Origin of the sequence: Wolbachia endosymbiont of Anopheles demeilloni, assembly GCF_018491735.2 — a bacterium.
Lineage (GTDB): Bacteria > Pseudomonadota > Alphaproteobacteria > Rickettsiales > Anaplasmataceae > Wolbachia.
This window is the reverse complement of the sequence record NZ_CP084694.1, coordinates 57,672-288,357: the sequence shown is the minus strand read 5'-3', so window position 1 is coordinate 288,357 and position 230,686 is coordinate 57,672. Positions and strand designations below refer to the sequence as shown.

At 33.3% G+C, this 230,686-nt stretch carries 202 protein-coding genes, 6 tRNA genes and 37 pseudogenes (2 of these 245 only partly in view); 122 read left to right on the top strand and 123 right to left on the bottom strand.

Annotated features, from left to right (window positions below; genetic code table 11):
- The 6 genes and pseudogenes from JSQ73_RS01525 to JSQ73_RS01500 form a co-directional block, all read left to right on the top strand.
- A pseudogene (locus JSQ73_RS01525) lies at positions 1-968 on the top strand (S49 family peptidase) (it extends 72 nt beyond the left edge of the window).
- 76 nt (positions 969-1,044) lie between these two features.
- A complete protein-coding gene (locus JSQ73_RS01520; RefSeq protein ID WP_214249408.1) occupies positions 1,045-1,416 on the top strand; it encodes a head decoration protein in 372 nt (123 codons plus the stop codon).
- A 37-nt stretch (positions 1,417-1,453) separates the two neighbouring features.
- Positions 1,454-2,458: pseudogene (locus JSQ73_RS01515) on the top strand (major capsid protein).
- Positions 2,459-2,544: 86 nt separating this feature from the next.
- Positions 2,545-2,865: a head-tail joining protein gene (locus JSQ73_RS01510; protein ID WP_214249407.1), complete on the top strand. Its 321-nt coding sequence runs from the start codon at positions 2,545-2,547 to the stop codon at positions 2,863-2,865.
- Positions 2,858-3,346: pseudogene (locus JSQ73_RS01505) on the top strand (phage tail protein). The gene JSQ73_RS01510 and the pseudogene JSQ73_RS01505 overlap by 8 nt, the downstream one beginning before the upstream one ends.
- Positions 3,327-3,854 (top strand): annotated as a pseudogene (locus tag JSQ73_RS01500) (hypothetical protein). The pseudogenes JSQ73_RS01505 and JSQ73_RS01500 overlap by 20 nt, the downstream one beginning before the upstream one ends.
- A gap of 41 nt (positions 3,855-3,895) precedes the next feature.
- Here the strand turns inward: JSQ73_RS01500 and JSQ73_RS01495 are convergent.
- Complete coding sequence (locus tag JSQ73_RS01495; protein WP_234301832.1) at positions 3,896-4,156, bottom strand: helix-turn-helix domain-containing protein; 261 nt, start codon at positions 4,154-4,156, stop codon at positions 3,896-3,898.
- A gap of 164 nt (positions 4,157-4,320) precedes the next feature.
- Here JSQ73_RS01495 and JSQ73_RS01490 point away from each other — a divergent pair, with 164 nt between their 5' ends.
- Positions 4,321-4,779 (top strand): hypothetical protein, encoded by a 459-nt coding sequence (locus JSQ73_RS01490; RefSeq protein WP_214249722.1) that lies wholly within the window; start codon positions 4,321-4,323, stop codon positions 4,777-4,779.
- Between the two features lie 593 nt (positions 4,780-5,372).
- Here JSQ73_RS01490 and JSQ73_RS01485 read toward each other — a convergent pair.
- The 5 genes and pseudogenes from JSQ73_RS01485 to JSQ73_RS06905 form a co-directional block, all read right to left on the bottom strand.
- On the bottom strand, positions 5,373-5,924 hold the full coding sequence (locus JSQ73_RS01485) for a 5-formyltetrahydrofolate cyclo-ligase (RefSeq protein WP_214249721.1): 552 nt from the start codon (positions 5,922-5,924) through the stop codon (positions 5,373-5,375).
- Positions 5,908-6,537, bottom strand: a complete 630-nt coding sequence (locus tag JSQ73_RS01480; RefSeq protein WP_214249720.1) for a ferredoxin reductase domain-containing protein — start codon at positions 6,535-6,537, stop codon at positions 5,908-5,910. The genes JSQ73_RS01485 and JSQ73_RS01480 overlap by 17 nt, the downstream gene beginning before the upstream one ends.
- Positions 6,538-6,570: 33 nt before the next feature.
- A complete protein-coding gene (locus JSQ73_RS01475; protein WP_214249719.1) occupies positions 6,571-7,698 on the bottom strand; it encodes a SurA N-terminal domain-containing protein in 1,128 nt (375 codons plus the stop codon).
- Between the two features lie 118 nt (positions 7,699-7,816).
- A tRNA-Ser gene (locus tag JSQ73_RS01470) sits at positions 7,817-7,907 on the bottom strand.
- 266 nt (positions 7,908-8,173) lie between these two features.
- Positions 8,174-9,116 (bottom strand): annotated as a pseudogene (locus JSQ73_RS06905) (IS5 family transposase).
- A gap of 205 nt (positions 9,117-9,321) precedes the next feature.
- On the opposite strand from JSQ73_RS06905, the gene JSQ73_RS01455 reads away from it, so the two are divergent.
- Positions 9,322-9,522 (top strand): hypothetical protein, encoded by a 201-nt coding sequence (locus tag JSQ73_RS01455; protein WP_234301829.1) that lies wholly within the window; start codon positions 9,322-9,324, stop codon positions 9,520-9,522.
- A 365-nt stretch (positions 9,523-9,887) separates the two neighbouring features.
- Here the strand turns inward: JSQ73_RS01455 and JSQ73_RS01450 are convergent, their stop codons facing one another.
- Complete coding sequence (locus JSQ73_RS01450; protein ID WP_214249716.1) at positions 9,888-10,478, bottom strand: COQ9 family protein; 591 nt, start codon at positions 10,476-10,478, stop codon at positions 9,888-9,890.
- 18 nt (positions 10,479-10,496) lie between these two features.
- Complete coding sequence (locus JSQ73_RS01445) at positions 10,497-12,029, bottom strand: Mur ligase family protein (RefSeq protein WP_214249715.1); 1,533 nt, start codon at positions 12,027-12,029, stop codon at positions 10,497-10,499.
- 156 nt (positions 12,030-12,185) lie between these two features.
- Between JSQ73_RS01445 and JSQ73_RS01440 the strand changes: the two genes are divergently transcribed.
- The 13 genes from JSQ73_RS01440 to JSQ73_RS01380 all read left to right on the top strand — a co-directional run bounded on the left by JSQ73_RS01440 (position 12,186) and on the right by JSQ73_RS01380 (position 28,086).
- The gene (locus JSQ73_RS01440) at positions 12,186-12,332 is read left to right on the top strand and encodes a hypothetical protein (RefSeq protein WP_234301828.1); all 147 of its coding nucleotides are present in this window, start codon (positions 12,186-12,188) and stop codon (positions 12,330-12,332) included.
- A 163-nt stretch (positions 12,333-12,495) separates the two neighbouring features.
- A complete protein-coding gene (locus JSQ73_RS01435; protein ID WP_234301827.1) occupies positions 12,496-14,529 on the top strand; it encodes a hypothetical protein in 2,034 nt (677 codons plus the stop codon).
- Between the two features lie 12 nt (positions 14,530-14,541).
- Positions 14,542-15,831, top strand: a complete 1,290-nt coding sequence (locus tag JSQ73_RS06705) for a hypothetical protein (protein ID WP_369409693.1) — start codon at positions 14,542-14,544, stop codon at positions 15,829-15,831.
- A 220-nt stretch (positions 15,832-16,051) separates the two neighbouring features.
- Positions 16,052-16,210 (top strand): hypothetical protein, encoded by a 159-nt coding sequence (locus JSQ73_RS01425; protein ID WP_234301826.1) that lies wholly within the window; start codon positions 16,052-16,054, stop codon positions 16,208-16,210.
- A 27-nt stretch (positions 16,211-16,237) separates the two neighbouring features.
- Entirely contained in the window at positions 16,238-16,906 is a 669-nt protein-coding gene (locus JSQ73_RS01420) for a helicase-related protein (RefSeq protein ID WP_234301825.1), read from the top strand.
- Positions 16,907-16,962: 56 nt separating this feature from the next.
- Positions 16,963-18,372: a hypothetical protein gene (locus JSQ73_RS01415; protein WP_234301824.1), complete on the top strand. Its 1,410-nt coding sequence runs from the start codon at positions 16,963-16,965 to the stop codon at positions 18,370-18,372.
- Between the two features lie 75 nt (positions 18,373-18,447).
- A complete protein-coding gene (locus JSQ73_RS01410) occupies positions 18,448-19,161 on the top strand; it encodes a hypothetical protein (protein WP_234301823.1) in 714 nt (237 codons plus the stop codon).
- A gap of 195 nt (positions 19,162-19,356) precedes the next feature.
- Complete coding sequence (locus JSQ73_RS01405) at positions 19,357-24,837, top strand: DEAD/DEAH box helicase (protein ID WP_234301822.1); 5,481 nt, start codon at positions 19,357-19,359, stop codon at positions 24,835-24,837.
- Positions 24,806-25,147, top strand: coding sequence for a hypothetical protein (locus JSQ73_RS01400; RefSeq protein ID WP_234301821.1), 342 nt, complete (start codon positions 24,806-24,808; stop codon positions 25,145-25,147). The genes JSQ73_RS01405 and JSQ73_RS01400 overlap by 32 nt, the downstream gene beginning before the upstream one ends.
- A 61-nt stretch (positions 25,148-25,208) precedes the next feature.
- Positions 25,209-25,679: a hypothetical protein gene (locus JSQ73_RS01395; RefSeq protein ID WP_234301820.1), complete on the top strand. Its 471-nt coding sequence runs from the start codon at positions 25,209-25,211 to the stop codon at positions 25,677-25,679.
- Positions 25,663-25,848, top strand: coding sequence for a hypothetical protein (locus JSQ73_RS01390; protein ID WP_234301819.1), 186 nt, complete (start codon positions 25,663-25,665; stop codon positions 25,846-25,848). Before JSQ73_RS01395 ends, JSQ73_RS01390 begins: the two co-directional genes overlap by 17 nt.
- 132 nt (positions 25,849-25,980) lie before the next feature.
- Positions 25,981-27,186, top strand: a complete 1,206-nt coding sequence (locus JSQ73_RS01385) for a hypothetical protein (RefSeq protein WP_234301818.1) — start codon at positions 25,981-25,983, stop codon at positions 27,184-27,186.
- Positions 27,187-27,234: 48 nt separating this feature from the next.
- On the top strand, positions 27,235-28,086 hold the full coding sequence (locus tag JSQ73_RS01380; RefSeq protein WP_234301817.1) for a hypothetical protein: 852 nt from the start codon (positions 27,235-27,237) through the stop codon (positions 28,084-28,086).
- A 702-nt stretch (positions 28,087-28,788) separates the two neighbouring features.
- On the opposite strand, the pseudogene JSQ73_RS01375 reads toward JSQ73_RS01380, so the two are convergent.
- A pseudogene (locus tag JSQ73_RS01375) lies at positions 28,789-29,617 on the bottom strand (IS630 family transposase).
- 67 nt (positions 29,618-29,684) lie between these two features.
- On the opposite strand from JSQ73_RS01375, the pseudogene JSQ73_RS01370 reads away from it, so the two are divergent.
- A pseudogene (locus tag JSQ73_RS01370) lies at positions 29,685-29,879 on the top strand (ankyrin repeat domain-containing protein); the annotation flags it as partial.
- Between the two features lie 4 nt (positions 29,880-29,883).
- The gene (locus JSQ73_RS01365) at positions 29,884-30,315 is read left to right on the top strand and encodes a DUF2924 domain-containing protein (RefSeq protein WP_214249712.1); all 432 of its coding nucleotides are present in this window, start codon (positions 29,884-29,886) and stop codon (positions 30,313-30,315) included.
- A 116-nt stretch (positions 30,316-30,431) separates the two neighbouring features.
- Here the strand turns inward: JSQ73_RS01365 and JSQ73_RS06600 are convergent, their stop codons facing one another.
- Entirely contained in the window at positions 30,432-30,557 is a 126-nt protein-coding gene (locus JSQ73_RS06600; protein WP_255701043.1) for a hypothetical protein, read from the bottom strand.
- A 266-nt stretch (positions 30,558-30,823) separates the two neighbouring features.
- Between JSQ73_RS06600 and JSQ73_RS01360 the strand changes: the two genes are divergently transcribed.
- The 15 genes from JSQ73_RS01360 (at position 30,824) to JSQ73_RS01290 (ending at position 42,432) form a co-directional block, all read left to right on the top strand.
- On the top strand, positions 30,824-31,189 hold the full coding sequence (locus JSQ73_RS01360; protein WP_214249400.1) for a hypothetical protein: 366 nt from the start codon (positions 30,824-30,826) through the stop codon (positions 31,187-31,189).
- A gap of 231 nt (positions 31,190-31,420) precedes the next feature.
- Positions 31,421-32,047, top strand: coding sequence for a hypothetical protein (locus JSQ73_RS01355; RefSeq protein WP_214249399.1), 627 nt, complete (start codon positions 31,421-31,423; stop codon positions 32,045-32,047).
- Positions 32,048-32,062: 15 nt separating this feature from the next.
- Positions 32,063-33,484: a hypothetical protein gene (locus JSQ73_RS01350; RefSeq protein WP_234301816.1), complete on the top strand. Its 1,422-nt coding sequence runs from the start codon at positions 32,063-32,065 to the stop codon at positions 33,482-33,484.
- Positions 33,460-33,768, top strand: coding sequence for a hypothetical protein (locus JSQ73_RS01345; protein WP_214249397.1), 309 nt, complete (start codon positions 33,460-33,462; stop codon positions 33,766-33,768). Before JSQ73_RS01350 ends, JSQ73_RS01345 begins: the two co-directional genes overlap by 25 nt.
- A 108-nt stretch (positions 33,769-33,876) precedes the next feature.
- A complete protein-coding gene (locus tag JSQ73_RS01340; protein ID WP_214249396.1) occupies positions 33,877-34,143 on the top strand; it encodes a hypothetical protein in 267 nt (88 codons plus the stop codon).
- A gap of 193 nt (positions 34,144-34,336) precedes the next feature.
- Positions 34,337-34,534, top strand: coding sequence for a hypothetical protein (locus JSQ73_RS01335; protein ID WP_234301815.1), 198 nt, complete (start codon positions 34,337-34,339; stop codon positions 34,532-34,534).
- Complete coding sequence (locus JSQ73_RS01330; RefSeq protein WP_214249394.1) at positions 34,507-34,914, top strand: ankyrin repeat domain-containing protein; 408 nt, start codon at positions 34,507-34,509, stop codon at positions 34,912-34,914. Before JSQ73_RS01335 ends, JSQ73_RS01330 begins: the two co-directional genes overlap by 28 nt.
- The gene (locus JSQ73_RS01325) at positions 34,859-35,419 is read left to right on the top strand and encodes an ankyrin repeat domain-containing protein (protein WP_214249393.1); all 561 of its coding nucleotides are present in this window, start codon (positions 34,859-34,861) and stop codon (positions 35,417-35,419) included. The genes JSQ73_RS01330 and JSQ73_RS01325 overlap by 56 nt, the downstream gene beginning before the upstream one ends.
- Before the next feature lie 264 nt (positions 35,420-35,683).
- A complete protein-coding gene (locus tag JSQ73_RS01320; protein ID WP_234301814.1) occupies positions 35,684-36,295 on the top strand; it encodes an ankyrin repeat domain-containing protein in 612 nt (203 codons plus the stop codon).
- A gap of 132 nt (positions 36,296-36,427) precedes the next feature.
- Positions 36,428-38,008, top strand: a complete 1,581-nt coding sequence (locus JSQ73_RS01315) for an NB-ARC domain-containing protein (protein ID WP_234301813.1) — start codon at positions 36,428-36,430, stop codon at positions 38,006-38,008.
- A gap of 63 nt (positions 38,009-38,071) precedes the next feature.
- A complete protein-coding gene (locus tag JSQ73_RS01310; RefSeq protein ID WP_234301812.1) occupies positions 38,072-39,061 on the top strand; it encodes a tetratricopeptide repeat protein in 990 nt (329 codons plus the stop codon).
- 37 nt (positions 39,062-39,098) lie between these two features.
- On the top strand, positions 39,099-39,797 hold the full coding sequence (locus JSQ73_RS01305) for a hypothetical protein (RefSeq protein WP_234301811.1): 699 nt from the start codon (positions 39,099-39,101) through the stop codon (positions 39,795-39,797).
- A gap of 10 nt (positions 39,798-39,807) precedes the next feature.
- Positions 39,808-40,749, top strand: a complete 942-nt coding sequence (locus JSQ73_RS01300) for a hypothetical protein (RefSeq protein ID WP_234301810.1) — start codon at positions 39,808-39,810, stop codon at positions 40,747-40,749.
- 22 nt (positions 40,750-40,771) lie between these two features.
- Positions 40,772-42,139, top strand: a complete 1,368-nt coding sequence (locus JSQ73_RS01295; protein WP_234301809.1) for a hypothetical protein — start codon at positions 40,772-40,774, stop codon at positions 42,137-42,139.
- Positions 42,136-42,432 carry a hypothetical protein gene (locus tag JSQ73_RS01290; protein ID WP_234301808.1) on the top strand — a complete coding sequence of 99 codons (297 nt, stop codon included), beginning with the start codon at positions 42,136-42,138 and terminating at the stop codon, positions 42,430-42,432. Before JSQ73_RS01295 ends, JSQ73_RS01290 begins: the two co-directional genes overlap by 4 nt.
- Here JSQ73_RS01290 and JSQ73_RS01285 read toward each other — a convergent pair.
- Positions 42,426-43,238: pseudogene (locus JSQ73_RS01285) on the bottom strand (IS982 family transposase). The gene JSQ73_RS01290 and the pseudogene JSQ73_RS01285 sit on opposite strands and share 7 nt — an antisense overlap.
- 97 nt (positions 43,239-43,335) lie before the next feature.
- Between JSQ73_RS01285 and JSQ73_RS01280 the strand changes: the two are divergent.
- A pseudogene (locus JSQ73_RS01280) lies at positions 43,336-43,509 on the top strand (transposase); the annotation flags it as partial.
- Between the two features lie 276 nt (positions 43,510-43,785).
- On the opposite strand, the gene JSQ73_RS01275 reads toward JSQ73_RS01280, so the two are convergent.
- The gene (locus JSQ73_RS01275) at positions 43,786-43,929 is read right to left on the bottom strand and encodes a hypothetical protein (RefSeq protein WP_214249392.1); all 144 of its coding nucleotides are present in this window, start codon (positions 43,927-43,929) and stop codon (positions 43,786-43,788) included.
- A 191-nt stretch (positions 43,930-44,120) separates the two neighbouring features.
- Positions 44,121-44,248, bottom strand: a pseudogene (locus JSQ73_RS01270) (IS200/IS605-like element ISW1 family transposase); the annotation flags it as partial.
- Between the two features lie 355 nt (positions 44,249-44,603).
- On the opposite strand from JSQ73_RS01270, the gene JSQ73_RS01265 reads away from it, so the two are divergent.
- The 3 genes from JSQ73_RS01265 to JSQ73_RS01255 all read left to right on the top strand — a co-directional run bounded on the left by JSQ73_RS01265 (position 44,604) and on the right by JSQ73_RS01255 (position 45,742).
- Positions 44,604-44,822 carry a hypothetical protein gene (locus tag JSQ73_RS01265; protein WP_234301807.1) on the top strand — a complete coding sequence of 73 codons (219 nt, stop codon included), beginning with the start codon at positions 44,604-44,606 and terminating at the stop codon, positions 44,820-44,822.
- A 452-nt stretch (positions 44,823-45,274) separates the two neighbouring features.
- Complete coding sequence (locus JSQ73_RS01260) at positions 45,275-45,418, top strand: hypothetical protein (RefSeq protein ID WP_234301806.1); 144 nt, start codon at positions 45,275-45,277, stop codon at positions 45,416-45,418.
- A gap of 90 nt (positions 45,419-45,508) precedes the next feature.
- A complete protein-coding gene (locus JSQ73_RS01255; RefSeq protein WP_234301805.1) occupies positions 45,509-45,742 on the top strand; it encodes a hypothetical protein in 234 nt (77 codons plus the stop codon).
- A 117-nt stretch (positions 45,743-45,859) separates the two neighbouring features.
- Here JSQ73_RS01255 and metG read toward each other — a convergent pair whose 3' ends face one another.
- The 3 genes from metG to JSQ73_RS01235 all read right to left on the bottom strand — a co-directional run bounded on the left by metG (position 45,860) and on the right by JSQ73_RS01235 (position 50,171).
- Entirely contained in the window at positions 45,860-47,389 is a 1,530-nt protein-coding gene (metG, locus tag JSQ73_RS01250; protein ID WP_214250144.1) for a methionine--tRNA ligase, read from the bottom strand.
- Between the two features lie 389 nt (positions 47,390-47,778).
- The gene (locus tag JSQ73_RS01240) at positions 47,779-48,693 is read right to left on the bottom strand and encodes a hypothetical protein (RefSeq protein ID WP_214250143.1); all 915 of its coding nucleotides are present in this window, start codon (positions 48,691-48,693) and stop codon (positions 47,779-47,781) included.
- 74 nt (positions 48,694-48,767) lie between these two features.
- Positions 48,768-50,171: an NAD(P)H-dependent flavin oxidoreductase gene (locus tag JSQ73_RS01235; RefSeq protein ID WP_214250142.1), complete on the bottom strand. Its 1,404-nt coding sequence runs from the start codon at positions 50,169-50,171 to the stop codon at positions 48,768-48,770.
- A gap of 136 nt (positions 50,172-50,307) precedes the next feature.
- Here JSQ73_RS01235 and coaE point away from each other — a divergent pair, with 136 nt between their 5' ends.
- Complete coding sequence (gene coaE / locus JSQ73_RS01230) at positions 50,308-50,886, top strand: dephospho-CoA kinase (RefSeq protein ID WP_214250141.1); 579 nt, start codon at positions 50,308-50,310, stop codon at positions 50,884-50,886.
- On the opposite strand, the gene JSQ73_RS01225 is transcribed toward coaE, so the two are convergent.
- The 8 genes from JSQ73_RS01225 to JSQ73_RS01195 all read right to left on the bottom strand — a co-directional run bounded on the left by JSQ73_RS01225 (position 50,876) and on the right by JSQ73_RS01195 (position 57,057).
- Positions 50,876-52,060 carry a ribonuclease D gene (locus tag JSQ73_RS01225; protein WP_214250140.1) on the bottom strand — a complete coding sequence of 395 codons (1,185 nt, stop codon included), beginning with the start codon at positions 52,058-52,060 and terminating at the stop codon, positions 50,876-50,878. The two genes, coaE and JSQ73_RS01225, sit on opposite strands and share 11 nt — an antisense overlap.
- Before the next feature lie 84 nt (positions 52,061-52,144).
- Entirely contained in the window at positions 52,145-53,470 is a 1,326-nt protein-coding gene (locus JSQ73_RS01220; protein ID WP_214250139.1) for a dihydroorotase, read from the bottom strand.
- 177 nt (positions 53,471-53,647) lie between these two features.
- Entirely contained in the window at positions 53,648-53,983 is a 336-nt protein-coding gene (locus tag JSQ73_RS06900; protein WP_458694699.1) for a TomO hydrophobic C-terminal domain-containing protein, read from the bottom strand.
- 105 nt (positions 53,984-54,088) lie between these two features.
- Entirely contained in the window at positions 54,089-54,574 is a 486-nt protein-coding gene (locus JSQ73_RS01215; protein WP_234301803.1) for a hypothetical protein, read from the bottom strand.
- A gap of 101 nt (positions 54,575-54,675) precedes the next feature.
- On the bottom strand, positions 54,676-55,332 hold the full coding sequence (locus JSQ73_RS01210; protein WP_234301802.1) for a coiled-coil domain-containing protein: 657 nt from the start codon (positions 55,330-55,332) through the stop codon (positions 54,676-54,678).
- A gap of 26 nt (positions 55,333-55,358) precedes the next feature.
- The gene (locus JSQ73_RS01205; protein WP_234301801.1) at positions 55,359-56,261 is read right to left on the bottom strand and encodes a lipase family protein; all 903 of its coding nucleotides are present in this window, start codon (positions 56,259-56,261) and stop codon (positions 55,359-55,361) included.
- Between the two features lie 87 nt (positions 56,262-56,348).
- Positions 56,349-56,951 carry an RDD family protein gene (locus JSQ73_RS01200; protein WP_214250138.1) on the bottom strand — a complete coding sequence of 201 codons (603 nt, stop codon included), beginning with the start codon at positions 56,949-56,951 and terminating at the stop codon, positions 56,349-56,351.
- A gap of 23 nt (positions 56,952-56,974) precedes the next feature.
- Positions 56,975-57,057, bottom strand: a tRNA-Leu gene (locus tag JSQ73_RS01195).
- Between the two features lie 102 nt (positions 57,058-57,159).
- On the opposite strand from JSQ73_RS01195, the gene JSQ73_RS01190 reads away from it, so the two are divergent.
- Together JSQ73_RS01190 and JSQ73_RS01185 are read left to right on the top strand one after the other, a co-directional pair.
- Positions 57,160-58,602, top strand: a complete 1,443-nt coding sequence (locus tag JSQ73_RS01190) for a replicative DNA helicase (RefSeq protein ID WP_214250137.1) — start codon at positions 57,160-57,162, stop codon at positions 58,600-58,602.
- A 343-nt stretch (positions 58,603-58,945) separates the two neighbouring features.
- Positions 58,946-60,433 (top strand): proton-conducting transporter transmembrane domain-containing protein, encoded by a 1,488-nt coding sequence (locus JSQ73_RS01185; protein WP_214250136.1) that lies wholly within the window; start codon positions 58,946-58,948, stop codon positions 60,431-60,433.
- A 14-nt stretch (positions 60,434-60,447) separates the two neighbouring features.
- Here JSQ73_RS01185 and JSQ73_RS01180 read toward each other — a convergent pair whose 3' ends face one another.
- The 5 genes and pseudogenes from JSQ73_RS01180 to JSQ73_RS01155 form a co-directional block, all read right to left on the bottom strand.
- Positions 60,448-61,098 (bottom strand): VirB8/TrbF family protein, encoded by a 651-nt coding sequence (locus JSQ73_RS01180; protein WP_214250135.1) that lies wholly within the window; start codon positions 61,096-61,098, stop codon positions 60,448-60,450.
- Positions 61,083-61,922: pseudogene (locus tag JSQ73_RS06700) on the bottom strand (hypothetical protein). The gene JSQ73_RS01180 and the pseudogene JSQ73_RS06700 overlap by 16 nt, the downstream one beginning before the upstream one ends.
- Positions 61,923-61,958: 36 nt before the next feature.
- On the bottom strand, positions 61,959-62,810 hold the full coding sequence (locus JSQ73_RS01165) for a DNA polymerase III subunit delta' (RefSeq protein WP_214250134.1): 852 nt from the start codon (positions 62,808-62,810) through the stop codon (positions 61,959-61,961).
- A gap of 17 nt (positions 62,811-62,827) precedes the next feature.
- The gene (locus tag JSQ73_RS01160; RefSeq protein ID WP_214250133.1) at positions 62,828-63,415 is read right to left on the bottom strand and encodes an L-threonylcarbamoyladenylate synthase; all 588 of its coding nucleotides are present in this window, start codon (positions 63,413-63,415) and stop codon (positions 62,828-62,830) included.
- A 147-nt stretch (positions 63,416-63,562) separates the two neighbouring features.
- Complete coding sequence (locus JSQ73_RS01155; protein WP_214250132.1) at positions 63,563-64,033, bottom strand: hypothetical protein; 471 nt, start codon at positions 64,031-64,033, stop codon at positions 63,563-63,565.
- Positions 64,034-64,108: 75 nt separating this feature from the next.
- On the opposite strand from JSQ73_RS01155, the gene miaA reads away from it, so the two are divergent.
- Positions 64,109-64,993, top strand: coding sequence for a tRNA (adenosine(37)-N6)-dimethylallyltransferase MiaA (gene miaA / locus JSQ73_RS01150; protein ID WP_214250131.1), 885 nt, complete (start codon positions 64,109-64,111; stop codon positions 64,991-64,993).
- Between the two features lie 367 nt (positions 64,994-65,360).
- Here miaA and murE read toward each other — a convergent pair whose 3' ends face one another.
- The 5 genes from murE to JSQ73_RS01125 form a co-directional block, all read right to left on the bottom strand.
- Positions 65,361-66,929: a UDP-N-acetylmuramoyl-L-alanyl-D-glutamate--2,6-diaminopimelate ligase gene (murE, locus tag JSQ73_RS01145; RefSeq protein WP_214250130.1), complete on the bottom strand. Its 1,569-nt coding sequence runs from the start codon at positions 66,927-66,929 to the stop codon at positions 65,361-65,363.
- Entirely contained in the window at positions 66,898-68,130 is a 1,233-nt protein-coding gene (gene metC / locus JSQ73_RS01140) for a cystathionine beta-lyase (protein WP_214250129.1), read from the bottom strand. Before metC ends, murE begins: the two co-directional genes overlap by 32 nt.
- A gap of 7 nt (positions 68,131-68,137) precedes the next feature.
- Positions 68,138-68,422, bottom strand: a complete 285-nt coding sequence (locus tag JSQ73_RS01135; protein WP_214250128.1) for a BolA family protein — start codon at positions 68,420-68,422, stop codon at positions 68,138-68,140.
- A 95-nt stretch (positions 68,423-68,517) separates the two neighbouring features.
- Positions 68,518-70,431, bottom strand: coding sequence for a molecular chaperone DnaK (gene dnaK, locus JSQ73_RS01130; RefSeq protein ID WP_214250127.1), 1,914 nt, complete (start codon positions 70,429-70,431; stop codon positions 68,518-68,520).
- A 73-nt stretch (positions 70,432-70,504) separates the two neighbouring features.
- On the bottom strand, positions 70,505-72,262 hold the full coding sequence (locus tag JSQ73_RS01125) for an Rne/Rng family ribonuclease (RefSeq protein ID WP_214250126.1): 1,758 nt from the start codon (positions 72,260-72,262) through the stop codon (positions 70,505-70,507).
- Between the two features lie 148 nt (positions 72,263-72,410).
- Here JSQ73_RS01125 and rpmG point away from each other — a divergent pair, with 148 nt between their 5' ends.
- Positions 72,411-72,611, top strand: coding sequence for a 50S ribosomal protein L33 (gene rpmG / locus JSQ73_RS01120; protein ID WP_214250125.1), 201 nt, complete (start codon positions 72,411-72,413; stop codon positions 72,609-72,611).
- A 1,338-nt stretch (positions 72,612-73,949) separates the two neighbouring features.
- On the opposite strand, the gene JSQ73_RS01115 is transcribed toward rpmG, so the two are convergent.
- Positions 73,950-74,825, bottom strand: a complete 876-nt coding sequence (locus tag JSQ73_RS01115; RefSeq protein WP_214250124.1) for a zinc ABC transporter substrate-binding protein — start codon at positions 74,823-74,825, stop codon at positions 73,950-73,952.
- Here JSQ73_RS01115 and JSQ73_RS01110 point away from each other — a divergent pair.
- Positions 74,817-75,548: a metal ABC transporter ATP-binding protein gene (locus tag JSQ73_RS01110; protein WP_214250123.1), complete on the top strand. Its 732-nt coding sequence runs from the start codon at positions 74,817-74,819 to the stop codon at positions 75,546-75,548. The two genes, JSQ73_RS01115 and JSQ73_RS01110, sit on opposite strands and share 9 nt — an antisense overlap.
- Positions 75,545-76,966 (top strand): 2-polyprenylphenol 6-hydroxylase, encoded by a 1,422-nt coding sequence (gene ubiB, locus JSQ73_RS01105; protein ID WP_214250122.1) that lies wholly within the window; start codon positions 75,545-75,547, stop codon positions 76,964-76,966. The genes JSQ73_RS01110 and ubiB overlap by 4 nt, the downstream gene beginning before the upstream one ends.
- 142 nt (positions 76,967-77,108) lie before the next feature.
- On the opposite strand, the gene JSQ73_RS01100 is transcribed toward ubiB, so the two are convergent.
- The 6 genes from JSQ73_RS01100 to gap all read right to left on the bottom strand — a co-directional run bounded on the left by JSQ73_RS01100 (position 77,109) and on the right by gap (position 83,884).
- Complete coding sequence (locus JSQ73_RS01100; RefSeq protein ID WP_214250121.1) at positions 77,109-78,743, bottom strand: TomO hydrophobic C-terminal domain-containing protein; 1,635 nt, start codon at positions 78,741-78,743, stop codon at positions 77,109-77,111.
- Positions 78,744-78,833: 90 nt separating this feature from the next.
- Entirely contained in the window at positions 78,834-79,781 is a 948-nt protein-coding gene (trxB, locus tag JSQ73_RS01095; RefSeq protein WP_214250120.1) for a thioredoxin-disulfide reductase, read from the bottom strand.
- Complete coding sequence (locus tag JSQ73_RS01090) at positions 79,768-80,367, bottom strand: peroxiredoxin (RefSeq protein WP_214250145.1); 600 nt, start codon at positions 80,365-80,367, stop codon at positions 79,768-79,770. Before JSQ73_RS01090 ends, trxB begins: the two co-directional genes overlap by 14 nt.
- Before the next feature lie 157 nt (positions 80,368-80,524).
- On the bottom strand, positions 80,525-81,532 hold the full coding sequence (locus JSQ73_RS01085; protein ID WP_234301798.1) for a hypothetical protein: 1,008 nt from the start codon (positions 81,530-81,532) through the stop codon (positions 80,525-80,527).
- A gap of 618 nt (positions 81,533-82,150) precedes the next feature.
- Entirely contained in the window at positions 82,151-82,909 is a 759-nt protein-coding gene (tatC, locus tag JSQ73_RS01080; protein ID WP_214250119.1) for a twin-arginine translocase subunit TatC, read from the bottom strand.
- 3 nt (positions 82,910-82,912) lie between these two features.
- Positions 82,913-83,884 carry a type I glyceraldehyde-3-phosphate dehydrogenase gene (gene gap, locus JSQ73_RS01075; RefSeq protein ID WP_214250118.1) on the bottom strand — a complete coding sequence of 324 codons (972 nt, stop codon included), beginning with the start codon at positions 83,882-83,884 and terminating at the stop codon, positions 82,913-82,915.
- 251 nt (positions 83,885-84,135) lie between these two features.
- Between gap and JSQ73_RS01070 the strand changes: the two genes are divergently transcribed.
- From JSQ73_RS01070 to JSQ73_RS01050, 6 genes are all read left to right on the top strand, one after another.
- Positions 84,136-84,402, top strand: a complete 267-nt coding sequence (locus JSQ73_RS01070) for a hypothetical protein (protein WP_234301797.1) — start codon at positions 84,136-84,138, stop codon at positions 84,400-84,402.
- Positions 84,403-84,643: 241 nt separating this feature from the next.
- Positions 84,644-85,492 (top strand): hypothetical protein, encoded by an 849-nt coding sequence (locus tag JSQ73_RS01065; protein ID WP_214250117.1) that lies wholly within the window; start codon positions 84,644-84,646, stop codon positions 85,490-85,492.
- A 264-nt stretch (positions 85,493-85,756) separates the two neighbouring features.
- The gene (locus tag JSQ73_RS06595; protein WP_255701042.1) at positions 85,757-85,885 is read left to right on the top strand and encodes a hypothetical protein; all 129 of its coding nucleotides are present in this window, start codon (positions 85,757-85,759) and stop codon (positions 85,883-85,885) included.
- A gap of 43 nt (positions 85,886-85,928) precedes the next feature.
- Positions 85,929-86,078 (top strand): hypothetical protein, encoded by a 150-nt coding sequence (locus JSQ73_RS01060; RefSeq protein WP_234301796.1) that lies wholly within the window; start codon positions 85,929-85,931, stop codon positions 86,076-86,078.
- A gap of 175 nt (positions 86,079-86,253) precedes the next feature.
- Positions 86,254-86,787, top strand: coding sequence for an HK97 family phage prohead protease (locus tag JSQ73_RS01055; protein WP_214250115.1), 534 nt, complete (start codon positions 86,254-86,256; stop codon positions 86,785-86,787).
- Between the two features lie 101 nt (positions 86,788-86,888).
- Positions 86,889-89,156: a hypothetical protein gene (locus JSQ73_RS01050; protein ID WP_214250114.1), complete on the top strand. Its 2,268-nt coding sequence runs from the start codon at positions 86,889-86,891 to the stop codon at positions 89,154-89,156.
- On the opposite strand, the gene JSQ73_RS01045 is transcribed toward JSQ73_RS01050, so the two are convergent.
- Both JSQ73_RS01045 and typA read right to left on the bottom strand, forming a co-directional pair.
- A complete protein-coding gene (locus JSQ73_RS01045) occupies positions 89,145-90,392 on the bottom strand; it encodes a CCA tRNA nucleotidyltransferase (RefSeq protein ID WP_214250113.1) in 1,248 nt (415 codons plus the stop codon). The two genes, JSQ73_RS01050 and JSQ73_RS01045, sit on opposite strands and share 12 nt — an antisense overlap.
- A gap of 340 nt (positions 90,393-90,732) precedes the next feature.
- A complete protein-coding gene (gene typA, locus JSQ73_RS01040) occupies positions 90,733-92,562 on the bottom strand; it encodes a translational GTPase TypA (RefSeq protein WP_214250112.1) in 1,830 nt (609 codons plus the stop codon).
- A gap of 226 nt (positions 92,563-92,788) precedes the next feature.
- On the opposite strand from typA, the gene gltX reads away from it, so the two are divergent.
- The gene (gltX, locus tag JSQ73_RS01035; RefSeq protein ID WP_214250111.1) at positions 92,789-94,138 is read left to right on the top strand and encodes a glutamate--tRNA ligase; all 1,350 of its coding nucleotides are present in this window, start codon (positions 92,789-92,791) and stop codon (positions 94,136-94,138) included.
- Between the two features lie 207 nt (positions 94,139-94,345).
- On the opposite strand, the gene holA is transcribed toward gltX, so the two are convergent.
- From holA to JSQ73_RS01010, 5 genes are all read right to left on the bottom strand, one after another.
- The gene (holA, locus tag JSQ73_RS01030; RefSeq protein ID WP_214250110.1) at positions 94,346-95,365 is read right to left on the bottom strand and encodes a DNA polymerase III subunit delta; all 1,020 of its coding nucleotides are present in this window, start codon (positions 95,363-95,365) and stop codon (positions 94,346-94,348) included.
- A gap of 5 nt (positions 95,366-95,370) precedes the next feature.
- Positions 95,371-95,556 (bottom strand): hypothetical protein, encoded by a 186-nt coding sequence (locus JSQ73_RS01025; protein ID WP_214250109.1) that lies wholly within the window; start codon positions 95,554-95,556, stop codon positions 95,371-95,373.
- A gap of 122 nt (positions 95,557-95,678) precedes the next feature.
- On the bottom strand, positions 95,679-96,488 hold the full coding sequence (locus tag JSQ73_RS01020) for a metal ABC transporter permease (protein ID WP_214250108.1): 810 nt from the start codon (positions 96,486-96,488) through the stop codon (positions 95,679-95,681).
- Positions 96,482-96,829 (bottom strand): Mth938-like domain-containing protein, encoded by a 348-nt coding sequence (locus JSQ73_RS01015; RefSeq protein WP_214250107.1) that lies wholly within the window; start codon positions 96,827-96,829, stop codon positions 96,482-96,484. The genes JSQ73_RS01020 and JSQ73_RS01015 overlap by 7 nt, the downstream gene beginning before the upstream one ends.
- A 3-nt stretch (positions 96,830-96,832) precedes the next feature.
- Positions 96,833-97,699: a 4-(cytidine 5'-diphospho)-2-C-methyl-D-erythritol kinase gene (locus JSQ73_RS01010; RefSeq protein ID WP_214250106.1), complete on the bottom strand. Its 867-nt coding sequence runs from the start codon at positions 97,697-97,699 to the stop codon at positions 96,833-96,835.
- Between the two features lie 74 nt (positions 97,700-97,773).
- On the opposite strand from JSQ73_RS01010, the gene JSQ73_RS01005 reads away from it, so the two are divergent.
- Complete coding sequence (locus JSQ73_RS01005) at positions 97,774-101,043, top strand: UvrD-helicase domain-containing protein (RefSeq protein ID WP_214250105.1); 3,270 nt, start codon at positions 97,774-97,776, stop codon at positions 101,041-101,043.
- Between the two features lie 59 nt (positions 101,044-101,102).
- Here JSQ73_RS01005 and JSQ73_RS01000 read toward each other — a convergent pair whose 3' ends face one another.
- The 5 genes and pseudogenes from JSQ73_RS01000 to dnaG form a co-directional block, all read right to left on the bottom strand.
- Positions 101,103-101,504, bottom strand: a complete 402-nt coding sequence (locus JSQ73_RS01000; protein ID WP_010401557.1) for a cytochrome c-type biogenesis protein — start codon at positions 101,502-101,504, stop codon at positions 101,103-101,105.
- Entirely contained in the window at positions 101,488-102,501 is a 1,014-nt protein-coding gene (locus JSQ73_RS00995; protein WP_214250104.1) for a hypothetical protein, read from the bottom strand. Before JSQ73_RS00995 ends, JSQ73_RS01000 begins: the two co-directional genes overlap by 17 nt.
- A gap of 7 nt (positions 102,502-102,508) precedes the next feature.
- Positions 102,509-102,856 carry a ferredoxin family 2Fe-2S iron-sulfur cluster binding protein gene (locus JSQ73_RS00990; protein WP_214250103.1) on the bottom strand — a complete coding sequence of 116 codons (348 nt, stop codon included), beginning with the start codon at positions 102,854-102,856 and terminating at the stop codon, positions 102,509-102,511.
- Between the two features lie 354 nt (positions 102,857-103,210).
- A pseudogene (locus JSQ73_RS00985) lies at positions 103,211-104,509 on the bottom strand (Na+/H+ antiporter NhaC family protein).
- Between the two features lie 98 nt (positions 104,510-104,607).
- Positions 104,608-106,341 carry a DNA primase gene (dnaG, locus tag JSQ73_RS00980; protein WP_214250102.1) on the bottom strand — a complete coding sequence of 578 codons (1,734 nt, stop codon included), beginning with the start codon at positions 106,339-106,341 and terminating at the stop codon, positions 104,608-104,610.
- A 145-nt stretch (positions 106,342-106,486) separates the two neighbouring features.
- On the opposite strand from dnaG, the gene ubiG reads away from it, so the two are divergent.
- The 3 genes from ubiG (at position 106,487) to tsaB (ending at position 109,496) form a co-directional block, all read left to right on the top strand.
- On the top strand, positions 106,487-107,653 hold the full coding sequence (gene ubiG, locus JSQ73_RS00975; protein WP_214250101.1) for a bifunctional 2-polyprenyl-6-hydroxyphenol methylase/3-demethylubiquinol 3-O-methyltransferase UbiG: 1,167 nt from the start codon (positions 106,487-106,489) through the stop codon (positions 107,651-107,653).
- A gap of 107 nt (positions 107,654-107,760) precedes the next feature.
- Positions 107,761-108,891 (top strand): cation:dicarboxylate symporter family transporter, encoded by a 1,131-nt coding sequence (locus JSQ73_RS00970; RefSeq protein ID WP_214250100.1) that lies wholly within the window; start codon positions 107,761-107,763, stop codon positions 108,889-108,891.
- On the top strand, positions 108,891-109,496 hold the full coding sequence (tsaB, locus tag JSQ73_RS00965) for a tRNA (adenosine(37)-N6)-threonylcarbamoyltransferase complex dimerization subunit type 1 TsaB (RefSeq protein WP_214250099.1): 606 nt from the start codon (positions 108,891-108,893) through the stop codon (positions 109,494-109,496). The genes JSQ73_RS00970 and tsaB overlap by 1 nt, the downstream gene beginning before the upstream one ends.
- On the opposite strand, the gene JSQ73_RS00960 is transcribed toward tsaB, so the two are convergent.
- Complete coding sequence (locus JSQ73_RS00960) at positions 109,466-110,050, bottom strand: AAA family ATPase (protein ID WP_214250098.1); 585 nt, start codon at positions 110,048-110,050, stop codon at positions 109,466-109,468. The two genes, tsaB and JSQ73_RS00960, sit on opposite strands and share 31 nt — an antisense overlap.
- Positions 110,051-110,285: 235 nt before the next feature.
- Here JSQ73_RS00960 and JSQ73_RS00955 point away from each other — a divergent pair.
- Positions 110,286-110,996, top strand: a pseudogene (locus tag JSQ73_RS00955) (class II aldolase/adducin family protein).
- 176 nt (positions 110,997-111,172) lie between these two features.
- Here JSQ73_RS00955 and JSQ73_RS00950 read toward each other — a convergent pair.
- Positions 111,173-111,820, bottom strand: a complete 648-nt coding sequence (locus JSQ73_RS00950) for a heme exporter protein CcmB (RefSeq protein ID WP_214250097.1) — start codon at positions 111,818-111,820, stop codon at positions 111,173-111,175.
- Positions 111,821-111,928: 108 nt separating this feature from the next.
- Here JSQ73_RS00950 and JSQ73_RS00945 point away from each other — a divergent pair, with 108 nt between their 5' ends.
- A complete protein-coding gene (locus JSQ73_RS00945; RefSeq protein WP_015588461.1) occupies positions 111,929-112,312 on the top strand; it encodes a TraR/DksA family transcriptional regulator in 384 nt (127 codons plus the stop codon).
- A gap of 33 nt (positions 112,313-112,345) precedes the next feature.
- On the opposite strand, the pseudogene JSQ73_RS00940 reads toward JSQ73_RS00945, so the two are convergent.
- Positions 112,346-113,021, bottom strand: a pseudogene (locus JSQ73_RS00940) (transposase); the annotation flags it as partial.
- Between the two features lie 20 nt (positions 113,022-113,041).
- Complete coding sequence (locus JSQ73_RS00935; RefSeq protein ID WP_234301794.1) at positions 113,042-113,539, bottom strand: hypothetical protein; 498 nt, start codon at positions 113,537-113,539, stop codon at positions 113,042-113,044.
- A gap of 118 nt (positions 113,540-113,657) precedes the next feature.
- On the opposite strand from JSQ73_RS00935, the pseudogene JSQ73_RS00930 reads away from it, so the two are divergent.
- Positions 113,658-113,795: pseudogene (locus JSQ73_RS00930) on the top strand (IS5/IS1182 family transposase); the annotation flags it as partial.
- A 298-nt stretch (positions 113,796-114,093) separates the two neighbouring features.
- Here the strand turns inward: JSQ73_RS00930 and JSQ73_RS06895 are convergent.
- Positions 114,094-115,010, bottom strand: a pseudogene (locus JSQ73_RS06895) (IS5 family transposase).
- A 192-nt stretch (positions 115,011-115,202) separates the two neighbouring features.
- On the opposite strand from JSQ73_RS06895, the pseudogene JSQ73_RS00915 reads away from it, so the two are divergent.
- The 5 genes and pseudogenes from JSQ73_RS00915 to JSQ73_RS00895 all read left to right on the top strand — a co-directional run bounded on the left by JSQ73_RS00915 (position 115,203) and on the right by JSQ73_RS00895 (position 124,666).
- Positions 115,203-115,717 (top strand): annotated as a pseudogene (locus tag JSQ73_RS00915) (ankyrin repeat domain-containing protein).
- A gap of 72 nt (positions 115,718-115,789) precedes the next feature.
- The gene (gene clpB, locus JSQ73_RS00910) at positions 115,790-118,324 is read left to right on the top strand and encodes an ATP-dependent chaperone ClpB (RefSeq protein WP_214249376.1); all 2,535 of its coding nucleotides are present in this window, start codon (positions 115,790-115,792) and stop codon (positions 118,322-118,324) included.
- Positions 118,325-118,351: 27 nt separating this feature from the next.
- Positions 118,352-123,022, top strand: a complete 4,671-nt coding sequence (locus JSQ73_RS00905) for an NAD-glutamate dehydrogenase (RefSeq protein ID WP_214249375.1) — start codon at positions 118,352-118,354, stop codon at positions 123,020-123,022.
- Positions 123,023-123,027: 5 nt separating this feature from the next.
- Positions 123,028-123,318: a Sec-independent protein translocase subunit TatB gene (gene tatB / locus JSQ73_RS00900; RefSeq protein ID WP_214249374.1), complete on the top strand. Its 291-nt coding sequence runs from the start codon at positions 123,028-123,030 to the stop codon at positions 123,316-123,318.
- Entirely contained in the window at positions 123,290-124,666 is a 1,377-nt protein-coding gene (locus JSQ73_RS00895) for a PleD family two-component system response regulator (protein ID WP_214249373.1), read from the top strand. Before tatB ends, JSQ73_RS00895 begins: the two co-directional genes overlap by 29 nt.
- A 22-nt stretch (positions 124,667-124,688) precedes the next feature.
- Here JSQ73_RS00895 and recO read toward each other — a convergent pair whose 3' ends face one another.
- Positions 124,689-125,417: a DNA repair protein RecO gene (gene recO, locus JSQ73_RS00890; RefSeq protein WP_214249378.1), complete on the bottom strand. Its 729-nt coding sequence runs from the start codon at positions 125,415-125,417 to the stop codon at positions 124,689-124,691.
- 196 nt (positions 125,418-125,613) lie between these two features.
- Between recO and JSQ73_RS00885 the strand changes: the two genes are divergently transcribed.
- The gene (locus JSQ73_RS00885) at positions 125,614-126,162 is read left to right on the top strand and encodes a hypothetical protein (RefSeq protein ID WP_214249372.1); all 549 of its coding nucleotides are present in this window, start codon (positions 125,614-125,616) and stop codon (positions 126,160-126,162) included.
- Positions 126,163-126,211: 49 nt separating this feature from the next.
- Positions 126,212-126,644, top strand: a pseudogene (gene tnpA, locus JSQ73_RS00880) (IS200/IS605 family transposase).
- A 56-nt stretch (positions 126,645-126,700) separates the two neighbouring features.
- Here tnpA and JSQ73_RS00875 read toward each other — a convergent pair.
- Positions 126,701-127,039 (bottom strand): outer membrane protein assembly factor BamE, encoded by a 339-nt coding sequence (locus tag JSQ73_RS00875; protein WP_214249370.1) that lies wholly within the window; start codon positions 127,037-127,039, stop codon positions 126,701-126,703.
- Between the two features lie 129 nt (positions 127,040-127,168).
- Here JSQ73_RS00875 and JSQ73_RS00870 point away from each other — a divergent pair, with 129 nt between their 5' ends.
- Positions 127,169-128,155: a ribonucleotide-diphosphate reductase subunit beta gene (locus JSQ73_RS00870; RefSeq protein ID WP_214249369.1), complete on the top strand. Its 987-nt coding sequence runs from the start codon at positions 127,169-127,171 to the stop codon at positions 128,153-128,155.
- Positions 128,156-128,489: 334 nt separating this feature from the next.
- Positions 128,490-128,795, top strand: coding sequence for a hypothetical protein (locus JSQ73_RS00865; protein ID WP_214249368.1), 306 nt, complete (start codon positions 128,490-128,492; stop codon positions 128,793-128,795).
- A 764-nt stretch (positions 128,796-129,559) separates the two neighbouring features.
- Here JSQ73_RS00865 and ygfZ read toward each other — a convergent pair.
- Complete coding sequence (gene ygfZ, locus JSQ73_RS00860; protein WP_214249367.1) at positions 129,560-130,357, bottom strand: CAF17-like 4Fe-4S cluster assembly/insertion protein YgfZ; 798 nt, start codon at positions 130,355-130,357, stop codon at positions 129,560-129,562.
- Between the two features lie 112 nt (positions 130,358-130,469).
- On the opposite strand from ygfZ, the gene JSQ73_RS00855 reads away from it, so the two are divergent.
- From JSQ73_RS00855 to JSQ73_RS06890, 5 genes and pseudogenes are all read left to right on the top strand, one after another.
- Positions 130,470-130,760 carry a co-chaperone GroES gene (locus JSQ73_RS00855; protein ID WP_007302813.1) on the top strand — a complete coding sequence of 97 codons (291 nt, stop codon included), beginning with the start codon at positions 130,470-130,472 and terminating at the stop codon, positions 130,758-130,760.
- A gap of 89 nt (positions 130,761-130,849) precedes the next feature.
- Positions 130,850-132,508, top strand: a complete 1,659-nt coding sequence (gene groL / locus JSQ73_RS00850; RefSeq protein WP_214249366.1) for a chaperonin GroEL — start codon at positions 130,850-130,852, stop codon at positions 132,506-132,508.
- 247 nt (positions 132,509-132,755) lie between these two features.
- Positions 132,756-133,259, top strand: a complete 504-nt coding sequence (locus tag JSQ73_RS00845) for a protein-disulfide reductase DsbD domain-containing protein (protein WP_214249365.1) — start codon at positions 132,756-132,758, stop codon at positions 133,257-133,259.
- Positions 133,260-133,367: 108 nt separating this feature from the next.
- On the top strand, positions 133,368-134,705 hold the full coding sequence (locus tag JSQ73_RS00840) for an alanine:cation symporter family protein (protein WP_214249364.1): 1,338 nt from the start codon (positions 133,368-133,370) through the stop codon (positions 134,703-134,705).
- A 380-nt stretch (positions 134,706-135,085) separates the two neighbouring features.
- Positions 135,086-137,352: pseudogene (locus tag JSQ73_RS06890) on the top strand (hypothetical protein).
- On the opposite strand, the gene JSQ73_RS00815 reads toward JSQ73_RS06890, so the two are convergent.
- From JSQ73_RS00815 to JSQ73_RS00785, 7 genes are all read right to left on the bottom strand, one after another.
- Positions 137,339-137,929, bottom strand: a complete 591-nt coding sequence (locus JSQ73_RS00815) for a Maf family nucleotide pyrophosphatase (protein ID WP_214249363.1) — start codon at positions 137,927-137,929, stop codon at positions 137,339-137,341. The pseudogene JSQ73_RS06890 and the gene JSQ73_RS00815 overlap by 14 nt on opposite strands.
- Positions 137,926-138,162: a translation initiation factor IF-1 gene (gene infA, locus JSQ73_RS00810; protein ID WP_214249362.1), complete on the bottom strand. Its 237-nt coding sequence runs from the start codon at positions 138,160-138,162 to the stop codon at positions 137,926-137,928. Before infA ends, JSQ73_RS00815 begins: the two co-directional genes overlap by 4 nt.
- Before the next feature lie 71 nt (positions 138,163-138,233).
- Positions 138,234-138,590 carry a hypothetical protein gene (locus JSQ73_RS00805; protein ID WP_234301788.1) on the bottom strand — a complete coding sequence of 119 codons (357 nt, stop codon included), beginning with the start codon at positions 138,588-138,590 and terminating at the stop codon, positions 138,234-138,236.
- 147 nt (positions 138,591-138,737) lie between these two features.
- Positions 138,738-139,076 carry a hypothetical protein gene (locus JSQ73_RS00800; protein WP_234301787.1) on the bottom strand — a complete coding sequence of 113 codons (339 nt, stop codon included), beginning with the start codon at positions 139,074-139,076 and terminating at the stop codon, positions 138,738-138,740.
- A 72-nt stretch (positions 139,077-139,148) separates the two neighbouring features.
- Positions 139,149-139,487 (bottom strand): hypothetical protein, encoded by a 339-nt coding sequence (locus tag JSQ73_RS00795; RefSeq protein ID WP_234301786.1) that lies wholly within the window; start codon positions 139,485-139,487, stop codon positions 139,149-139,151.
- Entirely contained in the window at positions 139,488-140,363 is an 876-nt protein-coding gene (locus JSQ73_RS00790) for a hypothetical protein (RefSeq protein ID WP_234301785.1), read from the bottom strand.
- A 158-nt stretch (positions 140,364-140,521) separates the two neighbouring features.
- Positions 140,522-141,799 (bottom strand): adenylosuccinate synthase, encoded by a 1,278-nt coding sequence (locus tag JSQ73_RS00785; protein WP_214249361.1) that lies wholly within the window; start codon positions 141,797-141,799, stop codon positions 140,522-140,524.
- A 179-nt stretch (positions 141,800-141,978) separates the two neighbouring features.
- Between JSQ73_RS00785 and JSQ73_RS00780 the strand changes: the two genes are divergently transcribed.
- A complete protein-coding gene (locus tag JSQ73_RS00780; protein ID WP_214249360.1) occupies positions 141,979-143,502 on the top strand; it encodes a hypothetical protein in 1,524 nt (507 codons plus the stop codon).
- A 347-nt stretch (positions 143,503-143,849) separates the two neighbouring features.
- Here the strand turns inward: JSQ73_RS00780 and argB are convergent, their stop codons facing one another.
- Complete coding sequence (argB, locus tag JSQ73_RS00775; protein ID WP_214249371.1) at positions 143,850-144,758, bottom strand: acetylglutamate kinase; 909 nt, start codon at positions 144,756-144,758, stop codon at positions 143,850-143,852.
- Between the two features lie 4 nt (positions 144,759-144,762).
- Positions 144,763-145,359, bottom strand: a complete 597-nt coding sequence (yihA, locus tag JSQ73_RS00770) for a ribosome biogenesis GTP-binding protein YihA/YsxC (protein WP_410543644.1) — start codon at positions 145,357-145,359, stop codon at positions 144,763-144,765.
- A 110-nt stretch (positions 145,360-145,469) separates the two neighbouring features.
- On the opposite strand from yihA, the gene prfA reads away from it, so the two are divergent.
- From prfA to JSQ73_RS00750, 4 genes are all read left to right on the top strand, one after another.
- Entirely contained in the window at positions 145,470-146,561 is a 1,092-nt protein-coding gene (gene prfA / locus JSQ73_RS00765; RefSeq protein WP_214249358.1) for a peptide chain release factor 1, read from the top strand.
- Positions 146,562-146,679: 118 nt separating this feature from the next.
- A complete protein-coding gene (locus JSQ73_RS00760; protein WP_234301784.1) occupies positions 146,680-146,955 on the top strand; it encodes a hypothetical protein in 276 nt (91 codons plus the stop codon).
- Positions 146,948-147,124, top strand: coding sequence for a hypothetical protein (locus JSQ73_RS00755; RefSeq protein ID WP_234301783.1), 177 nt, complete (start codon positions 146,948-146,950; stop codon positions 147,122-147,124). The genes JSQ73_RS00760 and JSQ73_RS00755 overlap by 8 nt, the downstream gene beginning before the upstream one ends.
- 136 nt (positions 147,125-147,260) lie before the next feature.
- On the top strand, positions 147,261-147,446 hold the full coding sequence (locus JSQ73_RS00750; protein ID WP_214249357.1) for a hypothetical protein: 186 nt from the start codon (positions 147,261-147,263) through the stop codon (positions 147,444-147,446).
- Between the two features lie 40 nt (positions 147,447-147,486).
- Here JSQ73_RS00750 and JSQ73_RS00745 read toward each other — a convergent pair whose 3' ends face one another.
- Both JSQ73_RS00745 and JSQ73_RS00740 read right to left on the bottom strand, forming a co-directional pair.
- Positions 147,487-148,416: an AEC family transporter gene (locus JSQ73_RS00745; protein WP_214249356.1), complete on the bottom strand. Its 930-nt coding sequence runs from the start codon at positions 148,414-148,416 to the stop codon at positions 147,487-147,489.
- Between the two features lie 291 nt (positions 148,417-148,707).
- Positions 148,708-149,226, bottom strand: a complete 519-nt coding sequence (locus tag JSQ73_RS00740) for a GNAT family N-acetyltransferase (protein WP_214249355.1) — start codon at positions 149,224-149,226, stop codon at positions 148,708-148,710.
- Positions 149,227-149,242: 16 nt separating this feature from the next.
- On the opposite strand from JSQ73_RS00740, the gene JSQ73_RS00735 reads away from it, so the two are divergent.
- Complete coding sequence (locus tag JSQ73_RS00735) at positions 149,243-150,001, top strand: MFS transporter (protein ID WP_234301782.1); 759 nt, start codon at positions 149,243-149,245, stop codon at positions 149,999-150,001.
- Positions 150,002-150,136: 135 nt separating this feature from the next.
- Positions 150,137-150,295 (top strand): annotated as a pseudogene (locus tag JSQ73_RS00730) (transposase); the annotation flags it as partial.
- 825 nt (positions 150,296-151,120) lie between these two features.
- Here the strand turns inward: JSQ73_RS00730 and JSQ73_RS00725 are convergent.
- A pseudogene (locus JSQ73_RS00725) lies at positions 151,121-151,949 on the bottom strand (Mur ligase domain-containing protein); the annotation flags it as partial.
- 26 nt (positions 151,950-151,975) lie between these two features.
- Here JSQ73_RS00725 and JSQ73_RS00720 point away from each other — a divergent pair.
- Positions 151,976-152,644, top strand: coding sequence for a septal ring lytic transglycosylase RlpA family protein (locus JSQ73_RS00720; protein WP_214249388.1), 669 nt, complete (start codon positions 151,976-151,978; stop codon positions 152,642-152,644).
- Between the two features lie 223 nt (positions 152,645-152,867).
- On the opposite strand, the gene JSQ73_RS00715 is transcribed toward JSQ73_RS00720, so the two are convergent.
- Positions 152,868-153,503 (bottom strand): hypothetical protein, encoded by a 636-nt coding sequence (locus JSQ73_RS00715; protein WP_214249387.1) that lies wholly within the window; start codon positions 153,501-153,503, stop codon positions 152,868-152,870.
- 161 nt (positions 153,504-153,664) lie between these two features.
- Between JSQ73_RS00715 and ubiH the strand changes: the two genes are divergently transcribed.
- Complete coding sequence (gene ubiH, locus JSQ73_RS00710; protein ID WP_214249386.1) at positions 153,665-154,822, top strand: 2-octaprenyl-6-methoxyphenyl hydroxylase; 1,158 nt, start codon at positions 153,665-153,667, stop codon at positions 154,820-154,822.
- A gap of 231 nt (positions 154,823-155,053) precedes the next feature.
- On the opposite strand, the gene JSQ73_RS00705 is transcribed toward ubiH, so the two are convergent.
- Positions 155,054-155,992 (bottom strand): type 1 glutamine amidotransferase family protein, encoded by a 939-nt coding sequence (locus JSQ73_RS00705; protein ID WP_214249385.1) that lies wholly within the window; start codon positions 155,990-155,992, stop codon positions 155,054-155,056.
- Positions 155,993-156,052: 60 nt separating this feature from the next.
- Positions 156,053-156,125 (bottom strand) — tRNA-Phe (locus JSQ73_RS00700).
- 74 nt (positions 156,126-156,199) lie between these two features.
- Here JSQ73_RS00700 and coaD point away from each other — a divergent pair.
- Together coaD and JSQ73_RS00690 are read left to right on the top strand one after the other, a co-directional pair.
- Positions 156,200-156,706, top strand: a complete 507-nt coding sequence (gene coaD / locus JSQ73_RS00695) for a pantetheine-phosphate adenylyltransferase (RefSeq protein ID WP_214249384.1) — start codon at positions 156,200-156,202, stop codon at positions 156,704-156,706.
- Positions 156,707-156,777: 71 nt separating this feature from the next.
- On the top strand, positions 156,778-156,987 hold the full coding sequence (locus tag JSQ73_RS00690) for a zinc-finger domain-containing protein (RefSeq protein ID WP_214249383.1): 210 nt from the start codon (positions 156,778-156,780) through the stop codon (positions 156,985-156,987).
- Positions 156,988-157,001: 14 nt separating this feature from the next.
- Here the strand turns inward: JSQ73_RS00690 and JSQ73_RS00685 are convergent, their stop codons facing one another.
- From JSQ73_RS00685 to JSQ73_RS00655, 7 genes and pseudogenes are all read right to left on the bottom strand, one after another.
- Positions 157,002-157,628: a phosphatidate cytidylyltransferase gene (locus JSQ73_RS00685; RefSeq protein ID WP_214249382.1), complete on the bottom strand. Its 627-nt coding sequence runs from the start codon at positions 157,626-157,628 to the stop codon at positions 157,002-157,004.
- Entirely contained in the window at positions 157,618-158,313 is a 696-nt protein-coding gene (uppS, locus tag JSQ73_RS00680) for a polyprenyl diphosphate synthase (RefSeq protein ID WP_214249381.1), read from the bottom strand. The genes JSQ73_RS00685 and uppS overlap by 11 nt, the downstream gene beginning before the upstream one ends.
- A gap of 235 nt (positions 158,314-158,548) precedes the next feature.
- Positions 158,549-160,474 carry a hypothetical protein gene (locus JSQ73_RS00675; protein WP_214249380.1) on the bottom strand — a complete coding sequence of 642 codons (1,926 nt, stop codon included), beginning with the start codon at positions 160,472-160,474 and terminating at the stop codon, positions 158,549-158,551.
- Positions 160,475-160,540: 66 nt separating this feature from the next.
- Positions 160,541-160,684, bottom strand: a pseudogene (locus tag JSQ73_RS00670) (IS5/IS1182 family transposase); the annotation flags it as partial.
- A gap of 109 nt (positions 160,685-160,793) precedes the next feature.
- Positions 160,794-161,726, bottom strand: a pseudogene (locus tag JSQ73_RS00665) (IS256 family transposase).
- A gap of 244 nt (positions 161,727-161,970) precedes the next feature.
- The gene (gene mlaD, locus JSQ73_RS00660) at positions 161,971-162,426 is read right to left on the bottom strand and encodes an outer membrane lipid asymmetry maintenance protein MlaD (protein WP_214249931.1); all 456 of its coding nucleotides are present in this window, start codon (positions 162,424-162,426) and stop codon (positions 161,971-161,973) included.
- 2 nt (positions 162,427-162,428) lie between these two features.
- Positions 162,429-162,734 (bottom strand): NADH-ubiquinone oxidoreductase subunit NDUFA12 family protein, encoded by a 306-nt coding sequence (locus JSQ73_RS00655; RefSeq protein ID WP_214249930.1) that lies wholly within the window; start codon positions 162,732-162,734, stop codon positions 162,429-162,431.
- 64 nt (positions 162,735-162,798) lie between these two features.
- On the opposite strand from JSQ73_RS00655, the gene JSQ73_RS00650 reads away from it, so the two are divergent.
- Together JSQ73_RS00650 and rodA are read left to right on the top strand one after the other, a co-directional pair.
- Positions 162,799-164,247, top strand: coding sequence for a proton-conducting transporter transmembrane domain-containing protein (locus JSQ73_RS00650; RefSeq protein ID WP_214249929.1), 1,449 nt, complete (start codon positions 162,799-162,801; stop codon positions 164,245-164,247).
- Between the two features lie 45 nt (positions 164,248-164,292).
- Positions 164,293-165,396: a rod shape-determining protein RodA gene (gene rodA / locus JSQ73_RS00645; RefSeq protein ID WP_214249932.1), complete on the top strand. Its 1,104-nt coding sequence runs from the start codon at positions 164,293-164,295 to the stop codon at positions 165,394-165,396.
- Positions 165,397-165,444: 48 nt separating this feature from the next.
- On the opposite strand, the gene JSQ73_RS00640 is transcribed toward rodA, so the two are convergent.
- The 6 genes and pseudogenes from JSQ73_RS00640 to mnmE form a co-directional block, all read right to left on the bottom strand.
- The gene (locus JSQ73_RS00640; protein ID WP_214249928.1) at positions 165,445-166,686 is read right to left on the bottom strand and encodes an IscS subfamily cysteine desulfurase; all 1,242 of its coding nucleotides are present in this window, start codon (positions 166,684-166,686) and stop codon (positions 165,445-165,447) included.
- A 170-nt stretch (positions 166,687-166,856) separates the two neighbouring features.
- Positions 166,857-167,435: pseudogene (locus tag JSQ73_RS00635) on the bottom strand (ankyrin repeat domain-containing protein); the annotation flags it as partial.
- A 319-nt stretch (positions 167,436-167,754) separates the two neighbouring features.
- Positions 167,755-169,188 (bottom strand): phage terminase large subunit, encoded by a 1,434-nt coding sequence (terL, locus tag JSQ73_RS00630; RefSeq protein WP_214249926.1) that lies wholly within the window; start codon positions 169,186-169,188, stop codon positions 167,755-167,757.
- A 657-nt stretch (positions 169,189-169,845) separates the two neighbouring features.
- Positions 169,846-170,850: an NAD(P)/FAD-dependent oxidoreductase gene (locus tag JSQ73_RS00625; RefSeq protein WP_214249925.1), complete on the bottom strand. Its 1,005-nt coding sequence runs from the start codon at positions 170,848-170,850 to the stop codon at positions 169,846-169,848.
- Between the two features lie 168 nt (positions 170,851-171,018).
- A tRNA-Ser gene (locus JSQ73_RS00620) sits at positions 171,019-171,106 on the bottom strand.
- A gap of 47 nt (positions 171,107-171,153) precedes the next feature.
- Positions 171,154-172,482, bottom strand: a complete 1,329-nt coding sequence (gene mnmE, locus JSQ73_RS00615) for a tRNA uridine-5-carboxymethylaminomethyl(34) synthesis GTPase MnmE (RefSeq protein ID WP_214249924.1) — start codon at positions 172,480-172,482, stop codon at positions 171,154-171,156.
- A 131-nt stretch (positions 172,483-172,613) separates the two neighbouring features.
- Between mnmE and nuoI the strand changes: the two genes are divergently transcribed.
- The 3 genes from nuoI (at position 172,614) to infC (ending at position 175,714) form a co-directional block, all read left to right on the top strand.
- On the top strand, positions 172,614-173,096 hold the full coding sequence (gene nuoI / locus JSQ73_RS00610) for an NADH-quinone oxidoreductase subunit NuoI (RefSeq protein WP_039950622.1): 483 nt from the start codon (positions 172,614-172,616) through the stop codon (positions 173,094-173,096).
- A gap of 185 nt (positions 173,097-173,281) precedes the next feature.
- Positions 173,282-175,183 (top strand): threonine--tRNA ligase, encoded by a 1,902-nt coding sequence (thrS, locus tag JSQ73_RS00605; protein ID WP_214249923.1) that lies wholly within the window; start codon positions 173,282-173,284, stop codon positions 175,181-175,183.
- A 12-nt stretch (positions 175,184-175,195) separates the two neighbouring features.
- Positions 175,196-175,714, top strand: a complete 519-nt coding sequence (gene infC, locus JSQ73_RS00600; RefSeq protein WP_214249922.1) for a translation initiation factor IF-3 — start codon at positions 175,196-175,198, stop codon at positions 175,712-175,714.
- Between the two features lie 22 nt (positions 175,715-175,736).
- On the opposite strand, the gene nuoF is transcribed toward infC, so the two are convergent.
- Positions 175,737-176,990 (bottom strand): NADH-quinone oxidoreductase subunit NuoF, encoded by a 1,254-nt coding sequence (gene nuoF / locus JSQ73_RS00595; protein WP_214249921.1) that lies wholly within the window; start codon positions 176,988-176,990, stop codon positions 175,737-175,739.
- 17 nt (positions 176,991-177,007) lie between these two features.
- A tRNA-Lys gene (locus JSQ73_RS00590) sits at positions 177,008-177,080 on the bottom strand.
- Between the two features lie 299 nt (positions 177,081-177,379).
- Here JSQ73_RS00590 and JSQ73_RS00585 point away from each other — a divergent pair.
- The 5 genes from JSQ73_RS00585 (at position 177,380) to JSQ73_RS00565 (ending at position 180,143) form a co-directional block, all read left to right on the top strand.
- A tRNA-Ala gene (locus JSQ73_RS00585) sits at positions 177,380-177,455 on the top strand.
- 227 nt (positions 177,456-177,682) lie between these two features.
- Positions 177,683-178,546 (top strand): hypothetical protein, encoded by an 864-nt coding sequence (locus JSQ73_RS00580; RefSeq protein ID WP_234301778.1) that lies wholly within the window; start codon positions 177,683-177,685, stop codon positions 178,544-178,546.
- Positions 178,547-178,639: 93 nt separating this feature from the next.
- Entirely contained in the window at positions 178,640-179,116 is a 477-nt protein-coding gene (locus JSQ73_RS00575) for a magnesium transporter (protein WP_214249919.1), read from the top strand.
- A 116-nt stretch (positions 179,117-179,232) separates the two neighbouring features.
- Positions 179,233-179,595, top strand: coding sequence for a hypothetical protein (locus JSQ73_RS00570; RefSeq protein WP_214249918.1), 363 nt, complete (start codon positions 179,233-179,235; stop codon positions 179,593-179,595).
- A gap of 137 nt (positions 179,596-179,732) precedes the next feature.
- Entirely contained in the window at positions 179,733-180,143 is a 411-nt protein-coding gene (locus JSQ73_RS00565) for a hypothetical protein (protein WP_214249917.1), read from the top strand.
- Positions 180,144-180,221: 78 nt separating this feature from the next.
- On the opposite strand, the gene ccmE is transcribed toward JSQ73_RS00565, so the two are convergent.
- The 8 genes from ccmE to JSQ73_RS00530 are packed head-to-tail and all read right to left on the bottom strand — an operon-like array spanning position 180,222 to position 187,289.
- The gene (ccmE, locus tag JSQ73_RS00560; RefSeq protein ID WP_214249916.1) at positions 180,222-180,614 is read right to left on the bottom strand and encodes a cytochrome c maturation protein CcmE; all 393 of its coding nucleotides are present in this window, start codon (positions 180,612-180,614) and stop codon (positions 180,222-180,224) included.
- Positions 180,598-180,735 (bottom strand): CcmD-like small membrane protein, encoded by a 138-nt coding sequence (locus JSQ73_RS06885; RefSeq protein WP_162848924.1) that lies wholly within the window; start codon positions 180,733-180,735, stop codon positions 180,598-180,600. Before JSQ73_RS06885 ends, ccmE begins: the two co-directional genes overlap by 17 nt.
- Positions 180,732-181,718 (bottom strand): biotin--[acetyl-CoA-carboxylase] ligase, encoded by a 987-nt coding sequence (locus tag JSQ73_RS00555; protein ID WP_214249915.1) that lies wholly within the window; start codon positions 181,716-181,718, stop codon positions 180,732-180,734. Before JSQ73_RS00555 ends, JSQ73_RS06885 begins: the two co-directional genes overlap by 4 nt.
- Before the next feature lie 4 nt (positions 181,719-181,722).
- Positions 181,723-183,108 carry an NADH-quinone oxidoreductase subunit N gene (locus JSQ73_RS00550; protein ID WP_214249914.1) on the bottom strand — a complete coding sequence of 462 codons (1,386 nt, stop codon included), beginning with the start codon at positions 183,106-183,108 and terminating at the stop codon, positions 181,723-181,725.
- Positions 183,105-184,547, bottom strand: a complete 1,443-nt coding sequence (locus JSQ73_RS00545; protein WP_214249913.1) for a complex I subunit 4 family protein — start codon at positions 184,545-184,547, stop codon at positions 183,105-183,107. The genes JSQ73_RS00550 and JSQ73_RS00545 overlap by 4 nt, the downstream gene beginning before the upstream one ends.
- A gap of 3 nt (positions 184,548-184,550) precedes the next feature.
- On the bottom strand, positions 184,551-186,398 hold the full coding sequence (gene nuoL / locus JSQ73_RS00540) for an NADH-quinone oxidoreductase subunit L (protein WP_214249912.1): 1,848 nt from the start codon (positions 186,396-186,398) through the stop codon (positions 184,551-184,553).
- Between the two features lie 4 nt (positions 186,399-186,402).
- Positions 186,403-186,711 carry an NADH-quinone oxidoreductase subunit NuoK gene (gene nuoK, locus JSQ73_RS00535; RefSeq protein WP_214249911.1) on the bottom strand — a complete coding sequence of 103 codons (309 nt, stop codon included), beginning with the start codon at positions 186,709-186,711 and terminating at the stop codon, positions 186,403-186,405.
- The gene (locus JSQ73_RS00530) at positions 186,702-187,289 is read right to left on the bottom strand and encodes an NADH-quinone oxidoreductase subunit J (RefSeq protein ID WP_214249910.1); all 588 of its coding nucleotides are present in this window, start codon (positions 187,287-187,289) and stop codon (positions 186,702-186,704) included. Before JSQ73_RS00530 ends, nuoK begins: the two co-directional genes overlap by 10 nt.
- A gap of 203 nt (positions 187,290-187,492) precedes the next feature.
- Here JSQ73_RS00530 and JSQ73_RS00525 point away from each other — a divergent pair, with 203 nt between their 5' ends.
- Positions 187,493-187,909 carry a WD_0964 family protein gene (locus JSQ73_RS00525; protein ID WP_214249909.1) on the top strand — a complete coding sequence of 139 codons (417 nt, stop codon included), beginning with the start codon at positions 187,493-187,495 and terminating at the stop codon, positions 187,907-187,909.
- Between the two features lie 113 nt (positions 187,910-188,022).
- A complete protein-coding gene (locus tag JSQ73_RS00520) occupies positions 188,023-189,936 on the top strand; it encodes an ATP-dependent helicase (protein ID WP_214249908.1) in 1,914 nt (637 codons plus the stop codon).
- A gap of 42 nt (positions 189,937-189,978) precedes the next feature.
- Here JSQ73_RS00520 and JSQ73_RS00515 read toward each other — a convergent pair whose 3' ends face one another.
- On the bottom strand, positions 189,979-190,734 hold the full coding sequence (locus JSQ73_RS00515; protein ID WP_214249907.1) for an alpha/beta hydrolase: 756 nt from the start codon (positions 190,732-190,734) through the stop codon (positions 189,979-189,981).
- Between the two features lies 1 nt (position 190,735).
- Entirely contained in the window at positions 190,736-191,260 is a 525-nt protein-coding gene (locus JSQ73_RS00510; RefSeq protein WP_214249906.1) for a c-type cytochrome, read from the bottom strand.
- 291 nt (positions 191,261-191,551) lie between these two features.
- Between JSQ73_RS00510 and ruvA the strand changes: the two genes are divergently transcribed.
- From ruvA to JSQ73_RS00485, 5 genes and pseudogenes are all read left to right on the top strand, one after another.
- Positions 191,552-192,124 carry a Holliday junction branch migration protein RuvA gene (gene ruvA, locus JSQ73_RS00505; protein ID WP_214249905.1) on the top strand — a complete coding sequence of 191 codons (573 nt, stop codon included), beginning with the start codon at positions 191,552-191,554 and terminating at the stop codon, positions 192,122-192,124.
- The gene (gene ruvB / locus JSQ73_RS00500) at positions 192,121-193,110 is read left to right on the top strand and encodes a Holliday junction branch migration DNA helicase RuvB (RefSeq protein WP_214249904.1); all 990 of its coding nucleotides are present in this window, start codon (positions 192,121-192,123) and stop codon (positions 193,108-193,110) included. The genes ruvA and ruvB overlap by 4 nt, the downstream gene beginning before the upstream one ends.
- 268 nt (positions 193,111-193,378) lie before the next feature.
- On the top strand, positions 193,379-194,614 hold the full coding sequence (locus JSQ73_RS00495) for a hypothetical protein (protein ID WP_214249903.1): 1,236 nt from the start codon (positions 193,379-193,381) through the stop codon (positions 194,612-194,614).
- A 340-nt stretch (positions 194,615-194,954) separates the two neighbouring features.
- Positions 194,955-195,113 (top strand): annotated as a pseudogene (locus JSQ73_RS00490) (transposase); the annotation flags it as partial.
- Positions 195,037-195,798 (top strand): hypothetical protein, encoded by a 762-nt coding sequence (locus tag JSQ73_RS00485; protein WP_234301912.1) that lies wholly within the window; start codon positions 195,037-195,039, stop codon positions 195,796-195,798. The pseudogene JSQ73_RS00490 and the gene JSQ73_RS00485, both read left to right, overlap by 77 nt.
- Before the next feature lie 372 nt (positions 195,799-196,170).
- Here JSQ73_RS00485 and JSQ73_RS00480 read toward each other — a convergent pair whose 3' ends face one another.
- Positions 196,171-196,419 carry a hypothetical protein gene (locus JSQ73_RS00480; RefSeq protein WP_214249432.1) on the bottom strand — a complete coding sequence of 83 codons (249 nt, stop codon included), beginning with the start codon at positions 196,417-196,419 and terminating at the stop codon, positions 196,171-196,173.
- 363 nt (positions 196,420-196,782) lie between these two features.
- Between JSQ73_RS00480 and JSQ73_RS00475 the strand changes: the two genes are divergently transcribed.
- The 4 genes and pseudogenes from JSQ73_RS00475 to JSQ73_RS00460 all read left to right on the top strand — a co-directional run.
- Entirely contained in the window at positions 196,783-197,337 is a 555-nt protein-coding gene (locus tag JSQ73_RS00475) for a hypothetical protein (RefSeq protein WP_214249431.1), read from the top strand.
- Between the two features lie 340 nt (positions 197,338-197,677).
- On the top strand, positions 197,678-198,904 hold the full coding sequence (gene mtaB, locus JSQ73_RS00470) for a tRNA (N(6)-L-threonylcarbamoyladenosine(37)-C(2))-methylthiotransferase MtaB (RefSeq protein WP_214249430.1): 1,227 nt from the start codon (positions 197,678-197,680) through the stop codon (positions 198,902-198,904).
- Positions 198,905-198,963: 59 nt separating this feature from the next.
- Positions 198,964-199,878: a P44/Msp2 family outer membrane protein gene (locus tag JSQ73_RS00465; RefSeq protein ID WP_214249429.1), complete on the top strand. Its 915-nt coding sequence runs from the start codon at positions 198,964-198,966 to the stop codon at positions 199,876-199,878.
- Positions 199,879-199,992: 114 nt separating this feature from the next.
- Positions 199,993-200,229: pseudogene (locus JSQ73_RS00460) on the top strand (transposase family protein); the annotation flags it as partial.
- Positions 200,230-200,418: 189 nt separating this feature from the next.
- Here the strand turns inward: JSQ73_RS00460 and JSQ73_RS00455 are convergent.
- The 4 genes and pseudogenes from JSQ73_RS00455 to JSQ73_RS00440 all read right to left on the bottom strand — a co-directional run bounded on the left by JSQ73_RS00455 (position 200,419) and on the right by JSQ73_RS00440 (position 203,025).
- Positions 200,419-201,649: pseudogene (locus tag JSQ73_RS00455) on the bottom strand (IS256 family transposase).
- A gap of 154 nt (positions 201,650-201,803) precedes the next feature.
- Entirely contained in the window at positions 201,804-201,980 is a 177-nt protein-coding gene (locus JSQ73_RS00450; RefSeq protein WP_214249427.1) for a hypothetical protein, read from the bottom strand.
- Positions 201,981-201,985: 5 nt separating this feature from the next.
- Complete coding sequence (locus JSQ73_RS00445) at positions 201,986-202,270, bottom strand: transposase (protein ID WP_214249426.1); 285 nt, start codon at positions 202,268-202,270, stop codon at positions 201,986-201,988.
- Positions 202,271-202,827: 557 nt separating this feature from the next.
- Positions 202,828-203,025, bottom strand: coding sequence for an IS4/Tn5 family transposase DNA-binding protein (locus tag JSQ73_RS00440; protein ID WP_214249425.1), 198 nt, complete (start codon positions 203,023-203,025; stop codon positions 202,828-202,830).
- Between the two features lie 66 nt (positions 203,026-203,091).
- Between JSQ73_RS00440 and JSQ73_RS00435 the strand changes: the two are divergent.
- Positions 203,092-203,261, top strand: a pseudogene (locus tag JSQ73_RS00435) (IS630-like element ISWpi10 family transposase); the annotation flags it as partial.
- Between the two features lie 13 nt (positions 203,262-203,274).
- Here JSQ73_RS00435 and JSQ73_RS00430 read toward each other — a convergent pair.
- The 4 genes and pseudogenes from JSQ73_RS00430 to JSQ73_RS00415 form a co-directional block, all read right to left on the bottom strand.
- Positions 203,275-203,743: pseudogene (locus JSQ73_RS00430) on the bottom strand (transposase); the annotation flags it as partial.
- Between the two features lie 392 nt (positions 203,744-204,135).
- A complete protein-coding gene (locus JSQ73_RS00425; RefSeq protein WP_234301777.1) occupies positions 204,136-204,396 on the bottom strand; it encodes a helix-turn-helix domain-containing protein in 261 nt (86 codons plus the stop codon).
- Between the two features lie 22 nt (positions 204,397-204,418).
- Positions 204,419-204,748, bottom strand: a complete 330-nt coding sequence (locus JSQ73_RS00420) for a helix-turn-helix domain-containing protein (RefSeq protein WP_234301776.1) — start codon at positions 204,746-204,748, stop codon at positions 204,419-204,421.
- A 43-nt stretch (positions 204,749-204,791) separates the two neighbouring features.
- Entirely contained in the window at positions 204,792-205,736 is a 945-nt protein-coding gene (locus JSQ73_RS00415; protein ID WP_234301775.1) for a hypothetical protein, read from the bottom strand.
- 363 nt (positions 205,737-206,099) lie between these two features.
- On the opposite strand from JSQ73_RS00415, the gene JSQ73_RS00410 reads away from it, so the two are divergent.
- Complete coding sequence (locus JSQ73_RS00410; protein ID WP_234301774.1) at positions 206,100-206,972, top strand: hypothetical protein; 873 nt, start codon at positions 206,100-206,102, stop codon at positions 206,970-206,972.
- A gap of 150 nt (positions 206,973-207,122) precedes the next feature.
- On the opposite strand, the gene JSQ73_RS00405 is transcribed toward JSQ73_RS00410, so the two are convergent.
- From JSQ73_RS00405 to JSQ73_RS00395, 3 genes are all read right to left on the bottom strand, one after another.
- Complete coding sequence (locus JSQ73_RS00405) at positions 207,123-207,314, bottom strand: hypothetical protein (RefSeq protein WP_234301773.1); 192 nt, start codon at positions 207,312-207,314, stop codon at positions 207,123-207,125.
- Positions 207,315-207,478: 164 nt separating this feature from the next.
- On the bottom strand, positions 207,479-207,814 hold the full coding sequence (locus JSQ73_RS00400; RefSeq protein WP_214249755.1) for a helix-turn-helix domain-containing protein: 336 nt from the start codon (positions 207,812-207,814) through the stop codon (positions 207,479-207,481).
- 96 nt (positions 207,815-207,910) lie between these two features.
- Positions 207,911-208,156: a JAB domain-containing protein gene (locus JSQ73_RS00395; protein ID WP_234301772.1), complete on the bottom strand. Its 246-nt coding sequence runs from the start codon at positions 208,154-208,156 to the stop codon at positions 207,911-207,913.
- 439 nt (positions 208,157-208,595) lie between these two features.
- Between JSQ73_RS00395 and ppdK the strand changes: the two genes are divergently transcribed.
- The 4 genes from ppdK (at position 208,596) to JSQ73_RS00375 (ending at position 212,817) form a co-directional block, all read left to right on the top strand.
- A complete protein-coding gene (gene ppdK, locus JSQ73_RS00390) occupies positions 208,596-211,265 on the top strand; it encodes a pyruvate, phosphate dikinase (protein WP_214250045.1) in 2,670 nt (889 codons plus the stop codon).
- Positions 211,266-211,421: 156 nt separating this feature from the next.
- Complete coding sequence (locus JSQ73_RS00385; RefSeq protein ID WP_234301771.1) at positions 211,422-211,598, top strand: hypothetical protein; 177 nt, start codon at positions 211,422-211,424, stop codon at positions 211,596-211,598.
- Between the two features lie 38 nt (positions 211,599-211,636).
- Complete coding sequence (locus JSQ73_RS00380; RefSeq protein ID WP_234301770.1) at positions 211,637-212,170, top strand: hypothetical protein; 534 nt, start codon at positions 211,637-211,639, stop codon at positions 212,168-212,170.
- Positions 212,171-212,205: 35 nt separating this feature from the next.
- Positions 212,206-212,817 carry a hypothetical protein gene (locus JSQ73_RS00375; protein ID WP_234301769.1) on the top strand — a complete coding sequence of 204 codons (612 nt, stop codon included), beginning with the start codon at positions 212,206-212,208 and terminating at the stop codon, positions 212,815-212,817.
- A gap of 253 nt (positions 212,818-213,070) precedes the next feature.
- On the opposite strand, the gene JSQ73_RS00370 is transcribed toward JSQ73_RS00375, so the two are convergent.
- Positions 213,071-213,421 carry a hypothetical protein gene (locus JSQ73_RS00370; RefSeq protein WP_214250046.1) on the bottom strand — a complete coding sequence of 117 codons (351 nt, stop codon included), beginning with the start codon at positions 213,419-213,421 and terminating at the stop codon, positions 213,071-213,073.
- Positions 213,422-213,701: 280 nt separating this feature from the next.
- On the opposite strand from JSQ73_RS00370, the pseudogene JSQ73_RS00365 reads away from it, so the two are divergent.
- Positions 213,702-213,842 (top strand): annotated as a pseudogene (locus tag JSQ73_RS00365) (IS5/IS1182 family transposase); the annotation flags it as partial.
- Here JSQ73_RS00365 and JSQ73_RS00360 read toward each other — a convergent pair.
- On the bottom strand, positions 213,787-214,926 hold the full coding sequence (locus tag JSQ73_RS00360; RefSeq protein WP_234301768.1) for an ankyrin repeat domain-containing protein: 1,140 nt from the start codon (positions 214,924-214,926) through the stop codon (positions 213,787-213,789). The pseudogene JSQ73_RS00365 and the gene JSQ73_RS00360 sit on opposite strands and share 56 nt — an antisense overlap.
- Before the next feature lie 2,100 nt (positions 214,927-217,026).
- Between JSQ73_RS00360 and JSQ73_RS00355 the strand changes: the two genes are divergently transcribed.
- Entirely contained in the window at positions 217,027-218,256 is a 1,230-nt protein-coding gene (locus JSQ73_RS00355) for a TomO hydrophobic C-terminal domain-containing protein (RefSeq protein ID WP_214250081.1), read from the top strand.
- A gap of 197 nt (positions 218,257-218,453) precedes the next feature.
- Here JSQ73_RS00355 and JSQ73_RS00350 read toward each other — a convergent pair.
- Together JSQ73_RS00350 and JSQ73_RS00345 are read right to left on the bottom strand one after the other, a co-directional pair.
- Positions 218,454-219,447 (bottom strand): annotated as a pseudogene (locus JSQ73_RS00350) (recombinase family protein); the annotation flags it as partial.
- Positions 219,448-219,523: 76 nt separating this feature from the next.
- Positions 219,524-219,709, bottom strand: a pseudogene (locus JSQ73_RS00345) (group II intron reverse transcriptase/maturase); the annotation flags it as partial.
- A gap of 227 nt (positions 219,710-219,936) precedes the next feature.
- Between JSQ73_RS00345 and JSQ73_RS06880 the strand changes: the two are divergent.
- A pseudogene (locus JSQ73_RS06880) lies at positions 219,937-220,840 on the top strand (IS110 family transposase).
- Positions 220,841-220,942: 102 nt separating this feature from the next.
- Here JSQ73_RS06880 and JSQ73_RS00330 read toward each other — a convergent pair.
- The 4 genes and pseudogenes from JSQ73_RS00330 to JSQ73_RS06875 form a co-directional block, all read right to left on the bottom strand.
- Positions 220,943-221,974: pseudogene (locus tag JSQ73_RS00330) on the bottom strand (integrase core domain-containing protein).
- A 365-nt stretch (positions 221,975-222,339) separates the two neighbouring features.
- The gene (locus JSQ73_RS00325) at positions 222,340-222,528 is read right to left on the bottom strand and encodes a hypothetical protein (protein ID WP_214249404.1); all 189 of its coding nucleotides are present in this window, start codon (positions 222,526-222,528) and stop codon (positions 222,340-222,342) included.
- Between the two features lie 153 nt (positions 222,529-222,681).
- Positions 222,682-223,581 carry a hypothetical protein gene (locus JSQ73_RS00320; RefSeq protein WP_214249403.1) on the bottom strand — a complete coding sequence of 300 codons (900 nt, stop codon included), beginning with the start codon at positions 223,579-223,581 and terminating at the stop codon, positions 222,682-222,684.
- Positions 223,582-223,829: 248 nt separating this feature from the next.
- Positions 223,830-224,019 (bottom strand): annotated as a pseudogene (locus JSQ73_RS06875) (IS5/IS1182 family transposase); the annotation flags it as partial.
- A gap of 173 nt (positions 224,020-224,192) precedes the next feature.
- On the opposite strand from JSQ73_RS06875, the gene JSQ73_RS00315 reads away from it, so the two are divergent.
- Complete coding sequence (locus tag JSQ73_RS00315; protein WP_214249402.1) at positions 224,193-224,699, top strand: DUF1543 domain-containing protein; 507 nt, start codon at positions 224,193-224,195, stop codon at positions 224,697-224,699.
- A gap of 443 nt (positions 224,700-225,142) precedes the next feature.
- Here JSQ73_RS00315 and JSQ73_RS00310 read toward each other — a convergent pair.
- A pseudogene (locus JSQ73_RS00310) lies at positions 225,143-225,286 on the bottom strand (transposase); the annotation flags it as partial.
- A gap of 163 nt (positions 225,287-225,449) precedes the next feature.
- On the opposite strand from JSQ73_RS00310, the gene odhB reads away from it, so the two are divergent.
- The 3 genes from odhB (at position 225,450) to JSQ73_RS00295 (ending at position 229,171) form a co-directional block, all read left to right on the top strand.
- Positions 225,450-226,622, top strand: coding sequence for a 2-oxoglutarate dehydrogenase complex dihydrolipoyllysine-residue succinyltransferase (gene odhB / locus JSQ73_RS00305; protein WP_214249351.1), 1,173 nt, complete (start codon positions 225,450-225,452; stop codon positions 226,620-226,622).
- A gap of 617 nt (positions 226,623-227,239) precedes the next feature.
- The gene (locus tag JSQ73_RS00300) at positions 227,240-227,977 is read left to right on the top strand and encodes a hypothetical protein (protein WP_234301766.1); all 738 of its coding nucleotides are present in this window, start codon (positions 227,240-227,242) and stop codon (positions 227,975-227,977) included.
- A gap of 417 nt (positions 227,978-228,394) precedes the next feature.
- Positions 228,395-229,171, top strand: coding sequence for an enoyl-ACP reductase FabI (locus JSQ73_RS00295; protein WP_214249350.1), 777 nt, complete (start codon positions 228,395-228,397; stop codon positions 229,169-229,171).
- 396 nt (positions 229,172-229,567) lie between these two features.
- On the opposite strand, the pseudogene JSQ73_RS00290 reads toward JSQ73_RS00295, so the two are convergent.
- Positions 229,568-230,686 (bottom strand): annotated as a pseudogene (locus JSQ73_RS00290) (hypothetical protein); it runs 78 nt beyond the window's last position.

Sequence of the window (230,686 nt, the reverse complement as noted above, 5' to 3'; positions counted from 1 at the left end):
CCTATCTTTAAGAACTTAAAGCATTTTCATATAAACCCAAAAGGAATAGCAATAATACGTATTTATGGAGTTTTGACAAAAAAACAGAAGCTTTTGATCATATTTTAGATATGACTTCGTATGAAAATATTCATGAAGAGATAGAGAGCGCTTTAGAAGATAAAAGCATAGAGACGATTCTACTTGACATAGACAGTCCAAGAGGGGAAGTAAACGGTGTTTTTGACCTAGCTGATTTTATTTATGAATCAAGAACAAAAAAGAGAATTATTGCAATAGCCAATGATGATGCATATTCTGCTGCGTACGCTATAGCCTCTAGCGCTGAAAAGGTATTTGTGAGCAGAACTTCAGGAGTAGGAAGTATTGGAGTAATAGCAAGTCACATAGATCAAAGTAGGTTTGATGAAAGGCAAGGTATTAAGTATACCACAATCTTTGCTGTTAGTCGAAAGAATGATTTAAACCCGCATGAGCCAATGACATCTGAAAGTTTAGAAAGCTTACAAAAAGAAGTAGGCTGACTATATAAAATGTTTTTGCAGCTAATAGCAAGGAACAGAGGTCTTTCAATTGAAAAGATTCGATCAACAGAAGCAGGTCTATATTTTGGAGAGAAAGCAGTAGAAATAGGTGTTGCAGATGGAGTTACAACATTTTTTGAATTTATCAATAATCATAAAAGTAGGAGTGTTAGTATGACAACTAATGAGTTAACTGAGGAAGGCTACGAGAACTGTCGTAGAGAAATTTTAGAGATAATAAGATTATGTAATATATCAAAAATGCCAGAAAAGATAGGAGAATTTATTGAGCAAAGCGTAAGTGTTGAGCAAGCACGGGAAGTTTTAATGAAACTGCTAGCAGAGCAAACAAAGAAGACAGAAATAATGAGTGCAATACCACAGAATTCAGGAGAAGAATTGATGATGCAGGTAGCTAAAGCTAGAGCACAATCAAGTATTTAAGTTTTTTTATAACCGCCGCGTACAATAACTACAAACATGGCGGTAAAACTAAAGGAAAAAAAGGAGAAAAGAAAATATGACATGTATAACAGAACAAAATAATCTAGGTGACTTATTAAAGTATGAGGCATCAAATTTATATTCAAGAGACCAAATAACAGTAGCCAAGCGACAAAATCTTAAACTTGGTACAGTAGTGGCTCTCGATAAAGATAGCATGGTTAAGATAATAAATCCAACTATCACAGATGGTGCACAAACAGCAATAGGTGTAATAACAAGCGATGTAAATAGCAAAGATGGAGATACTAAAGCAATAATAATTACTCGTATTTCTCTTCTTGCTGATCATGCAGTGGTGTGGCCAGAAAATATCACTGAAGAACAGAAAGCTGAAGCAATAAAGCAACTTGAAGTACGAGGAATCATTGTCCGCAAGGGAGCTTAAAAAAACTATTAAAAATACAAAAGGGGGAAAATAAAAAATGCAAAATCCATTTACAAACACAGCATTTAGCATGACGGCACTAACAAATACGATGAATATATTGCCGATAAATTATGGACGTGTTGAAAATTTAAACTTGTTTCCAAATAGGTCAGTAAGATTTAGACATATTACAATAGAAGAACATAATGTAGTTTTAAGCCTATTGCCAACACAAGTACCAGGAGCATCAGCAACAGTAGGAAAAAGAGGAAAAAGAAAGGTAAGAACATTTACGATTCCACATATTCCAGATGATGATGTAGTGTTACCAGAAGAAGTACAGGGAATAAGGGCATTTGGATTAGAAAGTGAACTTAAAGCGCTGGCAGATGTAATAACTGATCATTTGCAATCAATGAGAAACAAACATGCAATAACATTAGAGCATTTGCGGATGGGAGCGCTCAAAGGAATAATTTTAGATGCTGACGGGTCATAATTATTAAATCTGTACAACGAATTTGAAATAACACCAAAAGTAGTAAATTTTGCCCTTGGAACAGCAACAACAGATGTCAAGCGTAAGTGTATGGAAGTATTGCGGCATATAGAAGATAATCTAAGTGGTGAATATATGACAGGAATTCATGCGCTCGTTAGTCCTGAGTTTTTCGATGCATTAACTTCTCATACAAAAGTAAGAGAAGCATATGAGAGATGGAAAGAAGGAGCAGCGCTAAGAAATGATATGAGATCAGGATTTACGTTCTGTGGAATCACATTTGAGGAATATAGAGGGCAAGCAACTGACCCTGAAGGAACCGTGAGAAGATTTATAGAAAGAGATACAGGGCACTGTTTTCCACTAGGAACAGCAAGCACATTTACAACATATTTTGCACCAGCAGACTTTAATGAGAGAGTAAACACTCTTGGACAGCCACTTTATGCAAAACAAGAGCCAAGGAGGTTTGATAGAGGGACCGATTTACATACGCAGTCAAATCCTCTGCCAATGTGCCACAGACCAGGAACATTAGTAAAAGTCGCTATAGCATAACAATACTGGTAGAGCAACTACAAAGCGGTAAGAACTCTACCGGTATGACCCTTCTTAGCATATTTATAAGGACTTAATGCATAAAAATGCAAGAAAATATTAAGCGATTATTGAAAGATTGTCTTATCCATTTAGGGGAGTTAGCTTTATATGAATCAAAGGATAAGTCATATATGGTACAAGTATTAAAGCAAGAGCCAGATAAATTATACGAGATTGGTGAAGGACAATTTGTGGGGAAGATGTTGATTTTGGAGGTAAATGTTTTTGATGTACTGAGGCCGATGGTGGGAGATATTTTTGTTATTGATGGTCGTAAATATAAAGTATATTCTCCACCGCTGCGAGATAATTCAGGAATAGTATGGAATATAAAATGTACAGTACTTGGAGAGAAGGATGTTTAACATTGAGGTTAATGAAAATATTGAGAGGATTATTCACAACATTGATGCTAACAAAGCCAAAATAGAATTGGCAGCGGTAAGAGCACTAAACAAAACGGCATTATGGTTAAAATCTCAGGCTATCCGAGAAATCAGTGAAGAAAAGCAAATTAGCCTGAAAGTAATTAGAAAAAGACTAAGAATTATCAAGGCAAGAAAAGGCGCTTTGGAGGCTTTAATTAGGTCATATCTGTATGATGTTAGAGTTAAACAAACAAAAATAAGAACATCATTTAATGATGCATTTATGGCAACGATGCCAAGAGGCTATCGTGGTATTTTTAAACGTGAAGGAAAAACAGCACTGCCAATATAGGAAGTTAAACTACCACTTGAACCTGAGGCTTCAAGGATAATAGAAAATCTTGTTAATTATGAAGTTGAAAGGATATTTGAAAAATATTTCACACATGAGTTATTTTATGACGGCATTTTGGACTAATTTACATGAAGCGATTTGTAATACGCTAGAGGCAGAGATACCAGCAATTCAAACTTGTGAGGTTTATCCAGCAATAAGGAAAGAGTTAGCAGCTCCAGGGGTATTTATAGAATTGTCAAGTCTAGAGCAAGGAAAAGATTCAGGGACGGAGGAACTAGCGCTGAGAGCAAAATTTGAGGCACGAATAGTGATCGATAGCACAATAAAAAATGCACCCATTATTATCAGATCATTGGCGGCAGAAGTAGCAAGAGTGGTAAATAAAAACACTTAGAAAGAGGAAAAAATTTCACCAGCTGAATTTTTATCTGCAGAACCAGATGCACTTAAACCAGAACTGGATGCTTACCTTGTGTGGCTAATTGAATGGGTGCATGAGGTACAACTTGGTAATTCAGTGTGGGCAGAGAGTAGTATTTTGCCGAGTACTGTTTACATTGGGTTTGCGCCTGATATTGAAGTTGCTAATAAGCATAAATATATAAAGGTTGGCAAAAATGATGCATAATTTTGGAGATGCCGATTTACCAAGAAAATTGGATAACTTGATTAGACTTGGCACAGTGGAAGAAGTGAACTATGGCTGTGCATATTAGTAAAAAAGTTAGCAACATCTATCGATAGTGCTTTTGCTAAATCATATAATCTACTGGCCAAAACACAATTTGAACCATTTTCGTACTTTTGTATCTGTCTATACGAAACACCTATTCTCTTTCCCAATTTTGTCCTCTTCCTGCAAGACTTCAGATCTGCTACAATAATCTCAAACTTTCCTCGACTTATATCACTTGGATATAAACTTCCCATATCCTACTTTATCCTCTCATTCTATCCCTTTTTTGAGATCATGTACAGTCTCTAAGAAAAGGTAAGGTGAGCGATTGGGCACTTGCTAAGTATCTTCTGCTTCATTATGCTATATATCAGCATAGAGGTAAGATAAAAAAGGTGCGGGTGAAGCAGGAAGAGCAGTGAAACATTTTGTGAAAAATGTGATCGATAAATTACCTACGATTCAAGCAAGAAAGAAGAATTTTGATAGATTACGTATTGAATTGCTTGCAGGTATTGCAGACGATAGTAAGTTAAAAGAAGTGCAAAGCATGGAAGACGCTAAGAATCAGAACAAGATAGTAGAAATGCTTCAAAATCAAGAGCAACTAGCAGCCATAGGACAGTTAATAGAGGAAAATAAGGCTGGTCTTTTGAGCAATCTCATGAGCAAGGGTAATAGTACTCATGAGGAAGATATGGAGAAACTTGTAGGTTTTATGAGTGAATTTCAACCTGCAATTATGGCCATTGGTAATAATGACATAGAGAGGGTGAGAGAAAAAGTTAATGACAAAGTTGAAGAAATGAAGCCAAGTCCTGAAGTGAAGAATCCAAATTCTGAACAAGTGAGTGAAGAAGGGAAAGGAGTAAATTGATACATTTGAAGAGCGTTTTGATGCAAAAATGTATCTGTCTATCTTATTTTGCCACCCTGCTAAGCGGACACAAAAAATTACTTCCGCATATTTTAAATCTGATTATAATAACAATTATAGATATTTTTAGAGCTCAAAAATCTATCTTTGTCTGCAGACCTTTTTTATTAAACTCATAAAAAAATGTAGCGTATCCTCCTCAGTGTATACTTAATTTCTGTCATGTGTGCGCTGCATTTTTTTCTAATCTTTTTTACAGGGGGATTTTATGTCCAGAATTCTAGATATTTGACCTTTACTTTAGCTAATAAAAACCAACTGGTACCTGCGGTTTTTATAGCTACGTTTCTCAAACAAGTTTCAAATGAATAAATTTCTTGCATAACTGGAATTCAAAAGTTGATGTCATTCTAGCGCGTGACGCTAGAATCCAGTCCTTTTGTGCAAAAAACGTTGTAAAGTGTTTACCAACTTAGTTGGATCCCAGTGTCACCTACTCTGATGACAGGAAAGGGAGTACAGGTTTCAATATTTGTATATTAGCCATGCATCTGAACAGATAAGCAATTACTATCAGAAAGAGGGAGACTATGCTACTCCTTTCTATCCGCCTTCTTGAGCAATTCACTTTCAAATCTAACACATATCTCAGTGATTATAATATCCAATTTTTGATCATGTTTTTCTACAGGTAAATTTTTACAATATTGCTTCTCATAGGCTACACCTATAAATATTTTTCCAAGTGGCCGTAATTTTTTTATCATTTCATCATACCAACCACCGCCAAAACCTAACCTATTAAAATGATCATCAAAAGCAATAACAGGAGTAATGATTGTGTCGGGAATTATATCTTCGTCTGCTTTATTCCATTCCTCAAATTTTAATAACTTATTTTTATTAGGAATTGCTACTTTATATCCTAAATCGAGTAAATGATGCATCAAAGGCACAACATTAATTTCTCCGTCTGTTGGAATGTACGCTGCTATTGTTTTACCTTTAACGCAACTTAAGTTTTTGTTAAAGAGATTAATAAGAGAATTTGCTGCATAACTAGAATAACTTTCATCAACATCTTTTCTTATGGTTCTATATTGCTTCCTTAGTTCCTCTTTGTGCTGTTTAGTGTCTTTGAACATGTTCTATCCATTTTGCAGTGAGCTTTTCTTGTAAACTATTTTGCTTCAAGCGCTCACTTAAAAAATCAAAGTCAACAAGCTCCATATCCTGGTCTTGATTACTGCAACTATAAACAAAACTTATTTCTCCTGTTTCCTTATTTATGTGTTGCTGAATACATTGAGCGCAGATTTCTTTCATCATGCACTGCATAGGAGAGTTAACTGATGATATTGCTATGTGTTTTGGTTTTAGATATGGCTTTAAAATTGTTTTTCTAGCTTCATTTACAGCTTTCATCATTTTATCAGAACCAATAGTGATGATTTTATCTATAGTGTTTAAACTAATAGTAATTTTACCTAACTTTCCTTGCTGATATGAGATTATTGCATCAACTATATTACCATGAAAGGATTTATCCTGTTCTCTGCTTGTTTCTATCAATCCTTCTTCACATGCCCAAATTACTGCACTTGATGCACGTTCTATCAGTGTTCGTTTAAATACATCACTTAATTTTTTATAGCCAGCGAAATATAAAACCTTATGATTGTTTTCAAGACATGCCTTCCCTATCGAAAATAACACTGCATTTCCAACTCCACCGCCAATGAGCATTATATTCTTCATAAACTTTTTATGGAGTAGAAAACCTCTCTAACTTCAATTAAACTGATAACTAACAGCTGCATTTTTACGCATATTATCCAATAACAGGTTGCTTTGTATCATAATCTTTTGTTGATACATTTCCTGTTTGATTGCTTCTATATCCATTGCATTATTTTTGATATCACATAACATCATCAACTTTGCAGTGCTATTTTCTCTTAATTCTACTATTTCATTCATATTTGTTTTACTAAATAAAATCTGTAAATCAGGATTTAAATTTCGCATTTTTATTTTAAACTCTTTTACGCTTGGCAGCTTGAAATCATCTGCTAACTTGTCAAAATTTAAACAACTGACCTTTTGCTCCTTAAAATTAGAGAGTAAATTTTCTGAATCTTTAACCACAACTTGTTTTACTTTTAAAATACTTTCCAGCAGTGTATGATCGAGCTGTACCTTATCTATGACTTTTATAACAGAGTAACCTTCGCTTAAACTAATCGGACCTGCTACGTCATTGATTTCTAATCTTTCCAAAACGTCCTTGAGGTTACCTTTTAGCTGACTTAAATTAACGGTTGCTTTGCGCATCTTTATCGAAGATTCTGGATTATTACTGGTAAGTAATTGTTTTATTAAATCTTCAGCCATCTTCTGATCAGGAATTACAAACTCCTGAAATATAATAAGGTAGTCAGGTTTCTCTTTTTGTTTTCTTACATCGTCCACTTCTTTATCGCTGATATTGACAAGTGGCACAATTCCTACTTCAATAATCTTGTTCCACAGTAGCTGACACTTTACTTGTTTTTTTAGGGTATTGAGATCTATATTATACTTTTTTACGTATTGATCAACTTCATCAGCCTCAAGTTTTAAACTTTGAGTTAAGAATAACGTGACAGCATTATTTAATTCCTCGTTACTCAATTCTATATTCATCTTCTGTGCTTCGCTGACAATGATAATTTCGTCTATTAACTGTCTTAGAATTTGAGATTTTACCTCTTTTTGATTAATCTTCTGAGTGCCAAGCAATGAATTTATGAAGTTGATACGTCTTTCGATATCTAAATTTGAAATTGGCTCACCATTTACATCTGCAACAATTTCAATCTCAGTTGCAAGTAACCTAAGCGGGAACATTATTAATATCAAAATTAGTATTTTATGCATATAAAATTATTTAGCTAATAACTAATTCTATAATAAATACTGAATAAACGCTAGCTAACTTTTTAATAATTAAAAAAGAGGGTGAAATTACTGTAATGAATACCTAAACAATAATATACGGAAGGAGAGGGATTCGAACCCTCGATACGACTTTTCAATCGTATAACGGTTTAGCAAACCGCCGCCTTCAGCCGCTCGGCCACCCTTCCAAATTTAGAACTTAAGATTATATAATATCAAGACCTTTACTGCCTGTCTAATGCTTTTAATTGCAATATTTGTATCTGTTCAGATGCATGGCTAATGTACAAATACTGAAACAAAAATTCCAGTGCTCCCTTCCTTGTCATCAGAGTAGCTGACACTGGGATCCAACTAAGTTGGTAAACACTTTACAACGTTTTTTGTGCGAAAGGACTGGATCCCAGTGGGCTTTGTTGCATAGCACCTTAAGCAGTGATGGTTTACGACAAATTTATGTAATGATTTCAAATTTAGCCATACCAATACCAGTGAATTTGTTGAGCAAATAGCACTTAATTAGTAATTCTTTTTCACGGTTTACTTCAGATTTATTCCTAAAACTAAATCCAAATACTTGCTTCAACCTTGAGAAAAATCCTTCTATTTAAGATCTTTTTCCATAAATTACTTCCTTTTTCCACTCTTTTACACCATCTTGTCCATATAATTTTATTAACCTAATAGCAGCATTTCTGTCAGACATATAATCTATTTTTGAATGTTCTGCTGCATCCTTTTTTGGTAGAACTTTTGTCTTTATATCGTATTTCTTACACAATTTATAAAGTTTTTGCCTATCGTATGCCCCATTTGCATATAATGCTTTTATTTTGTGCTGAAAATTAACTTCTTCAAGCAAGCTCCATAGTGGTCAGAGTAGACGCCATTACTGTATCTTGCAGCTATAGCTTTTTTACTATTCACACTTAACATAACATGTAACTTTCTTACTTGCTCGTAGCTTCGGTACTTTCTATCTGCACTGTTTTCCTTACTGTGGCCAGGAGTGTTACTGTAAATGCTGATACTTGTACTATCTATGATAATTTCAATATTTTCCATGTTGCTTTTATCAATCCTGCAATCATTTATCTTAATATTAAGTTTTTTTTTGATGCTTGTGAATAGTTGATAACTGCCAAATTTTTTCCTATTTGTTGCAGATATCCTTTTACAAACCCTACCGTTTGTCTTAAGCCAATTCTAAAAAGATTAACGATTATATGCACCAAAATCACAACTTTATCACTATAAATATAGTTGCCGCCCTGCATTTTTGGACTATTTTCATACCAATTTTCGATAGCTTCATCGAAGTAACGAAAAATATTCCCCCTTTTTTCAAGGAATTTGTTATATTCGTTTTGGTTACTGACTTTCATTTTCTGTGGCATATTTTTTCTTCAACAGTTAAATGGCTATTTTATAATGAATTTTGTCAGTATCCACCAGATTTTTTCAGTTGCTATGCAACAAAGCCATTCCAGTGTCAAGCACTGATCTTCAATCTCCGTACATCTCTGCGTCACGCACTGAAATGACACCCTGAAGCTTTAGCTATAAATATTAAGCAAGCAAAAAAAAGGCAAAAGAAGCATCATGGAGATAGTTGCTCCACTCTTTTTACTTGATGCTGCTCAAGCAGTTTACTTGGATGTAGTAAAATACTTAGTAGAAATAGCAAACGCAGGTGTTAATTATGTAGTTAGTACTCTTAGTCTACCTCATTTTGACTATGAAAAAACTGCTCTTGGAAAAAATGCTCTAATGTTTGCTGCTAAAAGTAGTCATTTTGTATAATTTTATCCAACTCAGACGTAGTTTAACCCTAGAATCCATTATTAACTAATTTATCCTTTGCAATTAGGATAAGGTCTATAAACTACTGCAAATCCAAATTTCTATTTGATCTTACATTCTTATTGTAATAACCTCTATGGATCACACAGCATTAGTCGTGTATCTGAACAGATACTTTTGTACATGGATCAGCTTTATGTGTATCAATTCTGTCTACTTCAAGTTTCAAGCAAAACTACTTTCTAATGTATTGCTTTCAATCAAGTTCTTTGTTAAGCTCACTGTTAGTGGATGTTCAATTATCTTAACATAAAAATCAAGGCAGCTTTAGGTATAAATACGAGTAACTCGTATAAGTAAAGAGGCTATAAGAAGTTTCTTACCATTCTATTCAAACGGGTTTTAAACTTTTGAAATGTCATGACATTGTTGATACGTTTGTCAAGAAACGACAGAGTATCTGCAAAATCTTCTGAATCATCATTGATAAAAAAAAGTATCGTACTTAAGTACACTCCAGCTAATATTGCTCTTTTTGTATAGTAGTTAAAATCTGTTGATTGATCATGAATGCCATACCAAATCGCGCTAACAGTTCTGTACAAGAGTTTACTAGAAAAATATGTATTTTGGGATAATATAGAGAATGATAAAACATTTTTTAAAAACTCTCTGTAATTTTGTAACTTAGCATAGTTTGAAAGGCGTATTTGGACAGCTAACTTTATCCGCTCTCTTACCTTCATATCTTCTAAATTGGAATTCCAAAGTTCAGTTTCCATTGAGCTATTTAAGTCCTCTGCTATGTACTCCAAAGCACTATATATTCCATTTTGAAATTTACAAAAACTATTGGCTAGGTTAAGGTTCGTGCACACTTTCAATAAGGTTGCATCACTTATTCTTTCAAATGGAATAACCTTAATCAGCTCATCTATTATTAACTTTTGTTCCATACAATATTATACTAAACATCACATATAATTGTACCTGAGATTTTCAAACATTCTGCAAAATGTTTCACCGCGCTCTTCAAAATTTTTCCACTGATCAAAAGAAGAACATGCAGGAGAAAGTAATATCGCTACTTCTTCTTTGCTATTTATGGCCTCTTCAAAAGCCAGTCTAAATGCGTTTTCTAGATTATAGCACTTCATATAATCTATTTTGTTCTCCATAATGTTTGCAAAAACTTCAGTTGATTCTCCAATAAGAAAAGCTTTTCTAATCTTGGTGAAATGCTTGCTTAATGATTCTATTCCGCCTTTTTTGCTTTTTCCGCCAACAATCCAATATATGTTTTTATAAGATAAAATTGCCTTTTCGGTCGATTCTGCATTGGTTGCTTTGCTATCGTTGATAAAAAGTACATTATGTATTTTGCCAAGAAATTCATTTCTGTGTCTTAGCCCTGGAAAGGATTTGATTTCATTGACAATAGTGCTGCTATCTATTCCAAGTAACTTGCACACAGCGTGTGCAGCTACTATATTTTCTACATTGGATACTAGGTTTACTTTCATATCACTCATTGATAAGTTGTGATTCTCTAGTTTTAGCGAGATCTCCTGAATCTCAGCACTCCTTTTGTCATCCAAGTAGCTGACACTGGGATCCAGATAATTTCGATCTATACCAGTAATCTGTTCACCATAATCAAGCAAATTGTTATCTGCCAATGATATTAGATCTCTTGCACTACCCTCTGTCATCTGAGTAGTTGGTAATGGTTTTTCTTTTCTGGTCATGCGCTGGAATGACACCAGGGAATATGTTACTGAAATTGGAATTTTGTTCCCAGTGAATTTATTGAATACATCAGCGGTAATTTTGTTATCACATCCTATCACGGCAATCTTGCTACTGTTTATCAGTTTTAATTTAGTTGCTATGTAGTTATTCATACTTCCATGTCTATCTATGTGGTCTGGTGTGATGTTGAGCAATACAGAAATGTCTACATTAATTTTATTTATTAGCTCCAATTGAAAAGAGGAGAATTCAATTACATAAATTTCTGCATCTCTTTCTAAATCCAAAATAGGCACACCTAAATTCCCGCCAATAGCTACTTTTTTCCCTGTTGATTTTAATATGTGCCCTATTAGTGACGTAGTGGTTGATTTGCCATTTGTTCCAGTGATACCTACAACCTTCTGGCTTGTAGTTTTAATTTCAAGAAATAGCTCAATGTCTGATTTTATTTTGCAGTCAAAGCTTCTTGCAAGTTTTACTACCCAATGCGCTGGTATTGGCACTCCAGGGCTCAAAATTAGTGTGCTTATCTCATGCCAATTATACTCATTGGGATGAGTAAAGTTACACTCTTTATATATCTTTTTTGCATTTGCTATTTGCTCTTTATTATCATCCCATGCATATATTTTTGCACTGCTTTTTGTTAGAGCATTAATAACGGACAAACCAGTTTTACCAAGGCCGAAAACCGCAACACTTTGATTTTTGTATTTGTTTAGTTGCACTTCTAGATAACTTATGCGAACCATTTTATAAAGATATAATACAAATTATAATGACTTCTTCCATAGTTTTTGGCAGTGCTTAACTTTATTGTCACAACCTTAGCCAATAGAAAACTCCTTGACACATTTTGCCAACTCCCTTACCATGATATGTATAACAATGTTACAAAAAGTAATATCATGGAATTCAAGAAGACAATTCCTAGAGGGTTACTCATCTATAAAAGGTCAAATCTTGTTAGCTATTTAGATGTAAAAGGTAAGCTAAATTTTTATAAGGAAAAAACAGCAATTGACCAAAAGAGAGCGCTGGACGAGGCAACTTAATTGATTTTCTATTTCAACCACCATAACTCAATCAACAAATTTTGAAAAAAAACACCGTGTTTTGAGAACCTTATTTATCGACATATAAAAATTTTTCTTGCCTCTTTTCAAAGAAAAAAACATCTTAAATTAAGAATATTGATAATTCTTTATAGGGTGTATTATGCACGTAGGAAATTCTAATAGTCAGCAGGTAAGTCAGAATTTGCTGTCTTTTTTAGCTGATTCCTATGATGAGGAGTACTGTGATGCTAGTGATAAGGTTGAGAGATCTTCTATATCTTGTAAAAGTGATTCTGACCTGGAGTCTATTCCTACTGTATCACATTTTAAGCAGCGTACTTGGAAAGACGGCAAGCCTGGAAAAGCTGGTCAAGGTAGCTCTAATGAAAATAAGGGAACAAGGAAGTCATTTGGTGAAAATGGATATATAGAGGGACAATTGGAGAATAATCATTTAATAAAACTAGATTCGTGTCAATTTACTCATCCATATAATAATAAAACAGTTTATATCAGGAAGCAAAGTCCAGGTTATTTATTTACTTTTGATCAGGAAAACTTTATTGCAAGAGTAAGCTTCAACAAGATTGAAGAGTTAGATTTTGCTGAGCATCCTATAGATATAAAACGAAATTTTCTTAAAAAGCTTAAAATTACTAAAATTATAGAAGATGAATTATTAAATGACAGGGATAAAGCTTATGAACAGTTTAAACAACTTTTGCAGGATAGAAGTGGTAAAACTGCAGATAATCTTGAGTATGCAGAGGATCTTTTTCAGTTTTCTAAAAGATTAGAAGATTGGAGAAAGTTCTTTAGTAATATATTGATATTGGATGATATAGTTAAGAATAAGAACATTTCGTGCGAGACGAATAGTAGTAATCAACAATTGCTTGATAGAGAAAGAGCTCTGGATATAAGAAAGAAAGAATTTTCTGAAATTGCTCAATTTTATACAATGGATTTACTGACAGGATTACAGCAGATCTGTAAAGGTGGAATAGATAATCATAGAAATACCTTATATGACAAGTATTTTTATTCTATTTCTATTATGCCAGATCATTTATCTCGCTTGAATGATAAGTCAATATTTTATATCAGCAATAAAGATATAGAATTGTTTGAAGACCTTATTGATATGATAAATAAGCAACCTTTTCTAGATTTTATAGGCAATTCGTGGGACATTTTGTTTAAAAATGTAGAGGAAATAAGGCAGTATGAGTCAGTAGGAAATTTTGCGCCTTTAACCAATCCTATTTATTTTTATCTTTGTAAGAGCTTTCAAGAGTTAATTTTAGAGATTAGTAGTAAAACAGACATTCCTGTTAATGATTTGCTTAAAAAAAATGAACAAGGAAAATGGGGCTTGATAAAAACTACAAATTGGCCATCAACTTCCTCTTTAAACCACTCTCTTGAGCAGCAATATCGCTTTATCTTTACACTAATGAAACATTTTGCACCAGGTTATTATTCTAACAAAAGGAAATTTGAGAATGATAAAACATTATGGCAATTTATCAAGAGCTTGTTTGTTAGCAGTGACGAGTTGTCAGCTATACCTGAAGAGCGCTTAGTATGGATTTATATTCTTAACAATGCTATTGTCAACCTACTTTCTAAAGAAGAATTAAAGTCATTTGAACCTCTCATGCAAGGCTATACGGATTTTATTAAAAACACCGAAGGTGATCATTATGAGTCATTTCGAATAGCAACACACAATGTTATAAGATTTATAGCACAAACAACTCCTTATCTCTCAAAAGAAACTTCAGAAGCCATTTTAACAAAACAAATAGAATCTATCAGGAAGGCATTTTTAGATAAACAATCTGATGATTTTAGAGACTTGGTGGATGTATATAATGAATATTGGAAGAATAGAAAATCTATTTTAGAAAAAATTCCTGATAAATTTCCTTATGGAAAGTTCAGGGAAAACATGGAAAAAATATGTCAAACACTACTTGATAGTGCAAGTACTGCACTTGATAAAAAAGCAAAATCACAAGGGTTCATTAAATACTTTAGATCGTTTAATGAATTTTTAGAAGATTTAAATGGTATAGAGTTTAGTTGGTTTATTAAAAAAGATGACATTAATAATCGTTTTACTGAAGTAGAGTTAGTCAATGCAGATAAAAATTCATATAAAGTTTTAAATCCTGAAAATTTCATTTAAAATTGCCAAAAAATCCCTAATCATTACCTTATTGAAATCACTCAAGATCTATTAAATAGAGTAAGTAATTTACTGAAGCAAAAGAAATGGTCTGATGACGATAATTTAAGTGCGGCAAGTGAGTTACTATCAGCAATTAAGAAATCTTTTCTTTATCTCAAGGAACAACCTAATTATATATCTTTCGACACATTCAAAGAAGAAAGTACCAAGCCGTTTATTTCTGTAGTAGATAATAGCAGCTCTTATAAGGATTTTAAAAAACGAATTGGTATCATAGGGGAATCTTTTTGGTATTTAAGAAAACAAGATGAGATTGATATAGATAAAGCTTTAGAGCTATATAGAAAAGAAAACAGTAACAGTGCAGTAGAAGCACTAAGGGATTGCTATAATATATACTTAGAAAAATTTAATTCTTACATACAAGAGACTTTCGGAAAAAGCTATCAAGATAAGATCGATTTTATTACTAAAGAAGTAAAGAAGCAATCTAAAGAAATTAAACTCCATGAGTGGAATTTAACATTCAAGAAAGAAATTTTGCCTGATCTTCTTGCTAGATTAGCTGCTGTGTGGTCTATACAGAAATCAAAAGATATTACAAGTACAGGAAAGAGCTTAAAGCCGCATTGCATTCAAATATTATGCATTTTGCGATTGTTAAGTGTTGATAAAGACTCTAAAGGTATTGATAAGCATCTTGCGCAAGTCTTAACAGGACAAGGCAAATCGCTTGTACTAGGTTTACTCTCTTCACTATTAGTATTGACAGGTCATAAGGTAAGAACTGTTTGTTATAGTGAATACTTAGCAGCTCGAGATCAACAAGATTTTGACAGCTTTTTTAAGAATTTTGGTATTCGTGATAAGGTAACTTATGGTACATTTGATGAGATGGCCGATGAAGTGATAAAGCTTGAGGTAAATGGCAAGAAGCAAGGGTTGCGAGAATTAGTTGAAGGCCGTATTTTAAATCATAGCGTGGAGCAATCTGGACAGATAAAGCAAGAGGATATCAGTAATACTACTCTTTTAATAGATGAAGTGGATGTTTTCTTTTCTGATCAATTCTATGGGAATACTTATGGTGCATGTAACACTATAGTTATTCCAGGACTAGCTAGTATTCAAGAAAAAATATGGGAAATGGCCAACAAAAATTATGAAAAAAGTACTATTTTGAAAGAGTTGGAAGAATTTACTAATAAAAAAATAGGAGAAAGAAATCACAATTTTAAAGAATTTAATAAATTTTTATTTAAACCTGAAAAATACTATCTTTTGAAAAAAAGAAGATAATGTGGTTATTAAAAAAGAATATACTAATCGTTCTCTCTATCAAGAACATCTAGAGGAAATGATTGATACTGCAATAAAGGTTGCAAAAGGAAGTGATCAAGACTGATACATTAACAACTATAAAATTAACGGTAAAGGAATCATAAGTTATAGAAAATCCGATGGGATTTATTCTACTCACACTTACTGTGGTTACTATAACATATTTAGTTATTTTAGATTGAAGGAAAAAGACTTTAATCGTGAAAATTATGGGTATTTGAATAGAGGTTGTGGTGCAGTATCTTATGCAAAATTGCCTGAAAAATATCCTCTTATCTTAGGAGTTAGTGGTACCTTAACTACGCTCAATGATCATGAGAAAAAAGCGGTAAGATAATCTTATAACATCAGAGAAAATTCCATCATGCCATCTTTTTTTGGTGATTCTCATTTGAAATTTAATTCAAGTGAAAATTTTACATCTCAGAATTCAGAAGAAGAATGGCTCAGTAAAATTTTTAATCGTGCAAACTCTAAGGTTGGTTCAGGACAATCAGTGTTAATATTTTTTGATACAGATGTAGAAATAAGAAAGTTTAAAGAAAAATTCTTCGGTAAATTTGATCGCTTACACATATTAACAGAAAATACGGAAGAGCATGCCAAAGAAAAGTACATCGATGAGGCAGGTATTGCAAAAACAATAACGCTAGCAACAAGAGGTATGGGTCGTGGTATTGATTTTAAGTCTAGTGTTGCTGTAGAAAATAGCGGCGGGGTGAATGTTATACAGACATTTTTTTCACTTGATATAAAAGAAGAAACACAGATTAAGGGCAGAACTGCACGTAAAGATAATAAGGGTAGTTATGAGTTGGTACTCTGTAAAGAACATTTGGTAAATGCTGGGTTTCTAAAAGAAGAAGAAAAAGAAATTACTATAAATTATGAAAGCTTGAATAAATCCAGAGAACAAAAAGTAAAAGAAAAAGGCTCAAAAAATGAAAAAAGAATTAGAGAGTCAGAAAGTAATCATAAGACAACGATGGATTTTCTTGAATCTTTTTTAAAAAAGAATGTAGCACTAATATAGATCAGCCATCTGTGGAATCAGCAGTAAGTAGACAACAAAATAGGTAGGAGTTATATATGTTTAATGTTCAAAATCAACAGATTAGTAACAGTGGAAAAAATGTAAGCTCTTTACTGAATATTGAGCAAGCTATTGAATGTTTAAATTCTTTGGGGAGTTGGGTAGGAAATGAGCCTTGGCTAGCAAACGTGTCAGAAGAATTAAATAAACGGTATAGAGAGTTAAGGAAGGACATAAGAGAAAATACTAATTCTTGGTCTTATTCGCAGTATTGTAAACGCTTAGCTTACCATTATTTTAACCTTACGTGCTATTATAATGATGAATTATTCAATAAGTATAAGATTGATTTAGACAGTATTCAAAGATATCTAGAAAAATGTTTAGAGAAGCTTGCTGAAGTTTCTAGCGAAGATTATTCAGGCGAGACAAAAGGATTAAAGAATAATGCTGAAAAATTTTTGGCAGAAGTAAATGAAATATACAAGCAGCAGAACAATCTGCTAACAAAATATGGCACTTCTAGTAAAATCGAAAAGTACACAAAATTATGTGTTGTTTTAGGTCATATCAACCATATTCCTTTGCACCAATGCTCTAATGAGAATAAGCAGCAGATTCAAAATATTCATCTGTTAAGAGTAATTAACATGCTAGAAGATGCAATTACTGTACCTGAGTACAAAAATACTTTCATTACTGCAGAGCAGTCTGACTATTTAGGTCAAGTGTATCAATTGGCTGGCCAACCTGCACTGAGTATACGATATAAGAGAATTAGTGACAATCTCAAAAAAACTGTAAATGCAACGAAGGAACATAGTGATAAGAAACAGGAGATAAAAGATATTATTAGCAAAGAAGTTAAAGAGTATAGAAGTAATTTAGTACAAGTTAAAGATTATATAGAAGAAAGGCTTCATAGATCGCTTAGCACTATTGACAATGCTTATATTGAGAGAAAATATATAAAATATTGCGCAAGGCTTTGGCTACAAAAAACAACAAATTTACTAAAAGAACTGACTGAAAGTAAAAGCCGTGCTGTTATTCAAGAAATTTTTAATTCACTAGATGATATAAAGGGTTTAAGCCGGATTCCTAATCCTTTAAACCAACTTGAGTGTTACATCCTTTTAATGAAGCACTATGAATTGGTTAGGAAAGAGGATGAAAAAATTTTCATAAGTCGGTTTAAAAAAGAGTGCTTGGAACAAATAGTTGCCTATAGTGATTCTGCTAAAAAGGAGTTAGTGCTTCTAGAAATTTTTGTTAATTTTTTAAGTTCCTCTAAAAATCTTCAATCAATTATTGCTGAACTGGAATTAGGAGACTTTTGTCATGGTGATTTATCGTTTGATGAATTGATCAATAATATTATGAAGCTTGAAGTAGATACTTATGGTGAAAATCTTACAGTTTTGCAAGAAGCAACAGAGGGCTTGGAGGAAGAAGATCTTTTTTAAATAGACAAGTTTAAGGAAATTATAGGTGCTTATATAAAACCAGTAGAAATACAAAAGAGAAGAATAGATAATCGATTGGTTGTTGAAGTAAAAGGGAAGAACATTTTTGTCAGTGAAATTTTACGGCAATTAGAAAATGCATTTTTAGAAAATCCAAATATAGAGGAAGTACGTTTTGTCGGCGCTGATATTATACATATTGATACAAACCTTAAGAGTAAAGTTTGGCAGGGAAGGAATGTAGTTATTTTAACCAAAGCAATAAAAGTTTATGATCAAGTAACCTGGGATGTGTCTGAAAAAGATAACGATCATACCTATTCCGATAATGCAGGTACTGGAAAAGATGGTAATGGTAAACAAGGAGCAGATGGTTATCCTGGGGAAAGTGGTGGCAATGTCCTGATTCTAGTAGAGAAAATAGAAAATCTGGAAAATTTTACCATTATTTCAAATGGTGGTAAGGGTAGTAAAGGACAAGATGGTGGAAATGGAAGAGATGGTAAGGATGGAGTAGGTATTACAAAAGCAGACTTTGATAATGAATTTCCTTCAGTTGTTAAGCTTGCTGCTCTACCAGGAGTTAGAAAGGAATTAGTCTCAAAAACTATTAAGAACATAAAGAAAAATTCCTTGATGATAAAAAACGAATTGTATAAAAACAGTGAAGACTGTTCAGCAGGTAATATTTTTATAGAAGTAACAAAAAATCAAGGAAGTGAGGTAATTTTTTCTTATTGTCATGGTAGCCTTTCATCGCGCTATCAAGCTTTTCTTCTCTATAAATGATCATTAGGGCAACCTGGAGGACATGGTGGAGAATATGGTTTAGGTGGTCAAGGAGGATATGCCGGAGAGATAATAGTAAGAAATCTAGAAAATAGCAGCCAGGAATTTGGCATTGTAAAAAATGCTACGCAAGTAGAAGAAGAAGAAAAAGGACAGGGAGTTCTACATGGTATCCATGGGAAAAATGGTTGGGATATGGTTTACTTGGACTATCAATCGTGGAAAGAATTTAAGTTTCGTAGTGGAGATCAAAACAGTAAATGTACACTAGAATATTATGATAAAGATAATGATCCAAGTGATCGAGTGTGGTGTACATATAAGGACAAATATGCTGGAATCAAGGCTACCAGTATTGAAAATAAAAAGCAAAAAAGGTGTGAAGAAAGAAAAAATACCAGACAAAACAATGACCGACAACATCACGCACAAGCTGTAAGGAAAAAAAACATTTCACAAAGTAGCATTTTAGCTAACTATTCTCATCATTTGAGCTCTATAGAAAGAAGTACGTTGCAGAATTTACAATCCGATTTAGAGAGTACTAAACAACGTGCTTTGCAAGCAATTGTTGAAAATCAAGAGCAGCAGGAAAAGCAAACTACAGAATTAGGAATTAGGCGTCATTCTTCTTACCAGAGTAAAAGTAAGCATTATAGCGATATCTTTACTACAACATCTAGTACCGCTTGCAGAGAGACCATTGATGTTAAAAGTTTGGTTGGTAAGCTAGCAAAAGAACCATCGCGGCTAGACAATTGGTTTCAGTTAAAAAAGGCAGAACTGAATTTATCTCAGCTTAGTCAGTTATTTTTAGTTTTTGAAACCTTAAAAGGTAGCTCTCCTGAAACGGGTAGCTTACAAAAGCATACAGAGCTACAAGACATAGAGAAGTTTTTAATTGATAAGTATAGATTTGCTACATTGCAAGAAATTGCAAAGCAATTACCACATTATCAAAAAGTGACAGATAATGTAGAATTAACACCTGAAAGTGCAGCAAGGTACCTTGTTGAAGCAAAAGAAAATGATAGCAATATCTCTCATGATGTTTTAGGAACGCTAAATCAGTATTTTTATGAACATAGTAAAGAGCAGAGTGAAAAAATTTCTAAATTTGGTAAAGAAGAATTAAAGAATACAGAGAATAAAGCTTTAAAATACTCAATTAGAGCGTTTGTTTTAGAAGTAGGAAAATTAGAAGAGGAACATACAGATGTTAAAAAATATTATAACGAATATAAAGAATTTCTAGAAAAACAAGAACGCAGTTTGAATATATTCTTTGAAGCGTTTAAAAGTGAGTTATCTCAGCCAAGACGTGCAGAAGTATTTGATTTATGGATTAAAAGTGTTAAAGACAAATCTTTAATAAGTAAGCTAGAGGAAAAAATACAAGAAGATAATTTTCTAAAAGTTCTTTATGATCGTTTTAATAATCAGCTTGAGCTAGAGTATGATTGGGATAAGTGTTGTAAAGATCAAGCTATTCTAAAAGATTATAATGATTATATTCAAGAAAAAGGACCATTATCAGGAAGTTACAGAGAATTATTAGCCTACGTTTTTGGTATTAACATCAGATTATATGTTGAAGATCAAGATAATAGATTGTTCCTGCGAGGTGATCACAACCCTTCATCTAAGAAAATTATTCACATATTATGTAGAGACAATAAATTTATACAATTAAATATTGATAAAAGCTACTTAAAGCTAGAAGAAGAGCGCAAAAAGAAAGATAGTCTTTATGCACAGATTTTTGCAGAAATTAGGCCATTTAAACAAAAACAGGAGTTCGATGATTACTTAAATAATCAAGCTTTTGTATCCAATAACAGTCCTTCAGAAGATGAACAATATTTTAATGAAGAGGAAGATATAGAAAAAATTATAGAATACTTTCCTGAAGGGGAAAAACAACAGTTAAAAGAGCGATTGAACAAAATTACATCTCAATATATTGGGCAGCAAGGAATTTTGCATAACATGTTGAAAAGCTTTTCTAGCGAAGGAAGATATGTATCCTCTCAAGAATTATGTTGTTTAGTGAACTCAATTCTAACCTTTATTATCGAAGATAGAAAAGAGATGAATATCTTTTGCTGGATAGTTGCAGCTTATCCTCAAAAGAATTGGATAGATGAATTGATATTATTGCAACTCGAAGATTATTTCAAAAAAACATTAATAGAGAAACCTGAATGGAGAAAGTACTTATCGAAAATAGAAAATAAGGACGTTTTACTGTTATTTAAAGTAAAGTTAGATCAACATAAATCAAGCAATCCTATTTCTACTCAATGTATTGAAGATACTCTACGTTTATTAAGTAACGTTCCGAATGAAATAGTTAGTCTGGAAGGAATAGAATTAACAGAGTGGCCTTATGCTCTAAAAGAAAAATACTGGACATGCAGGCTGTCAAAATTAGTAGATTGGCAAGAGAGTGACTTACCGGCAGCTTCTTACTATCTTTTATCTATAGAGAATATTTTTGGCACTTTTTTAGCAGAGAAATTTATAGAGACTCTAGAAAAGAAAGAATTGTCATCTGATAAGCTTACTAACATTTTATCTAATTTTCATAATGAAAAATGGAACTTAAGTGAAAAAGAGTTAAATACCCTTAACAGTTGTAGCATTGATAAGTGGGAACGGGCAATGCAGGAGAAGTTTACTGCTAATAAAGAAGAACGGAAGATAACGCAGTTAGTTGAACTAATTAAAGGTGATGCTAATACTTCGAAAGAAATTTTAAACAAATTGCCAAAAATTAAGAATTATATTGAAAGTGTTGATAAGTATACAATTGCTGAAAAACCTATAGGTAGTTTTACGGAAGATGATATTAAAAATTGGGTAAAAGAATTTCAGAGCAATATTGGTAAAGGAAAGCAAGATATTAAAGAGGAAATGCTTGCTGTAATATGTAGAGCAATAGAGTTAAAAAAAGAATTAGAACTAAAAAGAGTATTTAAGCTTCGTGATACTCAAAAATTAACTGTATTAGCATTGTTGACAAATGATCGTAGTACCCTAGCACAAGTATCTACTGGAGAAGGCAAATCATTAATTGTAGTAGCAGCATCAATTATGAAAGCACTTTGTGGAGAGAAAGTAGATGTTATAACTAGTTCTTCTGTATTGGCAAAACGTGATGCTGAGGATAATAGAGATATCTATAATTTGTTTGGTATTAATGTATCACATAACTGTAGTGAAGATATTGAAAAAAGAAAGGAAGCATATTCAGGTAATCAAGTAGTATATGGTGATTTATCTAATTTCCAGCGCGATTATTTATTAGATAAATTTTACGGGAAAAATATTTTAGGAGATCGTAATTTTAACAATGTAATTGTTGATGAAGTAGATAGTATGTTGCTCGATAAAGGTAACAATATGTTGTACTTATCTCATGATCTGGCAGGCCTAGATAAGCTGGAATCTGTTTACATTTACATTTGGCAGTGGATTAATAGACCAGCTAGAGATAATAAAGAATTTTGCTATGCTTTTGATGCTAAAGCAATTAAAGAAGCAGTGATAAGTGACTTATATGGATTGGTGAAAAAAGAAGATATTCGAAAGCTTGGGTCTGAATTAAGCGAGCAGCAAAAAAATATTATGTGGGAACGTTTAATCAAAACTGAGATATTAGATGATCAGGGCAAATTGTTAAAAAGAAACATTAATGACAATGAACTTAATAAAGTACTTTCACCTGAATTTAATTGTTACAAAGATCGTCTTCTTTACCTTTTAAAAGAGTGCATTGAAAGAGAGAAATTTATACACGTTCCTAATAATCTCAGACCGTTTATTGAACAGCACTTAGAATCTTGGATTAATAATGCTATAACCGCGTTCTTCATGAAAGCAGGAGAGGATTATGTAGTGGATGTAGATAAAACCGGAAGTAGTCCAGATCGCAATCCTAATATTACAATTCTTGATAGGGATACAGGAACAGATCAAGCAAATTCTCAGTGGGATGAAGCACTACACAAACTTTTGCAACTCAAACATGGGTGTAAATTATCTTTACAAAGCTTAAAAGCTGTTTTTATCTCTAACGCTTCTTTTTTTAAATTATATAGCAACTTATATGGGCTAACAGGCACCTTAGGTTCACAGAGAGAAAGAGATTTATTGAAGGATATACATGAGGTAGACTTTGTAACTATCCCTACAGCCAAGTCTAAGCAATTTCATGAGGAAAAACCTATTCTTTGTACTGGCAAAGATGAATGGATAAAGTGCATATATAACAAAGCAAAAAAGCTCACTGATGGAGAAAAACGATCTGTTTTAATCATCTGTGAAACAGTAAATGATGTAGAGACTTTATACAAAGCTTTTGGAGAAAAGGATGCAAAACATGTTCATACATATACACGAGATTACGAAGAGTTTGATAAAGGGTTTGAAATTGTTCAAGGTAACAAAGAGTTGGGGCAAGGACAGATTATTATTGCAACAAACCTTGCTGGTCGTGGAACTTACATAAAAATTACAGAAAAATTGAGGAAAGCAGAAGGATTACATGTTTGTTTAACTTACCTACCTAGCAATATTCGAGTTGAACAGCAATCATTTGGGCGAGCAGCAAAAAGTGGAGACCAAGGTTCTGGTCAGTTAATCATCATGGGTACAAAAGGACAAGAATATAGTAACTTTAAAATACTTGATTTAAAGAAAGAGCGTGATGCTGAAGAGTTGCGTCGTATATCTGATATAAAAGCCTACTATGAAACTCAGATTATCATAGAAGAAAACTACTTTAAAAAGTTCAAAGAGCAGTATGAGCAATTGAAGAAAGACCTTGATGATAAAAAAGTACCTACTGAAGTTAAAGGAATTTTATTGCAGAGTTGCTTGGACAAATGGGCTTTCTGGTTAGATGAACACAGTAAATATGTAAGAAATTTAACAGGTGAACAGGATAAAAGAAATCTTTCCAATCTACTGGACGGATTTATTTCACAATTAAAGAATTTAGACACTGGTTATAGCGAAAAGAGGTTACCTTCGTATGACGGGCCTCCAACTCTAATTATTGAACATGATAGCACAAGCTGGTTAGCTTGGGTTGAAGGGAATCCAATTCAAATGATTAAACTTGGAAAGTATCTCTCTCAAAATGAGGAACATAAAAATGCCATTGAGCTGTTTGATGAAGTGATTAAAAAAGAGCCATATTTTTCTGAACCAGCACGTTATTACAAGGCATTTGCGTTAGTAAAGAAGGTTGATTGGGAACAGAAGCCTTTAAAAGAAGATGATGAGAAAGTTTTGAAAGAATTTAAGCAAGAATTGCGAGAAGCTGCAAGGCTTTTAGATGAGCATAGTAAATTTGCTATCAATGCAACAGGTATTATTGGTAAGATTAAGAAGAATAATAACGAAAGTATCATTCAAATCGATGCCTATGAAGAACAGCAGAAAAGCATAGCCAATCTTTACTCTATGTTTTCACGATCTATAGATGATATTTTTGGCCACACCATTACTTCACAATCTTTTGTTAATTATGATATTAAGGAAGAGCTAGCTGAAAGTATATATAAGGATCTTCTTGAAAAAGATATTCTAGAAAAGCCTAGAGTAGATAAAGAACATTGCCGAAGAAGAGCTAAAAGTGATCAGTGCTGGATATGGAGTATCATTTGAAATATTAAAAAATTTTCTTTCCAAATATGAAGGGAAGGAAATGAATGAGAAAGAATTTCAAAAAGAATTAAAAAAAGAAGTACAATTGCCTAGCAGAGAAGCATTTTGGAAGTCATTGATTAAACAAAAAATCTTAAATGAAGAAGTTAAGTGTGTTGTAGTTAATAATGAAAAATTGAAAGAAACAGATCCTTCATTATTGGATCATCTGACTGGAAAAATAAACCAAAAAGAGTTAGAAAAGCAAACTCTAGAGCTCAATAATGAACAGATTCTTTTAAACGCAGAATGGGTTACGCAAAAAAAATGAAGGTAATATTTTTAAAAAAGATGACTTTATAAAGATTGTAGGCAAAGACAAATATAAAGTATTGAAAGAGAGAGGAGTACTTTCATTTAACAGAAAAGCGGGTATAGACCCAAATAAAATTGAGTCTATGACTTTTCCTTGTTACGATTCTATTACTCTAGAAGACTTTACTAAAGTAAATATCACTAAAAGTGAAGCTGAAAAAATTTTAGTAGAATTGGTTAAACAAAAGGTCATTAAAAAAAAGGTTGGCTCAGAGAATAATGCTTATGGATTTAAAATTAAATTTGATGAAATCAAACAAGTTCAGCTTTCTTTCTGTCCAGTTTATGAGGGTGTCCTAAAAGGACTATTATCTACATGTTTTACCTATAGAATAGCCCTTCAAAAAATTGCAGTACAGCTAAAAAAAAACTTTCCTGTTCGTCTGCAATTCATAACAAAACCACATCAGAGTTTAGTCTTGGAATTATTAGAACAGAAGATTATCAGACCTACTATGATAGCAATTAAAGATGAAGAGTATATATAGTCAAAAAATGACTAAAGATCATTTTAAATGTATACTTTCTCAAAGTAAACTCATTCCAGAAGAGTGTATAGAAGAGCTTTTTGGCTTCTTGGTTAAGAAAGGATGGATTACCAAGTACGGTCCAAAGCAGTCTATACAAGATAGAGCTATTAGCAAGGAAAACATTTAAAATGCTGGTGTATCTTTATTACAAGATCTTTATTATATTAATAGTCCTGACAAAAGACAAAAACCTTTAAACTTTTTTCCCGAAGGAAGACATGAAAACATACCGACCAAGTCGCAAAGTATTGATAAAACAGTGGAAAAAGTTTTAGACAATCAATTACAACTAGCGAAAAAAGATACAATTAAAAATATTGTTAGCACCTTGAAAAGATCAAGAAGTTCATTGAAAGCTTTTAAGGTTCCTGATAGTAAACTAAAATCTCTAACTGAGTTTTGTGGTCAAGGTGAATTTGCAAATATAGAGGAAGTGCATGTCTTTTTTCTCAATGGATTAGATCAACTTTTACAATTAGAAGAGAAGAAATGGACACAAAAAATGCTTATCAACACTGTAGCAGTAACTGCTATGGGAGTAAGCCAAATAGCTATAGGTACTACTATAGAGTTATACTCAGTGGGTGTGATGACTCATGTTGGTGCTGCATTTGTTAATGAAGGTGTAAATGACCTCTTTTTTGCTGCTGGTGCTTTAAAGTCAGGTTATTTTAGCTGGGAAGATTATAGACAGCATAAGCTTGAGAGCTTAATGGTTAAAGCTGCCACTGTTGGTATAGGAGCTTACCTTTCGAGAGGTACTAAGGTATCACGTTTTGGCCATAAACTAGCCGGACCTAACTTTGAATTTAGTAAGAAAGTAGCAGAAATATCTGGAACTCAGCTTATTAAAACTACAAGTTGGAAAATAATAGGAAAAGAAGTTGCAAAGCGTATTACATTAAAAACTATAGAAGGGTTAGCGCTTGGCTTAGCTAATGCAGGAGTTGATACACTCGTTGAAAATTACCTTCAAGCACTATGTGAAGGCATAGCTTCTGAAATTTTATCAAATATTGAACAAGAGGTTGAAAACCATAACATTTCTGCAAGCTTGGAAAAGGCCTATGAGGTATTAGGAAGAGAAGAAGCAAAAAAAGTTATAGATGGTTTAACCAATAGTGTTTTCACTGAGCAAAATTGTGTGGAAAAATTCTTGCCTGTAGCTAACAAGATAGTTAGTAGTGTGACTCAGGGAATTGCAGAAGCTGTTAAAAAGAGAAGTACAACAAGTAATAAGTTGGAGTTACCCATTCATACTATCAGTAAGGTAGTGGTGTGGTCAGAACGTGCCGCTCACATTGGCAAAATACCTGGTATTACTGGCAGTTTTTTGGATAATTTAGATCGAAAAATAAAAGATAGGTTGAGTAAAGATGAAAATACTAAACGAGACTTGCCAACTCAAAGGCAAGAAGCAGAGGTAGGCTATAAAGTATTTAAAAAAGAAACGACTGATCAGTAGAAATCATTGCTTCGCGAAAAGGCTGGGCAAATTATAGCACAGTATATTGTGGGACCCATTCTTAAGGAAGGCGCTAATCATCTGGTTATATATGTTGGAAGAAAGATAGGAGAAGCATATCAATGCTATAAAAAAAGTGAGTATCTTGAGCACTTTGAAAAATTGAAACAGGAGTACAAGGAAAAGCTACAGAGTGAACAACAATGTGACAATAATTCTAAAGCAGAAGACCACATTACAGAAAAATATCATGAAGATTTGCGAAAGATGATGATAAAAACTAGAAATCCTGACTTACTTGCAGATATAGTCCGAGAAAACATTCCAATGGATATGACATGTATTAACGCGTGTACTCAAGTAGTATATAAGATACTAAAAGAGCAAGGAGTTGTAATTCCAGGGCTAATCGTTATTGTTCAAGGAAATGGTGGTATAAGACAAGAATTTTCATCTATATCAGAAGGAACAGGAAGGATAATTATTCCTCTTGAGATCAAAGATAATCATTTTGAATTTTGCGGAAGCAGCACATCGGAAAACAGTAGTGAATCAAAAAATAATTGCTTATATGAAGCTTTATCAGAAGCTATACCTGGATTAAGAAATATAATATCACCAGAAGGATTCAGAGATAAGGTAGCTGATTGTATTAAACATGATAAAGGAATACGGTATCACATTCAGCAAGGCTGGCACAGGCTTCCTGTATCTCTTGGTGCGTTTGGTGGTGCATCTGCAAGAAAGCGTTCGAAGGTAATACATGATTTTGAATCGTCATCCTTTGATAATGAAGAGTTTCTTGATTACGAAGAATATCAATATAGGGAACGTAACGTATCTGATCACCTAGAAGACCGTTTTACACGCTTTTTTCGTATTGGTGGAATAAGCTTCTGAACAAACAAATATACTAAGGAATCAAGTAGTCAAAAATGGATCAAGTAAATCTCAAGATCAGAGTAGCAACAAAGGAAGAGAAATTCATGCAGCGCATGTAGTCAGACTTGGTGAGATTAATCACGAGATGGTAAAACAATCTGAACAGCTTTATAATGAATTCGTAAATTTTCTAGGTCATACACAAAATGTTCCAAAGTATGCAAACGAGTGACATGGAATAGGTGGAGATATAGATAAGTTTCAATCAAGGAATCTAAAAGAATTAGGTAAGATAAATTTTAGAGAAAGCCTTACCGCAGAAGATGCAAGTATAATAAAAAGCGTAAAGGAGGATTTTATAGCCGTACTAGATACCCGAATTAATGGAGGAAAGCTTGATAGTGGAAAGAAGTCGGAGCTCATAAAGGTAAAGACAGCTTTAACTAATACTAAAATTGAAGCAGTGTTTGAAAAAGGAAAAAAAGGTTATTTAGGTGAAGGCATGAATGCGTATCAATAGGCAACTACTTGCTATTGAATTTTAACGAATATTGCAAGATTAATCGGGGATTATTCTCTCTATCGTTCTCTACATTTTTATTACGGAAAGTTCAAATTCTAAATTAGGAGGAAATAGAGAAGCAAGTAAGAGAAGTTCCACAATTTTTAATCCACAGCTAAATGAGGAGTTATAGCTTTTTACCCAATAGTGAGAACATCTCATAAAAAAGCAGAATCGACAGCTTGATGAAAAGATTTGAACAGAGGTACATTATTTCTGGCTCTGTTTTTTATAGCAAACCAATGATGCTCAATTTTATTGAAATCTGGAGAATATGGAGGCAGATACAGAATGTCTGCACCAACCCTTTTGGCAAATTCGACAATCTTTTTAGATTTATGAAAAGTTGCATTATCTAAAATCACTGTTTGTCTAGGCTGTAAAGTTGGTGCCAGAAATTGCTCGAACCAGCCATTAAAAACCTCTGTATCACAATAGCCTTCAAACGTCATAGGTGTAACGATTTTTCCCTTATTTAAAGTTGCAATCATGCTGAGTTTTCTTACCTGATTTTAGCGCATGAAACCTCTCTCCCTTTCTGCAATATCCGTATATTCTGTATTCTCTATACCAGATTCATCAATATATACCAAATTTTTAGGGGACTCTGCTGATATGACTTTCAGAAATTCAGCTCGTTTTTCTTCGTTTCTTTCTTCATATCCATAAATCTTTTTTTGCGTGTAAATCCAAATTTTTTTAGAGCTCTATGAATCGTTTGACGACTTATATTGCCTCAGCACCTCTGATTGTGTTTTACCGCCGTGCTTTTTTATAAATTCTGCAAACGCATTCCAATCGGTGATTTTATGATTATAGCCTCTATTTCCCAGTTTCTTCGATTCCTGTTTCTTTCCGCCTTTTCTCCCATTTGTACAATGTCACTCTACCGATTTTGAACCTCTTTGCTACTGCTGTTTTACTCTCTCCTTCATCTAACGCCTGCATGGCTTTTTTCCTTAAGTCATAACTGTATGCTGCTGGCACTTTTACCTTCTTATTACCCTAAGTCTCTATTTTATCCTGTTTCCACTATTATTAGAAGAGCTATATATGCACACCGCTACACCTTGCATGTATGGTAGGTGAAAAAGAAATAGTGGAGGAGCTAGTGAAAGCTGGAGGAGAAATAGAGCAAGCGGATAAATTTGGAATGACAGCGATGGATTATGCGAAAACCAGTAAAGAAGTAACTGAAGTATTGAAGAAAGAAATAGATAGAATTGAAAAGTTATTTATGAAAGGCTAAAAATATGGAGGAAGAAATAGAAAAGAAAGTAATGAATTTAGAGAGAAAACCTTTGGGTGAGCTGAGAAAAACGTTGAAGAAGGTATTTGGGGAAGAGGCGCCTAGATACTCAAAGAAATATCTGATACCAAGATTAGCTTATAGAATGCAGGAAAAAGCGTATGGAGAAATATCAAGAAAAGGATTAAAAAGACTAAAGTATCTGGCAGATCGGCTAGAGAAGGAAAAAAGAATAAGTAGTGACAAACTGCCAGTAGCAGGAACAGAGCTAATATTAGAGAGAGGGGAAGAAACGCATGCGGTAATGGTAACAGACAAGGGTTTAATCTACAAAGAAGAGTTTTATACATTATTGTCAGCAGTGGCAGGAAAAATAATGGGAATGAGCTACAACGGACCTTTATTATTTGGGATGCGTGATAAAAATGGAAGTTGAAAATGCCAAAAGAAGTAAGAGACTGTACATGATCTCAAAAAAGGGATAGAATGAGAGGATAAAGTAGGATATGGGAAGTTTATATCCAAGTGATATAAGTCGAGGAAAGTTTGAGATTATTGTAGCAGATCTGAAGTCTTGCAGGAAGAGGACAAAGCTGTCCTCTTCCTGCAAGACTTCAGATCTGCTACAATAATCTCAAACTTTCCTCGACTTATATCACTTGGATATAAACTTCCCATATCCTACTTTATCCTCTCATTCTATCCCTTTTTTGAGATCACGTACAGTCTCTTAGATACTGCAACCACTTGTTTCGTATAAAAGAATTGATGTCCCAGGAGATGGTAATTGCCTCTTTTGGTCTGTTGCTTTAGCTTATTTAACTCTTGTAAAATTTGACAATAATAAATTCTGCAAGAGATTTTACCAATTATTTGGAGACGGCCATGATGTATAAACAATCCAAAGGCTAATCCAAGGTGATGTACATATTTGCCAAAATGATATGCTAAGGTGGTTAGTAGAGAAAATATTTCGTGAAAGAGTTGTTGAAAAAATGCGTTCGTTTCAAGAGGAATTGAAAGACGAGATTAGTATGATAGACTTTTTTGAGAGTAAAAATGAAGGTTATATAACAAATGGTAGCTTTAAAGAAAAATTTCTTTCTGATTTTGGCTCTGAAATTAAAGTTAAGCAGCAGTATGGAATCGAGTCTAGTAAACTCCAGCTTAGCCACTTCAATAGTAATGCAGTAGATGAGATTTGTATTGAGCTTGAGAAGATAAATAACCCTAAAAAGGTTCGTACATTTCAATTTGAAGCATATTTAGAATGTATGAGGAGTCCTAAAGCTTGGGGTGGTACATATTAGATAAAAGCAATGTCCCAGCTATTAGAAACTGCAATAACAGTATGTAAGGAAAATTCATCCGAAACTTATGGTAAAAAAAGAGAATGTCATAATAATGAAATACGCTTGTTTTATAAAAATAGGAATCACTGTCAATTTTACCAAACAGAATATTCAGATTTAGTAAAGTTTGTTCAGAGCTTTGTACAATCATTTGAAATGAAGCTTATTATATATTCTACATTTTGAGAGATGATAAAAAGGAAAAAAGAAGTGCTTCCACAAGAAGTAATTAACAAAGATTTCGTACGAAGCATCTTTGGATTTTCAGTATGTAGAGGTGTAAGGACAATAGGTGATGAGAGAGCATATAGGAGCAGAAGTTTTTCTTGTCTATCAGATTTAATAGGAATGTTTGACAGTTGTAAGCTCATTTTTAGGAAAGTGTTAATAGATGCTGGGTGTGATATTTTTCAAAGCTTTGAAGCACAACTTGAGAAAATTGGTTTTGATCAAGTTTCAAGTGTAGTAGAGGATATTGTGGATAAGATAATTCAATATTATATTCAAAAAGAATATGATAGGAGTGTAGATGGTGCAAGCATAGTTGAAGCTCTTGTTCTAGATAAATATTCACAGAAAATACATGGTAAAGTGGCACAGTATGGAAAGAGGAATTATAATATCATAGATCTGTATGAAAATATTGGAATTGTAACGGGGAAAGAAGACTCTCTTATCTATTATGAAAAAAGAGATAAATCTAGTCAGTATGGTTATCGTCGTCTTTTTATATTTGAGAAGTTGAGAAAAGTGTATGATGAAGTAAAAACTACAAGTACGGAATTTGAGGATTACGTATATACTTTAGATCAATAAAGCTTTGCAAACACTGTGGAAGAGGTGTTCTCTATTGTTAATGAAGAAATTCAAATACCAAGTAGAGGAAAATGGAATAATCTTGTCGAACAGGTTAGATCACACATTGAGAAAGAAGCAGAGTCTTTATTTAAGGAAATTAAGTTTCTTCATAGAAAAAGAAAAACAAGCCTACTCTGTCGTCAAGAATCTTTAATCACAGCAGAAAAAAGAAAGCCCATTAGTGCTCGAGATACGGCAGCAAGCATAAAGCGGCTAAAAAAATCTAAAAAAAATCTTAAATATATGTCTTTAGTAAAAGACAGTCTAGTAAAGTTACAAGATTTAGCTTATTATTCTAAGCTAGAAAAAATATTTAAAAGCCATACTGAGGAAATTTTTCAAGAGTATAAGAAATCCTTTGAATTACAGTATAATGACACAAAAAAAACTGATGGATTTCAGCTTAGTATAAAGGGAATTAATCAATCTTTCTTTTCTATAAAAAGATTTAAATCTAAATTGAAGAAACAGAAGCTTAAAGATGTGTGTCCCGCAGTAGATGACTTTACAGGAAGGCAAGAGCAAGTAAAAAGGATATGTCAAGAACTGCAAAAGGAAAAAGGGGCAGTGGTAGTAATAACTGGTAAATATGGCATGGGCAAAACTCAACTAGCTAGAAAATGTGCTGAGGAAAGTAGAGAAAGTTATAGCCATATCTATGAGATAGAAGACAGTAACATGTTACCTATAGAGAGGTGTTTTTCTTCTTTAACCAAAAGGAAGTTAGGTATATATATGGAAGAAACAAAATCACTAATAGGAAGTAAAAAATGTCTAATTATTTGTCATAATGCTAAAAGAGAAGACATAGAAGAGGTTCTAGAGGTAGAGGATAGAGTAGGTTTTGATTTTTTATTCACTTTTCCTGATCAGCCTTGTAAAGGCGTAGTAGAAGTCGCTTTGGATGCTTTTAAAGAAGATCAAGCTGTACAACTTACCAAAAGAATTTTAGGAATAGTAGATAAATCACAAGACGAACAAATAAAAGTATTTGTAAACAAGCTTGAAGATTTTCCATTAGCTATAAAGCTAGCAGCAGCTTATATTAGAAATAGTAAGTTAAGTAATTCAAAAGAAGCATTTGGAATTCATGAATATTTAATAAAATATGAAGATCTTGATCAGGTAATTCCAAAAAACAATAAGCAGGACAAATATGATAGGGTTTTATTAGTAACAACAGGCATTTCCATGGAGGTAATGGAAAAGAAAAATGGTGGAGTACCTTTTAGGTGTTTGAAAGTTATGGCTAATTTGGGTAATAGCTACATTGACCCTGATATGTTTTTAGTTTTGGTTGAACTAGAGTCTACTTTCAAATTGATGGAAAATTATTCTCTGCTTGATATAGAAATGATAGGCAGAAAAAAATGTATGTTATACATGAATCGATAAAAAAAGCCATACGTTCGCAAATCGCTGAAGATCAAAAGGAGGATATACTGCTAACTGCTGTGGAAATATTTGAAGATGAATTTAGCAATTTGTTGGAAAAAACTGATACTTTGCATCTTATAGCCTTAGTTGATTACCTTGGAAACTATAACACTTTTAAAGAAGAAGAGCCTTTTGTGATTAGATCTATCACACGTTTACATTTAGAGGGCGAGTATAAGGAAGTTGTCAGGCTTTCAACAAGAATATTGCCGATTATTGAATCTTCAACGGAAAATTCTTAAAAAATTAGATATTTACGTGCCCTTGCGTTAGTTGCATTAGAAGATTGTTCAGGGTTAAAAGAGCTTTTTGAACTCAGAAAAAGCAGCTACAGGGGTTATTTTGAGCAAATGCTTCTAGATCATTTTATAGTTATTACTTACACCATAGACGAGAAGTATGATTGTGCATTAGATTATTTACGAAGTTGTGCTTCTCTACTTTCTGTCAGTGATAACTTATCAAGTAGATTGGCAACTCTATCAATTGATTTGGCTAGAGTATTTGTAATGAAGGAAGAGTATCTATGTGCATTTACAATACTGTACTACGTTGAACATTTTAAAGTAGAATTTAGTTCTACGGGAAAAGATGATTTCTATCAAGATTTTTTTTAAAACCATGACTTATTGTATTTTTCATACCTCAAATACACCCGGACCTTAGGAAAACTTTATAGCATTCAAGTATCTTACAACAACATCGCCACATATCAACTTACATAAATTGAATTCATCGATTTTACAAGAATGTTTATTTGATATTCTAAAATACCAAAAGCAAAGTCCTTTTATTGAAAAAATGATAAGTATGGAAGATAAAAGAAATCTATTAGATGAAGTGTTAACGGAGTTCAACAACTTGATTAGCTCAGGTGAGTTGTATGAAAGCAATCATATAGGTTTTTATAAAAATCTTATACAATTATTTGTTGGGTATGCCTATCTTGGAAAAAAAGGGCATCACAAGAACTTAAAAACATGCAAGAGTTACAGGAGAGAAGAATAGGGTTAGATCATCTTGGTACTACACAAGAAATGTCTACTGAAAGTGAAAGAAAAAAATGTTTAGAAAAGGAAATAGAGAAAAAATCATTTCTTCCACAATCCAAAGTAGTTGATTTTGCTGTTGGTAATACTTTATATGAAGATAGTGTAAATCTGTATTGTAGAAACAGTATAAGCTTTTTACACTATGATGTTACTGCTAGCTCAGATATTATTGAATACCTTACAGATAAATGGGCTAATATAAATCTAAAATTCAGTAATCTCTTAAATATTATTCCTAGCCTTTTAGAGCGAGGAGCTTGCATAAATCTACAAGATAAGCGTGGTAGGGGGGGGTCTGCACTATGCTGTTATTGCTGGTCACCTAAATATTGTTAAATTCTTTGTAGAAAAAGGAGCTAATGTAAATCTACAGGATAGAAATGGTGTTAGTCCTCTAAAATATGCTGTTATCGCTGGTCGCTTAGATATTATTGAATACCTTTTAGAGCAAGGGGCTACTATGAATCTAGAATACAAAGCTCTTTTGCGTTATTGTATTGCTATTCATGACCAAAATATTAAAGCGCAATCAATTATGTCCTCAGGCCCTTGTTCTTCAGACTTAAAAGTGCAATCACATAGAAAACAACAGAAGAGAACTATACATTTAGGTAAGTCTAAGAAAAGAAGATTAGAAAATACAAGTGCAATATCTAAGGAAAATACGCCGAATATACAACTGCTTCAAGATAACGTATCAGACACATCAATGCAATTTGAAGATCTTGATCATAGAATGCAAGGTGACATTTGTAATAAGTTAGAGGAAAAAGTTAATAGTCAATTGGAAAATAGTGACTCACAGCAGTTAGTTGACAATAGGTACTGGTGCATGCAATAAAATGAAGGAGCATAAGTGATAAGGTATCCTTACCTTCATTTAACATGAATGGCGCTAGACCAATACATTCCAAGAAAAACACTTCTCACGTCTCTTGATTTTGAGCGCTGGAAATGGTTATTTTATTGTCCCAAATTTGGGACAATAAAATAGCCTAAAGATACAATATCTATAAAAGTTACTTGTATTATCGATTTCATTTACTAATATATAATAAAATCTAATATGATCTTAAATTTACATATAAAATAAGTAATTAATTTTATGGTGAAGATAATAGATTATCTCAGGACAGATTCACAAGCAACTAGTTCAGATAGGGAAGAAAAATCTTTTCAATTTAAAAATAGAATAAGACGTCAATATAACCTTAATGATATTAATATTGCCAAGTTGTTTCTTGCGATACGTGAGCATAGAACGGATAATCCTCAGCTAAATAAGATTAGTGAAATTGAAGGGTTACTTACTCAAGTACAAAATATTAATGATATTGATCTCAATGATGGTGGTAATACACCACTACATGTTGCTGTAAGCAAAAATCATCAAGACATTGTTGAACTTCTTTTGAATGTGTCTGGTATAGACCCAAATATTAAAAATAATCAAGGTAAAACTCCACTAGATATTGCTAAGCAATCGAATAAGGAAAAGATTATTAAGACTTTAGAAGAATATTTAAAAAAATTTTCTGATCAAGTAAAAAGACTTTCTGCACAGGAGGAGGAAGTACATGAAAAGCTAAGAAAGTTTGTTGAAGATTTTGTTTTTATTTATGAACGCTCTTTATCAGAGTACTATGAGAGACTAGAAAATCAAAGAGGAAAGCAAGGTAAATGTGCTGATTTTATTAATATGATAATATATATATGAAAAGGTGGAACAGAACAAGGAGAAGCGGAATCAAAAGTAATTCCTCTTATTGGAATTAACATTCTTCGAGCAACAATATCCAGCATTGGTAGTAGTTATAATAGAGCAGAGCTTAAAAAGCTGATAGATCAATTGTATATATTTAAAAAGGATCCAATTAAAGTCAGGGAAGAGTTAGTAAAATCTGGTATTGAAATCTTTCAAAGTTTTGAGAGCCAATTTATACAAGTAACAGCAGAAGGAAGTTGGCAGAGAGCAATGACAAAATTAGCAGAAGATGCTGTGAGTAGAGTGGTTGGTTACTATAGAAAAAATACTGAAAAAGAGCTTTGTGCTTCCTCAATTACTGAGGGTATTATTTTTGAAGAATCAAAAAGATATAAACAAACCTACACTGGTGTTCCTCATATTAAGCTAGGACATACTTTAGAAAGTAAAAACTTGAATTCATGGAATACTGCAGAACTATTTGCTCAAGCGGGATTAGTAACAATAAAGAGTGATGGTAGTGCTAATAAATACTATAGGAGAATAGATGGAAAGAGTGATACTAGCAAATATGGCTATCGTCTTCTTTTTAAATGGGAATTGGAAAGTAAAATAAAAAAATTCGCTAGAGAATACATTGAAGAAAATCCTTCTAGGGAGGAGTATAGGTATATTTTAAAGTTAGATGAGGGAAAATGGAAAGATGAATTATTGGATGAGATTAATAAGCAAGATCCGAAGTTAGTCGAAGAGAGGTTACTAAGCAAATTCAAAGGAGAAATGGAACAGGAAGCTGAAAAAAACTTCAATGAATTAGAGGATTATATAGGTAAGAATTTTAATGAGTTATCAGGTTACATAGAAAGTAATCAAAATGAGATTAAGGGAGTCTTTGATGAATTAATGAGTCAATATCAGGAAGCCAGTAGGCAACGTCACAAGATAGCAGATTCTATTGTAGAAGGAAGGAAAGAAAGTGAAAAAAGTTTCGAGAAAATAGATAAAAAGCTTGATAAGATATATGATGCAGTTGTAGCAGGACAACAAGTAAGAGAGCCTATTTGGTTTAATGTGAAAAAGCCAGTAATTTTGTTTGCTGGAAGAAGGGAAGAGTTAATTGACCTACATAATAAGATACAACGTAGTTCAGAAAAAGTAACAGTAATATCACAAATAACCTCAATTAGCGGTTTAGGAGGAATAGGAAAAACTGAATTAGCTAGACAATATGTTCAAGAATATAGTAAAGATTGTTATGACAACGTTATATGGATCAATGCTGAAAGTGAGATAGCTCTTGTTGAATCATTTACTCGATTAGCGAAGAATAAACTAAGAATTGATATAAAAGATGAGAATGGAAAAGAAAAGGATATAAAAGCTCTCATAGAAGAGGTTTATGAATTTTTCAGTAATAGTAAAAGCTTGTTTATTTTTGATGATGCCGAGAAAAGTAATTATTTGAATAAGTTTTTACCAATTCATGATTCATTACCGGGTGGTAATGGACCTTATATTTTAATTACTTCTCGTAATCGAGAGTGGGAAAGGGGGATAGAAGTTATTAATCTAAACGAATTAAAGTCAGAAGAAGCGATAGAATTTGTAAAAAAGGGCTTTAGTATAGAAGATGAATCTCAAAATGAAAAGATAAAAGCTTTGGTAGAAAAATTACAACACTTTCCTTTAGCTATACAGCAAGCAATATCATATATTGAAGATTAAAGAGTTACTAGAAAATTTGATATAGATGATTACCTAAAGGAATATGAGAAAAAAGCGAAAGATTTGCTTCATTATGAAGGATTTAGAGGAATTGATAATAACTATGCAAAAACAACTTTCACAACTTGGAAAATTACAACCGATAAGATAGCAAGCAATGAAAAGTATGGAAATTTAGCTTTAAGGATTCTTGATGTTATCTCTTATCTTGCACCTGACAATATTAGTAGAGAATTCTTTTTAGATTTGACAGGAAATAATGAAGAGGAATTAAGGTCTGCTGTTCGTTTACTTATAAAATATTCTATGGTTAATGGTGAACAAGAGCAAGGTGTGTTGAGTATTCATAAATTAGTTCAAGAAGTGACAAAAATAGCGTTAGAAGAAGAGGGTAAAAGCGAAGAAGTTATGAAAGAGACTTTCGAGCTACTCAGAGCAAGTTTTCTTTATGGTAGTGATAAATTAGAAGACTATTTAAAAAAACGAGAATTATTACCGCACTTAGAGTCATTTTTATCACGTATAGATAGTTGGTTAAAAAAGAACCCTCAAGATAAAGAAAAAATAGAAAAGGATTACCTTGAGAATTTGTTGATATTGATGAGTAACGGATATCTTAACTTGAGTAATCCTAAGAGACAAAAGGGGTTGCTAGAAAGAGCTTTGCCTATTTTAGAGAAATATTACGGAGCAGATCATTTTGAAGTAGCTATAGCCTTAGAAAATTTAGCTATTGCTGGTGAAGCCTTAGGTAATTCTAGGAGAGCAAAAGAGTTGTTAGAAAGGGTGTCTGTAATATATCAAAGAGGTAAAGTTGAAGAATGTTTGCCGAGTACGAGTTCATTAAGGAACAGAAGAGAAGCAAAAATTGGGAAATTTGAACTGTCTTGGGAAGACATAGATGAATTCAATACAGAAAAAGATGAGAAAAGAGATTTTAGTAAAATTAAAATAGATAGTAAAAAGTTTATTGACTATATAAAAGATATACCAGAAGAAAAACGTTCTCAGCTAATTGAAATAGCAGATAAAGTGCAAGTTAAGGGTAGGTAGCAATTTGGTCAATAAGCTTATCAGTAATCAGAAGGTCATGAATCATTTAAATAGAGTAAAGAAAATCTCTAGCATAACTATGCATGGAATGATAGCTAAAAATATTTTAGCTGACTTTTTAACCGGAGATTATAAGGTTGTAGCAATTAATGTTGGCTTTATTGCCGGTGGTCAAGGATTTGCTAAAGTTGCTGAAGCTGCATCTCGTAAAGGATTAAATTTGCTCTCAGAAGAAAAGGTATTACTTGGTAGGTCTTTAAGAGTTGCATCACCTTTTCTTGCTCGAGGTACTTCTGCCTTTATTATTTATGATTTAGTAAATCAGGTAAAAGCATTTAAAAATGGTACAGAAGGAGCATTGGTTGGCGTAGTAGGAGATAGCATTTACCTGGGAGTTGACGCTGCAGAGATTGGGATTGAAGTTGCTGAAGGTTTTGAAGTATTAGAAGGAGTTTCATCTATTACTGGACCTATTGGAGCAGGAGTTGGCACTGCAGTATTTATTTACACTGATATTTATATGGCAGTAAAGAGAGTTGATAAAATTGATGAAATTATTTACTTAACTAGAGGAGAAAAATTTATTGAAGGATTGAGTGCATTTATAGGTATGCGACCTGAACAATATGTAGAAAAGTTAATGAAAGAAAAACAACTTTATAACCAATTAGTTAAGCAAGGATTTGAGTATTTAAGGAAGAATCGGTGCTATTCAAAGCTATGTATTCCCTACTGATCGATCAGTTGTGGGTTCTTGTCGTAAAGTGCTGCACACAACATCACTTGGGATTAGAAATTATTATACTGAAGAATGCACAACTAAATTTGAGATAGGTTTAGACAGTACAGTACTGCTTGACAGAAAAAGAAATGATATAAAATGGAGTAAAGAAAGACCGGATGATCCAAGTGGTGGAAAATTATTTTGTTTACCAAAAGGAGATTATCATCTTGCTCCAAGTTATGGGTCATATTTATGTAAAAATGCAATTGGTTTATCTGATAACAAAACAGAAGGATATACTCTAATTAATTTAGGAGAAGGTGAAGATTATGCAAAAGGATTTAAGGATAGCCCAAACATATTTATAGTGAATGATGGATCTAAGAGATACTATGGAGGAAATAAGAATGATATCTTTGTTTTGCAGGGAGATCTGATAGAAGGGTCTTTGTACAGAGAGGATGGAATTGATACCTTAGATCTGACTGAATTTGCTCAAGAAGCTGTAAGTGTGAATGTGTATTTAAATACAAATATTGGCACTATTATGTACAACAGATATGATTATTATGGATTTCAAATTAATTCAGTAGAAAGAGTGCTTGGTAGAAAAGCTAAGGCAGATCATATATTTAGTGCATGTGAAACTCAATTCTTGGATGGTAATGGTGGTAAGGAAGATCAACTTGATTATTTGGAAATAAGAGATAATAATTGTGTCTATAATATACAAGTAATAGTTAGAAATTACACTGAAGTAAATAATCTAGCACTCAAAAGTAACTTTAACTATATTGTACCATTTCAAAAAGGTAGTGCATCTGTTAAATTACTTACTAATTTGGAAAGTAATCATAGATTTATATTTGACTACTTGCTTGCTGATATTCAGATTATTGATATTAAAGATCACAATAGTATAAAGTTCAATTTTTTTTCCAAAAGTTGTAGATGGCAGCTTTAGTATAGCTATCTCATATAACGTAATGGACAATATAACTTACGAATTAAATGACGGTAGTGAAGTACAAGTAAATAAGGAAAGAAATTTATATGCTGTACAGAGTGCTAATACAATTGTTGATGAAGTTATAAAAAGTTATCCAGCTATAGCAAATAAACTTAATATGACTATCGCTGTTCAAGTTGGTGATGAATATATACTTGTTGGGCATGGAAAATGTGAAGTGCTGTACAATAACCCGATCCATAACAGTCACTTAATTGGAAATGGTGGTGAAAACATATACGTAATTACTATAGCCTCAGGTGAGCAAAGATATGAACATAATATTTTTTCTATGCCACAAATAAACATCTACAATCCTGATCAAGCAAGTTCTATAGATACGTTAGATTTACGTAACGTGATAAAAATAATACAAGATGATTTGAAAATACATACTAATCTGCCAAGAATTTTTCAAGATGGAAATGATTTGCTAGTTAAGTTAGAAACAGAAGTAGAGCAAAGCTTTTCATTAGAAGTGCCAACAGTAGAAGTGCTGACAATAAGATTAAGAAACGGTTTGGACTGGTATGGAAAGCTTTTTATTATCTCAGATAGTGCACCTATGAAAATAAGTTCTAAATTAGAATTAAATCCATTACCTTTGATCTTTGAAAAGGATAAAGAAATTATTGTGGTAACGGGTCAAGATGTGGAGAAAGATACTGAGCTTATCATTTCTAGAAAAGAAGGAAATTATACATTTGTTCGCAGTAATAGTAATGATCTAATGATAACGAATGCTTTTGATTCGACTATTAGTAAAGATGATTTTTGCAGTATTATACTTAGTAAATTCTATAAAACACCTAAGATGAAAACGTTATCAATAAAATTTACTGATAAAGAGATAGTGTTAAAAGATTATGAGAAAGAAATAAGTACAGCAAGAGACATTAATGTTGTGAAAAAAGAATATAAGGATCAAGTTTATAATGATGTTTTCACAGAAGTTATGTTATCTAAGCAACCTCATAGACATAGGCAGCACATTAGAAATCGTAGAATGGTGAGTAGCAGTGCAAAACCATCTTCGTGGATAAATAATTTATTTGGTTGGGTAAAAAGCTCTGTGAGTGGGTTATTAGGTTCGAGATCTGCTCTGCCTGAAACTTCAGCAAATTATTCTAATACATCTGGTACTAGCCAATTTAGTAATGAAGTTTGTATCAGTAACAATTTTGGTTTAGGATTCTTCTTATTACAAAGTTTCCTAGATAAAAAATATCCTCTTCCTAAGTTTTGTTCTTCTACTCATGAAGAAGTGCTGGCTGATACACTTAATATAATGGAAGAATTTAAAAAGACACTTAAAAAACAGCTAAACAATCTGGTTTATCAGTGAAAGGTTTTGACTTTTTTAAAGTGTATTCAGATATAGCAGGTCATGTAAGGAACGAAAGATATTCTAAAATACCAAGTACATTATATTCAGCCGCAGAAGAAGCCTATCCGGAAAATGAGAAGTTTTTGAGTATTTTAAAAGGCAATATTGAAAAGATGTTTGATAAGCAGCAGATAGTTAATGGTGGATATCAACCTAATGACATTGCTGATAATAAACCTAGAAGCTATTTTAATAACACAACAGTGGACAAACAGCTACAAACCCCAGTTATGGATTATCCGAGTCAATAAAGCTTAGAAATAGAGGGCTTTTTCGACTGCATGGAATACGAAACTAATGTTGAAAAATATGTACCATAAAATTTATGGGGGATCTGTGCCGAAGCTCAAATTTATTTTTCAAACAACCAAAAACTGTCTCAATAATCAACCTTTTTCTCAATATAATCTTCTCTTTTAAAGAAATTAGTGCGTTTTTCATGCCTTTTTTCACTTTAGTGACGAGTTTTAGACCTCTATCGAAGAGTTTCTCAAAAAGGTCCTTCTTCTTTATCTCCAAACAAAAGTCCTGTCAATTTTTTAGTCAAATTTGGTGCAGGTTTTCTGTCGTCAACGCTGCCTTTAGTTAGCGTAATAACTTGAACTTCGCCTATTTCATTGATTACCAGATGCAATTTAAAACCGAACATAGGTAATCTTTCCTATATTTGCCAACTCTTTGAAAACTTTATTTTTTGCGATCCTTTTTGCGTGGCAAACAGCGATTGCAGTTGTATCAATATAGAGTGATTTTTGCTTGCTCGCAGAACCACTGCAAAAGCATTGCCAAATAACATAAAACCCTGAGTTTTAGAGCAACAAATCTATGATACGAAGGGAGTTTTGAAAACTCAGAACTGTACAATAATTTAAGATAACTCAAGTAAAAAAACTTGAAATTTTTGCACGGCGATTGGTGGTAAAGTAAGATTATAGTAAGTATTTCTGGCACGGTAATTTCAGGTATTCTTGTTGTTTTTTTTGCCACTTGATAGAAGCTTTTCTGAAAGTTTTTCATCAGCAATGTAACAAAAATCTTCTATGAAACAGTAAAATATCTTTCTTCATGAGTAACCTCTTAATTTTTGCTAAAATACCTGAGTTTACCCTATTCCTCTCTTTATTAATTCTACTTTCTAATCCATAACTGGAGTTAATAAGATTACTGAACTTGCTAAAGGAGTTGGTGCAGAAATTTTATATCTATCTCCTTATTCTTCAGATTTTAACAAAATTGAGCATAATTGGTTTGCTATAAAAAATAGAATTAGGAAAAACATTCCTCTATTCACATCTTTTCGTCATGCTGTCGATTCTTCCTTCTTATGATTTTTTGGACTATTATGGGAAGGGCTATACTTTAACAGTTTTAAAGCTGAAATAAAGAATATAGGTTTAACCACCGAAAAAGACTTTTTTCTTATCACACGAAGGCACCTCCCCTTCCTTTTTAATAAAAAATATCTATATACCTATCATAAGATACGTAAATGTATATTATGAAAAATATAAGCAAAGTTATGCGCTGCTTAAACTTCTCTAATTAGTGACACTCAACTATAAGAGTAGCTTGCATAGCAAAGAAGATACTTAGTATCTTCTTTTTTATAGTTTCATTAGATTTAGATCTGATGACAACTCAGATAAATCGTGCAGCCCTTCCTGGAGCTGAGACATAATAGAATTTAATTGATCACTAAATTTTACATCCTGTTCAAAGCTCCAATCACTTTCCTTACATTTACTCATGCATGCACTACGTAGTTCGTTATTATCCTGATGACTTTTAGGACATGCGCGTATGCAATTGAAATATTGTTTATGCGCTTCTTCTTTAGTCTAAGAACCTGTACATGATCTCAAAAAAGGGATAGAATGAGAGGATAAAGTAGGATATGGGAAGTTTATATCCAAGTGATATAAGTCGAGGAAAGTTTGAGATTATTGTAGCAGATCTGAAGTCTTGCAGGAAGAGGACCAATATCTCCAACTAATACTGGATATCGATATTTTGTTATCCACACTATGTGATATATATAGAGTTACTGCTTTTTCTATAATATTCCACATTCTTTGAGATTTTTCACCTTAAAATTATATTCTTAAAAGGATGGACTTTGTTCATATAAAACAAGAAAAAGCAGATTCTCTACAAAAGAGAAAACTTATATTAAAATATTAATTTATTTTAAAACTAAATTAATGTTAAGATATAAAGTATATAGCTTAATTTTTTTTACAAAAAGCAATAAATATCAATTTTAACATAAAGAACTTAATAACAATTTCTATAGTACAAGAAATAAAGAATGGCATTAGGCTTGTTCCAGACATAATCAAACCTGGAATACAGGGTATATTTTACGCTGCAGGAGGAGCATTATTTACATACGCTTATGTTTTTTTTGCACAACAAAAAAGTTATGAAGATGGTTATATGGAGGGCTACAAAAAAAGGCTACAGTGAAGGATTTAACCAAGGTTATAACAAAGACTTTAATCAAATTGCCTTAATTGCTGAAGCTGCTTGTGTTGGAGCTGCATCTATTATGTATTATACTAAATGTAAACAACAAGACACTCATATTGCTAACGCTCAAATAAACCAGGTAATTTCTAATAACTTAGCTTTAGTTGAGTAAAACCAAGCTAAAAAGCAATCTCATAATCATTATGCTGAGAAAAAATTCAGTGTGTAACCAGAAAAAATAGAGATAATGTTTTCTGATATGTTATAGTGGATTAGGTTCAGGTCCCAGTAGGAGCGAGTTTAAATACTACATAGATTTGTAGCTTTTTTTGCTACCTTTACTGTAAAAAAAGGGGTAGTAACTTTAGCTATAGTAACTTTGTTAGCATCAGGAGTGTTTGCTGTAGCTCCTTATGTTAGTTTCTTAGCTCCAGTTGCAGCGTTAAGTGTTGGCCTTCCATTTATTATTAGTGTTGCTATATTTTCTGCTCTAGTTTTTGCGCTTTCAGCTGCACTGCAAAGAGCTAACAATTACTTCTTCTTATTTAGATGCTCAAAATGTCAAAGAAAAAGCTAAAATGCAAAAACAACTAGATAAAAAGGTAGAATACATTATTAATTCTGATGAAGATGCTAAGAAAATGCATCAAGAGCGTAAAAAAAAGAAATCAAGAAGAAGTTTTAGATTTTGAAGCTCTTAGCAATTTATTTAAAGAAGAAGGTAATCAACCAAAATTGCATGCAGTAGCAAAAGAAACAGGTGATTAACCGAAACTAAAAGATAGAACAACTCAGATTGTAAAATTTAGTAGTATTGCAACGTACGCATCAGTTATAGTAGCAGCTTTAGCATCAAAGTTGTTTCCAACTCTCGTATGTACTTTAGATCCTGCTTCTGGATTATCTGAGCAGGAGGCACATCTAGGCCAAGCTGATGGTAATTCTAATGTAAATTTACCATCAGCTCACCATGTACCTACTCCACAGACTATGTTGAAAAGTAAAGTTGATGAGTCTCACGAAATGTTAAATTCTTCTTTTAAGAGTGCTAAAAATAATTTCGGTGCATCTCAATCATTTCTTCCAAAGTAGATAACGGTATAGATACATCAAAACGCCAAGGGACTTTTTTTGACTCTGTTGAATTAAAAAGGCTAACTACAGAACGGCCAACTCAGTCTAGTCTTGTAATGGATTATTAAGGATTCTTTAAATATCAAACCTAAAAAAAATCGGCGTAGGCTTAGGTAATGTAACACCTAAGCTTACGCACGCATTGCACAGAGATTGTAGATTACGTTGTTCTTTTGGGATCTGTAATTGGTCAAGTATCATTTCTGCTGACTTGGGAACAATTGGCTGCAGCAAAATGCCAATTATCCTTATATATTCCAGTAATTTGTAGATTACTAAATCCATGAGCTTTCTATCGGTTTTTCTTAATGTCCAGGGTGCACTTTTATCTATGTAAGCATTGGCCTTGGAAGAGATATTGATAATCAGGAGTATAATCTGGTTAAATTCATACTTTGATAGATGATCCATTACTTGATCAATTATGGCTTTGCAATTTGGTAAACTCTCATCATCTTTAAGCAAATTGCGATCGACAATTGGTACAACTCCAAAGCATTGATTGTGCAGAAATGAAATTGTTCTTTGCACTAAATTGCCTATATTGTTTGCCAGCTCTGAGTTTATGCGGCTGATCATGTTCTTCTTACTGAAATTACCATCTTGACCGAAACTTGCTTCCCGAAGGAGAAAATAGCGCAGTTGATCAACACCAAACTCTTCTGCCAGACCAATTGGATCTATAACGTTACCAAGGGATTTGGATATTTTTTCTCCCTCGTTTAGCCACCAACCATGAACTGCAATTTGCTTTGGCAGTGATAAATCTGCTGCAAGAAGAATAGCTGGCCAATATACAGCGTGAAAACGCAATATGTCTTTACCGATTACATGGACGTTAAAAGGGTTTGTCCAAAATTTCTTATATTCCTCATCTTCTATATTAGGAAAGCCTATTGACGTGAGATAGTTAGTGAGCGCATCTATCCAAACATAAATTACGTGCTTGTCATTCCCTGGTACTTTTATTCCCCAATTAAAACTAGTACGAGAAATCGAAAGGTCAGTAAGTCCTGATTTTACAAACGATACCACCTCGTTTTTTCTGCTCTCAGGAAAGATGAAATTCGGCTGATTTTCGTATAACTCTAGTAATTTATTTTGCCAATTTGACAAGCGAAAAAAGTAGCTCTCTTCTTTTATCCACTGAACTTCATCACCTGTTGGCGCTCTGCCATCTATCAACTCCGATTCTTGGTAAAACGCTTCGTCACGAACTGAATACCAACCTGAGTAAGAATCCAGATATATTTGTCCTCTCTCTTCAAGCCTATTCCATAGAGCTATAACTGCTTTTTCATGACGTTCTTCTGTGGTGCGAATAAAATCATCATAATCAAAGTTCATTAGCTCAGCCAATTTTCTGAACGTAACACTTATTTCATCTGTAAATTCTTTTGGCTCTATTCCCTTTACCTTAGCCGCTTTTTCAATTTTCTGTCCATGTTCATCTGTACCAGTAGTAAATTTGACGTTCTTTCCAGCTAATTTCATAAATCTAGCTGTAATATCACAGATAAGGGAAGTATATGCGTGGCCGATATGTGGCTTGTCGTTTACGTAATATATTGGTGTAGTGATATAAAAGCTCTCAAATTGCTCCATTCTGTAGTACTTAAAGCTTTATCGTATCTGCACTAGTAATAAAAATCAATATATATCCTATCGTACAAGCAATTTGAAAAGCCATTATACCGCTGCGTTTTGCAGCGGTATAATGTGAGTAACTTACGTTTGAGTTGCTATGATATTGTTGTCCATAACTTCATAACTGTACAAACATTCGTCTGTGAAAGCAGTGTGTTAAATATTATAGCAGATTTTGCCTCAAACACAAAGATGTCATCCCAGTGTCTGGGCACTTGGATCCAGAAAAATTAATTGTAAACAAACGACTATACAACATGTTCAATAAAATTACAAAAAGCTGGATTCCAGTGTCAAGCACTGGAATGACACTATTTGCTGTACAATTTACCTTCTAAAATCAATGTTCATACAGTACATCCATGATTTCCAGAATGTTTTTCCGCATTAGAATGAGAAGAAAACAGCGTACCAGGCATGATATCATCACAAGAAGGAGCACTTGGAACAGTATTAGGATCTTGAAAAGAGTAAGGAGGTGGTGAATCACTATAAGGAGAATCTCCATAATCATGACCTTGTTCAAGATATCTAACTACTGCTTCTTCAGCCTTCTTAATATTTTCTGACTCTTTCTCATGTTTCATATGAAAAGCCACACCAGCAGCAAGACACACAAGAGAATTAATGCCAAGAATGACTAAACCCCAAACTGGTAAGACTGAGTTAATAGCGCAACCTATCAAAGCTGCTAAAGAAATTGCACCAACTGCAAATTCTATATTTCTGAACATTTTAAGTTGATTATCTAGATAATCTATTTTTTTTGACTTTCTAGCCGTTTTTTCACTGCTGTTGTACCACAAACACATTAGAGCATGAAAAGCAACACACACAACTGCAACTGCTATACCTAAAGCCAATAAACTCCTGCTGTCTTCTAAATCTTTTTTCTTATCTTCTCTGCTTTGGTGGCCAACAGTATCAAAACCAGGGTTATTTATAACTGTAGTACGATCACCAAACAGGTTGCTAAGTAGTAAATAATCCCAAAAATCTAAACCTCTATTATTGTGTACATGTACGTACGTGACTTGAGGGCCTGTAGATTGCTGCCTACTACTCCTATCATTACTTCCTTTACTGTGCCTACGAGTTGGAATGCTATGTGTAAACTCTCCATACATTCTGTCGAACTCTTGCTCATTCCAAGTCAAACTCCGTGTATCATTACAATGCTGTAAAAACTCTTTAACATTATCGTTACTGCCAGACTTTTTGATATAGGCAAGTGCATACCTTTTTAAAATATTACCATCCATAAAAGCTCCCCCTAAATTAAGATTAAATTAGTAAATATTTATTATAACAAAGTAAAGTTTTCTTGTCAAATCAATCATAATCCAACCAATATCCTTTCCACCAGTTCTTTTACTGTTGGTACGTAGCCATTCTCATAAAATGAGTCTTGCTTAAATATGTACACATTGTATCCAGAAAACATAAGTTCATTTTCAATATCACCGTCATGTATAATGTTTTGCAGTGTCTTTTGTATACAGAAACTTCTTGGGTCTGGCTTTCGCCCTGTTGAATGGTCACCATGATCTTTCCAATTGCTAAATAAGCAGTGACTCAAACATCCCATGCAATTAATTTGATCTCGTCTTATCTCCGCAAATTTGCCTGGTGTTACAAAAATAACAGTTGAATCTGGAGTTTTCATTACCTCTGTATACCCTTCTTTAATCCATGCATTTGCTAGCTCTTCGTCTTTTACAGTGAGGTAAATCTTTCTACCTCTGCTACCCATTGCAAATTCATTATTAAACTCTCCACTCACACTTTCTGAAAATTTCATTTGACGTGAATTTCGTTCCTGTAGCTCATGTATGAAGCTATTTCTTACTGCAGATGAGTAAAATCCTGTCGGACTAAATTTGTTTAAAAATACGTCACCTTCTTCTAAAGTAAGTAATTTCTTTTTCCACTCCGTAGAAATCGGACTTTCTTTTGTTAAAAGTGGACGAGTACCAAACTGAAAAGCTATTGGTCCAATTTGTAAATTGTCAAACCAATGTTCCCAATCCTTCAAATTCCACACTCCCCCCGCCATAACAATTGGCGTTTCAGAAAGACCGACTTCATTCATGAAAGATCTAAGCTCTGCAACTCTTTCAAATGGAGCCTGTGATAATTCTGGATCTTCACTATTACTGAGTCCATTGTGACCACCAGCAAGCCACGGATCCTCATATACTACTCCACCAAGTAAAAAAGAAGATATTTTTTGGTAAGCACGTTTCCACAACGCTTTAAAAGCGCGCGCCGATGAGATAATAGGGTAGTAATAAACTTGATATTTAGCTGCAATTTCTCCAAGCCTGTAAGGCATACCAGCACCGCAAGTGATGCCATGAACTAAGCCTTTTGCTTTTTCTAATATGCCATGAAGGACTTGTTCTGCTGCTCCCATTTCCCAAAGCACGTTCATATGTATTCTTCCACGGCCCTTTGATATTTCATTCGCTATTTTTGCTTGACTAACTCCAGCTTCAATACTATACTTGATTAACTCTTCGTGCTTTTCATTTCTTGTTTTACCTTTATAAATTAGTGGTACCAACTCGCCATTGTCATCGATAAGTTTAGCATTTGCACCAGAAAACGTACCAACAGCATCTGCTGCAGCGAATGCTCCACTTAACCTTCCATTACTAATTGCAATGCCTTTGCCGCCCTCGATGATTGGCCAGACTTCTTTCCCTGAAATCACTATCTTTTTTATCTTATTTTTCAAAATTTCCTCTTAATCTTTCACTCTATTTTACTTAATTACTAAAAAAAATAATAGCTTTTCTTTTTTATACCTATGCATTCAGTTTTAAATAGGCATAGGAGATGCTATAAATATAGTTTTATAAGAAATTTGCTATATGATCATAGGTTTAACAGGTGGGATTGCAGTTGGAAAGAGCTTTGTAGCCAATTACTTTAAAGAATTTGGTGCCGCTTTGTTTGATGCCGACTCTGTCGTGCACCAGCTTTATAAAGTAAACAAAAACATAATAAGTTACGCAGAAGAAAAATTTCCTGGGGTGATAGTAAATGAAAAAATAGATAAAACAGTATTATCTAAATATTTTTTAGCTTATGATGAAAATTGGAAGCAATTTCAGTCTTTAGTGCATTCCGCTGTGCGAAATGAATTAGAAATTTTTATTGCTCAGGAGAAAGAAAACGACGGAAAGTTTCTAGTTCTAGACATTCCACTCCTGCTGGAAACTAGATTCCGTTTATATTGCGATTTTATTATCTTTATCCATGCAGATAGCGCTGTACAAGCTCAAAGGATCAGTGAGCGTAATATGGATAAAAAAAAGCTGGATCTAATGTCTAGTATTCAGCTACCTATTGAAGAAAAAAAGCAAATGAGTGACTTTATCATCGATACCAGTGCAAATGTTCTTTCTCAAGTGAAAGATATAATAAACTCGTTAGACCTCAACACGTGATACGGTTATTCTCCACAAGATTACTCCGAATTTTAGCTATACTATCAGCAGATTTTACCATTAAAATTTCAAACCTTGAGCCTGCATTCAAAAACGATTCTACTGATCTGCCGAAAAAATCATATCTCCATCCCTTGAATAGTTTATCTATCTGCCCAGATATTGAGCCAGCTAACTCATCTTTTGATGAAATTAACTTTCTTGATATGTTATTTTCCTTACATTTGCTCTCCAAAATAATCGAGAGTATATCAAATACAGATTTATCATAATTATCTGACAGAGTATAATTTTGCTGCACAAATTCCTTCTCATTCTCATTGAAAATATCTATAAATTCTAATAAATCTTCCTCTTTTATATTTTTTGTGTTTCTCTTAAGGTCATCTAAAATGTCATCAATATGTTCCACGTTTTTTTCAATTAAACCAGTTATTACAGCATTATTGACTACTTTATTACGATTTATATTGTAACGCTGTGCTAAGGTCTCTTGCCACTCATTAACTGTTTTAACAGTTAACATCAACCTTGGATTTGCTTCATAATTAAATTTAATCCTCTTCCATGCATCTTTTGGATTATGCAAATACTTATTGACATCAACTATTGATTCCATCTCTTCTTGAAACCAGCCCATCCTATTATTTTCTTCAAGTTTATTGCACAATATTTGGTGTAGGTCATATAGGTGTATAACGTCATTTACTGCATAATCTAATTGATCCTCAGATAATGGACGTTTTAACCAGTCTGAATTTTTAGCTTTAATTTTATCCAGCGCTACCCCATGATATTGCTCTACTACTTTTGAATAACCAATAAAGTCGTGATAATAATGACAAAACATGGCAGCAACTTGGGTATCAAAAATGGGAGTAGGAACACATTTAAGCACGGTGAGTAAGGATTCTATGTCTTGCCGACAACTATGAAAAACTTTGGTTATTTCTCGATTCAGCATTATTTTCTTAATGAGCGATAAGTCAATTCCCGGTACTAACACATCTACAATAAAACTCTTCTCTCCGTAAGAAATTTGAATTAGTGATAATCTAGGATAGTAGGTTAAATTGTTTCTAATGAACTCTGTGTCCACTGCTATAAATTTTGGATCTTTTGCCATCAATTCTTCACATGCATTCTCCAGCTCCGATGTCGTACTAATTAGCATATATTTTTTATTCAGTGGCTATATTTTACCACTTATATTGAATATTTACAATTGATTGAAATTGAGAACGCAACTGTATGATAACTAATTTTTCTGTAAATATACAGTTTTGCCAGACACAACGGTACGTATTACGCGCCCTTTCACTTTGCGTCCATCGAAAGGGGAATTTTTTGATTTACTAGCAAAGTTGTCAACTTTAATTTTCCATTCATGATCCAAATCAACTAAAATTAAGTCCGCTGCAAGGTTTTTCTGTATGCGGCCACGTGGTACATGTATGATATCTGCAGGCTTATATGTCAATTTTGCAAGCACATCAAGTAGACCCATTTGTCCACTGTGATATAGTTCAAGTGAAATGGGCAGCATTGTTTCAAGGCCAATAATACCAAATGCAGCATTTTCAAGTGGCAAATCTTTAGAACTAAGATCATGCGGAGCATGATCGGTTGCAATACAATCAATCACACCTGTCTTTAAACCTTCAATCATAGCTAAACGATCTTCCTCTGTACGCAGTGGCGGATTCATTTTTGCGATTCCTCCGTGTTGTTTTACTATATCTTCAGTTAAAGTAAAGTGATGAGGAGTTACTTCACATGTAACATTTAATCCCAAATCTTTTGCACGTTTAATAGCATCAAGTGAATCTTTTGAAGAAACATGTAAAATATGATAATGTACATTTTCTATGTCCTTCATTAGCAGTATATCACGAGTTACCATAATCGACTCTGACGCACTCAAGATTCCCTTTACTCCCAATTCTTCAGAAATATTACCCTCATTAATTGCGCCACCAGCAGATAGATTTAAATCTTCTGCATGTTGAGCAATAGGAACACCAAGCATACTTGAATAAAGCAGTGCCTGTCTCATAATCATTGGATTCATAACTGGCATACCATCATCGGTGAACCCAACTGCACCTGCTTCCTTTAAAAGCGCCATTTCAGTTAATTTTTCTTCCGAAGTGGTAATTTTTGCGTAAAATTTAACATTCACATGTGAAGTTTCAAGTGCTCTATATTTCAAATATTTAGCCAAGATAACACTATCAATTGCTGGAACAGTGTTTGGCTGACAAACTACAGTTGTAACGCCTCCTGCAGCTGCAGATTTGCTACCCGTGTGTATAGTTTCTTTATGCTCTTGACCTGGTTCACGAAAATGCACGTGAATGTCAATCAGGCCTGGCATTAGAGCAAGCCCTTTACAGTCTATTGTTTCATCAACTCCACTTGTTGAAAGTAATGATTCGCTAAAATCAACAATTTTATCCCCTTCAGTCAATAATGAACCTTTTATATCAAGTTTAGTTTCCGGGTCAATAATACGAGCATTGATATACGCAATTTTATAGCCTTCCTTTTGGCCTTTCTGCAATAAATTCCAAGATTGTGTCATTATATTTAAGTATCAATTACAAAATAAATCTAAAGTTTTTTTAGTAAAACACAACCAAATTAAAGTGATGGTATAATAACTAGCAATAATGAACTTTGGTTATGATGATTTTATTCGCACTAAAGAAGAACGTCATGAAAAAGCAGTTATAGCTCTGAAGAATATTTAAATTAATACTCAAGCAGCCATCCTATAACTATCATTTTCGATTTTAACATTATTAAGTGCGGTATTTGCCTTATAAGAACAGTAACATCCTACTGCAAGAAAAGCTAATGCAGCTACAGCAAGCGAAATACACATTGCTAAATGAAAAATTGTTAGACTTGTACCAACAGCAAGTACTCCAGATAATACAAAAGAAACAGAAGCATAATTACCTTGCCTTTTACTGTAAGTTCTTGCTTTTAAGAATTTTTCACTTAGCTCTTCATTCTTGCTTTTAAATTGCTTCTGTAGACTCTTCTCTAGTACTTCACTTTTGTTTTCATATTCCTGTAGCCTTGTCTTCAGGTCGTTATTTTCATTTTTAAGTTGAGTTACCTGAACTTTGAGCTTTCCAATCTCTTCTTTCTTCCCTTCAAGCTGAGCTTTTGCTTCATTAGATTCCTTGCTAAATTAAATGACTTTACTAGTTTCTTCAGCTAGTTTTTGCTTTGATGCTACAAGTTGAACTTCTGTTTGCTCACATTTCTTTTTAAGCTCCCTTGCTTGACTAGCTAAATTACTATTTTCCTCTTCAAATTGAGCTGCTTCTCTAGTTTTTTCATTCAAGCCTTTCTGCAACTTATTAACTGCGTTTTCAAATTCCTTTGTTTTTGCAGCTAAGCTTTGCTGTGCTTGTTTTAGTTCTTCTTTTAATTGAGAAGCATTGTTCTTTGCAATATCTAGCTCTTCCTCCCTCTCTTTGAGTTGAGCTTGAGTATCCTCCAGCTCTTTTCCTGTAAATTCTGCCTTTCCTTCTAGCTTAGTTTTTGCTTCCTTGAGCTCTGTGATCTCTGCTGTGAGAACAGCTATTTTACTAACCTGACCTTGCTTTATACTGTTCAGCTCTTCTATTTTTTTCTTGAATTCTTTCTCATTTTGTTCTGATTGAACTTTCAAATCTTCCAGTTCCTTCTTTTCTTCTGCAAACTGATTGTTCAGATTACCAACATTCTTTTCTAGCTTAGCGTTTATTGCTGCAAATTTCTCCAGTTGACTAGTCAGATTACTATTCTTTCTAATTCAGCATTTGTTTCCTTAAACCCATCTATAGTACTGTTAAGCTTGGTTACTTTTCTAGTTTGTTCATCCAGCTCTGCTTTCTTTCCTACAAGCTGATCTTTTATCCCTTTAAGTTCTTTAGTAAGTTGATCTACTTGACCATCGAGTTTACTAGTCTTCTGTTGTTCTTGTGTTAATTTTCCTTTTTCATCATCTAGCTCTTTAGTTTTTTCAGCCAAGCTTTGTTGTATACTCTTTAACCTTTTCTCTAATTGAGTTTTGTCGTTAGTAAGCTGAGCTACTTCTTGTTCTAGTCGTTTAATTTTCTCTTCTAATTTTGGAGCATATTCAATTGGTATCTCAGAAAGCTTAATGCCTTTATTTTCTTCTCTGACTTCTTCAAAGAATTCCTTATCATCCACATCGACATATGACAAAACTGCATGGTAAAATAGGCCACAAATATAAGCAATATGGCGATACTTAGATGGATTATTATCTGATTTAAAATTTTCCCGCTGTACTTCCTGAATAAGGTTATAATAGGTGTCAATTTTATGATAGTGTGGCTCTAAATACTCTAGAGTTTTACCCGTTTCTAATTTTAATGGTTTACCGACATGTTTATAGTGCATACCGGCATTACCATGTGGCAAACATGGTACCGGATCTGATTGACAAGCTACCCTAATATAGTCTTATTTCCAAGACACTTATCGTAAACGTCAGCTGCACCATTGTAGAATACTCTTAGGGAGCCAAAAGTTGCAACATGAACATCTTCGGCATCTTCTGTTTTATTAAGACATAAAGCAGCTATACTAGCAAGAGCACCCCCCATGCTATGACCTGTAACATTAATTTTCAAATCTTTGATTGCTAATCCTTTATCATTAGCATGCCCTTTTAATATCTTATGCACACTGGGCCAATAGCGTTTGAATAAAGAGTAAAAACCAGAATGGACACGATGATCTTCAGGTAAAAATGACAATTTAGCTAAAGATGCACGAAGATCTTCCTTTACATCATTTAAATCACGAGTGCCGTGATAAGCTATAGTTACTTCCTTATCTTTAATAAAAATATAACCAGCATCTCGATTATATGAATTGCTACCAGTTAAAGCATATCCAATATCATGTTGTTCTAATTTATAATCAGTATCCAAAGAATACTTGTCTTCGATGAGATCATTGTCGTAAAATCTTATAATCTGATAACCTTCTTCTTCTTCAAACTGTCTTTTAGTTTTATATTTACCTTTTTCTAATTTTCTATCCACATTACCATAGGAAATTTTGCTGAAGGTACACATTTCTAGTAATTTTTCTTCATCAAATCCTGCAATTTGCCCTTTTATCAGATCAGCAAGGTCAGAAGCATTCTTTAACTCAGCATCTTTAAAATCTTCTATCTTCTTCGATGCTTTAACTAGGTCAGAAGTTCCTAGCCCATTAAGATTAAAACTTTGAGCTCCTAATTCGTTCTTAAATGGTTCTAGCGTCTCAATTACGCATTCTTTTACTTCATTACTACCAATTATGTACAATACTCTCGCTAAGAGAATCCGTATTTTGATCATAAACGATACTTAGCATACTCCTTACCTACTACAAGCTTAATTAACTTAGTATACCACTAGGTTAATATTTAGTCAAGAATGTGTTACTTAGTTCACTTTATCATACTTAAGGCTTTTGTTTGTGACAACTACTGTATTTGCAATCTTATCGTGCCAAGTTTGGCAGCGTTTGTCGAAACTTGCCCATATGAAACCCAAGAATAATGGTGCTGTTGACAATATAAAGGAAAAAAACCTCTTTGTTGCTTGTTTTAGAGTCAATTTTTCAAAAGTTTGTGCACTCACAACTCTAAGCCCAAGTAATAACTTTCCAGGTGTAGCACCAAACCTTATCCACATATATGCAACATAACTAAAAAGCATAATGAATTGAACTATTTGATTTAGAATTAGTAACTTGATTAATTTACTCTGCATTGCTGTTTCCTCTACAGAGAGTGGCACCTGCATTTGATATTTTGCAGCAATTTGGCCTAATATTTTACTGCTCTCCGAGCTCATGAAGAGTTGATTTAAGGCCTGACCGCAAAACTGCAAAAATAAAACGATGATGATTAAATCAAGCAGCACTGACAAATAGCGTCTAAGTCCCGTTACATAGCATATTCCATTATCATCCTTTTTCACTTTTTTAATAGCATTTATAGAAGAAAGAATGGAAAATAAACGATTAAAAATTTTATGTAACATATATGCATTTTTCAATGTTTGAGTGCCCCTGGCCGGACTTGAACCAGCATGCTTTTGCAAGCAACAGATTTTGAGTCTGCCGTGTCTACCATTCCACCACAGGGGCCTACTTTAATGCTATAAGCAACACAAGATTAGTCAAATTTTTTCTCTTTTAAGTGAAGACTGAATATTCTACAATAATCAATCATTACTCTGAAAACTTAAAATGAATGAATTAGCTAATCTTATTGATTCAAGAGAAGAAATATGTAAATTGCCACACAATTTAGAAGCAGAGCAAATGCTCATTGGTGCAATGATTCGAGATAATAGAATTTGTGATGCAGTTGAAGACATAATCACAGCAGATAATTTCTATGATCCACTACATCAAAGCATTTTTACCCAGATATCTAAAACCAGAAAACACGGCATAGTCGCCAATGAACTAAGCCTAAAGATGTTTTTTGAAAATGATAAAGCATTTGCCGAATGTGGTGGAGTTGAGTACCTAGCAAAACTTGCAGCAAAGGCAAGCATTGCGCTTGACATCTATAGCTTGACCAGAATAATCCGTGATACTTATTTAAGGAGATGCTTAATCAAGCTCGGGCAGGAGATAGTTGACGATAGTTACAACTACGACATTGAAAATCCTGCACAGGTACAAATTGAGCAGGCAATGACAAAGTTGTTCAACTTAGCAGTAAAAAAGCAAGGTGATAAGACATATATAAAGCTTGTAAGTTCAATTAAAGATGTGGTTGAGAAGATCAGCAAGCTGAAGAATAACCCAGAGGCTCTAGGTATTACAACCGGACTTCAAGACCTAAACCAGCTTCTTGGTGGTTTGCAAAAATCTGATCTGTTAATTATAGCTGCAAGGCCCTCAATGGGAAAGACAGCATTGGCGCTGAACATCGCACTTAATGCTTGTAAGATTTTGCAAAAAAGAACAGATAAACAACACTACGTAGCGTTTTTCTCACTTGAAATGTCAGCAGAGCAATTGACTGCAAGATTGATTACTATAGATTCAGGCATTGGTTATTATAAGGCACTGACTGGGAGAATTAGTGATTTTGAATTACACGAATTCATTAATGCTAGTACAGATCTATCCGAATTACCTTTCATCATAGATGACACTCCTGCATTATCAATTAGTGCTCTTCGTACCAGAATACGTCTTCTCTATCAACTATATAATGTAGAGGTGGTCTTTATCGATTATCTGCAGTTAATTCGAGGAACAACAAAAAGGAGTAGTGAAAATAGAGTGCAAGAAATCTCAGAAGTGACGCAGGGTTTAAAAGCAATTGCAAAGGAACTAAATATTCCCATTGTTGCACTATCACAGCTCTCTCGTTCTGTTGAGCAAAGGGATGATAAAAAACCACAACTTTCTGATTTACGTGATTCAGGAAGCATAGAGCAGGATGCGGATATAGTAATGTTCCTCTATAGAGAAGAATATTATGAATTAAGAAAGCAACCAAATGAAGGAAGTAATAAACATCGAGAGTGGCAAGAGAAAATGGAGAAAATTAGAAATATTGCAGAGCTGATCATTGCAAAACAAAGAAACGGGCCTATTGGCAGTGTGAAGCTACATTTTGACTCCAATAGAGGAGCATTTAAAGATTATACAGAAAGATATAGTCTGTAGCGTGAGTAATTCTGGAAGTGTTTAACAAACCATACGTGCCAAATTAAGAAGCTATCGTGAAACATAGCAATATTTAAGATTGGCATTTTATTTGTTACATTTATTTTTTTAGGAAATTCTTATCTAGGATAAGATAATTTTTTAGAAAGATCTATAAATTACTAACTTTATTACTTAATATATAAAATAGTTTTTTCCTATTTCCTTTCTTCCTTACGCCACTTTTTCTTAACTTGATGCGTATGGTTTATTTAACACTTCCGATATACAACTAAAAAATAGCAAATTCTCTATAACTTGAATATAATTTTAGCTTTACCTAAACAGAAAGATGAATTACTTAATGGATTTTTTTTTAATATCTCTTTCCTTGCCACTTTTTATTACTGAGAATTATTTGTTAATTACTGCGTTGATCCCACTTTTAAGTGCATTAGCTATTTCTTTTACTAGTAAATGGCCCAGAGTGAACAATAGCATTACTGTTGTTTCTTCTATGCTTCTATTTGCGCATACATGTCTATGCACTTTATATTTGGTGTATGGTGATCATTCTCAATTTATTCTCATGGACTTTGGTAATAATTTGCATATTAGTTTAAAGTTAGAGTCTAGTGGAGCAATATTCAGTTTATTAATATCATTTTTGTGGATACTAACCAGTATGTATGCAATATGTTATATGCGAAATAACTATGCTGATAGTAACTACTCGAGTTTTCTATGCTTTTTTTCAATAGCGATTAGCTGTGCAATGTTTATTGCTTTTTCTGGAGATTTGCTCACTACATTTGTCTTTTACGAGCTTCTAACTATTAGTACATACCCTCTGATTACTTACAACTCAACAAATGAATCAGTAATTGCAGGACGCTATTACTTTGGTTTACTATTTTTCTCTTCTTTAGTGTTATTTTTTCCTGCAATAGGCCTCTTATATAATGAATTCCATACTTTAGACTTTGTAAGAGGTGGAATATTCAAGTTTGATACTTCGTTCATAACTTTTATTGCAGTGTGTTTTGCTATGCTGATTTATGGAATAGGAAAAGCTGCATTAATGCCAATGCATTTTTGGTTGCCAAAAGCAATGGTTGCACCAACTCCTGTAAGCGCACTACTACATACTGTTGCTGTTGTGAAATCAGGAGTGTTCATCATCATCAAAGTTATATTATACACTTTTGGCATCGATAATATGCAACGTTTTGCACAGCAAAGTTGGTTTGCTGGAGGATGGCTTCCGTACGCTGCTGGATTTACTATTATTACTGCATCGTTAATTGCATTAAAGCAAAAGGAATTAAAGAAGTTGCTTGCTTATTCTACTATCTCTCAGTTGTCATATATTATATTGTTTGCTTCAATTTTTAGTGAATTCAGCATGAGGGTTGCAATTTTTCAATTAGTTTGCCACGCATTTGCAAAAATCACTTTGTTTTTCACTGCTGGAGCAATAATAACGAAAACAGGTGAGAAATACATAGATAGAATTCACGGTATAGGACGTAGTATGCCAATTAGTATGATAGCATTTACTATAGGTGCATTGTCCATGATAGGGGTACCACCTGCTCCGACTTTTTGGAGCAAATTTTTCATTTTTCAAGCTGTTTTTAACTCTAGTAATGTAACACTTTCTGTATTTATAGCTCTGGTGTTAATTGTCAGTACTATACTCAACGCTCTATACTTCTTACCGATAATTTACAATGCCTTTTTCTTAAAACCTTCTAGAAATTATTTTATTAAAAAGACACCAATGCTTCTAATTTTACCTCCAGTTGTTACTGCTGTATGCACTTTAGTTATTTTTTTAGCTACCAAGTAATTTTTTAAATGTAATCACCTGTATTTATAGCCGTTAACAATAAATTTAAATGGTATTATACCAGTTAGAGTTGCTTTCATGTTTGATAAAGTAAAGCTAACCTCCACAGCATAGTCTTTCATTTTCTTATTTTGCTCAGCTGCAAAAACTACAGTGGCATTTCCAGCAAATGTAACTAAGTCCTTGATCGATCGGTCAATAGATAGTGTTGTTACGTTTGTGTTGGTAATTTTTCTTGTGGATGAAACAGCTTCATTGTTTACTTTTTCCTGAAAGTCTTGATAGATTTTATATATAGAATTGTTTTTTATAAAATTTTCTTGATACTTTGATTCAACAATCTGAGAGGATTCGTATGCTTCAACGTATTGACTTACCAAGTACCTTGCTATGGAAGTGTATTCATCTTCTTTTTCACTAAAACTAAGTTTATGTATTGTAGAAAACTCATCTTCTGTGTGGTTCGTGTACTTCACAAAATTTAAATCTTTTTTAACAGGAAGTAATAGGTATATGTTTAGTAATGATAAATATAAACATACTAAGAGAAGTAACGCTATTAACGCCATCCAAGATCTTTCTACAACGCAGAACAAGTATCTGTGGCAATACCATTCTACTGCTTTCCTGAAATAACTTTTGTTTTTTACTAATTCAACTTCCATAACCTAATTATAATAACTCTAAAAAAACTTTTAAATATGTCTAAATTTTCCAAAATAGGATGAATGATTATATCACCTTGTTCTGCAATAAGATGAAATTTATCAATTTTCTTCACATCTAAATTTATCATTTTTACACTGAAGCTTTCAGGATCATAAGTATTACTTTCTGCACTTTTGTGATAATTATAGTAGTGTAATTTATTTTGATCATCAAAATAACCAAATTCATCAGCAAGTGTTCCCACTTTTTTGCCTTTACCGTCTCTGACTAGCTCAAATAGATCAATTACATGGTTTTCAGATCCAGGCTCAATAGAGCCTTCTACAGCAAAAAACTTAGGTGCATGACCAACATACTCCTTAAATTTTAAATTATTAGTCTTTTTTACACTACCAAAATCCACGAATTTATATTCATCTGAGATACCAGAATATTGTGGATCATACTTTTTATATTAAAAAAACTCATTACCTAAAAAATTACAAAACGTTAATTTACAATCATCGTAATTGGATTTAACATCTTTAAGATAATGAAAATCTGTAGGGATCTTTACTTCCTCTTTCGTAATATGATTACGTACAACAAGCTCACTACTGAGCATATAATAGCCACTTTTTGTTAAAGTAGCTATATTGATTGACTTGTTTAGCTTTAAATTTGCCTCATAGATGCTACTTGATAGCTCCTTCCCTTTTTCTAAAGTGACGTCTTGATCTAAAGATGTATTCTTGATTAAACTCAATTCTTTCTGCATGTTCAGTATAGTGTTTGTTAAAACTTCCATTGATTGCCATACAGTTAATTTATTATCATTCAAGTTATATACTTTCAGTATTAAATTAGCAGAATTTTATCATAAATTTATGTTAAAAGTATTACATTTTTGTGTCATGATGTTAACTACATTAGCTAAAACATGCTTTTTATCTAAGCGAAATTGCTTTGCAGCAACGAAAAGTTCATCTATTTCTTTCCATTGACTTAGTAGAATTTCAACATTATTTACTTCTTTCTTTATACTTTCTAAAATGGAGGTTTGAATTATATGTGATGCTAGTTCTAGCTCAATCTCACTATTAATTATTTTATTAACTATATCAGAATTATTTAGATTACGGAAAAATGTATAAAAATGCTTATGTGACTCATAAGCACCATTGTTTATTGCATTTATTATTACTTCCGGAGTTCCAGGAAACAAAGTAATGATCTCACTAAATACTTTATCGTCGAATTTACACTGAGATGAAACAACCTGCTTTGTTTCATCGCAAGTTAATGGAAGTAAATTCAGCTGAAAACACCTACACCGGATGGTGGTTTGTATATCATATGGTTTATGGCTAATTATAAGTATTTTAGAATTTTGTGGCGGCTCCTCTAATATTTTTAATATTGCATTTTTAGCATTATTAGTCATTGACTCTAAGCTATCTATTATAGCTATTTTATATTCTGATTGAATGGGGCTTAAGTGCAAAAAATTTTTCATTTCTCTCACCTTTTCCACTCCTATTTTATCACCTTCAACAATGTGTAAGTCTAATGCTACTTCATCGTAATTTTTTATAAGAAACCAATGAGAAAAGGATTTTGCGAATGTTGCTTTTCCTATACCTTTTTTACCACAGATCAGCCAAGATTGAACAGACAAGTTGTTCATTATCTTTTTTTTTGCTTGGTTGTGGCCTATCACCTTTTTCATTCTTTCTCCTATAGATCTTAGTCTGAAAATTCGTTATTTATTGTTTGTAATGAAATTTTACCTTTTCTTAAAACCTTAATCTTGTCTCCAGTTAAGTCAATAATAGTAGATTCTATACCAGAAACTAATTCATCATCTTCAATTACTGCAGATAAGTGTTGCTTAATAGACTGAGGTATATCTCTTGCTTTGCATATACTTTTTTCTCCTGAAATGTTAATACTAGTTGCAACTACTGGAGTTTTCAGTTCATTTAATATTGAAATCGCAATAGGATGATCAGGAATTCTTATGCCTATACTATCTTTAAAGAACTCATTTGGTAATATATTGTTATCTTGAAGTGGTAAAATATAGGTCATTGGTCCAGGAGAAAAATAGTTTATTAAATCAATATACTCTTCCTTTACCTTTGCTATATTTATCAAACTATCAATATTACTAACAAATACAGAGAGCGGCTTGTTTTGAGAACGCTTTTTTATTCGATATATTTTTTCTATAGATTCGTTACCTAGCGCATTACAAGAAAGAGCATATACTGTCTCTGTTGGAAAGCATGCTAACAAATTATTTTTTATTGCATTTATTACTTCAAATACCATATAGCTAAAACTTATGTCTACAATAGCTCTGGGTTTACCTTTATCTCGCTATATGGTAGCAATTAAGATACCGAAATGGCTAGCACGCATCTGTTGTATACTTACAGTAAATTTTATTAGCAACTGCTCGTTTTTACAACAGATTTACTACAATCCGAACTCCTCATTGATTTTATCGACTATCGTCTGTGGTGGATCATCTCCCCATCCTGAATATAAAATCTCTCCATAATCTGCAACATCTATAGAGCCAGTTCTACTTTTTGCTAGAAACATTTCTCTTTTATCTTTATCAACTAATACATAGTGCCAAGCTGATCTTCCTCGATCTTTACCACGAACTAGATATATGAGATCTGATCTACTTCTTCTTGTTGCATCAGCAAAGGATCTTTCGTTGATAGTTCTGCTTTTACTCTTTATGCCGCCACTTTCAGAAAAAGCTTCCTTGGCTTCAGCTTTTTTGTTTGCCAATTCAGAAATTTTTCCTTTTGCTCCTAATGCATGTTCTTTGGTATTTTGAGATGAATACTTACTGGAAAAACCTCCTCTTGTCTCATTAGAAGTCCTATTTGTAAAACGCTTAGTAAACGAGTTATCGTTATCATTTTCTACCATAAAAGTCTCCAAATTTTAGATTGTAGAATCCAAATTTTTACTACACCCTATCATAGGTTAGTTAAATTAATATAAATGAAAGATAATATAGTAATTATTACAGGAATTACATCCTCAGGTAAATCAGAATTATGCGATAACTTGATAAAAAAGTATAAAAACATTAGCATAATAAACTGTGACTCAAAGCAGGTATACAAAGAGATTCCCATAATTACTGCTCAACCACCAAAGCAGAAAGAATTTTATAGGCTATACGGTTATGTTTCAGCAAGAGAAAATTATTCCGTAGGTTTATGGCTAGAGGATTTAAAGAGGGAAGTTAACAACGCGCTGAAAAATTCACGAATACCCATCATCACTGGAGGAAGTGGGCTTTACATTAGCAGCTTAATCAAGGGATTATCATCGATTCCACAAATAAGCCAGGAAGTGAGAGAAAACGTAAATGAACTTAGGAAAAATTTAAGTAAAGAGGAATTCTACAAATTAGTGCTAAGCAAAGATCCAAGGATTCGAGGAAAAATATTTATTAATGACTCACATCGCCTCTCAAGAGCACTTGAAGTTATCACTGAAACTGGCAAGACAATCTTTGTATGGCAAGAAAATAGACAGCCTCCTTTGTTCAATAATTTTAAGGTATATACAATTCTACCTAAACATGAGGATATATACCGAAAAATAAATTCTCGTTTTATTGAAATGGTTGAAAATGGAGCAATTGATGAAGTAAAAAACCTACTTAGCATGAACCCATCTCCACATTTGCCAGCTATGAAAGCACATGGAGTACCAGAAATTATAAGATACTTAAAAGGGGAGATTACTTTAGACGAAGCAATACAGATTGCTCAAACAAACACAAGGCATTATGCAAAACGCCAGTACACTTGGTTTAAAAATCAATTTCCGAATTCTCAAGTGATTGACTGTGCAAATAAATTGACAGAATTTTAGATATTTTGATTATTATGTATTATATTGCTATGCCTATGCAAACTTTTCTTGATAGTATTAAACTTTTTTCTTAAAGAACTTTCATCATTGCCTAAATTGTGATTATTAAATTCTTTGTAAAAATATTCTTACTTATGAAGCGCTACTATACCTGTAAGAGCCTTTATCACTAAATGAACTATATCACGCAATATTTCATCCTCAATTTTTCTATATTCTCTCACTAATCTTGTAACCACAATCTCCACTTTCATATCCTTGTATAGCTCTTTTCATAATAGTAGGAACAAGATAAGATAGTGATTTAGTGTAACAAGAAGGTAAAAATGCCAGCAGCGTATAGTGATGACTTAAGGAAAAAAGCCATTCAGGCATTGGATGAAGGAGAGAGCAAAACAGCAGTAGCAAATTTTTGGCCCTCTCTAATAACTTCAACATCACTAAATTCAAGGGCTTGGCCTTCTATTATTTGGAATCTTTCATGTCCTTTTCCTGCAACTAGCAGAATCATATTTTCATCATGTGCTATATTTATACCTTTCTCTATAGCTTTTTTTCTATCTCCTATCTCCAGTGCATCAGGGCAATGTAACAAAATATCGTGACGAATTTTCCCCGGATCTTCATCACGCGGATTGTCATCTGTGACTATAACTTTACCTGCAAGCATTTGTGCTATTTTACCCATCTCTGCACGTTTTGTTTGATCACGATTTCCGCCACAACCGAACACTAGAACTATCTTTTTATTGAAGTGCCATTTTAAAGACAACAGAGCTTGTTTGAGTGCACTTGGAGTATGAGCGTAATCGACAAATGCAAAAGTGTTCACTTTTTCCATTCTTCCAGGTGGAGAAGCGAGTTTATCTATACACATTCTTTGATAGTCCATACCAGATGAAATAACTATACCGATTGCACACAATAAATTATATGCTTGAAATTGCCCAAAAATCGGAAAAAATGCGTTATAAATTTCATCACCGATTTGAATTGTCAGGTATTGACCATTGGCAGTAGGTATCTGCTTTAATAAAGTAATGTCAGAGTTTTTTTTTCCATAGGTTATAACTTTGTTGCCACGCTTTTCAGATATGTTGAGCAACTCTCCATATTCGCCTATATCTGCATTTAAAATCGCTGTTTTTTCTTTTGGCAATACCTCATCAAACAACCTTTTCTTGGCCTCAAAATACTCGTCGATACTTTTGTGATAGTCCAAATGATCTTGAGAGAAATTAGTAAAAGCTGCAGCATTGAGACTGAGTCCATGGATTCTGTATTGATCGATTCCATGGCTTGAAGCTTCTAATGCTAAGTGTTCTACGTTCTTATTATTTATGTCACGCAATGTGGAATAAAGATCATCTGCACATGGAGTTGTAAGATTATCGCTATTACCTTTTCTGTCATCATTGACGCACGTTCCAAGTGTTCCTATAGATGCTGCATTATCTTGCCAAATCTGGCGACAAAATTCCACCACTGAAGTTTTACCATTCGTACCAGTTACAGCAGCAACATATTTAGGTTGTTTGAATTGATAAAACCTGCTGACTATTTCACTGTATATTCCTTGAGGGTCCGAGTGGTAAAGCACTGCAAAACTTGGAGTACTTATCATTCCAGTGCTTGACACTAGAATCCAGTTTTCATTATACAATTGTCTAGTATGCTTGTTTATAATTAAATTTTCTGGATCCCAGTGTCTGAGCACTGGGATGACATCTTTCTTGTCCTCTTGTATTACAACGTCTACACAGTTGTGTACACATCCAATAGGAAGACATGTTGCATGTTCTTTACTCCTTTCTGACACACAAACAAAAAGGTAACCTTCGTTAACTCTCTTAGGATTACATGTGACGCCTTTGATTTCAATATCAAAGTCAGCATTTACAATGTTATGCAGTAGCTCTTTCAGTCTCACAATCATCTTTAACACTTGAACATGGTAGTCTTATTAATGCAGTATTCAAGTCAAAAATCAAATCTTCAGGATCTTCTAGTCCGCAAAATATTCGCACAAAACTTCCACCATAATCTGAATTCATTACAGATCTTGACATAGATCTATGGTCTATTGGTAATATCAAACTGTCACATCCTCCCCAAGAAGCACCAATGCCGAAAACTTTCATGTGATCAACCATGCAGCTTAGTTCCTCACATGAATATTCCCTATCGAGTACTATACTAAATACGCTACTTGCCCCTTTGAAATAACTTTTCCATAAATCATGCTGAGAATAGGAAAAAAGTGCGGGGTATAAGACTTTTTTGATTTTTGAATGTTTTTCCAGCCACTTTGCCACTTGCATTGCTGTACTTTGATGTTTCCTCATGCGTGTTTGCAGTGTTCTTAGTCCCCTATGTGCAAGGTAGCAGTCGTTCGATTGAATGGTTACTCCATAATTTTTATAGCTCTCATAAAGCAATTTAAAAGTTTTACTTTCAGCAACCATAGCTCCCATCACTAGATCTGAGTGACCGGCTAGATACTTTGTCACCGCGTATAGTGCAACATCAATTCCATAATCAAGCGGCTTAAACAACAAAGGAGTGGCCCATGAATTATCACAAACGGTTACGATTCCACGTTCTTTAGCAACTTTTACTATATGCTCTATATTTGAAATCTCAAACGTTATAGAACCAGGAGTCTCAATCATGATGAGTGAAGTATTACTCTGAACTAAATCAGTTATATACTGTGTCGGATCATAAAAAATTACTTCTACTCCTCTTTTTGGTAGTTCATTTTCAGCAAATCTCTTTAGCCTATAATAACTATTATCTTGTATCAGGACATGTGAACCTGCTTTAGTGAAAGTCAAAATAGCAAAAGTAAGTGCAAATAATCCAGAAGGGTAGATGAGTGCTTGTCCCCTACCCTCAATTTCAGCCAGTGCATTTGAAAAATAATGAACAGTAGGCGTACCAACATTACTATAGCTGTAATCCCTTGCAACACCATCATTGATCACATCATATATACTCTCCCCATTCGCTGCACTTAAGTAATCCTTGTAAGTAGGAAATAATATGGTAGAAGAATGATAAACTGGTGGGTTCATCGATCCTTTATAATCATTAAATTTTCTTCCTGCTTTAATTAATAAAGACTCTTCTCTCACGTTTCTACTATTTATTTTTTAAATTATATTCACTTTGCGTATATAAGTTAAGAGAAATCGCATGTACTCGTTCTATTTCACTCTTTAATAATTCATAGATCAATTTATGCCTCTTTAAAGAGCTCATTCCAGAAAAGTCGTTAGATATTAATACTAATTTGATATGTGAAGGTAGTGTCGAAGAAGAAGCAAAATAATGATCTACATGCTTTGCTGATTCATCGATAATATTAATATCAATTGCACCTATTGAATCGCGTAATTTTTCTTCTATTGTCTTAATAATATCCACAATAGTTCCTTTAAGCAACAATACAGTATAGTCTTCCTCTTGTCATTCTAGCTTCAAATACTAAGATGACAAGAAGAGTGATACAGCAATCACAATTACTTATTTTCCTCTTTATTATCCATGTCTTGATAATCAGAATCTACTACTTTTTCTTCCTCATTATTTGTTGTGGATGAGCTTTCTCCACCTTGTTGTTGTTGAGATTCCTTATACATAGCTTCTCCAAGTTTCATAGATAACTGAGAGAGGTTAGTAACTTTCTGTTGTATTGAATCAGCATCATCAATGTTGTCAGATTTACTCACTTCCTTTAACTCATTAACTGCATTTTCAATAGCAGATTTATCTTCTGGAGAAATTTTATTACCATATTCTGTCAGAGATTTTTCTGTAGAATGAACTAAACTATCCGCTTGATTCTTCACTTCAATAAATTTCTTACGCTTTTCATCTTCTTGTGCTTTTTCCTCAGCTTCTCTCACCATCCGATTTATTTCATCCTCCGATAAACCACCTGAAGACTGAATACGTATTTTTTGCTCTTTTCCAGTAGCTTTATCCTTTGCAGAAACATGCGCTATTCCATTTGCATCTATATCAAATGTCACCTCAATTTGAGGAACCCCGCGAGGAGCAGGTGGTATTCCTTCTAAACTAAACTGACCAAGCAGTTTATTATCAACCGCCAATTTTCTTTCACCTTGATGCACCTTAATTGTAACAGCTGTTTGGTTATCATCTGCAGTTGAAAATACCTGAGATTTTTTAGTAGGAATAGTAGTATTACGTTCAATAAGTGGAGTGAACACTCCCCCTAGAGTTTCAATACCAAGAGAAAGTGGAGTTACGTCAAGTAGTAACACATCTCTTACATCACCTTGAATGATTCCCGCCTGTATTGCAGCTCCAATTGCTACAACTTCATCAGGGTTAACCCCTCTATGTGGATCTTTGCCAAAGAATTCTTTAACTTTCTCTATGACTTTTGGCATACGAGTCATGCCACCAACAAGAACTACTTCACCAATTTGACTAGCAGACAAACCAGCATCTTCAAGAGCTTTTTTGCAAGGAATTATAGTCCTTTCAATTAAATCATTCACTAAACTTTCAAGCTTTGCTCTTGTTAGCTTCATATTTAAGTGTTTTGGGCCACTTGCATCAGCTGTAACAAACGGTAGATTTACTTCTGTTTCCATTGCACTTGACAATTCTACCTTTGCTTTTTCTGCAGCTTCTTTGATTCTTTGCATAGCCATTGGATCGTTTTTCAAATCAATGCCATTACTTTTCTTGAATTCAGCCAGTAAATAATTTACTACTGCATTATCGAAGTCTTCCCCTCCAAGGTGAGTATCACCATTTGTAGCCTTTACTTCAAAAACTCCGTAACCTATTTCAAGAACTGAAACATCAAATGTACCACCACCAAGATCATACACTACTATTGTGTGTCCGTGCTTTTTATCAAGGCCATAAGCAAGTGCTGCAGCAGTTGGTTCGTTAATTATTCTGAGGACATTTAATCCAGCAATTTTTCCTGCATCTTTTGTTGCTTGACGTTGAGAATCATTGAAGTACGCCGGCACTGTTATCACAGCATCCTTTACTTCTTCCCCAAGATAAGCCTCAGCTGCTTCTTTCAGGTTTTGTAGTATAAATGCACCAATTTGACTAGGAGAGTATTCTTTACTATCAGTTGTTTTAACCCATGCATCACCATTTTTTGCTGCAAATACCTTATACGGTACACCTAGATTCTTCATTTCAGGATCGCTATATTGGCGACCTATCAATCTCTTAGTTGCAAAAAAAGTATTATTTGCATTGGTAGTTGCTTGCCTTTTTGCTGGAGCACCAATCAACCTTTCTCCAGATGAAGTAAATGCAACTATAGACGGAGTAGTTCTTGCTCCTTCTTTATTCTCGATTACTTTTGCATCCTTGCCTTGCATTATTGCAACACAGGAATTTGTTGTTCCAAGATCTATACCTATTGCTCTTCCCATAATGAATACTCCCTTTTAAATATTATCTGATATAAAATATATAAGTATAAAACTCGTTAATTACAAGTCCCGTTTAGTTGTTAAAGCCCAAAAGGCGCGAAAGCCATTTAGTTAACCAAAAGTTGCCCGGTAGTGTATCTGAACTACCAGCTTCTTTATCCCTGCTATTCACAATTTGACATCCAGAATTCTGGAATGGCTTATAATCATTAAAATTAATATGGTCTCCTTGCTTTAAAATAAATGTATCTGCATCTAAGCTATTATCAATACTAACATTTAATGTAATATTGAACTCTTTTTCGATTGTAGAAACCATATCACGCTTATTATTAAAAATGTGCGCTATAACTGCACTGCGTGCTATTAAATCAAAGGACTTATTTTGATTTTTATTAGCAATATGTTGCAAATCCCTTAGTATCGATGCAACAACCACTTCGTTTGATTTCACTCTTCCAATACCTTTACAGCGTAAGCACTCTGTAGTATTAATTTCCTGTATATTTGGTTTAATTCTTTGTCTTGAAAAGACCATTAAACCAAAGTCATTGATAAAGCTAAATTGAACTTTAGCTCTATCATCTTTAAACGCCTGCTTGATAGCAAATTCAACATTTTTGCAATACTCAAGTTTCAACATGTCAATAAAATCAACAACTATTAACCCTGATAAGCCCCTGAGATTCGCTTGCCTTGATATTTCAGATAATGCCTCCATATTAGTTCTATAAGCTGTTTCTTCTATGTTATCTTCTCCTGTCATTTTCCCTGAATTTACGTCTATTGAAACAAATGCCTCAGTTAAGGTTATCACCAAAGACCCACCAGATGGTAATTCTACTCTATTGCTATATAATTCAGAAATTTGATCTTCGACTCGATAGTAAGTAAAGATTGGAACAGAGCCTCTATATAACCTAGGACGTAATTTTCCTTGTAACACATTTTTAGTGTATTTTCTTACCGCTTCACAAACTTCTCTATCAGATACTATAATTTCTGTATCATTACTACAAAAGTCACGTACAGATCTCATAACTACATCTACTTCGTTGTAAATTAATGATGGAACATTTAAAGAAGAGAAGTTTTGCTGGATATTTTGCCATAATAAGGTCAAATTATCGTAATCTTGCTCAATTTCTTTCTTACTTTTTCCTGCACCAACAGTTCTTACTATTAAACCTGAGCCTTTTGGTAAATTTATTAAATTTAATATATCCTTTAACTGTTTTCTAACGTTGGTATCTTCAATTCTGCGAGATACTCCACCCCTACTTATGGAATTGGGCATGAAAACACAGTATCTACCGACCAAAGTTACGTATGTTGTAAATGAAGCTCCTTTATTTCCTCGTTCTTCTTTAGTTAATTGAACTAATAACTTTTGATTTACTGAAATCACATCTTGTAACTTATATTTTCTATGTAAAGGTACCTCCCTCACAAAACCACTGCTGGATTCATTACTAGCTGTAGAATCTAGGCCTTCTTCTGTGCAATTATCATTTGAACAGTCCACACCGCTCGAATAGCCTTCATCAGGGAAAATTTCCTTCTCTTTTTCTGGAATATTAAAGTAATTTAGAGATATCTCAGAAAAAGACAAAAAACCTTGCTTATTTTTTCCATACTCAATGAACACGGCCTGCAAAGCAGGCTCTATACGCTTTACATAAGCAACGTATATATTACCTCTTAATTGTCTTTTTTCCTTGAATTCTTGTTCAAACTCTACAACCCTACCATTAACTAGTAGGGCAACCCTTACCTCGTTAGAACAGGTAGTACTTTCTATCAATAATAACCTTTTGCCATCACTCGCCACTTATTTACCGTCTGCTTTTCATTCTGAAATCTTCTTATACTACTTAATATATTATTGATTGTCAAGAATTTTGCGACCTGCATTATTGGGTTGACTTTCAGTGTTTTGCGTTCTAAACTTGCATAGAATTTTATATATCACTACAATTATGGCGAAAAAAAATGCTTTTTTGCTTGTCAAGCTAGTTAGCACCGCAACCAAAACAACAAAAATTGGAGAAGAGAAACTAACAGGCTATTTTTGTGTAAAAAAACGTAATCCTAAGAACCTTCCCAAGAAGCTCGAGTTTAGAAAGTATGACCCAGTGGTCAGAAGACACGTATTATTTAAAGAAGAAAAATTAAAGTAAGTATATTATCATGCAAAGCTTACAGCTAAAAGGAGTGTAGCTTGTTGCTCACTAGTTATACTGTTTTGCATTAGAGAAAGTCTATTTGAGGTTTTGAAAGATTACGGTAACTTGTATAAGTTACTGGGAATTGAGCCACCTAAATAAGGGCTGAAAATGGTAGCGTTTTTGTCCTGATCTGGCCTTTTTATTGCTTAAATGGAAAAAAGTCATTAGAAAGCTTGGCAAGTGTAGAAGTTTTAGTATAAATTTACTGTTTTTAATGTACACTAAAGGTACTAGATAGGCTACTTCTTTTTATTTTAAAAAATTACCCACAGTATTATGTATAAATGCACATAATTATAGTTCTTATAGTATGTTCTTACTAAAGAAGTCGAAAGTGCCCCTATAAAAATTAAAGGTCAGTTATCAACAACTTAGTTCTTCAATTTATTAAATAAGACTTGACCTGACACTTTAAATGATCCAGACAGTCTGTATACCATCACACTCTGGGACCATACACTTAGAGGTTGTTCACAAACTTTTGAATTCTTTTGTTAAACTTTTACAGAAAAAAATTGCTTGCGCATATTTTAAATCTGACTATAATCATACTCAAAGATATTTTAAGAGCTCAAAATCTATCTTTATCTGCAGATTTTTTTCATTAAACAATCAAACTTATTTAAAAATGTGGCGTATCTTCTTCAGCGTACGTGGGTGCACCGCACTTTTTTTTCTAATCTTTTTTACACAGGAGGATTTTATGTCCAGAATGCCAGATACTTAATCTTTACTTTAGCTAAAAACCAATAGGCGCCTATGGTTTTTATAAAGAAAGTTTAGAAAATAAACAAAAACCACTTGCCATAAAAAGTAACACTTGTGAACAGTTAACAGATATTGCAAGTAATCTCCGTTTTGAGAGCATAAAATTATCGCTTATATCAGATGAAATAGACAATTACAATTCAATGTCTTTTTAATTAGAGTAAAAGAAGATATTGGTTATCTTCTTTTTTTTATACGATTATTTCTATAATTAACTACTTGAAATTAAGTTCGTTCAGGCAAGATAATTATGAGTAAAAATAGCAGATGCAAGTAGCTGGCACACAGCTGTACGAGCATTCATTTTTGAGGGCATAGCAAATGGTGTCATTCAAGTAGCTGACATTGGCTTGCCCTAATCTCATCAAGAATGTTGTGCTTTAACATAATATTTTTATGCTTACCAACTTAACTAAATCCCAGACTGGGATGATATACTTCTGGTAGATAATGTCGGTATAGTTGTGATTGGAATAGAAAGCACTAAGTTTGCAATGCTATCTGAATAGATAAAAGAACTCATTACTCAGTGAAACAAGATTTGAAATTTTGTGCAATGCTGCTGATTATATCTAGATATGAATCCTTTCCAGGCTCTACATCTGATCCAATAGGATCAAGAATCACCATTTTTACGTCACTAGAAAAGACATTAGGCTTTATGCTATCCTCTCGTGAATGAGAAACAATACATTTAACGTTTTCCTCTTTCATTACCTTTTTTAATTTCATTAAACTCTTCATACCTATGTAAGAATCCTCTTCTATAGAAAGAATGGCGCTTGGGTAACTTAAATCAAAATATTTTTCGAAATATTGATAAGCATCGTGAGTAACTATGTATTTTTGATTTTTTAACTCATCCAATTCTTTCGTAATTTTTTCTACTTCTTGGTCTATCTTTCTTATAGCCTCCTCTGCGTTAGTATTGTATCGATAGGCATTTTCTTTATCTATATTAGATAATGTTGCACTGATAGAAAGTATCATACTTTTTGCATTTTCAGGACTCAGCCAAATATGCAAATCTTTTTCATCTTGAATGTGACTAGAAAATGAATGTGGTCGAGCAGGAAGTAGATCGATTGCACTTGATAGCGGTATTAACTTCTTATTTTCTTTAGTGAAAGTTTTAATGAATGTTTCCAAAGAATCATCGATATAAAATATAATATTACTAGATTCTAATTTACTTGCGTCTGAAGGCCTGAGCATGTAGTTATGTTCAGACAATACTTCGTACATTAGTAGTTCTGGCTTTGAAATTCCATCTGTAACAGAAGCTACAAGTGAGTGTATAGGTTTGATTGTAGCTACAATTTTTAAATTGGATGAAAAGGCACTATTGTAGTATAATGTAAATAAAAGTAATAGAAAAAAAAACAGTAAATGTCTCATATAAATGTTGAGAAGAAGTCAATTTTTGACAAAAAATTAAGTAGTGTCAATAACTGCATTCTAAAAATAGAAAACCTTACTCTTTCATACGGTAATAAAAAAGTTCTTGATAATATCAACATATCAGTACAAAGAGGAGATATAGTTACAATACTTGGTCCAAATGGCGGAGGTAAAACCTCTTTAGTGAAAGCAGTTGCTGGTATAAATAAAGGTTTTATTGGCAGTATTGTATTCGCTGACAATATAAAAATTAGCTATATGCCACAAAATTTTAGTATTGGTAATTTGATGCCAATAACAGTTGAGTCTTTCCTTTTCAATAGCTCCTCGAAGAAATTGAAGAAAAATCAACCCATTGTTACAGAAGCGATAGAATTGGTTGGTATCGGTAACATCCTAAAAAATCAAGTATTAGAAATCTCTGCAGGACAAACACAATTACTGCTGCTTGCACGCTGTTTAATTTCAGAATCTGATTTGATCATTTTAGATGAGCCAGTCAGTGCAATGGATATTAACGCACGAGCTAAATTTTATGATATTATAAATAAAATCGCAAAAGAACGATCAGTATCGATTCTCATGACTTCTCATGACCTTAACTCTGCTCTACCATCCTCAGATTACATAATTTGCATAAATAATACTATCTATTATCAAGGTAAACCTGATGAAATTATGGAGATAAATGAAATATTTGGCAGTTACGCAGCGAAATGATTCAAAATATTCTACGTCTTCTGCAAATAACTACAGTGCTAACACGCTACAATGTGTTACCTTATTTACTTCCACCATCAAAAAAATCAATAAATAAAATACAAGGTCATAAACTAAAGCGTGCTCTTGAAAGATTAGGTCCGGTGTTCATTAAATTTGGGCAATCCATTTCATCACGCACTGATATTTTAAATGAGGACATAACAAATAACTTGCTATTGATATGTGATAGATTGCCATCATTTTCGTATAAAATAGCAGTTAAAACTATAGAAAGTGAGTTTAATTGTAAATTAAGCGACATTTTTTCAAGTTTTTCTGAAAAGCCAATTGCAGCAGCATCAATTTCTCAAGTGCATAGAGCAGTTACAATTAAGGGTAAGGAAGTTGCTGTAAAGGTTTTAAGGCCAAATATTGAGAAAACATTCTCAAGGGATATAAAAATGCTTTCTTGGCTTGCAGAAATTGCAGAAAAATTTAGTGAACAATCAAAAAGGCTGAAGCCAGTTGAATTAGTCAAAACTTTTGCTGAAATTTGCCGATTAGAGTTAGATCTATGTTTTGAGGCTGCCCACTCTTCGGAACTGAAGGAAAATACTAAACATGACAGAGGTTTCTACGTACCTGAAATAGATTGGAGTAGAACTTCAAAAAAGGTTTTAACATTAGAATGGATGGAAGCTATACCAATATATGAAGTTGAAAAGCTGAATAACCGAAAGCAAATAGCTATCAATCTTATAGTATCTTTTTGTAATCAGGTATATAGGGATTGTTTTTTTCATGCTGATATGCATCCTGGAAATTTAATGATCGATAGTAATAACAATATTATTGCCCTGGATTGTGGAATCATGGGTAGAATAGATCGTGAGACATGCTATTACGTTATAGAGATACTCAAAGGCTTTTTAAATAGGGATTATGATCACGTTGCAAAAATGCACTTTAGAGCCGGTTATGTTCCATCACAGCATAGAAATTTTGTTACAGCTTGCAGAGCAATAGGTGAGCCCATTGTTGGACAGCCTATACAGAAGATTTCATTTGCTCGATTATTTACTCAGCTACTAAAAATAACTGATGATTTTGATATGAAAGTTCAAACACAATTGTTATTGCTGCAGAAAACTATGATTTTATTAGAAGGAACATGTAGGAAAGTCTATCCAGAAATCAATATGTGGAAAGTAGTTGAAACATGGATAAACAGTCAACATGAAAGTAAAATAGGGTATAGGGAAAAAATTAAAAGCTCTTATCCCATCAAAACAATCCAAGGAATATTTAGCCTTATAGAAAAATTAAACCTAATAGCTGACAAAAAATTACAAGTGAAAAATAGATCAAATGGAAAAGCCTACTTTTTACTTTGGTCTGTAATTATAATTCTCATCGTTAAATTTTTCATTTCTTAAACTAAAAGATAATAAAAGCAAGTTTACAACAACTGTTTAAGTCTTGAAACCACTCAGGTTCACATTCACTCGAATTATCAAGGTATTTTCAGAATGTATAAAACTTTCAGTAGAGTTTAGAGAATAAGTAAAAACCTTAACTCTATCTTAAACTGATAACATTACCAAGCTCAGTGCTTATCACATCACTCAGTACTGTACTTGCTTTATATGAACAGTAGCACCCAATTGCAATAAAAACAGATGCAGCTACAGCAAGTGAAATACATATTTCTAAATTCGATATTGTTAAACATGTACCAACAGCAAACTCTCCAGATAACACAAAAGAAGCAGAGGCATAGTTACTTTGCCTTCTATTATAAATGTTTGCTTCTGAAAGTTTTCTGTTTTTGTTCTTTAAGTCTTGATTTTGAGCTTGAAGTTCTAATCTCTCTTGCCTAAAATCCCTTTCTAACTGTGAAATTTTGTTAGTGTCTCTTTCACTTACAACCCTACCCAACTCTTGCTCTTTTTTTCTAAGTTGAGTTTTTGTTCTTTCAAGCTCATCTCTAAGGTTTTCAAGTTGACTTTTTTCTCTAGTAAGTCGAGCTACTTGATCAGTGAAAGTGTTAATCCTTGTTTGCTGAGCTGATCTTTCCTGCCTTAAATTCCTTTCTAACTGTGAAATTTTGTTAGTGTCTCTTGTTTTTTCACTTATGACCCTATTCAGATCTTGCTCTTTTTCTGTAAGTCGAGCCTTTGTTCTTTCAAGTTCACCTTCAAGATTTTCAAGTCGCTGCAATTCTTGAGCAATTAATTCATCGTTTATTTCTGGTTGAACATTATGTGTATTTGCTACAGGTTGCTCTGCACTTATAGGGAATTTTTCATTTAGATATTCTCTGAAAGGATTAAAACTTTTAAGCACCTCAATAACAATTTGATCATTCATAAAGCAATTATCTTCTACTAATTTTTTTACATCATCCAAATCTTTTCTATTAATAGCATCAGTTAATCGCTCTTTCATAGCTTGTTCAATGATTTGCTTCAATCTTGAATTTTGCTCTATATCTGGTATTGGTTTTATTTGACTAAAATCTAGCTCCTTATGTTTTAAAAGTTTAGTCAATACTTCTTCATTTTCTTGTATTAGCCCTTGTAAACATATTAAGCTAAGTGGTGTTTCTATTTCTCCATTTAAATTTCTTTTCCAGCAATTAGGGTTGAATTCTTGATTTAATAGTACTTTTGCTTCATGGAAATTTCCACGAGAAAGAACATTTAATAATTGTCTTCCTGTTTGTGCTTTTTGTATTTCTATTATCAAATGCTCAGCACGATTTCTTCTAGCACATTGCTCAGGATTTTGAAAACTTTTATTTAGTAGATCAATACTTATTCTCGGATGACTTAGTAAGAGTTGTAACACTTTCTTTTGAAGAAAGCACATTGCTAGATGCAAAGCTGTATTGCCATCACGTTTTTCATGAATATTAACATCTATGCTTTGGTGAAGTAGAAGTAACCTAATCATACTCTGATATTCTTTCTCTGCTCCAGAGCCTGAAGATAAATTACTAATTATAGATATTAAAGGTGTCATGCCTTCTTCATTAAACGTATTAACATTCGCACCTTCTTCCAGAGCTCGCTCAAAATCTCCTAGATTTTCATCATAAATAGCTTCAAATAATTTTGTTGTTGATTGTCCTGAAGTTGTTTGATTTTGAGCTCGTAATCCTACATCACTAACAACCCTTCTTCCAAAATCTACATTACTTCTCGAAAGCATACTAAATTCTCCCCAACCTATAATTTATTGACATAATTATAAAAAAACAAAGAAAATTGCAAGTAATTTAGTTGAAAATTTTAGAATTAATTATGATTCCAAAAACTTTTCCGCATCAAGTGCAGCCATGCACCCTGTTCCTGCGGCAACTACTGCCTGGCGATATACCTTATCTTGAACATCACCAGCAGCAAACACCCCTGCCCTACTGGTTAGAGTTGTTCCAGGTTTCGTAATTATATAACCTTGCTGATCCATTTCAACAAAGCCCTTAAAAATACCTGTATTTGGTGCATGCCCAATTGCAATGAACACTCCATCTACTTTCAATTCCTGAGTTTTATTGATGTCTGTTGATTTAATTGTAATGCCAGTAACTTTTTTAGGATTTTCTTCTCCAAGAATCTGCTCTACGGTATGATTCCATATTACCTTTATCTTATCATTTTTAAAGAGCCTGTCTTGCATTACTTTCTCTGCTTTTAACTTATCACGCCTGTGTATCAGTATAACTTCCTTAGCAAATCGAATTAAAAATATTGCTTCTTCAACAGCAGTATTTCCACCACCAACCACAGCTACAACTTTATTTCTAAAAAATGCACCATCACAAGTTGCGCATGCCGAAACTCCGTAACCTTGAAATTTCTTTTCACTCTCCAGGCCAAGCCACTTCGCTTGCGCACCAGCTGCGATTATAATTGCATTCGAATAGTAGTCACTAGCATTACCACAAGATCTAAATCTATACTCATTAGAATCCTCAAGTTGTTCAACGCTTTTTATTTCGTCATCTATTATCCTTGCCCCCACCTTCTCTGCATGCAACCTCTTTTGTTCCATGAGTTCTGGACCTTGTATAGAAATAAAACCTGGATAGTTTTCAACATCCGTAGTAATTGTAAGCTGACCACCAGGTTGCATTCCTGTTACTACAATTGGCTCTAAATTTGCACGTGCTGCATATATAGCAGCAGCATAACCCGATGCTCCAGATCCAATAATAAGAACTTTTGTACTCAATTTATAATTCTGCACTGTGTGAGTTTAGATAATCAGCCACTCCTTCATCGCTTGCCTGCATTGCTGGCTTACCTTTTTTCCACCCTGCTGGACATACTTCACCATGCTCTTCATTATGTTTTATTGCATCAATAATTCTAATAAACTCATCGATATTACGCCCTAAAGGAAAATCATTTATCGATTGATGACGTACAACAAATTTATCATCAATAACAAAAGTTGCTCTTAGTGCAATTGAGTCATCATATAAGACCCCATAGTCTCTTGATATAGACTTTTTGATATCAGACACTAAATTGTAGCTAACCTCTCCAATACCACCATCATTAACTGGAGTGTTTCGCCATTTATAGTGTGAAAATTTTGAATCTATACTTATTCCTATCACTTCAACATTACGTTTTGAAAAATCTTCTATTTTGTTGCTAAATGATATCAACTCAGTTGGACAGACAAAAGTAAAATCAAGTGGATAGAAAAAAAGGACAGCATACTTATCCTTTATATGTTTACTTAAACAGAAATCATCAACTATTTTTCCACTAGCAAGAACAGACGAAGCAGTAAAATCGATAGCGGATTTTGTTACAAGATTCATAACTAACCTATTCATTCTTAATATTTATAATTTTATACCTTGATACATTTACATGCAAGTTTTCTTTAGCCCCAATCCTATAAAAACTTCCTCTTATGGCTGTAAAAATGTTATGATAAGAGCTAATTTTCATGAGTAGGGAAATACCCAAATATTACTATCTTTCACCTTTTCTCCCTTCAAATTTTTTAACCATTTCTTTTACACTTACATTCGTGGAAGGTAAATTTTTGCTGGCAAGATGGTTGATCGAAGATTTTTTATTCCCTACTGAAAATGAACGAGATTGTTTTCTCTTCACACTGATATCCGTTTGTGTTACTGAAGCAGTTTTGTTTTCAGCAGGCAACATGTTCTTTACTTGATTTCGCTCAAATCTTTCTTTTAATGCCTTTACTTTACTACTCTCGCGAGTCACTTCTTTTTTCATAGCAACTACTAGTACTTTTGGTCCATCAGCTTTTTTTGCTGATTCTTTACCATCTTGATTTTCAGATTTTAGTGGTAGTGTAGGGTTACTCTCAGCTGATTTTTCCACTACTATTTTTTGCTCTGTGCTTACTTTTTCGCCTAAATCTTTAGGCTTTGGTGGTACTGCAGGTTTATCTGTTTTCGGTTCTTGTCTAATTTTTTGATTGATAGTAAACATTTTCTCTAGTACTGGTGGTACTCTTGATGATTTTGGTGGTGCAAGAGATTGAAGTTGTTGTTTCTTCCTATGTTCTCTTTTTGCTTCTATATGTTCTTTAGAGATTGTTGCATAAATCGGCTCCTCTTTAATTGATTGTAGATTACGCAAATCTTTTGTTAAAGATTTACTTTTTTCCTCTTGATAATTTAACATTTCTTCATACTCAGGATCTTCGTTTAATGAACCTCCATAACCTAAATCTTCTCGCTCATATAAGAGATTTTTCTTTTGCTGTCTATTTTTTAAATTTATTCCATATGACCTATATCTATCTTGACTTCTTTCTATTCGCTCTAAATCTGAAATTTTTTGAATCACATCTGTATATTCGATTGCTGTTCTAGCAGTTGAAGGAGGCAATTTATCTTTTATAAAATTACTTATATTCCTAATCGAAACATCTCTTCCTAATATTCTATTGAATATCCTAAGAATTAATAGCTTTTTATTTGCCTTCTTTACACAATTATTCAAGTCATCACGTATAACAAGCTTAGCTACATCTTCTGCCTTATCTGTAAAACCCTCTAAAGCATGAGACAGATCTGTTACTGTTTTATAACATTGTTCCTCTGGATTTCCTAGATTTATAGCTTTGATCAGAGAATCAAGATTTTTTTATAATCCTCACTTTTAAATGGATCATGCATACTCATTGCAGCTTTTCATTAAAATATAAGGTATAAGTATTAAGATCTAGTAAATATTAGCTTTTTAGTTCATATACAGCGATAACACTTAGCAGAATAACGATTTCGTCATTCTAGTGTCTGCTGTTACCCCTTATCTAGGTACGTAAAAGTGAAATCTAGTTTCGCTATATAACACAGTCTCATACAAGTAGCTTCTCGATAATATTCTCACCTTCTTTTATCGAAGTCTGTAACTTATCATATGATCCTTGTTGTGTTCCGTTTAACTCTTCATATTTTGGCATATAAAATTCTCCTATTCAAAATAATAATATACTTTAATTATTAAATATTTAAGTAAATAAGTCAATAAATCAATAAAATGCTGTGGTGCCAAAAACACTCAAACAAGAAAAGGCGCTCCGGTGCTCATTCTTTGTTTATAAATAATATTCTTGATTCAATCCTTTGCCTTCTTTTCAATGTATCTACATATCAGAATAGACAGCTCATATAATACCAACATTGGAATTGCAAGTCCTACTTGGCTTAGTACATCAGGTGGAGTTAAGATTGCAGCAATAATGAAAATTACCACTATCGCAATTCTGCGTTTATTTGACAAACTTTGTGCAGTGATTAGCCCTACTCTCACCATTAAGGTTAGTATGACTGGAATTTGAAATGCAGTACCAAACGCAAACATGAATTGAAGAACAAGGTCTAAATATTCACTAACTGATGGCATAAACTCTATTGGCATACCGAAAGATTTACCGCTATGTTCAAAAGCAATAAAAAAAATCCAGACTAGGGAAAATATGTAGTAGTAAACTACAGCGGCTCCCGTTACAAACAAAACCGGTGTTGCAATTAAGTATGGCAATAACACTGCCCTTTCTCTTTTATATAAGCCAGGTGCTAGAAATATGTAGAATTGCCATGCAAACACAGGAAAAGAAAACAACAGTGCACTCATTATTGCAACCCTGAGATATACAAAAAACGCTTCTGTTAAGTCTGTATAGATTAAAGAAAAATCATTGCTATCTTTTGTAACTTCTATTAAAGGTGCAAGTAAAAAGCGGTATATATTTTCTTTAAAGTAGTAACAAAACCCGAAGGTAACACAAAAAAATAGAAAGCAAAAAATAACCCTTTTTCTAAGTTCCGCAAAGTGCTCATAAAATAAAGCATATTTTTGTGAGTTTTCGTTCATACTTTACAATAAAGCTATATCTAACATTCTCAGTGAAAAAGCCCATTCATTATCGTACCACGCTGCAACTCTATAGATATCACCTGTGACATATGTACCAGCTAAATCCACAATTGCACTATAAGGGTTATGGACAAAGTCTATTGAAACTAAAGGCTCGTTACATACGGAAAGCACATGATTTGCTGAATTCTTAAATATTTCGTTTATTTCCTTAGTTGTTGCTCTCTTATCAGCTAAAAATTTAAAATCAACCATAGAAACGTTGCTAACCGGAACTCTAATAGCAGTACCATCTAGCTTACCCTTTAACTGAGGAATGACAGAACCAATTGTTTTTGCTGCTCCAGTTGTAGTTGGCACCATAGAAAGGCCACAAGCTCTTGCCCTACGTAAGTCTCTATGGTTGCCATCAAGAATATTTTGATCATTCGTATAGGCATGTATAGTGGTCATAAAACCGCTTTTTATGCCTAAATTGGAGTGTAAAACGTGTACAATCGGAGCCAGACAGTTTGTAGTACAAGAACCTGCTGAGATCACTTTATGCTCCTTTTTTAGCATATCGTTATTTACGCCATAAACCACAGTTACATCAGCATCTGAAACTGGAGCAGAGACAATTACTCTCTCTGCATTATGCTTTGCTGCTTCCGCACGCTTGTTGAATGCACCAGTGCATTCAAGCACTACATCAACATTCCAAGGAATATTTTCAGGGCTACGTTCTCTATATAAAGAAAATTTCCTGCCATTTATAGATAGCCAATTTTCAGACTCGTTAAAATCAATATCGCCGTTAAATTTGCCATGAACAGAGTCATATTTAATCAAATGTGCATGCTGCTCAGCACTGAGCGACCCATTTACCGCCACAACTTCTATTTGCTCGCTATAGTTTTTTACTTCAAAAATAGCACGCAATACACTTCTGCCTATTCTACCAAGACCATTAATTCCTACACGAATTGTCATTTTTCCATCTTAAAAGTTTAATTATAGAGGATATTGCCTGATATTTCATTCTATTCTTTTGGTTGTTAATCCTAATGTTATAATATATTGATGCTTATCTTGACTAAAGAAACTGTATCACTTAATTAATAATATCTAAATTTTAACTTGGAGTAGGTTATGCATGGATTACCAATAACAAATTCAGATAATCAGTATCAGCAAAGAAAAATAGAAGCATTGCAAAAAAAAATAAAGGACTGTCAGAAAAAGTGAAAACACTACAGAAAATGTCAGTGCTGCACAATGAAATGCTAGTAATGCTACAGTGGAAATCAATAACAGAGAAACTGCGCACAGAAATATTAAAAAAACTGCTAGAAACACCTCAAGAAGCAGCAGCATTTCAATTAGAAGAAAAAGATGAAGATCAGCAAGTAATAGAAGACATACTGGATATTCAAGAAGAATTTGAATCTTTACAAAATTTGGAAAGTACTACTATTGAACAAATAAATATTCAAGGACAGAGCATATAGCTCTTTCCTACTCTTCAGAGTTAGCTAAATAGCTGACTCTGAAAAGTAGATAACATTCTTTTACCTTTTTTATTTAGTAAATTCCTTAATATTTCTAATTATAAAGAACCCGTCAGTTATTTTTGTATTTTACGGCTAAGGATATTACTCTTTGGTATCTTATACTTTAATATCTTAATAATTAACTTGATTAAGTAACTATAGTACTATATTATTTAACTCAATATTAATGATAATTATTATGGATTTAAAAAACTTACAACAAGAGTTGCTTGGAATAATTTTTCTCATACTTGCACCAATTAATGCAGAAGAGGAAAAAGATATGAAAGAGCGAGCATTAAAGATTATCGATGAATTAAAAGATCATATTAATGATGATATAGAAATGAGTGATCTGAGAATGACAATTTCAGACTACATTATCCTTTGTGATAGTCAAGATAACGTAAGGTTAAATAACAGATCATTGTTAGACTTAGAAGATGCCGTCAAAAGTATTGGAGGGAAAACTTCACAAGAGTTAGGGCGAGTAAATCAGATTCCACAGCAACCAAATAGTATTGGGTTAGCGTTAGCAGAAGCTACAATACAATATGAGGCGCATGTGAGAGAAATGGAAGAGAGAAATCTAAGGATTATCACCTCAATTGGAGTATTAGGTATAACAGCCTTAGGAGTTAATCTTGGAAGATCAAAAGTGAGTGAAATTATTGGTACAACACTTGGAGGACTATTATCCATTCCAATAATGGTCATATTACCAGCATCAATAGCAGTAGCGTTAAAAAACAGGAATTCAGGGCTTAGAGAAGTAGTACAATATTCTCTTGATGCAACAAGTAAACCGTCAAGGATTGGGTTAGTAGCAGCCTTAGGAGCAGGCGCGATGATGTTAACTAACAATATAACTAGCAGCAGCACTGAAACAAATATGGAATTATTAGGCCCTGGTTTTATAGCTGCAATTGGAGCTGGAATTGGTGCTACATTGTCAACGACTTTAGCGAGAAGGATGTTTGCTCCTATCTCTACAAATTTGGAAAATGCCACCACTGAACAACAAAATATTCAAGGACAGAGGATATAAACTTGTAATAGTTTTAAACTATTACATATAACTTTCTCTACTTCCTTCTTTATCGTTACCCCGGGTGTTGTAAAACTGGGGTAACACCTTCCGCTACACAAAATACCTACAAAACACAATCTTTTTATTTCCCCAAACAATTAGTTGTTAATTTAATCAATCATACTAGTATATTAAATATTTACTTAATATACTAGTATTTACCTTGACTAAACAATTATAGTGCTGTATGATTTGTACTTAAGCTTTAATAGTGAGGTATTGATGGACACACAAGAACTAGAAAACTTACAGAAAAGTTCATCAACAAAATCCCAAGATGCTGAGGAGAAAACATCAGAAGAGTTGAAAAGAAATTTAAACCCGAATGAAGCCAATAATGATATATTCTAAAATCTATCAAGAATACGAGGGAGAAACATGGACAGAGTCATTAATGAATGGTTTTATAGCCGCTGTTTCTTTTGGATTTGGCTTCCTTTTAGGAAAAATAATTAATCCTACAAATGAAGCTATTTCTACAAATCTAGAAAACGCTTCTGTTGAACAACCCAATGTGCAACAAACCCTACCCTTATGTATATAAAATGACAAATTTTATAACTAAAAAAGTACTTCCCCATTTTCAAAGTACTGCATACAATAGAATTATATTGTAGTGCCTTATACTCATCCTGATATATAGGAAAACAATCTATACAACATTTTAAGATGGCTCAGAGCGCTGGCAAACCCAATACCATAATTTACAAGGAGGACTTATGAATAAGAAATTTATCTATTCACCATTATCAATAAAAAGCATAGAAGAAAACGGAGTATTTTCTGGCTATGCGAGCATTTTTAATATAGTTGATAAGCAAAATGATCTGATATTACCCGGAGCATTTAAGAACAACTTAAATAAAAGTCAGATAAAACTTCTTTGGCAGCACAACCCAAGTGAGCCTATAGGTAATATTACAGATATTTGCCAAAATGATATTGGCCTATATATAACTGCACATTTGCTTTTTGGTATTCAAAAAGCAGAGGAAGCATATTTAATGCTAAAAACTGGAACTATTAACGGTCTTTCGATTGGCTATATACCAATAGAGTATGATGTTGATCATGAAAGCGGAGCTCGAGTGTTAAAACAAGTGGAGCTATGGGAAGTTAATTTAGTCACTTTTCCTGCAAATTTGTCAGCTCAGGTAATCAATGTGAAGAATCATTACAATGAACAAGAAATGTTAGCAAGAACAATAGAAAAAGCAAATTCTGTGCTTACGAATATGTGTATTTCTACTTAAAATCTATAAAAATTTTCACACAATTTAACATTTATGTTATTATTTATTTAATAATTGTATTAATATATATAACTTTAATACTTTGAAAATTAGGTAATTTTATGCCGAATGCTAACAATAAGGTTAATTACGAACCTAGTATTAAACAAAAGGAAAAAAAATACAGCTTATCCACTGTGCTTGCTTGGCTATATCTAAAAACAATCGGACGAATATTGCCAGGGAGATGGAATAAATGGGCAGAGAATATCCTACACCACAATCAAGTTATTTTGGTTAATGGAGTGCAGACTGATAATCTTTTCAATTCTGACAGAGAAAAGGAATTGAAGGATGAAAATGAGAAATTACAAGAAAAATTGAAAGAAATGAATGAACTTACAGAACAAGTAAAATCATTAGGAGAGGAAAAAGAAATATTTGCTAAATTTTTTGCAGCACAAGCACAGCAGATTGAAGACTTAGAATTAGAAAATGAAGAGTTAAAGTCTAAATTTGCAGGACTTAAAAAGAACTATAGTGAATTGGTAGAAATTGCACAAAAAAGAGGAGAAGAATTTTTAGCACAGTTGAAGAAAAAGTCTGAGGAGATATTACATTTGCAGAAAGAATTAATTGAGTGCAGCAAAGAATTTGCAAATAAAACAGAAATGCTCTCAGTAAGGGTAGAAGAAAAAGATGGGAAAATAGGTAATTTAACGAAATTAAATAAAGTATTAGAACAAAAGAAAAAGGAAATGGAGACTAAAAATAGCGAACAACAGCACATCATACTTGATCAAGAGGAAAAAATAGAAAAACAAGGCGCTTTAATTACTTCACTTACTGATAAAAATAAAGACATAAATGAAACTGTGAAGGAAGATAATGAAAGCCTAAGAGCGCAAAACACAGATTTAGAAAGTAAAGTTAGTCAGTTAAAAAACGAATCTGATACTCAAATAAAGCAATTAGAAAATCAACTTAAGGAGAAACAAGCAGAATTCACACAAGCTGAGGAAAAAATACTAAATTTAGAAAAAAAATTGGAAAGTGCTCAGCAACAATTAGTGCAAAAAAATACTGATCTAACAAATCAATTACAAGATTTAAGTAGTAAACTACATGATGCTGAAATAAAGAAAAAAGAATTAGAAGATGAAGTTAACGAATTGAAAGAAAAAGCTAAGGGAAAAGATGCTGAAGTAGAGAATCTTAAACAACAATTAGAGAAAGAAAAAGATGAATTAAAAGATTCAAGTAGTAAACTAAATGCTACTGAAATAGAGAAAAAAGAATTAGAAGGTGAAGTTAAAGAATTGAAAGAAAAATTACAGATATTAGAAAAAAATAGTGCTGAAATAGAAAAACAAAAGGCCGATTTAGAGAAAAAATTAGAGTTTTCACAAGGGGAGAATAAAAAGTTGCAAGAACAAGTTGAACATCTGAGTACAGAACAAGAAAAAGCGAAAAGTGTTGCAGTATTATCTATTACGGATAGTACAAAAACACTTAATGAAAATTTGACATTAAAAAATCAACAGATTGAAAGTTCAATAGCTGAAGGTAGACAACAAAAGTTAAAAAATGAGCAAAAAGATGCTGGTAAAAAGTCAGAAGGTATTAATAAAAAAACTAAAGCACAAGCAAAAACTAAAGAGGTAGATAAAGTTAGTACAGTATCTATTGCAAAATCAACTACTTATTCTATAATTTCAAAGAGTTTATCTAAGCTTCGCGGGAATGAGGATCTCAAGAACTTTTTATCTAAGAAAAATGAGGAGTTAAAAAAAAGTTTTCCTGAATTTAAAGAAAAACACTTTTGCCATAACGTGCTTAAGGAAACTATACAATCTCTAGTATATCAAAATGATTATAAATTTAAAAGTGATAAGTTACTTGCACTGTTGGAAGAGAATTTGGTTAAATCTGGAAAAGCGATCATAGAAACTAAGGTTAACAAAGTTGTTGAAGAACTTGCTAAAGATTTTGTTAAAAAACATGATCTCAAACAGGTAATTTTTGTTGAGAGGTGCGCAAAAAACTTGTACTTAAATGAAGAAGATATTCAAGAAATAATAGGTTCTTTCACATGCTTTTTGGCTAACAGAAATGATAGCAATAATGACTCAGTCAAAAAATTTGTTGTGCAAAAGTTAACGGAAGCTGAAATGAAATGTTTTTCAGGTAAGGTTCAAGAACTAGCATCAAGTATAAGAGATACATTTTTATCCACAGATGAGAAAATGTTCATTAAAATTCCAGGAAAAAACAATGAATATCGACTCACAAAAAAAGCTAAAGAAGAATACAAATTAACACTCCTATTAACACCTAATTCTTCCATGAGTCACACTACTACATCAAACATTCAGGGATTAGCTAGATAAATAGAGTAGGCTCTTAGCATAAAGTATCAGCTCCTCCTTTGTTAAAGTGTAGGAGCTGTCTTCCCAGTGTTGTCGTAGCAATTCTAAGTTTCTACCTAAACTTTTTCCTGATTGGTGACCTATGATTATTAAATCATCCCCAGATAAAGGAAATTTTGGAATACTGAATATATGAGCAAATGAAATATACTCATCAACATTTGTTCCAGACTCAATACCACAAATCCTTATCAAGTCACAATATAATTCCTTACCAAATAAAGATATGTATTTCTTTTGCTCTTTTTCTGAAAGCTCTGTTTTGATATTGTTTGATAATAAAAATAATATTTTTTTCTTTTGCTTATTTGAAAGACGTAAAAACTTGCTCACTTCTTCCCCAAGACTCGCTCTATCTTCAGCAGTCCTAATAAGCAACGCTAATTTTGTTAGTGCATCGATTGGATTCAAGCTGGGATCTAGGAAAGGCGTATGGACATACGCTGAGGGTTTTGTAGGAGGTTTAGTGTTGATAAGAAGTGGTGAAGATAAAATTTCGCATTTTACTTCTTTTGGAATAATTTTTTGTAAAACATCAGATTTTTGCATGCTCTTAAGTGTTGGAGCAGGATCATTGAATTCCAAGAGTTTAAATATTTCTTCTCTTATTCTCTCTCCAGAGAGGTTTTGAATCATGTGTGAATGCTTTTTGCACACATCCAATATTTCATCACTTAAATCTCCTATGCATATTTTAGCGTGAAAACGAAATGCTCTTAAAATACGTAGATAGTCTTCCTTAATCCTATCTTCAGCGTTACCTATAAAATTTAACTTTCGTGCTTTTAAGTCCTGAATGCCACCAAAGTAGTCGTATATATAGCCATGCTTGTCTGCATAAAGAGCATTAAACGTAAAGTCGCGCCTTGAAGCATCAGCTTGCCAATCATTAGTAAACTCTACCTTCGCATGTCTACCGTCACACTTCATATCATGCCTTAGCGTTGTAATCTCAAAGGACCTCTTGTGTAAAATTGCAGTGATAGTTCCATGTTTCAGACCAGTTGGAATACTCTTTATATTGCAAAGCTTGAGCACTTTAATTGTTTGATTAGGCAGCAGATTAGTAGCAAGATCAATGTCGTGAATTTCACGCTGCAAAATTGAATCTCTAACACATCCACCAACAAGCCTTGCCTCACCACCAAATTTCTCTATTGCCTCAATAATTATACTAACTTCGTGATTAATTTTCATATATATCATATTATACAAAATGCAAAATTTTCGCAAAAAGCCTCATATAAAAATATATAGGCAGGAGAGTGGTAAAATAAGAGGGTAAAGTGATAGAGTAAATAGTAAGTCTACAACAAATCCAGTGCCTAGAAACTTATAAGCATAAAAGTAATGTTAAAATACAATGTTTTCGATGATTATAAAAAATCTGGATGCCAGTGTCAGCTACTTGCATGACACCTTTGTAGCCTTCTCTTGTCATCTCAGTACCTGCTCAAGTAACTGACACTGATTCCCTTTATGATGGTGTTATCCGAGTAGCTGACACTGGCATCCAGATTTTTATCAGGAACGTTGATTACTCTTTATTCTTCGCCCTTCCTGCACGTTTACGTTCATTTGGATCGAGGAACTTCTTACGCAAACGTATAGATTTTGGAGTTACTTCTACCAATTCATCATCGTCTATATATGCTATCATATCCTCCAGTGTCATTATTTTTGGTGGAGTAAGCTTTATAGCTTCATCGCTACCTGAAGCTCTTACATTTGTTAATTGCTTACCTTTAAGTACATTTATTTCTAAATCATTGTCACGACTATGCTGACCGACAATCATACCACAATATACCTTATCTTGTGGCTTAACAAACATAATTCCCCTATCTTGCAGATTGAAAATTGCATACGCTACTGCTTCGCCTTTGTCTGTTGAAATTAAAACCCCATTACGCCTTCCGGAATTTGAACCTTTATGTGGAGCATAACTGTGAAATAAACGGTTGATTATACCAGTGCCGCGAGAATCAGTTAAAAATTCTCCTTGATAGCCAATTAATCCCCTTGATGGCACTAAAAATGTCAACCTAGTTCTGCCACTACCAGAAGGTCTCATGTCAGTTACTTCACCTTTTCGAAAGCTAAGTTTTTCCATGATGATTCCACTATACTCATCATCTACATCAATTACTACCTCCTCTATAGGTTCAAGTTTTTTGCCATCTTTTTCTTTAAACAGCACTCGAGGCCGTGAAACTGAAAGTTCAAAACCTTCCCTTCTCATATTTTCAATCAGTACCCCAAGCTGCAACTCACCACGTCCACCTACTTCAAATGCTTCACCACTTGGAGCCAAAGTTACAGTAATTGCAACGTTTGTTTCTGCTTCTGCATATAAACGATCTTTTATAACAGTTGAGGTAAGTTTTGTTCCCTCTTGCCCAGCAAAAGGTGAGTCATTAACGCTTATAGTAACCGCCATTGTTGGCGGGTCAACTGGAGTTGAGCTGATCGCAGTTGTAACTTCTGGTGCTGCTATAGTGTCTGAAGCTGAAGCTTTCTCAAGTCCTGCAATGGCAATGATATCACCAGCTACAGCTTGCTCTACTGGAACGCGTTTTAAGCCAGAAAATGAGAGTAACTTAGTTAATCTCCCTCGCTCAACCACTTGATCATCAAGATCAATTACCTTAAGATCTGAGTTAACTTGCGCAGTTCCTTGGTAGATCTTTCCTGTCAATATTCTGCCAAGAAATTTATCAGATTCAAGTAAAGTAACTAGCATAGCAAAAGGTGCATTTTGATCATAAACAGAAGGTTTTATGTAATCTATCACCGTTAAAAATAATGGGCTTAAATCTTTTCTTTCATCAGATAGCTCCTTAGCACACCAACCATTTCTACCTGAAGCATAGAGTACTGGAAAATCTAATTGCTCGTTGGTTGCATCAAGGTTAAAAAATAACTCATATATTTCATTTAGTACTTCATCAATTCTGCTGTCTGGTCGATCAACCTTATTGATTATCACAATCGGTTTTAAATTTGCCTTTAGTGCTTTTGACAACACAAACTTAGTCTGTGGCATTGGACCTTCTGCAGCATCAACCAGTAGTAATACACCATCTGCCATGCAGAGCACCCTTTCCACTTCTCCACCAAAATCCGCATGTCCTGGTGTATCAATGATATTGATTTTCTCACCACCCCACATTATTGACGTACATTTTGCAAGTATTGTAATCCCACGTTCACGTTCTTGATCACCATTATCCATCACTCGTTCTTGAACTTCTTGATTCTCACGAAACGTGCCACTTTGTTTTAACATGTTATCAAGTAAAGTAGTTTTTCCGTGGTCAACGTGTGCAATTATTGCAATATTGCGGATTGATTTAAATTCACTCATTTCTTATCATTTCAAATTTAATTTAATAACAAGTATACGTATAATATATTTAGAGTAAATAACTAAAGCCGTGCTTTCAGAGTATTTTAGGCAGATCATGGAACTCTAACAGAAAAGGTTTCATGTTCGCTGTACTTTGTAGCAACTAACACCAAGACAAAAAAGAAGAATCTTGCTTTAGCAGTACATTTATATACAATTAAAATAAACTAAAGTAATCATTTAAATGCTAACAAGATTCGCTCCAAGCCCAACTGGCTACCTACATGTAGGAAACATACGCACTGCACTCATTTGTTGGATGTACACACGTAATCAAAATGGAAAATTTTTACTACGTTTTGATGATACTGATCTTGAGCGTTCAGATATCAAATATGTAGATAATATCATAGAAGACCTAAAATGGATTGGCATAAATTGGAATTCAAGTTTTAAGCAATCAGAGCGTTTTGAGCGCTATAACGAGGTGTTCTTACAGTTAATGAAAGAAGGTCATATTTATGCATGTTATGAAACAAGAGAAGAATTAGACACTAAACGAAAATTGCAATTAAAACAAGGTCTTCCCCCTATTTACAATAAAGGTGCGTTGCTTTTAACTGAGCAAGAGAAAATTCGTTATGAGCAAGAAGGACGAAAACCACATTTCAGATTTAAATTGGATAGAAATAAAACTGTAAAATGGAATGATGAAGTTAAGGGCGAAATAAATATTGCAACAATTCATATCAGCGATCCTGTAGTAAAAAGAGAAGATGGAATTTATACGTACATGCTACCTTCTGTTATTGATGACATTGACTTTAATGTAACCCATGTTGTACGTGGGGAAGATCATTTAACTAATACCGCAGTTCAGATTCAAATGATTCAAGCATTAAAAGCGAAAATTCCTATCTTTGCTCACCTTCCTCTACTACATTTTGATGATAGCAAAATATCGAAACAGAAAGGCGGGCTGGATATTAAGTCCATAAGAGAAGATGAGATTGAACCAATGGCACTAATTAGCTATTTAGTAAAACTTGGAACATCTGATCCAATAGAAGCTTATATTGATATGAAGCCTTTAATTGACTCATTTGATATCAAAAAATTTAGCTCAGCATCTTTACAATTTAGCTTGAGTGAAATGTATAAGCTAAATAGCAAAGTGCTGCAACAAATGCCATTTGAAATGGTGAAAGATCGTTTAAGTCAAATTGGTTCAGAGTTTTGGTATTTTATAAGAAACAACATAAACAGGTTTTCTGAGGCGGCCAAATGGTGGCAAGTATGTAAATACAATATAGAGCCTGTGGTTATTAATAAAGAATTTATAAAAATAGCGCTAAGCACATTACCTCAAGGTGATTGTAATGAAAATACGTTATCAGAATGGGTTAAAAATATTCGACAGACAGTTGATATAAAGGCAAAAGATCTATTTATGCAGTTGCGCCTCGCTTTAACAGGAACAGAAACAGGTCCAGAACTCGCTAAATTATTAATTTTTATCGATAGAGAGAGGATTGTTGCAAGGTTAGAAGAAGATCATACAAAAGGTTTAAATGCACCGAATGTATTTGAATGACACCAATAAGCATTGTTCAGGAAATGTGAAAATATTAGATTTCTTGTCATTCCAGTTTCTGCTCCTGTCATTCCAGTGCTTGACACTGGAATCTATAATCTTGCCAAAACGTTGTATTTTAAAATAACTTCTATACATATCCCATATTTCTGGATCCCAGTGTCAGCTACTTTCATGAAAACATTTAGTTGTTTTTTCTCGTCTACCTTATTTTACTACTCTGCTGAACGAATAACACCAATAGTTAATCTCATGCTGAAAGATCATTTTATGGTCCAAGTCAGTTCTTTTACAGGTCACTTCCAAGCTCATCAAATTTTCTAAGATCTTCTTAAGTTCTGAAAGTTGCAAACTTTTCAAATGAGATTTAAAACTCTGCAATTGTTTGAAGAACAATGGAGGACTCAGCTGGTCAATTGCAGCTTGTTCATTCATTCCATTTTGTATTAACAGCAAAACGCTTTCTAGCCGTAGAAAATAATTTGATATAATACGGATTAATGCTATCGGTGAAAAATTCTCTTGTAATATCAATACATCGGAAATTTTGATGAATTGTCCCATGTCTTTACTCACTATTGCAGAGCACAGATTATCAAGTGTAACATAATCATTGCCGGAGGTTGAAAAGCATAGATCTATATCAGCAAGTTTAAGATCTTTTCTTTTTCCTAGATATAAAATTAATTTTTCAAGCTCTGAATATATAGGCAGTTTGCTATGATTAAAATAAGACTGCAAGTGGTAGATTATCTCACTTGTGTACTCTATATCATTTTGTTTCAAGTAACTTGATACAATATCACAAAGATTACTACCGCTGTCCTTATAGAAGGTAATGACACCGAAAATTTTTGAGCTTTCCATATAACTTTTAATTGCAGAATTATATGTAAGATCATTTGCGATCATTACTATATAATGATCGCCTACACTATTATCCAATATGTCCTTTAGCTCTTTAGATATGCTCCCACTTACATTTATTAGCTTAACTAACCTTTTTTTAGTAAACATCGAAATGTTTGCCAACTCGGAAAATAACAAGCCAGGCGACTTATTCACTACTGCAAAATCCATCACCTGAACTGAATACTCATTCAAGTTGGCAATTATTTCCTGTACAAAAATATCGACCTTACTATTGTCACTCCCATGAATTAACACACCGCTTAAAGTATCAGGTTTCTCGAGGAATTTTTTAACTTTAGATGGCGTGATTCTCATGCCATCTATATTATATTATCACTACTTGGTGGTACATCATTTGATTGCACATCAGTTTCCAACAATTCTGAGCTTTCTTGATTTGCTGTATTCTGCATATCATCTGACACTTCTTTCTTTCCTGTAACATAATTACAAATTTTTTTTATAGGCTTCCCTACATATCTAGAAAAAAATCCTTCTTCGTCCATATCTCTTATTCCATAAAATTAACAATTTGCTATTAGCACATAAAAACAACGTAGCAAAAACTACTTTACGCTCAGATAGTTACACTCATTTATTAATGAATTATGAACGTCCAAGACCAAGGTTAAATCGATTTACTTAACACTAACCTTATAAAATAAGAAATGATTAAATATACAGCTGCAATCAGTATAATTGCAGGTCCAGTTAATAAGTCAAAACTTGCAGATAATATCAAACCTGATACTCCAGAAATCACAGAAAAAACTGTTGCAACAATAATCATTTGCATTGGAGTTTTTGAAATGAGTCTTGCTGATGCAGCAGGTATTAACAAAAATGCAGCAATGAGTAATATTCCTATTAATTGAGCAGAAATTGCAATAAAAATAGCGAGTATAATCAAAAATTCTAGCCTAACAAAATTAATATTTACTTTCTCAACTGTTGCCAAATCTTGATTAATCGAAATCATCAGCCAATAGCGCCATCTAAATATTAATATCAAAGTAACTATTACGGAGGTTAGAAAAATTGATATTATATTACTTTGGTCAATCATTAATATGTCACCAAAAAGTGAGCTAATAATACTATTATTACCTGATGGAAGAAAAGACATAAGTATTAAACTCGATGATAAAACTACATTGGTAACTATGTTCAATATCGTATCAGCAGAGTATAATTTATTAAAATTAAGAGAAAGTAGTATAGCAAACATAATTGCAATGAGCATTATACTTACCGATGGGCTGATATTAAAGATCAAAGCAAGTGCAATACCAAGCAATGAAGAATGGGACAAACTATCACCCAAATACGATAACCTTTGCCATATCATAAATGACCCTAGAGCTCCTGTGACTAGGCTAATCATAATTACCGAAATTAGACTGTTTATAAAAAAACTCTGTGTAAATATCTCTAACATGCTATCAGATAACTGACAACAAATCTATCTTCAGATATTAAAACGTTATGGGTTCTGCATGCAGAACTCGTCGTCATAAATTCAAAATTTAAATTCTTTTGCTCCATAAGATAAGACTTCATTGAACAATCGCGTATCTTACCAGTACCTATTATCAAAATCTCTATTTCCTCTGTTAAAAAAGATTTAAAATACTCCTTGTTATTTATATCACTTTCTTTCAATTTAATCACCTTTTCAGGAAAAATTATAATTGAGCCATGATATTCTTGATTATTTACCCAAAATCTTTCTTCCCTGTAACCATCTATAAGATTTTTCTTCTTGGAAATTAAGGGCATAAATCAAACCATTAATTCCGTGTTGCACACCCACCATTCTGGATATTCCTTTTTGATATTTGCCGCTGCAGCTTTTGCACTTTCTTCACTATCAAACATTCCAAAACACCCTAAACCACTACCTGACATACGAGAAAGTATAGAGCCTTCTTGTGACTCTAGTGTTGATATTACATTCTGAATTTCAGGTACAAGACTTATTGCTGCTTCTTGCAGGTCATTTTTTGTCTCTTTAAGAAGCTCTAACAAATTCTCCTCAGTGTTATCACTCCACTTAATTGGCTGAGAGAAATCCTCTTTATACTTGGAAAATACTTCTGATGTATTCAAAAACTTTTTTTTCGGTTTCACAAGTACCAGACTTGTGGGTAAAGAGCATTGTTTAATGGGGCATAATTCCTCACCAACACCTCTGACAAAAACTGACTTACTATCTATACTTGCAGGCACATCAGCACCAACGCTTAAAGCTATATCATTTAAAATTTGCCTATCAATGTTCCAAATCTCTCCCAGCATGCGTATCACAGCTCCAGCATCTGAGGAACCACTACCAAATCCCGCAGCAATTGGTACATTTTTTACAACCTTCACAGTGACTTTAGTGCGTACAGGAGCATGCTTAAGCAGTAGACTCACTGCTTTCGTTATAGTATTATATCGATAATTTATTCTAAACTCAGAATTTACAAATTCAACTGTAGAGTTATCATATCTAAAGTTTTTTTCTCCTACTTTTATCTCTAAAAAATTAGAAAATTTAGCAAAGATAACCAAACTTTCAATTAAATGATACCCTCTTTCTTCTCTATTTATAATATGTAAAAAAAGATTGATCTTTGCAGGAGCCTTTACACAAAAACTTTCCATCTGTATATCTTCACTAACACTATCTTATTTACTATACTTGAAATGCCACTTCAGTCAAATTTTATACACTCCTAATGAGATCAAACGCCATAAATCCTAACTTCTCTGTATGGGTAAGTGCATCAGCTGGTACAGGTAAAACAAAGATCTTAATAGATAGAGTATTAAGACTTCTATTAGAGAATAAGAGAAATATTCTCTGCTTAACATTTACCAATGCTGCAGCAAATGAAATGGAGGATCGCATTTACAGTACACTTAGTAAGTGGGCAATATGTCCAGAGGATATATTGGTTGCAGATTTAGAACAATTAGCCCAGTGTGTGACCAGAGAAAATAAAGATTATTTAACAAGAGCAAGAAGGCTTTTTTCTGAATTGGAAAATCTTGGTCTTAATATTCAAACTATACACGCCTTTTGTTACAAATTAATCTCCAGCTTTCCTACAGAAGCTGGTATCGCTCCAAATTGTGCGTTGAGCGAATGTAAAGAATTGCATTCCATCGTATTTGAAAAAACGCTTCATAATGAAACTGTGCAGGACGATATAAATATCATTGCAGCTGAAATTGATGAAAACAAGCTGAGTGATTTGCTCTATACCTTATGTATAAAGAGATCAGCTCTAGAAAATAATTTAGAGTATATCAAAGATAAACTAAGTGCCCCAGATAAGATTCACGATTTACAGAGTGAAACGATTGAGCAGATAAAAAGATTAGCTAAAATATTAAGTGATGGCAGCAAAAGAGATCAGAGTTACAGTGCGATACTTTATGATTGGTGTAATAGCACAAAATCGTCCGTACCAAATGTTGTCATCCCAGTGCTTGACACTGAGATCCAGAAAAAAAGAAATATGGATCTCAGTGTCAAGCACTGGGATGACAACAAGATAGAGAACTTAGCTAAAGTATTTCTCAAATCAGAATCGTACAAAAAAAAGAGCATATCATCCATTATAACAAAGGGTGCTTTGGAAAAATTTGAAGACGTAGAGCAAATGATAGAAAGCATTCAAAATGCATTGTTTACCCATTTAAAGGATATAAATTCTTATCAAATATTCAGAAGAACCAGTAGTTTACTTAGTATATTTAAAGTATATGTTGATCTATATAATAATGAAAAATCAAAGAATGCACTGCTTGATTATGATGATATCATCAATTTAGCAACAAATCTCCTTAGCAATCCAGGCTATAAAGATTGGATATTGTTTAATCTAGATCAAAAAATAGACCACATTCTTGTTGACGAGGCACAAGACAATAGTATCAGTCAGTGGAAAATTATAACAAATCTCTGCAATGAATTTTTTACCGGTGGTGACGAAAAGAGAACTTTATTCTTTGTTGGCGATGTAAAACAATCAATTTACAGATTTCAAGGAGCAAATCCCTATCTATTTAATTACATGCAGCAATATTTTCACACGAAAACCGGTGGCAGAGATTGGGTATCATGTCAACTTGAAAAGTCATTTCGCTCAACTCCAGAAGTTTTGATGCTTGTAGACAGAATATTTAACAATTTTCGTGAAGAAATATCTTTCAATGATAACAAGATAAAACATATTCCATATAGAGAAAACGATCAAGGATACATTGAAATTTGGCCGTTACTGCCAAGGTATAAAGAGGAAGAGCAGAAAGCCTTACAAATTCATTTAATACAGAGGAAAGATTATGTAGTAACAGATCGATTACTTGCTCAGGCAATAGCCAAAAGAATTCACAATTGGTTAAACGAAGGGCGTATTTTAGTCGCCAAAGATCGTCACATAGAACCAAGGGATATTATGATTTTGGTACGGCAACGAAATGCGCTAGTTGACTACATAATAAGTGAACTAAAAAAAGTAAATGTACCAGTTATAGGCCGAGATTATTTTAGAATTATGGATTACATAGCTGTGCAGGACTTAATAGCTTTAGCTGAATTTTTGCTCCTCCAGGCAAATGATCTTGCTCTTGCAAATGTTTTAAAATCACCGCTATTTAACTTCACTGAGGATGATTTATTCAATATTGCATACGATCGTAAAGAACAGTCGTTGTGGGAAAAATTTCAAGATTATCAGGAGATTATCTCTAATGAATTAAACTATCTAATTAATTTATCTCAGACAGAATCCCCCCTTACACTATTCACGCATATATTGCGCACAGGCAAGAAGAAATTTGCTGCAAGGCTAGGTCTTGAGTGCTGCGAGATTCTAGACGAATTTATGAACCTCGTATTGCAATTTGAGTACCCATCTCTTCAAGCATTTGTTCAGTGGATCAAAGAAAATAATCCTGAGATTAAAAACGATATGCAATCAGACCTCAATGCTGTACGAATAATGACAATTCATAAATCAAAAGGTCTACAAGCTCCAATAGTGTTTTTAGTTGACACAAATACAGTACCAAGAAACAGCGAGAATATTTTGTTTGATGCAACGGAAGCACCGTTTTGGTGTGGCAAAAATAGTAATGCTTATTGTAATCAAGTAAAAAGAGAGAAAAAACTAGAGGATTATAACGAATATTTGCGTTTGCTGTACGTGGCACTTACGCGTGCTGAAGATGAGTTATACCTTTTAGGCAAAGAGCCAGTGCAAAAGGGCTCTTGGTATGATCTAGTTATTCAATATGGAGCATTATATGAGAGGAAAAAACTATACTTACAGCCGATATTTAAAGAAAAAGTTGAAGTGCTATGCATGAATGCAAACTACCCTTCTATTTATAAAAAACGTGATTATTTTGATGTTCCAGTGATTTCACCTCCATCAAACCTATCAATGTCATTGCAGCACGTGACGCTGGAACCTGGAGAAAAAAAGCCAGTGTCAAGCACTGGGATGACAGATGAGAATGCTGGAATGACAAAAAGGAGCATTGGGACGACAGACAGCTATGCAAGAGGCTTAATAATTCACAGTATATTGCAATATATGCCCAAGATAGAGAAAGACAGGAGAAAAAATTGGATTAGGAAATATCTTGATAGCATAAACACTAGTGAAGATAAGGATGAAATTTACAGCAAAATATTAACCTTTAATGAAAAATATGATTACCTGTTCGACTTGGAGGGCAAATCAGAAATTCCACTTAGTGGAACAATTGACGGAAAACCAGTATTAGTGCGGCTAGACAGACTGTGCATAACAGAAGACAAAGCAATCATAATTGACTATAAATCACACCATAACGTTTCTATTTCCTCATCAAATGAAATAAAAAAGCAAATGTTGATCTATAAAACCTTAGTGCAAGAAGTCTACCCAGATAAGCAGGTAGAGTGCTTGGTTATTTGGATGGAAGATTTAACCTTACAATCTTTGATCTAAACTCAAATGTTCGTATAGTAGCTACTTGCATTTGTTGTAAACTCACTTTTACTCTATAGTTATCTTTTTACTACTTTATCTATTTTCTGAACTGATTTTCGTATTAGAAAACATCCAATAAGAAGAATTATAAAAGGAATAAACCATAAAATGTAGGTACTAGATTTTACAGGTGGTACAATGATAATTGAATCTCCATAAGAATTTTTTAACTCTGAAACTATTTGCTCGTTAGTATATCCATCACTGATCTTCTTGCGAATTGTCTTACGCATACCATATGCAACTTGAGACTCAGATTCGGATAATAATTCACCAGAGCATACTGGACACTTTATTACTGCAAATAAGCTACTTGCTCGCTCTTCCATGCTTTCGTCTCTTAGTTTATCATCCAAAGTAAAAGCATTTATGCTTAAATGGAATATCAATGTAAAAAGTAAGCTAATTACTATTCTCATTCTTGGTAAATTGAGTGATAAAATCAGTAGTGGATAATTTTCCAATAAAGCCTAAACCTACATTATTGTCGTACTTTATTGAAAATTGAATGTCGTTATTAGTGATTTTTTCTGATAAGGAAGATATTGATTTTTCTAATTTATCTGCAGTTTTTGAATCATTAGTCACAAACGAAATTAATTCTTTATAATTTGATATGGCTACATTGATTTTATCTTCAAATGAAGATGTAACTAAATTGTAATTACTTACCCCACCATTCGCAGCAATAGAAAAGTTATTACTCTCAATCAAAAATTTTTCTATGTTGAAATTAATCTTAGAAGCTGAAATATGGTTTACAAATTCATAATCTAATTTAGCGTCGACACTAAGGTAATTTTCAGGACTTGCAGTATGTTTATAACGGTAAGTATAAAAATCAAATTCTAGTTTAGTATTTTCATTCAGTTCTTTATTAAAGTGAAATTGAATGTAATTACTTTTATCATTCACTTCAGTTATAACACTTTGCTGATTTTCTAAAACATCACATTTTAATCCATAATCTTCGTAACGAAATGTATCTATATAGTCTATTACAGTGCTATTTTTGTTGAATTTTAATGAAGATAGTAAATCATTTAGTTTAACAACAAAGTGGCTACTCACGTGTGTGTGACACTTTATATTCTTTTTCTCATCACTACGGACAGCAATATTTACTTTATTATTCGGTATATAGATATATACTGACTTATCAAATAATCTGTTTTTTATCACTAAAGCTTCAGATGAAACAGTTAATTGCTCATTAGAAAATTTTGGATTCGTTACACGAAAAACTAGGTTAAAAGGAAATCCCTTAAAATCATGTGAAATATCAACTTTTTCGTCATTAATGTAATCAGTTAAAAGACTTTTTACCTTAAATGCAGAAAAATACCAAAAACCACTATACGCTAGAGGAATAAACAAAGGTAAGGAGATGAGAATATAGATAAAAATTTTACGCATTATCCTCTTATTTATCTAATGATATATTTCTTGTACCTCTGGGCACGGTTACGCACAAACCGTCAATATCTTTTGTGATTTTTATTTGGCATCCAAGCCTCGATGTCTCTGTTAAACCAAAAGCTAGATCCAGCATGTCATTCTCCTCATCAGATATAGGATTATGTGTTTCTACAACATCATAAAATTTTGGATCAACAATCACATGGCATGTAGAGCAAGCAAGAGAACCTTCACATGCACCTTCAAGCAGATCTGGATCACTTCTGTGAGCTAAATTAAGCAGAGTTTCTCCTTCTGCAGCTTCATAGCTTTTCTTACTTCCATTAGGTAAAATAAAAGTAACGGATGGCATACTATAAAAATCTCTACTAACTTCTCTATATTCTACAAATAATAACTATTATTTGCAAACTCTTTGAAATTCCATCGCCTATCTCTTGTAATCTGTATTCCTATTAGGACCTATATTTACTATCATATCTCATATAGTATTTCCTATTGCATTTATAATAAATAACAAGTTCGTAAAGATCATTTGGTAGAGCAAAAAAACTCAAAACCCTTTATGAATTTATATGTTCCCAGTATTCCTGAATTATTAATACCAAATCCCTATAATGATACTCTAAAATCATATGTTTGTTAGTACTATGCAAGAAAGCCATCCATGGTTAGCATAATTTCCACAAAGCTATAGAAGAGTTGTTTATGGTAATTGAGGAGCTACAACCACATGACGCCTGCCATTAATGACTATTTCACTTATTGCAACTGCTGCAAAAACAAAACAATAATATACTTTTGTTAGTACAGCAATAGGTGAAAGAGAGGCAATGCTGCTTGCTAGCAATATTTGAGAACCATAAGGTAAGATACTTTTTGTGATCACAGTAAATATTTCTAATAAATACGCACTACGGTGTGGTGCAATGTTATATCTTTGTGCAAGTCTTTTCGCAATATTACTAGTTAATAAAATAGCGACAATATTGCTGGAAACCAAAATGGTAAACATAGATGATATTCCTGCAATCATAAGTTCAGCTTGACTTCTTGTGAGATTCACCTCATCGGTGAATTTATCTATCTTTTTCTGACTGTATTCGTACATTAAGTGGCTTAATCCACTACTAAAAAGAATAAATATCATTACCTCATTCATCTTATTAAAACCCCTACATATATCATGAGAATAATCAATAATAGAATAATCAAAAAAAAGCTATTCCTAATATTCCAGCAACAACCATATTAACAGCTAATGTTACCAGTGTGTTTATTTCAAATAAACCCATAATTATTAAAGATATATAAGGGATAATTTTGACTATGGATAAATAATTCAGACTTGAGAGAGAAACAACTTCTGTGCTATTTGAAATCATTACTAGATAAGTAAGTATTATAAAACCTGTAACAGATCCTGTCTTTAAGGTTAGTTTTAGTTTATCCTTTACTGAAGCTCCTTGTGAAGAAGTAGCAGCAATAGTAGTGTCAGATATCATTGAAAGGTTGCTGCCAAACATAGACCCACCTATCACAGCTCCAACGCCCACCGCACAATCAAAAGCTCCATTTTGTGCTAGATTCACAGCTATTGGTGTTATAAGTGCAATAACTCCGATTGATGTGCCTATTGCACTTGCAATAAACGCAGAAATTAAAAACATTCCAGGAAGTAATAATTGTGCTGGAAGAAAGCAAATAGTTAAGCTAGCAATAACATTTATACTACCAAGCAATTGAGTAACAGTAGAAAATGCCCCAGCAAGGAGAAAATCAAACACACGGTAAGAGTAGTTTTATTCCCCATACCTTTCATAAGAGTATCAACGCTATGCTGAATTTTGTTTTTATTGAATAGAATAGCAAAAAATAATGCTGGTAATAAGCAAACTAACGGTGAAATTTGATGAAGAGGATTGTCAAGTCCTATAAAGGAAAAATAAGTACCACTACCAAGATATAAGGTTAAAAAAATAATAAGAGAGAGAAATGCAAACACTTGTCGTAATTAAATAAATTGAAAATATACTAGAATAAGCTATTTTAAGCAACTACTAATACAGTATTTTTCTAATAATTTTGAACATCTTAAGCCATCTACTTTTGAATAAATTCCATTTGCATTTCTTGTATACTATCCTCTATTTGCTTTATTTGTTCTATTAGCCTTTCCTCTAAGTCAAAATTACCGCCCAGCCTTGCTTTAATTTTTTCTTCTTGTAATACATTTAATTCTTTCCGTAATATTATGTTATTCCAGACAGTTTCTGCAGATCTCTTCTCATTTAATTGACTATTTAGTACGCTAGTTTTTTCAAATATAAACTTTATAACACTAGACTCCTGTAGCAGAATTTCTTTATTAAAGTTGCTCTCACTAGTTACCATATTAATTACGCACTGTTGTAATTTTTTCATCTCATTAGTAAATTCGAAATGAGAAAATTGCTCAAAAAATATAGGACGGTTCAAGATTTCAGGAAATTCTACGGCTATACGCAAAATTATGGCCTGATTTTGCTCTGCTTCAATTAGCTCTGGAGATTTATTGTAAAGATACTCACCTTTTGTTGCTTTGCTATTAAAAATCAGCTTTTTAAAGTTTCTTCTTAATTCACTGACCTTATTGTAAAAATAATCTCTATAATACCTTCTAATACTGCTGTTACCGATAGCATTGACATATTTCATGAACTTGTGCTCAAGAATTGAATATTTTTCCGGAGTAAGGTTTTTGTAGCTTTGCAGGCTACTATTGACTATGTGGTGCCATAGATATTCAGAATGCAGTTCTGTTGAGCGGTCAAGCGCAGAAAGTACGTCTTCTTTCTTATATTCTAGCTCATTGCATATATCGTATGGGTCCTTGTTGCTTGGCAAAGTCACAAACTTCAATGTGTATCCAGGCTCCAGTATCGGCAGAACAAATTCTGCAATTCGAATAGCAGCATGACATCCAGCACTATCGCCATCCATACAGATAGAAATTTCTTTAGCAAATCTCCATAGATTTTTTATCTGCTCTGCAGAAATTGCAGTACCAAGCGGGGCAACTGTATTGCTAATTCCCGCTTGATGTAGTGCTATTACATCCATATACCCTTCAACAACAAATATGTGTTGTTTTTTGCGTATTTCGCTTAAGGCAAGGTTTAGCCCATATAAATTCTCCCTCTTTTTGAAGAGCTGACTTTCTGGGCTGTTTAAATACTTCGGCTGTTGCTCAGAGTTCAGCGCACGTCCGCCAAAACCAATAACTTTGCCCGTGATGTTGTGTATAGGAAATATCAGCCGATCATAAAAATAATCACGAGAATTCTTATTTATTAACCCAACATCGATCAAAATCTCGTCTTTAATACCAGAGGAGTTCAAATATTCCTTCAAGCCAGACCTTGGTGCATAACCTATTCTAAATTTATCTATGATTTTGAGTGAAATCTTGCGTTGCTTTAAATAATCTACAACTCCCTGATTTTTTTGTGTAAACCAATTTACAGCTAAATTCAGTGCTGAAAACAGTTTGTCATTTTCTTTAGCAAAGCTGAGGTTTTTGGGTAACTCAACATCTGCAACAGATGCCAATTTTTTCAACGCTTCCTTAAAACTTAAGCCCTCAGTTTGTGAAATAAATTCAAACGCATCACCATGCGCTGAGCAACCGAAACAGTAATATAAGCCCTTAACATTGCTGACCGAAAAAGATGGAGTTTTTTCGTTATGAAATGGGCAGAGTCCAACAAAACTATCTCCTCTTTTTATTAACCTAACTTTTTTTCCTACTATGTCGGACAACAATAATTTTGATTTTATAATATCTATATGATCCATTTTACCGAATGAGTAGTGGTAGGATAAAAATTATATAGAATTTATGCATATCTGACTCGAAATTTATTCAGAAAGATCAGGAGAGCTTGACAAAAAGCTCAAAATAAATTACCCATATAAATACCCTTAAGTTGCTATTTCTTATATGTCAGATGTGATATCAGTTGCTTCAGACCACGCAGGTTATGAACTAAAATCAGAAATAAAGGCTTACTTGGAAACTTTAGATTATACAGTGATAGACCGTGGATGCACTGCTGAACAAAAGAGTGTAGACTACCCTGACTATGCTGCTGAAGTTGTAGAAGATATAACAAACAAAAAAGCAAATTATGGAATATTAATTTGCGGTACAGGTTTGGGCATGAGTACTGTGGCAAATCGTTTTGAAGGAATCTACGCTGCTTTATGTAATAGTGTTGAGATCGCAAAATTAGCTCGCGAGCATGGCAACGCGAATATACTTTGTCTTGGTGCAGGGTTTACTGCGAGTGGATTAGCAAAAGACATAGTCAAACAATTCCTCGAAACAGAATTTTCAAAAGAAAGTAGACATAAAGAACGCCTTGATAAACTTAGCAATATTAGCAAGAAAAAAACCACAAAAACTTATAACGAAGATGAAATATCAAAATTCGCTAAAATAGCAGGTGAATGGTGGAATGAAAATGGCAAATTCAAGCCATTGCACATGATGAATCCTGTGAGAGTATCATACATCGTTGAGAAAATAAAAGAATTAAAAAAATGCGATTTAAAAGAACTATCATTGCTCGATATTGGTTGTGGTGGTGGCATTTTATCAGAGTCAATGGCGCGTATTGGTATTAGCGTTGCGGGAATAGATATATGTGAGGAAAACATAAAAGTGGCACAGTCGCATGCGAAGAAAGTAGGGTTAAATATAGAATACACACACACTAGCATTGAAGAGCTAAGCAATGACAAGAAGTATGACGTGGTTTTGTTGATGGAAGTGGTTGAACATGTCGATAATTTAGAGTTTTTCATGAAAAAAGCAATAGAGCTGTTGAAGCCAGAAGGGCTAATTTTTATATCGACGATAAATAGAACTATTAAATCTTTCTGTCTTGCAATAGTCGGCGCAGAGTACATATTAAACTGGCTGCCAAAAGGCACACATAATTGGAATAAATTTCTCAAGCCATCAGAAATTGCAAATCATCTAAGGGAAAATAATGTAACACTACAAGATATGACTGGTATGGAATATAATGTAATAAAGCGTGAATGGAACTTGACCAAAGGTGTGGATGTTAATTATATACTTTGTGGAAACGTTGTAATTTGAAATCTCATTCAAGTACTAGAAGGTAATGCAAATATTTTAGGCAGTTTTACTTTACTTAGTAGCTAATTTATCATATGTATTTCCATAGGATATCGCTATATTAGAATATGTTACAATTACTAACCTTACTTGCTGTTATCACTTCGGTTGTATTTTTTGGTCATCTAGTTCCAATGGAAGTGAAAACCTTCTTGTATTCAATAAGCCTTAGTATAAAAGAGATCTTACTATTTATAATGCCTTTTATTGTTTTTGCATTAATCTTTAGTAGTGTTAACAATCTTAAGCAGTCGGCTATAAAGTTTATATTGTTACTTATTATAACGATTTTCTTGTCGAATCTAGCTTCAAGTTTAATAGCTTATTCTGTTGGGCATTTCATCACACAAAACACTTATTCAATACAAGATATAACATATGAAGAAACAATTGTTCCTTTATGGTCATTTAGGCTACCTGAATTGCTTTCTAATTTTTATGCCCTTGCTTGTGGATTTGTGTTAAGCATATTAGTGTCCACAATATTACCAAAAAAAAGCAAAGAGCTCTCGAACAAAATGTTAGATTTAACTCTCTTTATTTTGAAGACATTTTTGACGCCAATTATTCCAATGTTTGTACTTGGTCTTGCTTTAAAAATGGAACATGATCAGGTTTTACCCATAATATTCAAGGATTACTCAATAATTTTTATTATTATATCATCTGCAACCTACCTTTATGTTTTTCTCTTATATGGAGTAGCAAATTCGTTCAAGATCACAAGCTGGATAGCTAGTATAGGTAATATGATACCAGCATTTATTACTTCAATGAGCACAATGTCTAGTAATATAGCTATGCCGCTTACTCTTGAAGGAAGCAAAAAAAATGTAAAGCAGCATGATATAGCATCATCTGTTGTGCCAATAACTGCTAGCTTTCATTTAGTAGGTGATTGCTTTTTTATTATAATACTATCAATGATAATGACTTTTGGTGGTGCATTGTCTGCAATAGACTATGTGACTTTCCTTCTCTACTTTCTGTTATTTAAGTTTGCTATTGTTGCAGTTCCAGCGGGAGGGATTATGGTAATGTTGACTGTTCTTGAGAAGTATCTTAAATTCTCCCCAGAGATGCTTTCATTAATTACAGCATTGTATATAGTGTTTGACCCAATAATAACTTCAGCAAATGTTATGGGTAACGGTGCGTTCACTATGATGTTTACAAAGCTCTATGATAAGCTTAAGTGATGTCCATTCTAGCAATTAATACTGTAGGTGCTGGTAGTTCAATAGCAGTAATTGATTACGATGGTAATTGTTTTGTAGAACGCAATTCTGCAAACAATAGTCATGCAGAATTATTTTTTCAAATACTGAATACTTTGTTTGATAAGCATAATTACAGCTACGATAAAATAGACCATTTAGCAGTGATAGTTGGACCAGGAAGTTTTACTGGAATCAGAGTTGGTATATCAACTGCACAAGGTATAAATCTTGCTACAAATAAGCCGTTATATGGGGTTAGTGCGCTGGAAGCTCAAGCATATGCAATATCGCTACTTTGTACAAATAGCAAAAAAAATATTAAAGCTATAATCGAAGATGATCAAAAGTTTTATACGCAGTTATTTGATTTCAATTTGTTACCGCTATCAAATCCTGCTGTAGTAAGTGAACTCCAGCCTGAAACGCACTTCATTACATATATGGATTGCAGTTTACCAAAGTTGGATGCTAGCCATGCAGGGCTATTAGTCCGTTATAGACTAAAAAATAAACAAAAATTAAATGGAGTTGAGGCTCTATATTTAAATGAGCCTCAGTATATGAAATCGTTGCCTATTGCGTAAACACTATTAATTTGGCCAAGTTTGTACATCTGACTTACTATTTCTTCTCCTACTTCTTTTATACTCATATTTGAATTTTCTACCTCTATAGCATTTTGTGGTACAAATAAATCTTCCTCCCTAAATTTAATACTATTTATATTAGTAACCTTCCTATTTTTTCTTTGCTTTTGTGATATAGTACGCTCTTGTAATATCAATGGATTGCACCTAAGTACTATAGGGAGGATTTTTGTGCTCATTTTTTTACTAAGTTCTACTACTGAGTTATATATTCTTATGTTGTAATCATTATTTTTCATTAATTCATCAACAAATATATAATTTTTTGAGTCAATAGGATAGGCTTCTATTGCCTGAAACATAACATGTGTAGTGTTATATATTCTATCTCGAGCTTCTTTGGAAGTTTGATTATATTCAAGTCCACTTACAATTACTGAATTTATCATACTAGATAATACTATTGCTGTAGAAAGTTTACCACTTCCTGGAAGACCAGTGATATATATGAAAAATTTTGTTAGCTGTTTTTTTATGTCAATGTTTACCATATTATTTTTAATATTAAAACCTACACTTATAATAACATAAAAACAATTCTTTAAAACATATGAAATATTACATAAAAAGTCGTTTTTATAGTTAAAATATTATGTAATCTAGAAATGTAAACTCTAATTACCTAAGGTAAGCAAAAGTGCTTAGTATTTTAACGTAGGTTCACCTTTTAGTTTGTAATAAACTTTTTTTCACGTATAAATCTTTAGAAAATTTTAGTCAAGAGCTATGTTATTAACAAATAGTGAGTTGAAAAGAGACCTAGTTAACGCTTATCAGATTTTATCTTATCTTAAATTAGATGATCATACGTATAATCATCTCTCTGTACGTTCTGAAGATAAAAAGTCATTTTATGTTTATCCGTTTGGTATACGTTTTGATGAAGTAGATGAAAGTTCATTGATGAAAGTATCGTTTGATGGAAATATAATTGAAGGCAAAGAATATCAATATAATAAAACTGGCTATGTAATCCATGGCTTCATTTATCAAGCAAGGAAAGATATTCAAGCAATTTTTCATCTACATACACCTTTTATTGTAGCAGTTTCTTCTCTCAAGGATGGATTACTCCCAATAAGTCAGTGGGCGCTGCACTTTTATAATAAGGTATCTTACCATGATTATAATTCCCTGGCACTTGATGATACAGAAGGAAAAAGATTAATAGCTGATTTGAAAGAAAATTTTGTGATGTTAATGCGCAATCATGGATCTATAACATGTGGTCAGACTATACAAGAAGCAATGTTTTATACGTATCACTTAGAACAAGCTTGTAAAACACAATGACTGAAGCTAGCAATGAATAGGGAGTTGTCAATTCCAAGTGAAGAAATTTGCTCAAAAGCCGTAAAGGATCTTCTGTCTTTCGAAAGCAATCTTGGTGAGAGAGATTGGCACGCATGGGTTAGGTTGATTAAAGGTAAGTTATAAAAGTTTCTGACTCTTCGATAGATATTAGATTTCTTGCATAACCAGCCAGTCTGAAATCCAATAATGGTTTCACACGCTGTAACTCTTCAATTCATGCAAGAAGTCTAATGTCTCCATCTCTACTTAAGTTAACACCCTTAACTAAGCAGATACAAGTAAATAACTAGTAAGTTTTTTCAATCCTGCTCCACAGCAAATTTTAATGCTATGTGAGTAGTTATAGTGCTGTTAACAATTAAAATGACAAAAATTAAGATGGTGATTAGTAGTGTATAAATATTCAAGGATAAATTTTCAAATTGAGTTAGCAATTTAAAATATACAAAAGTTGGCATTATCATTGGCAAAACAAGAATTTGCGACACTCCTGATGCTAAGTTATTTCGACCAATCATCAATGCATTTCCAGTAGCTGAAATATTAATGATTATCAGCGTATTAAATAATAAAGACACTCCAACTGCTATTGAATATTCAATATTATTGCCTAGAATTGCAAAGCTGAACATGAAAGAAATTACTGAAATCGGTAACCCAAATAACAACCAGTGAGCGAAGATTTTATAAGCAACTATCAGCCTAGAAGAGAGTGGCTGTACAAAGATTTGCTCTAATATTCCATCATGATAATCAGATGTAAATAAATTATTTGTAGAGATCTGCAAAACAAATGTAGCACATATCCATGTTAATGTTAATATGACTTCTTGTTTACTGTTGTTTTCAAGTGTATATGAAGATAAACTTAACATTATAATAAAAATACTTACTATATAAGTAAGATTATTATTATTTATTACTATTTTTTTTACCAAACTAATCATATCAGGATTTTAAATGTTTATTATAAATTATAGTGTTTACTTTGAGGGTAGTATAATTTTTTGTGTTTACAAGTTATATAAGTTTTAATATATTTTATTGATAATGCTATGGAAAAATTAATAAAAATAAAGTTACCGGAAGATTACGTTCCTTCAGAAAATGAAGAATATATGAACGTAAAACAACTGGAATACTTTAGCTTAAAGTTACAATCAATACTCTCTGAAATGGAGAAACAAGATCTAGAAGATAGTAGTATTTATTCTGATAGAGATAGTGAAAATGGAGAATTAATTAAGCGCCGAAAAGATAGAAAAGAAAAAATTAAGGAGGCGTTGGAAAAAATAAAATTAGGCATTTATGGTTACTGCGATGGAACGGGAGAAGAAATAGGAGTTGAAAGACTTAAAGCTAATCCGCTTGCTATGTATTGTATTGAAGAACAAGAGAGAATAGAAAAAGAAAAGAACGTGTATAACATTAATGATTAGAACTTGTTCGGGAATTGATAAACTCAAGCATATTTCTCTCCTTAACATAACTCTACTCATAGCCAGATATATGAAATTTTCAGTGAGTAAATCTTATTCTTTCGATAGTCTTCTATTCCTAAAGCAAAAGTCCTTTCTACAACCCACCTTCTTGGCTGTACTTTAAACCCCTCATTGGTAGTAGCTAAGGCGGTGTGTCTTTATTGACTTAGAACTTACATGAAGGCCTTTTGACAATCTCAATATCCATACCATATTCTTCCTTTATATGATTTTTTAAATTTTCTCCTTGGTATCCCATCACATTTTTTAACTATAGTATATTTTTTTCTTATATTATTTAATGCCACCTTTATCATTTTCATTAGCAGCGCTTACGTAACAATCTAGTATAAAACCATGAGTATCTGTAATTATATGCCTTTTTCTACCCTTTACTTTCTTAAATAGCCTTTGATTCCCCTTTTTCTGTAGTCTGTACAGATTACTATACAAACACTTGACTGATCATACACAGTTTTCCATAGCGGAAAATCATTTAGTAAATACCGCCATTTACACCTGTAAACAATACATAGAAAATTGCTTCTAATATTTCTCTTTTGCTATACTTTGACGACCTTCCTCCTTTCCTGTATGATACTCTGGAGTAGCTTTCTATTCTTGCCCATTCCCTTCGATTTAGCTCTGCTGGATGCTTTTTTCTCATCTTTACCCAGTACTAAAACTTTAGATATTATAGCTTCTTTTACTAATTTCTGGATAAGCTCTAGCTTCGGTAAACTCAGTAGAAGGTTCTTTTGCAAAAAATGCAGCATGTACAGCATTTTTAATAAAAAAACATGCAGCAAGTGCAAATATTGCTGTCGGTACATAGCGCAAAGGAGAAACTATACTAAAAAAAGTAGCAGAAGCGACGATTAAGCAACAACAAGTCAGTATCGTTTGATCACGTAGATAACGTCTATCAACTCCACCGTATTCAGCCATCAACCCTTTAACTTTATCATTGCTACCGTATGGCAGAGTAAGCGTTTTAATCAAATTCATTACACAATTATTAGTGAAATATGAAGCACACTCTATAACTCTGGAGCCATTAACCTTCTGATTAGGATCTGCACCATACTTTAGAAGCAACTCCACATATTTTTCGCGTTTATCGTTGTCACAATTGATTGCTTGATATAATGGACCTCGACCATTTTCATCTAAGAACCTGTACATGATCTCAAAAAAGGGATAGAATGAGAGGATAAAGTAGGATATGGGAAGTTTATATCCAAGTGATATAAGTCGAGGAAAGTTTGAGATTATTGTAGCAGATCTGAAGTCTTGCAGGAAGAGGACATGGGTTGTTGAGAGATCTTTTGCTTGGTTGCAAAAATGTAGGCGACTTTGGAAAAATTGCGAGCGGAAACTCAACACTAGCCTGCAAATGGTCGTTCTTGCTTTCGCTGCTTTGCTTCTGAAAAGATTATGAACAGGTTCTTATATGCAGCAGCACTTTTTGTATTACTTTTCATAATATTCTCCTTAATGAAAAAACTAGTATAATATTAATATATAAATATAAATTTTATATTAAATATAGTATATCTTCTTTTTAGAATAACATAAAAAATCAAACTACCCATACCCTCTCCTAGCATTTGATTAATCGGCAATCATTTATCGCTCTGCCGTAAGAAATATAGCCCCTCCCAGGCTTTGTTGCATAGCGAGTAGAGATGGGAGGCTTTGTTGAATGACAAGGAATGAGTAAGAGTAATGAAAGGAATTTACGAGGTAAATTTGAAAATAGGCATACCTATATCAGTAAAGTTATTAATCAAATAGCATTTTAAAAGCACCTCTTGAGAGCGATTCACCTCAGATTTATTCTTAAAACTAAATCCAAATGTTTTTTTGAGCCTCAGGAAAAAACTCTCGATACGTGAACGTATTTCATACCTTGTCTTCTTTTTCCAGTGGGTAAGTTTTCCTTATACTAATGTTGTTGTTTCTTTCTGATAGATAATCTATATTGCTGCAGATTTTTGCATTTTTTCTTGGCTTTATGATGGGTTTCAAATTGTATTGATTGCACAACTTATATAAATTATCTGTATCATAAGCTCCATCTGCACGCAGAGACTTAATCTTATAGATATCACCCATTTCCTTTAGTATTTTAGATGCTATCATGTGAAAGAAAATTAGTATATCGAATTGCTATTGCCTTTTTGCTATTTGCATCTAAAGCAACATGTAACTTTCTTACTTGATCTGTAACATTATACTTCCTTATTTTGGTGTTGTCTTTGTTATGCTGACTGCTGTTGCTATAAATATGAATTACGGTGCTATCCATAGCAACTTCAATATTCTCTACGTCATTTTTATCTGTCCTGTGGTCATACAGTTTTAAATTAAGTTTGTTTAGTCGACGAGAAGCTTGTTATCACTTGGAGATTCTTCACTATACTTTGTAAATATCCTTTTATAAATCCAACTGCTTGCCTTAAGCCTATTCTAAATAGATTAACGACTATATGTACTGCAATAACAACCTTATCGCTATAAATCTCCAGGAATTTTTTCTGAACTTTCGTACCAGTTTTCTATAGCTTCATCGATAAAATGAAAGACATTTCCTCTTTTTTCTAAAAATTGATTATACTCTTTAATGATTACTGACTTTCATCTTCTGTGGCATATACTCTAAAAAATGTTTATTTCTTAATAAAGTAACCACTTTCTTTAGATTTTCTCCCTTTTTTCTTCCATCTCTACTCGCTATGCAACAAAGCCAGATCGGGTTACCTTACTATGTTGTCAGCATCTTTGAGTAAGTAATGTTAATAAAAAATGAGTAAATGATCTATTTTATATTAAAAAGATGTTGAATATGGATAAATTGAGTCAAGATACAAAAAACAAGCTGCATTTTTGGTGGCTTATAACAGTAATAGTATGTATTATTGCTACCTATTCCTACATGAAGGCAAAAGCTGCAGATAATTATAAAACGATATTACGCATTGCTTCTCAAAATTGTAACTTAGAAACTGTAAAATTCTCAGTAAAAAATTTATTAGATACTGATACACACATGCCTAAGTTAACTGCGTTACATTACGCTGCAGAAGAGGATGTTTAGAGATAGTGAGGTTTTTAATAGATGAGGGAGTTAACGTAAACATTATTAACAAGTATAGAAGCACAGCACTACATAATGCTGCATATTATGGTGATTTAAGGATTATCAAATTTTTTCTGGAAAAAGGCGCTAATCCTAACATTATAAACGATAATGGAAAAAAAACTAGAAATGTAGCTATGTTAAGGTCAAGGCACAACAAAGATAAGCCCTACGATCAAATATTCAATCACTATGGATTGAAATCCATAGTGATTGAATGATGAATGACTTTAAGTTTAAAATTGAGAAAGTAGTTGTTATATATACTAGCAAGTATGAGTTAAATTTGTATTATGGACTTAAATAAATTTACCGAAAAAGCAAAAAGCCTAATCCAGAGCGCTCAAATCAAAGCATTGGGAGCTGGGCATCAGATTTTTATGCCTGAACATTTACTTAAAGTAATGCTTGAAGATGAGTCAGGTTTAGTTCAGGATTTGATATGCACTTGTGGTGGAAATGTTCAGAATATTTCTGATGCTGTGAGTAGTACAATTAAAAAGTTTCCAGTGGTTAGAGGACCAGGTAGTGGTGGACTTCAGCTTTCAAGAGAGGTAGCAAAAGTTTTTGATGATTCAATTGGTATTGCGAGGAGAAATAAAGACATATTTGTTACTGTTGAGCGGTTGTTGCAGGGCCTTGCTGCACAAAAAGATGAAATTGTAGGTAAAATTTTAGCAGAAGGTGGTGTAACACCGCAAAAATTAAATTCAGTTATTGCAGAAATGAGAAAAGGTGGCAGTGCAGACTCTCCAAATAGCGAGGAAAAATTAAATGCGGCAAAGAGGTATACAAAAGATATTACAGAGCTTGCTATGCAAGGTAAGCTTGATCCTGTAATTGGTCGTGATGAGGAAATCAGAAGAATTATGCAGGTATCGTTGAGGCGAACAAAAAATAATCCAGTACTGATAGGTGAACCTGGTGTTGGAAAAACTGCAATAGTTGAAGGTTTAGCAAACAGAATTGTTGCAAATGATGTACCACTTGGTTTGCGTGATGCAAAAGTTTTAGCTTTGGATCTTGGTGCATTAATTGCTGGAACAAAATTTAGAGGGGAGTTTGAAGAGAGACTAAAAGCAGTGATTAATGAGATTTCAAAAGCAGAGGGAAAAGTTATTTTGTTTATAGATGAGCTTCATACTTTAGTGGGAGCAGGAGCGACAAGTGGTGCGATGGATGCTTCAAATTTGCTCAAGCCTGCTCTTGCGCGTGGAGAAATTCGCTGTATAGGGGCTACAACTTTGGATGAGTATCGTCAACATATAGAGAAAGACCCTGCGCTTGCAAGGCGTTTTCAGCCTGTGTTTATTTCTCAACCGACTGAGACTGATACTATTTCAATACTGAGGGGTTTGAAGGAGAGGTATGAGGTACACCATGGTATTAGAATCACAGATGGTGCAATAATCGCTGCTGCAACGCTTTCTAATAGATATATAACAGATAGGTTTTTACCTGATAAAGCGATCGATTTAATTGATGAAGCAGCAAGTAGGGTTAGAATTGAAATGGACAGCAAGCCTGAGGTTGTTGATGAGCTTGAAAGAAAGATTATACAGCTGAAAATTGAGTCAGAGGCTTTGAAAAAAGAAAGTGATGAAAACTCTAAGCAACGTTTAAAAAAGATAAATGAGGAAATTGAGAGTCTAAACAGTAAATTTGCTGACTTAAGCAGTAAATGGCAGATGGAAAAGAATAAAATAGCTAAAATACAAGAAACTGCTGAAAAATTGGATAACGCGAGGAAAGAGCTAGAATTGGCTCAGCGGAATGGAAATTTAGGAAGGGCAGGGGAATTGATGTATGGTGTGATTCCTCAACTTGAAAATGAGTTAAAAAATCAGGAAAAAGTTACTGAGAGTGATATTGCAAATATTGTTTCAAAATGGACAGGCATTCCAGTTGATAACATGATGCATAGTGAAAAGGAAAAGCTCCTTAACATGGAAAATGAAATAGGAAAAAGAGTAATAGGGCAGAGAGATGCAATTGAAGCGATAAGTAATGCAGTAAGGCGCTCCCGTTCTGGTGTTCAGGATACTAATCGACCTTTTGGTTCATTTTTATTCTTAGGTCCAACCGGAGTTGGAAAAACAGAGTTAGCAAAATCTCTTGCCAAATTTTTGTTTGATGGTCAATCAGCACTTCTACGCTTTGATATGTCAGAGTATATGGAAAAACACTCCGTTTCAAAGTTAATTGGTGCTCCTCCAGGATATGTTGGTTATGAACAAGGTGGCAGATTAACCGAAGCAGTAAGGAGAAGACCATATCAGGTAATTTTATTTGATGAGATAGAAAAGGCAAATCCAGATATATTTAATATATTACTGCAGATTTTGGATGAAGGTAGACTCACCGATAGCCATGGCAAATTAATTGATTTTCGCAATACCATACTGATTTTAACTTCTAACCTTGGCGCTGAGATAATGCTAAGAGGAACTACCGAATCTGTGAAAGATGAGGTGATGAAAATAGTTAAGTCAGCGTTTCGTCCAGAATTTTTAAATAGACTGGATGAAATTATTATATTCCACAGCTTAACCAAAGATGACATTGATAAAATTATAGATGTTCAATTCTCTTATTTACAAAAGATGCTTGCTAAGCGTAAACTTAGTATTAATTTATCGCAAGAAGCTAAAGAACTAATAGCACAAACTGGATATGACCCTGAATATGGAGCGCGACCTCTGAAAAGGGTAATACAAGAATGCATTCAAAATAATCTAGCTAAGTTAGTTTTATCGGGGGAAATAGTAGAAGGAGATGAGCTAATAGTGTATACTTCTGGTAACGAAATCTTAGTTAAAAAGATCTAGATTCGCTGTGTATTTTTGTTTTGAAAAATGTGTATAAATCATAATGTTAATGTTGAGTCTTTATTTAAGCTAGTTGATCAAGGGAATAAAAAAGAGAAAGAAAAAATTAAAGAGTTTATACCGTACTTTTATAATTTTGTTTATAATAGTGACCTAAAAGTCAACGATAAATTTCTTTTATACATTGCAGAAGATGCATACAACTTCATTCTTAAAAAAGAAAAAGAAGAAAGTAAATTGGCAGTAAGTAATGTAAATGATATTTCAGGAATAGAAAGCAATTTCACTATAATTAAAGTCACAAATTATGACATGCCCTTTTTAGTGGATTCTGTCATTTCCACTATTAAGTCACACGGTTTAACCATATGCTATTATAGTAACAGCATAATTAATGTTCAAAGAAAAAATAGCCTAATAGATAAAATTCATCTTTTGGAAGAAAGTAATGGAATCAAAGAGTCAGTAATATATGTAATTATTAAAGGCATAAGTGGTAGCTTTGTTGATACACTAGAAGAATCTCTACGAAAGACGCTAAAAGCAGTTAACTGCGTTGTAAAGGACTGGCAATTGATGCTCAAGAAGCTTTTTGAGCATCCGTCATTGGATAATGGAGGTAGAGATTTTCTAGCTTGGTTGAAAAATAACAATTTTGTATTTTTAGGTTATCAAGAATACATTACTAATAAAGAAGGAAAGCTTGCTCTAAGTGGTAAGGAGAGCCTCGGGTTAATGAGAGCAAGTGAAGAGTACCAAAATTCATCAATTTCTTCTGAAAGCTTGAATTCTTTATACATACTAAGATCAGACCTAATCTCAATAGTTCATCGGCGTACCTATATGAATTGTATAGGAGTGAAAGAATTTAATGATCAGGGTGATGTAATAAGGGAACAGCATTTTTTTGGGCTATTTACTTCTATAGCAGAAGTGCAAGATATTCGAACTATTCCGTTAATAAAGGATAAGGTTACAACAATAGAAAAAAAGGCAGGATTTGTTCCTGGTGGCCATAACAATAAAGCTTTAATTTCCATTTTACAGGCATTTTCTTGTGACGAATTATTCCAATCAAATGAAGACGAGTTATTTGAAACTTGCACCTCGATCATGTCTCTTGCGATTAGACCAAGAGTCAAGTTATTTTTGAGAAAGCTAGGGAACTTTATTAGTTGCATAGTACTGATACCGATGCGTTATGCTAGCGCTAGGCTAATGTTCAAGATACGTGATATATTGAAGGATGAAACAAGTTCAGGAAGTTCAGATATTTATAACAATCACATTATCAATGAATATGATCTGATGAAATTACATGTAGTACTAAAGGCCAAAAATGCTAGCGTTCTTGATTATGAAGTTTTGCGTATCGAAAACAAATTAAGAAACATTACGGAAAAGTGGGAAGATCGTTTTATAGACAATTTATATAATACTTTTAGTACTGTTGAGGATGTATTCATCCGCTATTCCAATGCATTTCCGGTAAGCTATCAAGAGAATTTTGAACCTCATGATGCATATTATGACATGAAAAAATTGGAGATAGTAAGGAAGAAAGGAGTAAGTGAGGTTGATTTGAGACTTACTTGTGACAATCTTAACTATCAGTTAAAAGTTTATACTCCAAGCAATGGTGGTCTTGAATTATCAAAGATATTAAAAATTACTAAGAATTTGGGAGCAAAAATTCTATCTCATAATGGTTATTATATAGAAATCAATGTTGGAATATGGATACACCACTTTGTGTTGTCAAGAGTCGATGAGTTAATAAGTGACATTACTCTGAAAGAGCAATTTGAAATAACGCTTGCAAAAGTGTTCAACAAGGAAATTAAAAATGACTATTTCAACAGTTTGATCATTATTGCTGGGCTCAAATGGAAGGAAGTGCTTCTTATTAGGGTGCTAAGTGCCTATCTAAAGCAGACGTTATTTAACTATAACCCAGAATATATCCAAAAAGTGGTCTCAGAGTACCCAAAAATAGTGAAATATCTGATACAGCTATTTCGTGCAAGATTCAATCCTAATATAGATATTGATAGAGCAGAAACTACTAACATTTTCCAGGAAAAAATTGAAGAACTACTAAAAGAGATCAGCAACGTTTCACATGATTACGTTTTGCGTTCGATATTTAACTTGATAATGGCAATTTTGAGAACCAGTTATTATCAAGATGATAAGCCATACTTATCTATCAAATTTGATTCAAGTAAAATAAATGGTTTACCTGACCCGCGCCCATACCGTGAATTGTATGTTTATTCAAACCTTTTTGAGGGAATACATCTAAGAGGAGGGAAGTTGGCTCGTGGTGGTTTGAGATGGTCGGATAGAACGGAAGATTTTCGCACTGAAGTTTTGGGACTCATGAAAGCCCAGATGACAAAAAATGCGATCATTGTACCTGTTGGCGCAAAGGGTGGGTTTGTAATCAAGCAAGTTTATAAAGACAAAAACATTTTAAGGGAGAAAGGTGTTGAATGCTATAAGAATTTCATCAGAGGAATGCTTGATATTACTGATAATGTAGTTGATGGCAAAATAACTCCACCAGAAAATGTGATTAGGTATGACGAAGATGATCCATATTTGGTAGTTGCAGCAGATAAAGGCACTGCTTCATTTTCTGATTATGCAAACGAAATATCCTCTGAATGTAACTTTTGGCTCGAAGATGCATTTGCATCTGGTGGATCAGCAGGTTATGACCACAAAAAGATGGGTATTACAGCAAGAGGTGCATGGATTGCAGCACAACGCCATTTTTGGAGAATGAATAAGGATATTTACCAGGATACAACTGTTATTGGAATTGGAGATATGGCTGGTGATCTATTTGGGAACGGCATGCTGCTTTCAAGAAATATGAGTTTAATTGGAGCATTTAATCATATGCATATTTTTGTTGATCCAACTCCTGATGCGGAAAAGAGTTTCGTGGAGCGTAAACGGCTCTTTGAATTACCGTTTTCCACTTGGATGGATTACAATAAAGATTTGATTTCTCATGGTGGCGGGATATTTGAACGTAGTAGCAAACAAGTAGAAATTTCTCAAGAAATGAAAAAGTGCTTTGATATAACGGAAGATACATTATCTCCAAATGATTTGATTCGATATTTGCTCAAGGCAAAAGTGGATTTCATATGGAATGGAGGAATTGGCACCTTTGTTAAGGCAAAAAGTGAAAACCATGGCATAGTTGGCGATAAAGCAAATGATGAATTAAGAGTAAACGGTCATGATATTAGAGCTTCTATGTTTATAGAGGGTGGCAACCTTGGTTGCACGCAGCTTGGAAGGGTAGAATACGCTAAAATAGGTGGGTATATCAATGCAGATTTTATTGATAATTCAGCAGGAGTAATATGTTCTGATCTTGAAGTTAACATCAAGATTGCTTTTGTTGCAATTATGAAAGAAGGGGGAATTTCCTTGGAAAAAAGGAATGAAATACTGGCTAGCATGATAGATGAAGTTGCATCTAAGGTACTTGAAAATCATAACAGGATTGAAACAAAAGCATTACTTCTTGAGTGCTTGCAAGCTAAAGAAAAGTTGGAGCAGCACAATAAATTATTACTCAGTTTAGAAAAATCTGGTCTGTTAAACCGAAGCGTAGAATTTCTTCCAACTGAAGAAGAGATAGCAAGGATGTTAACTGGTGCAGAAGGTTTCAGTTCTCCTCAGCTCTCTGTTCTAATGTCTTATGCTAGAACAGGAATAAAAAATGAAATTATACATTCCGATCTGTCTGAAAAAGATCTTATATCTCATAACTACTTGCTAGGTTATTTTCCTAAAAAGATGGTAACAAAATTTAAGGATTCCATATTGAAACACCAACTTCGCAGGGAAATTATTTCTACTTGCATTGCAAATGATGTAATAAATAAGATAGGCTGTATATTTATTAATAACTTGGTTGAGAGTACTGGAATTAGAGTACATGAAGCAGTTAACATATATATTGTTGTGAATCACCTATATAATTTAAATAGCCTTTGGCATGAAATTGATGAATTGGATGGCAAAATTGATGCCGATTTGTATTTACAAATAGTGAGAAATGTACAAAAATTTATTGGTAGAGTGTCATTTTGGTTAGTAAAAAATCTTGGTGAACTTAATCTTACAGAACTAGATGATGTTACAAAATTTAGGGGTACAATTGAAACTTTAGGCCATGATGTTTTAGATGATCGCCTGTTAAAGATCTATAATCATGGATTAACCTCTTTGGTAGAGCTTAACATAAATAAAGATCTAGCAAAAAAGGTTGCTGATTTACGTATTCTTATTTATGCACTGGACGTTATATCTATTGCTGAACAGACATCTTTATCAATCTTTGAAGCTGGTAGAATATACTTTAAATTAAAGTCGCTGCTAAGGTTTGATATGATTAGAACAATTGCTGTCAAGATTAAAAGCCATTCTTCTTATTGGGATCGCAGCTTAATTAATGATTTATTAGATGATTTAAGCAATTATCATCATAAGCTAGCTGTTAAAGTTATAAAAGCTACTGATAATCATGTAGATAAGGTTCAAACTTGGGCTCTTAATGATAAGGATTATATAGAGCGTTACAATAGCTTTTTAGATGAGATGGTTGCTTCTAAACTTGATTTAAGTAAATTAATACTCATAATCAGGAGAGTTAAAGTACTTGCTTCATAGGAAAAATGTTTAATATAGGTCTTTCAGAAATTTTAGTTGTAGCTTTAGTGAGTATAATTATTTTTGATAAAAGTAAAGTACCTGTATTTCTTAATCTTATTAAAAATATATATAGGTATTTCTGGGTTGTAAAATCAAGAGTCAGGAAATTGTTGAAGGATACCGGAATTAAAGAATTATATGAAGGGCATAACGTTGAAAAAGTCAATTACATAATTGGTGAAGATGGCAAGCTTTATCCTACTTACAATGTAGATCGTACAAAAAATGACAGCAAAAATCCTAGTAGTAGATGATATACCATCTAATGTTAAGCTTTTGGAGGATCAGCTAAAAGCAGAGTTCTATACAGTTATTGTAGCTTATGATGGAGAGGAGGCGATAGATTTAGTAGCGGAACAGCAGCCAGATATTATCTTACTTGATGTCATGATGCCAAAAATGAGTGGTTTTGAGGTTTGTAAGAAGCTAAAGAATGATCCCTTAACGACTTATATTCCAATAATTATGGTAACTGCGCTGCATGACACTCATGATAGAGTGGAAGGAATTAATGCTGGTGCGGATGACTTTCTAACTAAGCCGATAGATGAAATTGCTTTATCTGCAAGAATTAAGTCTCTTGTGCGCTTAAAGATGATAATAGATGAGTTGTGCTTGAGAGGAGAAACTAATGCTGAGATTGGTGGAGTAGCAGAAAGCAGTATTATGGATTATTCTAATCAGATTTTTGATGCTAACATACTTGTTGTAGATGAGGACACCTTTCAAGCAGAGCAGATATACAATGTTCTAAAGCAACGCTTCAGATCAATTAAAATACTGCACGATCCAAAAGAAGTATTAAAGGTTGGTATTAAGGATAATTACGACCTGATTATTTCTGACATGCAGTTTTCAAAAACTGACGGCCTACGGTTGTGTTCTAAGTTTCGTAGTAAAGTAGAAACACGTTATACACCAATTCTGATCTTTTCTGAAGATTATGATAAAAGCAATTTAGTAAAGGCACTTGATGTAGGTGCTAATGATTATTTAACAGTACCTTTAGATGAGAGTGAATTAATAGCTAGGGTTAATTTGCAAGTGAAACGCAAAAGGTATCAAGATGCCTTGAGAATGAATTTATTTAATAATGTAGAAATGTCTATAAAGGATCCATTAACTAACTGTTATAATAGAAGATATTTTGATGCACGCTTAAGAAATATTGTTAAGGATTTTGTGGAAAAAGATAGAAGTTTATCTCTTATGATACTTGATATAGATTATTTTAAGATGGTGAATGATAACTTTGGGCATAATGCTGGAGATGAACTTTTAAAGGAAATACAGAAAAGAATTTCTGAAAATATCAGAGTGACAGATTTATTAGCTAGGTTTGGTGGTGAGGAATTTGTTGTTGTAATGCCAGATACCAATGTATCAGATGCGTATACTATTGCAGAGAGAATAAGGAAAATTATTGCCAAAGAACCTTTTATACTTGTGGGTAAAAATACAACCCATAATGTAACTGTGAGCATTGGAATTTCAGCAATGCAAAGATCTGACCTTGATGATGTTAAAAAATTTATAGTACGTGCTGACAAATATTTATATAAAGCAAAAAACAGTGGTAGAAATAGAGTGGTTACTGGTTGAAGTTCTTTCAAATAAGTAGTAACTAAGATTCAAATGATAGCATAAAATTTCTCAACTCCGGAAATTTCGCATTTAACTGCAGAAATAGATATTTATTTAAAAAATACCCTGTAATTTTTAACCCTAGTCTGAATTCTTGATATGAGTAGCTATTTTGTAGGTTGTTATTGTATACATCATGCAACATCTGTGGAAAAGGTAGTAATTTATCTGCATAACAGTCACCTACTTTTTTTGACACTGCTCTACCAGTTTTTGGAGAAATAAATTGTAGATTTTCTTTCACACCTGTTACAGCACATTTTGATAGGTCTAACTTAAATCCAAGTTGCGTAAGAAGCAGAAGCTCTAAGTTAAGGTAATGACTTTGCCAAAACTGGCTATTATGTTTTATTACATCGATGAAGTGTCTAAAATTATCATACAACTTGATGCAGGATTCACTTTCTGGAAGCACTTTTTCTAATATAGACGAGAAAGAAACAATAGCAATGCTTTTTAACCTATCTTGAAAGAAATGATGAAATGGAGATTCAATCAATTCGCACTTTAAAAAACCTAGATTTTCAGGTAGCTTAGCACTCCATTCTGCATGTAATAGATTACTTATTTGAAACTTATAATTGCTATTGTTTGTTAACTTAGTTAATCCTCTGCACTTTCCATGATTTTTTGTAAATAGAGAAAGAATTAAATTTTTATCACCGTATTTTTTAACAGCTATAATAACACCTTCATCTTTCCATCTCATTTGGAGTATATTGACCATATGATATTATAGAGATAATAAAATTAGTGTAGCAAATTTGAGTTTAAGTCAATTGAAATATATTGACTTTATGTGCAATATTAGCTTTAAACCAGTAAAACAAGCTGCTTAACATATGCGCCCTCTCTATTTTAATTATATTCTTCTTTTGTTTCTATGTTGTTTTTTGCTTTTTTCAATGAAAGCCCAAACGGATGATTCGTCAGTTATTCCTATACCACAAAGAAAAAAAGAATTAGTTGAGTTAGTACAACCGAGGCAAATTATTGAAATACAGGAAATTGATGAGGGTATTCCAATTCCCAAAAGAAAAAAGGGTGTAGAAAGAAAACTAAGAGAAGACATCAAAGAGGTGAAAAATGAAATAAGAGATAAGAAAAATATTGAGAACAAAGATGATGAATTGGCTGTAACAGAAATTATTAATTCTATAAGGGATAAACTGACAGAGTGTTGGAGCATTCCTGAGGGCATAGTTTATAAAGAAAATTTTAGTATAAAAATTAACTTATTATTATCCAGTAAAGGCGAGATCGTTGTAGCCAACGTAGCAGATAGTAGTTCTTATCAAAATAATCCTCTTTTTAGATCAGCAGCAGATAATGCAATGCGTGCAGTATATAAATGTAGCCCGTTAATTGGCTTACCTGCTGAGCAGCATCACATTTGGCGCGAAGTCACGTTAGATTTTATTGTCCCAAATTTGGGAGAAAAACACTGGACTTAAAGTCCATCCTTTTAAGAATATAATTTTAAGGTGAAAAATCTCAAAGAATGTGGAATATTATAGAAAAAGCAGTAACTCTATATATATCACATAGTGTGGATAACAAAATATCGATATCCAGTATTAGTTGGAGATATTGGACAGAAAGCTAAAGAAGTTGTACAAGAAGTATGTGCAAGTAATCAAGTAGAGAGGTAGAGTTGCGTCAACATGTATACGTTTCTGTACCCTCATACTTAAGTATTAGTAAGTTAGTGCAGTTAATAAAAGGAAAAAGTTCCAGCAAAACTTTCCAGAGCTGAAAAAAAGATACTGGGTTATGGACATTTGTCAGGACTAGCAGAAATGTAACTGACGAAATGATAAAAAATTATATTGAAAATCACTCTAAAAAAGAAGATAAATTTGGTAAGTCAAAAGTTAGCATTATATACTCTCTCTCAATCTTTGGATTTCAATCCATAGTGGTTGAATCTAAATAGGTGAATTTACGTTACCTAAATTAGTTACTTGTGATGAAAAATAGATCAGCAAATTTTCAATCAACAACAGCTAAAGACCTTTCTGCAATGTTGATTTCTCTTATATCTTTAACTTCGTCATTCTGATTAAACGAAATTTGCAGAGACTTACTACTGTACTTCCTTTTTCCCAAGAAGTTAGCTTGTTTAATTTTATATGAGACATAGTACCAAACATTTTCGTCGAACTTTGATACTAATGTTGGCGATCCTAAAGTATGAACCACTTTTTCTCTATCATCACCTATTTTTATTTTGCTCCACAGTTCAACATTAATGCCAGGAACTCCGTGATTGTGAATAGTGTGAGTGCAGCTCACTGTAAATAATAAAATAAAAGATATTAATACTCGCATTTCGTCAATTAATTATTTGAAATCATAATACACTGATAAACTATCTGTCGTCAAATTTCAAAAAAGTTAAATTGACTGATTCTCAATATCATTTAATATAATATTTACTTCAAAATAATTAGGTACCTTATGTCATTGCTAGAAGCAGATCCAATATACAAGCCTTTTAATTATCCTTGGGCATATGATGCATGGTTGCAGCAACAAAGGATACACTGGATACCTGAAGAAGTTCCGCTTGCTGATGATGTGAAAGATTGGAAAACTAAACTTTCGAATGTAGAGAAAAATTTATTGACCCAGATTTTTAGGTTTTTTACTCAAGCAGATATTGAAGTAAATAACTGCTATATGAGGCATTATTCAAATATATTTAAGCCAACAGAAATATGTATGATGCTTGCAAGCTTTTCCAATATGGAGACTATACACATTGCAGCCTATTCATACCTTCTAGATACGATTGGCATGCCAGAAAGTGAATATCAAGCATTCTTAAAATATGATGCTATGAGAAAGAAGTATGAATACATGTTAGAATTTGAGGAAAGTAAAAAGCACGATAAAAAACATGTTGCTAAAACTTTAGCAGTATTTGGTGCCTTCACTGAAGGATTGCAGTTATTTGCATCATTTGCAATTTTGCTCAATTTTCAACGGTTTGGAAAAATGAAAGGTATGGGGCAAATAATTGCTTGGTCAGCACGTGACGAAACCTTGCACACCAATTCAATTATCAATTTGTTCAATACGTTTATTAAAGAGAATAATGAAATTTGGAATGACGAGTTCAAAGAAGAATTATATTCTGCATGTCGCACTATTGTTGAACTTGAAGATGAATTTATAAGTCTTGCTTTTGGTTTAGGAGATGTTGAAGGGCTATCTGCAGAGGAAGTGCGCAATTATATACGTTACATAGCAAACAGAAGGTTAACGCAATTAGGTCTTAAATCTATATATAATGTTAAAGATAACCCTATTCCGTGGCTTGATGAAATACTAAATGGCGTGGAACATACAAATTTCTTTGAAAATAGAGTAACAGAGTATAGCCGTGCAGCAACTCAAGGCACTTGGGAGGAAGCTTTTGCTAAAAACGATACAATAAAGTGAATAGCAGTAACTTCACCCTTTTTTATCGTTTCAACGGAAGCTTGCGATACATATCAAAGGTGGAAGGAGGAAGAATTTGATATAAATCATCTATTTAGCTTAGAGAAAAGAGAGTATAGATATAAAGTTACATTATTGCATGTAATAGTTGGAGATTTCGATTGCTTAGAGGAGGAGGAGAAGAAGTTAATACGATATCTATTAGACAAAGGTGCTAATGTTAATGTACGAGATTCTTTTGGAAAAACTCCTTTTGCACAATAGTCATGACAAAGAGGTAACATAAATTTTACTAGATGCAGGTGCTAATCTTTTTATAAAGGATTATTATGGAATGATTGCAAGAAAACATGCCCATGATGAATCAAAGCAGCTTTTAAAAAAGGCAGAAGATAAATACAAGCATAAAGCAATGAAATTTGGTGCTATTGTTGGTATTACGGCTGGAATGGGAGTTGGTAGTGGATTTTTTGCTGCTGCTGGTCTTTCATTACTAATATCGGCTTTTATTGGCACAGCTGTTTCTATAGCAATAGGGTTTGTTGTTTTTGATATTACATATAAAATGTCAAAGCCTATTGAGAATGTAGATAATGTTGATCTACTATCAGAAGAAATTTATGCAAGTCTAGGCGTGTAACAGTGTAGTTAAGTAAAAAAAAGGAAGAAGAGACTTCTTCCTTTTTTCTCCAAATTTTATATATATAATTGAGAATAAAAAAACTGTGGATAACTCTGAAAAAGATCAAAGAAGACATCAAAAAGAGTATGACTAGATTGAAATATTTACAGAAAAACTTACTCAATTGATAAATATCTTGATACTTTTTAAAAAAGACAAATAAAGGACTATGCTAGAACTAAAAATTGAAGTTTTAAGTGTTTTTAAAGTAGCAATTTAATCTTAAAGAGGTACTTGAATAGTTCCTTTTACGTACTAATCCGGAGGTTCAACAGGTTGTTGTTTAAAAGATTGGGAAATAGTTTTATTAGTATTGAAAATTACATAATATGTATTATGGAAAGTATAAGAAACACAAGCTTTCAGCAAGAGAAAATGCAATTTTTGCTCTTCTCAAACAGCATAAAAAAGTGCTTGTTGAACTCCCAGATTAGCATCCAAAAACACTCAAGTATTACTTTAAGAGTATTTAAAATCTTCACTTAAAGACCATTCCTTACTCCCTTATTGGCTCTTATTAGAAAAATATCAAAATCACAACTAAAAAAGATTAATATTGATATAATTTTTTAGAATTGTCCACTTTATTATGAATCTCCGAAGTACTCATAATGCGTAAAATATGTATTTCTTTGGGTTATCAACTGAGTTATTTACAATACTGTGGATAACTATCACAAACACTTAAACAAGAAAAAGGGGCTTTTACTCGAATAGATATTTTATAACGTCTTAATACTAACTCCACCGACATATAAATTTGCGTGGCTTTTTCCAGTATTAAGCAATGCAAGTCCAATATTGTCGACACTATAGCGTAGTTCTCCTACTTCTTCATTATGTTCACTGATTACTTTAGTGCTAATATTTGGAAGTGCATTTTTTCCCTCAACAAGGTAAAGTTTCCTTCTGAATTTTTCTTGTCTGCTCATTCGATTTACAACTTCCTGACCTATATAGCACCCTTTATTAAAGCTTATACCATTTATCTTATCGATTAAATATTGCAGCGGAAATGATGAATTTTGTACCATATCTTTTGCTCCATCTGGGACAAGGTTTTTAATTCTAACTTTTTCATACTGAATAAAATCTCCAACCGGTTCTTTTATTTCATCTTCATGTATGATCCTCATTCCTAGCAGCTTGTGCCTTGGATCTTGAAAAATAACTTGTGACTTACTACTACACTCCGCCAACTTAGCATCAAACAAAACTCCAACCTTATATAGTGAACTAATGTCTTTAATCTTCACTCTAAGGTAAGTTTTGAGCAAGTCTAATTTTTCAATTATTTGCTGTAGATGGGCATTTTCACACTCCATATAAATATATTTATCATGCTCAATGAGGAAAAAATCGTACAGATATTTTCCCTGAGGGTTGAGTAATAAAGAGTAAATTGCCTGCTGGCTACTTAGTTTATTAATATCATTTGTTATAACACCCTGAAGAAAATCTCTCGTATCTGGTCCGTATAAAGATATTAGACTACGGTTTGCTAGCGGTATGTAACCCATAAAACTTCTGTTAAAACCTTAATTATACACTTTTACTAACTCCAACCCTTGAAATGTAACCTTTAGATGACTACATAGAATTGTAGGTTAATCTATTAATGAGGAAACATAAATGTCAAGTGTAAATTTGAATGTATTAGATGATAACGTGCTAATAAAGCCTATTACTGAAGAAAAACAAGGTGGAATTGTACTACCATCAAGTGCTGAAAAGAAGCCTACTAAAGGTGAAGTTATAGCAATTGGTAGTGGTTCACGCAACTCAAGCGGAGAGCGTATAGCTTTAACTGTAAAAACTGGTGATAAGGTTTTCTACAGGCAGTGGGCTGGAACAGAAGTAGAGCATGATAATGAAAAGTATGTCGTGATGAAGGAGTCAGACCTACTTGCTGTTATCAAGTAGGTATCCCTATTTTACTAAACTAATGCGCTATATAGTGCATTATGTATTTTAATATTCTAAATTTTTTATTAATTTAAGGAGTGATAAAAATGGCTAACATAGTAGTATCAGGCGAACAGTTGCAAGAAGCCTTTCGTGAAGTTGCAGCAATGGTTGACTCAACAGTGGGAGCAACTGCAGGGCCTAGGGGAAATACAATAGGAATTAGCAAGCCATATGGTGGACCAGAGGTCACAAAGGATGGCTATAAGGTAATGAAAGGTATAAAGCCTGAAAGACCATTACACTCTGCGATAGTAAGCACCATTGCTCAAAGTGCTTCTCAGTGTAATGACAAAGTTGGTGATGGTACCACAACATGCTCAATACTGACTAGCAATATGATAATGGAAGCTTCAAAGTCAATTGCAGCTGGAAATGATCGTATTTGTATCAAAAATGGAATACAGAAGGCAAAAGATGTGATATTAAAGGAAATTACATCAATGTCTCGCACAATTTCTTTAGAGAAAATGGATGAAGTTGCACAAGTTGCAATAATTTCTGCAAATGGTGATAAAGATATTGGTAATAGCATTGCTGATGCTGTTAAAAAGGTTGGAAAAGAAGGCGTCATCACTGTTGAAGAGAGTAAGGGTTCAAAAGAATTAGAAGTTGAACTTACAACTGGTATGCAGTTTGACCGTGGTTATCTCTCTCCATACTTTGTTACAAATAATGAAAAGATGAGCGTGGAGCTTGATGATCCATATTTGCTGATTACAGAAAAAAAACTTAATATTATTCAACTTTTACTTCCTATTCTTGAGGCTATTTTTAAGTCTGGTAAACCTTTGTTTATCATTGCAGAAGATGTTGAAGGTGAAGCATTAAGCACTTTAGTGATCAACAAATTACGTGGTCTAAAAGTTGCTGCAGTAAAAGCTCCAGGTTTTGGTGATAGGAGAAAGGAGATGCTCGAAGATATAGCAGCTTTAACAGGTGCTAAGTATGTCATAAAAGATGAGCTTGGAATCAAGATGGAAGATTTGACTCTTGAAGATCTTGGTACTGCTAAAAATGTTAAAATCACTAAAGACAATACCACAATTGTTAGTGAAGACAGCGACTGTGATAAACAAAACAGAGTAAATGCCAGAATTAACCAGATTAAATCTCAGATTGAAACTTCAACCTCTGATTATGATAAAGAAAAGCTGAGAGAGCGTTTAGCGAAATTATCAGGCGGCGTTGCTGTGCTCAAAGTTGGTGGAGCAACTGAAGTAGAAGTAAAAGAACGCAGAGATAGAGTTGAAGATGCACTTCATGCAACAAGAGCTGCAATTGAAGAAGGGATAGTTCCAGGTGGAGGAGTTGCACTTCTTTACGCTGCATCTGCTCTTGATAAGCTAAAAGCTTCAAGCGATGAAGAGCAAATAGGTATCAACATTGTCAAAAAAGTTCTCAGCTCTCCAATCAAAAGATTGGTTAAAAATGCTGGTCTTGAATCTGCTGTTATAATTGACTATTTGATTAAGCAGAATGATAAAGAGCTTATATACAACGTTGAGGCTATGAACTACGCTAATGCATCAACAGCTGGTGTAATTGATCCGGCAAAAGTAGTTCGTATTGCTTTTGAAACGGCAGTGTCTGTAGCAAGCGCACTTATTACTACTGAATCTATGATAGTTGATCTACCAAACAAAGAAGAAAATGCTTCATCACCTATGGGTGCAGGAGCAATGGGCGGAATGGGTGGATTCTAAGTAAAAAAGAGCCTTGGAGCAACTTGCTCCAAGGTATCTTTCTAGTTCTAAAAATTCTTACATTTATAAAGGAAATAAATTTGTGATTTTCTATGCAAAGCCACTACTATTTATATTTGTTACGTCTCTTTAATATTATAACTGCTTAAAAATAAAAAAATAATATATGAAAGTTATAAATGATTTATATAATATTTTTATTCTAATAGATAGAACTTAAATTATTTTCTTCATAAATAGAGTATTTATGAAAATACTTATATACTCAATCCTACTTTTACTTTTTTCTTGCACTCAATTGTGTGCTGAAGAAGAAGTTGCAAAATTTGATCTACTCATTGGTAAGGTAAATAAAGCAAACCTCACCATTGAAGGCGCAATAAAGGTTACAATAAAACCAGGTTGGCATATATATTACAAAGACCCTGGGGATTTCGGCCTTCCTACTTCCTTTGACTGTCAGGGTAACATATCAAATATAGATATTCATTGGCCTACTCCCAAGGAACATGAAGATAAAGTTGAGGAAGTTACATTTGTTAGTAATATATATGAAGATATGGTGTTATTTCCCTTTAAAATTAATATCATTTCAAATCAGGAATACGCTGATATTAACTTTCATATAAAGTACGCAATATGTAAAGATAAGTGTATCCCTAAAAATGCCGAGATAAAAACCAGTCAACCACTAAAGGATTTTATGGATTCCGATATCAATAAACTCATAAATGAGTGGTATGAAAAATAGGATTTTAGCAGGCTTACTATAGCTTTTATAGTGTTACTTCTCATAAACGATAAGTTAGGTATTTTTCAATTTTTGCTATATACTTGAGTAAAAATCTCTCTTTTACAGATGGATACAGTAAAGTTTGTTTTATTACTGCCAACAATACTACTCATACTAGTTGCTGGTGTTTACCTATCGGTTAAACTAAAATGGTTACAGGTGTTTAGACTACCGTATGCCGTTTCACTTATTGGAGCTAAAAGAGGAGAAAATAAATTTTCTTCTATAGCCGCCCTGTTTACAATCTTAGGAGGAAATTTAGGAGTAGGAAACGTTTCAGGCACTGCTGTTGCTCTAAAAACCGGAGGACCAGGATCCATTTTATGGATGGCAATAATTATTGTTGTTACTTCTGTGATAAAATATGTTACTTGTTACCTAAGTATAAAAACCAGAAAAGAAAAAAATGGACGGTTTATAGGTGGACCTGTAGCCTACATGACTGATGCATTTAATTCTAGAAAAGCTACAGTTGTGTTTCTAGTTATTATGATGATGGTTTCAATAACAGTTGGTAACCTTGTTCAGGTAAATTCTCTATCAATACCACTCAGCATGGTAGATATACCTGTAGTCATTGGCGGCATTGTAATGGCCATAATATTTTTTGTTGTTGCAGCTCTCAGCTTAAAAAAAATTAAAATTTTTATATCGGCTATGATACCGATAATGACGGTAAGTTACCTCACACTTTGCGGTATCATATTATTTAAGTTTAGTGAAAATATTCTTCCTTTTCTAAAACTAATAACGAGCAATTTTTTTACAACTAGTAGCTTTAACTCTGGCTTATCTTTAGGTTTAATTTTAGAAATGTTGACTATTATTCAAGTAGGAACTCTGCGAGGTATTTTTGCAACAGATATAGGACTTGGCCTCGAAGGAATTGTACACTCCTCGATTACTCCTAAAAAAAATAACAATAAATTTATCATTGAACAGAGTCTAATCACAATAATATCTCCTTTTATAGTTGCACTCATAGTGTTCATTACAGCAATGGTACTGCTTGTCACAGATTCTTGGATTACTGATTTAGAGAGCACTAACATGTGCATTTTTGCTTTTAGAAAAGCTATGAATTGGCCATATACTGACTATTTAATTATAGCTATAATGTTTTGTTTTGCCTTTACTACTATCTTTACTTGGTTTTTTTGTTCAAAACAAACAATACGCTATGTATCTATGGATAATAAATACACTAAAATCTGGACTGTAGTTTTTACCTTAATCATTCCATTTGGTGCAATCGGTGGAGTTAAGTTACTCTGGGATATCGCTGATATTTCAATTGCTGCTTTGCTGCTCATAAACATACTTGCTATACTCAAGCTCACTTCTCAAGATCCAGAAGTATTTACTATGAGTAGCAAATACTTGAAGTTGCAAAAACAGAGCTAAAGCAATATTTTAAGTTGTCATCCCAGTCTGGAATCCAGCCTTTCATGAACTTCATCAAAAATGTTATGTTTTAACATAATACTTTTATGCTTACTAACTGAGTGCAACTAGATCCCAGTGTCAGCTACTAGAATGACATACTTTTTGGTGAAAATTACTCTTATATTATAACGTTTGTAGTTATGAATTTGACTATAGGATCAAGTCTAGAAAAATCTAGATTCCAGACTGGAATGACAACTTAAATTGCTTGATGTGAACATAAAATAGCTCATGTCATCACGTTAGCAATACAACTTCTTTAATAAAAATTAAATCAATTACCGTAATAATTGTACTAGCTAAGGCTAAAAGGCAGAGGGTTATTAGTGAGGGAAAATATGAATACTCAAAGCACACAACAATATCATGAATTCATTCGAAGATTTTTTACTTTATTCGATGAAATAAAAAAGGAAGACGACCCAATTTATAATTCCAGAGTTGGTTTTAATGCAGTAAAGTTTCTAATAAAGCACCCCATCTGGAATTTGGAGACAGATGAAGACAAAAATAAAGCTTATGAAGTTATTCTTCCAGAGCAGAACAAGATAAAGAAAGCCGAACAAAAGCTTGAAAATGAAGTTAAAGCAAGGTTAAAAGAGTATGTTGATGATATTGCAGGAGTTTCAATATATGGCATCACGCAAGTATTACACTGGGAGATGACAAAAAAGAGTTTAAAATCAGCGAGTTTTTAAATAGTGACTTTTGTCAGAAGAAAGGAATTTCGGGATTTTCAACGCTGCATAGTGATGGAAAGAGCGGAATGCACGGTTTTGTTGCCGAAGAAGGAGAGAAAAGAATAAGGCATTATGTTGTAACCGATGGTTCATATGAAATGACTTTGAATTGGCATGACAAAAATGGAAAAAAATGTACTATCAAAATCAAGATTGATAAAGATGGTGTAGATCTCACTGAACGTAATGGTGTTACTGAGGAATAATTAAAAGCAAACACAGATGTAAAAATAGGTGGCTTATTCCTATATCAAATACAATTCAAGGAGAAAGGACAAGAACAAGAGAATCAACAATCATCTGAAACTTTCATAGAAAGTGATATTAGTAAAGGTGTTGGCGTTCAAGCTACTCAAGATCAAGAAGTTGAGTTTAAGCATGCAACGACTAGCACTACAAATTCTAATAACGCATCTGCTAAAAAGATTCCACCGTCACTGCCACCTAGAGCTAGTTCATTACCTAATAATCAGAAAAAAGATGAGTATCAGCCAATACGGATTAATAGTAGAAATAACTACAATTCTCCATATTCTGATGCTTCTTCAAGCAGTACTATTTTCACCAAGTCTGTAATCTATAATCAAGATAATACACAAGAGGATGAGCGGTATGACAATCCTACATTTGCTACATTTGGACATGCTGTACCTGGAAGACGAAAATCAGATGAAAGTGAGCAAATATCTAATAATCGGCAAAAAGGTGCAATTTTTGATCCTACAACTACTGAAAGCGCTGCAACAGTACAAGACGTTGCATTCAAAAAAGTTAAAGATGCATTTAAGTATGAAAACGCTAAAGAATCACGCAATACTGGAAATAAGCAACCACTAAATGATGTAGCTTCGATTCTTGCATGGAAAGCAAAAAATGAGTTATTACGTAGTGAAAGTGAGTATGATGAAGAATTTTCTGACTTCGAGGATGGTTGGAGCGATAACGAAGATGAGTATATAACGCTTTCAAATCCTCAATCAGATTATAAACCAGAAAAAGATTATCTTAGCACTAAGGAAAACGAAGAAAGAGGAAACGATAAACAAAAAGAAATCGAAGATAAATTACAAGAAAATGAATCTCTAGAATACAGCTCAACAGACATAAAAACAAACGATTCGGGCTATTCATCTCCAACTCACTCTAATCATGAAAAATCTCGAGTAAATTCTGGACAGTTAAAAGCGAGCCTAATGAATGTTGAACAAAGAGATGATACCCTACTTACGGAATTTACCAGTAAGTTGGATAAAGAAACTCAGAAATTCCTGCTAAAATCAGTAAATCAAAAGAAAATGAGTGGGCAAACAAAAGAACATTTATTAGCAGCTGGATTGCTAAAAGACAATGCAGCGGAGAAAGAAATAAACGACTCAGGTTACTCATCTCCAACTTACACTAGCCACTATAATTTTCAGGTCAATTCTGAGCAATTAGAGAAGAGATTAGAAACCATTGAACCAAAAGATACATTGGAAAAATTGAATAAAGGATTGAGAGAACCTTCACACCAGGCTACTAAAGATTTATTCTCAGAAAGTATGTTGAAAGAAATAAAAGAAGGTAAAAAATATGACCCTGTACGTAAGTTATTAGAAAGAAAAGTGGCAGAACAAGAAGCAGAACAAGAAAATGATAATACTAATCTGACTATAGACAAAAATAGCGAACTATATAAATTGCTAGAAAAAGATGCAGCACAACTGAAAGCTGAAATAGTAGAAGAGGAAAGAAAAGATACTTTAACAGAACGCAATGATAGTCCTGATCGCGATAGAATTGCATTAGCAAATAGAAATAGAATCTGGGATAAACTTATTGCTGAAGAAAAACAAAAAAAGGACAATGGTATTAGTATAGGTTAAAGTAATTACTTAGCAGGCAATGGGTTTCATGTAATGGTAACCCTATTACAGAAGAGTATGAGCCACGTAAAAATAATACAAACATTCCTGCAAGACCTTGTATGTTGCACCCCCCTGCCCTGTTTTTCCACTCTTCTGATGCTAAATAATATTTAATTTCTTGTTCGCTGAGACGCTTAAATTTCACTATTGTAACTACAGTCCTAATATGCTGTTTAGATTGATCAGGAGTTAATAAACACACACTGGTGTATACTCTATGCCTTCTTCCTGATAACAAGCGAACGCATTTTTCTGCTTGCTTAACGTTTTCAGCTTTGAGCAGTATCCTTCTACCACAAGCAACAACTGTATCAACACCAAGCACAAAGTAATTTGGATTTGCACTTTGTATTTTCTCGGCTTTACTTTTTGCCATACGGATTGAGTAATCTTTTGGCAGCTCTTTCTTCAAGGGCGATTCATCTGTATCTGCTGGCAAAACCAAACCTGGCTTAATATTTATTTGTTTTAGTAAGGCTACTCGCCTTTCTGATGATGAAGCAAGAATAAGATTATCTAGAGATTGTTCTATCACTTGAGCCTTTTTATTATCCTACCCTTTCTTGCATTCCTATCATAAATACTCATCTCAACTAACACTTTATCGCCTATAATGATACGTATTTTACTTCTTCTCACTCTTCCTGATACATGACAGATAATCTCATGTTCATTGTCCAGCTTCACTCTAAATTCTGCTGCAGGTAGTAAAGCAGTTACTGCCCCTTCCACTTCAAAAAGTGTTTTTGATTTGTCTTCTTTTATCATTATCGTATTATAATTTAATAATCTTTTTCAGTCTACTATAGATTTTAAATTATTATCAATACAGGAGATTTTTATACTCTACTTGAGTATTGCTCTTGCAACTTAACTCCAATCATCTCCTTAACAATGCAAGAGGAAAGCGAGTTACCTACGCTTCTACTCTCTGCTACCTTCTTAATAGAACTTATGTTAGAAGATAAATCATTATCACAATTTTCCTCATCGCTATCAAGTCCACTATCAAAACTTGAAGATCTGGATAACTCTGTCTTCTTTTGTGAGGCACTATCAGGTTCACTAAAAACGTTTCCTGCTAGAGTATAAAATTGATGATTGAAGCTTCTTTGTTCAATAGAACTCATGTTAGAAGATAAATCATTATCACTACCATATCCGCCATCAGAGCTTAAAGATCTGAGTAACGTCATCTTTTCTTCCAGTGGAACACAAGACTCATTATTAGTCTCATTAAAAATATTTCTTGTTGGAGTATAAAATTGATTATTGAGGCTTCTTTGTTCATCAGCATGAATTTTTTCTCCCAGTCCATCAGCTATTTCTACAACTTTATCATCTCATTCATTCTCACACTCTAGCTTGCTTCTTAACTCTTCAACTTCCCATGCTAGTTTGCATATCCCTTGTTCATAAGATTCTAGTTGTGCTTTAAGCTCATCTTTCAACTCTTGCACTTGAAATTTTAAATTGCTTATATACTGCTCCTTTTTCTTCATTATGTGTGCTGCTTCTTTTAATTTGTCTTCTAACTCCTTCTTTTCTGTATTAACACCTTTTAGCTTACCCTCTAGCTTTCCTTTTGCTTCACATACATTTTTAAGTTCTTGTGCTTTCTCTTGTAACTCTGCTAACACACTTGCTAACTTTTCATCTTTTTGTGCCAGTTCAGTTTGCAATTCCGTGTTTTTTCGCTCTTCTTTTCCAAAACTGTTTTGTAAATCAGTTATTTGTTGTGAAGCAATTTCTGGTTAAGTTTCAGTGTGCTGTAAATTGTCTTCCAATGCATTGCTATTAATAGAAGGAGAAGAAGGAAGGCTATTATCAGCATCAACTTTATGATCTAACTTCCCCTCTGGTTCCTTACCTTGATAAGCCACCATAGATTCATTGTAAAGATTAATAGGAGTAGCCCTATCCTCTTCTAGTGATTCTATTACAGCATCATATAAGGAGAGACCTTGAATATATAATTCATCGTTTTGCTTTATTAATTCTAGAATCTCCTTCGATGAAATAAAATCTTCACCATTAAATTTTAGTATTTCAGTTATGCCATCGCTACTCACATTCATAATCATGGTACACATTCATGATCCATCTTTTGCAGCCCAAGTGCTTGTCATTTCATAATATGCACCTTCTTTAAATTCATAATATCTTTTCTTATCTTTTTTATGAGCGTGTATTTCATGTTTTTTATTGCAATAGATATTCAGTTCTTTAATATCTTTCTCTTGCTGTAAAACGTCACTAATCTTTGTTGGCTCACTATTTTCGTAATGAGTAAGGTTAATATTCAAAACTTTATTATTATTGTCAATTTCTTCACAGTAAACTTGAAAGTCCTCTTTCCATTTTCCAAAATACCTACTTGCAACTTCTTTTCCTTCCTTTACTAACTCTATGTATTTACCTATATTTTTCTCAAAGTCCTCATTAACAGGCTTTTCTCTTTCTTTTACTGCTTCATCCACATACATTCGCTTAAAATCATTATCATCTATTAGATTACTAAAACGCCAATTACCATAAGCTTTTTGTATATCAGTAAAGTCCATTTTTTCTCTCAAAAGCGCTAATAAGCTTATCTTATCTCTCAAATTTTCTAACTCACAATCGAGAAAATCATCGAAACTGCATAACTTTTTATACAGTTCTCTATCTTCTATAATTGAGCGAAGAAATTTCATTATAGTAAGGTTCTTAATGGAAGGCTCATTTTTTTCTGCATCATTAATATAGCTTTTGAGAAATTGAAATATACCAAGCCCATCACTATCTTGGATAAACTTCTCTCTATCATTAACACAATTGTTGCCCTGTGATGAACATAATCTATTATGCAATTTTTGCAAGTCATGTATTGACTTAACTACATATTCTGCAACTGACAATTCTCTCAGCTGATCACTTGTTTTTTCCGCTTTTACTACTTTGTCTCCCTTAGTCAAACCTGCAATCATAATACGCCTCCTTTAACTATGTTTATATTATAACAATCAACATGTATTTAAGAAAAATCACACTGCTCACTGTACGTTTACGCTGCTACTTTGCATAATAGATTGCTTGAAGTCACACAAGTATCGTTTTTTATTGGATAAAAGTTAACAAGACGTTTTCATAGATTTTTAATCTCAATAACATCCTCTCTTTTTGGACTGGTTGAAATTAGATGAATTGGTACACCTATTAATTCTTCTATTTTTCTCACATATTTCATCAAATTTGCAGGTAATTCCTTAACTGACCTTTTGCCTTGAGTTTTCTCTTTCCAACCAGGAAATTCTTCATATATTGGCTCTAATTCTTTTTGTATTGAATGTGATGCGGGTAAATAATCATACATTTTTCCGCCATACTTATAACCAGTGCCTATTTTAATAGTATCAAAAGAATCAAGAATATCTAATTTGGTTAATACAATGCTTGAAACTCCAGAGAGTTGTACGGCCTGGCGCACTAAAACTGCGTCAAACCATCCGCAGCGCCTTCTTCTATTGCTTACTGTTCCAAGTTCCTTACCTATAGAAAATAAGCTGTCTCCAATCTCATTATTTTGTTCAGTAGGAAATGGACCATTACCCACTCTTGTTGTATACGCTTTTGCTACACCAATAATGTGAGCATTGTAGGATAATCCTGAGCCTGTTATCGCTTGCGATGCTACGGTATTACTTGAAGTAACAAAAGGGTAAGTTCCGTGGTCGATATCTAAAAATGCGCCTTGAGCGCCTTCAAATATTATTTTCTTACCTTCTTTCATAAAATCATTTAGTATCTTCCACACAGGTTTTTTATATAAAAGAATTTTTTCTGAAATCTCTTGAATTTCCTTTAATATTTCTTCTTTTTTAACTAATTGGTAGTTAAGTCCTTTTCTGATAGCATTATGGTAACTCAGGAGAGCATCCACTCTTTGATTGAGCTCATCTGTGTTTTCTAAGTCACAAAGGCGTATAGCTCTCCTGCCAACTTTATCTTCATAACATGGCCCTATCCCTTTGTTTGTTGTACCAATTTTGTGATTTCCGTTTAAATCTTCAAATAGCTTTTCCTTGTCCTTATGTACGCTAAGTATTAATGGACAGCTCTCGGATACCATCAAGTTGTTATAGTTTACGTCCACTCCTTTAACTTTCAATGACTCTATTTCTGAGACTAAAGCATGTGAATCAAGAGCAACACCGTTTCCTATAATAGATATTTTGTCCGCTCTCAAAACAGCAGAGGGCAGTAAATTTAATTTATAAACCTCATCATCTATTACTATAGTGTGCCCTGCATTATTTCCTCCCTGAAATCTCACAACTACATCTGCATTCTCAGAAAGATAATCTACTATTTTACCCTTGCCTTCGTCACCCCATTGCAGACCAACAATTATAATATTATTCATCACTATTTTCTAGATTAATAAGTAAATATTAATGCAGCATGCTACAAATGAAAAGAGAAATCTACGCCTTTCCTATATCCCTAAAATAAAGAAATAGACTATCGACTTTTTTATATATTATAAAATTATTCATCATTATATGGTACAACTTACAGCATATTTATAGTAAGGTGTTAATTATGAAAGAGGCAAAGAAGAGTCCGGTAGTTAGATTAAAGGCCACAGCTAAAGAATTCAATTTTAGTAAATTAAGAGCAGATCAAGAAAATAAATTAGCGAATTCCGGTGAAACAATGTTCTTAGATTTTCAAAGGATGAATTTTATTATTAACGGAAAAGAAATAGATAAAAATTTTATCATTGCATTTAAGGAAGGAGCTAAAGATTATAGAAATGAGATTTTTAACCGTGATAATTTTGATAATCTATCCGAAGAAGGTAAAGCTTTTATGGAACCAGTACTTAAGGAGCTTGATCAAGATAGACTATCTGAAGTTTGGGAAAATCATTGTAATAGCCCTACAGTTGCTGATGAGAAAAAAACTGATGAATATAGAAAGGAATTTGAGAGATTTTATAACACAGGGAGAAGCTCTTATCATCTATTCTCCAAAAAAGATTACCGTGCATTAGCAAAGGAAATTTTCAAGGAAATGTTTAGATACGCTGAAGCAGAAATACCAAGTGATGCTATTTTAGAAGAGTTAGTCACCAATTGTAATCAAGCAGGGTATGGGGCTGGTATATTAAATGAATCTCATGCCGCACTCAGTAGTTGTAATTTAACTCCACAAAGTCCTAAAAAAGTGCTAAACATTTACTGCACTGACCACAACCGCATAAAAGTGACGTCTGATATGGCAATACCTATAACCACGATTGACAATCCGGAAGAGAAAATATGTGACCTATCCAGCTCATTAGAATTTACACTTGAGTCTCAATATGGTGAAGACCTTGTAAAATATGGAGATGGTAAATTATCACTTACTATTCCTGAAGAGTTGAAAAACTATAAAGACAATGGCAAGACCTTGTTTGACACTATTAAAGAATATTTTCAGAAATTCTGTGCAAAATTAGGATTTAAACCTGAGGCAAAAATACAAATAGAGCATAGCTTAGGTACTCAAATCAAAGTAAACAACTATTTAGATGGTACAATATCTACTACAGGATCGGATGCAAATGAAAAATTTACCAATCTTTTAAAGAAAAATCTCAGAGAGAGGTTATTGGGATCAGGAGTTGCTCTAGGAGGTGAAGATGTTGATGATATTATTGAAGTCAGAGTATCTGCAGTTATGGATCTACTGCGTGATTATACTAAATTGGAAGATAATAAAGAAAACAGAGAGTTATTAATAAGTGAAGTAGTAGATAATTTAGGGCTTTCCACTCAAGATAAAACAGCATCAGAAGTATTGATGAAATTAAACTCTTTACCTTCTTCGATAAAAGGTCAGGTTAATCATAATCAAGTGCAGTTTGTTGTAAATATTTTTACCAATTTAATTGTTGAAGGAAAAAGCGAAGTATACAAAGAAAAAAATGCAATTGATGCAATTCATCAGAAGATAGATAAGGTAATTGTTGAGCAAGAAAAAAGAGCAACCAACAAACAAGATATAGAAAATGATAAATGGACAGATAAAATAAAAAAACAGAGATTATCTATGGAATCACATGGGCATTTGCATTAAAGATACTGTGTACAGAGGCGTAGTATGCTCAATTTTCGCCTTTCATTTAAAGCACTCAAATTAACCAAACACACTCAATCCAAAGCGTTTGTAGATTCGATATCTTGAATAACTTGACGCAGAGAGAATTGTATACCTTAGTCAACTTTTCTAGCGGTATCCATAAGGTAAATCATTATTTGAGTGTTACACCCAAGCCCTCTTTATTTTCCTCTGGTTTCATTATGTATACGAAACTATTATGCTTGCAAGAAAAAAAAAACTAAAAAACTGGAAAAGAGAATAGGAATTTGACATAAGCTATTCCCAAATTTTCAATGTTCATATGGTTATAAGCAGTACAGCTATTAATCATCCATTATTGATATACCTGAATTATTCTCAGTAAATAAATCAAGTATAATGTTAGGTACTCTACCATCAACTATGTGAACAACCCCTGCACATTCTTCTACCATTTTAGTATATGACATAAGCCTTTCAACAAATTTTTCTCCTTTAATTTTTCCACAATCAATCGATTCTTTTAAATTTTTAATCAAGACTCTTCTATTGCCAACTTTGTTTATTTCTTCATCTGTATCACTCAAGATTATCATTTTAGATGCGTAAACTGCAAGTGCAATTGCACTTGCAGTGCTATCAGTATCAATATGATATGTTTCTCCATTTTTTCCATAACCGATAGGTGCAATAACTGGTATAGAATCTGATTCTTCAATAAAGAATAATATATCAGGATTGATTTCAGTTGGTCTACCGATAAATCCCATGTCTAGTATTTTTTCAATATTATTTAATCTATTTTCCCTAAGCGTAGTGCTTATCTTTTCAGCTTTTATGAGGTTGCCATCTTTTCCACATAGTCCAATAGCTGAACCACCAGCAGAATTTATATGCTGAACAATTTTTTTATTAATTGAACCACACAGTGCCATTTCAATGATTTTCATAGTGCTTTTGTCTGTAAGTCTGACACCATTTATAAACTTATCATTCATACCTAGCATTTTTAACACTAAGTTAATTTCATATTCTCCGTCATGAACTACCACCGGATTTATACCAAGCTGTTTCAACAGAACAACATTATGCGCAAAAGCACTAAGCAGCGCTTCATCTGAGATTATTACACTGCTGCATTTGATGATAAAAGTTTCGCCTACAAATTTAGGTATGTTAGACAGAACTTCAAATAATATTTCTGTTTTTTCCTTCAATGGCATCTTACCATTTAAAGATTCATCACTTTTCATTTTTTTATCTTGTAAATTTGAAAAACTCATCTCTTACCTTGATGATTTTATGCTTAACACGAATGCTTATTTGATGAATTGATATATGTTCATTATTAACCCACTTTTGAGTATTTTCTAGAATAGCATCTAGACTTTCCTGATTCACTTTATCTATTTTTGTTAGCACAATATTAAAGTTAATATTATTATATATTAACCAATAAATAAAGTCTTTGTCTATTTCTTTTAATCCTACCTTGCTATCTATAAGCACAAACACTCTTTTTAGATTTCTCCTGTGAATTAGATAGTACTCAATAAGGTTTAAGTATTGTACTGCTTCTTCCTTGCTTGCACAAGAATAGCCATAACCCGGTAGGTCGACAATCCTAAACTTATCATTGTACATAGAGTAAAAATTTATTTGTCTAGTGCATCCAGGTTTAGAAGAAACTCTTGCAGCTTTTTTGCTGTTTATCAGCAAGTTGATTAAACTTGATTTTCCTACGTTTGATCTACCAGCAAATGCAATCTCTGGAGCCGACTCATCTGGTAATGATTTTTTGTCTGAAGCTCCAAATATGAAGCTGCAGATTGATGTTATCTGTTTTGCCATTATACTTAGGTAGAAATATTCGAGACAATTATAGTGTTATTGCTTGATATAAGAAATTTTTTATTTCAGTATATATTACTTACTTAAACAGCTGAAAACTAGACCTGTACTATATGGATATAGAGAATAATTTACAAGACTTTAAAAAAAAGTTTTCTGATGTAGAGAGAAATCTGGAAAACCCTACAAATTTGAGTCAAAAAGAATTCGTTAGTTTTTCAAAAGAATACTCTGAACTCAGACCAATTATCGAGATAATCGATGAATATAATATATTAAAAGAGGAAATTTCAGATTTAGAAGAAATCATGAAAGATGAGAACAGCGATGGTGATATAAAAGAGTTAGCAAAAGAAGAACTTCTTGAGAAGCAAAAGATACTATTACCGAAAGTAAAAGCAAAACTAAAGTTGGCATTATTACCCAAAGATGAAGATGATTCAAGAAATGCAATATTAGAAATTAGAGCAGGCACAGGCGGAGAAGAAGCAGCATTATTTGCAGCGATGTTATTTCGTATGTATCAAAAATATGCAGAAAGAAGAAATTGGAAGTTTGAGCCAATAAGTATTTCTAATACAGGTATAGGTGGCTATAAGGAAGCTTCAGCACTCATTAATGGAACAGAAGTTTTTGCAAGACTGAAATTTGAGTCAGGGGTGCACAGAGTACAAAGAGTGCCAGAAACTGAATCCTCAGGAAGATTACACACTTCCGCAGCTACTGTTGCAATATTACCTGAAGTAGAAGAGGTTGACTTTGAAATAGAAGAAAAAGATTTACGCATAGATGTTTATAGATCCAGTGGTCCTGGAGGGCAATCAGTGAATACAACTGACAGCGCAGTAAGGGTCACCCACTTGCCAACAGGGATAGTTGTAATACAGCAAGATGAAAAGTCGCAGCACAAAAATAAGGCTAAAGCGCTCAAAGTGTTGAGAGCAAGGCTATACGAAATTGAAAGACAAAAAAAAGAAATGGAAAGATCAACAATGAGGAAAAGCCAAATTGGTTCTGGAGATCGCTCTGAACGTATAAGAACTTATAACTTTCCACAATCAAGAATAACAGATCATAGAATTAATCTCACTTCACATCGACTAGAACAGATTATAAAAGAAGGTGAACTAGATGAATTTATTGAGGCATTGATTTCACGAAATGAAGCAGAAAGGTTGACTGGAGGGGGTAATGTTACTTTTTGATGGAAATTTGAAATAAAGCATAGGTATCAGGTTAAAAAGAAGTAAAGTTAGTTGTTCATAAAGTTGACAATTATTTAAATTTATGCTGTAATTAGCAGCTCTATAACTTACAGAAACTATGGAGGTTGACTTTAATCAATATGTTAATAGTAACACCTTAGAATTAAATAATCTATATGTATATATGGAGAAGCTAGTAAACTTTTTACAGAAAAAGCAAAATATTACAAGCTTGACTTTATCTAATTGTTATATTGATGCTCAGTGCGGAGAAGTTTTAAATGAAGCATTAGAGAATATTAATCTTCCAAATATTACTGAGTGTAAATTAACTTCTAGCATTATTGGCGTAGAAGGCTCAATAGCAATCACTAAATTGTTAAAGAATGGGTAACTTTCCAAATCTTGTTAAACTTGATTTAATTTCTAATGATATTGATATTGAAAGTGGAATAATATTAATGAGTGCGCTAAGGGGTGGTAGTTTTTCAAATATTAAAGAATTTAATTTACTTTATGACAACATTTGCAACGAAGGCATAGCAGAATTACGTGAATCATAGAACAACAATATGCTTCCAAATCTTATTAAGTTTAATTTTCCCTTTAGTATTACTAATGATAACAAAGATATGGAAATGTCAAGCGAATACCTATTCGGTTAATAGCATCATATAGAAAAAGGCAAGTTACATTTATTTGTTGCTGCTCATAGAACATCCAAATTCAACTATAGACCTGCTAAAAGGTGTAGAAAATCTTACTGCTATTGAAATTATTGCGAAAATTCCATCAATTGATAACTTCCTATTCTGTGTAAAAAATAAGAAAGGAGAGGAAAAAAGGATTAGTTTCTTTTATGATTATCCAAGAAGTCTAGTCTAAATTCAAGTTTTGTGAATAGGCCTAGCGCTTAAACTTTTGATCAAAAAGGGACAAGTTTAGTAAAAAATAATGATATTATAAGTGGAACATAAAATAGTCCCACTGCAGTACTAATTAGGAGCAATAAAGTAGCTTTATCTGGTTGGTAATTTAAAATATTAGCAAGTATTATACTGGACCCAGAAATCGGAATAATAGCCAGTAACATCAGTGCTTTATAGATGCTTTCATCGTATATACCTGTAACATGCTTGTCTAGCAAGACAATCCCCCAAACAAATAACGGCCAGAATATGTACTTTGCTACAATAGTGGTCAAGGCAAGCTTCCAATCTACTTTAAAATTTGTAATTTGTGCAATACTTACTCCAAGCAGCACCATTCCTAATGTGATAAATGTACTTCTGATATTTATCATAACATCTGTCAAAAAAGTGGGTATTTGTATATCATATATACTTAAAAAGAAACCTAGAATCATTGCATATAATGAGGGAAGTTTGAGTAACTTTAATACGCATTCTTTTGCAGTATAGATACCATTTGCAGCTATATAAAATCCCAAGCTATTTTCAAATAGTGCCATTCCTATGTAACAGACAACATACACAGATACTGAATCTTCATCAAATAAAGCAATGGCAATCGGTAGACCAAAATAACCCATACTTGTGCTGCCTGAGCTAAACGCTAATATGTTTCTCGTGTTGTCCTTAAATAAAAAAGAAGAAAGATAATACACTGATAAAGACATAGTACTACCTATAAACCATATCAAAATCGGCAGAGAAATTACTTTTAAATTAACTTCTGTATTAGATACTCCATATAAAATCACTATTGGATTAGCTATATAAAAGAGTATTTGAGATATAGTATTTCTATCAATTTTAAGATATCTTCCTGCTAAGTAACCAATAAGTATTGTAATGTAAATAGGTAATATTTTGAGGAAAAGAGTAAAGAACATACTAGCCTATTGTGATATCTTTGCTGATAAAGTGATATTAGATTTTAAGATATTGTAAAAGTAAGTAAAATTTATTTTCCAATTAATCAAGTTCATAGTTAGTTAAAAAAGATTCACTGAGTGCCAAAATTTGTTCTTATATAGGACTTAATAATGATATTTTTACGATTAAATTATGTTAAGTTTGTATAAAGCTCCTTGTATATTGTTATAAACCACTTGTAGTAATTTAGGTAGATTGTTGAAAAAACACTCATCTTGAATGGTTTTCAGGAATTCTTGCCTTAATCATTAAAATCGCACTATCACTTTCCATAATTTTTTAAAGCCAACTTTTTCGTAAACACGGATTGCACAAACATTTGCTATACCTGGGTCAACAAAGGCATTCTCATAAACTTTAAAGACAAATTTGTTTAAAAATATATTCAAAGCTTGTGAACCAACTCCTTTACCTACATAATTCAGCTCTCCGATATACCAGTCTATAGCAGCACAACTTTCTGGAAGTTCTAAAGTGTTATAGACCTGTTCAGGTGGGAAATCATGTTTGTTGTAATATTGAATATAACCAATATCAACTCCATCACAATTAATAATGAATGCGTGCATTGGTTTTTCAATAATTTGTATCTTAGATTTTAAACATTTGAATCCTTTAACGTAGTTGCTATATTTTTTCTCAATTAACTCTGGTGTCCAATTTATATCCGCATCCCACCACTTCTTTATATGGGGCGTCTCTACCCATTTTAATAATAGTGAAAAATGTTCTTCTTTCAACGCTTTAAATGTGATATTTTTATTCATTAATTAAAGATTTTAAGTGTTACTACCGTTTTTATTAATTCTATCTCTACTTGCTAAGTTCATTGAAATTGATATTTCTGTACCTAGTTTTCCTGATATAGTACGCTATTTTAACGTACCGGAAGGCACAATTCAATTAACTATTGCTTACAATTTTTTAGGCGTTTGCATAGGAGGGTTATTTTTTGGTCCATTGTCTGAATGCTATGGCAGAAGAAGGATGATGATCATAGGCAACACTTTGCTACTCATCGGTGCTGTTGGCTGTGTTTTTGCGCTGTCAGTTTCTTGGCTTTTAATCTCTCGCTTTATTCAAGGCATTGATGTTAGCACATCTGTAGTTGTGTTTGCAATTATTGCAGACAGCTATAAAGGCAACGAAGCAGTAAAATTTATTGGAATCATGAATTCTATTCTCACAGTTCTCATAGCAATTGCACCAGTATTAGGTAATTTCATCAACAAAATTGTTGGGTGGCGTGGCAACTATGCAAGTGTTGCAATACTTTGTTTCATCTCTTGGGTTTTGCTGCTTTTTCTGTTACCAGAAACAAAAAAGGACCGTGATATTTTTAGTCTAAAAAAAATGATGAAAGATTATAAAAATTATTATCAAGTTCAAAATTTATGGTGTTGTCTTTGGCACAGAGCCTTTTTTCTGCGGCTTATATGTCATTCATTACTTGTGGCCCTTTTTTGTATATGGAAACTTTTGGTTTATCCAGCACTATTTATGCGCTACATCAAGGTGCAATGGTTGGGTCTTTCTCACTAATTAGCCTGTTTTTCAGTAAGATCTAAGAGACTGTACATGATCTCAAAAAAGGGATAGAATGAGAGGATAAAGTAGGATATGGGAAGTTTATATCCAAGTGATATAAGTCGAGGAAAGTTTGAGATTATTGTAGCACACACCTTTGCTGTATTGCCAAAAAGATGGGTTGTTGAGAGATCTTTTGCTTGGTTGCAAAAATGTAGGCGACTTTGGAAAAATTGCGAGCGGAAACTCAACACTAGCCTGCAAATGGTCGTTCTTGCTTTTACTTCTTTCCTCCTCAAAAGATTATGAACAGGTTCTTAAAGAAACTTGGAGCAATTTGGTGTGTAATTTTCGGTACAGGCATAATTGTTATTGGATTCCTATCACTTTTAATATTCAGTATAATCATGCCCAGTGCTTACTACTTACTAACGCTATCTATGGCTATTTTTTGTATTGGCTGTGGAATTTGTCAAGCAGTCATTTTCAATGCATCATTAAATATTTTCCCTGAAATGAAAGGCACAACTTCTTCTGCAATTTCATTTATTAGAGCTTCTATCATGGCTATTTTTATCGGCTTAACAAGCTACGTTTACGATGGTCAAGCAACCAGTGTAGCTATTCTTGTTTTTTTGCAGTAGTTCTAATTTACTGTCTATTTATTGTTTTCAAGGTCTGGAAAAATCTATAATCACCATATAGATCCTTCTCATTTCTAGTTATTGCGGTAATATGTATTGTAACTTTGCCGGCTGCTCTAGATGTATCTCTTCCAAATCACCTAATCTATATTAGTTAAAGAGTATTATCTTGCTCATGCGTCTAAAGTTTGAGAGCCAATTTTCAGCAATCCAATCAAATTCCAATTTTTTTCAAACAACTGTTTCTTGCTATTTTTGTACCTTAAAAAATTTAGCTTACTTTTACGCTAGCTTGTTCAAATAGCATTAGTATGATTTACTTTTTTTGAATGTAGAGATTTTCTAGGGATTGTCCTCTTAAATTCTATAGTATCTTGTTTAACATTGAAACGAGAATCCAGTTTCAAGCATTGAGGTGATGAAGAAAGGGCTGCTTTTATTCCATCCCTCTCAACTACTCGAGTAGTGGACAATGGAATACGATTACTTTCGTTTATACTAATCAGCACGTCAAATTCTATGCTATTATTGTGTTGTTTGATATTGCTAGCTCTAATTTTACCATTTCCAAACCAAAACTTTATAGAATTACTCGCATCATGATTGATGTCTGCAGAATCAGGCAAAATAGCAAAATTCGCGTTGTTTACAAATCTAGAAAACGCATTTTTGATTTTGTTAAATGTACCGTAATGGTCTATATGGTCATCATTAATACTTGTTACAACAGCAATATCTGCAGGAATTTTTAACATAGTTCCATCAGACTCATCAGCCTCAATTAAGAAAATGTCACTTTTGCCAAGTTTTGCATTACTCTGATAGGAATTTAATATTCCTCCAACAATTACAGTGGCGTCAGCACCAGAATGATCAAAAATGGAAGCAATCATAGCTGTCGTCGTCGTCTTACCACTTGAACCTGAAACTGCTATCACATATTTACCTTTCATAATTTTAACCAGCATGTCTGATCTATGCAAAACGGTTTTATTGTTATTTCTTGCTGCAACTAGCTCCACATTATCAGGTTTTATTGCGGAAGAATGTACAACTATTTGAGCTTGTCTAATACTACTTGCATCGTGACCAATATAGACCTCTATACCTAATTTTTGTAACCTATCTATATTGTCGTTTGATCGCGTATCACTGCCTTGAACTTTATAACTGGAATTATGAAGAATTTCAGCAATTGCGCTCATTCCAATTCCACCTATACCGATTATATGTATTACTTCTTTTTTAGTGCTGTGCATATTTGGCAGTAGACGTTTACTTATTACTAAATTTAGTATAGTATAATTTAAAATCCTCATGGTATCGAACCATTTCACTAAGTACAATGATAAAAAAACTAGCCTTTCTATGTCTAATATTCGTTTTGATGAGTAGTTGTAGTTTTAGCAATAGGTGTAATCACACCGCAGGTCATTATAAAATTGGCAATAGCTATACAATAAATGGTATCACCTACCACCCAAAATACTGTAGCTGTTATGAGGAAGTAGGAATAGCATCGTGGTATGGAATAGAAGATCATGGCACAATTACAGCTAACGGTGAAGTGTTTAATTGTCACTTGATTTCTGCAGCACATAAGACCTTGCCCCTACCCTGCTTTGTTCGTGTTACTAATTTAGAAAATGGAAGAAAGCTTGTTATAAGAGTTAATGATAGAGGGCCATTTGTTGAAGGTAGAATAATAGACTTGTCAGAAAAAGCAGCACAAGTTTTAGGACTTCATAAGTCTGGGCTTGCGAAGGTAAAAGTCGAGTACTTAAGAAAGAGGTCAGAACAATTGATACAAAATACTCCTCATTACAAAAGGCAATATGAAAAAGAAATGCAGAAACGTCACCCAAAACAAAACAATGCAGAAAGTAAGGGATATGTAGCATTTTTTGTAAACGCTCAGGTAGCTAAATCAGCTGCATCAAAGCTTCGTAATCAAGGAATAGAAAATGTTAGATTGCTTTTCAAGAATGATCAATATTGCGTAAAAGTAAGTTAAAACTTGCATTACAGATTGTGTAGCATGCCAGAAACTATTTGACAAATGAGAATGTTCCAAAAGCATGTGCGTCAAGTTGAGAAACTATCGTGAAATATAGCAATATTTAAGATTGGTATTTTATTTGTTACATTTCAGGTAGTGACAGCTACCTCAGCTATAGCCGTAAAAAACAATCTACCACTTAAGAAATTTCATTAAAAAATAGCATAATCTTATTTCTCTAAAAAATACTATCTTCAACTTGAATATGTTGAAAAATATTTTGCGTATTATCCAAAAAGTCATCCTTTATAGCAGCTAGCTCGGATTGTTTTTGAGATAGATTATCTTCTATTGTTCTATTAAAACAATCAAGATCATTGCACTTTAGTTGAGAGCGCATGTCTCCATTTTCATATAAATCTCGTATAACGTCGTAATATGCTCGAGTTTCATCAGTTTCTGGTTGTTGCTTTTCTTTGAGTATTGCCTTTAATTTTGAATCTATGTCTAATTCTCTTTTTATAGCTTCAGTAGCATTTTTATGATATTTTTCATAATCTTCAAAACTTTTTAATATTTTACCTTTTATTTCATTTTGTAACATCTTTAGCAAATCTTTAGCATGAGGTTTTTCAATTTTTTCCTTCCACTCATCATACGTATATTCTTTTCGACTACCATATTTTGTATCTGGACACTCACTTCCTATGTTAAACAGCTCTTTTTTACAGATTTCATCACCCTGATAAAAGTAATCGCTTATATTAATTTTATCGCTAGTTAAAGTTTGTCTAATTGCTGCTTTATTTTCTGCAAGTTCTTCTCTGTACTTGCTAATGCAATTTAGTAATTCTTTTTTGCAATCTGTAGTCATAATCTAGCTCCTTTAATAAAATTAGACCTAATTTAGTGTAAAATAATTAATATTTTATTACTATTTTGGTTATAACTAAGATAGTAATGAGAAGTTCAGTGTCTACAAAGTTCGTTTAAACTATTTTTAAAATGGGTAGAATGTAATTTTAGGTTAATAAAATGAATTACGATGTAATCATTTCAGGTAGTGGGCTAATTGGTCTTATTACTGCTATTGGCCTGAGTAATGACTCTGTATCTGTAGCCGTAATTGAGAAAAACAGTTTACCACGTGCAATTGATGATAATCGAGCATTCGCTATTTCTCAAGGATCAAAAAAAATACTAGAAAAATTAGGGATTTGGTGCCTCTTAGAAGGCGAAGCTGAATCAATACTTGATATATGCATATTAGATGGAAATAGCCCATTTACTGTGCATTATGATCATAAAATGGTCGGTGAAGAACCAATGGGTTATGTAATCAAGAGCGCTATTATATGGAATGCAATCAATAATAATTTTTTGCATAAACTCAATATATATTCTCCACGTTCCTATAAAACAATCTCTTGTGACGAAGGATACATGGAAGTTACTCTTGATAATGATCAAAAATTGATATCATCACTATTTATCTGTGCTGAAGGTAAAAACTCTAAGCTGCCAGAGCTGTTTTCTATACCAATGATAAAATTTGGTTATAAACAAAATAGCATGATATTTAATGTAAAACATGAACTACATCACCAAAACTTAGCTGTAGAGAGGTTTTTTTCTGGTGGTCCGTTTGCAATTTTGCCAATGAAAGGTGGCTATACTTCTTCAATAGTTTGGACAGAAAAATGCGAAATTTCGAAAATGCTAATGAGCTTATCCGAAGAGGAATTTGTCATAGAACTCAAAAAAAGATTTGGTTCTTATTTGGGAGAAATTGAATTAGAGGGTGAAAGAAGACTTTATCCTTTGAGTTTTTCTTTCGCGAGGAAGTTGCATAAAAGCAGAATTTTGCTGATTGGCGATGCAGCACATTCAATCCACCCGGTTGCAGGTCAAGGACTTAACCTTGGAATGAGAGATGTAGAGAGTGTTATTAGACAAATAACTGCTGCAAAATCCTCTGGCATTGATGTTGGCAGTAATTATCTATTGAAGAAAATTTCACGTGATAGATACTTTGATAATTTTACTATGGCACTTGCAACTGATGGACTAAATAGAATATTTTCCAACAGAATACTTTGCGTTAAAGTTCTGAGCAATCTTGGTTTAATGGTAGTTGAAAATTCAGATTTTCTTAAAAAAAGCTTCGTTCGACATGCTATGGGTTTTATATAAATCATTAGATTTCTTTCATCATAATCAGGTGTCATTAGAGTAGTTGACACTAGAGCCCAAATTCCATAATGTCATGCCAGTGCCCAGACACTGGCATCCAGAAAAATTTATAAGCAAACTTGAGCTTATGCTAATTTTGATGAAATGAAAAACTGGATTCCAGCATCACGCACTGGAATGACAAGAAAAAGAGTACTGGCATGACATTAAATGATTTTCCTTATTTTAGCATTAAACGCGATGAAGAAAATCATTTATAATTGCTATAGCAACTAGTGTTGAAACCTGACGTACCTTTTGGCTTGACAAACGAGAGTTTTTATCTGATTTGACAACAAGGGCTTCTAGATGACTTTGAAAGTAAATATTACTATGCTTATCTTCGATAGCTTCTATTAACCCGTCATTGGCAAATGCTGCAATTTTATATCCAAGTAGCTCTAGCCTTCTTCTATTCTCTGTAGTATTACTTACTGTACCTGAATGAGCATTCGGAAAATAAGTTGAAAACCAGCCATTTTGATTAGGTAGTAAAAATCTAGCTACCACTTTTTCCAAACTACTACCTGGAACAATTTTTATCTGCTGAAGAGGTATATTCTCTTTTTGTGGATAGGATGATGATTTTAAATGATTCTTCTCATCATTAACAACATTTGTTATTTCAATTTCTTTTGCATTCATAATGTCTTGTAAACTACTGCATATGGCAAGCAAATGAATTGTAGGATTGTCATCTACTATTTTTACAATTGCTTCATTCACAAGCTGACGGTAAGGGTTAAGAGCTGAATGAAAGTTATCTGAAATAAATATTCTGTTTATCTTTTGCTCTTTGATAAATTTTTCAACTTCAACCTTTATTCGATCTAGTATCAGCTTTTTTGCCAATATTTCATCTTGTTTTGCGAACTCTTCTTGGATTTCTTTTAAATTAATTATTTTGTCATAGTCAATGAATATAGTTTTAACCCCAAAATTATTGAATATCTCATAGATATTTTGAGATTCATCTGTTTGCAATAAACCAACAATTATATTATAATTTACTGCATTTTCCGCTGTCAAAGCAGATAATTCTTTGTTTACTTTTTCACTATAAGCGATATTACTTAATAGTAGAAATGTAATTAACAGTATATTAAATATTCTATTGTAACATTTAGACATTATTTCCTGAATAATTGTATTAATATTATAATATATTATAGAACATTAAGAAAAAGAATGTGGCCTGAGCAGGAATCGAACCAGCGACACAAGGATTTTCAGTCCTTTGCTCTACCAACTGAGCTATCAGGCCAACTACGTACTTTTATTTTTAGACAAAAAACGTTATTATGTCCATCAAAAGTTTTTGAAGTATAGAAACAAAAAATGAACATTAATAACAAAATAGGAATTTATCCTGGTACGTTTGATCCTATAACTTTTGGGCACCTTGACATAATAAAAAGAGCATGTAAGCTAGTCGATAAGTTGATAGTTGGTGTTGCAGAAAATGTTAACAAACATACTGCCTTTAACATAAAGCTACGCACAAGCATGGCTGAAAATGAAGTTAAAGGAGCAGAAATTAATGCAGATGTTATATCTTTTAATGGGTTGCTCGTGAAGTTTGCCAAAGAGCAAAATGTCTCTGTTATTATCAGAGGACTGAGGGCAGTATCAGATTTTGATTATGAATTTCAAATGAGTTGGGTAAATTATAAGCTCTCCCATGAAATCGAAACCATATTTCTTCCTGCATCTGAAGATAATCAATTCATCTCATCAAGTTTTGTGAAAGAAATAGCGAGATTAGGAGAAGATGTCAGCAGCTTTGTATCACAAAATGTCCAAACCGAATTGATTAATCTAAATAGGGTAAAAAATGGAGAATAAGTATTTATTGTCTTTTTCATTTCCAAACGAGTATGTTCGATGTATAAAATACTATAAATTAAAGGAGCGAAATGTCAGAAGTGAGGGATAATAATCTAATAGTTTGCTGCCGTGGTGATGAGAATGATGATGGTTCTGGTCATCCAGTAGTATATTTACATAAAGAAGGAGAAATGTATTGTCCTTATTGCAGTAAGCCCATGAGTCAAATAGTAAACTCCGAAGAATTTCAATCTATTGAGGTGAAAGCAGTGAATAGAAAGGAAAGGACCAAAGGTTAATAGCACTTCATTCTTTAGCTTATGTAAATAGCAATAAAGGGGGCAGTAAAGATGAAACTGTCCATACGGTCAAGTACTCCTCCATGGCCAGGTATTATACCTCCACTATCTTTAACATTGTAAACTCTTTTTATGAGTGATTCAGTAAAGTCTCCAAGTTGGCCTAGAATAGCAATTGTAAAGCCAATTATTGGGGAATAGAAAATTGGAAATAAACTCAAAAATATTGAGCCAAAAATTGTACAAAATACTCCAGCTAAAACTGCACCTAAAAGCCCTGACCAAGTCTTTCCAGGACTAATAATTGGGCAAATTTTAGCACCACCAAAGTTTTTACCAAATAGGTAAGCGGTAATATCGATGCTCCAAATGGTTAAGATAAGCCATATTAATTCATATTTTCCCTGTGGTAGATTATATAAGTATATCAGCGATGCATTTGGTAGTGCAATGAGTAGTAATGCAAAAATGTATAAGATACTATTGCCTTTAGTTAGTTTATACCATTCAAAAGAAGATAGAACCGCAATTGAAAAGATTAGTAGATAAAATGATAAATCACTGAAATATGTAGCAAAAGAAAATATCAGTAATATTACTATTGAAGACAGTGTTCTCACCATAAAATTATTATCTACCATATTTTTTCTCTCTCTTTGTATAATCTGCTAATGCTTTACTCAAATCTTGACAAGAAAAATCAGGCCACAAAGTATCACAAAAATACAATTCAGCATAAGCTGCTTGCCATAGTAAAAAATTGCTTAACCTTTTCTCGCCACCAGTGCGAATTAATAAATCCAATTTTGGTAAATCTTTAGTATACAGAAATTTTTCAAATTCCTCTTCCAATACGCAATCAATATTTCCTTTTATGACGTTGTTGATAGCATGTATAATTTCCTGCTTTGCTCCATAACTAACTGCAACAGTGAGTAATAGACCATCGTTCTTATGTGTCACTTCTTCTGCTTTTTTGATTTGATCGAATATTTTACTGGGCAATAGACTTAAATTGCCAATAAAATTTAACTTAATGTTACAATTGCAAATGAAATTGATTTTGTTTTCATTAGTTAAAGCGGAGTAAAATAAATCAAATAGGTAGTCTGTTTCGTTTTCAGGTCTGAGCCAATTTTCCATGGAAAATGTATACAAAGTTAAGTAAGGTATGGCTAAGGTTGTGCAATGTTTAGCAATATCAAATGCAACTTCACTGCCTTTTCTATAACCATCAATTTTTACCATTCCTTGATTGTTCGCCCATCTACCATTACCATCCATAATAATTGCTAGATGTTTTGGCAGAGATTCTAGATTTAACATTTGAATTCAACCTGTTCTAATTAGCTTAATGTCTATATCTCTGTATGAAACGTTCACTATATCCACCTAAAACTATATTATTACTGAAAAATCATTGATAGTCTATATTATAAAAATTTTCTAAACCTCGGTGTCAGCTGCCAGTGATTTTACCAAAAAAATATAGTAAAAATAGTCTGATATAGATGGTTTTACGATATAGTAAAATTATTATAAATAAATGAATTTAGTGTTATTAGAAATACTTAGCTCTTTTATGTGGATTGATATTCTCAATAACCTGCTCTAAAGATAAATTATATAATTTTGACACAGGTTCTTTGCATTCAATATATCTTTCAAATGTAAGGAATGGTACAAGTGAATTTATATTTATGTCCTGCTCTTGAGAAAGATCTTTACCGCCTAAGAAAATCCCTGAGAAAGGATATTGAGTATATATGCTCAGCTCTTGGGGAACATATTTAATTATATCTTCGTAAATACGGTCCTTGTTGTTCAAGTAATCGATATTAATATCTGTAATTTTACCAGCTTTACGCAGGAGTATAGCAAGCCTCAAAGTCGACTTTACGCTAGGTTTAAAATTTTTAAATATATTGAAAAATACCTTACCAGTAACATTATCTGTTATTGCTTTTAGCTCTTTAGTGGTAACAGAATTGATCTTCTCAACAGCATTTTGATCTTTTAGTAGTGTTATAATCCTTTTGTCATTCAAGCTTGCATTATCAAGTAGAAGTCGAAATTTTTCAGTATCAATAGAATCGATAAAATTCCGACTTTTTAGTAAATCCATAACCATGGAGCGATCAAATTTACTACTACTAGATATAAGTTCAAGTTTTTCAAGATCGATAGAATTGACTAGAACGAATAGACTATGATCTTTTAGTATTTCTCTAACATCTGTAGAATCAAACTTAATGCTTTTGCATATAATTTTTAATCTATTATCATCAATAGAATGGAGTTGAGGTAATGAAGTCTTTAGTATTTCTGCAATCTCTTTATCTGTAAAAAAATAATCACTTTTCATGATACTCACTTTACTCTCATCAAGAGAATTGATTTGATCAAATAAACTCTGATCTTTCAGTAAATTCATAATATATCCTTGATCAGAATACTTAAATATTAAGTCAAATATTTTACGATTCATCGAATTGATGCGTTCAACAACTTCCTGATTTTTTAGTAATTCTATAATAATGGTATAATCAAATTTCCTAAATACGGATTTAGATTTTCCAGGATCAATCAAATCGATAAGCTTAACAAATTCTCGGTCTTTTAGTACTTTTATAATATATTCACTACTAAACCTATCACTTTTAATTATGTATTTAAGCAGTTCTTCACTAATAATATTGATGTTCTCAGCAATTCCCTTGTTTTTTAGTAGTTCTACAATAACATTGGTATCATTAAACTTATCACTATTAAGTATGATTTTAGATTTTCCAGGATCAATCAATTTGATAAGCTTAATAAATTCTCGATCTTCTAGTGCTTTTATAATATGTTCACTACTAAACTCATTATTCTTAACTATTTGTTCAAACAGTTCTTCACTAAGAAGGTTGATGTTCTTAGCAACTTTCTTATTTTTTAGTAATTCTACAATAATATTGATATCATCAAACTTACCACTATTAAGTATGAGTTGAAATCTTTCAGGAGCAACCGAATTGATGCGTTCAAGAATTTCCTTGTTTTCTAATAATTTTGTAACATCTTCATCACTAAGCTTACTACTTTCAAATACACATTTTAGTATTTCTTCATTAAGATAAAACTGAGCATCATCAACATGTTTTTCATTAATTCCTTTATTTCTTAGTGCTTCTTTAGCGAAGTTATTCGGATCATTTTTTTCATCTTCCTCGTAATCAAAATTATCATAATATCCATAATCTTCTTCATTCTCCTCACTACCACTACTTTCGAATTCATTGTTGATATTGCAAACCTTCCCACCTTTTAGTATTTCTAGAATATTGTGCTCCGCAGGTGCATCATTTAGCATGGACCTAAACATTTCATCATCATCATCGTTGATGTGATTAACAATGCTCTCATCTAATAGTAATTCTTCAATACCTTTGTGACTAAACTTATTATGATACTTGCATAAGATTTTAAGCTTACTGTAATCCATTGAATTGATGCCATCAACAACTCTTTGATTTGATAGTAATTCTCTGTTATAAGTCTTAGATCTTGTTCATAATCTTTTCAGAAGCAAAGCAGCGAAAGCAAGAACGACCATTTGCAGGCTAGTGTTGAGTTTCCGCTCGCAATTTTTCCAAAGTCGCCTACATTTTTGCAACCAGGCAAAAGAAGATCTCTCAACAACCCATCTTTTTGCTACTGCTGTTTTACTCTCTCCTTCATCTAACGCCTGCATGGCTTTTTTCCTTAAGTCATAACTGTATGCTGCTGGCACTTTTACCTTCTTATTACCCTAAGTCTCTATTTTATCCTGTTTCCACTATTATTAGAAGGGCTATATATTTTTCTCCCCATTTTTCCTCTAGCTCAAGCAAATAATTTTCGGCAGTTTCTCTACTTGCAGCACGGTATATTTTTTTTAAATCATTCATGAAAATTTTCACATCTTTGCTCGATGCATATTTCAGTGAATTTCTTATCTGATGTACAATACATAGTTGTATTTCTGCTTTAGGAAATACACTGTTTATTGCTGTAGGAAAGCTTTTTAGCCCATCTACACATACAATCAGGATATCTTCTACTCCTTTCTTTTTTAAGTCATTTAACATCCCTAGCCAAAAGTTAGCTCCCTCACTTTCTGCTATATAAAAACCTAAAACTTCTTTCTTTTCATTCTGCTAATATATTCTACATGTATTTACTTACGCAATGACTGTCTTCTTTGATCTTTAAAAACCATAAACACTATTGGATACACTGATTGTAGTGGACGACTACGCAACTCATTGATTACAGGCAATAATTTATCAGTAATACTTGATATCTCTGCTACAGATATTTTATATCTCTTCTACATGCGACGCTATATCTCTATATACCATGCCACTGGCATATGTACTTAAAACCTTTGCTTTAAGTTCGGTTGTTTGCCTTTTTCTGACTAATTGTGGCTCAAAGCTTCCTTCCCTATCTCTTGGTGTCAATAACTCAAATGAACCTACACTTGTCCGTAAAGTCTTTGAATTTCTTCAATTTCTTCGGTTATTTTCTTCGCTTTTAGCCGACAAGTGATTTTTTATTTCACCTTCCATACTCGCTTCCAGTAGCCTTTTTACAAACGGTGTTAATGCACCATCTCTTTCCGTCAATGATCTTCCTTCTTGTATAGACGATAAGATATTTGTTTCTAATTCTTTATAGTCTACCAAACCGGTAGTTCTGTTTGCTTGACTCATTGTCAAATCTCCATTTTTTGTTTCTATTTTGTTGTTACTTCTCGGTTTGATACAGTTTATTTAACACTTCCCTAAGTACGTAAAAAAAACACTCCTATACTGAAAGTACAAGCATTTGTTGAGATTATTAGGAATGTAAAACCTAGCAGAAATCTTGATAGTTCAAACGCTGAACAACTTCAAGCTATTGATAGAAAAATCCCTTAATTGTACACAGGCCAAATTGGCTTATGTGTTCTTATTCTCACTTTGTAAACATGCCAATAATTTTATCCACTATTCCACCCATATTTGCTTCAGCTTGAGTATACGCTATTTTACCACCGTGTGAAATTAATTTAGGATCTGAACCAGGTGATATATTAACAAATTTACTACCAACAACTCCACTGCTAGCGATTAGAGCTGAGCTATCAATTGGCAACTTTATGTCTCTGCTTATGCACATATCGATTCGTGCTATGTAAGTAGCTTTGTCAAGCGATACACCAGTTATGCTTCCGATTTCTACACCAGAGATCTTGACACTATCACCAACCCCTACACCGTTAGCATCAGTAAAAAGGCCATGTATTTTATAGCAATCCTTATAGTTTATCTTTATGTAAGATAGCTTATTAATAGCGAAGAAGACAAGAAAAATAGTGAAAATTAATACAAATGATCCAGCAATTATTTCAAGTATATTTGACCTTCGCATCTTTAATTATTAGGATTCCAGCTTTCATAGTAGTTTTTCACCTTTTGATTTGGGTAGTATGCACCTTTCGTACTTGTTAAATTAGGAGTTTTTCTTTTGTTATTATTAACTGGTACTTCATTATTAGTATAATGCAGCCATATATGCCATTCTGGAGGAATTGTTGTGGGCTCAGAAACACTACCATATATTACCCATCTTTTCCCTTTGCTTGACTCATAGTAAGAATTTCCGTTTTCATCCCTACCTATAAGTTTACCTTTTCTCCTTAATAAGTTTGTTACTGCATTATAAACTTTAGATAACATAAAGGTATTAAAACAAAAAGTATTATATATACTAATACTTTAACGATGTATTAACAACAGTTTAATGCAATTACCAATTCTACAAGTTATTATACTAATAATTGCATCGATGTTCTGCTTTCTTACCAGGAAACATAAGGTGTCCTGGTTTATCTCTTTTTTTACAACGGCAGCTACTTTTTTTATTTCATTAATGTTGCTAGTGAAAACATACAATGGTGAAATTATAACTTATTATCTTGGAGATTGGGCTCCTCCATACGGAATAGAGTTGAGAATCGACATATTGAACTCCTTGATTCTAACTTTGGTGAATTTTATAGCTCTTATTAGCGTGCTTTATAGCTTTTATATTAACGAAAAAGAAATTAGCAAAAACAAGATCACTGGTTTTTACTCTCTATTTCTACTGTGCTTAAGTGGACTGCTCGGGATTCTAGTAACAAACGACATATTCAATCTTTATGTTTTTTTGGAAATTTCATCTCTTTCTTCTTATGTATTAGTTTCAATGGGAAGGGACAAAAAAGCCCTGATTGTAGCATTTGAATACCTCATTAGTGGTACTGTAGGAGCAACATTTTACTTGTTTGGCATCGGCCTTTTATACTCTATGACCGGAACGCTCAACATGTCTGACATGGCTGAAAGAATAGTACCATTATACGATAATAACATCATAAGACTTGGTACATTATTCATTTTTGTTGGTCTCTCAATCAAAATGGCACTATTTCCACTCAGCAGATGGCTGGTTAACGCATATAGTGAAGCACCTAGCTTCGTTAGCGTATTCTTTTCAGGTACAGTAACAAAAGTGATGATATATGTTTTTATCAGAATCTTTTACACTGTTTTTCAGCAAAATTTTTTCTTACCACTGCATAATGTGATAATTATCCTCGCACTTTGCGCTATTGTATTTGGATCAATATCTGCAATAATCGAAAAAGATATAAAAAGACTGTTTGCTCACTCCAGTATCAGTCAGATTGGCTATATACTTTTAATGCTGGGTTTAAATTCAAAATCAGGTTTGTTTTCAGCAGTTCTTCACATAGTAAATCATAGCATGATAAAAACGTCTTTATTCATGGTCGCAGGGTGTATTTCTTATAAAGTTGGTATGACAAAAATAGAAAATTTATCAGGACTAAAAAAGTCAATGCCCTATACAACACTCGCATTTACTCTACTTAGTTTAGCATTAATCGGTGTACCCTTGACAAATGGCTTTGTAAGTAAGTGGTATATGATGCAAGCAATTCTTGAATCTCATGCATGGGTCTCTCTGATGGTTTTTGCTGTTAGCTCTTTTTTTGCATTAGTATACATTTGGAAAATGGTTGAGAAAATGTATTTTGAAAACAGTACAGCATCAAACGCTGGAATTACACTTAATGAAGTACCATTGCTTATGCTCTTTTGTCTATTATTTATGGCAATTTTAACGGTAATAACTGGGATATATAGTAATCCAATTCGGTTGGTAATTAATAAATTTGCTTTTTGATTTTCTTATGTTTTATTGTATCTAAAAGTCTGTAAAGTTTTTGCTGTGGATAAGCTGAAGAAGATTCACTTATTATTAGTCATGAACGTAATAGCTCTGTTTTGCGTTGGCATTGTTGTTCAATATTCTTCTGCTGGAGGAAAGTGGGCTCCATTTGCAATTCACCAATTGGTCATATTCTCTTTCTTCCTTTTGCTTGCTATAGCTATGTCATTTATAGAGCTAGATTTTTATTTGAAGCACGCTTATTTTTTTTACATAGCAGCAGTGATTGCGCTGTTAGCAGTAAATTTTTTTGGCTCGCATATAATGGGTGCAACGAGATGGATAAGAATTGGGTCAATTAGTTTACAACCATCAGAATTTGTAAAAGTGGGCTTAATACTTGCACTTGCTCGTTATTTTAATAAACAAAGTGTGTATAAAATGATGAAATTTCAAAGTTTATTTAAGCCACTTATAATTATTTTCTTACCTGTATTGCTTGTATTGAAGCAACCTAATTTAGGAACAGCTGTAATAATATTGTTTATAGGAGCATCAATTATATTCACAGCAATAATGGAAAGACCTCATTTAATAATTTTTGGAACGCTTGGCATTTTCGCAATACCAGCTATTTGGCCTTTTTTGCGCCCTTATCACAAGCAAAGGATATTATCATTTTTGGATTCATCAGTAGATCCACTTGGAATAGGTTATAATGCACAGCAATCTCAAATAGCTATTGGTTCAGGAGGTTTGTTTGGTAAGGGATTTGTTAATGGGAGTCAAACTCAACTTGGATTTTTGCCAGAGAAACGCACAGATTTTGCTTTTGCGGTACTTAGTGAGGAATGGGGGTTCTTAGGCAGCATGGCTTTGATTTTACTCTATACCACATTGCTTGCTATAATATTCTCCATTGCTTACAGGTCAAAAAATTACTTTTCTAAGTTAATATCTATCGGGGTTTTCGCCTTTTTTGGTGCTCATTTCTTTATAAACATTGGAATGACAATAGGCCTATTACCTATAATAGGTGACCCACTTCCATTTCTATCCTATGGCGGAAGCACAACTGCTGCGAGCTTAATATGTATAGGATTGCTACTTAGTTCCGTGACATCTACAAAGGACTTAAAGCTAAGTTTCCGATTTTACCCATAGAAAGAGCTTAGACAACCATCACTCTGCTAATGGTTAACGTCTTATTCTTCAATGAGAATCCCATTTTACGGTGCTTAAATCTATTCCCTCTTGTACCATTTCCAAAAGTGGGCTCATCTCTCTTAGCCGTCCAACATTTTTAGTAACAAGATCTGTCGCGTATAGAACTTCATCTTTAGTTGTAAATCGGCCAAGGCCAAATCTAATTGATGAATGCTCAAGATCGTGGCCATTGTTTAGTGATCTTATGACATAAGAAGGTTCAAGAGATGCGGATGTGCATGCAGAACCAGAGCTTACTGCTAAATCCTTGATTGCCATGATAAGAGACTCACCCTCAACATAAGGAAAACTTAAGTTAAGGTTACCTGGAATCCTATTTTCGTAGTCACCATTTAAAACAACATCAGGAAATGCCTCTTTTATTTTGTTGTACAAAATATCTCTCAACTCTTCTAATTTGCTTGCTTCTATTTCCATTTCTTCTTTGGCGATACGTGCCGCTTCACCAAAACCAACTGCAAGGGGAGTAGGAACTGTTCCAGAGCGCATGCCTCTCTCCTGTCCACCACCACTAATTAGTGGCGTCAACCTAACACGAGGATTTTTTCTACGGACATATAATGCACCTATTCCCATAGGTCCATAAATTTTATGGCTAGAAAGGCTCATAAGATCAATGTTCATTTCATTTACGTCTATTGGAACTTTTCCAAAGCTTTGGGCAGCGTCTGTATGAAAAAATATATTATGCTTTCTACACATTGCACCAATTTCTTTGACAGGTTGCATTACTCCGATTTCATTATTTGCCATCATCACTGAAATCAGAATTGTTTTATCAGTGATTGCCTTCTCAAGTTTCAACAAATCTATAATTCCGTTTTGCTTAACGGACAAATATGTAACTTTAAAGCCTTCATTTTCCAGATGTCGACAAGAATCTAAAACACACTTATGCTCCGTGCAGACAGTTATTATATGATTTGCCTTATTCTTATAAAAATGAGCAACACCTTTGATAGCCATGTTATTTGATTCGGTTGCACCCGAGGTAAAGACGATTTCTTTGCTGTCTGCATTCACTAAATCAGCAATGTGCTTCCTTGCTTTTTCTACTGCTTCCTCAGCTGTCCAACCAAATGAATGACTACGAGAGTGTGCATTACTAAACTCACCAAAATAAGGTATCATCACCTCCAAAACACGAGGATCTACTTTAGTAGTAGATTGATAATCGAGAAATATTGGTAATTTTATTTTAGCATTGCGTATTTTTTCCATATTCATAGTCAGGTTTCAGCATATAAGTTACAATATTTAGTAGCACTAAAGCTTAATTTTTTCAAGATATAATCTTGCCTAAACGAAAGTTGTCAGCGCTCTCTCTTACGTTATTCCAGTGTCCCTGTAATGTCATTTTCTATGATCAGTGTTTATGTAGTTAGGTCGAATACGCGCTAGGTAGCCCTACTAGTGCTAGCAGCTTCTTGACGCCCATCCATTAAGACTGCTACTCCATCAATTTTAGTACTGGGCTTTAACATCATATATGTAGCACCACCAACTGCTAGTCCTATTGCTATAACTGCAACCACTGCTATTAGTGTAGAGGGTTTTGACTCAGCTGTAACTATTCCAGTTGCAGAAAGTGCTTTCCCTATTAAAATACCTGATAATGCAGTTGTACTACCTGCAAAAAAACCTTTCGCAATTGCTGATGTACGTTGTTTTTCCTCTTTAGCTAAATTCCTAGAAGCAGTTCTAGCATGATTTTTCACATTAACATAGGAGCCTTCACGTTTTTTTGGCGGAGTAAATACATAATCTCTTCGAATAGCCAAAGATAAAGGTGTCACTCCATAGTCATCTTGTATATCAACATCCGCACCGTTTCTTACGAGAGAGTATAACACGTCTTTATGATCAATTCTAAGAGCTAAATGTAAAGGTGTCTTTTTATTTTTATCTTTTATATTAAAATCTATCCCTTTTGTTACTATTAAAGCCTTTGTCAAGCTCTTATAGCCTAACTTAGCAGTTAAATGTAATAATGTGAATTCATTATCTCCAACTTCAAATTTATAATTTACATAAAAATTACTCTCTTCCCACTGTTTAAATACCTATTCGTTGCTTGCCTTTAGCTCTTCTTTTACTTTTTCAATTACGTTCCTTTTATCTAATTTATTATCATTATTAACCATACTTAATATTTCCTGCCACTGCTGATAATTTATTGTCATAACTTTTACTTCTAATCTTAAATTATATATTTAATTATTATATACTTATAGTAAGAAATCAATATTTCTTTTAAAGATGCAGCAAGAAAGAATTCTCTTATTGCCTCTTGAATCAAAATGTTCGTATAGCTGCAACCCTGAAGCTACTATCTCTCATCCACTTAAGGTATTGCACAGCGCTATCTACTTGATCGTCGTGGCGGGTTTCTGGAAACATTAAAATCTCATACTCAAAATCGCTGAGCCATACTGCTTGGTGTGGCAGAAAAACCTTGCCAGATTCTATTATCGGAACAATTTGGTGGAATCGAGCAAGTTTGCCACTTTGTGGCACTATCCCGATAACAGGTATTGCCTTTAGCTCTTGAATCAATTGCTGACCACTCGTTTTTGTTTCGATTAAAATTGCGTGTGGCTTCCATCTTGCAGCTAGTGATAGAACTTGTTCTTTAAGTTTTGGATACTCAAGCTTTGCACGGTACACATCGAGTAAATAAAACTTATTATTCACCTTTGTCCAGGTAGTGCAGACACTAAAGCCGCTAGAATCGTTTGTTGAAATAGCAGTGTCCCAGCTCTGAGTTATATGTGAAAGATTTTTAGGAAAATTTCTATAGCATTTCAACCATTCTTGCTTAATTATACCACTTGAAAGTGGCAGAGGATTTTGTTGATATTGAGCAGCAAAAGCGTAACTCCCAAATTCAGCCTTTATCATTTCAATTTTTCCTATATCTAGGGGATATAGCAGCTGACCTTCCTTTTTTAAGTATAAAATCCTTGAAGATGTAGCGCCTGTTGAGCTTTTGCACTCATTTGTAATTACTTGAATAATAGGAACAGGAGAAGGGAGAATTGATCTTTTGATTGAATAGATAATTTCCTTATTTTTAGAAATCATTGGCAAACAAACATGATGCCATATATTTTTCGGCTTGGAGAGAAGATGACCAGTTAAATCTTCCTGATGTAGTCTGTGCATTACAACAACGATAACTCCTTTTTTCCTGTCATTGAGCCTAGTTACTAAAGTCTGATCAAACCAATTTGTAGCACGTTTTCTAAACGTTTTACTCAAAGCTTGAGAGGAGCTCAGTGGATCATCTACGACGATAAAATTTCCACCTTCACCAGTCAGTGTTCCACCAACAGATGTTGCAATTCTACATCCTCTCTGCACTGTTTGAAATTTATATTTAGTGTTCTGGTCTTTGCATAGTTCTACCTCTGGAAATAGCGCTCTATACCAACTAGACTGCATTACGCATCTGGTGTCGAGCGAATGCTTTTCGCTAAGCCGCTGAGAATAGCTTGCAACTATTATTCTTGCGGTTGGCTGATTACCAAGTATCCATGCAGGCCATGCAACACTCACGCACATAGACTTCATCGAGCGCGGAGGCATATTGAATATTATTCGCTTCACTTCACCAACACTTGCTGCTTCAATCCTGTCTGCTATGATTTTTATATAATGATAATTGTTATACTCACACCCCGGCATTACCGTTTGAAAGCATAGTTCGATAAATTTTAAAAAGTTCATGTTAGTCTCCTATAGTGTTAGTGGAATTTACTTTATGGTGGTGTCAGCCTCTTTGGTTTCATCTCAGCGTCCTTTTTCTTGTCATCTAAGTAGCCCTTTTCTTGTCATTCCAGTGTTTGACACTGGAATCTAGTTTCACCTTATGATGGTGTTATTCAAGTAGCCTCTATCCAAGTGTCCATTTGGTGTCATCCGAGTAGCTGACACTGGTTTCTTACTAACAAAACCTAGCATAACTTTTGTTCTCAAAAGATTTCTGGATTCCAGCATCAAGTGCTGGCCTGAAGCTTTAGTTATAAGTATTAAGAAATTTACCAAATAAAAAAAAAGGGAAAAGAAACCCCGTGTGACGAGTTTTGACCCTATAATAATGTAAATTGGCATTGTAATAATGTGCTAACGCTTATTTAAAGCGCGTTTTGGCTGAATGTAGAAAAAATAAAAAGACATAAAGCCGCTATAATTTTTGTGTAATTTGCCAATAAATATCTGAGTTTTTTTACTGAATTTTGTCATTGAGCCTGCAGGTCAAAAACAAGGATAAATACTCTTATTGTCATGGTAAGGGAGTTGGGGAAATTTGTAAAGTAATCTTTTTCGTTTGTATTCCCTTATGCTTGAGATAACTCTATGTAGGTTCATGGATCTCCTTACTCTTTAATTTCCATGAATTCCCTTTGAAGTTGAATATTGAAAATTAACTGGAGAATTGTGAATTACTTTGTATATGTGATAACAAGCCATGGCGCTCTCAGCAAAGCCATTTAGTATCAATTTTAGTTTGCCTGGATAAGTAGCTATATCTCCGATTGCATATATTCTATCTTTACTGGTTCTAAGTGTAGCTGGGTCGACAGTTATGCGGCCATGTTCTAACTCTATACCCCAACTGTTTATTGGTCCAAGATTCACTGACAATCCAAAAAATGGCAGCAAAAAATCAGCGGATATTTCTTTTTCTTCCTTAGAGGCAATGTTTTTTACTATCACTGCGCTCAATTGCCCATTACCTCCTGCTAGTTTGTGTAATTGATATGGAACTACCAGTTCTATCTTTCCATTATTTTCAAGTGATTCTAATTTATTTCTAGTTTCAGGAGTGCAGCGAAATTCCTTTCTTCTATGTATCACATAAATTTTCTTTGCAACTTTAGAAAGTTCTACAGTCCAATCAGCTGCAGAATCCCCCCCCCCTGCAATGACTATAGTTTTGTCCTGAAAATCAGAAATTTTATTTACATTATAAAATACAGATTTATTTTCATATTCTAATATACCCCTTAAGGGTGGACGGTTAGGTTCAAACATTCCGTTACCTGCAGCAATGATAACGGCTTTGCATTTTACCTCTGTACCTATGTTCGTTATGATAGTAAAGTTTTCACCTTCGTTATTTGAAATCTTTTCCACTTTTTGACTTAAATGGTAAACAGGCTCAAACGGTGAAGCTTGCTCCATTAGTCGCTCAATTAATTTTTGGGCAGTAATTACAGGATAACCAGGTATATCATATATTGGCTTTTCTGAGTAAAGAGCTGTGCATTGTCCTCCTGCTTGATCCAAAACATCTATTACATGACATCTCATATCAAGCATTCCCGCTTGAAAAGCAGTGAATATTCCAACAGGCCCTGCACCTATTATTACGATATCGGTTTCCATATTCAGATGGTGATCTATTTATAGATATTAGCTTTCTTTGCTAACAAGGTCAATTTACAAAGGGATGTATTTTTAAAAGATGTGGCTAGATTAGATAAGATTTCCAGCGTTATGAATCACATAATCCAAATAAGCTCTAAAAATCAGCTATCATAGCGAGATGCTGTGCGGACGGAATGGGATTCGAACCCATGGTACGCTCATCACGTACGTCAGTTTTCAAGACTGGTGCCTTAAACCGCTCGGCCATCCGTCCATTTCTTTTCTATCACAATATTTGATTTTAAGCAATCTATAAAAGCTTTACTTGCCCACGCAAAAGTTGCTAAATATACTGTCCAATATTTCCTCAACATTAATAATTCCAATCACTGCACCAAGTTCAAATGCAGCAATCCTCAAGTCTTCAGATATCAACTCAATTGGATTATAGATATAAAAACGCTGTAAATGTTCTAGTGCTTTCTGCATGTGATTCCTATGTCTTTGCCGAGTAATCACAGAAGTGTTTCTATCATGCCCAAATTTTTCCTTTGCCTTCTCTTTTATGAGAGAGATCAATTTGTTTGTACCTATTCCCTTTAGAATAGAAATGGGTAAAAGATCTATGCCATTAATTTTTATATTGTGATTATTGATAACATCGTCAGCTTTGCTCAATACATAAATAGTATCGCTATTTACAACGTTGCAATTGATATTATGACGCTGTTCAAAAGGAAATAGTTCTATTCTTAAATCAGCTTCAAAAGACCTTTTTTTCGCTCGACTTATACCTTCTGATTCTATTGGATCTGAACTCTCACGAATTCCAGCAGTATCAGAGAGAATGATTGGGTATCCACCAATGTCAATATGAGCTTCAAGTATATCTCTTGTTGTGCCTGCATATTCAGAAACAATAGCAATATCACGCTTGGCTAAGAAATTAAACAGAGTTGATTTACCGACATTTGGTTCACCAGTTATTACAATATGTAAACCCTCACGCAACCTTTCGCCCCGTCTATTATCATTTAAATGCTCTTGTATCAACTGCACGAGAGATTGCACTTCATTATTAATTTTTTCCAATTCACTTTTTTCTGCCCAAATGTTCTCTGGAAAGTCTATATATGCTTCGATTTTGGATTGTATCGTTATTAATCTTTGCCTCCAATTGCTGTATAGTCTCTCCAATTCTCCTGATATCTGCTTAATCGCTTGTTTAGCTTGCATTTTCGTCTCAGCATTAATTAAGTCTGCAATCCCTTCTATTTGCGTTAAGTCAAATTTACCATTTAGAAAAGCCCTAAGTGAGAATTCTCCAGGCCTGGCCATAACGAAAATTTTTGATAATTCCTCCAAGATGATTTTTATGACGGCCTTGCTTCCATGCACTTGTAACTCTATAACATCCTCGCCAGTGAAACTGTTTGGAGCAGGGAAATAGATGATTATTCCATTATCTATCAATTGACTGGAATCATCATATAGATCAACTAAAGTAGCAAATCTTGGTTTAATTTCTTTCTTAATATGAAAATGATTTAAAGCTTTAAGCGCGTAGTTGCCTGAAATTCTGATTATTGCAATTCCTGACTTACCAAATACGGTCGATAAAGCGAAAATAGTTTCATTTGTGTTTGTCATTATTGATATAAACTACTTAGCAATATTACACTTAAGAAACCAAAATACCTAAAAAGTCACCCAGGTGAAAATATTTATTTTGAAAACTGATAATATGATTTATAATGACTGACACAAGTTTTAAATATTTTATGCTCAAGAAATTAGCTTGGTACTGGTCTTTTGTAGAGTTAATTAAAGGGTTTGTTATTACATTAAAATATATGTTTAAGCCAAAGGTTACTTTGAGGTATCCTATAGAGAAGGGCCCTTTAAGTCCAAGGTTTCGTGGTGAGCATGCGTTGCGTAGGTATCCAAATGGTGAAGAACGATGCATAGCTTGTAAGTTATGCGAAGTTATCTGCCCTGCTCAAGCAATAGTTATTGAAGCAGAGGAAAGAGAAGACGGTAGTCGCCGCACCACACGTTATGATATTGACATGACAAAATGCATATATTGCGGATTTTGCCAAGAAGCATGTCCAGTTGATGCAATTGTGGAGGGTCCTAACTTTGAATTTGCTACTGAAACAAGAGAGGAGCTAATGTACAATAAAGAAAAGCTATTGCGTAATGGTGAAGTTTGGGAAGAAGCAATTGCACTCAGGTTAAAAAAGAACAGGCCGTATTATTAACTAGGTATGTCAACAATTAAAATTTCTTACAGCAAGTATGTAATAGATCTCTTGTACAACTGTTATTTAACTGAAAGATCAGTAGCTCACCTTTTGGTGTCATTCCAGCGCGTGAGGCTGAAATCTAGAAAAGAAAGAAACATGGATCTCAGTGTCAAGCACTGGGATGACAAAAGGTCTAATGAATGATAAAAGTTACCTTTTTAGCCGAACAAAAAGTAAAAGAATACAGTGGTAGAGTCACTGGCTTTGATATATTACAACCGGATGCCTTGAGAGAAGCAATTGCCTTTAAGGTAAATGGTGAGTTGTATGATCTCTCACGTGAAATTGAATCTGATACAGAGATAGAGGTAATACAACTGAGTGACGAAGCGGGTTTAGATATAGTAAGGCATGATGCTGCTCATATAATGGCGCAGGCAGTAAAAGAGCTCTTTCCTAATACTCAGATTACTATCGGGCCAACAATTCAAGATGGTTTCTACTATGATTTTGCTACAGATCGTGCCTTTACCACGGACAATCTTACTGCAATAGAAAAAAAAATGAAGGAAATTGTAAAAATTAACCACAGATTCGTCCGAGAAGTTTGGACTCGTAAGCAGGCAATTGATTTCTTTAGTGATATAGGTGAAAGATACAAGGTTGATATTGTCTCATCAATACCAGAAAACGAAAACCTAACTGTTTATAAACAAGGCAACTTTGTAGACCTATGTCGTGGTCCGCACTCACCATCAACTGGCAGAGTTAAAGCATTTAAACTTATGAAAGTAGCAGGTGCATACTGGCGTGGCGATTCTAAGGGCCCAATGTTGCAAAGAATATATGGCACTGCGTGGAGAAATAAGGATGAATTAAATACTTATCTTAAACGTCTGGAGGAAGCAGAAAAACGCGACCACCGCAAAATTGCTAAGGATATGGACTTATTTCACATTCAAGAGGAAGCTGTTGGGCAGATTTTTTGGCATGAACAGGGATATACTTTATATAATGTTCTTGAGTCTTACATCAGAAAAAAGTTAATGAACAATGGCTACTTTGAGGTAAAAACCCCTATTTTAGTAAGTAAAGAGCTGTGGGAAAAATCGGGACATTGGGATAAGTTTCGTGAAAATATGTTTATTATTGATGAATCTGAAAGTAAAAAACTAGCAATAAAACCCATGAATTGCCCTTGTCATGTGCAGATTTTTAATTCTCACACCAGAAGCTATCGTGATTTACCGATACGTATGGCAGAGTTTGGCACATGCCATAGAAATGAAAGCTCAGGCTCATTGCATGGACTGATGCGAGTGCGTGGTTTTACGCAAGACGATGCACATATTTTTTGTATGGAAAAACAAGTGAATTCTGAAACTGTAAAGTTTTGTGACCTTTTAAAAGAAGTATATTCAGAACTTGGGTTCAATGAAATTTTTGTGAAATTTTCAGACCGTCCAGATACTAGATCAGGTAATGATGAAGTGTGGGATAGAGCTGAAAGAGCACTGCTTGAAGCAGTTAAAGAAGCAGGGCTTAGTTATGAACTTAATCCTGGTGAAGGTGCATTTTATGGTCCAAAGTTAGAGTTTGTTTTGAAAGATGCAATAGGTAGAAATTGGCAATGTGGAACGTTGCAAGTTGATTTTATTTTACCGGAGCGGCTTGGAGCTTTTTATATAGGAGCAGACGGGCACAAGCATCACCCTGTCATGTTACATAGGGCAATTCTTGGAACTTTTGAGCGTTTTATTGGAATTTTAATAGAAAATTATGCAAGAAAATTTCCAGTTTGGCTTGCTCCAACACAGCTTGCTATTCTGACCATTACAAATGAGGCTGACGGTTATGCTACAGAAATCAGCAACGTTTTAAAAGAACAAGGTGTGAGAATCAAAACTGATTTGACCAATGAAAAAATTAGCTATAAGATACGTTTGCATAGTTCAAGTAAGGTACCTATATTATGGATCATGGGCAAAAATGAAGTTACAAATAAAACTGTGTCAGTGAGAAATTTAGGATCGGAAAAACATGAGTCTTTTTCTTTGGAGAATGCTACTGAATTGCTGTTAAAAATTATTAATTTGAATTAATGGAGCTAAAATTTGCAAGTCAAAAAGAACAATAAAAACAGAATTAATGAACTCATCACAGCTAAGGAGGTACGCTTAGTTGATCATAGTGGTGAAATGGTCGGAATTGTTCCAATAGAACAAGCTTTGGAAGTTGCACAAAGTGTTAGTTTAGACTTGGTAGAAATCGCACCTGATTCAACTCCTCCAGTATGTAAGATACTGGACTATAGCAAACAAAAGTATAATATAAAAAAGAAGGCAAGTGAAGCAAAAAAGAAACAAAAAACATTAACTATAAAAGAAATTAAACTGGGTCCTAATATTGGTGATCACGACTACGAAACAAAATTGCGTCAAGCAAGGGATTTTCTTGTGCATGGACATAGAATTAAAGTCACAATGAGATTTAGAGGGAGAGAGCTTATAAACACTGAAGTTGGGCTGGAAAAATTAGAACGGCTAATTAGAGACGCTGAAGATATTGCAAAAGTAGAATTAGCACCTAAAAGGGAAGGTAATCAATATTCTTTAACTTTAGCTGCTAAGTAGTAAAATCATTTAAAAGTATAAGTTAAGTTACTATCCTCTCTTCAATTATATGACGAAAATGTCTGATTAATCCTTGAACTGGCCAAGCTGCAGCATCGCCAAGTGCACAAATTGTATGCCCTTCTATTTGAGTTGTAAGGTCAAGTAGCTTATCTACTTCACCAAGTTTAATATTTCCTGCTACCATTCTTCTCATAATTCTCCACATCCATCCAGTGCCTTCACGGCATGGTGTACATTGTCCGCAGGACTCATGCATATAAAAATGTGATAATCTTTCTATTGCAGCTATTATGTCAGTTGATTTATCCATCACTATTACAGCAGCAGTACCAAGCCCTGATTGTGCAGCCCTTAATGAATCAAAATCCATTTCAATAGTATCACATATAAATTTTGGAATTAATGGGACTGAAGACCCACCAGGTATTACAGCAAGTAAATTATTCCAACCTCCTCTCACTCCACCTGCGTATTTTTCAATTAATTCACGCAGTGAAATTCCGAGCTCTTCTTCAACATTACATGGATTATTTACATGCCCTGAAATGCAAAAGACCTTAGTGCCAGTATTATTTGGTTTACCCAGAGATGCAAACCACTCTCCTCCGCGATTTAGAATATCTGGAACCATGGCTATAGTTTCAACGTTGTTTATTGTGGTTGGGTAGCCAAAAAGTCCAACACCCGCAGGGAATGGAGGTTTCATGCGAGGAAAGCCTTTTTTTCCTTCAATTGATTCAAGTTGAGCTGTTTCTTCTCCACATATATAAGCTCCTGCACCTCTGTGAATGAATACATCAAGATCATAACCTGATTTGCAGGCGTTTTTTCCAATTAAGTTTTCTTTATAGGCTTCCTCAAGTGCCTTTTTTAGAACTAAATATTCATTATAAAATTCACCCCTGATATAAATATATGCAACTGATGCGCTGATCGCTCTGCCAGCTAGAAGAATTCCCTCAAGTAACTTATGTGTCTCATATCGTAATATATCTCTATCTTTACACGTACCAGGTTCTGACTCATCTGCATTGACTACTAAATACGCTTTTGAAGTATTTTTAGGCATAAAGCTCCACTTAAGGCCAGTAGAAAATCCTGCACCCCCTCGACCTCTCAAGCCAGATTTTTTTACTTCCTCAATGATTTTTTCTGATCCTAAATCCAGTAATTCCTTTGTTTTTTGCCAACTACCACGTTTTTTTGCACCCTCAAGTAGTGGTGTTTCTTTACCATTTAAGTTTGTTAATATTTTGTCCTGTTCTTTTAGCATGCTTTTAAGATTCTAAGTGATCCCGACGCGATTCGAACGCGTGACCCACTGATTAAAAGTCAGTTGCTCTACCGGCTGAGCTACGGGATCATTTTATTTTTTAGATATACTAAACAGTAATATAGTTTTTATCTGTTTTAATCAAACTAAAATTTTCATGCGTGGTTAAATAAATTATATAATATACTGCGTTAGTGATAATTTAATTAAAAATTTTTGAAGGAAAATTTCTTGTTAATTAACAGATTTATTTGGCAAAGCTGAGATACAACTCTAAAAAGATAGAGAATTTTACATAACTGCAGAGTTTGCGCACTATTGAGTAATAGCATAACAGATAAATATTTCTTGCATTTCAGCGTGAGTGATTTATGCTTTAAGCAAGAATTGGGGGCATAGCTCAGCTGGTAGAGCATCTGTTTTGCACGCAGAAGGTCAGCGGTTCGATCCCGCTTGCCTCCACCAATCTATATTATCCCTAGGATACTATAAATCCTGTAAAAACAGCTTATTTTAATCTATTTTCCCAAAAATCCCTATTTCTTCTTATAACTTTTCCTAACACAAGTGATGTTTGTTATTATAATTCTAATATATACTTACTTAGTAATAAATTAATCAATAAATGTTAGAATAGATATAATTAAGTTGACTAGGTAATATTTATGAGTGGAAAGAAACATGTCTTTGGGATGGTACCCGGACAAAAGTTTGTATGCAACCCTTCAAGGTATGAAAATTGGCTTCAATTTGATGATCCTCAGTCTATGAGAAAAGTCAAGCTTATACCACTCAGTGAAGAAGATAATGATCTAGAATTATCTATAAAATTCTGTAGCAACATTTTTCTTAGGGGACTGAGAATGTATTGTATAGAAGAAAAAAGAAACGATCGAATAATTAAATTCGCCGAAACTAATGAGCCTGGTTATTACGCGAATAGTAGCGCATTTGTATATGATAATGATAGATTGGTAAAACTCTCAATAGAGACAAGCACTCAAAATAAGACTGTTTATTATAACATTAGAGCAGAAGAATTGGAGTACAAATATTTAACATGGGAGGAATCAGGTCTTGGCGACGATAAATATTATTTTTCAGATGAGGAGGGAAGTATAATCGATTCGCCTGACAATCAGGTATTACAATACAGTATGCCACACCATGATACGGAAAGGGTGATAGAAGACATAACACAGGTTAAGATACCAAAGAGTGTACTAACATCAAATGAGTTCGCCAAAACTTTTTTGAAGAACTTAACAGGAAATCAGTTAGAGACTTTTGCCGATATTCTTAATAATGAGAAATTACAGATTTTAGCAAAGAGCTTAACAAATAAACAACTACAGGTTTTAGCAGAGAACTTAACAGATAAACAATACCTAGCCTTAGTGGATCATCTAACCAATCACCAATTACAAATCCTCACTCACACATTGGATCCAGAAAAGTTAAGAATAATAGTCCCCTTATTAAATAATGATCAGGTTGCGAACTTAGTAACAGACTTTAACCTAGATCAAGTAAAACAAATTTTACCTCACCTTTAAATTGATTAGTTTAATAAGGTTATCAAGACAATAAGCAATGATCAGTTTGTAGAACTAATAAAAGATGCAGATGAGAAAAGTATAAACACTATTTTGGACGAAACGTTGAAAAATCGACTTCCAGCCCTAGTACACATTTTAAAAGAAGATAATTTACATGATTTAATTCATAAGTTAGACAACGCTAAACTTGCAATAGTAGCTCGAGAGTTAACTGATCCTAATAAGATTCAGATTATCATTAAGTCTTTCGCTAACAACCCAGAAAAACTTCAAGCTTTTGCTCATAGTATGTCTCATGAGCAGTTTAAAGAACTTTTGGATAATTTAGGTGCAGAAGAGCTTAAAGATATTATTCACAAATTGCCTCACGAGAAAGTTATATCTGTGATTGGTGATCTTGGCAGTAAAGATCATTCTAATGCTATTATTGATGAATTGAAGGAGGAGTTTTATAAACAAAAAGAATCGATAAATGAGTTACACAAAAAGCTCGACGAATTTACCACATCGCCACCAATGGATTCTCCATATGATGTTATGGAAGAAGGATATTATGAGTTAATATAGATAAATAGCTCTAGATTTGGAGCTATAGCAAAGTATTCCAATGATAAGCAGCTTATACGTTGTTTATTATAGTTAAGGATTAGTTAAATTTTTTTACATGACTATGGAGGTAAGATATGACAATCGACAACAGTGTACAAAATAGCACACAGAATCTTGCAGGGATTAATAGTGAAGGAAGTAAGCCAATTATGAGTAAAATTGATCCCATCAAATTCACAGCTAGTGGAACACCTTACACAGCAGATCAATTAAAGCGGCCTGCACCATTCTCCCATGTTCAAAATATTATTGAGAAAGTAACTGACAATATGAATAATATGATTGATATATTAAATACAACATTAAAAGCTGAGCAAACTAAAGTTATAACATTGATAGGTACAGTTGGTGATGAAAATAATGGACTAATAAAGACAATTAACGATTTAAAGTCCGAATTAGAACCACCGCCAATGGATACCACTGAGTTCATTTAAGAAAAAAAGTAACAGCTTGCTAGCAGGCTGTTACTCTTTTTACATGCTATTTCAGTTTAGCTGAGTTGATTTTAAAATTTTATGGAGCTAACAACAGTAAACAAGAAAGCGAAAATAACTTTGAAGCAATAAACTAAATGAGCGATTTCAACTTTAAAGAAATAGACCATATAGAAGTTGAAGTTAAGCTCACAAACTTTGAGGACATTGAAGATAAAATTGCAACAATTCATTACGTCTATCAAGTTATGGATAAGTTAATCTACGATTTAAATGAGAAATTTGTTTCTGATTTGAATGTCTCACTTATGAACAACATAGTACAACTTCAAAAAGAGTCTCTTGATACAAACCAACGCTTAGCCAAAGGTTTATCTCATTTGAATGAGTTAATTCAACAGGATGGATTTATTGATAATAATAAAAACTATAGAACATGGGCAGAAGAACTTGATCACCTAAGGGGAGAAGTTGAAGGATTAAAAGCAGCAATAATTGACCATAATAACGTAGAATGGGAAGCACCAACTCACTCTGATATATTATAGTAGTTAGGAAAGTAACAGCTTGCTAGCAGGCTGTTGCTTTCTTTCACATACCATTTCAATACAACTGAATTAGGAAATCTATTTTAGGACTTTCGGCTTATAGTTCTCATCATGTTTTGCAAACACCGTATCTGCAAGAAAGGTACCATTATCAAACATTTTACCTTGTACAACAACACCACTTTTTTCTGAAAACATTGGTGGAAGTATTCCCTGATATTTCACCATAACGCTCTTATTAAAATCTTTCATCTGAAAAATTACTTCGCTTTCGCTCCGTATCACGCTATTTTCAACAACCATTCCACTAACACGGATTGGCTTTTGATTATTTGGTAAAACTATTGCCTCACTTACTGTATAGAAAAATGAGATATTTTCTTTGAGCGTTGTTAAAATAAAAAAAACTGCACAACTTAAAAAGCAGAAAATTCCTGAAGTTATAAGTAATCGCTTATGTTTCTTCTTCATTGTTGCTTTTAAGACTTTCTAAGTTTTTTTTACTTTTTATATAGCAAGAAACGGTAAAAATCAAATTTCCACCAATCAATATGAAACTAATAAGGTAAGCAAAAATTACATATGTATTCATAATGCATTGCCAATAAATAACTCACCTGCATCAAAATAAATTAAGCTTCCATCCTTTTGCTGCAACACCAATTTACCACTTTTATCTATATCAGCAAAAATTCCTTCATACAATTTGTCAGCTAACTTTACACTGATTTGCTCATTCATTTTGAATGCTTTTTTCAACCACATTTCTCTTATAGCATAAAACCCATCAAATAGCCATTGCTTTCTTAGCTTATTAAAGTTTATTATTAATTCTTTTAACAGATCCCTGTGAGACACAGATTCACCGTAATTGCTAATGCACGTTGTGCCTGGCAGTGGCGCATGATTGATATTAATTCCGATTCCTATAATGAGCCAATTTGAATTGGATTTTTTTTTAAGCAATATTCCACTTATTTTCTCACCATCTATTAGGACATCATTTGGCCATTTGTATTGAAGATTGAGATCATTTATGAATCGATCTTTTGTCATTCCAGTGCTTTGACACCGGGATCTAGAAGAAAAAGTATGGATTCCAGTGTCAAGCACTGAAATGACATCGCAGTGGGTTTGATTATTGAAGAAATTTAACGATAACAAGGTATTCCCTACAGCAAGAGCAGTAACAAAAGTCCATTCTGTTAATTTGCTGATGTCTTTAACTTGGCTCGTTAAGCCTACTGTTATCCCAGTACCATCCGATGTCATTCCAGTGCTTGACACTGGAATCCATGCTTCTTGATTCCTAAATTCCAACTTCACGCTCCGTAATGACACCGGAAGCGGGCTTTTATCGAGATAATTGTTATGCACAAGATTTATTGCTAAACTTGCATGAAAGTTGCCCTCTAGAGAAACCCAACTTTTTCCAGTACGGCCTCTACCCTCCGTTTGTCTATCGGCAATAATAATAGTTTCATTAGATATCCCTCTCTCAATTAAATCCAACGCTTCTTCGTTAGTGCTTGAAACTTCTTTGTAGTGATGAATATGAAAATCTTCAAGCATCACCTTGTCAGCCCTTTAGTTTAATGAGTGAGTAAAGATCTTCTGCGTATAAGAAAAGAACGAGGTTGATAAGTGAAGCCACTGAAGTGATAATGAATAGACCCTTAGAATAAGCAACCTTATTACCACTAGCTTTATCAAAATACATAACTTTCATGATATTTAAATAATAGTAGCATGATATCACACTTGCTATTACAAGAATCAAAGACAGGCTGATAAAGCCAGAATTTATTAAACTTTTGAATATAAAAAATTTAGCGATAAAACCTGCAAGTGGAGGTATTCCCGACATCGAGAGTAATAGTATAGAAAGATGGAATGCTAAAATTGGTTGCTTTTTTCCTATACCAGATAATTTTGCAATATCACAATCATCATCGTCAATTTGTACGAGATATGAGAATAGCCCTATGCTTGTGATGATATATATCACCTGATACATTAAGGCACTATCTGTTCCTTCTTGTGTAAAAATAGAAAGTGAAGCAAATATAAAACCAATGTGACCAATTGAACTGTAAGCAAACAGCCTTTTTAAGTTTTGCTGACGCAAGGCCCCAAAAGCTGAGATAAGCACAGACAATGCTGAAACGTGTAAGAAAATAGGCTGAACATAACTTTTTACATTTACTAACTCTTCATTCATCAATCGAATTAAAAATGTTACAAGTGTAGCTTTTGGGGCCGTAGAAAAAAACGCAGTTACTATGGTAGGTGCACCTTGATAGACATCTGGAGCCCACATATGAAAAGGAGCAATAGCAAGCTTGAAACACAAACCAATAAGGATAAAAACTAACCCAAAAACTATTCCATAAGTTATCTGATGGTTTTGCAAGAATGAACCGAGCTCAGAGAAATTGACTTGTCCTGTATATCCATAAAGCAGCGACATTCCATATAGTATAATGCAGGAAGATAGTGCACTAAGTGTAAAATATTTCACTCCTGCTTCACATGAATAAGCTGAATCTTTATTAAAGCTTGCAAGAACATACAAAGATATACTCATCAACTCAAAAGCTAAATAAAAAGAAATCAGACTATTTGCTGAAACCAAAATTATCATGCCAAATAGCGCAAAAAGAATCAGTATTGAAAATTCATATTTATAGTCGTATTTTGATAAATTCAGCATCAAAAGTATTAAAATTCCTGTGCTGAGAATTAACCCTTGGGCTGACCTGATGTATAAATTGAGTTTTAACAACGAATTAAAGAGAAAAATTTCATTGTTTTCTGCCGAAATAATTAAAATAATCAAAGTTACCACTGTGCAACCAAGTGCTAATAAGTTGATAGTTCGGCGGTTAAATATAATTCCAAGCAGTAGCAACACTAACGAGGAGATAATAGAGAACATTTCCGGCAATATCTGTATATAATTCATAGCGCATTATATTTGACTAACAAATTTGCCATACATGGCTTCAAATAATTCAGTGCAAGGGTTGGGTAAAATCCAAGCAAAATAACAAACACTGCAAGCAGAATTAAGACAGAAAATTCTATGCTATCCAAACGGTTATTTAATAATTTAGAATAGCTAACCCCCCATATTATTTGCTTACATAAATTCAGCATATAAACTGCGCTTAAAATAGTGCCAAGTGCGATAAATCCTGTAAAAAACCCTATGCTCTTAAACATCCCAACCATAGCCAAAAACTCACCTGCGAACCCAGATGTTCCAGGTAGCCCTATTGAAGCCATTGAAAATAAAATGAACATAAAACCAAATTTTGGCATTGTGTTTACTATGCCAAAATATTTTGCAATCTCCAAAGTCCCAGCTCGAGTATATAGAATTCCAACACATAAAAATAAAGCAGCAGAAATAAGGCCATGACTAATCATTTGAAATATACTACCCAGTACTCCTTCCTCACAAAATGAAAAGAGGCCAGCGGTAACGATCCCCATATGTGCTATTGAAGAATAAGCTATTAACTTCTTTATATCATCTTGAGCAAACGCAACTAGCGAAGCATATATCACCGCAATAATGCTCAGCACAACAACGAAATTTGAAAAATACAAACTTGCCTGAGGAAGCATTGGAATAGAAAACCTTAAAAATCCATATCCCCCCATTTTAATAAGCAAGCCAGCTAAAATCACAGATCCAGAAGTTGGTGATTGCACATGTGCATCAGGAAGCCAAGTGTGAAATGGAAACATCGGTACTTTTATTGCAAAAGAAATAAAAAATGCAATCCACAGCAATGACTGCACTTCAAAATCAAGGTTTGGCACTAATGTAGCTAATTTTTGTATATTAAACGTCCCAAAAGTGCTATAGATGTACACCAATCCAAGTAGAAATAATAATGAGCCAGTTAATGTATAAAGAAATAACTTAAACGTTGCATATACCCTGTGTTTTCCTCCCCAAATGCCAATAATAAAGAACATTGGTATTAAAACAGCTTCAAAAAACATATAAAAGCTTATAGCATTCAGTGAAACGAAAAAACCGACTACAAAACTCTCAAGCAGTAGAAATAATACCATATATAGCCTAAGGGTTGTATAACTCATTTTGCAGTTGTAGAGTATACAAATTACAAACAAGAAAGTTGTAAGCAGAAGGAAAAGCAACGATATACCATCTATCCCTATTCCAACATTTTTAATTGGGTAGCTGACAAACTGAAAGTCCGCATCGTTATAATCAAATTCTATACAAGCTACAATGCTAAGCAAAAATGGAAGTACAGCAAAAAATAGAGCAAGGAATCTTAAGTGTATAGATTGATGATTAATCCTGATTAAGGATAAAATCAACGCTCCTATCAGTGGAAGCAAGAATATACTAAGTAACGACACCTTCTATTTAATTCCAATAATATATAAAGCACCGATTATTAAAGTAACAAACATAATAAATGCATAATCAAATATATAACCAGTTTGTAACTTTATAGAACTTTTTGAACATTCATTAACCAACCTTACAACACCATTTGGTCCAAATGAATCAATAGCCTTAACATCAAACTTCCATAGAAGCCTAGATATAAACCTTATCGGTGCAATTATAACAAACTCATATACCTCATCAAAGTACCATTTATTCTGCAAAAACTTAAGTAAAAATTTACTCTTAATTTGCCTAATTACTTGATATTGGTAAATTAGGTACGCAAGTGCTATTCCACTTAGGCTTGCTAAGGTTGGTAGTAGTTTTATAAAGAAATTATGAACTCCATGCTCATCAATCATCATTAAACTTGATTTCCAAAACGCATTACTAGTTATGTTCAAAATATTTACTCCCCATATTCCAGAAAATACTGATCCAAAAGCGAGTATCAGTAATGGTATAAGCATAATCTTTGGTGCCTCATGTACATTAATTTTACTTTGTTTTTGGCTGTGGAACACAAGAAGCAATAACCTCCAAGAGTAAAACGCTGTGAAGAATGCAACAACTAAGCTTATTACAAAAGCAAAGCTATCCGTGCTATAAGCATGTTCAATTATCAAATCCTTTGAGTAAAAACCTGCAAATGGAAATATTCCAGAAAGTGCAAGAGATCCAATCCACATGAGAGTATAAGTGTAAGGGATTTTCTTCCAGCAATTTCCCATTTTCTGAATGTTTTGCTCATGATGCATTGCATGAATCACATTGCCAGCACCAAGAAATAGTAGAGCTTTAAAAAAAGCGTGTGTCATTAAATGAAAAATAGCAACATTGTAAGCAGAAAGCCCACATGCCATGAACATATAACCAAGTTGACTGCAGGTTGAATAAGCAATTATTTTTTTTATATCGTTCTGAGTAATCGCAACCGTAGCTGCAAAGAAAGCAGTAAGTGCCCCAACAATAACTATTAATTCTCGTGCCACATTTGATAGCTCAAATAATGGAGAACATTTTGCTACTAAAAATATACCTGCCGTTACCATCGTTGCTGCGTGAATGAGTGCAGAAACAGGGGTTGGCCCTTCCATTGCATTTGGTAACCAAACATGTAAACCAAGCTGTGCAGATTTACCCATACAGCCAATAAAAAGTAATATGCATATTATATGAATTATTTTAAATTCACAGCAGAATGCCCTAATGTTCTGAGTGCCAAGAAGATCAGTTGTGTCAAAAACTTCAGTAAAATTCAAAGAGTGAAATGTATAATAAATAAGAAAGATTCCAATCAATAGTGCAAAGTCTCCTACCCTATTCACAACAAATGCTTTAATTGCTGCATTATTTGCAGAATATTTTTGGAACCAAAATCCTATGAGTAAATAAGAACACAGGCCAACCCCTTCCCAGCCAAAAAAAAGCTGCACGAAATTATCGCTTACAACCAGCACAATCATGCAAAACGTAAATAGCGATAGGTAAGAAAAAAACCTCGACTTCCCCTTATCATGCTCCATATAACCGATAGAGTAGAGATGTACTACCAGTGAAACGGTGGTAATAACAATAAGCATTAAGGATGAGAGAGCATCCACACTAATTGTCCAATTTACTTTTAATTCACTTAATGAAAATAGAGGAAATAAACTCAAGTGATAATTTTCAGAGAAGGTGAGAAAAACATACCAAGATAAAATTGCAGATATTCCAATCCCTGACGTTGTAACTAACTGACTTGTTCTAAAAAATGCTCCAAACAATGAACCAAAAAGTGGCAGAAATACTATTAATTTCAGTATATCCATCATACTTTCATTCTTTCATTAAATTTGCTTGTTCAACGTCTATATTGCCACGGCTTCTATAATATACAACCAATATTGCAAGCGCAACTCCTGACTCTGCTGACGCAACAGTCAACACAAACATCACAAAAATTTGCCCAACTATATCATTCATAAAGGCAGAAAAAGCAACTAAATTTATTTTAATCGCCAGCAATAATATTTCTATTGATAACAGTATGTTGATTATGCTCTTACGGTTGATGAAAATACCACACACTCCAATAGTGAACAAAACAGCAGCAATTATCAAAAAGTGATTTAATCCTATTTCCATTCCACTCCTTTTCCAAATTTAGCCTTAATCAATTTTACAGATGAAGATTGTGTCAATTGCTTTAACACGTTCTGTTTTCTAACTCCTTTTTTCTTTTCCTGCAAAGTAAGAGCAATTGCACCAACAATTGCAACAAGCAGCAGAATACCAGAAAGATGAAAAGCGTACATGTAGTCAGTGTAGAGCAAATTACCGATAGCTTTTACGTTATTGTTATTATAGTTTATAACATTGCTTATATTCGGTTCTGAACTGCGAATTACAAAGCTGATGATTAGAAAAAACACAACACATAATATAGCACCAAGAGTGGAATGCTTTGCAAAACCCTGATGCAATCTTATGTAGTCAATATCGAGCATCATAACTACAAAGAGGAATAACACTGCAACTGCACCGATGTATACTATCAGCACCATCATAGCAATGAATTCAGCTCCAAGGAGAATAAAAAGCACTGCAGAGTTAACAAAAGTGAAAATTAAAAATAACACTGCATGCACAGGATTCCTTACGCTAATTACACAAATAGCAGATAAGATGCTTAGAATTGCAAAAGAATAAAAGAAAAAAGGCATTGATACTTTAACTGCAACAATAGCTACTAACTTAAAGTAATTATTGCTGTAAAGTCAATATTATATTAAACGTTTGAAAACATTCTACTACAAGCTTCAGCTCCATTTTAAATAGAGCATTTTCTCAGTCACACAAACACTCTTGATAATTTTAATTTATTAATGTATAATATATACATGTTAATAGTTAGTCATAGCTCAAAATGTATAACATATTTGGTTACTTCAAAATTTGTGACAAGCAAAGTGAAAAATTAAATAGAGAGAGTTATCAATATACCACAAGAGATTATGTGACAATTTACTTCAATAATACACTAGCCAGTTTAGGCAGATCGTGGAGAGAATTTAAAGAAAAAGCATATGGTTTTATATATAATATTGGAGCTTGGTTGAAAGAAATATATGAGAATTTCACTGAACGACCTGAAATGCATAACTTCTATGTTCCAGAAAAACTTCCTATTAAAGCTGAGGAAATAAAGATGAAGGAACTGAATCGTAAGTCTAAGCCATTTCAAACTCCACCTATTCATCAAACAAGCAGAAATTTTGATGCCAATATCTCAAATCAAGTTGTTGTTACTCAGCATACACTTGAAGCTACCCCAATAAGATAGATCTACGCTTAAATATCTAGTACTTGAATGAGTTGAATGTTATGTTCAATAAGACCTTTACAATATTTGGATCATAGGTTTAACTTTATGAAGTTATAATCTATAGAGCTTCAATGAACGATTATCTCTCACTGTTAAATCCAGAACAGCAATTAGCTGTAACTAACATAAATGGGCCAGTTTTGATACTGGCAGGAGCCGGAACCGGAAAAACAAGAACGATCACTTCAAGAATAGCGCACATAATTAGGAACGGTCACGCTTATTCTGATGAAATATTAGCAGTTACATTTACAAATAAAGCAGCAAATGAGATGGTATCAAGGGTACTTGAGCTAACAGGCACAAACATACCATGGCTTGGCACTTTCCATGCAATTGCAGCAAAAATTTTACGTTATCATGCTGAAATTGTGGGCTTAAATTCTAATTTCACAATCATTGGTGTGGATGATCAATTACAGGTAATAAAAAATATTATTAATGAAATAAGCCCTGATTACCTATCAGAAAAATGTAAGACCATTATGAATATCATCCAGCAGTGGAAAGAGAAGTGTTTATTGCCGTCTGAAGTGGAAGATGTTCAATCATTTAGGCCAATTTACGTAACTGCACTCAAAGTCTATTACCAGTATCAGGAAAGGTTAAAATTCCTTAACTCTGTTGATTTTGGTGACTTATTGTTATATAACATACAATTTTTTAATAAAAAGACCGAGGTTCTGTCCTACTACCAAAACAAGTTTAAGTATGTCATGGTAGATGAGTATCAAGATACAAATGCAATACAATATCTTTGGCTAAAATACCTTGCAAAAGAGCGTTCAAATATTTGCTGTGTAGGAGATGATGACCAGTCGATATACAGTTGGCGTGGTGCAGAAGTTGAAAATATTTTGAAATTTTCCGATGATTTTAAAAATGCAAAAACCGTTAAATTGGAGTGTAACTACAGGTCAACATCCCACATAATTGCAACTGCATCATATGTGATCAATCACAATAAGACTCGCTTAGAAAAAAAATTGTGGACAACAAACATTGAAGGCGAAAAGGTAAATCTAATCAAATTGTGGGACGGAAAGTCTGAAGCAAGGTTCATAAGCGAACAGATATTAAAACTCAATAAATACAGATTTAGTGATATTGCAGTGCTCGTCAGGGCTACTTTTCAAACTAGAGTTCTCGAAGAGTATTTTATAAAATATTCAATTCCCTACAAGATTATAAGTGGCGTAAAATTCTACGAACGTCAAGAAGTAAGGGATATAATTGCATATTTAAGGCTTGTTACAAATAATAATGATGACCTCGCTTTTGAAAGGATCGTAAATCGGCCAAAAAGAAGCATAGGAGCTACAACTCTAAAGAAAATATACATGACTGCTCAGGATAACAAAATTTCTTTTTTTGAGGCAGCAAAAATATTAGTTAATAGTGATCAAGTAACCGAAAGAATAAAACTCTCACTAAATGATTTTTTAAATAAAATTAAAGCTTGGGAAGAAATAGTGAGCGTAAAACCGCTGCATGAATTCGTTAAAATCGTAGCAAATCAATCAGGATATATGGAAATGCTTGAGAATGAAGGAGTGATGGATTTAGCGCGAATAGAAAATGTTAAAGAGCTCATTGCATCTTTGAAGAATTTTGACAGCGCTATAACCTTCTTGGAGCACATTAGTTTGGTGATGGAAGTGGATAATATGAATAGCGATGACAATGTATATGTTATGACTCTTCATGCGGCTAAAGGGCTTGAATTCCCGTGCGTGTTTTTACCTGGTTGGGAAGAAGGATTATTTCCTCATCAAAGATCTTTTGAAGATAAAAGTGGTAAAGCTTTGGAAGAAGAGAGAAGACTTGCATATGTTGGCATAACCAGAGCCAAAGAAAGGTTAGTCATTTCATGTGCAGATAGGAGGGAAATTAATAATCAGTGGCAACCAATGCGCACTTCTCGATTTATTAAAGAACTGCCAAGAGAAAATGTTGAGGTTATCAAGAATAGCGCCTACTGTTGAAGCTATAACTGCAGTTCTTGCGACAAACACATCTAAATTACTTCAATTATATATTTCTCCTGACAAAAACTCTCTGATGGTATTAAATAAAATTTTCAGTGAATAATTATCAGACATGTTGTGGTTTGCTGATTTTATTAAGTGTACTTCAACGTCTGTTGATTTGATTTTTTTAGCTAAATTTAATGAAACTTGATAAGGAACATCTTGATCATTAATGCTATGCAGCAAGCGCACAGGACAGTTTACATCTATTGTTTTTTTATTTAAAAGAAGATTCTTTCTACTGTCTTCGATCAGATTTTTAGTTATTTTGTATGCACAATGCTCTGAAGTAAAATCTATTACACCTTTAGAGCTTAGCTCTTCTTTTTGCTTGTCTGACAATTGCTTGAATATTAAATCTTCAGTGAAGTCAGGAGCAGATGATATGCCGATTAATGCTGCAATTTTTTCTGGAAATTGAAGGGCAGTGAGCAGCATCAGCCATCCTCCCATACTTGAACCTATAATTATTTGTTTATTGCTAGTTAATTCACTTATCACTTTAGCACAATTTTTTTGCCAATCACTTATTGTATAATCAGCAAAATCACCACTTGAACTACCATGGCCAAAATAATCAAAGAGCACAAGTGCTATATCATTTTCTTGGCAAAATTTGTAAACGGCAGTTGCTTTAGTTCCATCCATATTGGATGCAAAACCACTAAGAAAAACTATAGAAGCCTTCTTTCCTTGTAGCTTTCGATATGCTATATGGCCATTACTTCCATCGAGTAATTTACAATAATTCATACTACTTTGGCAAGGCAACCGGACTATCGCTCATCGAACGCAAATAGCTGACTAGATCTGCAATTTCTTGTGGATTAGAAATACCTGCAAATGCCATACGTGTACCTTTTATGTAGGCTTTTGGATTTTTTAAAAAAGCAAATAACTCCTCATATTCCCATTTCCCACCTTTTTCAAGTAGTGCTTTTGAGTAATTGAATGAGCTGCTAAGATTAGCCTTTTTATTTCCAACTACGTTCCATAAGTTTGGCCCCACTTTATTCATTCCACCTTTCTCAAAACTGTGGCAAGCTATACATTTTTTTGCTGCTGACTTCCCCTTGTCAAAGCTAGCATTTTGCATGAGCTCTCCAATATCAAGTGCCACTTGTTCAATCTTTTGTTGAGGCTCATTGCTGGCTGCTACTATTGTTTGGTGTTCAATTTTATAATCCTCTGGGTTATAGAGCATATCAACTACATTACTAACTATCATAATTATTAATCCAGAAAGTAAAATCGATGCTGCAATCTTATTAAGCTCCATAGTTAATTCTTATCAAGTAATGTTACTTAAATTATGCAAATATTTTCGCAAACAGCAAACAATTACCTTTATTCTACCAAAGATAGAAGTTTCTATTACTTAGTTAATAGACCGCAATTCTGCTGCTGAGTAACTCCGTGGTCCAGTCACATACTGGTCCGGAATAATATATTCAAATAGATTTCCTGCAAACCTGTCTACAATGATTGAAACTGGAACCACTTCTATAATGTTCGTTTGCTTGACCTAAGATTCAGGAGCATTTAAACTGAATTTTATAAAGTACTAGAAATGATAGGAAATCTAAGAGGAATAGTTGATGAGGTGTGTAGCGATCACATAATCCTGAATGTGAATGATGTTGGCTACATAGTATATCTTTCAGCCAAAACTTTAAGTGCTTGTTCGATTGGAAGTAGAGTAAAATTACTTATCGACACTTATGCAAATAGCAGAGAAAACGTTACTAAGCTATATGGCTTTATAAGTAAAGAAGAACAGCAGTGTTTGCGTTTATTAGTTAAAGTGAGCGGTGTCAGCTATAAAACCGCAATGTCAATTTTCAGCAAATTAACTCCAGAGCAACTGTTTTTGGCAATTATAAATGAGGATAAACTAGCACTTAAGGTGAGTGGACTTGGCCTGAAACTCATAAATCGAATTATTACTGAGCTGAATGGCAAAGTAAGTAAATTAGAGACAAATAACAATCATTTTCACTCAATTAGTGAAGATGCTCTTTCAGCTTTGATCAATCTTGGATATGAAAGAACAAAAGCTTATGATACAATAAAAAAAATAGAAGATGAATCACCAAACTTGGACACTAAAGATATTATTCGTATGGCGCTTAAAACAATATGAAGTCAATATCATGTAGTAAGGAATATTCTGAAGATGTACGTAATTTAAATATCAGGCCTGAGCAACTTGATGATTTTGTCGGGCAAAAAGACTTAATACAAAATTTAAAAGTGTTTATAAATGCTGCACAGACGAGAGCTGAAGCTTTGGATCACGTATTGCTCTATGGTCCTCCAGGGCTTGGTAAAACAACTTTAGCACAAATTGTCTCTAAGGAGTTAAGGGTTAGCTTTCGTGCAACTTCTGGTCCATTGCTTAGTAAAGCTGGGGACTTAGCTGCAGTGCTCACTACTTTAAATGCAAAAGATGTTCTATTTATCGATGAGATCCATAGATTAAATCGTAGCATTGAGGAAGTTTTATATACTGCTATGGAAGATTTTTGCCTAGATATACTAGTAGGTGAGGGCCCATCTACCAGAACTTTAAGAATAGATTTACCACCATTTACACTGATTGGGGCAACAACACGGCTTGGACTGCTTTCTGCACCGCTGAGGGATCGTTTTGGTATTCCCCTGCATCTTGAGTTTTATTCTTTTGAGGAACTGGTTGATATTATAAAAAGAGGTGCAAGAGTTCTTTGTGCTGAAATCGAAAAGGATGCTGTGCAGGAAATTGCCTGCCGCGCCCGTGGTACTCCAAGAATTGCTTTGAGATTACTCAGAAGAATAAGAGATTTTGTTGAAGTAAAAGATGATAAAAAAATTACCTGTGAAATTGCCGGTTCTGCACTATCAAAATTGGGTATAGATAAAATGGGACTAAATAAATTAGATATGGATTATCTGAGATTTTTGTTTAACACCTCAGGACCTGTTGGAATTGACACCATATCTATTGCACTATCTGAAGATGTTGGCAATATTGAAGAAACAGTAGAACCTTATTTAATCAAGGTCAGTTTCGTAAAGCGCACACCAAGAGGACGTATTTTAACTGATCAAGCAAAGGAATATCTCAGCATTAATTTAGTGATATGCTAGTATTATACTATATTTTATCACATTGTATAGTATTACACTAAACATTATAATATTCTCTTATTATATGATTTGCAGGTGTTTTAGAGGCAAATAAGAAAGTCTTCTGTTATAGTGAATATGTTTTTGAAAAATTACGTAATATATGCTAGGCTGTATATAGTATAAATGTAAAAATATCAATAAATTATGGATATTTTTTAAGATTAATACTTATTAAATACTTCATATTGTAAGATTGAGTTATTGTGTTTTATAGACTTAAAATAAAATGGTAAAAAGCTTTCTAAACAATTATAGAAACAGTAATTCAATTAATGGAGAAAAAGCAATGGAAAATTTTTTAATCAATAACAACGAAGAGGACGGTAGCTCAATCTTCATTAGTCGAATCAGGGAGCAAGATCTCTCTGCAGAGCAGAAGCTCAATGAATTAAAAGGATTTATGGAGGAGCTTGCTAGGAAAGCTGAGCTCAAGAGAATAGAGCTTGAGCGTCAGGCTGCGAGTTGCATTGATGAAACATTATCTCAAGTAGAGCTACAGATAAAAGATAATGAGGATTACTTTACTGATGATAATCAAGGGGTATTCGCAAATTTCTTTGAATCCCTCTTTAATCTTTCTGAAGTAAATGTAGATCCGAAAGTCTACAAAATGCTCAAGGAGAAGAAAGAGAAAAATCTGCTTCTTTCGATAGTTAAGTTTTTGCGTAATAAGCTTAAGGAATTAGTTAAAAAGATCTTCAAAAAAGATTTAGACTTAAGTTGGGATAAAAGGCTAGACAAAGAGATAAAAGAATTGCAGGAGAAATTACTCAGTGGTGGATTATCTCCGGAAGAGGAAATAGCAATACTCGAACGTTTGCAAGCGTTGCAAAATTTAAAATTGAAGCTTCAAACTTTTCTCGTGGGCTCAGTCATTGCAATGTTTGCAGAAATTTTTGCAGTTGATTTAGCAGCAGTAGTAGAGCAAGATGTAACTGAGGAAAAAAGAGACAAAAAAGCAGAAAAAACAGAATCAAAAGAAGTTCGTCAAGAAATAGAAACAAAAGTGAGTGAAATCACACCAATTTCTCTCTTTAATTTTTCATCTCAAGTTCCAATGCCAATTGTTCTAGACAAGCAAGAACGTGCTCTTTTACTAAAGCCTGTAGAAAAATTAGTAGACACTCTACCTAAACCTGTTATAAGTCACAAAAATAGTGAAGTACAAAAACTGGGAAAAATGAATAAAGAAAAGAAAGAAGCAAAAGAAGAGAAAAATGAAAAACCAAAATTAGCTGTCCGTCCACCTGCTCCACAGCAAAAGGAATACAGGAGAGTTAAAAGACAAAAATGTGGTGTTGATACAATGAGAACAAAGAAAGAAAAGCTAAATAGATCTTCCTGCGAGAGAAAGCTTAGTGATCAGCAAAAGTATAATGCTGCTGTGGAATTGCCAGGAGGATTAACTGATGATGTAAGAGTTGAAAACCATGCTTCTTCAGTCAAAGAGAGAGGTGTGTAAAGGTTCTCTCTCTTTTTGTCATTCCAGACTGGTTTTTTATCTGGATTCCAGCATCAAGTGCTGGAATGACATGGCGGAATGTCATTCAAGTAGCTCTCTCTTTTGTCGTTCCAGTGCCTATTTTCCTGTCATTCCAGTGCGTGACACTGGGATCCAACTAAGTTGGTAAACACTTTACAACGTTTTTTGTGCGAAAGGACTGGACTCCAGTGGGCTTTGTTGCATAGCAACTGAAAAAATCTGGTGGATACTGACAAAATTCATTATAAAATAGCCATTTAACTGTTGAAGAAAAAATATGCCACAGAAAATGAAAGTCAGTAACCAAAACGAATATAACCACACCTTTGCTGTATTGCCAAAAAGATGGGTTGTTGAGAGATCTTTTGCTTGGTTGCAAAAATGTAGGCGACTTTGGAAAAATTGCGAGCGGAAACTCAACACTAGCCTGCAAATGGTCGTTCTTGCTTTTACTTCTTTCTTCCTCAAAAGATTATGAACAGGTTCTTAACGATAAAAAAACTGATCAATATAAAGAAGAGGTTAAAAAATTTTACGATCTAGGTAAAAGATATACCCACTTGTTGTCAAAAGAAGGAGATGAAAATAAGAGTTATCGTACATTTGCAAAGCAAATTTTTATAGAGTTGTTCAGGTATGCTAAAGTAGAAATTCCAAGCGATCCTATCTTAGAAGAACTAGTTACTAACTGTAATCAAGCAGGATATGAAGGTGCTTTGCCTATACAAATTAGCTTTGGGTTCGGTAAGTATAATTTAATTTCAACAAATCCTGTGAAAGTGATAAATATTGATTGTACTGATATAAATCACATAACAATTAAATCTGACATGGCCATACCTATAGTTGAATTTGATAATCCTGAAAAAAAGTTAAGCGAGTTGGATAGCTCACTTGAATTCACACTTCAGTCTCAAGATGGGAAAGATGATGTGATATATAAAGATGGCAAATTGTCACTTACTGTACCCCGAAAATTGAGAGATTATAAAACTGATGGCATAAGTTTATTTGATATTATTAAAGAATATTTCTATAAATTCTGCGAGAAGTTGGGGTTCAAGTTTGAAGTAGAAATAGAGCATGATTTAGGTGATCCGATGAGCTACCTCGAAGAGGTAGCTCTGCCCATTCATAGCAATGAACACGAAAATACACCCTAAAACTAACAATTAAAATATCTCAAGTTCTGTTAGCTTATTTGCATAGTCAGTTGTACTAGACGCAACTTAATCTGACAGAAAAACTAATATCAATCTCTATGTTTGATGCTACTAATATTTTTCTAAAAAGCAATATGCTTGCTATCAAGAAAAGTCTGCATAGCAATATTTACCTAAATGAGGCCTTGTCTCAATTCCTAAATATAGCTGTGATTTTCTGGTTTATCATAGCCCATATCATTCAAAATGCGCGATAATAGCACCATCAAAGAAAGATATATTAAAAAGATTAGCGTCAATAATTGCAGTTTTCTCTGTTTGCCATAGCAACTCTTGAGTAGGTATCAATAATAATGATAATCTATATATCTGCTATAAAACCTCGAGATCTGTAGAATAGGGCTGACTAAGGTTCTCATACATTCCTGTATGCTGAGAACATAAAAGCTCTTTTGATTCTATTCCTAAATCCTCAAGTATTTGCTCCTGTTCAGCTATAAGTTCTAATAGCCCTGTTCCACTTTCACTTACTTCACTTCGTTCAAGACACATAAGTTCTGTTAATTCTGCTATGTCTTCTCTAGAAAGCTGATTTTTTTTAGAAAAAGTTGCTTCACTCATATGGTCCTCTTTTTGATATAAAGAGTATCTTATACAAGAGAATAACTAAAATAATCTAAACTCTTGTGTCATATTTGTAGCTTGGTGTAGTTATATGGTACATTTCAGATAAGAGTACTGATTATCTAATTGTAAGAGAAGACCTAGTCAAAATATAAAAAAGCAGTGGAATTGGGGGTGGTAAATTCAGAAGTGTCTGAATAATTGTGTGAACTAAGTTCGGAGGAGAATAGTATCAAGAAAGGAGAAAATTATATGGTCTTACCTTTATTGATGTATTAATTGAGAAGAGTTCTTCAAAGTTAATGTTTTGTTAGTTGTTTAATACTGAAATAGGCATATATAAATAATTAGGAGAATGTTATGCGGTCTAATTCCAATTCACTTAATAAATACGGATATGTATCTGATGCAAATGGATTGTCTCACCAAGAAATGGGAATGTATGATGATTTAGGAAGATATGAAGTTGCTGATGAAGATATGATGTACCAAAAAAACTATGGTATTATTGGTGATAGTTTTAAAAAAATAACAAATCTGACTGGAGATACAGCAAAGAGTATAGCAGATTACCTTATTAAACCTGTTAGTGATCAGGTTGCAAAGCAAATCGTTGTTCCATTAGGAACAGAGATTATAAATAAAATTGTCGTACCTATTACAAAGAAAGTTGCAGAACAAAATCAAGACATGATAAAAGAGCTAACAGATAAACTCATGGTTCGCGTGGAAGATTTTGCTCGATTACAAATAGAAAAATTAAAAGAAGACGTGAAGCAAGAGATAACATCAATACCAGGTAAAGTTTTAGAGAAGATAAAACCTTCTTCATGGCTTCCATGGAAAGCAGAAAGTTTGGATGAAGCTTATTCTGACACTTATGTACCAAATGATATAGATGAATTTGCATGGTAGAGCTTCAAGGTTTAGCAAAATGTTTTTTGGTTTATATTCGCTTGAGGTTAACATCATTGGCCTTAAGCTTTTTTTTATGGAATATAATAGATTTCTTGCATAACCAGCCAGCTTGGTATCCAATAAGAAAATCTTGATTCCAGCGTCACGAGCTGGAACTCTTTGAATTCCAGTTATGCAAGAAATCTAATACCAAAATGTTAAATGATCTTACTGTATATCTACGAATTCTTCCTGTGATTTTCAACTCTAGAGGTTATGTTTAAATTATAATATCTACCAAAAAAATAGTCATTTTGCTTGGATATTTGATATAATTTAGATCTATTAAAGCAAAAGCATGAATGAAGTGATAACGTTTGGTTGTCGTCTAAACTTTTACGAGAGCGAGTTAATCAAAGAAGCATTAAAAAAAGCAAAGAGAGAAAATGTTGTTGTAGTGCATAGCTGTGCAGTGACAAACGAAGCAGAACGCCAAGTGAAGCAAAAAATACGTAAGATCTATAAAAACGACCCAAGTAAAGAAATTATCGTAGTTGGCTGCGCTGTTCAATTAGATCCTAAATCATATAGTGATATTCCTGGTGTAAGTAAAGTGCTAGGTAATCAAGACAAGCTAAGAGCTGAAAATTATCTACTAAATAATGATGAAATCTTAGTCAGTGATAATCAAGTAGAACCTATTCTCATTAATGGATTTGAAAATAAATCAAGGGCATTTATTGAAATTCAAAATGGTTGTAATCATAGTTGTACATTTTGCTCAATTACTGAGGCAAGAGGAAATAATCGATCTGTGCCAGTAAACAATATTATAGAGCAAATTAAGATTTTTATAGAAAATGGGTATCAAGAAGTGGTGTTTACAGGTGTTGATATTACTGACTTTGGTACAGATTTGTTTGGTAAGCAATCACTCAGTTCAATGATTAGAAGAGTTTTAAAGGATATACCACAGTTAAAGAGACTAAGACTTTCCTCTATTGATGTTGCTGAAGTTGATGATGAATTAATGGATTTAATAGCTAATGAGTCAAGACTTATGCCTCACTTACACTTGAGTCTACAGTCTGGTAATAATTTAATACTAAAGAGAATGAAACGTCGTCACAATAGAGAACAAGTGATAGAATTTTATCATAAAATGAAGAGCTTAAGACCTAATATAGCATTTGGCGCTGATATTATTGCTGGATTTCCAACAGAAACTGATGAAATGTTTCAGGATACAGTTGATTTACTGAAAAAAATAAATGTAATTTATCTACATGCTTTTCCATATTCAGAGCGGAAAAACACACCTGCTGCACGGATGCCACAAATACCAGAGAATGTACGTAAAGAACGAGTAAAGCATCTAAGAGAAATAAATAAAGAAATGATGAGCAGTTTTTATCAATCTTTGCTCGGCACTGAGCAAAGCGTTTTGGTTGAGCAGAATAATATTGGTAGAACAGAAAATTTTGCATTAATAAAACTTACATCAAGAGTTCAAGCTAAAAGTATTGTGAAAGCTCATGTTAAAGGAATAGAAAATAATTGTTTAATTGGAAATATTATTTCTTAATTTTTGTACATTAAAGGAATATATGATATAGTAGTTATACTATAAGTGATAATTCATTTATGATAATTAGAATATCTATTGCTTTATTTTTCATCTTCATTCCGTGTGTCTATTTTTTTATTACTTATATCAGTAACAATACACACATTGAGCAAGTACAACCGTTAAAATTAGAAACAGATAATAATGAAAGTGTAATACGTTCTGAAGAGGTTGCTGAAAAAGAAATACCAATAAAATATCAAGAACTTAAAAGTAGTTCACCTTCTGTTTTCCAAGTAGCTAATCAGAAAAATATGTGGCCAAGTATTGCAGATCAAGCTGAGCCTACAAAGGAAAAATCAAAAAAACTTGATTTCTATGTTAGTGCTAACGGTGGTAAGATATATTCTGATAACTCAGAAGTATTTGTGGAGGGTATACGTGCAATAGGAAAAAGAATTCTTGCTTTAACTGAGGGCCGTTATGGTAGTTTTCTTTTAGACCTATTCTTAGGAGATGAAATTAAAAACATAAAAAAATTTAACGGTAAAATTTATTTTCATTGGCTTAGCAGCATATCTGTAGGTTACTCTGCTGGAGAAAATGGCCGAGTTGATTTTGAGACCATGTATTCTAAAGTCAATATTGAAGATAGTAACTCTCCTCCGGTATTTGAGAAATCAGCAAGCGTGTTTGCATTTTTATTAAACTTCTATTATAATTCTAGCATTCGAGATACACAATTTGCTCCATATATTGGTCTTGGTATAGGGCCAACAGTTTTTAGATTAAAAAAGATTAATGGATCATCAGAAAATTCGATGCCACTGAATGTTCCTTGGTTTGCTTATCAAATAAAGCTTGGTGTTAATTATTTAATAATCCCAGAAGTTAAAACCTTTTTCGGCTATCGTTACTTTAGTATCCCAATACCTATTGCAGATGATATATCCACTCATAATATTGAAGTTGGTTTGATGTTTAATTTTTAGTAATAATATCTGTTCAAGGGCATCTTAAGCAAAAGTGGTCAGTGCTTCTTTTCTTGCCATTAGACTTCTTGGATAACTTAAGAAACAAGTAGTAGAAGCAATATTAGGGAAGGTATAAATTTTGAGCAGGTAAGTAAACTTGATGAAGAGAAGCTTCGAAGACTAAGAGGAGTAAAAAGAAAAACATTGAAAAAATAATAGAAATTTTAATAGAGGAAGAGGCCAAGAAAAAGGCAAGAGGAGGAAAACCAAATAAACAATGCATGTTTGTTAATAGCACTAGAATATTTGCGTAAATACTGTACATATTTCCATATAGCGCAAAGCTATGGAATAAGTGAAAGTATTGCTAACGGCTGAATAGAAGATGCATTGATAAAACGTTCAGATTTCAGGAAGATAAAGAGCTATTAAAGTCAAATGTAGAATACGAGATTTTAGTAATATAGCTAACCGAAGTAAGATCTGCTCGAGCACTGAAAGACAAAATCAATAGCCGAATTAATGGGGATGTTCAAAAAAGTGTGTCAAACTGAATTTTTAGTTCAACTCAATTTTTAATCTACTAGGGAAAAAAATATCGAGTTGAGATATAGATAATGCCCAATCATGTACAGGCATCGTCCATTTTTCCTCCACCTTTCTTATAGCACAATATACCAGCTTGTACAAGGCATTTATGCTGGTGAATGCGCCCTTGGTCTTGGTAAATTTCCTAATTTGCCTGTGTAGCCCCTCGATGGGATTAGTGGTATAAATTAGCCTTCTAACAGGACCTGAATACTTAAAATAACCGGATAAACTTTCCCAATTGTTCTGCCAAGATTTCACAACTAATGGATACTTTTCGCCCCATTTTTCCTCTAGCTCAAGCAAATAATTTTCTGCAATTTCTTTACTTGTAGCACGGTATATTTTTTTCAAATCATTCATGAAAACTTTTGCTCGATACGTATTTCAGAGAGTTCCTTATTTGATGCACTACACATAGCTGTACTTCCACATTAGGAAATACGCTATTTATAGCTGCAGGAAAGCTTTTTAGGCCATCAACACAAGCTATCAAAATGTCTTCTATTCCTCTCTCTTTCAAGTCATTTAATACGCCTAACCAGAAGCTAGCTCCCTCGCTTTCTGCTAAGTAAAAACCCAGTACTTCTTTTCTGCCATTTTGGTCTATTCCTAATATGTTATACATGCACTTACTTACACAGCGACCGTCTTCTTTTACCTTAAAGAACATCTCATCCATAAATACTATTGGATACACTGATTGCAGTGGACGACTACGCCATTAATTGATTATAGGTAGTAATTTATCTGTAATTCCAGATATCTCTGCTGCAGATATTTTATGGTCATAAATTTCTTCCACATATGATGCTATATCTCTGTATCCCACACCACTTGCAAATATGTTCAAGACCTTTGTTTCAAGTTCTGGATGTAGGCTTGTTTGCCTTTTTTTTACTATCTGTGGTTCAAAACTTCCCTCTCTGTCTCTTGGTGTCAATAGTTCAAATGAACCTGCACTTGTTTTCAAAGTTTTTCCATTCCTTCCGTTTCTACGATTGTTTTCTTCGCTTTCAGTAGATAAATGATGTTCTATTTCACCCTCCAAGCTTGCTTCAAGTAGCCTTTTTACAAATGGCGTTAATGCACCGTCTTTTCCCATTAATGGTCTACTTCCTCGTATAGAAGACAAGATATTTGTTTCTAATTCTTTATAATCTACCAAATCAGTAGTTCTATTCGCTATTCTTTGACTCATGTCAAACCTCCATTTTTATTTCAATAATATTTTATTTCTCGGTTTGACACACTTTTTTGAACATCCTCGAATTAATATTGGGCCAAAAGGTTTGTAGAGCCTTTCTTATGGCGTGCTTGATCAGAACTTCTCAATCGGATTTAAATCCTCACTTTTACCCACAATTTTGAGAGGTCATGATGTGAAGCATAACTATGCTCTCCTTAAGATTTTCATAGCCCCGCCATAGAGTCATAGCCCCTGGTAAATTATCACTTTTTCTATTCATAAATCCACCTAATTTTCCTAACCAAATAATAGCTTGTTTTATGTTTGGAGGTTCTTCTGGCAATGTAGCTACTTTATGCTCACGTATGAAAAGGGCCTTTCACTCTTTATAGCAATTAATTTCTGTAGCCTTTCCTTTTTAGTTAAACGAGAGCTTTTTATTTTACATCCTGATTTTAAAACCCTGAAATACTTCTCAATTTTCCATCTTAGCTTATACCAATTTATCCTTTCTATAGCATCTAAAGTGCTATTAACTGGTACATTAGTCAGTAAAGTCCAATCAATAGCTTCCAATCCTTCAGGAGGATTTATTTCTTTTGCACTTACCACATATACAGGGATTTTAATCACTTATTTTATGCACTGTGTCTTTTGATCCATAAATTGAAGAAGATCTGATAGGTATATAGCCTTTCATATACTTAACTTCAATATTAGCTTTCCTTGATCTTTGGTTTCTACCTTTATTAACTTCTAGAGAAATTTTCTTCTTTACTGATAGTTGAGTGATGCGTGTTTGCAAATCTGTTTTTCCAATTTCAGTACAGATAAATCTTCTATTAGTTCGATTACGGATTACATAAAAACTACCTAATGTCTCAGTGATTCATAAAAATTTGAAGATATCTGTCTCTCTATCACCAAGAGTAACAAGTTGTACATTTGCAGGAAGGTTGTTTATGCTTTCTTTGAGAGCTGTTATCCACTTATAACTTTCTTTTTCTTCTATGGAGGTACGGTATTTCCTGTTTGCTTTTTCTTGTGCCGTTTCTTTTTCCCTAATAGAACGTGCCCAACATTGTTGAGAGATAGACCTAAAGGTAATCCGTCTTTGCTGACTATTAAGACACTGTGCAACAGTAAACCCATTTTATGCTTCGTATAAGCTTTAGAAATACTACCTAGCCTCATGCACCCTTAGCTTCTTTCCATCCACTACAGCTTTGATTAATTGACCCAGACGCCTTACCCTCTATACAATAGCCTGTTTTAATAAGTCTCTTATTAAGTCTTGTATCTCCTAAATTAACGTGTTTTAACTCTCTTTCCAGCCATTTATCCCCTAAGCCATCAGTATATTGCACATTTGTACTTACTTCACTCATTTTAATCCCAAATTTATTTGGTATACATTCTTTTTTACTCACTTTTTTATTTGTGGGTAAAAGTGAGAGCTAAATCCTGTTGAGAGGTTTTGGTTATTATAAAACAGAATATTTTGCGCAATAAGATATACAATACAATTGCTCTGCTTGAGGGTGCTTTGTGCAAATTTATTACTTCTCTTGCCAGCTCCACAATTAAACAACTCTGCAATGTCTCCTATTTGACTCACCAATAATGAGAATTGGTATAAGAGCTTGAATTTTTCCAATTTCATTAATTACCAAGTGCAATTTGAAGCCAAAAAACCAACCGTATGTGCTCTTACTAATTTCTGCCAAACCATCAAAAACTTTGTTCTTGGAGATCCTTTTTTTGTGGCAAACAGCGATTGTAGAAGTGTCTATGTAGGAAATACCTGTCATTTTTACTGGTTTGCAGAAGCATTGCAAAAGTAATCCATAAAACTCGTGATTTAAGAGCGATAAATCGGTCATATGTTGGCAACTTAGAAAATTCAGATTTATAAAGTGGCAGATAAAGTAGGTAAAAAGCTTTGAAATTTTTGCAAGGGGATTGATGATATAATAGAATTATGGTGAGAATTTCCGAAGTGGTAATTCCTGCTATTCTAGTGGGTTTTCTGCCTTTTGATAGGAGCATATTAGCAAAATTATCATCGACTGTGCAACAAAAATCCTCGACGCAACAGTAAAATATCTTTCTTCATGGGTAACCTCTTAAATTATTGCTAAAATACTTGAGTTTACCCTATTTCCCTCTTTATTAATTCTACTTTTATCTTTTTTCTAATCCATAACTGAGGTTTATAAGTTAATATTCTAAATCTCAATATTTTATGGTGCAAGTTTTTATTTTTAAAACATTATACTTTGTGTAGTGTATAACTACACGCATCAAAGTTAAAGAAAATCGAAAGCAAAATGATGAAGAAAATGAAAGTTTAAGTTTTCTTCAACGACTCAAGGAGAGAATTTATGCTTTAAAGCCTGTATTAGCAAGAGCCTTAATCACTAAATGAACAATGTCACGCAGAGTTTCATCCTCAATTTTTCTATATTCCCTCACTAGCCTTGATATTTCTTCGCTGCCTACATCGCTATGGAAGACCTTATCATGTAAGTCTTCAGAGGCTTTGGTAAAAAAAAATACGACATATCAACCGATAGTACTTCTGCTAATTTATATAACCTATCAACTACAAGCCTAATCTCTCCGCTTTCATATCCTTGTACATGCTGAAATGAAATTTTAAGCTTTTTTCCTAAGTCTCTTTGACTAAAACCACACATTAGCCTTCTTTTCCTTATTCTTTCACCTATTTGTTTATCGATAGGATGTTGTATAGTCATTTTACGTATCAGGTAATATTAACTATGTATTATCACTTTGAGAAAAAGATTTTACCAATATATAAACTGCACTACGTAACCTTTTGCTCTTAATTTCGTTATATCCTTTGACTAACTTTAGTATTTCTTCATCATAAGCTTCATGTGAGTTAGTGTGCATATTAGTAAAAAAGTTAGCAACATCTATCGATAGTGCTTTTGCTAAATCATATAATCTACTGGCCAAAACACAATTTGAACCATTTTCGTACTTTTGTATCTGTCTATACGAAACACCTATTCTCTTTCCCAATTCGGTCTGTGTCAAAGCACGATCTAACCTAAGTTGTTTTATTTTTTTACCTAATTGCACTTTTCACCTTTTATTCAAATTTACAACAAATCTTGTGAAAAAGCTAGCAAAGTAATTGCTTTAATAATTTCTGCCTCTCACTAATTAAATCGTTTGGCCTTACGTATTTTTTCTCAATTTCCCTCATCTCTTTTTCTCGTTCTGCAATGCTATTTCGTATTACTTCAGGCGAATATCTGCTTTTGCCACATGCAAACTCTGATCTTAATCTTCTAACCTTATATTCGAGCTCAGCAAATCTTTCATGCTGCTCAAGAAGCTCTATCATGTGTTTGATTTCAGAATTTAGCTTTTTTTCCTCAACATCTCTCACAATAAAAGAAAGCAGAAGCTTATCTATTTGGTAATCAATATTTGGTTGAGTAGCAAATAGATTGATCATAGCTTTTACATCAGTAGAATTTGCAACTAATAAGCTAAAATTACTACATAAAAAACTATAGAACTTTATCGTCTTCTCAAGATAATTTTTCATATCTTGTGATAATTGCAATTCTTTGTGAATTCCTGACAGCAATATTTTCAATTCTTCCAAGTATTCTACATCAAAATTACCTACTTCTGTAGGTAAAAGGATCATTAGCAGCTTTTTTACAAGCTCAACATCATTTGATTTTACTGCATTATAAAGAGCTTTATCCTTATCTTCTTTTAAATCATAAAGCTCTGACGAGTTATCTATGCTGAATAGATATTCAGTATTTCCCTGAGGAGAGTAGATTAAAATGTCCACTTCTCTTAGCGGGTGGTCATCATTAAATTTTTCTAACAACTCTTTATCGATAGTTTCCTCTATCGCTACAGCTGCTTCACTGATCTTTTTCAGTTCAGAAACATTATCTCTTGAATTTTCAAGTATGTCTTTAGCCTTGTCTAGCAGCTGCTCATATAGAATTATTTTTTCTTCATTATCAAGTAGCTGACAATGCTTCTTCAACTTTTCAGTGGAGTAAGACAAGAGATCCATTTCTTTCAGTTTTACAATCACAATACCCAACTTTGATTGAAATTGAAATAATTTTTACAAGATGTGTTTTTCTAGTATAAATGCCCGCAAAACTTGTTATTATAACATATAGTAAATTAATAAGTCGTATAATATTAATAATTAAATAATATTTATCACGATATATTAATGAAATTACGTGAGGGTTACAATGAAAAAAAATAAATGGTAAAAAATTGCTTAGTAAAATGTTAAAAGCGGTAGAGTGAATAGCAAAAGAAGGGTTATTACCTAATTTTATAAAAGCTGCTCCAACAACAAATAAAAAGATTAGTAAATTACCTGTCTTAACATATCCTGAGGAGCTCAATCCATTTCGATCAGCTTTATGCAGGACAAGACTAAGTGAGTATGAAACTAAATGAATTCCTGGAAAAAGCTATTGCAGCTAAAAATATAAACGAGTTAAGTAAAGTTATCGATGAAGCTTTGGACTTAGGAATAAGAATAAATGCTGCCAATGAAGATGGCTTTGGCTTCGCTAACGTTACAATGTTTAAGATGTATCGTGATGAATTCAAAGGGAATAAACAAGAGGATATAATCAGGAAGTTAGGATTAAATGGAGCAGATTTTAATGTACAAGTTGATAAGAAAATAACTGAAAAGGTGCAAAAAGAAATTGAGCCACAAATATATAGTAGGCTCACAAAACTCAGGGAAGTTGGAGAGAACGCTACTATAGAAGGAACTGTTGAAAATGTAGAAATCGATAATAAGACCTTCTATATGGAATTTTCACATAGCTGCATAGTTGATGTTGCCAAAGTTGTAGAAGGTGCAAAAAATTTGGGTCTAAGCAAAGGAGATTTAAATCTCGGTGGCAATATTATAAAAATAGGTGATGGTGAAGTTGAAGTCAAAACTGGAAAAGACGGCAAAAGAGACTACGTGGATATATCGGATAACAGTGCTTTTACAGTAACACTTTGCACTAGCCTAGGAGAGCTAAATTTAATGGTATATCACGACACAGAAGACTATCATCAAGTACAAGTTGAGGTAGAAGATGAAGAAATGTGGAACGAGTTGCAAGAAATCGGAGAAATCATAGGAAAGGGTTGTTTATTTGGTGGAATGTCTGTTAAAGAAGCAGTAGAAAAAGGCATCTTTACTAGATGTGGAAGGTGGGGCGACCAAAATTCTAAAAGTAGTGAGACCTTTTCTTGGGTGAATAAATTAAAAGATACCAAAACGACATCTGTAGGACGTTCTTAATTGGAGACTATGTAAAACATAGCCTTAGTTATTGCAAAGTAAAGCAGTTTTTAGAATTCAGTCAAGTTTATCATAAAAAATTTACCTTAATTAGTATTGCTTGTAGAAGTGTTTTATATTATAAAAAATACCTGAACTTTAAAATTTGTACTATTTGTTCGCAAGAGCCTTTATCACTGAATGCACAATATCACGCAATGTTTCATCTTTAATTTTTCTATATTCTCTTACTAATCTTGATATTTCTTCGCTGCCTACATCGCTGTGAAAGGCCTTATCATGCAAGTCTTCAGAGGCTTTTGTAAAAAAATATGACATATCAACAGACAGTGCTTCTGCCAAATTATACAGCCTATCAACTATAAGCCTTACCTCTCCAGTTTCATATATGCTGAAATGAAATTCCTAGTTTTTTTCCTAAGTCCCTTTGGCTAAAACCACATATTAGCCTTCTTTTCCTTATTCTTTCACCTATTTGCTTATCGATAGGATGTTGTATGGTCATTTTACGTATCAGATAATATACTTTGAGAAAAAGATTTTACTAATATATAAACTACACTATGTAACCTTTTGCTCTTAATTTCATTGTATCCTTTGACTAATTTTAATATCTCCTCATCATAAGCTTCATGTGAGTCGTCATGCACATCAGTAAAAAAATCATCCACATTAATCGATAGAGCTTTTGCTAAGTCGTATAGTCTACTAGCCAAAATGTGGTTTGAACCATTTTCGTACCTTTGTATCTGCCTATATGAGACACCTATTCTTTTTCCTAACTCAGTTTGTGTTAAACCACAGTATAACCTAAGTTCCTTTATTTTTTTGCCTAATTCCACTTTTTATTACTAATTTTAGCTGTTCAAGCTTATATTGAATTTTTTAATTTATGAAGTGGAAAAAAAGAAGGAAAGCTAGAGAACTTTCCTTCCAGTCTATAGATTACAATAAACCACTGTTATAAAAACTAAATGTGAAATTGCAACAGATGATGCGTCAATCAGTAATCCCTGTTTTATTATTTCCCTCACATATAGAGGCACTCTATCTATAGTTCCACAGTCTTGAACATACTCATATATTAAATGACCACTTCGATCTAAGTATACCACTCGTAAGCTTTCCTTTCTTGACTGTCCTATTGCTGCTTTAAAGTATTTTAGTAGTTCTTCATTATTCATAAAAACCTCCAAGATCAACATTATATACAAATTCAACGCCAGCTTTCTGACGCAGTAGTTCTCGAGGAATAACCCTTTTGAACTCTAAATTTGCAATGTTGTCCTTGTTGCTTGGGCACTGGGATGACAGGAGTGTGAGATAAGGCTACATTCATACTCCAACAGGTATGACGGTGTCATTCCAGCACTTGATGATGTAATCCAGAAGTCTTTACTATAAATAAGCATATTGAGCACAAAATTATGCTAAAACACAACGTTTTTGGTGAGATTATGGACAAACTGGATTCTAGAGTCATGCGCTGGGATGACATTATAGAGGTCGTTGAGATGACAGAAAAGAGTACTGGAATGAAAGGAAAAGGGACTGTTTAATGTATTGGCTATGCTGAATTTTACAAAATTTATTACTCCTGCCTGATAAATTTATTAGAATAGTATGTATATTAGTGAAAATCCGAAAAAAATGCAAGAAAAGTTAATATATTACTTTAGCCAAAGCAACTGTGAAGGCAATGCAGCAATGAGAAATCTACTAGGAGGGAAGGGAGCAAATCTGGCAGAGATGTGTAACATTGGCATTCCTGTTCCACCTGGTTTTACAATTTCTACTGCTGTTTGTCAGGCCTATTGTCAAGATAATGAATTGTCTTGTGATCTACGTAACGAGATAAAAAACTACATGGCGATGCTCGAAGGTGACATCGGTTGTAAATTCGGGGATTCAAATAATCCTTTATTAGTTTCCATACGCTCTGGTAGTGTGAATTCAATGCCGGGCATGCTTGATACTATTTTAAATGTTGGTCTAAATTATGAAACCGTTGTTGGGCTTGCAAAAAAAAGTGGCAAACGTTTTGCTTACGATAGCTACTGCCGTTTCATCATGATGTACTCCAATGTTGTACTACAGCTTGATCATCACCTATTTCAAGATGTTATTGATAATGAGCAGCAAAAGAGTGGAGCAAAAAGCTTAGCTGATCTTGATGTTGATGTTTTAAAGAGAATTGTTAACGATTTTAAAAAGATAGTATATGAAAAAACTGAGAAACATTTTCCGCAGAACGTTGAAGAGCAATTATTAAACTCAGTTAATGCAGTATTTGCCTCTTGGAAAAATGATAGGGCTGTTTCCTATAGAAAAATAAATAATATTCCTGAAAACCTTGGAACTGCAGTTAATGTACAAGCAATGATTTTTGGCAATCTGAATGATAATTCAGCAACTGGTGTGATATTTACACGAAATCCTTCAACTGGAGAAAAAAAGCTTTTTGGTGAGTTTTTAGTTAATGCTCAGGGTGAGGATGTGGTTTCTGGTGTTTATACTCCTATGCCAATTGACGGGGAGCAAGAAAGTACCATGGAGAAGTTGCTACCAAGTGTCTACCGAGAATTATGCGCGGTATGTGAAAAACTTGAAAGGCATAATAAGGACATGCAGGATATCGAATTTACTGTACAGGACGGTAAGTTATGGATTTTGCAGACTAGGTCTGGCAAGCGCACAGCCGAAGCTGCTATTCGCATAATAGTTGATATGGTAAACGAAGGAGCGATTACAAAAGAGGAAGGAATATTGAGAATTGATCCAAAAACTTTTGACAATTTATTGCATCCAGTTCTTGACGTTAAAGGTGACCAAAAAGTAATAGGGAAGGGGCTGCCGGCTTCTCCAGGGGTTGCTTCTGGATATGTAGTGTTTAGTGCAAGTGATGCTGAAAAAGCTGCAGAGCAGGGCAAAAAAGTGATTTTAGTAAGGTCAGAAACGAGTCCTGAAGATATTAATGGAATGAATGCTGCAAGTGGTATAGTAACAGCACGGGGAGGGATGACTTCGCATGCTGCTGTTGTAACCCGTGGAATGGGTAAGCCATGCATTTGCAGTGTGAGTGGACTTTATATCGATAAAGATGGAACTTTCTTTTCTTTAGGGGATACAAAAGTAAATAAAGGTGAATCAATTACCATCAACGGAGGAACAGGGGAGGTTATGCTTGGCATTCTCCCTACAATTTCACCTGAATTATCGCAAGAATTCAAAACGATAATCAACTGGATAGATGAAATTAAAACGATCAAAGTGAGAGCGAACGCTGATACTCCAAAAGATGCAAAAATTGCAAAAGGATTCGGTGCAGAAGGTATAGGATTATGTCGCACAGAACATATGTTTTTTGCTAGTGATAGAATCGAATTCATTCAAAAATTGATAATAGCTGATGATGAAAATGAAAGGGCAAATGCATTAAATAAACTCGAAGAAATGCAAAAGTCTGATTTCAAAGAAATGTTTTCTATTATGGAGGGCAAGGAAGTCACTATACGATTACTTGATCCACCTCTACATGAATTTTTACCTCATGATCAATCCATTATAGAAAAAATCGCCAAATCACTGAATAAGTCAGTTGAATCGGTAAAAAATAAAATAGTACAGTTATCAGAAAAAAATCCAATGCTTGGCCATCGAGGGTGTAGGCTTGCTATTTCTCATCCTGAAATATATAAAATGCAGATTAGGGCAATACTCAGTGCTGCAAGTGAATTAAGGAAAGAAAAGAAGATAGAAGTGAAACCTGAAATCATGATTCCTTTTATCATGAGCGAGAAAGAGTTTGTTCTGATATGCGAGTTAGTAAAGAAAGAAGCTAAAAATTTCGATGTGAATTATTCAATCGGAACGATGATAGAACTGCCAAGAGCAGCACTTATTGCTGACAAACTCGCAAAACACGCAGAATTTTTTAGTTTTGGCACTAATGATTTAACACAAACAACTATGGGACTTTCACGAGATGATTCAGTTAATTTCCTCGATTCTTATAAGGAAAGCAACATATTCAAAAACGATCCCTTTGAGGTGCTAGATGTCAAAGGGGTAGGGGAATTAATCAGAATAGCTATCGAAAGGGGCAAAAAAACCAGAAAAGAAATTAAACTTGGTATATGTGGAGAGCATGGAGCGAATCCACAGTCCATAGAGTTTTTCATCAAATCAGGGGTTGATTATGTGTCATGCTCGCCCTATAGAGTACCAGTTGCAAAATTAGTGGCAGCACAGCTTAGCATAAGTTTGTTGGGCAGCACAACTGTACGAGCATAGATTTCGCTAACAAGTAGCGGAATGATGATTGTTCAAATTGTCGATAAATCTAAGTCAGTTTAGCTATTTTGCTGTTACTTTTTTCTTAATATCTTAAGAAAAATTGACTTTTTGTTTTAAATAATATAAGATAAAATAATAGTGAGTGAGGTAAAAATGTCAATATCAAAAGAACGTAAGGAATATTTACTAGAAAAGTTTAAATATGCTGCCAAAGAATTTGGCAAATCTGGTACAAAGTCCAATCATCTAGCAGTACCAAAGGAACAGCAACTCTCTATTGATTTAGGTAATAGAAAGGTTTTTGGTATCATAAATAAGATTCTGTATTAGATAGAGAATAATTTTACTTATTTTTTTCACGATATAATTTGTTTCCAGAAGTTGGAGTTGAAGGAAGAAAAATTCCTGGAACTAATACAAGAGTTAAGTATTTTACTTCAGATGACCAAGCAGAATATACTAAAATTCCTTATAAAGGAAAATTATACGTGGACTTAATGCCAGAAGTGGAAGGTAATAAGTTAAAAGGCTTTAAAGGCAAACTATATGATACAACTGATAAAATTAGTAAGGGTAAAAAAGGTTGTGTAGCTTATGTTATCACGCTTGATGGAAAATTAGTAACTCATGAACATATTAATGTTAACAAAAGCGAATGGGCTTATCGTCATTCAACTCTTGCAGGTGGTAGGCCAATTTTATGTTCTGGTTTAATGAAAGTGGTAAATGATAAAATAACTTATATAGACAATGATAGCGGGCATTATAAAACAGAATCAGCAAACTTATACAATTCAGTGAAAAAGTTAGAAGGTCTATTTTCGAAAGATGCGAAAGTTGTTTGCTTACCATATTGGATTAGCTTGAAAAAACAAATTCCGCTACACGCAAAATTACTCTAGCCAAACGAGAGCCAGTAGAGGAATTCTTGAAAAGGATGGAGAAAAAATGGAAAGATGGATTGACTCAATATGAAAGACATTTTGAAAAGATAAAGGAATTTAATGAGCAGTATGAACAAAAATTGCTTCTTGCAAACTATAAGTCACCTACAAATGAACTGTCCTACAAACCAACTATACATAAAAAACACAGATTGAAATACTCTGAATATATTAACTTACACCTTAATTTTTTAAAAGAGTTTGATGAAAATCCTGAAGTGCAAAAAATAGCAATAGAACATTCAATAAGAAGGGTTATTGGAGCAAATTATGGCCATAAACCTACAGTTGCGCTTGCTAAGGCACAGGTAATAGATAAAGATGCAAAGCTGCAAGAAACGGACGAAATAGTATGTATAAATGTTGCTTTTCACCATGAGAATGATCGTGATGGCTTTGCTAAACTTCTAGATTTTAAAAAGTATAGCTATATTTGCGAACCTCATTTGCAAGATAAAAAAAATAGAGCCGATATGGAAAAATTAATGCCTAATAAATGGGTAGCTTTTATGAGTACAGAACAGGCTAACAAGTTTGTAAAGGATACTTTACAAATTAAAATTGATAGTGTTGAACAATTGGGTACCCGTTTAGTGAAGAGCTAAACTCTATTAAATATATGCTAATATATCTACTCATCAGGGTGGCAAAATAGGTAGATGAGAGAAATACAACCATAAAAACAAAATGGTTGTCATGAAAGTAACTGATAATGGCTTCTTTTCTCGATTCCAGTGTCACGCACTGGAATGACACCCTTTTAGTTGCTGTACTAACATTGTGGTACAACAGACCAAGATGGAGTTAATAGGTTCTCCTCTTCCTGAAAATATGGAAAGTCAGTAAAAAAATCAGGCACTAGCACTTCAGCTCTGCAGTTGAGTCAATATGAGAGAGTAAGTCTACAAAAGTAGACTTACTAATTGAACTTTGATCCTTTATTTTACTATAGAACAACATTGAATCTGCGAGATCATAGAATTTATTTCCAATCTCTCTGAATGTACTACTTATATCAATAGGTGTCGACTCTTCTTGTGAATCAGATTTAAATAAGCCATGAGTATCTTTCAGACGACAGTACCACTTGCAATTATTTCGCTCTGCTGTTACCCACCAACTATTACCTGGGGACTTTTCTTCACATTCTCTATAGCAATCATGAAGTGCCTTCCATTGAAATAGAGGGTTTAGTATAGGGTTTGTCATAATATACTCCTTAATTATAAAACTAATAGCACGTTAGTACTTATATGCTAATATAATGTTAATTCTTATATTGACATAATAACTTTTCGGATAAGGTTTCTTAATTAAAAATTTCATTTTGGCAAATTTACTTATTGTAGGAAAATTTGCTTAGAACCTGTACATGATCTCAAAAAAGGGATAGAATGAGAGGATAAAGTAGGATATGGGAAGTTTATATCCAAGTGATATAAGTCGAGGAAAGTTTGAGATTATTGTAGCAGATCTGAAGTCTTGCAGGAAGAGGACAAATGTTGAGAGATCTTCTTTTGCCTGGTTGCAAAAATGTAGGCGACTTTGGAAAAATTGCGAGCGGAAACTCAACACTAGCCTGCAAATGGTCGTTCTTGCTTTCGCTGCTTTGCTTCTGAAAAGATTATGAACAGGTTCTTAGCAATACCCTTCCTGTTATTACTTCTAGCGATGTCTATGGAAGTCTTACCCTCCATGTTTAAAATATTAGCGTTAGCTCTTTTTCTAAATAGAAACCTGATAATTTCTAACTCGTCATTACAAACAGCAATATGTAACAGTGTATCACCACGTTGATTAACCTGACAATTAAAATCCAACCTTGGATGTGCTCTAAAAAAAACTTTTAGCTTTTCAAGCTTTTCCATTTCTAAAAGACTACAGTTCTCTATAGTATTAATAAGTTCTTCATATATTTGCTCCAAGGACAGTTCTTTTAACATACTCTGAACTTGAGTTAGGTCAGAATAAGGTAATGGTTGCTGAACTTCCTTTCTGAGTATTGGCTCAAAATGAGAATATCCTCCATTTATTATATGCAAGATACTACCATCGTTATAATCAACTTTATCATATCCACCTATATTTCTTAAACCTGAATCATCTATTAATTGATGCAAAAAAGGCTCTTGTTGATTATCATTAGTATACCATGGATTGCTCTCTATAACATGTAGCTTGACATTATACTTTTTACAAATTAGCCTTCCCTCAATCTCAACCCTACCCCATATAGGAGCTTGTAATGTACTTCCATACTTTGAGCCAGTTAATGCTTGATGCAAGGGTAGATTTGTGCTCTTCATTTTTTCTATATCTTCAACAGTATATTCTATGCTATCCAAGTAAGCACTCCATAATTCATCATCATTAATACCAGGCTGCGGAAGTATTACTCCATAACCCTCAAGCTTTCTAGCATCCTGTATAACTTGCTTTCTTAATTGTTGATCATTTAAAGCTAGCTTCTTACAAACTTGACGTAAAGACTTAACAGTAAATTCCATGCCAGGCCTAAGCTGTCTAAGTCCCTGTGCAACTGCATCAAAGAAACAATCTCCTCCTCCAATTGCTTTTCCTATTGTAAAACCTTCTGGCAGCTTTAATATTTGCTGACTGCTAGATAGTAGTGTGTCTTCTTTTTGTTTTTGCATTCTTATTAACCTAGATTGATTATCTATTACTTGTTCCTTTGTATTTTCTTTACCTAACATAAAGCCCCCTATATTTTAATATTCATATTTTGATGATTTTGTCGTAAACCTCTTTTCTAAAGATTGGTTTCAACATTTGATTCTTATGCAGCTGTACCAAACCAATTTGCTGTAGAAACCTTAAGTTAATTCCAAGTAACTTTGATTGCTGAGTAACAGTGTGCTTTTCTTTTGATTTCTTACTAAACTAGATATATTCTTAAAAAAGCCAAGATTGCTTTCTGAATGATGTACATAATACAATGCATCTGACTCAACATCTCATATATTTATTATGTTAAAGTCCACTATAGCTAAAGAAATCTAGCAGAACAAGAACCTTTTTGCATGTTTTAGTATTTTTAAAAACTAAAGCCAGTGCTTGCAAAAATACTTCTATTTTTTTACTTTAATGTACTAACTGATCCTTTCTATTTTTAAATAAATTAATACCCACTTAATCTCACACATCACTAAAAACCTAAATTACACAGCCATTTCCAGAACCCAAAACTAGCTAGTGAGAGAAGAGTTTGTTTTGGGATGCGTTGGACTTCCGCTCAATACGTGCGAATTTTTCTTTATAATAATTTTACTATACGCTAAAACTAGCTACATTAGCCCATTTCATCTACATATGAACTAATCTACTTAACTTTGTTGTAACAATTTTATGCTTTTATTTTTACAACGCTGCTTTTGTTTTAATTGTTCTCAAAAATGTAGGTACTTTTTTGCGTTTTAGAAAAAGTCAATAATCGGATTTTTTGTGATGCTAAATGAGATTCATGTTTTAAAACGTTTCTTTGTTACACTTTCCACAAGCGGTCTTATCTCATATGTTAAAAGATTAAATAGATAAATATGTGCTATGAAATGCGTATGGAAAAGTTAGCCTAATCAACTTTTTTACCAATTTTAGAGTGAGTTGACAATCATTAAAATATTAGCTAAAATTGTTATAACTATAAGATAGAGAGATACGTAATGCCTGCTACTTTAATATTAAAACAATTCGGCGGATTCACTAAAGTAAGTGTAAGTCAATTGATATAATGGTTAAAAAAGAATCCAAAAAATATCAAAAAGCTTTCTTTTCAAAGTGAAGGTAAAGATAATGGAGAGGCTTTTAATCATTACATTGAGGATTTTATTAAGTCCGCAAATCTAGAAGAAGCTCAATACCTAAACTTAAACTGGTGCGAGATTGGTGGTGGGGTTATAGAGGCTCTTCTAGAAAAATCTCATACTCTAAAAAAATTTACACGCCTCTTATTTATGGACCATAGACTTAGTGCTAAAGGCATAAAAGACCTGGCTCAACTTGAACACTCATTTAAAAATAGAGGACAAAAATTAAATGTCGAACATGTTAAATTGAATTCGAGTTATGAGTGCAAAGCTTTTTATTACTTTTTAAAAAATGAATATAAAAATCAATCTTCTAATACTGTAAATGCAGATAATATAAAAAAATGATCTTTGATATAGCAAGATCGGATAACAATGGAGACTGGCTTAAATATATACTAGAGCAATCTGAGAAATACCCTTTCTTAATTAATTCAAGAAGTGAACATGGAGAGACTGTACTTGATTTGTATCGTCATTCCCATGTAATGCAAAATTTCTGTTTAGCCATGGTTTGATTCCTGCAGAAGAGCCTGAAAGAACTACTTAACCACAGAATATCTCACAAAATAAACAGTCTGTCCATTTAAAAGAAGTATCTAAGAGAACACGTTTTGCTGTTAAAAAACTAGTAGAACTTCTACCAGATAGCAAGGATAAATTAGAGCAAGCTGCAACTTCTTATATGGAAAATATTTCTCAATTATTCTCTCAGGAGTGTCAAGAAAACAAGGTAAAAGTAGGGTTACTTTGCCTGAGTGAAAATGGGAAAAAACTCCTAATGAAAAAAAAAAGAAAAAACTGCACTAAGTAATAAATCTTATATTGAAGAAATAGTTAAAATAGGTCGCCAAGAATTGCAACAAAAAATATTTAATTAAAGATAACAAAGGTAAATATACTGAAGCAATATCTACTATAGAACTGCAATATGATTATACGAGTGATGATGCAAAAATTACTATACCTCAATCCATAGGTTGTATTAAGTTGCTAATTGATAAAACCTCTACTGATATTTCACGCAATGAGAGACAGGAATTACTTACTGCACTTGCAGAACAGAACCCAGAAGCAGTAAAAAACAAGTTATCTACCATACAACGAAAACTTAGAAAGCATAATATTACTGAAGAACAAATAACTACTAAAGCTGAATTTCATCAATTATTAAATGATGTGAGTACTGAGAAAGTGAATAAACTGTTTCAGGAGATTAGTGGATTTAAAATAGAAGAAATGTGGAAAACACAAAAAGAATTTTTGTTGCTAGAGGAAATATATGAGGCAGCAACCACATACGAGGGCAAACGTTCTAATGCCTGTACTCAAGGTACATGGAGTCAAATTATCAACAGCATAAATCAAATTAATGAACCATTAAAGGAAGAGTGCGATAAATATTTGCAACAAGAAAAAAAACTGGAAAATCAACTAAACTTTATCACTGAGGGAAATATTACAGAATTTGTAGAAATTTTAGCTAGCAAATTAATTCAAGATGATCAAAACAATTCAGAATTGGGAATCAATTTGATTGAAGATTTTATAATAGATACAATAGATCTTGATCGTCCTGAAAAAATTACACCTGCACAGCAAAAGGTTTTAGCAGAAATCAATCGGAAATTTACTGAAAGTATTAAGAAATTCTTACCTAATTATACTAGAAATATACCAACACTTCAGGAATATAAAATTATCATTAACAAATTACTTAAAGTTAAGGCAATCGAGGATTATGCAAAACAACTGCAAAAAACACCGATACAAGAACATGTTATATCTCCTGATGATGAGTATGAACAAGATGAACAGGAAAAGTTATCTTATAGCAACTTAAGTGAAATTCGGTTAGATGCAAAACTAACACCAATAAAAATACCTTTTATAGCTAATAGAGATTCTGATCAAGTAAGTAATACTCAAGGTAATCACAAAAAATCTAATGATCTAAATAAAAATAACCCTGCTTTATTACAAAATACGAAAAGAAGCAAACTGCCTGTTACAGCAGCTTCTGCACTTGCAATAGCTGGAATTGTTTTAGGAATAACTATTGTAGTTTGCTCAGGAATGTTAGCAGTAGGAATAGCAGTTGGAGTTTGTTGTTTAATTGCTGCTGCAGTCATATACTGTTGTAATAGTCCTGCAAATTCACTTGAAAATAGCAATGCTGAAGTTGTAATGAATCAAGGGCAGAATTATAACTCAAGGTAAGGAGAAATAGCAGGAGGGTTAGCTTTGTTACCTATGAAAGGTCGCCTATACAAGCAACTCATTGAAAATCTTGTTTTTTTGCAATCAATTTATCCAGTTTAGCGGAAGTGTTAAGTTTATTAATTTCTCCAAAATGAGATCTAGGAATTAGAAAAGATTTAACAATTTATAGATTCTTCTAAGGAAATTATTTTTTATTAGCAGACAGTGTGCTTAAACTCATAAAATCTCTTCATCTGCTCACCCCACAGCATCGATATTTCCTTCAAATCAGCTAACTTTAAACCCCTTGGCTGTCTCCCATTTACTATATCTTCTTTAATCTTTGGTGCTAAATAATTCAATCTTAAAATTTGTTGTATACGTCTTGTACCTATATTAATTTTCTTACTCATCTCCTTCACACTTTCGTATTTTCCCTCTTCTAGTTGCCGTTTCCACAGATGGGCTTTTACCACTGCTTTCAGTAACGCATTGTTTGTTTTGCCTTCTAGCTCAATTACTGTGCATTTCTTTCCCTTCTTCTTTATTGGTATAAATTTTTCCTCTGATTCAATGCACCTCTATTCCATCTTCTCTCACCATTACTCCCTTTATTAACTTTTTCACTACTTCTTTCTGTTCTCTGAAGCTTAAATTTTCTCCATCCCCATATAAGCATTCGGCTCTTTTCATCACTTCTTTTTCTATTTCCCCAGCTACTATAGTTCGATTTACTGATTCACAATTCTTTCCCCTTAAGTGATTGTTGCATACTTAATATCTATACCTTTTGTTCTCTTTTTTTGAGTATGTCAGCGTTATATTTACATCACAGCTCTTGCACTTGATTATTCCCTTTAGCAGTGCTTCCTCATATTTTGCTTTTCTATATGGCTGATTACTTATCAATTCCTGAGCTTTTTGCCGTTTTTCTTCTTCTATTATTGCTTCATGCTTTCCCTCATACTCTTTTGCATAATGTCTGATTTTTTCCATATATATTGGATTTGTTACTATTCTTCTCACATTTGCCTTTTTAAAGATACCTGATTTCGTTCTGTAACCTTGATTATTCAACTCCTTTGCTAATTCTGCCATTGACTTCAGCTCCAAATATCTTTCAAATATATGCTTCACTGTTTTTGCTTCTTTTTCATTTATTATTAATTCTTTATCTTTTACATCATACCCTAGCGGTAAAGTTCCAGGAGAGTAGACCAGCGGAACTTCCCCAGCCAGTCTCTCGCAAAACTGTACGTAAATCTCTCGATTTATACAGCTTCCATTATTCAGCCTTTTGACCTAACCCTAATGTCCAGTGGTAGAAAGTCTTTGGATTCTCTTCTTTTATTTTTCCTAGAAGTTGCCTTGCTAGTCTTTTTCCAAGTTTCGGATATTTCTTTCTTGTCCACTTTTCTAGATGTTGCTCTACATTGTTAAGAAGTTTATACACCTCCGATTGGTAAAACCTGCCATAGTATTGATACTAGCCTCTGACTATTGGATTGTATATTAAATCAAAGTTGCAAGGCTATAATGAGCAAGCTGTCAATTGGATTGATTGATAGAAATCGTAGGAATCTCAGTACACTCCTTGCTTAAAAAATGTAGTACGAACGGTAGGGGGATTAAAAAGATCGAATCACAATCCTGTACATCATTTATATTGTTATTTGATTATAATTTATAGGTGCAAAAATGGCTAGAACAGTTTTTATGGGTATTGATGTTTCAAAAGAGACACTTGATATTTCAATCAACAATAAACATCAGCGTATAGAAAATGCAGAAAAAGCTATATCTGAGTTTATAAAGTCAAAAATAGTTAATATATTTGTTGAATTATGTGTAAACAGGCGGTTATGAAAAACTTGTCGTAAAATTGTTACAAGAACATAGTATAGTTGTTCATAGAGCTCACCCAAACCGGGTATATGCGTTTGCGAAAGCTTGTAACCATTTTGCAAAAACAGACAAATTAGATGCAAAATTGCTAGAAAAGTATGCTGAATTTATCAAAAAAAACGATTAGGTAGTAGAATATATAGTTTCACAAAAACAAGAAGAACTAAGAGCAATTGAGCGTAATCTAAGCGATGCAAATATGTGTCTTTTACATAATGTGACAGGAAAAGCCAGAGAATATATAGTAAAGCAGATAGAATTTGCCAAAAAACAATTAGAGCAAGTTAGGCAAGACATAATAGACTCTGACCCTGATTTGAAGGAAAAAAGCAAATTTCTAACTAGCTATAAAGGTATTGGACGCAAAATTGCGAGTATCCTACTCATAGAAGTACCTGAGCTTGGTAGATTAGATAATAAAGAAATAGCCTATCTAATTGGAGTTGCACCAAAAATTAATGAAAGCGGAAGAAAGGTAAGCAAAGCTCAAATCATAGGTGGCAGGTTTTATGCTCGAAAAGCATTATACATATCTGCTGTGGTCGCAATGCGTCATAACAGGAAAATGAAAGCTCTTTATCAGTGCTTAGTTGCTTCTGGCAAAGCCGCTAAAGTTGCATTAGTTGCTGTCATGAGAAAAATCATTATTTGTTTAAATGCCATGGTAAAAAACAATAGTTTTTATCTTGACGCTTAAGACGGTAGATTCCAGTACTGGAATGACAAGAAATCTAATATTTTCACATTTCCTGAACAATGCTTATTTGTACTAGACACAACTTAATCTGACAGGTGAGAATTAACTGACAGAAGAATTTAGGTGGTTAAAACTAATATCAGTCTTTTGTTTAATGTTACTAATATTTTTCTGAAAAGCAATTTGTTTGCTATCAAGAAAAGTTTGCATAGGCATAGCAATATTTGCCTGAATGAGGCCTTGTCTCATTGTAAGAACGCAGCCAATGATCAACATCAATCTGCAGATCTTCCAAAGAACTGTAGATTTTCTTTCTAAAGATAATATTGTAACACTCATCTTGCATAGTTTTATGAAACCTCTCGCATATTCCATTAGTTTGTGGAGAATTGTCCTTAGTTCTTGAATGATCAATGTTTTCAATTCCCAAGTAAAGCTGATAAGCATGATTCTCTGGTTTACCACAGTCCCTATCAGTCAAAATGCGGGATAATGGCACATTTTGTCCATCAAAGAATGGTATATTAAGAAGATCTGCAGCAGTGATTGCAGTTTTGTCTGTTTGCCATAGCAACCCTTGAATAGGTATCAATGAAAGTTTGCTGGCAGATCCTTCCTATACCTTTGATATTGCCTACATAATAAGTGTCTTGAGAACCCAAATAACCAGTGTTTCAATTTCACCATGTGCTTCCCTTTGTTCTTTCACTTTCTCTAAAGCTGCAAGTTGCTCTTCAGTTAAAATTATGTCATCTTGTGCAACCTTCGCTTCAAGGGCTTTAAGTCTTTTTTTGAACGTTTCAATGTCGTTTCTTAGCCATACAACCACCTTCGGATACCTCTTTTTCTCAGCTCATTTGCAGCTCTTTGCTGTCCATATGATGGAAATTCTGTTGCAATATTTACTACTGCTCTTTCTATATCTTCGGAAACTCTGTTTGCAAATAGCGGTTTTTTCTTGCTGATTTCATGTAACGCCTCTTCTCCTCCATTTTCGTATAACTCCTTGAATCTATAAAACGTATCTCTTGAATATCCAATTAACTTGCACGCTTGAGATACATTCCCGAGCTGTTTTGCTAGCTCTAATAAACCTAGTTTTGGTTTTAATATTTTTGTTTGTATTGTATTCATTTCTAACACTCCTTTCTTTTATTATTTTATAACTTACTTTTTTAAAGTGTAAGATTAAGTCTAAACTATTACACTTTAATGTAACTATTGGATTTGCTTTTGTCATACTCCCCCTTTACTAAAGCCTTCAAAATTGATTATACCATAGGAATTGTTAATAGATTATTGACGATATATGAGTGTAAAAATGGCTTTGTACTACCTGTATAATAAATACGCTAAGGCAAAGTTAATACTTTCTACCTAGTAATTTCCTCCCTAGAAACCCTTCTTAACTCTTCACGTTCTGCCCATGAAACCTTTTTGTTGTTAGACTCGCTTATTACTTCAGGATGCATTAATCCATTAGATCTAACAAAAACACCTCAGTTTATAGCTTCAATAACTGATAAACCTCCCAATAAGCAATTTTGTCCTATTTCTTCATTATAATTTTCTATGTCCTCCAGTAGATCTTCATCACTCACTTCTACTCTTATCAAGTTTTTATCTGTTTCATGAAGATATAATCTAACTTCTAATTCTCCCAAACTAGTATAGAAAATTAATACCACATCACTACCTTCTGTAAGATCTACATAATTTCTTTTTTCTCCTCTATTATCAATTTTTACTGTACTTTTTCCTATTTTTAATATGTGAACTCTGAGTCCTCGATCTATTATTTCTTGATTGGCTATGATTTTTACGGGTTCAATTATACTAGTTTATGTATATCTTATATAAAAGTAGATATTATCAATCTCTACTTCTAATTTGTCTTGAGTTTGCTCGCTCTTGTTTACAATACACTCATATGCTATATCCTTTAACTTTTTTTTCATTTCTTTATACTGTTCAATGAGATATTCATCAAATTGTTTATAAGAATTGTTATCTATAAAAGCAGTGGTCGAATATCTTATCCTATCATGATAAAAGAGGCTCTCTTTTACTTTTCCTCCTTTTTGTAATAAACCATGAGCAATCTCTCTTATGATATCCAAGTTGTAGTAATCTTCTTCATCATCATCAGAAGAATCATAGGGCTGCATTTCAGGAGCTACAGTACGGGAGTTTATAAATACAATATTATCGAGAACACCTGCGATTTCTTTAAATATTAAATTTACTATAACCTCACCATCATTATCACAGTATGAGTTTATTCTTATCCCTCTCTCTAAATATTTATCCATTATGGATTTAATATATTCTAAAGCACTTTTTGTATTAGCTTTGCTTTTAGCGTCTTGCATTTCTTTATAAAACTCATTAATCAGCTTCCTTTCATTTTCAATTAAAGTTACTTCTTGCTCAATTAAGAGTGAACTTTCTTCAAAGAAAAAGGTTTGCTGATTATCATCTTTTGTTTGGTATGGATCATCCTCTAACTGTGAGTGCGTGTCACCAGAATTATGATTGTTTAGATCTTGCAACACAAATTCAGCGCATTCTTGAGCAAGCTTTTTATTTTTTATATCATATTCATCTGTATTTTCCGCTTTACCTTCAAGGATTTTTTTGTCATCACTTCTGTCTTGCCAATAGTTAATTACTAATGACCCTTGATTTTGATATACTAAGTCGTTAGAATTCTCTTTACTATTTAATTTAACCTCACTCATACATATTATTTACCTATTGATTAAAGTGTACTATAATACATATGTAAATTAATGAATTTATATTAGACCTCTTTCATAATTCATATGGATAATTCCAATTTTTTTGGCCTCTCTATTGATATTTCTGTTCCATCTACTATCCAAAACCTGATACTCTACATTCGAATCTAATAGCTCTTTTTCTTCCAGAAGTGTAAATGTTTTATTAACGTATCCTCAATCCAACCGATAACAGGCACTTTAGCTTATTCCATACCAATATGAAATATTTCACGCAAATATTCTAGCGCCATTAACAAACGGTCTTCCATGCATTGTTTATTTGGTTTTCCTCCTTTTGCCTTTTTCTTACTCCATTAAAATTTCTGTTATTTTTTCTAATGTTTTTCTTTTTACTTCTGTTAATCTTCGAAACTCCTCTTCATCTAGTTTACTTATTTATTCAAATTTCATACCTTCACTAATATTACTTTTGGTATTATTTCCTCAGTTATGCAAGAAGTCTAATCTATGCCTGTTTTACTTCATCATCTAAAAATTCTTAATTTTTGTTGATTTTTTAATGAACAGACTTAGTATGATAAAGAGAATAAAAGTAGGAGGCATGTATCATGAAAATATTTGTCATATATGTTGGAGGTAAAACTGAAACCTCTTTAATCGAGCTACATGATATATTTTTTGTAGTATCAGAAAAGATCGAAGATACTTATGAAGAAGTAAAAGCAAAATGGTGGGGTGTAAAAAAAGGTTTCCATATTGATGCTTGGGGTATATTAGAAAGTGCTGAAGATTATAATATTACCTTAACGAGACAACCTACCCACGTTGAAGAAAAGCTTTATTTTGTCAACCTTGGTGGTTACGATAGTAAAAAATTTACGGAGTTGCATAAAAATGTATTTGTTATTGCAAAGAATGAATTGAAAGCTAAAGTGAAAGCACTACGCCAAATACTTAATTGGGAATCACATCATAAGGATTACCTGTATGAAGTTGAAAATTGTTGCTGTGTTAACAACGTTACAGAGAATAAAGAACTTTATATTCACTTAGAAAAGACAGATAAACCTAAAGAATTTGAATTTACCTGTAAATATACACCATTATCTAATTAGTATTGCTATAATAGCGTAAAGAATTCTGTTCATAAAAAATCTATTTCAATTGTTTCCTAGCTTGATTGATTTTTTAAATATTCACTTATCTAGTTTTACTACATTCTATTATATGAGCAGTATTTTTTGAAAGAACATCTTTAGATAAAATATTGCAACAACTAGTAGCAAGAACAATTCAATTATTTATTTCTTCAAAAAAGGTCATACATTTGTAAGAACAAGAAGCATAAAAATAAGGTTATAAAAATAGAAGGTTTAAATTATTGTAACAAAGTTAGGCAAAACAGTTCGTATGTAGATTTGGCTAGTAAATGTAAGATAGTACTTCTATCATAAATAGAATCAATAAATTCATTAACTAATCTGTCATATTTACTTGCATGACTCCAAACAGATATAATGTTATTCGTATTTATAAAGCAAGATGATGTCATCATTTCTAGGTTTTCTTTAGCATTTTTAACCACTCTCACAGCGCTACTACGATCAGTTATTTCTGCCGTTGTTATATAAATTGCGTGGGGTAAACCTTGCGTATCTACCGCAATATGACGTTTTATTCCTGAAACCTTTTTGCCTGCGTTATCAAAATCCATAATCTTATTTCAATTTACTTAGTATTTTAATTTTGCATGTATTAGGAGGAAATAATCAAGCATTATGATAAAAGGCCTAATGAATTTATTAGTTTATTTATGTTTCTTTTCATGTATAAATTTATAGAAAGTTTTATGTAGAAGTTATTTTATGAGCAAAATTATAGAAATCAGAGCGCCAAAAACTCTTGGTGGTGAATCAGTTACGGAAGGTATAGTAAAAATAAAGAAAAATATCGGCGAAGCAGTAAAAGTAGATGACTTGATCTTTGAAATTGAAACTGATAAAACGGCGCTAGAACTAACTGCAGAAGCTTCAGGACAAATAACTGAATTTTTTGTGAAAGAAGATGATGTAATTAGCCCTGATCAATTACTGGCAAAACTTGCTGCAGGAGAAGTAGAAGAAGAAGTGAAAAAAGAAGATAAAGGCGAAAGCCCTGATAAAAAAGATGCCCCTTCAGCTCGTAAAATTATGGAAGAAAATGCAATTAGTGCAGAAAATGTAAAAGGAACTGGCATGGGAGGCAGAATAACTAAAGCGGATGTGATAGACCATATGAGTAAAGCTGAACAACCTCCGGTAAAACAATATGAATCGCCAAAAAGTGTAGTAAGTGGAGAGAGAAGAGAAGAGCGAGTGAAAATGAGCAAAATAAGGCAAGTAATAGCTGCTCGTTTGAAAGCATCGCAAAATACTGCTGCAATACTGACCACGTTCAATGAAATTGACATGAAAAACGTCATGGATCTGAGGGCAAAGTATAAAGAAACTTTTGAAAAGAAATATGGAATAAAACTGGGTTTCATGTCGTTTTTTATAAAGGCAGCAGTGCAAGCACTAAAAGAAATTCGTGAGATTAACGCTGAGATTTCAGGTGATGAAATTGTATATAAAAATTACTATGACATAGGTGTTGCTATTGGCACTGACAAAGGTCTTATTGTACCAGTGATTCGTGATGCTGATCAAATGTCATTTGCCGAGATTGAATTGACTTTAGTTGCTCTTGGCAAAAAAGCACGAGAAGGTAAGCTGCAAGTATCGGAAATGGAAGGTACAACATTTACTATCTCAAACGGTGGTGTGTATGGTTCACTTCTTTCTACTCCAATAATCAACCCTCCCCAATCTGGAATACTTGGCATGCACTCAATACAAAATAGACCAGTTGCTGTTAGTAGCTCAATTGAAATCAGACCAATGATGTACATTGCTCTCTCTTACGATCACAGAATAGTTGATGGCAAAGGAGCAGTTACTTTCCTTGTTAAAATCAAAAATTACATAGAAGATCCAAATAGATTGGTTTTGGAAATTTAAATAGATTAAAAAACGACAAGTAAATTTTTCTGAAGTTTTCAAGGTGAGGGAATTATTGTTACAGATATTTGTTTACAGAGGTAAATTATACGAAAAATGGTCAGTGTTTACTGTACGAACATTGTGATTTATGCCTAAAAAATGCGAGTAGCCCATTTGGTGTTATCCAAGTAGCTGACACTGGGATCCAAATTGCAAGTAATGCATTAGGTTGGGTGAGTATAGGTCTTGTGTTATAGAATGACATCATTTACTATGTGCCATATTGCGATGTTTGTAAAGTTGTGTGTGTGGTCCACCAAAAGGGTGTCAGCTACTTGCATGACACTATCTGCTATTTTTCCTTGTCTGAATGAATACAAAACGGTTTTTGGTTACTCACGAAATAGATTTGTCCATTTTGCTCTTATTATTTAAAACGCTTTTATGCCACATATGTCAAATTTTTATTTGACATATGTTAAAAACATTCTAAGATAAGACTATTTATAGAATAAGGGGGTATATAATGTTAACTAATTCTTTAAAAAAAAAGTTTTGAAGCTGTTCAAGGTATATCTTAATCAGTATCGAGTGATAAACCGAATAGGACTTTCAATTTTCCTCCGAATAATAGGGTGAGAGCAGATGATCATACATTTTTAGGTACCAAGCATGACCGCAAAATTGAATATTTAGATTGTGATGATGAAGAGTCAAAAAGGCGAATTCTTGCTGATAGCTCTCCTTATAATTCAGAAAATGAAAATCACGGTAAATATCTAAAAGGCAAGATTATTGATGAAACTAAGCAAGAAATTGCTCAACACATAGAAAACAGTGATGTAGAATCTGTACAGCTTAGAGTGAGAAGTCCAATTAGAACTATGTTGACTGCAAGAATTGTGCTGAATGATAATAAAGGAAAAATAAACATTAGTAATATTTTAACTAATGATTTTTTTGAAAGCAATAGGATAACGGCGGTTACATTGTTGCTACCTGGAGATGAAAAAAGAGGAATGCGTGGACGAGTTGATGAGCATGGAGTAAGAATTTATGAAGTAGCTAATGGCTCATATAACATGACTTTGAATTTATACGATGAAGAAAAAGAGTGTAAAATGAAAATTAATATTAGTGATGACGGTTCTATCAAGCTTATTGAAAGCAATGATATCACTTGGGAGCAAATAGCTGCACATAAAGAAGTAAAAGTAGGAAAACAATACGAAGCGAAGCCCTTGTATGATGCACTATCCTACTTACGTAAAGAAGGTTCTGAAATAGTAAAAGTTTCACATAATCCTTCAACAAGTATGGAAAGTGTGACTATATCAAAACAACTTTCTTCTGCTCAAGGAGTAAGTAAATAAGAAGACTTTGTGAGCTGCTTGCAAATGTAGGCAGCTTATATTTCAGTATCCTTATTTCATGTTCTCTAGAGTGTTTTTATTTCCTGTAATCTTTTTATAAAAACCATAGGCGCCAGTTGGTTTTAAAGTAAAGGTCAAGTATCTGGAATTTTGGACATAAAATCCTCCTGTGTAAAAAAAGTTAGAAAAAATGCAGTGCATATACTATAGATATACACTGAAGAGTATATTTTTTAATAAGTTTGATTAAAAAGTCTGCAGACTAAAGATAGATTTTGAGCTCTTAAAATATCTCTAATTGTAATTATAATGAGGTTGGAAATATGCGGAAGTAATTTTTATACGTTAGCTACAGTTAAAACATAATTGACTTTGCCTAGTTAATATTTCAAATTATAAAAAAGGCAAATAATTTCTATGATATTGCAGGGCAAAAAAGGGTTAATAACAGGAATAATAAATAAGAGGTCAATAGCATATGGTATAGCAAAGACCCTCTCAGAACATGGAGCTGAGCTTGCAATCACTTATCAAAATGAAACAATAAAAGAGAAATTATTACCAATAGCAAGTGAATTAAATGTAGAGTTAATATTGCACTGTAATGTTTCAAATGAGGAAACTATAGATAATCCTTTTAAGGAAATAAAGGAGAAGTGGGGTGCTATTGATTTTTTGGTACATGCAATAGCATTCTCCGATAAAAATGAGCTAAATGGTAAATATGTCAATACTTCACTAAACAACTTTATTAATGCAATGCATATATCGTGCTATTCTTTTACTGCTTTAGCGCAAAGAGCGGAAAAAATGATGTTAAATGGCGGTAGTTTACTTACTTTATCTTACTATGGTGCTGAAAAAGTTATGCCAAATTATAATGTGATGGGTTTATGTAAAGCAGCACTTGAAGCAAGTGTAAAATATATAGCATGTGATCTCGGACCACAGAACATCAGAGTAAATGCAATTTCTGCTGGTCCAATCAGAACTTTGGCATCTTCTGGAATAAGTGACTTTCACTCCATATCGGAATGTAATAGAAGTAATTCTCCACTTAGACGCAATGTTACAATAGAAGATGTTGGCAAGGCAGCACTATACTTATTAAGCGACCTGAGTAGTGGTACAACTGGAGAAATTTTACATGTTGATTCAGGGTATAATGTTGTGGGAATGAAGATAGTAGACTAATACAGTACTGCAGATGCATGTGAAGACTGTGTTTTTTTGTTATCCGAGTAATTGACATTGGAGCCTAGTATCAGCTACTAGAATGACAACATTTTTTACTTAAATCTTCGCATATTAACCATAGAGTTATTATTTTACAAGTATTTGTTGCCGCTGATCTTCTATTTTTACTTCTTCCATTTGGGTTAAGAGATTGTGCGTGAGGGTTGCTCTTGAAGTTGCCTTGCAAGGAAAAAGTCTTTTTCCTCCCGATCTTGGAGTTGCTTTGCAAGCAAGAAATCCTATTGTTCTTATGTTTGTTTTGCTAAGACTTTATTCTTATTAAGCAGTGGTTAAAAATGAGCATGGCTTTTATTATAGAATGCCCCCTATAGAAGTATGTAGGACTGTGAAAATTTACTGTGCAGATAGTTGTTGCTGTTGATGAGATGTGACTCTTGGTTCTTCCATACTACACGATGGACTGAAAGACTTCTGCTGCTCAGAGCGCTCTATGTGCTGCTTTATATCACGAGCGCACTGCTCTACAACATCACCAATTTTTCCATCAGCATTTTTTGCCAATAACTCATCAAATCTCTTCTCAACTTTTTCTCTCTCAGAAATGTTTTTTGTAATATTACAACATTCTAAAATCTCATCTATCTGAAATCGTTTTGCTAATAGGAAGTCTTCTTGTTCTTGAATTTCCTTAGTCTTAGATCTAGAGTAATGATTTCCTTCAAGATATATTGTTTCTCTCTCTTTACTACCCCATAACTCGTCATTTAATTTATAACTCTCACGATTCAAGAACTCATTTAGTTGATCATTGTTTATCATTTCAGGATTTGGTTCAAACTTTTGTTGTTCCTCTCTACCATCCACTTCACAATGGACATTAATTTCAATATTAGCTAAAGAAGCTAATACCTGAACTTCTTCAATGAAAATAAAATAATTTGGGCTTTCTATTGCCTTAAGGTAAGCTTGGTAAAGTTTAGATTAATTAAGAAATGAGCGTGTAATAAATTCACTGTTATATTGGTCATCGTACTCATCTTCACTATGGTTATTAAGAGCCTCTGCATATTCTCTTAAATTAAGCATAGCTTGATCGCGCGGTATATTAAGTTTGCTAACAGCTTTATTCACTAACCTCTTCACATTATCTTCAACATTTTCAATTTTCCTTTTTGTTTGCTCAACCAACTCCTTTATTTTATCAGACTCGCCAGTTAAATCTTCTGGCTTGTTTAAAAACATATTAAGAACTTTTTCTAGCTGACTCCTTAAAGAATCTGGCATATTGTGATCATCTAAAGACGTAAATTGACTTAAGAATTTGTGCCATTCCATTCTCATATCTTGTGCTCTTTCAGCTTTATATGGACCGGAGCTATTATCACCAAACACTGCATGGAAAAAGCAATTGCCATCACCTGTAGTACTATATTTAACTACTTGACTGCTAGAGAGTTTTTGCTCCACATCACTAACAGATCGTCCTATAATAGGATAAGGAGTTATTTCTTG

What these genes read in the sequence shown, in the direction of transcription:
- JSQ73_RS00370 (WP_214250046.1), bottom strand. Translation starts at nt 213,421, where the DNA reads ATGACAAACCCTATACTAAACCCTCTATTTCAATGGAAGGCACTTCAT.
- JSQ73_RS01420 (WP_234301825.1), top strand. Translation starts at nt 16,238, where the DNA reads ATGCCATCTTTTTTTGGTGATTCTCATTTGAAATTTAATTCAAGTGAA.
- prfA (WP_214249358.1), top strand. Translation starts at nt 145,470, where the DNA reads ATGGATATAGAGAATAATTTACAAGACTTTAAAAAAAAGTTTTCTGAT.
- JSQ73_RS01155 (WP_214250132.1), bottom strand. Translation starts at nt 64,033, where the DNA reads ATGGTAGAAAATGATAACGATAACTCGTTTACTAAGCGTTTTACAAAT.
- JSQ73_RS01060 (WP_234301796.1), top strand. Translation starts at nt 85,929, where the DNA reads ATGAATGGTTTTATAGCCGCTGTTTCTTTTGGATTTGGCTTCCTTTTA.
- JSQ73_RS00315 (WP_214249402.1), top strand. Translation starts at nt 224,193, where the DNA reads ATGAAAATATTTGTCATATATGTTGGAGGTAAAACTGAAACCTCTTTA.
- JSQ73_RS00625 (WP_214249925.1), bottom strand. Translation starts at nt 170,850, where the DNA reads ATGGAAACCGATATCGTAATAATAGGTGCAGGGCCTGTTGGAATATTC.
- JSQ73_RS06600 (WP_255701043.1), bottom strand. Translation starts at nt 30,557, where the DNA reads ATGGGAAGTTTATATCCAAGTGATATAAGTCGAGGAAAGTTTGAGATT.
- JSQ73_RS00790 (WP_234301785.1), bottom strand. Translation starts at nt 140,363, where the DNA reads ATGATTGCAGGTTTGACTAAGGGAGACAAAGTAGTAAAAGCGGAAAAA.
- JSQ73_RS00995 (WP_214250104.1), bottom strand. Translation starts at nt 102,501, where the DNA reads ATGCGTAAAATTTTTATCTATATTCTCATCTCCTTACCTTTGTTTATT.
- odhB (WP_214249351.1), top strand. Translation starts at nt 225,450, where the DNA reads ATGAGCAAAATTATAGAAATCAGAGCGCCAAAAACTCTTGGTGGTGAA.
- JSQ73_RS00745 (WP_214249356.1), bottom strand. Translation starts at nt 148,416, where the DNA reads ATGTTCTTTACTCTTTTCCTCAAAATATTACCTATTTACATTACAATA.
- JSQ73_RS01200 (WP_214250138.1), bottom strand. Translation starts at nt 56,951, where the DNA reads ATGTTACATAAAATTTTTAATCGTTTATTTTCCATTCTTTCTTCTATA.
- JSQ73_RS01220 (WP_214250139.1), bottom strand. Translation starts at nt 53,470, where the DNA reads ATGACACAATCTTGGAATTTATTGCAGAAAGGCCAAAAGGAAGGCTAT.
- JSQ73_RS01440 (WP_234301828.1), top strand. Translation starts at nt 12,186, where the DNA reads ATGGAATTCAAGAAGACAATTCCTAGAGGGTTACTCATCTATAAAAGG.
- typA (WP_214250112.1), bottom strand. Translation starts at nt 92,562, where the DNA reads ATGAGTGAATTTAAATCAATCCGCAATATTGCAATAATTGCACACGTT.
- gap (WP_214250118.1), bottom strand. Translation starts at nt 83,884, where the DNA reads ATGACAATTCGTGTAGGAATTAATGGTCTTGGTAGAATAGGCAGAAGT.
- JSQ73_RS00875 (WP_214249370.1), bottom strand. Translation starts at nt 127,039, where the DNA reads ATGCGAGTATTAATATCTTTTATTTTATTATTTACAGTGAGCTGCACT.
- JSQ73_RS00720 (WP_214249388.1), top strand. Translation starts at nt 151,976, where the DNA reads ATGATAAAAAAACTAGCCTTTCTATGTCTAATATTCGTTTTGATGAGT.
- JSQ73_RS00495 (WP_214249903.1), top strand. Translation starts at nt 193,379, where the DNA reads ATGGTAAAAAGCTTTCTAAACAATTATAGAAACAGTAATTCAATTAAT.
- mtaB (WP_214249430.1), top strand. Translation starts at nt 197,678, where the DNA reads ATGAATGAAGTGATAACGTTTGGTTGTCGTCTAAACTTTTACGAGAGC.
- dnaK (WP_214250127.1), bottom strand. Translation starts at nt 70,431, where the DNA reads ATGGGAAGAGCAATAGGTATAGATCTTGGAACAACAAATTCCTGTGTT.
- JSQ73_RS01205 (WP_234301801.1), bottom strand. Translation starts at nt 56,261, where the DNA reads ATGATCAAAATACGGATTCTCTTAGCGAGAGTATTGTACATAATTGGT.
- JSQ73_RS01160 (WP_214250133.1), bottom strand. Translation starts at nt 63,415, where the DNA reads ATGGTATTTGAAGTAATAAATGCAATAAAAAATAATTTGTTAGCATGC.
- mnmE (WP_214249924.1), bottom strand. Translation starts at nt 172,482, where the DNA reads ATGACAAACACAAATGAAACTATTTTCGCTTTATCGACCGTATTTGGT.
- JSQ73_RS01450 (WP_214249716.1), bottom strand. Translation starts at nt 10,478, where the DNA reads ATGGAACAAAAGTTAATAATAGATGAGCTGATTAAGGTTATTCCATTT.
- JSQ73_RS01115 (WP_214250124.1), bottom strand. Translation starts at nt 74,825, where the DNA reads ATGAGACATTTACTGTTTTTTTTTCTATTACTTTTATTTACATTATAC.
- JSQ73_RS06885 (WP_162848924.1), bottom strand. Translation starts at nt 180,735, where the DNA reads ATGAATACATATGTAATTTTTGCTTACCTTATTAGTTTCATATTGATT.
- ppdK (WP_214250045.1), top strand. Translation starts at nt 208,596, where the DNA reads ATGTATATTAGTGAAAATCCGAAAAAAATGCAAGAAAAGTTAATATAT.
- mlaD (WP_214249931.1), bottom strand. Translation starts at nt 162,426, where the DNA reads ATGCGAAGGTCAAATATACTTGAAATAATTGCTGGATCATTTGTATTA.
- JSQ73_RS00970 (WP_214250100.1), top strand. Translation starts at nt 107,761, where the DNA reads ATGTTACAATTACTAACCTTACTTGCTGTTATCACTTCGGTTGTATTT.
- JSQ73_RS01390 (WP_234301819.1), top strand. Translation starts at nt 25,663, where the DNA reads ATGAAGAGTATATATAGTCAAAAAATGACTAAAGATCATTTTAAATGT.
- JSQ73_RS00690 (WP_214249383.1), top strand. Translation starts at nt 156,778, where the DNA reads ATGTCAGAAGTGAGGGATAATAATCTAATAGTTTGCTGCCGTGGTGAT.
- JSQ73_RS00675 (WP_214249380.1), bottom strand. Translation starts at nt 160,474, where the DNA reads ATGGATTACAGTAAGCTTAAAATCTTATGCAAGTATCATAATAAGTTT.
- thrS (WP_214249923.1), top strand. Translation starts at nt 173,282, where the DNA reads ATGATAAAAGTTACCTTTTTAGCCGAACAAAAAGTAAAAGAATACAGT.
- JSQ73_RS01360 (WP_214249400.1), top strand. Translation starts at nt 30,824, where the DNA reads ATGCTAAGGTGGTTAGTAGAGAAAATATTTCGTGAAAGAGTTGTTGAA.
- JSQ73_RS00905 (WP_214249375.1), top strand. Translation starts at nt 118,352, where the DNA reads ATGTGTATAAATCATAATGTTAATGTTGAGTCTTTATTTAAGCTAGTT.
- holA (WP_214250110.1), bottom strand. Translation starts at nt 95,365, where the DNA reads ATGAGAATCACGCCATCTAAAGTTAAAAAATTCCTCGAGAAACCTGAT.
- JSQ73_RS00715 (WP_214249387.1), bottom strand. Translation starts at nt 153,503, where the DNA reads ATGACTACAGATTGCAAAAAAGAATTACTAAATTGCATTAGCAAGTAC.
- JSQ73_RS00515 (WP_214249907.1), bottom strand. Translation starts at nt 190,734, where the DNA reads ATGAATTATTGTAAATTACTCGATGGAAGTAATGGCCATATAGCATAT.
- JSQ73_RS00805 (WP_234301788.1), bottom strand. Translation starts at nt 138,590, where the DNA reads ATGACGTTACTCAGATCTTTAAGCTCTGATGGCGGATATGGTAGTGAT.
- JSQ73_RS01510 (WP_214249407.1), top strand. Translation starts at nt 2,545, where the DNA reads ATGCAAGAAAATATTAAGCGATTATTGAAAGATTGTCTTATCCATTTA.
- JSQ73_RS01000 (WP_010401557.1), bottom strand. Translation starts at nt 101,504, where the DNA reads ATGAGAATAGTAATTAGCTTACTTTTTACATTGATATTCCATTTAAGC.
- JSQ73_RS00795 (WP_234301786.1), bottom strand. Translation starts at nt 139,487, where the DNA reads ATGTGTACCATGATTATGAATGTGAGTAGCGATGGCATAACTGAAATA.
- JSQ73_RS00475 (WP_214249431.1), top strand. Translation starts at nt 196,783, where the DNA reads ATGCGGTCTAATTCCAATTCACTTAATAAATACGGATATGTATCTGAT.
- miaA (WP_214250131.1), top strand. Translation starts at nt 64,109, where the DNA reads ATGAAAGATAATATAGTAATTATTACAGGAATTACATCCTCAGGTAAA.
- ygfZ (WP_214249367.1), bottom strand. Translation starts at nt 130,357, where the DNA reads ATGGGTTACATACCGCTAGCAAACCGTAGTCTAATATCTTTATACGGA.
- JSQ73_RS00480 (WP_214249432.1), bottom strand. Translation starts at nt 196,419, where the DNA reads ATGAGTGAAGCAACTTTTTCTAAAAAAAATCAGCTTTCTAGAGAAGAC.
- rpmG (WP_214250125.1), top strand. Translation starts at nt 72,411, where the DNA reads ATGGCGAAAAAAAATGCTTTTTTGCTTGTCAAGCTAGTTAGCACCGCA.
- JSQ73_RS01345 (WP_214249397.1), top strand. Translation starts at nt 33,460, where the DNA reads ATGTATGTTATACATGAATCGATAAAAAAAGCCATACGTTCGCAAATC.
- terL (WP_214249926.1), bottom strand. Translation starts at nt 169,188, where the DNA reads ATGAACTTTTTAAAATTTATCGAACTATGCTTTCAAACGGTAATGCCG.
- JSQ73_RS00570 (WP_214249918.1), top strand. Translation starts at nt 179,233, where the DNA reads ATGACAATCGACAACAGTGTACAAAATAGCACACAGAATCTTGCAGGG.
- JSQ73_RS00705 (WP_214249385.1), bottom strand. Translation starts at nt 155,992, where the DNA reads ATGTCTAAATGTTACAATAGAATATTTAATATACTGTTAATTACATTT.
- JSQ73_RS00440 (WP_214249425.1), bottom strand. Translation starts at nt 203,025, where the DNA reads ATGAGTGAAGTAAGTACAAATGTGCAATATACTGATGGCTTAGGGGAT.
- nuoI (WP_039950622.1), top strand. Translation starts at nt 172,614, where the DNA reads ATGCTCAAGAAATTAGCTTGGTACTGGTCTTTTGTAGAGTTAATTAAA.
- clpB (WP_214249376.1), top strand. Translation starts at nt 115,790, where the DNA reads ATGGACTTAAATAAATTTACCGAAAAAGCAAAAAGCCTAATCCAGAGC.
- JSQ73_RS00840 (WP_214249364.1), top strand. Translation starts at nt 133,368, where the DNA reads ATGGATACAGTAAAGTTTGTTTTATTACTGCCAACAATACTACTCATA.
- JSQ73_RS00755 (WP_234301783.1), top strand. Translation starts at nt 146,948, where the DNA reads ATGGGTAACTTTCCAAATCTTGTTAAACTTGATTTAATTTCTAATGAT.
- nuoF (WP_214249921.1), bottom strand. Translation starts at nt 176,990, where the DNA reads ATGCTAAAAGAACAGGACAAAATATTAACAAACTTAAATGGTAAAGAA.
- ubiG (WP_214250101.1), top strand. Translation starts at nt 106,487, where the DNA reads ATGTCAGATGTGATATCAGTTGCTTCAGACCACGCAGGTTATGAACTA.
- coaE (WP_214250141.1), top strand. Translation starts at nt 50,308, where the DNA reads ATGATCATAGGTTTAACAGGTGGGATTGCAGTTGGAAAGAGCTTTGTA.
- JSQ73_RS01405 (WP_234301822.1), top strand. Translation starts at nt 19,357, where the DNA reads ATGGTTTACTTGGACTATCAATCGTGGAAAGAATTTAAGTTTCGTAGT.
- JSQ73_RS01355 (WP_214249399.1), top strand. Translation starts at nt 31,421, where the DNA reads ATGATAAAAAGGAAAAAAGAAGTGCTTCCACAAGAAGTAATTAACAAA.
- JSQ73_RS00780 (WP_214249360.1), top strand. Translation starts at nt 141,979, where the DNA reads ATGAAAGAGGCAAAGAAGAGTCCGGTAGTTAGATTAAAGGCCACAGCT.
- JSQ73_RS00945 (WP_015588461.1), top strand. Translation starts at nt 111,929, where the DNA reads ATGGAAAAATTAATAAAAATAAAGTTACCGGAAGATTACGTTCCTTCA.
- JSQ73_RS01295 (WP_234301809.1), top strand. Translation starts at nt 40,772, where the DNA reads ATGGACAATATAACTTACGAATTAAATGACGGTAGTGAAGTACAAGTA.
- JSQ73_RS00425 (WP_234301777.1), bottom strand. Translation starts at nt 204,396, where the DNA reads ATGACTATACAACATCCTATCGATAAACAAATAGGTGAAAGAATAAGG.
- JSQ73_RS01340 (WP_214249396.1), top strand. Translation starts at nt 33,877, where the DNA reads ATGCTTCTAGATCATTTTATAGTTATTACTTACACCATAGACGAGAAG.
- JSQ73_RS00550 (WP_214249914.1), bottom strand. Translation starts at nt 183,108, where the DNA reads ATGAATTATATACAGATATTGCCGGAAATGTTCTCTATTATCTCCTCG.
- JSQ73_RS01190 (WP_214250137.1), top strand. Translation starts at nt 57,160, where the DNA reads ATGAATGAATTAGCTAATCTTATTGATTCAAGAGAAGAAATATGTAAA.
- JSQ73_RS01045 (WP_214250113.1), bottom strand. Translation starts at nt 90,392, where the DNA reads ATGAAAATTAATCACGAAGTTAGTATAATTATTGAGGCAATAGAGAAA.
- JSQ73_RS00685 (WP_214249382.1), bottom strand. Translation starts at nt 157,628, where the DNA reads ATGGTAGATAATAATTTTATGGTGAGAACACTGTCTTCAATAGTAATA.
- JSQ73_RS01225 (WP_214250140.1), bottom strand. Translation starts at nt 52,060, where the DNA reads ATGCTAATTAGTACGACATCGGAGCTGGAGAATGCATGTGAAGAATTG.
- JSQ73_RS01015 (WP_214250107.1), bottom strand. Translation starts at nt 96,829, where the DNA reads ATGCCCTTAATTTCCAAGAAGAAAAATCTTATAGATGGTTACAGGGAA.
- JSQ73_RS00395 (WP_234301772.1), bottom strand. Translation starts at nt 208,156, where the DNA reads ATGAATAATGAAGAACTACTAAAATACTTTAAAGCAGCAATAGGACAG.
- JSQ73_RS01435 (WP_234301827.1), top strand. Translation starts at nt 12,496, where the DNA reads ATGCACGTAGGAAATTCTAATAGTCAGCAGGTAAGTCAGAATTTGCTG.
- JSQ73_RS01240 (WP_214250143.1), bottom strand. Translation starts at nt 48,693, where the DNA reads ATGGATGGTAATATTTTAAAAAGGTATGCACTTGCCTATATCAAAAAG.
- JSQ73_RS00530 (WP_214249910.1), bottom strand. Translation starts at nt 187,289, where the DNA reads ATGCCTTTTTTCTTTTATTCTTTTGCAATTCTAAGCATCTTATCTGCT.
- murE (WP_214250130.1), bottom strand. Translation starts at nt 66,929, where the DNA reads ATGATTGTGAGACTGAAAGAGCTACTGCATAACATTGTAAATGCTGAC.
- JSQ73_RS00960 (WP_214250098.1), bottom strand. Translation starts at nt 110,050, where the DNA reads ATGGTAAACATTGACATAAAAAAACAGCTAACAAAATTTTTCATATAT.
- JSQ73_RS00510 (WP_214249906.1), bottom strand. Translation starts at nt 191,260, where the DNA reads ATGGAGCTTAATAAGATTGCAGCATCGATTTTACTTTCTGGATTAATA.
- JSQ73_RS01475 (WP_214249719.1), bottom strand. Translation starts at nt 7,698, where the DNA reads ATGCATAAAATACTAATTTTGATATTAATAATGTTCCCGCTTAGGTTA.
- JSQ73_RS00385 (WP_234301771.1), top strand. Translation starts at nt 211,422, where the DNA reads ATGTCAATATCAAAAGAACGTAAGGAATATTTACTAGAAAAGTTTAAA.
- JSQ73_RS00870 (WP_214249369.1), top strand. Translation starts at nt 127,169, where the DNA reads ATGTCATTGCTAGAAGCAGATCCAATATACAAGCCTTTTAATTATCCT.
- JSQ73_RS00655 (WP_214249930.1), bottom strand. Translation starts at nt 162,734, where the DNA reads ATGTTATCTAAAGTTTATAATGCAGTAACAAACTTATTAAGGAGAAAA.
- ubiH (WP_214249386.1), top strand. Translation starts at nt 153,665, where the DNA reads ATGAATTACGATGTAATCATTTCAGGTAGTGGGCTAATTGGTCTTATT.
- ubiB (WP_214250122.1), top strand. Translation starts at nt 75,545, where the DNA reads ATGATTCAAAATATTCTACGTCTTCTGCAAATAACTACAGTGCTAACA.
- JSQ73_RS00375 (WP_234301769.1), top strand. Translation starts at nt 212,206, where the DNA reads ATGGAGAAAAAATGGAAAGATGGATTGACTCAATATGAAAGACATTTT.
- JSQ73_RS01025 (WP_214250109.1), bottom strand. Translation starts at nt 95,556, where the DNA reads ATGGACGAAGAAGGATTTTTTTCTAGATATGTAGGGAAGCCTATAAAA.
- JSQ73_RS00950 (WP_214250097.1), bottom strand. Translation starts at nt 111,820, where the DNA reads ATGATTAGTTTGGTAAAAAAAATAGTAATAAATAATAATAATCTTACT.
- JSQ73_RS00565 (WP_214249917.1), top strand. Translation starts at nt 179,733, where the DNA reads ATGAGCGATTTCAACTTTAAAGAAATAGACCATATAGAAGTTGAAGTT.
- JSQ73_RS00320 (WP_214249403.1), bottom strand. Translation starts at nt 223,581, where the DNA reads ATGAGTGAGGTTAAATTAAATAGTAAAGAGAATTCTAACGACTTAGTA.
- JSQ73_RS01165 (WP_214250134.1), bottom strand. Translation starts at nt 62,810, where the DNA reads ATGAAAAAGGTGATAGGCCACAACCAAGCAAAAAAAAAGATAATGAAC.
- JSQ73_RS01275 (WP_214249392.1), bottom strand. Translation starts at nt 43,929, where the DNA reads ATGAGTAAATGTAAGGAAAGTGATTGGAGCTTTGAACAGGATGTAAAA.
- JSQ73_RS00855 (WP_007302813.1), top strand. Translation starts at nt 130,470, where the DNA reads ATGTCAAGTGTAAATTTGAATGTATTAGATGATAACGTGCTAATAAAG.
- JSQ73_RS01335 (WP_234301815.1), top strand. Translation starts at nt 34,337, where the DNA reads ATGGAAGATAAAAGAAATCTATTAGATGAAGTGTTAACGGAGTTCAAC.
- JSQ73_RS01320 (WP_234301814.1), top strand. Translation starts at nt 35,684, where the DNA reads ATGGTGAAGATAATAGATTATCTCAGGACAGATTCACAAGCAACTAGT.
- JSQ73_RS01265 (WP_234301807.1), top strand. Translation starts at nt 44,604, where the DNA reads ATGAAGATGGTTATATGGAGGGCTACAAAAAAAGGCTACAGTGAAGGA.
- JSQ73_RS00520 (WP_214249908.1), top strand. Translation starts at nt 188,023, where the DNA reads ATGAACGATTATCTCTCACTGTTAAATCCAGAACAGCAATTAGCTGTA.
- ccmE (WP_214249916.1), bottom strand. Translation starts at nt 180,614, where the DNA reads ATGAAGAAGAAACATAAGCGATTACTTATAACTTCAGGAATTTTCTGC.
- coaD (WP_214249384.1), top strand. Translation starts at nt 156,200, where the DNA reads ATGAACATTAATAACAAAATAGGAATTTATCCTGGTACGTTTGATCCT.
- JSQ73_RS00640 (WP_214249928.1), bottom strand. Translation starts at nt 166,686, where the DNA reads ATGAATATGGAAAAAATACGCAATGCTAAAATAAAATTACCAATATTT.
- nuoL (WP_214249912.1), bottom strand. Translation starts at nt 186,398, where the DNA reads ATGATGGATATACTGAAATTAATAGTATTTCTGCCACTTTTTGGTTCA.
- JSQ73_RS01110 (WP_214250123.1), top strand. Translation starts at nt 74,817, where the DNA reads ATGTCTCATATAAATGTTGAGAAGAAGTCAATTTTTGACAAAAAATTA.
- JSQ73_RS00990 (WP_214250103.1), bottom strand. Translation starts at nt 102,856, where the DNA reads ATGCCATCCGTTACTTTTATTTTACCTAATGGAAGTAAGAAAAGCTAT.
- ruvB (WP_214249904.1), top strand. Translation starts at nt 192,121, where the DNA reads ATGAAGTCAATATCATGTAGTAAGGAATATTCTGAAGATGTACGTAAT.
- uppS (WP_214249381.1), bottom strand. Translation starts at nt 158,313, where the DNA reads ATGTTAAATCTAGAATCTCTGCCAAAACATCTAGCAATTATTATGGAT.
- JSQ73_RS00935 (WP_234301794.1), bottom strand. Translation starts at nt 113,539, where the DNA reads ATGTACAGGTTCTTAGATGAAAATGGTCGAGGTCCATTATATCAAGCA.
- JSQ73_RS01415 (WP_234301824.1), top strand. Translation starts at nt 16,963, where the DNA reads ATGTTTAATGTTCAAAATCAACAGATTAGTAACAGTGGAAAAAATGTA.
- JSQ73_RS01330 (WP_214249394.1), top strand. Translation starts at nt 34,507, where the DNA reads ATGCAAGAGTTACAGGAGAGAAGAATAGGGTTAGATCATCTTGGTACT.
- JSQ73_RS01260 (WP_234301806.1), top strand. Translation starts at nt 45,275, where the DNA reads ATGAAGATGCTAAGAAAATGCATCAAGAGCGTAAAAAAAAGAAATCAA.
- gltX (WP_214250111.1), top strand. Translation starts at nt 92,789, where the DNA reads ATGCTAACAAGATTCGCTCCAAGCCCAACTGGCTACCTACATGTAGGA.
- metG (WP_214250144.1), bottom strand. Translation starts at nt 47,389, where the DNA reads ATGGAGCAATTTGAGAGCTTTTATATCACTACACCAATATATTACGTA.
- JSQ73_RS00885 (WP_214249372.1), top strand. Translation starts at nt 125,614, where the DNA reads ATGAAAGCCCAAACGGATGATTCGTCAGTTATTCCTATACCACAAAGA.
- JSQ73_RS00360 (WP_234301768.1), bottom strand. Translation starts at nt 214,926, where the DNA reads ATGTTAGGTAAAGAAAATACAAAGGAACAAGTAATAGATAATCAATCT.
- JSQ73_RS00465 (WP_214249429.1), top strand. Translation starts at nt 198,964, where the DNA reads ATGATAATTAGAATATCTATTGCTTTATTTTTCATCTTCATTCCGTGT.
- JSQ73_RS00760 (WP_234301784.1), top strand. Translation starts at nt 146,680, where the DNA reads ATGGAGGTTGACTTTAATCAATATGTTAATAGTAACACCTTAGAATTA.
- JSQ73_RS00525 (WP_214249909.1), top strand. Translation starts at nt 187,493, where the DNA reads ATGTATAACATATTTGGTTACTTCAAAATTTGTGACAAGCAAAGTGAA.
- nuoK (WP_214249911.1), bottom strand. Translation starts at nt 186,711, where the DNA reads ATGGAAATAGGATTAAATCACTTTTTGATAATTGCTGCTGTTTTGTTC.
- JSQ73_RS00785 (WP_214249361.1), bottom strand. Translation starts at nt 141,799, where the DNA reads ATGAATAATATTATAATTGTTGGTCTGCAATGGGGTGACGAAGGCAAG.
- JSQ73_RS01090 (WP_214250145.1), bottom strand. Translation starts at nt 80,367, where the DNA reads ATGAATCTTGTAACAAAATCCGCTATCGATTTTACTGCTTCGTCTGTT.
- tatB (WP_214249374.1), top strand. Translation starts at nt 123,028, where the DNA reads ATGTTTAATATAGGTCTTTCAGAAATTTTAGTTGTAGCTTTAGTGAGT.
- JSQ73_RS01005 (WP_214250105.1), top strand. Translation starts at nt 97,774, where the DNA reads ATGAGATCAAACGCCATAAATCCTAACTTCTCTGTATGGGTAAGTGCA.
- JSQ73_RS00740 (WP_214249355.1), bottom strand. Translation starts at nt 149,226, where the DNA reads ATGAATAAAAATATCACATTTAAAGCGTTGAAAGAAGAACATTTTTCA.
- JSQ73_RS01365 (WP_214249712.1), top strand. Translation starts at nt 29,884, where the DNA reads ATGGAGGAAGAAATAGAAAAGAAAGTAATGAATTTAGAGAGAAAACCT.
- JSQ73_RS00845 (WP_214249365.1), top strand. Translation starts at nt 132,756, where the DNA reads ATGAAAATACTTATATACTCAATCCTACTTTTACTTTTTTCTTGCACT.
- JSQ73_RS01050 (WP_214250114.1), top strand. Translation starts at nt 86,889, where the DNA reads ATGCCGAATGCTAACAATAAGGTTAATTACGAACCTAGTATTAAACAA.
- JSQ73_RS00865 (WP_214249368.1), top strand. Translation starts at nt 128,490, where the DNA reads ATGATTGCAAGAAAACATGCCCATGATGAATCAAAGCAGCTTTTAAAA.
- recO (WP_214249378.1), bottom strand. Translation starts at nt 125,417, where the DNA reads ATGAGATGGAAAGATGAAGGTGTTATTATAGCTGTTAAAAAATACGGT.
- JSQ73_RS01520 (WP_214249408.1), top strand. Translation starts at nt 1,045, where the DNA reads ATGACATGTATAACAGAACAAAATAATCTAGGTGACTTATTAAAGTAT.
- JSQ73_RS01485 (WP_214249721.1), bottom strand. Translation starts at nt 5,924, where the DNA reads ATGTTCAAAGACACTAAACAGCACAAAGAGGAACTAAGGAAGCAATAT.
- JSQ73_RS00580 (WP_234301778.1), top strand. Translation starts at nt 177,683, where the DNA reads ATGGTACCCGGACAAAAGTTTGTATGCAACCCTTCAAGGTATGAAAAT.
- JSQ73_RS01305 (WP_234301811.1), top strand. Translation starts at nt 39,099, where the DNA reads ATGAATCATTTAAATAGAGTAAAGAAAATCTCTAGCATAACTATGCAT.
- JSQ73_RS01100 (WP_214250121.1), bottom strand. Translation starts at nt 78,743, where the DNA reads ATGCTTTCGAGAAGTAATGTAGATTTTGGAAGAAGGGTTGTTAGTGAT.
- JSQ73_RS01480 (WP_214249720.1), bottom strand. Translation starts at nt 6,537, where the DNA reads ATGAAGAATATAATGCTCATTGGCGGTGGAGTTGGAAATGCAGTGTTA.
- tatC (WP_214250119.1), bottom strand. Translation starts at nt 82,909, where the DNA reads ATGAACGAAAACTCACAAAAATATGCTTTATTTTATGAGCACTTTGCG.
- JSQ73_RS01455 (WP_234301829.1), top strand. Translation starts at nt 9,322, where the DNA reads ATGGAGATAGTTGCTCCACTCTTTTTACTTGATGCTGCTCAAGCAGTT.
- infA (WP_214249362.1), bottom strand. Translation starts at nt 138,162, where the DNA reads ATGATAAAAGAAGACAAATCAAAAACACTTTTTGAAGTGGAAGGGGCA.
- JSQ73_RS01445 (WP_214249715.1), bottom strand. Translation starts at nt 12,029, where the DNA reads ATGGTTCGCATAAGTTATCTAGAAGTGCAACTAAACAAATACAAAAAT.
- JSQ73_RS01065 (WP_214250117.1), top strand. Translation starts at nt 84,644, where the DNA reads ATGGATTTAAAAAACTTACAACAAGAGTTGCTTGGAATAATTTTTCTC.
- JSQ73_RS01180 (WP_214250135.1), bottom strand. Translation starts at nt 61,098, where the DNA reads ATGGAAGTTGAATTAGTAAAAAACAAAAGTTATTTCAGGAAAGCAGTA.
- argB (WP_214249371.1), bottom strand. Translation starts at nt 144,758, where the DNA reads ATGAAAAGTGATGAATCTTTAAATGGTAAGATGCCATTGAAGGAAAAA.
- JSQ73_RS01495 (WP_234301832.1), bottom strand. Translation starts at nt 4,156, where the DNA reads ATGGGAAGTTTATATCCAAGTGATATAAGTCGAGGAAAGTTTGAGATT.
- JSQ73_RS06595 (WP_255701042.1), top strand. Translation starts at nt 85,757, where the DNA reads ATGGACACACAAGAACTAGAAAACTTACAGAAAAGTTCATCAACAAAA.
- JSQ73_RS00895 (WP_214249373.1), top strand. Translation starts at nt 123,290, where the DNA reads ATGACAGCAAAAATCCTAGTAGTAGATGATATACCATCTAATGTTAAG.
- JSQ73_RS00650 (WP_214249929.1), top strand. Translation starts at nt 162,799, where the DNA reads ATGCAATTACCAATTCTACAAGTTATTATACTAATAATTGCATCGATG.
- JSQ73_RS01055 (WP_214250115.1), top strand. Translation starts at nt 86,254, where the DNA reads ATGAATAAGAAATTTATCTATTCACCATTATCAATAAAAAGCATAGAA.
- JSQ73_RS00295 (WP_214249350.1), top strand. Translation starts at nt 228,395, where the DNA reads ATGATATTGCAGGGCAAAAAAGGGTTAATAACAGGAATAATAAATAAG.
- groL (WP_214249366.1), top strand. Translation starts at nt 130,850, where the DNA reads ATGGCTAACATAGTAGTATCAGGCGAACAGTTGCAAGAAGCCTTTCGT.
- dnaG (WP_214250102.1), bottom strand. Translation starts at nt 106,341, where the DNA reads ATGGATCATATAGATATTATAAAATCAAAATTATTGTTGTCCGACATA.
- tsaB (WP_214250099.1), top strand. Translation starts at nt 108,891, where the DNA reads ATGTCCATTCTAGCAATTAATACTGTAGGTGCTGGTAGTTCAATAGCA.
- JSQ73_RS01010 (WP_214250106.1), bottom strand. Translation starts at nt 97,699, where the DNA reads ATGGAAAGTTTTTGTGTAAAGGCTCCTGCAAAGATCAATCTTTTTTTA.
- ruvA (WP_214249905.1), top strand. Translation starts at nt 191,552, where the DNA reads ATGATAGGAAATCTAAGAGGAATAGTTGATGAGGTGTGTAGCGATCAC.
- JSQ73_RS01185 (WP_214250136.1), top strand. Translation starts at nt 58,946, where the DNA reads ATGGATTTTTTTTTAATATCTCTTTCCTTGCCACTTTTTATTACTGAG.
- JSQ73_RS01020 (WP_214250108.1), bottom strand. Translation starts at nt 96,488, where the DNA reads ATGTTAGAGATATTTACACAGAGTTTTTTTATAAACAGTCTAATTTCG.